This is a genomic window from Neisseria zoodegmatis, from assembly GCF_900187305.1.
In the GTDB taxonomy this organism is placed as follows: Bacteria; Pseudomonadota; Gammaproteobacteria; order Burkholderiales; family Neisseriaceae; genus Neisseria; species Neisseria zoodegmatis.
This window is the reverse complement of record NZ_LT906434.1, coordinates 1438332-1669017: the sequence shown is the minus strand read 5'-3', so window position 1 is coordinate 1669017 and position 230686 is coordinate 1438332. Positions and strand designations below refer to the sequence as shown.

Annotated in this window: 210 protein-coding genes, 4 tRNA genes, 1 other RNA gene and 2 pseudogenes (2 of these 217 only partly in view); 116 read left to right on the top strand and 101 right to left on the bottom strand. The window is 50.6% G+C overall.

All coding sequences use genetic code 11. The features are described from left to right. Both CKV66_RS07830 and CKV66_RS07825 read left to right on the top strand, forming a co-directional pair. Positions 1-136 carry the 3' end of a cation diffusion facilitator family transporter gene (locus tag CKV66_RS07830; RefSeq protein WP_085362490.1) on the top strand. Its footprint begins 818 nt before the window's first position, so 136 of the gene's 954 nt are visible here — the last part of the coding sequence; the start codon falls outside the window, past its left edge; it ends in the stop codon at positions 134-136. A gap of 95 nt (positions 137-231) precedes the next feature. After that, complete coding sequence (locus tag CKV66_RS07825; protein WP_085362491.1) at positions 232-879, top strand: HAD family hydrolase; 648 nt, start codon at positions 232-234, stop codon at positions 877-879. Positions 880-947: 68 nt separating this feature from the next. Here CKV66_RS07825 and CKV66_RS07820 read toward each other — a convergent pair whose 3' ends face one another. The 4 genes from CKV66_RS07820 to CKV66_RS07800 all read right to left on the bottom strand — a co-directional run bounded on the left by CKV66_RS07820 (position 948) and on the right by CKV66_RS07800 (position 3477). Then, positions 948-1292, bottom strand: a complete 345-nt coding sequence (locus tag CKV66_RS07820; RefSeq protein WP_085362492.1) for a cupin domain-containing protein — start codon at positions 1290-1292, stop codon at positions 948-950. 239 nt (positions 1293-1531) lie between these two features. Next, on the bottom strand, positions 1532-2317 hold the full coding sequence (gene ygiD, locus CKV66_RS07810) for a 4,5-DOPA-extradiol-dioxygenase (RefSeq protein WP_085362493.1): 786 nt from the start codon (positions 2315-2317) through the stop codon (positions 1532-1534). Positions 2318-2420: 103 nt separating this feature from the next. Further along, on the bottom strand, positions 2421-3026 hold the full coding sequence (locus tag CKV66_RS07805) for a nitroreductase family protein (RefSeq protein ID WP_085362494.1): 606 nt from the start codon (positions 3024-3026) through the stop codon (positions 2421-2423). 49 nt (positions 3027-3075) lie between these two features. Further along, complete coding sequence (locus tag CKV66_RS07800) at positions 3076-3477, bottom strand: DoxX family protein (RefSeq protein ID WP_408633897.1); 402 nt, start codon at positions 3475-3477, stop codon at positions 3076-3078. Positions 3478-3586: 109 nt separating this feature from the next. Here CKV66_RS07800 and CKV66_RS07795 point away from each other — a divergent pair, with 109 nt between their 5' ends. Together CKV66_RS07795 and CKV66_RS07790 are read left to right on the top strand one after the other, a co-directional pair. Next, the gene (locus CKV66_RS07795) at positions 3587-4474 is read left to right on the top strand and encodes a LysR family transcriptional regulator (protein WP_085362496.1); all 888 of its coding nucleotides are present in this window, start codon (positions 3587-3589) and stop codon (positions 4472-4474) included. Positions 4475-4735: 261 nt separating this feature from the next. Next, complete coding sequence (locus tag CKV66_RS07790; protein ID WP_231990470.1) at positions 4736-5131, top strand: hypothetical protein; 396 nt, start codon at positions 4736-4738, stop codon at positions 5129-5131. A gap of 166 nt (positions 5132-5297) precedes the next feature. Here the strand turns inward: CKV66_RS07790 and clpB are convergent, their stop codons facing one another. After that, positions 5298-7871, bottom strand: coding sequence for an ATP-dependent chaperone ClpB (gene clpB / locus CKV66_RS07785; protein ID WP_085362497.1), 2574 nt, complete (start codon positions 7869-7871; stop codon positions 5298-5300). A gap of 232 nt (positions 7872-8103) precedes the next feature. On the opposite strand from clpB, the pseudogene CKV66_RS07780 reads away from it, so the two are divergent. Beyond that, positions 8104-8643, top strand: a pseudogene (locus tag CKV66_RS07780) (hypothetical protein); the annotation flags it as partial. A 216-nt stretch (positions 8644-8859) separates the two neighbouring features. After that, positions 8860-9489: pseudogene (gene trpS, locus CKV66_RS07775) on the top strand (tryptophan--tRNA ligase); the annotation flags it as partial. Between the two features lie 43 nt (positions 9490-9532). On the opposite strand, the gene CKV66_RS07770 reads toward trpS, so the two are convergent. After that, positions 9533-9727, bottom strand: coding sequence for a hypothetical protein (locus CKV66_RS07770; RefSeq protein WP_085362498.1), 195 nt, complete (start codon positions 9725-9727; stop codon positions 9533-9535). A gap of 193 nt (positions 9728-9920) precedes the next feature. Between CKV66_RS07770 and CKV66_RS07765 the strand changes: the two genes are divergently transcribed. From CKV66_RS07765 to CKV66_RS12295, 3 genes are all read left to right on the top strand, one after another. Then, positions 9921-10460, top strand: a complete 540-nt coding sequence (locus CKV66_RS07765) for a DUF924 family protein (protein WP_197697474.1) — start codon at positions 9921-9923, stop codon at positions 10458-10460. Between the two features lie 153 nt (positions 10461-10613). Then, positions 10614-11150, top strand: a complete 537-nt coding sequence (locus CKV66_RS07760; RefSeq protein ID WP_004284312.1) for an NADPH-dependent FMN reductase — start codon at positions 10614-10616, stop codon at positions 11148-11150. Between the two features lie 77 nt (positions 11151-11227). Beyond that, positions 11228-11404, top strand: a complete 177-nt coding sequence (locus tag CKV66_RS12295) for a protein MIGRI (protein WP_169709790.1) — start codon at positions 11228-11230, stop codon at positions 11402-11404. Between the two features lie 242 nt (positions 11405-11646). Here the strand turns inward: CKV66_RS12295 and CKV66_RS07755 are convergent, their stop codons facing one another. Continuing rightward, positions 11647-13554, bottom strand: coding sequence for an ATP-binding cassette domain-containing protein (locus tag CKV66_RS07755; protein ID WP_085362500.1), 1908 nt, complete (start codon positions 13552-13554; stop codon positions 11647-11649). A gap of 98 nt (positions 13555-13652) precedes the next feature. Next, on the bottom strand, positions 13653-17483 hold the full coding sequence (locus tag CKV66_RS07750; RefSeq protein ID WP_085362501.1) for a DUF3683 domain-containing protein: 3831 nt from the start codon (positions 17481-17483) through the stop codon (positions 13653-13655). Between the two features lie 303 nt (positions 17484-17786). Between CKV66_RS07750 and ffs the strand changes: the two genes are divergently transcribed. The 8 genes from ffs (at position 17787) to CKV66_RS07710 (ending at position 23354) form a co-directional block, all read left to right on the top strand. Then, an RNA gene (ffs, locus tag CKV66_RS07745) (signal recognition particle sRNA small type) lies at positions 17787-17883 on the top strand. 142 nt (positions 17884-18025) lie between these two features. After that, on the top strand, positions 18026-18841 hold the full coding sequence (gene hpnC / locus CKV66_RS07740; RefSeq protein ID WP_085362684.1) for a squalene synthase HpnC: 816 nt from the start codon (positions 18026-18028) through the stop codon (positions 18839-18841). A gap of 136 nt (positions 18842-18977) precedes the next feature. Continuing rightward, entirely contained in the window at positions 18978-19724 is a 747-nt protein-coding gene (recO, locus tag CKV66_RS07735) for a DNA repair protein RecO (RefSeq protein ID WP_085362502.1), read from the top strand. Positions 19725-19849: 125 nt separating this feature from the next. Continuing rightward, the gene (gene pdxJ, locus CKV66_RS07730; RefSeq protein ID WP_085362503.1) at positions 19850-20581 is read left to right on the top strand and encodes a pyridoxine 5'-phosphate synthase; all 732 of its coding nucleotides are present in this window, start codon (positions 19850-19852) and stop codon (positions 20579-20581) included. Between the two features lie 47 nt (positions 20582-20628). Then, positions 20629-21006 carry a holo-ACP synthase gene (acpS, locus tag CKV66_RS07725; RefSeq protein ID WP_085362504.1) on the top strand — a complete coding sequence of 126 codons (378 nt, stop codon included), beginning with the start codon at positions 20629-20631 and terminating at the stop codon, positions 21004-21006. Then, the gene (locus CKV66_RS07720) at positions 20916-21695 is read left to right on the top strand and encodes a hypothetical protein (RefSeq protein ID WP_143773777.1); all 780 of its coding nucleotides are present in this window, start codon (positions 20916-20918) and stop codon (positions 21693-21695) included. Before acpS ends, CKV66_RS07720 begins: the two co-directional genes overlap by 91 nt. Before the next feature lie 12 nt (positions 21696-21707). Further along, positions 21708-21980 carry an ACT domain-containing protein gene (locus CKV66_RS07715; RefSeq protein WP_085362506.1) on the top strand — a complete coding sequence of 91 codons (273 nt, stop codon included), beginning with the start codon at positions 21708-21710 and terminating at the stop codon, positions 21978-21980. A gap of 12 nt (positions 21981-21992) precedes the next feature. Next, on the top strand, positions 21993-23354 hold the full coding sequence (locus CKV66_RS07710) for a PFL family protein (protein WP_085362507.1): 1362 nt from the start codon (positions 21993-21995) through the stop codon (positions 23352-23354). A gap of 97 nt (positions 23355-23451) precedes the next feature. Here the strand turns inward: CKV66_RS07710 and CKV66_RS07705 are convergent, their stop codons facing one another. From CKV66_RS07705 to CKV66_RS07690, 4 genes are all read right to left on the bottom strand, one after another. After that, complete coding sequence (locus CKV66_RS07705) at positions 23452-23754, bottom strand: HigA family addiction module antitoxin (protein WP_085362508.1); 303 nt, start codon at positions 23752-23754, stop codon at positions 23452-23454. 10 nt (positions 23755-23764) lie between these two features. Then, positions 23765-24043, bottom strand: a complete 279-nt coding sequence (locus tag CKV66_RS07700; protein ID WP_085362509.1) for a type II toxin-antitoxin system RelE/ParE family toxin — start codon at positions 24041-24043, stop codon at positions 23765-23767. A gap of 128 nt (positions 24044-24171) precedes the next feature. After that, the gene (locus CKV66_RS07695; protein ID WP_085362510.1) at positions 24172-24597 is read right to left on the bottom strand and encodes a DUF2846 domain-containing protein; all 426 of its coding nucleotides are present in this window, start codon (positions 24595-24597) and stop codon (positions 24172-24174) included. Between the two features lie 16 nt (positions 24598-24613). Beyond that, positions 24614-25216 carry a Slam-dependent surface lipoprotein gene (locus CKV66_RS07690; protein WP_231990469.1) on the bottom strand — a complete coding sequence of 201 codons (603 nt, stop codon included), beginning with the start codon at positions 25214-25216 and terminating at the stop codon, positions 24614-24616. Between the two features lie 317 nt (positions 25217-25533). Here CKV66_RS07690 and metZ point away from each other — a divergent pair, with 317 nt between their 5' ends. The 8 genes from metZ (at position 25534) to CKV66_RS07650 (ending at position 35027) form a co-directional block, all read left to right on the top strand. Continuing rightward, positions 25534-26703: an O-succinylhomoserine sulfhydrylase gene (gene metZ, locus CKV66_RS07685; RefSeq protein WP_085362511.1), complete on the top strand. Its 1170-nt coding sequence runs from the start codon at positions 25534-25536 to the stop codon at positions 26701-26703. A gap of 67 nt (positions 26704-26770) precedes the next feature. Continuing rightward, complete coding sequence (locus CKV66_RS07680) at positions 26771-26977, top strand: DUF2788 domain-containing protein (RefSeq protein WP_054599247.1); 207 nt, start codon at positions 26771-26773, stop codon at positions 26975-26977. A gap of 87 nt (positions 26978-27064) precedes the next feature. Further along, positions 27065-27919 carry a dihydropteroate synthase gene (gene folP, locus CKV66_RS07675; RefSeq protein ID WP_085362512.1) on the top strand — a complete coding sequence of 285 codons (855 nt, stop codon included), beginning with the start codon at positions 27065-27067 and terminating at the stop codon, positions 27917-27919. Between the two features lie 149 nt (positions 27920-28068). Continuing rightward, positions 28069-29427 carry a phosphoglucosamine mutase gene (gene glmM / locus CKV66_RS07670; protein ID WP_085362513.1) on the top strand — a complete coding sequence of 453 codons (1359 nt, stop codon included), beginning with the start codon at positions 28069-28071 and terminating at the stop codon, positions 29425-29427. Between the two features lie 263 nt (positions 29428-29690). Then, positions 29691-30374, top strand: coding sequence for a DedA family protein (locus CKV66_RS07665; protein ID WP_054599244.1), 684 nt, complete (start codon positions 29691-29693; stop codon positions 30372-30374). 97 nt (positions 30375-30471) lie between these two features. Beyond that, on the top strand, positions 30472-31440 hold the full coding sequence (speB, locus tag CKV66_RS07660; RefSeq protein ID WP_085362514.1) for an agmatinase: 969 nt from the start codon (positions 30472-30474) through the stop codon (positions 31438-31440). Positions 31441-31718: 278 nt separating this feature from the next. After that, positions 31719-33515 (top strand): assimilatory sulfite reductase (NADPH) flavoprotein subunit, encoded by a 1797-nt coding sequence (locus tag CKV66_RS07655; RefSeq protein WP_085362515.1) that lies wholly within the window; start codon positions 31719-31721, stop codon positions 33513-33515. Positions 33516-33809: 294 nt separating this feature from the next. Next, a complete protein-coding gene (locus tag CKV66_RS07650) occupies positions 33810-35027 on the top strand; it encodes an aspartate kinase (RefSeq protein ID WP_085362516.1) in 1218 nt (405 codons plus the stop codon). A 76-nt stretch (positions 35028-35103) separates the two neighbouring features. Here CKV66_RS07650 and azu read toward each other — a convergent pair whose 3' ends face one another. Next, positions 35104-35676, bottom strand: coding sequence for an azurin (gene azu, locus CKV66_RS07645; protein ID WP_085362517.1), 573 nt, complete (start codon positions 35674-35676; stop codon positions 35104-35106). A gap of 168 nt (positions 35677-35844) precedes the next feature. Beyond that, the gene (gene ilvA / locus CKV66_RS07640) at positions 35845-37368 is read right to left on the bottom strand and encodes a threonine ammonia-lyase, biosynthetic (RefSeq protein WP_085362518.1); all 1524 of its coding nucleotides are present in this window, start codon (positions 37366-37368) and stop codon (positions 35845-35847) included. Between the two features lie 375 nt (positions 37369-37743). On the opposite strand from ilvA, the gene CKV66_RS07635 reads away from it, so the two are divergent. The 5 genes from CKV66_RS07635 to CKV66_RS07620 all read left to right on the top strand — a co-directional run bounded on the left by CKV66_RS07635 (position 37744) and on the right by CKV66_RS07620 (position 43656). After that, positions 37744-38937 carry a D-alanyl-D-alanine carboxypeptidase family protein gene (locus tag CKV66_RS07635; protein ID WP_085362519.1) on the top strand — a complete coding sequence of 398 codons (1194 nt, stop codon included), beginning with the start codon at positions 37744-37746 and terminating at the stop codon, positions 38935-38937. Between the two features lie 218 nt (positions 38938-39155). After that, positions 39156-39232, top strand: a tRNA-Arg gene (locus tag CKV66_RS07630). Positions 39233-39250: 18 nt separating this feature from the next. Then, a tRNA-Glu gene (locus CKV66_RS07625) sits at positions 39251-39325 on the top strand. 219 nt (positions 39326-39544) lie between these two features. Beyond that, complete coding sequence (locus CKV66_RS12210) at positions 39545-39730, top strand: hypothetical protein (protein WP_157739157.1); 186 nt, start codon at positions 39545-39547, stop codon at positions 39728-39730. 248 nt (positions 39731-39978) lie between these two features. Further along, positions 39979-43656, top strand: a complete 3678-nt coding sequence (locus CKV66_RS07620; RefSeq protein WP_085362520.1) for a nitrate reductase subunit alpha — start codon at positions 39979-39981, stop codon at positions 43654-43656. Positions 43657-43827: 171 nt separating this feature from the next. On the opposite strand, the gene CKV66_RS07615 is transcribed toward CKV66_RS07620, so the two are convergent. Continuing rightward, a complete protein-coding gene (locus tag CKV66_RS07615) occupies positions 43828-44415 on the bottom strand; it encodes a LemA family protein (RefSeq protein ID WP_157739156.1) in 588 nt (195 codons plus the stop codon). Between the two features lie 206 nt (positions 44416-44621). Beyond that, positions 44622-45293, bottom strand: coding sequence for a class I SAM-dependent methyltransferase (locus CKV66_RS07610; RefSeq protein ID WP_408633896.1), 672 nt, complete (start codon positions 45291-45293; stop codon positions 44622-44624). Positions 45294-45501: 208 nt separating this feature from the next. On the opposite strand from CKV66_RS07610, the gene CKV66_RS07605 reads away from it, so the two are divergent. Further along, positions 45502-47508 carry a lytic transglycosylase gene (locus tag CKV66_RS07605; protein WP_085362523.1) on the top strand — a complete coding sequence of 669 codons (2007 nt, stop codon included), beginning with the start codon at positions 45502-45504 and terminating at the stop codon, positions 47506-47508. A gap of 89 nt (positions 47509-47597) precedes the next feature. On the opposite strand, the gene CKV66_RS07600 is transcribed toward CKV66_RS07605, so the two are convergent. From CKV66_RS07600 to recA, 6 genes are all read right to left on the bottom strand, one after another. Continuing rightward, the gene (locus tag CKV66_RS07600; protein ID WP_085362524.1) at positions 47598-49031 is read right to left on the bottom strand and encodes a VWA domain-containing protein; all 1434 of its coding nucleotides are present in this window, start codon (positions 49029-49031) and stop codon (positions 47598-47600) included. Beyond that, positions 49022-50602, bottom strand: coding sequence for an AAA family ATPase (locus tag CKV66_RS07595; RefSeq protein WP_085362525.1), 1581 nt, complete (start codon positions 50600-50602; stop codon positions 49022-49024). The genes CKV66_RS07600 and CKV66_RS07595 overlap by 10 nt, the downstream gene beginning before the upstream one ends. 53 nt (positions 50603-50655) lie before the next feature. Next, positions 50656-52944: a Tex family protein gene (locus tag CKV66_RS07590; RefSeq protein ID WP_085362526.1), complete on the bottom strand. Its 2289-nt coding sequence runs from the start codon at positions 52942-52944 to the stop codon at positions 50656-50658. Positions 52945-53191: 247 nt separating this feature from the next. After that, complete coding sequence (locus tag CKV66_RS07585; protein WP_085362527.1) at positions 53192-53956, bottom strand: TIGR03915 family putative DNA repair protein; 765 nt, start codon at positions 53954-53956, stop codon at positions 53192-53194. Positions 53957-53980: 24 nt separating this feature from the next. After that, a complete protein-coding gene (locus tag CKV66_RS07580; RefSeq protein ID WP_085362528.1) occupies positions 53981-55243 on the bottom strand; it encodes a putative DNA modification/repair radical SAM protein in 1263 nt (420 codons plus the stop codon). Between the two features lie 142 nt (positions 55244-55385). Continuing rightward, on the bottom strand, positions 55386-56432 hold the full coding sequence (gene recA / locus CKV66_RS07575; RefSeq protein ID WP_085355456.1) for a recombinase RecA: 1047 nt from the start codon (positions 56430-56432) through the stop codon (positions 55386-55388). A gap of 494 nt (positions 56433-56926) precedes the next feature. On the opposite strand from recA, the gene narH reads away from it, so the two are divergent. From narH to CKV66_RS07520, 11 genes are all read left to right on the top strand, one after another. Continuing rightward, positions 56927-58486: a nitrate reductase subunit beta gene (gene narH, locus CKV66_RS07570; protein ID WP_085362529.1), complete on the top strand. Its 1560-nt coding sequence runs from the start codon at positions 56927-56929 to the stop codon at positions 58484-58486. Further along, positions 58486-59154 carry a nitrate reductase molybdenum cofactor assembly chaperone gene (narJ, locus tag CKV66_RS07565; RefSeq protein WP_085362530.1) on the top strand — a complete coding sequence of 223 codons (669 nt, stop codon included), beginning with the start codon at positions 58486-58488 and terminating at the stop codon, positions 59152-59154. The genes narH and narJ overlap by 1 nt, the downstream gene beginning before the upstream one ends. Before the next feature lie 2 nt (positions 59155-59156). Beyond that, positions 59157-59840: a respiratory nitrate reductase subunit gamma gene (gene narI / locus CKV66_RS07560; protein WP_197697447.1), complete on the top strand. Its 684-nt coding sequence runs from the start codon at positions 59157-59159 to the stop codon at positions 59838-59840. A gap of 285 nt (positions 59841-60125) precedes the next feature. Next, a complete protein-coding gene (locus CKV66_RS07555; protein ID WP_085362532.1) occupies positions 60126-62024 on the top strand; it encodes a type IV pili methyl-accepting chemotaxis transducer N-terminal domain-containing protein in 1899 nt (632 codons plus the stop codon). A gap of 2 nt (positions 62025-62026) precedes the next feature. Then, positions 62027-62692: a response regulator gene (locus tag CKV66_RS07550; protein WP_085362533.1), complete on the top strand. Its 666-nt coding sequence runs from the start codon at positions 62027-62029 to the stop codon at positions 62690-62692. A gap of 72 nt (positions 62693-62764) precedes the next feature. Then, a complete protein-coding gene (locus CKV66_RS07545; RefSeq protein ID WP_085362534.1) occupies positions 62765-63190 on the top strand; it encodes a TOBE domain-containing protein in 426 nt (141 codons plus the stop codon). A gap of 253 nt (positions 63191-63443) precedes the next feature. Further along, positions 63444-64700, top strand: a complete 1257-nt coding sequence (locus CKV66_RS07540; RefSeq protein WP_085362535.1) for an MFS transporter — start codon at positions 63444-63446, stop codon at positions 64698-64700. 78 nt (positions 64701-64778) lie between these two features. Then, on the top strand, positions 64779-66161 hold the full coding sequence (locus CKV66_RS07535) for a NarK family nitrate/nitrite MFS transporter (protein WP_085362536.1): 1383 nt from the start codon (positions 64779-64781) through the stop codon (positions 66159-66161). 357 nt (positions 66162-66518) lie between these two features. Beyond that, positions 66519-67745, top strand: coding sequence for a molybdopterin molybdotransferase MoeA (moeA, locus tag CKV66_RS07530; RefSeq protein ID WP_085362537.1), 1227 nt, complete (start codon positions 66519-66521; stop codon positions 67743-67745). Continuing rightward, positions 67742-68719, top strand: coding sequence for a GTP 3',8-cyclase MoaA (gene moaA / locus CKV66_RS07525; RefSeq protein ID WP_085362538.1), 978 nt, complete (start codon positions 67742-67744; stop codon positions 68717-68719). Before moeA ends, moaA begins: the two co-directional genes overlap by 4 nt. A gap of 195 nt (positions 68720-68914) precedes the next feature. Beyond that, complete coding sequence (locus CKV66_RS07520; RefSeq protein ID WP_085362539.1) at positions 68915-70108, top strand: amino acid aminotransferase; 1194 nt, start codon at positions 68915-68917, stop codon at positions 70106-70108. 93 nt (positions 70109-70201) lie between these two features. Here CKV66_RS07520 and argH read toward each other — a convergent pair whose 3' ends face one another. Beyond that, entirely contained in the window at positions 70202-71584 is a 1383-nt protein-coding gene (gene argH, locus CKV66_RS07515; protein ID WP_085362540.1) for an argininosuccinate lyase, read from the bottom strand. Between the two features lie 45 nt (positions 71585-71629). Between argH and CKV66_RS07510 the strand changes: the two genes are divergently transcribed. Both CKV66_RS07510 and hemA read left to right on the top strand, forming a co-directional pair. Further along, a complete protein-coding gene (locus CKV66_RS07510) occupies positions 71630-72667 on the top strand; it encodes a sensor histidine kinase (RefSeq protein ID WP_085362541.1) in 1038 nt (345 codons plus the stop codon). Between the two features lie 276 nt (positions 72668-72943). Then, the gene (hemA, locus tag CKV66_RS07505) at positions 72944-74203 is read left to right on the top strand and encodes a glutamyl-tRNA reductase (RefSeq protein ID WP_085362542.1); all 1260 of its coding nucleotides are present in this window, start codon (positions 72944-72946) and stop codon (positions 74201-74203) included. Between the two features lie 116 nt (positions 74204-74319). On the opposite strand, the gene nusB is transcribed toward hemA, so the two are convergent. From nusB to CKV66_RS07485, 4 genes are all read right to left on the bottom strand, one after another. After that, the gene (gene nusB / locus CKV66_RS07500) at positions 74320-74754 is read right to left on the bottom strand and encodes a transcription antitermination factor NusB (protein WP_085362543.1); all 435 of its coding nucleotides are present in this window, start codon (positions 74752-74754) and stop codon (positions 74320-74322) included. 63 nt (positions 74755-74817) lie between these two features. Continuing rightward, on the bottom strand, positions 74818-75309 hold the full coding sequence (gene ribH / locus CKV66_RS07495) for a 6,7-dimethyl-8-ribityllumazine synthase (protein ID WP_085362544.1): 492 nt from the start codon (positions 75307-75309) through the stop codon (positions 74818-74820). A 105-nt stretch (positions 75310-75414) separates the two neighbouring features. After that, positions 75415-75738 (bottom strand): DUF2185 domain-containing protein, encoded by a 324-nt coding sequence (locus CKV66_RS07490; RefSeq protein WP_085362545.1) that lies wholly within the window; start codon positions 75736-75738, stop codon positions 75415-75417. Positions 75739-75780: 42 nt separating this feature from the next. After that, positions 75781-76686, bottom strand: coding sequence for a DMT family transporter (locus CKV66_RS07485; protein WP_085362546.1), 906 nt, complete (start codon positions 76684-76686; stop codon positions 75781-75783). Between the two features lie 226 nt (positions 76687-76912). Here CKV66_RS07485 and CKV66_RS07480 point away from each other — a divergent pair, with 226 nt between their 5' ends. Beyond that, positions 76913-77707 (top strand): FKBP-type peptidyl-prolyl cis-trans isomerase, encoded by a 795-nt coding sequence (locus CKV66_RS07480; RefSeq protein WP_085362547.1) that lies wholly within the window; start codon positions 76913-76915, stop codon positions 77705-77707. A 7-nt stretch (positions 77708-77714) separates the two neighbouring features. Here the strand turns inward: CKV66_RS07480 and CKV66_RS12585 are convergent, their stop codons facing one another. Continuing rightward, positions 77715-77873, bottom strand: coding sequence for a lipoprotein signal peptidase (locus CKV66_RS12585; protein WP_085362686.1), 159 nt, complete (start codon positions 77871-77873; stop codon positions 77715-77717). 473 nt (positions 77874-78346) lie between these two features. Between CKV66_RS12585 and CKV66_RS07470 the strand changes: the two genes are divergently transcribed. Next, positions 78347-79693 carry a DEAD/DEAH box helicase gene (locus CKV66_RS07470; protein WP_085362548.1) on the top strand — a complete coding sequence of 449 codons (1347 nt, stop codon included), beginning with the start codon at positions 78347-78349 and terminating at the stop codon, positions 79691-79693. 130 nt (positions 79694-79823) lie between these two features. On the opposite strand, the gene CKV66_RS12880 is transcribed toward CKV66_RS07470, so the two are convergent. Beyond that, positions 79824-79982, bottom strand: a complete 159-nt coding sequence (locus CKV66_RS12880) for a lipoprotein signal peptidase (protein ID WP_085362549.1) — start codon at positions 79980-79982, stop codon at positions 79824-79826. A 20-nt stretch (positions 79983-80002) separates the two neighbouring features. Next, positions 80003-81190, bottom strand: coding sequence for a succinyldiaminopimelate transaminase (dapC, locus tag CKV66_RS07460; protein ID WP_085362550.1), 1188 nt, complete (start codon positions 81188-81190; stop codon positions 80003-80005). Positions 81191-81452: 262 nt separating this feature from the next. On the opposite strand from dapC, the gene hisH reads away from it, so the two are divergent. From hisH to hisI, 9 genes are all read left to right on the top strand, one after another. Then, the gene (gene hisH / locus CKV66_RS07455; protein ID WP_085362551.1) at positions 81453-82097 is read left to right on the top strand and encodes an imidazole glycerol phosphate synthase subunit HisH; all 645 of its coding nucleotides are present in this window, start codon (positions 81453-81455) and stop codon (positions 82095-82097) included. Between the two features lie 97 nt (positions 82098-82194). After that, on the top strand, positions 82195-82932 hold the full coding sequence (gene hisA, locus CKV66_RS07450) for a 1-(5-phosphoribosyl)-5-[(5-phosphoribosylamino)methylideneamino]imidazole-4-carboxamide isomerase (protein ID WP_085362552.1): 738 nt from the start codon (positions 82195-82197) through the stop codon (positions 82930-82932). A gap of 121 nt (positions 82933-83053) precedes the next feature. After that, a complete protein-coding gene (locus CKV66_RS07445; protein ID WP_085362553.1) occupies positions 83054-83356 on the top strand; it encodes a hypothetical protein in 303 nt (100 codons plus the stop codon). A gap of 46 nt (positions 83357-83402) precedes the next feature. Further along, positions 83403-84533: a glycosyltransferase family 4 protein gene (locus CKV66_RS07440; RefSeq protein ID WP_085362554.1), complete on the top strand. Its 1131-nt coding sequence runs from the start codon at positions 83403-83405 to the stop codon at positions 84531-84533. A 91-nt stretch (positions 84534-84624) separates the two neighbouring features. Further along, positions 84625-85392 carry an imidazole glycerol phosphate synthase subunit HisF gene (hisF, locus tag CKV66_RS07435; protein ID WP_085362555.1) on the top strand — a complete coding sequence of 256 codons (768 nt, stop codon included), beginning with the start codon at positions 84625-84627 and terminating at the stop codon, positions 85390-85392. Positions 85393-85449: 57 nt separating this feature from the next. Further along, positions 85450-85998, top strand: coding sequence for a CreA family protein (locus CKV66_RS07430; protein WP_085362556.1), 549 nt, complete (start codon positions 85450-85452; stop codon positions 85996-85998). A gap of 55 nt (positions 85999-86053) precedes the next feature. Next, positions 86054-86812, top strand: a complete 759-nt coding sequence (locus CKV66_RS07425) for a sulfite exporter TauE/SafE family protein (protein WP_085362557.1) — start codon at positions 86054-86056, stop codon at positions 86810-86812. Between the two features lie 40 nt (positions 86813-86852). Continuing rightward, positions 86853-87317 carry a copper resistance protein NlpE gene (locus CKV66_RS07420; RefSeq protein ID WP_085362558.1) on the top strand — a complete coding sequence of 155 codons (465 nt, stop codon included), beginning with the start codon at positions 86853-86855 and terminating at the stop codon, positions 87315-87317. 97 nt (positions 87318-87414) lie between these two features. After that, a complete protein-coding gene (gene hisI, locus CKV66_RS07415) occupies positions 87415-87813 on the top strand; it encodes a phosphoribosyl-AMP cyclohydrolase (protein WP_085362559.1) in 399 nt (132 codons plus the stop codon). A 56-nt stretch (positions 87814-87869) separates the two neighbouring features. Here hisI and CKV66_RS07410 read toward each other — a convergent pair whose 3' ends face one another. Further along, on the bottom strand, positions 87870-88226 hold the full coding sequence (locus tag CKV66_RS07410; RefSeq protein WP_085362560.1) for a RidA family protein: 357 nt from the start codon (positions 88224-88226) through the stop codon (positions 87870-87872). Positions 88227-88414: 188 nt separating this feature from the next. On the opposite strand from CKV66_RS07410, the gene ybaK reads away from it, so the two are divergent. From ybaK to nhaA, 7 genes are all read left to right on the top strand, one after another. Beyond that, on the top strand, positions 88415-88900 hold the full coding sequence (ybaK, locus tag CKV66_RS07405; protein WP_085362561.1) for a Cys-tRNA(Pro) deacylase: 486 nt from the start codon (positions 88415-88417) through the stop codon (positions 88898-88900). Positions 88901-88980: 80 nt separating this feature from the next. Continuing rightward, a complete protein-coding gene (gene dusA / locus CKV66_RS07400) occupies positions 88981-90006 on the top strand; it encodes a tRNA dihydrouridine(20/20a) synthase DusA (protein ID WP_085362562.1) in 1026 nt (341 codons plus the stop codon). Positions 90007-90123: 117 nt separating this feature from the next. Beyond that, the gene (locus CKV66_RS07395; RefSeq protein ID WP_085362563.1) at positions 90124-90855 is read left to right on the top strand and encodes a uroporphyrinogen-III synthase; all 732 of its coding nucleotides are present in this window, start codon (positions 90124-90126) and stop codon (positions 90853-90855) included. Positions 90856-91094: 239 nt separating this feature from the next. Further along, entirely contained in the window at positions 91095-92396 is a 1302-nt protein-coding gene (locus CKV66_RS07390) for a uroporphyrinogen-III C-methyltransferase (RefSeq protein ID WP_231990545.1), read from the top strand. Then, entirely contained in the window at positions 92393-93619 is a 1227-nt protein-coding gene (locus CKV66_RS07385; protein ID WP_085362565.1) for a heme biosynthesis HemY N-terminal domain-containing protein, read from the top strand. Before CKV66_RS07390 ends, CKV66_RS07385 begins: the two co-directional genes overlap by 4 nt. Before the next feature lie 148 nt (positions 93620-93767). Continuing rightward, the gene (hemE, locus tag CKV66_RS07380; protein ID WP_085362566.1) at positions 93768-94829 is read left to right on the top strand and encodes a uroporphyrinogen decarboxylase; all 1062 of its coding nucleotides are present in this window, start codon (positions 93768-93770) and stop codon (positions 94827-94829) included. Positions 94830-94979: 150 nt separating this feature from the next. Then, on the top strand, positions 94980-96134 hold the full coding sequence (gene nhaA, locus CKV66_RS07375) for a Na+/H+ antiporter NhaA (protein WP_085362567.1): 1155 nt from the start codon (positions 94980-94982) through the stop codon (positions 96132-96134). Between the two features lie 119 nt (positions 96135-96253). On the opposite strand, the gene gloB is transcribed toward nhaA, so the two are convergent. Both gloB and purL read right to left on the bottom strand, forming a co-directional pair. Next, a complete protein-coding gene (gene gloB / locus CKV66_RS07370) occupies positions 96254-97003 on the bottom strand; it encodes a hydroxyacylglutathione hydrolase (RefSeq protein ID WP_085362568.1) in 750 nt (249 codons plus the stop codon). Positions 97004-97126: 123 nt separating this feature from the next. Next, the gene (gene purL / locus CKV66_RS07365) at positions 97127-101008 is read right to left on the bottom strand and encodes a phosphoribosylformylglycinamidine synthase (protein WP_085362569.1); all 3882 of its coding nucleotides are present in this window, start codon (positions 101006-101008) and stop codon (positions 97127-97129) included. Between the two features lie 258 nt (positions 101009-101266). Between purL and CKV66_RS07360 the strand changes: the two genes are divergently transcribed. The 3 genes from CKV66_RS07360 (at position 101267) to CKV66_RS07350 (ending at position 103000) form a co-directional block, all read left to right on the top strand. After that, entirely contained in the window at positions 101267-101605 is a 339-nt protein-coding gene (locus CKV66_RS07360; protein ID WP_054598602.1) for a P-II family nitrogen regulator, read from the top strand. A 115-nt stretch (positions 101606-101720) separates the two neighbouring features. Beyond that, on the top strand, positions 101721-102326 hold the full coding sequence (gene recR / locus CKV66_RS07355; RefSeq protein WP_085362570.1) for a recombination mediator RecR: 606 nt from the start codon (positions 101721-101723) through the stop codon (positions 102324-102326). Positions 102327-102517: 191 nt separating this feature from the next. After that, positions 102518-103000, top strand: a complete 483-nt coding sequence (locus CKV66_RS07350) for a GNAT family N-acetyltransferase (RefSeq protein WP_085362571.1) — start codon at positions 102518-102520, stop codon at positions 102998-103000. 96 nt (positions 103001-103096) lie between these two features. Here the strand turns inward: CKV66_RS07350 and cysK are convergent, their stop codons facing one another. From cysK to dapF, 4 genes are all read right to left on the bottom strand, one after another. Beyond that, on the bottom strand, positions 103097-104029 hold the full coding sequence (cysK, locus tag CKV66_RS07345) for a cysteine synthase A (RefSeq protein ID WP_085362572.1): 933 nt from the start codon (positions 104027-104029) through the stop codon (positions 103097-103099). Between the two features lie 116 nt (positions 104030-104145). Then, a complete protein-coding gene (locus CKV66_RS07340) occupies positions 104146-104751 on the bottom strand; it encodes a hypothetical protein (protein ID WP_085362573.1) in 606 nt (201 codons plus the stop codon). Position 104752: 1 nt separating this feature from the next. Continuing rightward, the gene (locus tag CKV66_RS07335) at positions 104753-105409 is read right to left on the bottom strand and encodes a DUF484 family protein (protein ID WP_085362574.1); all 657 of its coding nucleotides are present in this window, start codon (positions 105407-105409) and stop codon (positions 104753-104755) included. Next, positions 105409-106257: a diaminopimelate epimerase gene (gene dapF / locus CKV66_RS07330; RefSeq protein ID WP_085362575.1), complete on the bottom strand. Its 849-nt coding sequence runs from the start codon at positions 106255-106257 to the stop codon at positions 105409-105411. Before dapF ends, CKV66_RS07335 begins: the two co-directional genes overlap by 1 nt. Positions 106258-106794: 537 nt before the next feature. Between dapF and CKV66_RS07325 the strand changes: the two genes are divergently transcribed. Continuing rightward, positions 106795-107178 carry a TonB family protein gene (locus tag CKV66_RS07325; RefSeq protein ID WP_231990468.1) on the top strand — a complete coding sequence of 128 codons (384 nt, stop codon included), beginning with the start codon at positions 106795-106797 and terminating at the stop codon, positions 107176-107178. A 41-nt stretch (positions 107179-107219) separates the two neighbouring features. After that, positions 107220-107402: a hypothetical protein gene (locus CKV66_RS12205; RefSeq protein ID WP_143773778.1), complete on the top strand. Its 183-nt coding sequence runs from the start codon at positions 107220-107222 to the stop codon at positions 107400-107402. A gap of 24 nt (positions 107403-107426) precedes the next feature. Here the strand turns inward: CKV66_RS12205 and ushA are convergent, their stop codons facing one another. After that, positions 107427-109004 (bottom strand): bifunctional UDP-sugar hydrolase/5'-nucleotidase UshA, encoded by a 1578-nt coding sequence (ushA, locus tag CKV66_RS07320; RefSeq protein ID WP_085362577.1) that lies wholly within the window; start codon positions 109002-109004, stop codon positions 107427-107429. A gap of 266 nt (positions 109005-109270) precedes the next feature. On the opposite strand from ushA, the gene CKV66_RS07315 reads away from it, so the two are divergent. The 4 genes from CKV66_RS07315 to trmA all read left to right on the top strand — a co-directional run bounded on the left by CKV66_RS07315 (position 109271) and on the right by trmA (position 112989). After that, a complete protein-coding gene (locus tag CKV66_RS07315; protein ID WP_231990467.1) occupies positions 109271-110296 on the top strand; it encodes a YeiH family protein in 1026 nt (341 codons plus the stop codon). A gap of 91 nt (positions 110297-110387) precedes the next feature. Then, positions 110388-110675, top strand: a complete 288-nt coding sequence (locus CKV66_RS07310; RefSeq protein ID WP_085362578.1) for a hypothetical protein — start codon at positions 110388-110390, stop codon at positions 110673-110675. 171 nt (positions 110676-110846) lie between these two features. Further along, positions 110847-111737: an NAD(+) kinase gene (locus CKV66_RS07305; protein ID WP_085362579.1), complete on the top strand. Its 891-nt coding sequence runs from the start codon at positions 110847-110849 to the stop codon at positions 111735-111737. Positions 111738-111897: 160 nt separating this feature from the next. Beyond that, complete coding sequence (gene trmA, locus CKV66_RS07300; RefSeq protein WP_085362580.1) at positions 111898-112989, top strand: tRNA (uridine(54)-C5)-methyltransferase TrmA; 1092 nt, start codon at positions 111898-111900, stop codon at positions 112987-112989. Between the two features lie 75 nt (positions 112990-113064). Here trmA and CKV66_RS07295 read toward each other — a convergent pair whose 3' ends face one another. From CKV66_RS07295 to CKV66_RS07285, 3 genes are all read right to left on the bottom strand, one after another. Further along, on the bottom strand, positions 113065-113685 hold the full coding sequence (locus tag CKV66_RS07295; RefSeq protein ID WP_085362581.1) for an NAD(P)H-hydrate epimerase: 621 nt from the start codon (positions 113683-113685) through the stop codon (positions 113065-113067). Positions 113686-114032: 347 nt separating this feature from the next. Continuing rightward, a tRNA-Leu gene (locus tag CKV66_RS07290) sits at positions 114033-114119 on the bottom strand. Between the two features lie 65 nt (positions 114120-114184). Further along, positions 114185-114271 (bottom strand) — tRNA-Leu (locus CKV66_RS07285). Positions 114272-114343: 72 nt separating this feature from the next. Between CKV66_RS07285 and rnr the strand changes: the two genes are divergently transcribed. Beyond that, the gene (gene rnr / locus CKV66_RS07280) at positions 114344-116719 is read left to right on the top strand and encodes a ribonuclease R (protein WP_085362582.1); all 2376 of its coding nucleotides are present in this window, start codon (positions 114344-114346) and stop codon (positions 116717-116719) included. Positions 116720-116859: 140 nt separating this feature from the next. Beyond that, positions 116860-117174 carry a hypothetical protein gene (locus CKV66_RS07275; protein WP_085362583.1) on the top strand — a complete coding sequence of 105 codons (315 nt, stop codon included), beginning with the start codon at positions 116860-116862 and terminating at the stop codon, positions 117172-117174. Between the two features lie 66 nt (positions 117175-117240). Here the strand turns inward: CKV66_RS07275 and tadA are convergent, their stop codons facing one another. Continuing rightward, positions 117241-117957 (bottom strand): tRNA adenosine(34) deaminase TadA, encoded by a 717-nt coding sequence (gene tadA, locus CKV66_RS07270; protein WP_085362584.1) that lies wholly within the window; start codon positions 117955-117957, stop codon positions 117241-117243. A gap of 211 nt (positions 117958-118168) precedes the next feature. On the opposite strand from tadA, the gene tkt reads away from it, so the two are divergent. The 4 genes from tkt (at position 118169) to CKV66_RS12200 (ending at position 123087) form a co-directional block, all read left to right on the top strand. Continuing rightward, complete coding sequence (tkt, locus tag CKV66_RS07265) at positions 118169-120160, top strand: transketolase (RefSeq protein ID WP_085362585.1); 1992 nt, start codon at positions 118169-118171, stop codon at positions 120158-120160. Positions 120161-120397: 237 nt separating this feature from the next. Beyond that, complete coding sequence (locus CKV66_RS12290; RefSeq protein WP_085362586.1) at positions 120398-121279, top strand: hypothetical protein; 882 nt, start codon at positions 120398-120400, stop codon at positions 121277-121279. Between the two features lie 28 nt (positions 121280-121307). After that, positions 121308-122984 carry a WG repeat-containing protein gene (locus CKV66_RS07255; protein WP_085362587.1) on the top strand — a complete coding sequence of 559 codons (1677 nt, stop codon included), beginning with the start codon at positions 121308-121310 and terminating at the stop codon, positions 122982-122984. Further along, positions 122938-123087: a WG repeat-containing protein gene (locus CKV66_RS12200; protein ID WP_143773780.1), complete on the top strand. Its 150-nt coding sequence runs from the start codon at positions 122938-122940 to the stop codon at positions 123085-123087. The genes CKV66_RS07255 and CKV66_RS12200 overlap by 47 nt, the downstream gene beginning before the upstream one ends. Before the next feature lie 311 nt (positions 123088-123398). Here the strand turns inward: CKV66_RS12200 and CKV66_RS07250 are convergent, their stop codons facing one another. From CKV66_RS07250 to alaS, 5 genes are all read right to left on the bottom strand, one after another. Then, positions 123399-123818 (bottom strand): hypothetical protein, encoded by a 420-nt coding sequence (locus CKV66_RS07250; protein WP_085362588.1) that lies wholly within the window; start codon positions 123816-123818, stop codon positions 123399-123401. Between the two features lie 115 nt (positions 123819-123933). After that, positions 123934-124935 carry a DNA polymerase III subunit delta gene (gene holA / locus CKV66_RS07245; protein ID WP_085362589.1) on the bottom strand — a complete coding sequence of 334 codons (1002 nt, stop codon included), beginning with the start codon at positions 124933-124935 and terminating at the stop codon, positions 123934-123936. After that, positions 124935-125414 (bottom strand): LPS-assembly lipoprotein LptE, encoded by a 480-nt coding sequence (locus CKV66_RS07240; protein WP_085362590.1) that lies wholly within the window; start codon positions 125412-125414, stop codon positions 124935-124937. Before CKV66_RS07240 ends, holA begins: the two co-directional genes overlap by 1 nt. Before the next feature lie 461 nt (positions 125415-125875). Then, on the bottom strand, positions 125876-127411 hold the full coding sequence (locus CKV66_RS07235; RefSeq protein WP_085362591.1) for a PIN-like domain-containing protein: 1536 nt from the start codon (positions 127409-127411) through the stop codon (positions 125876-125878). A 78-nt stretch (positions 127412-127489) separates the two neighbouring features. Beyond that, positions 127490-130114: an alanine--tRNA ligase gene (gene alaS / locus CKV66_RS07230; protein ID WP_085362592.1), complete on the bottom strand. Its 2625-nt coding sequence runs from the start codon at positions 130112-130114 to the stop codon at positions 127490-127492. 241 nt (positions 130115-130355) lie between these two features. Here alaS and CKV66_RS07225 point away from each other — a divergent pair, with 241 nt between their 5' ends. Beyond that, a complete protein-coding gene (locus CKV66_RS07225; RefSeq protein WP_085362593.1) occupies positions 130356-131528 on the top strand; it encodes a polyamine ABC transporter substrate-binding protein in 1173 nt (390 codons plus the stop codon). 207 nt (positions 131529-131735) lie between these two features. Here CKV66_RS07225 and CKV66_RS07220 read toward each other — a convergent pair whose 3' ends face one another. From CKV66_RS07220 to ppsR, 3 genes are all read right to left on the bottom strand, one after another. Next, the gene (locus CKV66_RS07220; RefSeq protein WP_085362594.1) at positions 131736-133334 is read right to left on the bottom strand and encodes a peptide chain release factor 3; all 1599 of its coding nucleotides are present in this window, start codon (positions 133332-133334) and stop codon (positions 131736-131738) included. A gap of 269 nt (positions 133335-133603) precedes the next feature. Next, positions 133604-134389: a basic amino acid ABC transporter substrate-binding protein gene (locus CKV66_RS07215; protein ID WP_085362595.1), complete on the bottom strand. Its 786-nt coding sequence runs from the start codon at positions 134387-134389 to the stop codon at positions 133604-133606. Positions 134390-134541: 152 nt separating this feature from the next. Continuing rightward, positions 134542-135360, bottom strand: a complete 819-nt coding sequence (gene ppsR, locus CKV66_RS07210; protein WP_085362596.1) for a posphoenolpyruvate synthetase regulatory kinase/phosphorylase PpsR — start codon at positions 135358-135360, stop codon at positions 134542-134544. 488 nt (positions 135361-135848) lie between these two features. On the opposite strand from ppsR, the gene ppsA reads away from it, so the two are divergent. After that, on the top strand, positions 135849-138236 hold the full coding sequence (gene ppsA / locus CKV66_RS07205; RefSeq protein ID WP_085362597.1) for a phosphoenolpyruvate synthase: 2388 nt from the start codon (positions 135849-135851) through the stop codon (positions 138234-138236). 205 nt (positions 138237-138441) lie between these two features. After that, a complete protein-coding gene (locus tag CKV66_RS07200) occupies positions 138442-138792 on the top strand; it encodes a transposase (RefSeq protein ID WP_157739155.1) in 351 nt (116 codons plus the stop codon). A gap of 224 nt (positions 138793-139016) precedes the next feature. Here the strand turns inward: CKV66_RS07200 and CKV66_RS07195 are convergent, their stop codons facing one another. Genes CKV66_RS07195 through CKV66_RS07185 form a run of 3 tightly spaced genes read right to left on the bottom strand, consistent with a single transcriptional unit; the run spans position 139017 to position 142445 of the window. Next, positions 139017-139535: a PqiC family protein gene (locus CKV66_RS07195; RefSeq protein ID WP_085362599.1), complete on the bottom strand. Its 519-nt coding sequence runs from the start codon at positions 139533-139535 to the stop codon at positions 139017-139019. Next, on the bottom strand, positions 139535-141178 hold the full coding sequence (gene pqiB, locus CKV66_RS07190) for an intermembrane transport protein PqiB (protein ID WP_085362600.1): 1644 nt from the start codon (positions 141176-141178) through the stop codon (positions 139535-139537). Before pqiB ends, CKV66_RS07195 begins: the two co-directional genes overlap by 1 nt. Beyond that, entirely contained in the window at positions 141171-142445 is a 1275-nt protein-coding gene (locus CKV66_RS07185) for a paraquat-inducible protein A (protein ID WP_082402952.1), read from the bottom strand. Before CKV66_RS07185 ends, pqiB begins: the two co-directional genes overlap by 8 nt. Positions 142446-142792: 347 nt before the next feature. Here CKV66_RS07185 and fabG point away from each other — a divergent pair, with 347 nt between their 5' ends. Further along, positions 142793-143521 carry a 3-oxoacyl-ACP reductase FabG gene (fabG, locus tag CKV66_RS07180; RefSeq protein WP_095197859.1) on the top strand — a complete coding sequence of 243 codons (729 nt, stop codon included), beginning with the start codon at positions 142793-142795 and terminating at the stop codon, positions 143519-143521. Further along, positions 143515-144744: a beta-ketoacyl-ACP synthase gene (locus CKV66_RS07175; protein WP_085362602.1), complete on the top strand. Its 1230-nt coding sequence runs from the start codon at positions 143515-143517 to the stop codon at positions 144742-144744. Before fabG ends, CKV66_RS07175 begins: the two co-directional genes overlap by 7 nt. A 120-nt stretch (positions 144745-144864) precedes the next feature. On the opposite strand, the gene purE is transcribed toward CKV66_RS07175, so the two are convergent. From purE to CKV66_RS07155, 4 genes are all read right to left on the bottom strand, one after another. Beyond that, complete coding sequence (gene purE / locus CKV66_RS07170; RefSeq protein ID WP_085362603.1) at positions 144865-145353, bottom strand: 5-(carboxyamino)imidazole ribonucleotide mutase; 489 nt, start codon at positions 145351-145353, stop codon at positions 144865-144867. Between the two features lie 100 nt (positions 145354-145453). Beyond that, positions 145454-146131, bottom strand: a complete 678-nt coding sequence (locus CKV66_RS07165) for a tetratricopeptide repeat protein (protein WP_085362688.1) — start codon at positions 146129-146131, stop codon at positions 145454-145456. 15 nt (positions 146132-146146) lie between these two features. Next, positions 146147-146815, bottom strand: a complete 669-nt coding sequence (locus CKV66_RS07160; RefSeq protein ID WP_085362604.1) for a class I SAM-dependent methyltransferase — start codon at positions 146813-146815, stop codon at positions 146147-146149. Between the two features lie 23 nt (positions 146816-146838). Then, the gene (locus CKV66_RS07155) at positions 146839-147024 is read right to left on the bottom strand and encodes a DUF3460 family protein (RefSeq protein WP_085362605.1); all 186 of its coding nucleotides are present in this window, start codon (positions 147022-147024) and stop codon (positions 146839-146841) included. A 345-nt stretch (positions 147025-147369) separates the two neighbouring features. Between CKV66_RS07155 and CKV66_RS07150 the strand changes: the two genes are divergently transcribed. The 3 genes from CKV66_RS07150 (at position 147370) to CKV66_RS07140 (ending at position 149818) form a co-directional block, all read left to right on the top strand. After that, positions 147370-148719 (top strand): polynucleotide adenylyltransferase PcnB, encoded by a 1350-nt coding sequence (locus CKV66_RS07150; protein WP_085362606.1) that lies wholly within the window; start codon positions 147370-147372, stop codon positions 148717-148719. Further along, positions 148706-148981 carry a glutaredoxin family protein gene (locus CKV66_RS07145; protein ID WP_085362607.1) on the top strand — a complete coding sequence of 92 codons (276 nt, stop codon included), beginning with the start codon at positions 148706-148708 and terminating at the stop codon, positions 148979-148981. The genes CKV66_RS07150 and CKV66_RS07145 overlap by 14 nt, the downstream gene beginning before the upstream one ends. Before the next feature lie 222 nt (positions 148982-149203). Next, the gene (locus CKV66_RS07140) at positions 149204-149818 is read left to right on the top strand and encodes an MlaC/ttg2D family ABC transporter substrate-binding protein (RefSeq protein WP_085362608.1); all 615 of its coding nucleotides are present in this window, start codon (positions 149204-149206) and stop codon (positions 149816-149818) included. A gap of 159 nt (positions 149819-149977) precedes the next feature. On the opposite strand, the gene mutM is transcribed toward CKV66_RS07140, so the two are convergent. From mutM to ychF, 5 genes are all read right to left on the bottom strand, one after another. Further along, positions 149978-150805: a bifunctional DNA-formamidopyrimidine glycosylase/DNA-(apurinic or apyrimidinic site) lyase gene (mutM, locus tag CKV66_RS07135; RefSeq protein ID WP_085362609.1), complete on the bottom strand. Its 828-nt coding sequence runs from the start codon at positions 150803-150805 to the stop codon at positions 149978-149980. A 126-nt stretch (positions 150806-150931) separates the two neighbouring features. Beyond that, positions 150932-152230, bottom strand: coding sequence for a tyrosine--tRNA ligase (gene tyrS, locus CKV66_RS07130; protein WP_085362610.1), 1299 nt, complete (start codon positions 152228-152230; stop codon positions 150932-150934). 44 nt (positions 152231-152274) lie between these two features. Next, entirely contained in the window at positions 152275-152994 is a 720-nt protein-coding gene (locus tag CKV66_RS07125) for an N-acetylmuramoyl-L-alanine amidase (protein ID WP_085362611.1), read from the bottom strand. Next, a complete protein-coding gene (locus CKV66_RS07120; RefSeq protein ID WP_085362612.1) occupies positions 152991-153383 on the bottom strand; it encodes a lysozyme inhibitor LprI family protein in 393 nt (130 codons plus the stop codon). Before CKV66_RS07120 ends, CKV66_RS07125 begins: the two co-directional genes overlap by 4 nt. A 47-nt stretch (positions 153384-153430) precedes the next feature. Beyond that, the gene (ychF, locus tag CKV66_RS07115) at positions 153431-154522 is read right to left on the bottom strand and encodes a redox-regulated ATPase YchF (protein WP_004283463.1); all 1092 of its coding nucleotides are present in this window, start codon (positions 154520-154522) and stop codon (positions 153431-153433) included. Positions 154523-154760: 238 nt separating this feature from the next. Here ychF and CKV66_RS07110 point away from each other — a divergent pair, with 238 nt between their 5' ends. After that, positions 154761-155342, top strand: coding sequence for a lipocalin family protein (locus CKV66_RS07110; RefSeq protein ID WP_231990465.1), 582 nt, complete (start codon positions 154761-154763; stop codon positions 155340-155342). Positions 155343-155413: 71 nt separating this feature from the next. On the opposite strand, the gene CKV66_RS07105 is transcribed toward CKV66_RS07110, so the two are convergent. After that, entirely contained in the window at positions 155414-155638 is a 225-nt protein-coding gene (locus CKV66_RS07105) for a YdcH family protein (RefSeq protein WP_085362614.1), read from the bottom strand. 187 nt (positions 155639-155825) lie between these two features. On the opposite strand from CKV66_RS07105, the gene CKV66_RS07100 reads away from it, so the two are divergent. Continuing rightward, positions 155826-156581 (top strand): nitroreductase family protein, encoded by a 756-nt coding sequence (locus CKV66_RS07100; RefSeq protein ID WP_085362615.1) that lies wholly within the window; start codon positions 155826-155828, stop codon positions 156579-156581. Positions 156582-156678: 97 nt separating this feature from the next. On the opposite strand, the gene CKV66_RS07095 is transcribed toward CKV66_RS07100, so the two are convergent. After that, positions 156679-157461 (bottom strand): 1-acylglycerol-3-phosphate O-acyltransferase, encoded by a 783-nt coding sequence (locus CKV66_RS07095; protein ID WP_085362616.1) that lies wholly within the window; start codon positions 157459-157461, stop codon positions 156679-156681. 247 nt (positions 157462-157708) lie between these two features. On the opposite strand from CKV66_RS07095, the gene CKV66_RS07090 reads away from it, so the two are divergent. Beyond that, the gene (locus tag CKV66_RS07090; RefSeq protein WP_085362617.1) at positions 157709-159394 is read left to right on the top strand and encodes an FMN-binding glutamate synthase family protein; all 1686 of its coding nucleotides are present in this window, start codon (positions 157709-157711) and stop codon (positions 159392-159394) included. 67 nt (positions 159395-159461) lie between these two features. Here CKV66_RS07090 and CKV66_RS07085 read toward each other — a convergent pair whose 3' ends face one another. Then, positions 159462-159947 (bottom strand): DUF4442 domain-containing protein, encoded by a 486-nt coding sequence (locus CKV66_RS07085; protein WP_231990464.1) that lies wholly within the window; start codon positions 159945-159947, stop codon positions 159462-159464. Between the two features lie 100 nt (positions 159948-160047). Further along, positions 160048-160911: a CAF17-like 4Fe-4S cluster assembly/insertion protein YgfZ gene (ygfZ, locus tag CKV66_RS07080; RefSeq protein ID WP_085362619.1), complete on the bottom strand. Its 864-nt coding sequence runs from the start codon at positions 160909-160911 to the stop codon at positions 160048-160050. A gap of 823 nt (positions 160912-161734) precedes the next feature. Here ygfZ and htpX point away from each other — a divergent pair. After that, positions 161735-162577 (top strand): protease HtpX, encoded by an 843-nt coding sequence (gene htpX, locus CKV66_RS07075; protein ID WP_085362620.1) that lies wholly within the window; start codon positions 161735-161737, stop codon positions 162575-162577. Between the two features lie 349 nt (positions 162578-162926). Here the strand turns inward: htpX and secF are convergent, their stop codons facing one another. The 3 genes from secF to yajC all read right to left on the bottom strand — a co-directional run bounded on the left by secF (position 162927) and on the right by yajC (position 166082). Beyond that, a complete protein-coding gene (gene secF / locus CKV66_RS07070; protein ID WP_085362621.1) occupies positions 162927-163865 on the bottom strand; it encodes a protein translocase subunit SecF in 939 nt (312 codons plus the stop codon). A gap of 5 nt (positions 163866-163870) precedes the next feature. Then, positions 163871-165721: a protein translocase subunit SecD gene (secD, locus tag CKV66_RS07065; RefSeq protein WP_085362622.1), complete on the bottom strand. Its 1851-nt coding sequence runs from the start codon at positions 165719-165721 to the stop codon at positions 163871-163873. Positions 165722-165788: 67 nt separating this feature from the next. After that, a complete protein-coding gene (gene yajC, locus CKV66_RS07060) occupies positions 165789-166082 on the bottom strand; it encodes a preprotein translocase subunit YajC (RefSeq protein ID WP_085359098.1) in 294 nt (97 codons plus the stop codon). Positions 166083-166269: 187 nt separating this feature from the next. Here yajC and CKV66_RS07055 point away from each other — a divergent pair, with 187 nt between their 5' ends. After that, positions 166270-167313: a histone deacetylase family protein gene (locus CKV66_RS07055; protein ID WP_085362623.1), complete on the top strand. Its 1044-nt coding sequence runs from the start codon at positions 166270-166272 to the stop codon at positions 167311-167313. A 125-nt stretch (positions 167314-167438) separates the two neighbouring features. Here CKV66_RS07055 and pdxH read toward each other — a convergent pair whose 3' ends face one another. From pdxH to CKV66_RS07030, 5 genes are all read right to left on the bottom strand, one after another. Then, positions 167439-168071 (bottom strand): pyridoxamine 5'-phosphate oxidase, encoded by a 633-nt coding sequence (gene pdxH / locus CKV66_RS07050; RefSeq protein ID WP_085362624.1) that lies wholly within the window; start codon positions 168069-168071, stop codon positions 167439-167441. Between the two features lie 84 nt (positions 168072-168155). After that, the gene (gene ppx / locus CKV66_RS07045; protein ID WP_085362689.1) at positions 168156-169652 is read right to left on the bottom strand and encodes an exopolyphosphatase; all 1497 of its coding nucleotides are present in this window, start codon (positions 169650-169652) and stop codon (positions 168156-168158) included. A 174-nt stretch (positions 169653-169826) separates the two neighbouring features. Continuing rightward, positions 169827-170597, bottom strand: a complete 771-nt coding sequence (locus CKV66_RS07040) for a sulfite exporter TauE/SafE family protein (protein ID WP_085362625.1) — start codon at positions 170595-170597, stop codon at positions 169827-169829. Between the two features lie 156 nt (positions 170598-170753). Further along, the gene (locus CKV66_RS12580; protein WP_085362626.1) at positions 170754-170915 is read right to left on the bottom strand and encodes a lipoprotein signal peptidase; all 162 of its coding nucleotides are present in this window, start codon (positions 170913-170915) and stop codon (positions 170754-170756) included. Continuing rightward, the gene (locus tag CKV66_RS07030; RefSeq protein WP_085362690.1) at positions 170916-171521 is read right to left on the bottom strand and encodes a CNP1-like family protein; all 606 of its coding nucleotides are present in this window, start codon (positions 171519-171521) and stop codon (positions 170916-170918) included. 286 nt (positions 171522-171807) lie between these two features. Between CKV66_RS07030 and gyrA the strand changes: the two genes are divergently transcribed. Together gyrA and trmB are read left to right on the top strand one after the other, a co-directional pair. Then, positions 171808-174612 (top strand): DNA gyrase subunit A, encoded by a 2805-nt coding sequence (gyrA, locus tag CKV66_RS07025; RefSeq protein ID WP_085362627.1) that lies wholly within the window; start codon positions 171808-171810, stop codon positions 174610-174612. A 70-nt stretch (positions 174613-174682) separates the two neighbouring features. Beyond that, complete coding sequence (gene trmB / locus CKV66_RS07020; protein ID WP_085362628.1) at positions 174683-175399, top strand: tRNA (guanosine(46)-N7)-methyltransferase TrmB; 717 nt, start codon at positions 174683-174685, stop codon at positions 175397-175399. A gap of 65 nt (positions 175400-175464) precedes the next feature. On the opposite strand, the gene metW is transcribed toward trmB, so the two are convergent. Then, on the bottom strand, positions 175465-176049 hold the full coding sequence (metW, locus tag CKV66_RS07015) for a methionine biosynthesis protein MetW (RefSeq protein ID WP_085362629.1): 585 nt from the start codon (positions 176047-176049) through the stop codon (positions 175465-175467). Further along, positions 176042-177184, bottom strand: a complete 1143-nt coding sequence (metX, locus tag CKV66_RS07010) for a homoserine O-succinyltransferase MetX (protein ID WP_085362630.1) — start codon at positions 177182-177184, stop codon at positions 176042-176044. Before metX ends, metW begins: the two co-directional genes overlap by 8 nt. 350 nt (positions 177185-177534) lie before the next feature. Here metX and CKV66_RS07005 point away from each other — a divergent pair, with 350 nt between their 5' ends. Next, positions 177535-178272 carry a glutathione peroxidase gene (locus CKV66_RS07005; protein WP_085362631.1) on the top strand — a complete coding sequence of 246 codons (738 nt, stop codon included), beginning with the start codon at positions 177535-177537 and terminating at the stop codon, positions 178270-178272. Between the two features lie 184 nt (positions 178273-178456). After that, a complete protein-coding gene (locus tag CKV66_RS07000; protein WP_085362632.1) occupies positions 178457-179902 on the top strand; it encodes a dihydrolipoyl dehydrogenase in 1446 nt (481 codons plus the stop codon). A 100-nt stretch (positions 179903-180002) separates the two neighbouring features. Here CKV66_RS07000 and CKV66_RS06995 read toward each other — a convergent pair whose 3' ends face one another. After that, complete coding sequence (locus tag CKV66_RS06995; protein ID WP_085362633.1) at positions 180003-180569, bottom strand: hypothetical protein; 567 nt, start codon at positions 180567-180569, stop codon at positions 180003-180005. A gap of 301 nt (positions 180570-180870) precedes the next feature. Next, complete coding sequence (locus CKV66_RS06990; RefSeq protein ID WP_085362634.1) at positions 180871-181671, bottom strand: competence/damage-inducible protein A; 801 nt, start codon at positions 181669-181671, stop codon at positions 180871-180873. A 135-nt stretch (positions 181672-181806) separates the two neighbouring features. Here CKV66_RS06990 and argG point away from each other — a divergent pair, with 135 nt between their 5' ends. Continuing rightward, positions 181807-183156 (top strand): argininosuccinate synthase, encoded by a 1350-nt coding sequence (argG, locus tag CKV66_RS06985; RefSeq protein ID WP_085362635.1) that lies wholly within the window; start codon positions 181807-181809, stop codon positions 183154-183156. A gap of 184 nt (positions 183157-183340) precedes the next feature. On the opposite strand, the gene mutL is transcribed toward argG, so the two are convergent. After that, positions 183341-185290, bottom strand: a complete 1950-nt coding sequence (mutL, locus tag CKV66_RS06980) for a DNA mismatch repair endonuclease MutL (protein WP_085362636.1) — start codon at positions 185288-185290, stop codon at positions 183341-183343. A gap of 188 nt (positions 185291-185478) precedes the next feature. Here mutL and CKV66_RS06975 point away from each other — a divergent pair, with 188 nt between their 5' ends. Further along, complete coding sequence (locus CKV66_RS06975) at positions 185479-185901, top strand: hypothetical protein (RefSeq protein WP_095197858.1); 423 nt, start codon at positions 185479-185481, stop codon at positions 185899-185901. A gap of 73 nt (positions 185902-185974) precedes the next feature. On the opposite strand, the gene ribBA is transcribed toward CKV66_RS06975, so the two are convergent. Next, on the bottom strand, positions 185975-187339 hold the full coding sequence (gene ribBA / locus CKV66_RS06970; protein WP_085362638.1) for a bifunctional 3,4-dihydroxy-2-butanone-4-phosphate synthase/GTP cyclohydrolase II: 1365 nt from the start codon (positions 187337-187339) through the stop codon (positions 185975-185977). A 218-nt stretch (positions 187340-187557) separates the two neighbouring features. Continuing rightward, the gene (locus tag CKV66_RS06965) at positions 187558-187911 is read right to left on the bottom strand and encodes an arsenate reductase (RefSeq protein WP_085362639.1); all 354 of its coding nucleotides are present in this window, start codon (positions 187909-187911) and stop codon (positions 187558-187560) included. A gap of 124 nt (positions 187912-188035) precedes the next feature. Between CKV66_RS06965 and CKV66_RS06960 the strand changes: the two genes are divergently transcribed. Together CKV66_RS06960 and CKV66_RS06955 are read left to right on the top strand one after the other, a co-directional pair. Continuing rightward, entirely contained in the window at positions 188036-188671 is a 636-nt protein-coding gene (locus CKV66_RS06960) for a hypothetical protein (protein ID WP_085362640.1), read from the top strand. A gap of 131 nt (positions 188672-188802) precedes the next feature. Next, positions 188803-189486 (top strand): energy-coupling factor ABC transporter permease, encoded by a 684-nt coding sequence (locus tag CKV66_RS06955; protein WP_085362691.1) that lies wholly within the window; start codon positions 188803-188805, stop codon positions 189484-189486. A 56-nt stretch (positions 189487-189542) separates the two neighbouring features. Here CKV66_RS06955 and CKV66_RS06950 read toward each other — a convergent pair whose 3' ends face one another. Then, positions 189543-190388 carry a 23S rRNA (adenine(2030)-N(6))-methyltransferase RlmJ gene (locus CKV66_RS06950; protein WP_085362641.1) on the bottom strand — a complete coding sequence of 282 codons (846 nt, stop codon included), beginning with the start codon at positions 190386-190388 and terminating at the stop codon, positions 189543-189545. 177 nt (positions 190389-190565) lie between these two features. Between CKV66_RS06950 and CKV66_RS06945 the strand changes: the two genes are divergently transcribed. Next, positions 190566-191156, top strand: a complete 591-nt coding sequence (locus CKV66_RS06945) for an energy transducer TonB (protein ID WP_085362642.1) — start codon at positions 190566-190568, stop codon at positions 191154-191156. A 193-nt stretch (positions 191157-191349) separates the two neighbouring features. Here CKV66_RS06945 and ubiE read toward each other — a convergent pair whose 3' ends face one another. Together ubiE and CKV66_RS06935 are read right to left on the bottom strand one after the other, a co-directional pair. After that, positions 191350-192087, bottom strand: coding sequence for a bifunctional demethylmenaquinone methyltransferase/2-methoxy-6-polyprenyl-1,4-benzoquinol methylase UbiE (gene ubiE, locus CKV66_RS06940; protein ID WP_085362643.1), 738 nt, complete (start codon positions 192085-192087; stop codon positions 191350-191352). Between the two features lie 57 nt (positions 192088-192144). Next, on the bottom strand, positions 192145-192501 hold the full coding sequence (locus CKV66_RS06935; RefSeq protein ID WP_085362644.1) for a gamma-butyrobetaine hydroxylase-like domain-containing protein: 357 nt from the start codon (positions 192499-192501) through the stop codon (positions 192145-192147). 139 nt (positions 192502-192640) lie between these two features. Here CKV66_RS06935 and CKV66_RS06930 point away from each other — a divergent pair, with 139 nt between their 5' ends. The 3 genes from CKV66_RS06930 to CKV66_RS06920 all read left to right on the top strand — a co-directional run bounded on the left by CKV66_RS06930 (position 192641) and on the right by CKV66_RS06920 (position 194853). Beyond that, positions 192641-193201, top strand: coding sequence for a hypothetical protein (locus CKV66_RS06930; protein ID WP_085362645.1), 561 nt, complete (start codon positions 192641-192643; stop codon positions 193199-193201). 145 nt (positions 193202-193346) lie between these two features. Continuing rightward, positions 193347-194294, top strand: a complete 948-nt coding sequence (trxB, locus tag CKV66_RS06925; RefSeq protein ID WP_085362646.1) for a thioredoxin-disulfide reductase — start codon at positions 193347-193349, stop codon at positions 194292-194294. Positions 194295-194361: 67 nt separating this feature from the next. After that, on the top strand, positions 194362-194853 hold the full coding sequence (locus tag CKV66_RS06920; RefSeq protein ID WP_085362647.1) for a peptidylprolyl isomerase: 492 nt from the start codon (positions 194362-194364) through the stop codon (positions 194851-194853). A 100-nt stretch (positions 194854-194953) separates the two neighbouring features. Here CKV66_RS06920 and CKV66_RS06915 read toward each other — a convergent pair whose 3' ends face one another. The 3 genes from CKV66_RS06915 to hisC form a co-directional block, all read right to left on the bottom strand. Beyond that, positions 194954-196213 carry a glutamate-5-semialdehyde dehydrogenase gene (locus CKV66_RS06915; RefSeq protein ID WP_085362648.1) on the bottom strand — a complete coding sequence of 420 codons (1260 nt, stop codon included), beginning with the start codon at positions 196211-196213 and terminating at the stop codon, positions 194954-194956. 391 nt (positions 196214-196604) lie between these two features. Beyond that, a complete protein-coding gene (hisB, locus tag CKV66_RS06910; RefSeq protein ID WP_085362649.1) occupies positions 196605-197552 on the bottom strand; it encodes an imidazoleglycerol-phosphate dehydratase HisB in 948 nt (315 codons plus the stop codon). A 76-nt stretch (positions 197553-197628) separates the two neighbouring features. Next, on the bottom strand, positions 197629-198708 hold the full coding sequence (gene hisC, locus CKV66_RS06905; protein WP_095197856.1) for a histidinol-phosphate transaminase: 1080 nt from the start codon (positions 198706-198708) through the stop codon (positions 197629-197631). Positions 198709-199027: 319 nt separating this feature from the next. Here hisC and CKV66_RS06900 point away from each other — a divergent pair, with 319 nt between their 5' ends. The 4 genes from CKV66_RS06900 (at position 199028) to CKV66_RS06885 (ending at position 203165) form a co-directional block, all read left to right on the top strand. Next, the gene (locus CKV66_RS06900; protein WP_085362651.1) at positions 199028-200068 is read left to right on the top strand and encodes an endonuclease/exonuclease/phosphatase family protein; all 1041 of its coding nucleotides are present in this window, start codon (positions 199028-199030) and stop codon (positions 200066-200068) included. A 127-nt stretch (positions 200069-200195) separates the two neighbouring features. Next, on the top strand, positions 200196-201044 hold the full coding sequence (gene hpnD / locus CKV66_RS06895; RefSeq protein ID WP_085362652.1) for a presqualene diphosphate synthase HpnD: 849 nt from the start codon (positions 200196-200198) through the stop codon (positions 201042-201044). Beyond that, positions 201041-202372: a hydroxysqualene dehydroxylase HpnE gene (gene hpnE, locus CKV66_RS06890; RefSeq protein WP_085362653.1), complete on the top strand. Its 1332-nt coding sequence runs from the start codon at positions 201041-201043 to the stop codon at positions 202370-202372. The genes hpnD and hpnE overlap by 4 nt, the downstream gene beginning before the upstream one ends. Positions 202373-202445: 73 nt before the next feature. Continuing rightward, a complete protein-coding gene (locus CKV66_RS06885) occupies positions 202446-203165 on the top strand; it encodes an SDR family oxidoreductase (RefSeq protein WP_085362654.1) in 720 nt (239 codons plus the stop codon). Between the two features lie 68 nt (positions 203166-203233). On the opposite strand, the gene CKV66_RS12575 is transcribed toward CKV66_RS06885, so the two are convergent. The 4 genes from CKV66_RS12575 to lptF form a co-directional block, all read right to left on the bottom strand. Then, positions 203234-203380 carry a lipoprotein signal peptidase gene (locus CKV66_RS12575; RefSeq protein ID WP_082402929.1) on the bottom strand — a complete coding sequence of 49 codons (147 nt, stop codon included), beginning with the start codon at positions 203378-203380 and terminating at the stop codon, positions 203234-203236. A 68-nt stretch (positions 203381-203448) separates the two neighbouring features. Beyond that, complete coding sequence (locus tag CKV66_RS06875; RefSeq protein ID WP_085362655.1) at positions 203449-204288, bottom strand: sugar nucleotide-binding protein; 840 nt, start codon at positions 204286-204288, stop codon at positions 203449-203451. Positions 204289-204396: 108 nt separating this feature from the next. Then, a complete protein-coding gene (gene lptG / locus CKV66_RS06870) occupies positions 204397-205464 on the bottom strand; it encodes an LPS export ABC transporter permease LptG (protein ID WP_085362656.1) in 1068 nt (355 codons plus the stop codon). Continuing rightward, complete coding sequence (gene lptF / locus CKV66_RS06865; protein WP_085362692.1) at positions 205461-206573, bottom strand: LPS export ABC transporter permease LptF; 1113 nt, start codon at positions 206571-206573, stop codon at positions 205461-205463. Before lptF ends, lptG begins: the two co-directional genes overlap by 4 nt. A 173-nt stretch (positions 206574-206746) precedes the next feature. Between lptF and CKV66_RS06860 the strand changes: the two genes are divergently transcribed. The 8 genes from CKV66_RS06860 (at position 206747) to CKV66_RS06825 (ending at position 219469) form a co-directional block, all read left to right on the top strand. Next, a complete protein-coding gene (locus CKV66_RS06860) occupies positions 206747-208171 on the top strand; it encodes a leucyl aminopeptidase (RefSeq protein ID WP_085362657.1) in 1425 nt (474 codons plus the stop codon). A 171-nt stretch (positions 208172-208342) separates the two neighbouring features. Continuing rightward, complete coding sequence (gene mltB / locus CKV66_RS06855) at positions 208343-209407, top strand: lytic murein transglycosylase B (protein ID WP_085362658.1); 1065 nt, start codon at positions 208343-208345, stop codon at positions 209405-209407. A gap of 209 nt (positions 209408-209616) precedes the next feature. Beyond that, positions 209617-211920 (top strand): DNA polymerase III subunit gamma/tau, encoded by a 2304-nt coding sequence (gene dnaX, locus CKV66_RS06850; protein ID WP_085362659.1) that lies wholly within the window; start codon positions 209617-209619, stop codon positions 211918-211920. A 227-nt stretch (positions 211921-212147) separates the two neighbouring features. Next, on the top strand, positions 212148-212483 hold the full coding sequence (locus CKV66_RS06845) for a YbaB/EbfC family nucleoid-associated protein (protein WP_085362660.1): 336 nt from the start codon (positions 212148-212150) through the stop codon (positions 212481-212483). A 344-nt stretch (positions 212484-212827) separates the two neighbouring features. Then, positions 212828-213766 carry a FecCD family ABC transporter permease gene (locus tag CKV66_RS06840; RefSeq protein ID WP_085362661.1) on the top strand — a complete coding sequence of 313 codons (939 nt, stop codon included), beginning with the start codon at positions 212828-212830 and terminating at the stop codon, positions 213764-213766. A 62-nt stretch (positions 213767-213828) separates the two neighbouring features. Beyond that, positions 213829-214575: an ABC transporter ATP-binding protein gene (locus tag CKV66_RS06835; RefSeq protein ID WP_085362693.1), complete on the top strand. Its 747-nt coding sequence runs from the start codon at positions 213829-213831 to the stop codon at positions 214573-214575. 520 nt (positions 214576-215095) lie between these two features. Continuing rightward, complete coding sequence (locus tag CKV66_RS06830) at positions 215096-216718, top strand: site-specific DNA-methyltransferase (RefSeq protein WP_231990463.1); 1623 nt, start codon at positions 215096-215098, stop codon at positions 216716-216718. A gap of 105 nt (positions 216719-216823) precedes the next feature. Then, entirely contained in the window at positions 216824-219469 is a 2646-nt protein-coding gene (locus CKV66_RS06825) for a restriction endonuclease (protein WP_085362663.1), read from the top strand. A gap of 92 nt (positions 219470-219561) precedes the next feature. Here CKV66_RS06825 and pntB read toward each other — a convergent pair whose 3' ends face one another. Continuing rightward, positions 219562-220950, bottom strand: coding sequence for a Re/Si-specific NAD(P)(+) transhydrogenase subunit beta (pntB, locus tag CKV66_RS06820; RefSeq protein ID WP_085362664.1), 1389 nt, complete (start codon positions 220948-220950; stop codon positions 219562-219564). A gap of 10 nt (positions 220951-220960) precedes the next feature. After that, complete coding sequence (locus CKV66_RS06815; RefSeq protein ID WP_085362665.1) at positions 220961-222496, bottom strand: Re/Si-specific NAD(P)(+) transhydrogenase subunit alpha; 1536 nt, start codon at positions 222494-222496, stop codon at positions 220961-220963. Positions 222497-222755: 259 nt separating this feature from the next. On the opposite strand from CKV66_RS06815, the gene gloA reads away from it, so the two are divergent. Continuing rightward, positions 222756-223169 (top strand): lactoylglutathione lyase, encoded by a 414-nt coding sequence (gene gloA / locus CKV66_RS06810; RefSeq protein WP_085362666.1) that lies wholly within the window; start codon positions 222756-222758, stop codon positions 223167-223169. A gap of 68 nt (positions 223170-223237) precedes the next feature. On the opposite strand, the gene CKV66_RS06805 is transcribed toward gloA, so the two are convergent. From CKV66_RS06805 to CKV66_RS06770, 8 genes are all read right to left on the bottom strand, one after another. Continuing rightward, on the bottom strand, positions 223238-223825 hold the full coding sequence (locus CKV66_RS06805; RefSeq protein WP_231990462.1) for a phosphoesterase: 588 nt from the start codon (positions 223823-223825) through the stop codon (positions 223238-223240). A gap of 90 nt (positions 223826-223915) precedes the next feature. Further along, positions 223916-225415, bottom strand: a complete 1500-nt coding sequence (locus CKV66_RS06800) for an RNA ligase (RefSeq protein WP_085362667.1) — start codon at positions 225413-225415, stop codon at positions 223916-223918. A 1058-nt stretch (positions 225416-226473) separates the two neighbouring features. Continuing rightward, positions 226474-227259, bottom strand: coding sequence for a tetratricopeptide repeat protein (locus CKV66_RS06795; RefSeq protein WP_085362668.1), 786 nt, complete (start codon positions 227257-227259; stop codon positions 226474-226476). A gap of 21 nt (positions 227260-227280) precedes the next feature. Next, positions 227281-227874 carry a hypothetical protein gene (locus CKV66_RS06790; RefSeq protein WP_085362669.1) on the bottom strand — a complete coding sequence of 198 codons (594 nt, stop codon included), beginning with the start codon at positions 227872-227874 and terminating at the stop codon, positions 227281-227283. 168 nt (positions 227875-228042) lie between these two features. Next, entirely contained in the window at positions 228043-228651 is a 609-nt protein-coding gene (locus CKV66_RS06785) for a hypothetical protein (protein WP_085362670.1), read from the bottom strand. A 323-nt stretch (positions 228652-228974) separates the two neighbouring features. Further along, entirely contained in the window at positions 228975-229547 is a 573-nt protein-coding gene (locus tag CKV66_RS06780) for an SEL1-like repeat protein (protein ID WP_085362671.1), read from the bottom strand. An 83-nt stretch (positions 229548-229630) separates the two neighbouring features. Then, a complete protein-coding gene (locus CKV66_RS06775) occupies positions 229631-230155 on the bottom strand; it encodes a tetratricopeptide repeat protein (RefSeq protein WP_085362672.1) in 525 nt (174 codons plus the stop codon). Between the two features lie 11 nt (positions 230156-230166). After that, complete coding sequence (locus CKV66_RS06770) at positions 230167-230532, bottom strand: hypothetical protein (RefSeq protein WP_085362673.1); 366 nt, start codon at positions 230530-230532, stop codon at positions 230167-230169. A gap of 128 nt (positions 230533-230660) precedes the next feature. On the opposite strand from CKV66_RS06770, the gene CKV66_RS12195 reads away from it, so the two are divergent. Continuing rightward, positions 230661-230686: the 5' end (the start) of a VRR-NUC domain-containing protein gene (locus CKV66_RS12195; protein ID WP_143773781.1), read on the top strand. Its footprint extends 682 nt past the window's final position; 26 of the gene's 708 nt are visible here — the first part of the coding sequence; the start codon lies at positions 230661-230663; its stop codon lies off the right edge, out of view.

Sequence of the window (230686 nt, the reverse complement as noted above, 5' to 3'; positions counted from 1 at the left end):
GCATGCGTTGGCGCATCAAAATATCCAACACACCACCGTGCAGGTGGAAAGCAGCCGACACCCGCACGAAGACAGCGTATTGTGCTCGATTCATCCGCATGGGCATGAAACACACGGCCATCATCATTCACATTAATCTGCTAAAATTAAGGCCGTCTGAAACCTGCTTAACCTCTTTTCAGACGGCCTCAACGCATAGAAAACCGTTACCCATCATCATTAAGGACTCCCATGACCGAAGCCGTATTGTTTGACTTGGACGGCACCCTCGCCGACACCGCACTCGATTTGGGCGGCGCACTCAACACTTTGCTGCGCCGCCACAATTTACCCGAAAAAAGCATGGCAGAAATCCGCCCCGTCGCCAGCCACGGCGCAAGCGGCCTGATTCTGATGGGCGCGGGCATCAGCAAAGACCATCCCGAACACGCCCGCTGGCGGCAGGAATATCTGGCCGAATACGAACGCTGCTTCGACCATGAAACCGTGTTGTTCGACGATATCGACCGATTGATTGCCGAACTCGACAAACGCGGCATCAAATGGGGCATCATCACCAACAAACCGCACACCTTCACCCACCGCCTTGTGCCGAAACTCGGCTTCAGCGTCGCGCCTGCCGTGGTTGTCAGCGGCGATACCTGCGGCGAAGCCAAACCCAGCACCAAGCCCATGTTTTACGCCTGCGAACAAATCGGCGTAAAACCCGAAAATTGTATCTATGTAGGCGATGCCGAGCGCGATATGCAGGCAGGCAAAAATGCCGGCATGAAAACCGTATTGGTAAACTGGGGCTATATCGCTGCCGAAGACAAAACCGAAGAATGGCCGCATGATGCGCGTATTGATACGCCGCTGGAATTGTTGGCGTATCTCTGATGGATGCCGACTTAAGCCAGTTTCCTAACAAAAATGCCTGTCCGAAACTCTATCAGACAGGCATTTTTTCAAACCGCTTCAAACCCCGCTTCGGCATACACCACGGAAACCAGCACGCAATCCTCCGTTCCGTTATTGCGCACTCCGTGTATCAAGCCTGAATCGATCACAATGCTTTCGCCCGCGCCGATTATCCGGCCGCTGTTTTCATCATCCAATAATTCGGCGCGGCCTTGCAGCACCAGCCAAATATCCTGCCCTTGCGGATGGCGGTGTGCAGGCAGTTTGCCGCCGGGCGGAATCTGCCACAGCACCATGTTCATCTGCCGCCCTTGATGCAGCACCGTGCGTACCGATTCGGCGGGGCGGTCAATCAGATAATCGGCAAAACGGATAATGTCGGGGATATTCATAACATGTCCTCCATGTGGGATTTTCAGACGGCCTGACACTTTTGCAAAACCCCCATCTGCGGCGCATTTCTGCGTTGTGCGCTGCCCGCTCGTTTGCCTATCTATCTGATATGTCTGCACTCGCTGCGCTGCTACGCCTTGAACTGCATCCACATCTAAGGGTTTTGCAAAGGCTCATCCTATATAACTGAGGCCGTCTGAAAAGTATAAGCCATTGATTCAAAGTATAAGTGAAAAAATTATCCCAGCAGCACCGAAGTCATGCTTAACGAACCGCCGACAATCTCGTCGTTGAACAGCTTGACTTCATCTTCTTCATCGCGCAACGCCATGATGTAGAGCAGGGGCAGGTAATGTTCGGGCGTGGGTACGGATAAAGCGGCAGCCTCGCCCAAGCGCAAGTAGTGGATCAAGGTTTCGTTGTCCCGATTCAAAATGGCTTGGTTGATGTCGCGGCGGAAGGTTTCCGCCCATTCGTAAGCCGCACCCGCTTGGCGGATATGGGCAAAGCTGATGGTGCGCAGGTTGTGAACGATATTGCCGCTGCCGACAACCAACACGCCTTGTTCGCGCAAGGGCTTGAGCTTTTGCGCCAATGCGAAATGCCATTCGGCGGGTTGATTCCGGTTCAGGCTCAGTTGTACGACGGGAATGTCGGCTTCGGGATAAAGATGCTTGAGTACACCCCATGTGCCGTGGTCGAACCCCCGAAGCATATCGACGGATACCGGTTCGGGCGCGAGCAAACGCTGCACTTCGGCGGCAAGTTCGGGGCTGCCGGAAGCAGGATACTGCACTTGATTCAGCTCTTCGGGAAAGCCGTAAAAATCATAAATCATGGCCGGAGCGGTGCTGCCGGATACTTGCAAAGCATCGCCGTACCAGTGGGCGGAAATCATCAGTATGGCGCGGGGCTTGGGAAACTGCGCCGCAACCTGCCTGAAGCCCCGGGTAAACGGATTATCCGCTTCGATAACGTTCATCGGGCTGCCGTGGCCGAGAAATAGGGCGGGGGTTTTGTTCATGGGGCTATTGAAATGTAACGATGCCTGTCTGAAAACGGATAACGCAGGTTTTTGTGCAGCCAACCCTTAACCCGTTTCAGACAGGCATAATCAATCGAACGGCTTACAGGCCGAATACTTTCAGACGGCCTTCCAGCGGATCGAATGTTTTCTCACCCGCAGGCGCATCAATGCCGCCGAACACCATTTGCGCACGCAATGTCCAGTTGGCAGGAACCGACCATTCTTGGGCAACGGCGTTGTCAATTAGTGGGTTGTAGTGTTGCAGGTTGGCGCCGATACCGGCTGCGGCCAGCGTGGTCCATACTGCGTATTGGTGCATGGCATCGGCGTGTTCCGCCCAGATAGGGAAATTGTCGGCATAGCTGGGGAAGCGTTCTTGCAAGCCTTTTACGACGTTTTGGTCTTCAAAAAACAGCACCGAACCGGCCGCGGCTTTAAACATATCCAGCTTTTGCTTGGTCGGCTCGAAGTTTTCGGCGGGTACGATGGCGCGCAAGGCATCTTCGGCAAATTGCCACAGCTTTTCGTGTTCCGCACCGAACAGCACCACCACACGGGTAGATTGCGAATTGAATGACGAAGGCGTGTGCAGCACGGCATGTTTCACCATCTCGGCGACTTCGGCAGCAGGCAGAGGCAGGTTTTTGTTTAAAGCGTAAACAGAGCGGCGGGTTTCCGCGGCTTGTTGGAGTACGGTGTAAGTCATGATGGTTCCCTTAAATGATGGTAAAAAGAAAGGGCGGTTTCAGACGGCATTATAGCTTTTTGCCCAACTTATTATCCAAAGCCCAAGCACCGCCGCCCGCCGCTGCGATATACAGGAAAATAAAGCAGAACAGCGCCGCCGCTTCGCCGCCGTTTAGCAGTGGCAACAAAGGCGCTTTGGCCGCGTGCGACATAAAATAGGCAACCGCCATCTGGCCGGACAACACAAACGCCACCGGGCGGGTAAACAAACCCAATAGCAACAACACGCCGCCCACGACTTCGAGAACGCCGGCCAAACCGTAAATCGACATCAGCTGCAAGCCGTCGAACATCTCAATATGCGGCAACGCAAACAGCTTCGCCGTGCCGTGCAGCATAAACATATAAGCCGAAGCGATGCGCAAAACAGACAATAACATGGGTTGGAAACGGCTCAAATTGGAATGGATACTCGTCATGGTGATTACTCATATAGTGGAAAGATGAGCACAGTATAGATATTTCCCTTTTGTAGATATATACTCTTTTTGTTTAATAATCACTTCCCAATAAGAAATCATGGATACCCTGTTCAGCCTCAAAGTGTTCCGCCAAGTGGTCGAAAACGGCAGCTTCACCCGCGCCGCCGACCATCTCGGCATTTCCAACGCCATGGCCAGCAAACACGTCAGCCATTTAGAAAACACCTTACAAGCCAAACTCTTACACCGCAACAGCCGCAACCTCCATCTTACCGAAACCGGCGAAGAATACTACCGCCAATGCTGCCACGCCCTCGAAACCCTTGAAACCGCCGCCCAAAAAGCCGCAGGCGTTACCGAAAAACCGCAAGGCATCCTGCGCATCACCATGCCGCAATGGTTTGCCAGCCCGCGCGTCAGCCGCTGGATCAGCGAATACAAACAACGCTATCCCGAAGTATCCCTCGACTTGGTACTCAGCAACCGCCACACCGACCTCATCGCCGACGGTTTTGACCTCGCACTACGCGTCTCCAACGACCCCGGCCCCTCGTTGATTGTCAAACCCTTGGCCGACATCCAGTTTTTCTTGCTCGCCTCGCCCGATTACCTGCGGCGGAACGGCGTACCGCAAACCCCCGAAGAAGCCGCGCAGCACCCCGCAGTGCTGCCTTCCTACACCGACATGAGCCGCCTCGAAATCCAACACAAACACAACGGCCAACGTAGCCTGCTCGAACTCAACGCAGCCATACACAGCGACAGCACCCTCATGGTCGGCAGCCTGATCCGCGCTGGCGCCGGCATCGGCTTCCAACCTGAATGGTGCGTCTGCGAAGACCTAACCGCCGGCAGAGTAGTGCGGCTGCTGCCCGATTATCATTTCCTGACGGCAAAACTTTATGCCGCTTATGTGGATCGTGCTTTTTTAAGTGCGAAGGTAAGAAGTTTTATTGATTTTTTGAGTGAGAAGGTTAAGGAGTGATTGGTAAAGGCCGTCTGAAAATTCAGACGGCCTTTTGTCATATCTACACTGGGTAAAGATATTTATTTTGCTATATTGTAAAAGTATGCATACCTGTCACATTACTGAAATACCACGCTTCTCTGATGTTTTATTGGCTTCATTGTTGTTCAAATAAAAGTGGGTTTCATTAAGTGTTATTAAGCTGATGCAGCTAATCTTTCGGCATATCCAAGAAAATATTTTGGACATTTTAGTTTCAAACAAGAAGGTACGAAAAAAATGATGATTAAAAAAATCATATATACAACCATTTTATCAATCCCGTTGTTGGCTTACCCGAGTACCTATAAGGGTAAGAACACCAATACGTATATCAAGGTAAAGCATTTAGAAAACGGAAATAATATTGCATTCAATATTTATTCATCTTCAAAGGGAAAACGTTCCGAGCTATTAAAAGGGGTTGCAAAATTAAAACCGGGAGATGTTGAAACTGAGTCAGATCAAAATACTATGGAAATTTATGAAGTAGACGAATATATTTATGATCAAAAAAACTGCTATATATTGATGCGTCTAGAATCTGAAAACGGCAAGAGAGGTTCTCTTTTTACTGAGTGTCCTAAGAAAAAAGAATTAAGAAATCTTGAATTTCCGATTTTGAAAATTAAGTAAGAGTATATGATGTTTTGGTCGGTTTATAGCGGAAAAAGGTGTAAATGAATTTATCAGTAAGAAAAAGAAAAGTGTAAACAATGCCAGCATTTGCTCAACAAAAAATAGGCCGTCTGAAAATTTTCAGACGGCCTTTAGTCATACCGGTTGCTACGGTTCAACCCAATCAATCAAACGCCAGCTTATCCCCATCCGCTTTCACATGAATCACGCTTTCAGGCTTATATTTGCCTTCGAGCAGAGCCAAGGCCAGCGGGTTTTCGATTTCCGCTTGGATGGCGCGTTTGAGCGGGCGTGCGCCGTACACGGGGTCGAAGCCTGCTTTGGCGATTAGATCCAGTGCGGCATCGTCGACTTTGAGATGCAGGTTCTGTGCGGCAAGGCGTTTTTCCAAGCCTTTGAGCTGGATTTTGGCGATGCTGCGGATATTGGCCTGATCCAAGCCGTGGAACACGACCACTTCGTCGATACGGTTAATCATTTCAGGGCGGAAGTGTTCTTTCACGTCTTCCATGACCACTTCTTTCACGGCTTCGTAATCCGATGTGCCCATTTGCTGGATGTGGTGGCTGCCGATGTTGGAAGTCATCACGATCACGGTGTTTTTAAAGTCCACCGTGCGGCCTTGACCGTCGGTCAAGCGGCCGTCGTCCAACACTTGCAGCAGGATGTTGAACACGTCGGGGTGGGCTTTTTCCACTTCGTCGAGCAGGATCACGCTGTAAGGTTTGCGGCGGACTTGTTCGGTTAGGTAGCCGCCTTCTTCGTAGCCGACATAGCCGGGAGGCGCGCCGATTAAGCGGGCAACGGCGTGTTTTTCCATGTATTCCGACATATCGATGCGGATTAAATGGTCTTCGCTGTCAAACAGGAAGCTCGCCAAGGCTTTGCACAGTTCGGTTTTGCCGACACCGGTCGGGCCTAAGAAGAGGAAGCTGCCGTATGGTTTGTTGGGGTCGGCCAAGCCGGAGCGGGAGCGGCGGATGGCGTTGGAAACGGCGCGCACGGCTTCGTCTTGTCCCACCACGCGGTTGTGCAATACTTCTTCCATTTTCAAGAGTTTGTCGCGTTCGCCTTCCATCATTTTGCTTACCGGAATGCCGGTCATGCGCGATACGATTTCGGCCACTTCGTCCGCGCCCACTTTGGTGCGGAAGAGTTTGTTGGCCTGCTGCTCTTGCGGATTGTTTTCCAGCGCTTGCAGCTGTTGGCTGAGTTTGGGCAGTTCGCCGTATTCCAGTTCGGATGCGCGGGCGAAGTCGCCTTGGCGTTTGGCCTGCTCGATTTTGACTTTGATGTCGTCGATTTGTTTTTTGATGTCGGCGGTGCCGGCGGAAGCGGCTTTTTCGGCTTTCCAGATTTCGTCCAAATCGGCGTATTCTTTTTGCAGGCCGGCGATTTCTTCGTCGATTAAATCGAGGCGTTTTTTGCTGGCATCGTCGCTTTCTTTCTCAACGTGCATTTTTTCCATTTTGAGTTGGATGATGCGGCGGTCGAGTTTGTCCATCTGCTCAGGTTTGGAATCCAATTCCATTTTGATGCGGCTGGCGGCTTCGTCGATCAAATCAATGGCCTTATCGGGCAGAAAACGGTCGGTGATATAGCGGTTGCTCAATTCCGCAGCAGCGACAATGGCCGGGTCGGTGATGTCGATGCCGTGGTGGATTTCGTAACGCTCCTGCAAGCCGCGCAGAATGGCGATGGTGTCTTCCACGCTCGGTTCGCCTACCAATACTTTTTGGAAGCGGCGTTCCAGCGCGGCATCTTTTTCGATGTATTGGCGGTATTCGTCCAAAGTAGTGGCACCGATACAGTGCAGTTCGCCGCGGGCAAGGGCGGGTTTGAGCATATTACCCGCGTCCATCGCGCCGTCGGTTTTGCCCGCGCCAACCAAAGTATGGATTTCATCAATGAAAATCAGCGTGTTGCCGTCGTCTTTAGCCAAATCGTTTAAGACGGCCTTTAAGCGTTCTTCAAACTCGCCGCGGTATTTGGCACCGGCAATCAATGCGGCCAAATCAAGCACCAGCAGGCGTTTGTTACGCAGGGAATCGGGCACTTCGCCATCGACGATGCGTTGAGCCAAGCCTTCAACAATGGCGGTTTTACCCACGCCGGGCTCGCCGATTAACACCGGGTTGTTTTTGGTGCGGCGTTGCAATACTTGGATGGCGCGGCGGATTTCGTCGTCGCGGCCGATCACGGGGTCGAGTTTGCCTTCGCGGGCGCGCTGGGTTAAGTCGGTGGTATATTTTTTCAGGGCTTCGCGTTGGTCTTCAGCGTTGGGGTTATCCACAGAGGCTCCTCCTCGTACCGCGTCAATGGCGGCGTTGATGTTTTGTTCGGTGGCTCCGGCATTTTTCAGAATTTTACCGGTGCTGTCGTTTTGCTGTACCAATGCCAGTGGGAACAGTTCGCTGGCGATATAGGCATCGCCGCGTTTCATGGCGGCTTTGTCCATCAGGTTTAAGACGGCCTGTAATTCGCGGCTGGGCAGGATTTCGCCGCCGGTGCCGGATACTTTGGGCAGGCCGTTTAAGGCTTGGGTAAGTTGTTGTTTTACTTGCGGCACGTTTACACCGGCGTGCGAGAGCAGAGCGGCAGTGCCGCCTTCGTTATCGTCGAGCAGGGCTTTCAATACATGGCCTGCTTCGAGATAACTGTTGTCGGCAGCCAAAGCCATGCTTTGGGCATCGGCCAGCGCTTGTTGGAATTTTGCGGTTAGTTTGTCGAATCTCATCTGTTTTCTTTCTTTAAAGTTTGTGTATTGTTTAGATGAAAGCTATATGGGTTCGCCTGTGGGTAAGTCAATATCTTTTCTATCAAACAGATTGAAATATTTTATAAATTTATGAATATTAATAAAATATGCTTGTGGATAAGTTTGGTATGCCTCTACAGGAAACGCGGCGGATTGTGTGTAAAGTCCGTCTGAAAACCGTGTTTGATGTATAATCCGCCACTTGATTTTTATGATTGCCGTTTCAGACGGCCTCTGTTTGAACAGGCCGTCTGAAATCTTATTTAAAGAGAACAAAATGAATAAAAAACGTGTTTTAACCGGAGTAACCACCACCGGCATTCCGCATTTGGGCAACTACGTCGGCGCTATCCGCCCTGCGATTGCAGCCTCGCATGCGCCGGATACCGAATCTTTCCTGTTTCTCGCCGATTACCACGGCATTATCAAATGCCATGATCCCGAGCTGATTCACGAATCCACCCAAGCCGTTGCCGCCACTTGGCTGGCTTGCGGTTTAGACCCCGAAAAAACCACGTTTTACCGCCAGAGCGACATTCCCGAAATCATGGAGTTGAACTGGATTCTGACCTGCATCACCGCCAAAGGTCTGATGAACCGCGCCCATGCCTACAAAGCGGCGGTGCAGGAAAATTTAGCAAAAAGAATTCAGCGTACGTTTGGGATTAATGGAAGTTACCAAGAGTATGAATGGGCTGATTTAAGATTGTCACAAGAGATTCAAAATTTATTTAATTATCAAACAGATTCAATAATCTCAAATTCATACAAATTATTATGGGATTTTCTCGCTGACATAGATGAATATTTACCATCTGGAATAATAACTATTCCAATATTGGAAGACTTTGAAAAAGAGTTTGTAGAGATTCCTTTTGATGATAGTGGAGCTTATCAAATTAGGAATAAATCTGTTGATGAATTGAGAAATTTTTTCAAAAAATATGGTTATCTTTTGGATTTGAATGATGATGGTATCGAGATGGGCTTGTACAGCTACCCGATTCTGATGACTGCCGATATTTTAATGTTTAACGCGCAAGAAGTGCCGGTGGGCCGCGACCAAATCCAACATGTTGAAATGGCGCGCGATATTGCAGGCCGTTTCAACCACCGCTTTAAAGAAGTGTTTACGCTGCCCGAAGTGAAAATCGACGAAAACGTAGAATTGCTGGTGGGCTTGGACGGCCGCAAGATGAGTAAGAGCTACGGCAACACCATTCCGCTGTGGGAAAACGATAAGAAAACCCAAAAATCGGTGAATAAAATCATTACCAACTTAAAAGAACCGGGCGAACCGAAACAGCCCGACGAAAGCCCGTTGTTTGAGATTTACAAAGCCTTTGCCACGCCTGCCGAAACCGCCGAATTCACGCAAATGCTGGCCGAAGGCTTGGCGTGGGGCGAAGCCAAAAAAATGCTTGCCGCGAAAATCAATGCCGAATTGGCCGAACCGCGCGAACGTTACAGCGCCTTAACCGCCAACCCCGCGCAAATCGAAGATATTTTGCAGGCAGGCGCACAAAAAGCCCGGAAACAGGCGCGCGTGCTGCTTGATCAAGTGCGCGATGCCGTGGGTATCCGGGCTTTGAAATAAGATTTGAAACGAAAAGGCGTTGAACCTGAGTTTGGCGAAGGGATTATTCGTCTTCAGGCTCGGGTTTGATGTCTTCCAAATGCAGCCTTTTGTTTTCGATTTCACAATCGCTTAAGGGATGGTCGGAATAAGTAACCAAATCATCTACTGAATCTTCGATAATCAGTTCGCGTTCTTCGGCTTCCATTTCTTCCGCAGGCGTGAGGTCGAATGTGCTGTCTTGTTCGGTCGGTTTCATACAGGCTCCTTTTGTTTTATTGGCGTGGGGGATTTTCAGACGGCCTCATTTTAAACTTGATGAGGCCGTCTGAAAAAGCATTTAGCAAATCTTAATCTTGCCTTACATCTTGATGTTTTTCGCATTTTTTCAGCCGATGTGATATCGGAAAACCCTTACCCGAGCTTTATCGGTTTTCAAAAAGGAATGAATGATGACTCCCCAAACCGTACTTGATTTTTGGTTCGATGAACAAAACCGGCCGTTTTGGTTCAGCAAAAGCGATGAGTTTGATGCGGAAATCCGCAGCCGCTTTGCCGATGTGTGGCGGCAGGCGGCTTATTCGGAGCTTTACAGCTGGCGCGACACGCTGCATGGTCGTTTGGCGGAAATTATTGTGCTCGACCAATTTTCACGCAACCTGTTCCGCGACAGCCCTATGGCGTTCGCGCAGGATAATATGGCGGTGGCGCTGGCGCAGGAAGCTGTGCAGCAGCCGGGTTTTGCCGGGATGGAGTCTTCCGAACGTCACTTTATGCTGATGCCGCTGATGCACAGCGAAAGCCGTGCGATTCACGAACAGGCGTTGGCATGGTTTGAACGCTATACCACACCCCATGCGCTTGAATTTGAAATCAAACATAAAGTGATTATCGACCGCTTCGGCCGCTACCCGCACCGCAATGCCGTTTTAGGTCGGGAAAGCACCGAAGAAGAAATCACCTTTCTGCAAGAGCCGGGATCATCGTTTTAACTACAATTAATTGAAACCTTTGCCATCCCCGTTTTGCAGCGCACCGAGCAGAAACGTTGCGCAGAGAGGGCTTTGTAAAGGTTTCCGGCTGTTCCGCATGATGAAATGTGCGGGCAGGATAAACCGTCAACCAGCAATTTATCAGGAGTATTCATGACTAAAATCGCTCTCGTTATCGGCAGTTTGAGCCGCAAATCCATCAACCGAGCAGTTGCAGAACACATTACCGCCCAAGTGCCCGAAGGTGTGGAAATCGAAGAAGTAAACATCGGTGATCTGCCGCTTTATACCCAAGACCTCGACGGCGAGAACGTACCGGCTTACGAGCGCGTGCGTGCCCAGCTGAAAGCCGCCGATGCCGTGCTGATGGTCAGCCCCGAACATAACCGCACCATGCCGGCGGCTCTGAAAAACCTCATCGACATCGCTTCGCGCCCCAGCGGTCAAAGCGTATGGGCAGGCAAAAAAGTGGCTGTTGCCACCGCTTCGCCCGGCAGTTACGGCGGCATCAATGCGGCCTTACACATCCGCCAAAGTTTGCAGGCGATGGGCGCGGATGTGCTGATTGCGCCCGAAGTATTTCTCAGCCGTGCATCCGCTGCGTTGGATAACGGCAAAGTGGCAGACGAACGCACGGCAGGCTTCTTAAATAAATTCGCCGCCGCGTTTTATGCTTGGGCGGCAAAATAAAACCGAAAACACCGCCGGTAACGGCGGACATCGGTGTTTTACGGGTTGCTTTACTTTGTGGGCGGAACAGCTGAACCATGATAGGCCGCATTTTACGCATTGTTTTTTTAGTCGCCTTGCTTGGCTTGGCGGTTAACCGCTTACTTAACCGCAAACATAAACGGGCAATACACGAGACAGTGCAAACCGGAGCGTGGGTGCTGCTGGCAGCATCTGCGTTGGCTTTGGGCTGGTATGCGTTGGCGGCAGGTTGAAGTTTGAGACACCATATAGCAAATAAACTTATTTTTGATGCAAAACGGCAAGCCGTGCGACGCCGTAGCAATGAAGTTTATTGGCGATAACCAACCGCCGTCTGAAATGTTCAGACGGCCGGAGATTTTTGCAAAACCGCTTATCTGCGGTTTGCTGTTTTGCATTAATAATAAATGGATTGACCATATAGGATATGCCTGCACTCGTTCACATCCGAAGGTTTTGCAAAGGTCTTTTCGGGTTACACCACTCTGTTTTGTTTGTTTTCCAAAATTTCCCAGCGTTCCAATTTTTCCAGCAGCAGCATTTCGATTTCTTCCGCACGCGTTTGCAATGCACCGGCTTGTTCGTAGTCCTTAAAGACTTCGGGGTCGGAAAGGCGGGTATTGATTTCTGCCTGTTCGGCTTCAAGCGCAGCGATTTCTTCGGGAAGGGCTTCAAGCTCGCGCTGCTCTTTGTAGGAGAGTTTTACGGTGCGGTTGGCTTTGGGTTTGCTCTTTTCGGCGGCAGGTTCTGCGGATTTTTGCTCTGAGGTCGTCTGAATTGATTGTTCGCGTTTTTTGGCATCGAGATAGTCTTCATAACCGCCGATATATTCTTTCAGACGGCCTTCGCCTTCAAACACAATGCTTTGCGTGATCACGTTGTCTAAAAACATCCGGTCGTGGCTGACCAAGAATACCGTGCCTTGATAATCTCGCAGTAATTCTTCGAGCAATTCCTGAGTTTCGATATCCAAGTCGTTGGTTGGTTCGTCGAGCACGAGAATATTGGCCGGACGGGTAAACAGTTTGGCCAGCAGCAGGCGGTTGCGTTCGCCGCCGGACAGCGATGATACGGGGCTTTGTGCGCGGGCGGGGTGGAAAAGGAAGTCTTCCAAATAGCTCATCACATGCTTTTTTTTGCCGCCGACTTCCACATAATCGTTGCCTTGGCCGAGAGTATAAAACACGGTGTCGTTTTCGTTCAGCGCACTACGAAACTGGTCAAAATACGCGACTTCCTGTTTGCTGCCCAAACGGATTCTGCCGTAAGTGGGTTGCAGCTCGCCCAAAATCAGCTTCAGAAAAGTGGTTTTACCGATGCCGTTGGGGCCGATAAGGCCGATTTTGTCGCCGCGCTGGATCACGGTGGAGAATTTGTCCATGATGATTTTGTCGCCATATTGGAACGAAGCGTGTTCGAGTTCGGCGATGATTTTGCCGCTTTTTTCACCGGCATCCAGTTTGAAGTTGACCTGTCCTTGGCGTTCGCGGCGGGCGGCGCGCTGTTTGCGCAGTTCTTCCAAGCGTTTGACGCGGCCTTCGTTGCGGGTGCGTCGGGCTTCGATGCCTTTGCGTATCCATGCTTCTTCTTGGGCGTGAAATTTGTCGAACAGGCGGTTGTGCTCGGCTTCAACGGCCAATTCTTCGGCTTTTTTCTCGCTGTATTTGGAAAAGCTGCCGGGGTAGGAGCGCAGTATGCCGCGGTCTAATTCGACGATGCGGTTGGCGATATTGTCGAGAAAGCGGCGGTCGTGGGTGATGACGACGATGCTGCCGGAAAATTGCTGTAAAAGGTTTTCCAGCCACAGAATCGCGTCGATATCGAGATGGTTGGTCGGCTCGTCGAGCAGCAGCACATCGGGCTTCTGCACCCATGCTTGGGCTAAGGCCAGCCGTTTTTTCTGGCCGCCTGAAAGGTTGGCGATGGTTTCGTTTTCGGGCAAGCCGATTTCGCTGATGGTTTGTTTGATGGCGGCATCGAACTGCCAGCCGTTTTGCACTTCCAATTTGGTTTGCAGTTCGTTCAGCTCTTTCAGCAAGGCTGCGTTTTCGCCGTTTTCGAGTTGCTGGCTGACATGATGGTAGCGGCGCAAGATGTCGCGCAGGCTGCCCAGCCCGTCGGCCACTACATCGAATACGGTGGCTTGCGGGTCGAAAAAAGATTCTTGCGGCACATAAACGGTTTTCAGGCCGTTTTGTAGGATGAGTTGGCCGTCATCTGCTTTTTGCACACCGGCGAGAATTTTCAGAAAAGAGGATTTGCCCGCACCGTTGCGGCCAATCAAGCCGATTTTTTCGTCGCTGTCGAGTTGGAAAGAGGCTTTGTCTAAAAGGGCAACGTGGCCGACAGCAAAGGATAGGTTTTCTGCTTGCAGGATGTTCATAATATCGGGTGTACAAAAATGGGTTATTTTAACTGATTTTGGCAAACGAGGCCGTCTGAAATGGTTTTCAGACGGCCTCATCTCATCGGCGGGAAGGTTTACAGCAACACTTTTTCAATACCGCCGTTATTGGCTTTTTCAACAAATTCGTTTTGCCAGTTGTCGCCGAGGATGTGTTTTGCCATTTCCACCACGATGTAGTCGGCGGGCATGGCGTTGTCGTCGGTGTAGCGGCTCAAACCTTGCAGGCAGGCGGGGCAGGAGGTGAGCATTTTGACCGGCTCGCCCTGCGGCAGCTGCTTGAGGTTTTTCTCGATTTCTTCCTGCTTGCGGAATTTTACTTGTGTGGCGATGTCGGGGCGTTTGACGGCAAACATGCCCGATTCGCCGCAGCAGCGGTCGCTCAACACCACTTCTTTGCCCATCAGTTCGCTGGTCATTTTGGTAGCATTCATGGTTTTGATGGGGCTGTGGCAGGGGTCGTGGTAGAGATACTGCTGACCCGTGATGCCGTCGAGCTTGATGCCTTTTTCCAATAAAAACTCATGAATATCAATGATGCGACAACCGGGGAAAATGTCTTCGAAGCGGTATTTTTCCAGCTGGTCGTAACAAGTGCCGCAGCTCACGATCACGGTTTTGATGTCGAGGTAGTTTAAGGTGTTGGCCAAACGGTGGAAGAGCACGCGGTTTTCGGTGGTCATCTGTTCGGCTTTGTCTTTGTTGCCGCCTGCGTCTTGCGGATAGCCGCAGCAGAGGTAACCCGGCGGCAGCACGGTTTGTACGCCGGCATGCCAGAGCATCGCTTGCGTGGCCAGTCCGACTTGGCTGAACAGGCGCTCGGAACCGCAACCGGGGAAGTAGAACACGGCTTCGCTGTCTTCGGAAAGCTGCGGGTTACGGATAATCGGCACGGTTTTGTTGTCTTCGATGTTCAACCAAGCGCGGGCGGTTTTTATCGGCACATGGCGCGGCAGCGGGCGGTTGATGAAATGCACCACTTGCTCTTTAATCGGCGAGCCGCCCGTGGTGGCTTTTGGGGCTTTTTTCAGACGGCCTGCACCGATGTGGGCTTTTTTGCCCCAGTTGTAGGCCATATTCTGAAATTTGAAACCGGCTTCCACCACGCCTTTGCGCAATACTTGGATGGTGCGCGGGTCTTTGGCGTTGAGAAAAGCCATGCCGGCGGCCACGGCGGGGTTGAACTTGCGTTTGCCGGCTTTGCGCAGATAGTTGCGGATGGCCACGGTTACGTCGCCGAAGTCGATGTTGACGGGGCAGGGCTTCACGCAGCGGTGGCATACGGTGCAGTGGTCGCCGACATCGTTCAGTTCGTCGAAATGGCGCAGCGATACGCCGCGGCGGGTTTGTTCTTCGTATAAAAACGCTTCGGTTAGCAAGCCGACACCGAGAATTTTGTTGCGCGGGCTGTACAGCAGGTTGGCACGCGGCACATGGGTGCTGCACACGGGTTTGCATTTGCCGCAGCGCAGGCAGTCTTTTACCGATTCGGCGATGGTGCCGAGGTCGGACTGCTCCATAATCAGCGATTCCACGCCGAGCAGCTCGAACGAGGGCGTGTAGGCGTTGCGTAAATCCGAGCCTTTCATCAGTTTGTGGCGGTTGAAGCGGCCTTGAGGATCGACTTTGGCTTTGTAGTCCCAGAAGGGCTGCATTTCTTCGTCGGTTAAAAATTCGAGTTTGGTAATGCCGATGCCGTGTTCGCCGGAAATCACACCGTTTAAGCTGCGGGCGATGTTCATGATGCGTTCCACCGCTTTGTGGGCGGTTTGCAGCATCTCGTAATCATCTGAATTGACAGGGATATTGGTGTGGACGTTGCCGTCGCCCGCGTGCATGTGCAGGGCAACGAACACACGCCCGCGCACCACGCGGCTGTGAATCTTAGCCAAGCCTTCCATGATTTTGGTGTCGGCCTTACCGCTGAAGATTTCAGACAGGGGTTTCATGACGTCGGCTTTAATCGACACGCGCAGGCGGAAATCGCGGAAAGCGATAAAACTGCTTTCTTCGTCTTTCGCTTCGGGAGCGGCGTGAACGGCATGGCCGTAACGCTGTTTGTATTCGGCCAACGGTGCGTCGAGATTGGCGAGCAGCCATTCCCAGCGCTCTTTAACCGATTGAACGTGTGCCAATGCGTGTTTGGCGCGTTCGCCCAGCAATTCGTTGCTGGGCAGGTCGGTGCCCATTTTATCGACGGGCAGGTTGCCTTGCAGATATTGGATTAAGGCTTCGCACAAGGCCAGTTTGTTTTTGATCGACAACTCGATATTGATACGCTCGATGCCGTCTGAATACTCGCCCAAGCGTTCGAGCGGAATCACCACGTCTTCATTGATTTTAAAGGCATTGGTGTGTTTGGCGATGGCGGCGGTGCGGCTGCGGTCGAGCCAGAAGGTTTTGCGCGCTTCGGGGGTAACGGCGATAAAGCCTTCGCCGTCGCGGGCTTGCGCCAGTTTGACGATATGCTCGGCGGCATCGGCGACGGCGGCCTCGTCATCGCTCACGATGTCGGCAATCAGCACCATTTTCGGGCGGCCTTTGCCCGCCGCTTTGGTGGCATAGCCGACCGCGCGCACATAACGCCAGTCGAGATGTTCCAAGCCCGCCAGCTGTACCTGTTCGTGGCCGAGCAGATAATCGCGGATTTCTACGATAGACGGAGTGGCGTTGGCGACTGTGCCGAAAAATTCCAAACAAATGGTGCGGATGTGTTTCGGCATGGTGTGCAGCACAAAGGCCACACTGGTGATGATGCCGTCGGTGCCTTCTTTCTGCACGCCGGGCAGGCCGCTGAGGAATTTGTCGGTAACGTCTTTGCCGAGGCCGACTTTGCGGAATTGGCGGCCGGGGATTTCCAGCCGTTCGGTTTTAACGACAAGGCGGCCGTCTGAATCCAAAGTATGCACATCGAAAACGGCGGTTTCTTCGTCGTGGATTTTGCCGAAGTTGTGGCGCACACGCTCGATTTTCAGCCATTCGCCTTGCGGGTTGACCATTTTCCAGTAGGCAAGGTTATCGAGCGCGGTACCCCATAACACGGCTTTTTTGCCGCCCGCGTTCATGGCCACGTTGCCACCCACGCAGGAAGCATCGGCGGAAGTAGGGTCAACCGCAAACACGAGCTTGTTGGTCGTGGCGGTTTCTTCCACCCGCCGCGTTACCACGCCCGCGCCGCAATGGATAATCGGGTGTTTGCCTTCCAAGCCGGGCAGTTCCACATATTCCACGCCGTTGTGTTTGTCGAGTTTTTCGGTGTTGATGACCGCGCTCATGGCATCGAGCGGTACCGCGCCGCCGGTATAGCCTGTGCCGCCGCCGCGCGGAATGATGGTTAAATCGAGTTCGATTAAGGCTTTCACCAAAGGCGCGATTTCGTCTTCGGTGTCGGGGTTGATGACCACAAACGGATATTCCACGCGCCAGTCGGTCGCATCGGTAACGTGTACCACGCGGGCGAGGCCGTCGAACATGATGTTGTGTTTTTTGGTGATTTTGGACAAGCGCGCCAGAATCTGTTCACGCTTTCTGCGGGTGCTTTCAAAGCTTTCGTCGAAACGCTGAACCGCCGCTTCTGCCGCCTGCAACAGTTCGGATACCTGTTCGTTGTTGTCGCGGCGTTTTTGGATTTCGTTCAAACGGTGGCGCATCTCCCGCACCAGTGCGGCAAGGCGGTTGGGGTGGTCGAGCAGGTCGTCCACCAGATAGGGGTTGCGGGTAACGACCCAAATATCGCCCAATACTTCAAAAAGCATCCGTGCCGAACGGCCGGTTCTGCGTTGGCCGCGCAAGTCCTGTAATACGTTCCACGCTTCCGAACCCAGCAGGCGGACGACGATTTCGCGGTCGGAATAAGATGTGTAGTTGTAGGGGATTTCGCGTATGCGTTGCTGTGTGGCTGTGGTCATGGCGGGCGGTTCCGTATCATTCTTTTTTAAACTGTGCGGCAAGCGTAAGTTTTTTATCCGTAACAGTTTATTTTTTATTTAAGGATTCAGACGGCCCGAATCAGGCCGTCTGAAAAAATGTTCATGTAAACAAAATCGTAATTTAATGTAATTCCGATTGTTTTTCAATGGAAAAATATGGCTGAACATTATGCAGCGCGTTCATAAAGACGGCATTTTTGTCGACAATTGCGGTATTTTTGTGCGCCTCAGGCAACAGGCTATTGGTATTTTCACACAAAGCGGCTATAATGCAAGGCTTACGGCGGGTCTCCCCGCATGGTAATTCGGAACAACGGGTCAGGGGCGGAAGCCAGCAGCCCACTCTGATGCGCCAGTGCCGGGGGTTGGGCTCGCCACCCTTTACCAAACACCGACGGCTTGTCTGAGCCGTCGGTGTTTTACTTTTCAGACGGCCTTAAGAGCAAGGCTCGGCCTTTTGCTTTATATATTATTAAGTAAAGGCCGTCTGAATGATTTTGTTTTTATTGGGAATATCTGCCATGTCGGTTAACCATTATGAAAACTTCCCCGTCGGGTCTTTGGTATTGCCCTGTCGTTTGAGAAAGCCGGTTCATGCCGTGTATGCGTTTGCGCGCACGGCAGACGATATTGCCGATGAGGGCGATGTGCCCAACGAAAAGCGTTTGCAGGAATTGGATAATCTGCGGCAGGAATTGGACAAAATTTCGCGTGGCGAGACGCCGCAAACCGATCTGATGCGCCGCTTGCAGCGTGAAGCTTTGCAGCCGTTTGCCATCCCTTTGCAGCCTTTTTACGATTTGCTGTCGGCCTTTAGTCAGGACGTAGTGAAAAAGCGTTACCGGCATTTCGGCGAGTTGGTGGACTACGCGCGCCGTTCTGCCAATCCGGTGGGGCGCATCATGCTGCATCTTTACGGAGAAACCGACCCGCGCAGCATCGCCGAGAGTGACGGCATTTGTACGGCCTTGCAGTTGATTAACTTCTGGCAGGACGTGGCAATCGATTGGCAAAAAGGCCGCGTTTACATTCCGCAGGAAGATTTGGAAAAGTTTGGCGTAACCGAAGCGCAAATCGCTGCACGCAAAGCCGATTTCGCCTTTCAGCGCTTGATGGCTTACCAATGCGGGAGGGCGCATCAGATGCTGAAAGCCGGTTCTCCGTTAGCAAAAACTTTGAAGGGGCGCATCGGTTTTGAGTTGCGTATGATCATTCTCGGCGGCCAGCAGATTTTGAACAAGCTGGATGCCGAGCGTTACGATGTGTTCAACCGCCGCCCCAAACTGCAAGCGGCCGACTGGTGGAAAATTGTGAAACGAGCGGTGTTGAAAAAGTGATGCCGTGTTTGATGTTTGTTGATTGAATTTAGGCCGTCTGAAAGCTCGTGCAGTTTGTTTTCAGACGGCCTGATACTTTTCACTTTCGCGAAAGATACGGAGTATAATCCCGCGATATTTTCCCGCATCATTTTTTATGTCTGTCCAAACCCACCGCATCAATCACGAACCTGCTTTTCTGCTCACCGCCAAGCCGTGGCGCGAGAGCAGTTTGTGGCTGGAAGTGTTCAGCCGCCGCTACGGGCGCGTGGCTTTGCTGGCACGCAGCGCGCGCAAACGGCAGAGCGAATTGCGCGGCGTGCTGGTGCCGTTTGTGCCGATGAGTGCCTCGTGGTATGGTTCGCAGGAATTGAAAACCCTGCACCGTGCCGAATGGCTGGGCGGTTGGCGGCAGCCGCAGGGCAGGGCGCTGTTTAGCGGTTTGTATGTGAACGAGTTGGTGTATAAACTCACCGCCCGCGAAGATCCGCATCCTGCCCTTTACGATGCGCTGCATACCGTGATGCAGACGATTGCCAACGAAGCCAACCATGTTGCCGCCTTGCGCCGTTTTGAGTGGACGTTGTTGACCGAACTCGGCTTTGCCCCTGATTTGCACCAAGACGAACACGGCGAGGCGGTTATTGCGGAACGCCGCTACTGGCTGCGCCCCGAGCACGCACCGCTGCCGCTCGAGCAGGCAAACGGTTTGCCGCCGGCTGAAGCGGAAGGGATTGCGGTGGACGGCAGCAGCCTGATCCAGCTTCGTAACGGCGAGTTTGAAAACGGCGAAAACATGCAGCAGGCACTACGGCTTACCCGTATGTTGTTGGACTTCCGCCTGCCGGAGGGCATCAAATCGCGGCAGGTATTGCAGCAGATGCAGCAGTTTCAGACGGCCTGATTTAGGACGGCAAATATCACGGCTCGTCATACTCGGGCTTGACCCGAGTATCTTTCGACGTGGGTGGTTTTTAAGTCGACTGATAAACAGGCCGTCTGAAAAGACAAAACACGAAAGGATTTCCCATGTTGTTAGGCGTAAACATCGACCATGTTGCCACCCTGCGCAATGCACGCGGCACCATTTATCCCAGCCCGCTTGAAGCCGCGCTGATTGCCGAAACCCACGGCGCAGACCTGATTACCCTGCATTTGCGCGAAGACCGCCGCCATATCAAAGATGCCGACGTGTTCGCCATCAAACAGGCCATCCGCACACGCATGAATCTGGAAATGGCCTTAACGGAAGAAATGCTGGAAAACGCTTTGCAGGTGATGCCCGAAGACGTGTGTATCGTGCCTGAAAAGCGCGAAGAGGTAACTACCGAAGGCGGCTTGGACGTGCTGGCGCAGCAAGACAAAATCGCCGAGTTCGCCAAAACCCTCACCGATGCCGGCATCCGCGTTTCCCTGTTTATCGATGCCGATGAAGCCCAGATTCAGGCGGCACGCGATGTCGGCGCGCCGGTAATCGAACTGCACACCGGCGCGTATGCCGATGCCGAAACGCCGCAAGAGCGTCAGGCGCAATTGCTGCGGATTGAAGAAGGCGCGAATTTCGGCAGCGATTTGGGGTTGGTGGTAAACGCAGGCCACGGCCTGACTATCCACAACGTCAGCCCGATTGCCAAAATTCTGGCCATTCACGAACTGAACATCGGCCATTCGCTGATGGCTCAGGCAATTTTTATCGGCCTGCCCGAAGCCATCCGCCAGATGAAGGAAGTGATGTTCAGAGCACGCTCGCTGCCTTATTGATTGAGACTGATTCAGGCCGTCTGAAATAACCATTCAAAGGAAACACCATGATTTACGGAATCGGTACCGACATCGTTGCCCTGAGCCGCATCGAAAAGCTGCATAAAAAATACGGACAAGCCTTTGCCGAACGCCTGCTCAGCCGTATCGAACTGCTCGAATATCCGCAAGCCGGCCGCCCCGTGAATTTCTTGGCCAAACGCTTTGCCGCCAAAGAAGCCTTTGCCAAAGCCGTCGGCACCGGTATCCGTTCGCCCGTCAGCCTGCGCAACATCGGCATCGGCCATGACGCATTGGGCAAACCCGAGTTTCATTGCGAACCAGAACTGCAAAAATGGCTGAAAGAAAAAGGCATCAAGCGCGTGCATCTGAGCATGAGCGACGAAGAAGACAAGGTGCTGGCTTTTGCGGTAGCAGAGAAATAATAAAGAGAGAGATAATAGAAATTATGGATGATGAAAAATCAAAATTCATACATATAAATAGCTCAATACCTTTTTGGAATTGGCTGTCTTATTTGTTTTGTTTGTTTTTGATTTGTTTTATAACAGGGATATATCTTGTTTTAAGAGGAGGGAGACCATATCTCGATGGCTTGTATGCTTTTGTTCTTTCTCCTTTGATTTCTTTTTATGTATTAGATTATATATTGATACGGTATTTAAGAGAGGATGTGCCAAAATTATGTGAATTATTGGATATTAATTATTATATTGATTCTAAAAGAAACATATTTTTTCAGGCTAAATCTAATCTCATATTTTCTAGTGTGGATAAATATTTTATTTATATTTCATTACTTACAATTTGGTATGCTGGATTAGGGCCTAGAGCTGTTAGCAACTATGATGCTTGGCAATTTTGGTTATTAGCTTTTTTAATAATATTTTATTTGATCTATATTAGTTGTTATTTGGCATTAAAGTTTATTTTTATATTTTGTATTAAAAATTTAGATTTGAATCAGCCCATTCTAAAACAAAATCGAGAAAAAATTTTTAAACTTAAATCTATGTTTATAATTTTTTTAATATCTTTAATGTTTTATATTTTTATGGATTGTGCTGATTTTATAGCAATAAAAATAGCTGCCTCAAACGTTAAATCTAATTAAAGGAAACGCAATATGATCAATTCAGTGATTACCGTGATCGGCAAAGACCGTGTCGGCATCGTGTACGACGTGTCTAAACTGCTTGCCGAAAACCAAATCAACATCCTCAACATCAGCCAACAACTGATGGACGATTTTTTCACCATGATTATTTTGGTTGACACGGCAAGATGCCCGAAAACCCGTCAGGAAATGCTGGATCTGTTTGCAGAAGAGAGCAAAAAACTCGCGCTCGACATCCGTATGCAAAACGAAGAAATTTTCAACGCCATGCACCGCATTTAAAGGATTGAAACCATGACAACCAGCATTCAATCCAGCGAAATATTAGAAACCGTGCGCATGGTGGCCGACCAGAATTTCGACGTGCGCACCATCACCATCGGCATCGACCTGCACGACTGCATCAGTGCCGACATCAACATCCTCAACCAAAACATCTACAACAAAATCACCCGCATCGGCAAAGATTTGGTGAAGACCGCGCAATACCTTTCCGCCAAATACGGCGTGCCGATTGTAAACCAGCGCATTTCCGTCACCCCGATTGCCCAAATCGCTGCGGCTACCCACGCCGATTCGTATGTGAGCATCGCCCAAACGCTGGATAAAGCAGCCAAAGACATCGGCGTGTCGTTTATCGGCGGTTTTTCCGCATTGGTGCAAAAAGGCATGTCGCCGTCGGACGAAGTGCTGATCCGCTCCATTCCCGAAGCCATGAAAACCACCGATATCGTGTGCAGTTCCGTCAATATCGGCAGCACGCGCGCCGGCATCAACATGGACGCGGTAAAACTGGCGGGCGAAATCATTAAAGAAACCGCCGAAATCACGCCCGAAGGCTTCGGCTGCGCCAAAATCGTTGTTTTCTGCAACGCCGTCGAAGACAACCCCTTTATGGCCGGCGCGTTTCATGGCGCAGGCGAAGCCGATGCGATTATCAACGTCGGTGTATCAGGCCCCGGCGTGGTTAAAGCTGCTTTGGAAAACACTTACACGCACACGTTGACCGAGGTGGCCGAAGTGGTGAAAAAAACCGCTTTTAAGATCACCCGCGTCGGCGAATTGATCGGACACGAAGCCAGCAAAATGCTCGGCATTCCGTTCGGCATTCTCGATTTGTCGCTGGCTCCCACGCCTGCCGTCGGCGATTCGGTAGCCCGCATCCTCGAAGAAATGGGCTTGAGCGTGTGCGGCACCCACGGCACCACCGCCGCCTTAGCCTTGCTGAACGATGCCGTAAAAAAAGGCGGCATGATGGCCTCAAGCGCAGTCGGCGGCTTGAGCGGCGCGTTCATCCCCGTTTCCGAAGACGAAGGCATGATTGCCGCCGCCGAATCGGGCGTGTTGACTTTGGACAAACTCGAAGCCATGACCGCCGTCTGCTCCGTAGGCTTGGATATGGTAGCCGTGCCGGGCACGACTTCCGCCGCCACTATTTCCGGCATCATCGCCGACGAAGCCGCCATCGGCATGATCAACAGCAAAACCACCGCCGTGCGCATTATCCCCGTGCCGGGCAAAGACGTGGGCGACAGCGTAGAATTCGGCGGCCTACTCGGATACGCACCGATCATGCCCGTGAAAGAAGGCTCGTGCGAAGTGTTTGTGAACCGCGGCGGACGCATTCCTGCGCCTGTGCAGTCGATGAAGAATTGATTGGTTCGTATGGGTTAAAAGGCCGTCTGAAAATATTTTCAGACGGCCTCTTGTTTAATTTCAACTTAAAAATTGCCAAAGCCCGTATTTCCCATTATCAAGCAGGTGAAGCCGTATAAGCGGGAGTAACCTCGGGTATGTTTTTCTGCATAGCCTGCCATAAGTCATAGTCGGCCTGTTGGTGCAGCCAGCTTTCAGGGCTGGGACTGTCGTCTCCCAGCCATTTATGCAGGCGAATGGCCATATCTGCGCTGATGCCCGCCTTGCCGTTTAGCAGGCGCGATAAGGTAACGCGGGAAACGCCCAGCTGCTTGGCGGCTTCGGTTACGCTCAAGCCCAATTCGGGCAGGATGTCTTCACGGATAACCTCCGCAGGATGGGGGGGGGTGTGCATCAACATAATCTTGCTCCTAATGGTAATCCTGATAATCCACGATTTCGGCATGGCCGTTTTCCAGCTTGAAAGTAACGCGCCAATTTCCGTTTACTTTCACACTCCAATGATTTTTCAAATCGCCGGAAAGCGGGTGCAGATTCCAGCCGGGAATATTCATATCAGACGGCACGCTTGCCGCATTCAATCGGGCGAGGATGCGGGCAAGTTTGGCGGCATGAGCAGCTTGTATGCCCGACTTGCTGCCTGTTTTGTAAAACCGTTCCAGCCCTTTGTGTTGAAAGGAAATAATCATGGTTGTATCGCTATTGTTTACGTCAATTGTATCGTTACTGTTTACATAAATCAACCTGCCTAGAGATTGTATTTAATATTAAGGCCGTCTGAAAATATTTCAGACGGCCTCTCGGCTTTATTTGGCTTTTATATATCCAAACTTTCTTTAGTTGCCGCTATTTCGGCTTTGCATTGATCCAACGATACGCTTTCAAGTTTTGGACGGCCTACAAATGCGCCGAAGCCTACACTTGCTTTAACGCATTGGATTTCATTGGCGCGCAATGGAATGGTTACGCTGCGGCGGGCTTCGGTTTTCGCCCAAATCTCGTATTCGCCGGGGGCTAATTCTTTGCTGAGATAGCCGCCGTTGCGGATATTGCCGATTTTGTGTTCTCCTGCATAAACATCGTAATGAATGGCGCTACCTTTCAAAGAAGGCGAGCGGTATACATATAATTTGCTTTGGCCTTCGGCAGGTGCTTCGAGAGAAGAAAAAGATTTACCGGTTGCACCGCAGGCAGCCAAAAGAATAGACAGGGTGCTGAAAGAAAGTATCTTTCCGATTGTCATTGCTAGTCCTTTTTAATTAATAACGTTTGCCGCCAAAGGCTGTGTCTAAGTCGGGATTATTGTTGAATTTCACCACGCCGGCAGTTTCTTTATAATCTTTGCCGAACAAACCGCCTTCGTAGCGTCCGCCGCTATTGCCGATCACACTTGCATTGCCTGAGTATTGCGCTCCGTTCAGACGGCCTTCATGTAGGGTAATATCACGGCGCAAACCCGGCATTTCGATGTTTCCGCTAACGGTTTTCCGCCCGAAATCAACATGAATGCGGCTTTTTGCGTCAAGGAGGACGTCGCCGCTAATACTGTCGTTGCGTACGGCATTTCCGTAATAGGTTGCCGTACCGGAATTAGGTACATTTTTTTCAGGTGTCAGAGTGCCTTGATAGCGCATTTCCTGAAACTGGCCGCTGTTGTTTACCCATGCTCCGTAAAACGATGAATCTTGATTCCAGCCTTGTAATTTACCGTCGGTTGTTTGCGCTTCGACCGCTCCCTTCGGACTTAACTCAAGGTTGATTTTGGTGCCGTCGGGCGTGGTGGTTGTGCCCGCACCGCCGCTGCCGCAGGCTGCCAGCAGGCAGGAAGATAAGCCGATTAATGAAAAATTCTTGATACTCATCGATCAAATTCCTTTTGTATATCGTTTGTTTGTATCTTCAGCATTACTTAAATAATGCGTAAAAATTATTTCATTTTTTTTCAACGGCTTATTTTTATTTTTTAGTTTTTGTAAATTATATAGATGATTTTGTTGGAAAAATAATTTAAAAATAAATGATGTCAACCCCTTGTTTTATTTGAAAGTCATAAAATTTTCGATTGACGAAGCCTTCGGCGGGCTTTTAAGGTTGAAACCCCGTCCAAATAAGCGCAAAATGTTCACAATTTTTTGCCGTGCTTTTTCAGACGGCCTGTTGTTGATAACGAGAAAGAATCATGACCGACACACTCCATCCCGAAACTTTAGCGATACGCGGTGCGAAAAGCCAAACCGAATACAACGAGCACAATCAGGCATTGTTTTTAACCAGCAGTTTTATGTTTGACGACGCGGCACAGGGCGCGGCTTTGTTTGCCCGGGAAATCGAGGGCTACACTTATTCGCGCACGGCCAATCCTACCGTGGCGGCTTTTGAAAAGCGCGTGGCCTGTTTGGAAGCGGGCGAGAGCGGTGTGGCGACTTCTACGGGCATGTCGGCGATTCAGGCGGCGATGTTGACGTTTTTGAAAACGGGCGACCATCTGATTGCCAGCCGCAGCCTGTTCGGCACTACGGCGGGGTTTATCAACGGTATCGTGTCGAAATTCGGTATCGAAATCACGCTGGTGTCGCAAACCGATGTGTCCGAATGGCGGGCGGCGGTGAAAGAAAACACCAAGATGCTGTTTTTGGAAACGCCTTCCAATCCTTTGAACGAAATCGCCGATATCGAAGCATTGGCCGCCGTGGCGCATGATGCGGGCGCGCTTTTGGTGGTGGACAACAGTTTTTGTACGCCGGCTATTCAGCAGCCTTTGAAATTCGGTGCGGATTTGTCGGTGCAGTCGGCAACCAAAGGTATCGATGGTCAGGGCAGGGTGTTGGGCGGTGTGATTTGCGGCAAAACCGCTTTGATTAAAGAAATCGCGATGTACAGCAATTCGGCAGGTTTGGCTTTGTCGCCGTTTAGTGCGTGGGTGCTGCTCAGCGGAGTGGAAACGCTGTTTGTGCGCATGGAAAAGCAGGCGGCCAATGCTTTGCAGATTGCCCGATGGCTGCGCGGTCAGGCCAAAGTGAAAGCCGTTTATTATGCCGGTTTGGATGATCACCCGCAGGCAGAGTTGATGCAAAAGCAGCAGGTTTCCGGCGGCATCGTGGTGGCTTTCGAGGTGGAAGGCGGCCAAGAAGCGGCGTGGAAAGTGATTGATTCGGTAAACATTTTCTCGAAAACTGCCAATCTCGGCGATGTGCGCTCCACCATTACGCACCCGTGGACGACCACCCACGGCAGAATGGCACCGGAAGCGAAACAGCAGGCAGGTATTGAAGCGGGTTTGCTGCGCTTGTCGGTAGGTTTGGAAAACGTGCAGGACTTGATTGCCGATTTGCAGCAGGCTCTGGGATAAGTTTCAGACGGCCTCTTGCGGTTGTGTACAGAGGCCGTCTGAAAGAAAACAGTTGAGGAGTAGGAATATGGATGAGGCAGTATTTGCCGATTGGGCATTGAAAATCTGCTTAACCGTGCTGATTGTGTTTTTGGGCTTTATCGTGTGGAATCTCGGTAAAGAATCGAAAGCAGGCAAATTCGGCATGTTTGTTTTGTTTTTGGTGTTGGGGCTGGGCGTGTTCGGCTTTATCTTCAAAAACGTATTGATCGAATTTTTCGTATTGTCGAAATAAATATCAAGGCAGGCCGTCTGAACAGTTTTGCATGATTTCAGACGGCCTCTCCGTGTTTAAGCTGTATTTCTTCCCGAAAGAAAACCGATGACTTCTCTTATTTGGCAGGCAGGGCGTTTTGCTATTGATTTAAGTGCGCCGAAAATAATGGGCATTGTAAACCTCACGCCCGATTCGTTTTCAGACGGCGGCGTGTATTCGCAAACCGTTCAGACGGCCTTGAAGCACGCCGAGCAGCTTTTGAAAGAAGGTGCGGATATACTCGATATCGGCGGCGAATCCACCCGCCCGGGATCGGATTATGTACCGCCCGAAGAAGAATGGGCGAGGGTGTGGCCGGTGTTGAAAGAGTTGGCAACGTGGGGCGTGCCGGTTAGCTTGGACACACGCCGCACGGTGGTGATGAAGCAGGCTTTGGAGCAGGGCGGTGTGGACATCATCAACGATGTGTCGGCATTAAGCGATGAAGGTGCAGTAGATTTATTGGCGCAGCAGGCGCAAACCGGCATCTGCCTGATGCACATGCAGGGCATGCCTGAAACCATGCAGCAAAATCCGCAATATCAAGATGTTGTGCGGGAAGTGGCCGATTATTTGAATGAGCGGACGGCAGCGTGTGTGCAAGCGGGTATCGCGAAAAACCGCATCGTGCTCGACCCCGGCTTCGGTTTCGGAAAAACCTTGCAACACAATATCTTATTGATGCGGCATTTAAACGAACTGGCCAAACAATCCGGCCTGCCGCTGTTAATCGGCGTTTCGCGCAAACGCATGATCGGTGCGCTCACCGGCGAAGAAAACGCGGCCGACCGCGTGCACGGCAGCGTGGCGGCGGCATTGGCTGCCGTAGCACGCGGCGCGCAAATAGTGCGTGTGCACGATGTAAAAGCCACAGCCGATGCTTTGAAAGTGTGGAATGCGTTGGGAATAAACGCAAATTAAATACCGCGCTTGCCGATGCCGTCTGAAACTTTCTTTCAGACGGCATCGTTTATTGTGCCGAATACCAACCGAAAAACCTTGTAAACCGCTGGATACCGCTGCTGGGCTGCTTTACAATACGGGTTCAAGTCTGAACGGAGTGTTTTTATATGGCAAAAAAATATTTTGGAACCGATGGTGTGCGCGGCGAAGTAGGCCAGTTTCCGATTACGCCCGATTTTGTATTGAAACTCGGTTATGCGGCCGGACAGGTGCTGGTGCAGCACGACAGCGGCCAAAAGCCGACCGTTATCATCGGTAAAGACACCCGTATTTCCGGCTATATGCTCGAAGCCGCTCTGGTGGCAGGTTTTACCGCCGCAGGCGTTAACGTGATTCAAACCGGCCCGCTGCCGACGCCCGGCATCGCCTATCTTACCCGTGCGTTGCGCCTTTCTGCCGGCGTGATGATTTCCGCTTCGCACAATGTTTATTCCGACAACGGCATCAAGTTTTTTGCCGAAGGCGGCGTGAAGTTGAGCGACGAAATCGAGTTGGAAATCGAAGCCAAGCTGGACGAAGAAATCAAAACCCGCCCGTCCGACCGTTTGGGCAGGGCGCGCCGTGTCAGCGGTGCCGACGACCGCTATATCGAATTCTGCAAATCCACTTTCCCCGCCAACTACGACCTGCGCGGCTTAAAACTGGTGGTCGATACTGCCAACGGAGCGGGCTATCATGTTGCGCCGAAAGTGTTTCACGAACTGGGCGCAAATGTAGTGGCCATCAGCGACGAACCCAACGGCTACAACATCAACGAAAAATGCGGCGCCACGCATCCGAAAGCTTTGCAGGCGGCGGTGCTGCAAAACGAAGCCGATTACGGCATTTCGCTCGACGGCGACGGCGACCGCCTGATTATGGTTGACCGCCACGGTAAAGTGTATGACGGCGACAGCTTGATTTATGTGATCGCCAAAGCCCGCGCCGCAGAAGGTTCCGTCATCGGCGGCGTGGTCGGCACGGTGATGACCAATATGGCGATGGAATTGGCTTTGCAGGAGCAGGGCGTGGCCTTTTGCCGTGCCAAAGTCGGCGACCGCTATGTGCTAGAGCAGTTGCAGCAGCGCGGTTGGCTGATTGGCGGCGAAGCCAGCGGCCATATTTTGTGCATGGACAAGCACAACACCGGCGACGGCATTATTTCCGCCCTGCAAGTGCTGGCCGCCCTGCGCACGCTGAATCAGGATTTGGCTACCGTTTGCGCCGACTGGCAGGCTTTCCCGCAAACCATGATCAATGTGCGCATTCAAAAAGGCCAAGATTGGCAGGGCGCATCGAAAGATGTGTTGGCCGAAGTGGAAAAAGAGTTGGAAGGCAAAGGCCGCGTCGTGCTGCGCGCTTCCGGCACCGAGCCTGTGGTGCGCGTGATGGTAGAAGCACGTCAGGCCGATTGGGCGAAGAAAGGTGCGGAGCGGATTGCCGAGGCGATTCAAAACGCTTCGGATTCTGCCAAAGACAAGAAGTAATTCAGGTATTAATCTTAAGGTGTTTCAGACGGCCGAGGGCAATGGTTTCCGGGTCGTCTGAAATAACATGAGAAACTGTTGGGCAGCATCAAATTTCACCTTATTTTCAGACGGCCTCAAGAGCAGTATCAAGCCCGTTTGCAATACAATGAAGTTTAAACTGCGAAATATCCGGGCAGGCCGATAAGCAATGTTTTCAGACGGCCTGCCTACTCAAACCGATATTTTATTTCACACAATCAAACCAATAAGGGACAAGCGTTATGCTTGCTATTTTAGAAGCTTTCTTCATTCAATACGGTTATGCCGCAGTATTTTTGGTGCTGTTGGCATGCGGATTCGGTGTGCCGATTCCCGAAGACGTTACGCTGGTGGCAGGCGGCGTGATTTCGGGTTTGGGCTACACCAACGTGCATATTATGGTTGTTGTAGGCATGCTCGGCGTGTTGGTGGGCGACGGCCTGATGTTCGCCGCCGGACGGGTGTTCGGCCATAAAATATTGAAAGTACGCCTGATTGCCCGTGTGATGACGCCGCAGCGCTACGCACAAGTTCAGGAAAAATTCGATAAATACGGCAACCGCGTGCTGTTTGCGGCACGTTTCCTGCCCGGCTTGCGTACGCCCATTTTCATCACCGCCGGTATCAGCCGCAAAGTATCGTATATGCGCTTTTTGATGATGGACGGCCTTGCCGCCCTGATTTCGGTGCCGGTGTGGGTGTATCTGGGTTCTTACGGTGCGGAAAACCGTACATGGCTGATGGAAAAAATCCACCAGTTCCAATACGGCTTGTTTATCGTAATCGGCATCGGTGCGGCGGTGCTGCTGTATTTCTTTTGGAAAAAACGCCAACGCCAACGTTTTTTCCGCCAGCACATCCGCGAGCTGCGTTTAAAACGCAAAGAGCGTCAAGCCGCAGCCAAAGCCAACCATACGGCGGATTAAGCAAGGTTGCTGTCCGGCAAAAGGCTTTCAGGCCGTCTGAAAGCCTTTGGTTTATTGATTCAGACGGCCTTTAAGCAATAAAGTATGAAAGACAGACATGAGCGGTAAAATTTACGGCGACGGTGCATTCCGTCGCGAATCACTCAAAGGTTCAACCATTGAAAACACTTATTCCGGCGCATTGTCGTTTATGCGCCGCCGCTACACGCGCGATTTGAGCGGGACCGATGTAGTGGTTTCGGGCGTGCCGCTGGATTTGGCCACCACTTTCCGCCCGGGTGCGCGTTTAGGGCCGGCGGCTATCCGTGCCGCCAGCGTGCAGTTGGCCGAATTGAACCTGTTTCCGTGGGGTTTCGACCCGTTTGACGATTTGGCCGTAATCGATTACGGCGACTGCTGGTTTGATGCGCATCAGCCGTGGACAATTCGTGAAACCATCGTTCAACACGCGCGCGACATCATCAACAACAGCAACGCCAAAATGCTCACCTTCGGCGGCGACCATTTCATCACTTATCCGCTGTTGCAGGCACATGCCGAAAAATACGGCAAACCTTTGAGCCTGCTGCATTTCGATGCACATTGCGACACTTGGCCGGATGACGCGCCCGAATCTTTAAACCACGGCACCATGTTTTACAAAGCCATCAAAGAAGGTTTGATTGAGCCGAAAACTTCCGCCCAAGTCGGCATCCGCACTTGGAACAGCGACTTCATGGGCATGAACATGCTGTTTGCGCCGTGGATTAATGAAAATGGTGTTGAGGCGACAGTAAAACGCATTTACGACATCATCGGCGACAACCCCGTTTACCTGACCTTCGATATCGACTGCCTCGATCCCGCTTTCGCTCCGGGCACCGGCACGCCCGTTCCCGGCGGTTTGAATTCGCATACCGCTCTGGGCATTGTCCGCGCGCTGGGCGATTTGAATATTGTCGGTATGGACGTGGTGGAAGTGTCTCCCGCTTATGATAACGCCGAGATTACCGCCATTGCCGCCGCGCATGTGGCCGCCGATATGCTGTGCCTGATGCGCAATAAGAAAGTAGCGGGCAAGTTGTAAAACAAACGTTCTCGACATTGAGATAAGCTGCATTTCATCAAAATCCTCCGAACTTGCCGGAAAACTGCTGCCGGTTCGGAGGATTTTTTATGAGCAGCAGAAATGCGCCGACCGCATGCCGTGCGGTTTGATATAACAAAAGTGCATGTGGTTAAAACCAACCATTCTTTCCTTTTTTCAGACGGCCTGTTTAAAGTGGCGGCTATGTTTGGGAAGCGCGTGCCTAACGTGTCTGCCGCAAAAATAAAACGCTGAATAAAGAGAATAAAGGAATCCGCATGAGCCAAGCCAATCCGCTGCCGTCTGAAATTGCCGACCGGCTTTCTTCACTTTCTTCCACCCAGCTTGCATGGCTGTCGGGCTATTGTTGGGCGCAAAGCCAGCAGAACGGAGCGGCTGTTCAGACGGCCTTTGCCGCGCCCGAAGCAGTTCCCCTCGCTGCCGAACCGCGCCGCGTAACCGTGCTTTCGGCCTCGCAAACCGGCAACGCCCGCCGTGTAGCCGCCGATTTGCTGGTGAAACTGGAATCGGCGGGCATCAACGCGCGCTTGGTGGCGGCGGCCGATTTCAAGAGCAAAACGCTGCCCGAAGAAGACATTGTGCTGTTGATAACGTCCACGCAGGGCGAGGGCGAGCCGCCGGAAGAAGCGGTGCCGCTGTATAAACTGCTGTTCGGCAAAAAAGCCCCCGATTTGAGCAAACTCAGCTTTGCCGTGCTCGGTTTGGGCGATTCTTCTTATCCCAAGTTTTGTCAGGCCGGTAAAGATTTCGATGCCAAACTTGCCGAATTAGGCGCAACCCGTTTAAGCGCGTTGGGCGAATGCGATTTGGATTTTCAGACGGCCGCCAATGCTTGGGTGGAAACCGTTTCCGCCAAAGTGGCCGAACTGTGCGCCCAAGCCGCAACGTCGGTTTCAGACGGCCTCAAGCCTGTTCAAACACCGTCATCTGCCGCACAGGTTTACACGAAAGAGCAGCCGTTTACCGCCTCCCTTTCCGTGCGCCAGAAAATTACCGCCCGCAATGCCGAAAAAGATGTACAGCATATCGAAATCGACTTGAGCGGCTCCGACATCCGCTATCAAGCCGGCGATTCTTTAGGCATTTGGCCGATGAATGCCCCCGACTTGGTGGCGGAAATTCTAGCCTTGAACAACTTAAACGGCAGCGAAACCGTGCGCCTTGCCGACGGAAGCGAAACCGATATTCAGACTGCCTTAACCGAGCATGCCGACATTACTCAAAATACGCCTGCTTTTGTGCAGCAATATGCCGCTTTATCGGGCAGCGAAGACTTGCAGCGCACTGTAGAAAATGCCGAAGCATTGGATACTTACCTTGCCGTTACCCCGCCGGTGGGCGTGCTGGCCGATTTTCCCCATCCGTTGGAGGCACAAACCCTGTTCGGGCTGTTCCGCCCGCAAACGCCGCGGCTGTATTCGATTGCTTCCGCGCAAGACGAAGTGGGCGACGAAGTGCATTTAACCGTAGGCATGGTGCGTTACGAACACCACGGCCACACCTACACCGGCGCGGCTTCGGGTTTTGTCGGCAGCACTTTGGAAGAGGGCGGCAGCGTGCGCGTGTTTGTCGAACCCAATCCGCATTTCCGCCTGCCCGAAAACGGCGACACGCCGGTGATCATGATCGGCGCAGGCACCGGCATCGCACCTTTCCGCGCCTTTATGCAGCAGCGCGAAGCCAACGGCGACACGGGTAAAAACTGGCTGGTGTTCGGCAACCAACGGTTTACCAACGACTTTCTGTATCAGGCCGAATGGCTGCAATACCGCAAAAACGGCCTGCTGACCCGCGCGGATTTGGCGTGGAGCAGGCAGGGCGAAGAAAAAGTGTATGTGCAGCACAAACTGGCCGAAAACGCCGCCGAAGTATGGGCATGGTTGCAGCAGGGCGCGCATGTGTATGTGTGCGGTGACGCGACCCGCATGGCGCGCGATGTGGAAAATATTTTGCTGGACATCATCGCCGAACAGGGCAAACTCAGCCGCGACGATGCCGAAGACTATCTGAACGGTTTGCGTGAAGACAGGCGTTACCAACGCGATGTTTATTAACGATTTGAATCGCTTGAATTTGAAGCCGTGAGGCCGTCTGAAAAAAGTTTTTCAGACGGCCTCGTTGATGTATAAGCGTCATTATGCTGTGTGCAAAAAAGACACCATGCCGACGAGGCGGCAAAGGAAGCGTTTTTATACTTTATCAGCCGCGAAATAAGGCGCATAATGAGACCTTTTTACGCGCGGCAGCACCTTGTGTTTAACGGTAAAAATAGTAATAATGTTACGAATTTTTCCAAGCGCAACTAATCTTCCGTTGCATCCATAACATCAATCAAGAAAGCACGAAAAATGGCGTTAATCGTACAAAAATACGGCGGCACTTCAGTAGGCTCCGCCGAACGCATCAAAAACGTAGCCAAACGTGTCGCCAAAACCCGCGCAGAAGGCCACGATGTCGTTGTGGTGGTATCTGCCATGAGCGGTGAAACCAACCGCTTGGTTGCATTGGCGCACGAAATGCAGGATTTCCCCGACCCGCGCGAATTGGACGTTGTATTATCCACGGGCGAACAAGTTACCATCGGCCTGTTGGCGATGGCGTTGAAAAACATCGGCGTAGATGCCAAGAGCTATACCGGCTGGCAAGTACCGGTGAGAACCGACAACGCCCACACCAAAGCGCGTATCGAAGACATCGACGACAAAGTCATGCGTGCCGATTTGAAAGAAGGCAAAGTGGTGATTGTGGCCGGTTTCCAAGGCGTGAATGCCAACGGCGACATTTCCACATTGGGCCGCGGCGGTTCGGATACTTCGGCCGTTGCATTGGCTGCCGCTTTAAAAGCCGATGAGTGCCAGATTTATACCGATGTGGACGGCGTCTATACCACCGACCCGCGCGTCGTGCCGGAGGCCCGTCGTCTGGATACGGTAACTTTTGAAGAAATGCTGGAGCTGGCAAGCTTAGGCTCGAAAGTTTTACAAATCCGTTCGGTGGAATTCGCCGGCAAATACAAAGTCCGCCTGCGCGTGTTGAGCAGCCTGCAAGAGGGCGGTAGCGGTACATTAATTACCTTTGAAGAGGACAACAACATGGAAAGAGCAGCCGTATCCGGTATTGCATTCGACAAAAACCAAGCCCGTGTCAACGTGCGCGGCGTGCCGGACAAACCCGGTGTGGCTTACCAAATTCTCGGCGCGGTAGCCAATGCCAACATCGAAGTGGACATGATTATCCAAAATGTCGGCGCGGAAGGCACAACTGACTTTTCATTCACCGTACCGCGCGGCGAATACAAGCCCGTGTTGGAGTTGCTGAACGGCTTGAAAGAGAGCATCGGTGCCGCAGAAATCGACGGCGATGATACTGTATGCAAAGTGTCTATCGTTGGTTTGGGTATGCGTTCGCATGTTGGCGTTGCGTCTAAAATGTTCCGCACTTTGGCCGAAGAAGGCATCAACATTCAAATGATTTCTACTTCGGAAATCAAAGTATCGGTGCTAATCGACGAAAAATACATGGAATTGGCAACCCGCGTGCTGCACAAGGCATTTGATTTGGGCTAATTCCGTTTCATTCCGCTATAAAAAACACTCACAAGCCATGAAAGCTTGTGAGTGTTTTTATTTCAGCCGGTGAAAATTAATCTGCCAAGTTCACTTTGCCGCGCATCAAACCGAGGTGGCCGGGGAACGAGCAGAAGAATTCATATTGGTTGCCGGCCGCAAATTTACCGGTATCTACGGTAATGCTGGTTTCTTCGCCGCCGCCGATGAGTTTGGTAGAAGCAACAATGCGCTCATCGCCCGCCTTAATGTAGTCGCCTTCAGCACCTGCAGAAGCACCGTCTTTGGTTACAGCATCCACATCTTCCGCTTTGGTAATCACAATATTGTGACCCATTGCGGCTTTAGGCATTTTGCCGACGTGTTTCAAAGTGATGGTGAACTCTTTACATGCCTTGCTGATATTGATTTCAGACACGTTGTATTTCATCGCATCGTCGGATTCCACTACGGTGCTGCACGCAGCATCGGCGGCAGCCGCAGGAGCCGCTTCGGAAGCGGCAGCAGCGGGTTCGGCCGCAGCAGGTTCAGATGCAGCTGCGCTGGCTGCGGCAGGGGCTTCGGCTGCCGGAGCTTGTTGTGCAGGCTCTTGCGAACAAGCAGTCAAACCTAATACGGCTGCGGAAATAAAAGCTAAATAAAGTTTCATGTGAACATACTCCTTATGTGTATTGAGTTGTTTGGGTTAGCTGTTTTGAATAATTTGATTTAGACCATATTATTCATGAAAAAAGCTGAAAAATTAAATTTTCGGGTATTTTATTTCAATCTTGATTGCGCTATGTCAAGTTTACTGTTCAGACGGCCTTAGTTACATTCAGCCCAAAAAGAGCTTATAGGCTGCATTATGGGTTTCGTCTTCGTAAACATAGCCCAGCCCGTCGAGAAATTCCGCAAAGGCTTCGCAATCTTGTTCGGGCACGTCCACGCCGACCAGCACTCTGCCGTAATCCGCCCCGTGATTGCGGTAATGAAAGAGGGTGATGTTCCAGTCGGTTTGCATATTGCTTAAGAATTTAGCCAATGCGCCCGGGCGTTCGGGAAACTCGAAGCTGACAACGCGCTCGTTGGCTACTTTGTGCGTGCGACCGCCAACCATGTAGCGCGTGTGGATTTTGGCAATTTCGTTGTTAGTTAAATCGGTGTTCGGCAAGCCGGCGGCGGTAAGTTCGGCACTGATTTTGGCCAAGTCTTGCAAACCGGCCGTCTGAATACCGACGAAAATATGCGCGATTTGATCGTCGCCGTAGCGGTAGTTGAATTCCGTGATATTGCGGCTGCCAATAACGTTGACAAACTTCAAGAAGCTGCCGGGCTTTTCGGGAATGGACACGGCAAAAATGCCTTCGTTACCTTCGCCCAACTCACTACGTTCCGACACATGGCGCAAACGGTGGAAGTTGATGTTCGCACCGCTGGTGACAGCAATCAAGGTTTCGCCTTCCGCTTGATTACGGTTAACGTAAGCCTTCAAGCCTGCCAGTGCGAGCGCACCGGCAGGCTCCATAATGCTGCGGGTGTCGTCGAAAATATCTTTGATAGCACCGCAAATAGCATCGGTATCGACAGTAATGATATCGTCTAACAAATCGCGACAGATACGGAATGTTTCTTCTCCAACCAGCTTCACAGCCGTGCCGTCTGAAAACAACCCTACATCTTTCAGCTCGACCCGTTTGCCTTCGGCAATAGAAACCTTCATACAACATGAATCGTGGGTTTGCACGCCGATAATTTTGATTTCAGGGCGGACTTGCTTGATAAAAGCGGCAATGCCCGCAGCCAAACCGCCGCCGCCGATAGGTACAAAAATCGCATCGATTTTGCTGGAAGTTTGGCGCAAGATTTCCATGCCGATGGTTCCTTGTCCGGCAATCACATCCGGATCATCGAACGGCGCGATGTAGGTTAAGCCTTCTTTTTCGGCAAGTTCGACCGCATAATCATAGGCATCATTGTACGACACGCCTTTAAGCACCACTTCGCCGCCGCGGTTTCGTACTGCGTCCACTTTGATTTGTGGAGTTGTTTCCGGCATCACGATTACGGCACGGCAACCCAAGCGCTGCGCCGACAAAGCAACCCCTTGTGCATGATTTCCCGCGCTGGCTGCAATAATGCCGCGAGCCAACGCATCTTTAGAAAGTTTGGACATTTTGTTATACGCGCCACGGATTTTGAAAGAAAACACAGGCTGCAAATCTTCGCGCTTGAGTAAAATATGATTACCGGCACGATGCGAAAGGCCGCGGGCTGGTTCAAGAGGTGTTTCTACGGCTACATCATAAACAGATGCGTTGAGAATGCGGATAAGATAGTCGGAATAAGAAAGAGTGCTCATAATATTATGATAATCAAAAGTATATATTCTTATTTATTTGAGCCGTGTGTAAAAAACAAACCGCCCAAGTCTAAAGCTGCATTTTTAATATTCTGCCGCCCGTGCAAACTTGGTAAGCACCAAGTTAAATAATATCTGAATAAACCTGAAACCATACTCCGCAGGCCGTCTGAAAGCAAGAAAAATCTTAGCAAATGAACACATTAATAGGTATAATGCGCCTCTATAACCAAAGGCTTGCTTCAAACCGCAAGCCGGCTAAATCAGGCGTGAAACCGCTTTACCGCGTCTGCATAGTTTACCCAACTATTAACAGGCCGTCTGAAAATACAGACGGCTTGTATCACTCATAAACATTTAAAGAAGTTGAACTACATGAAGAAAACCTTACTCGGCCTGATGACGGCCGCTTTTGTTTGCAGCTCAGCCTTTGCCACTGTTCCTGCTCCGCAAGCTAACGCTCCCGCGCAAACAGCCACACCTGCGGCAGTTCCCCTGCCTGAAATTTCCGCCACAGCTTATATCGTGAAAGATGCGCAAAGCGGCCAAATTCTCGCTGAAAAAAATCTGAATGCCCAAATCGAGCCGGCTTCTCTTACCAAACTGATGACTGCTTATTTGGCTTTTAAAGCATTAGACAACGGCACGTTAAAACCCGACCAAATGCTGACCGTGTCTGAAAAAGGTTGGAAAGCCGAAGGATCACGCATGTTTTTGGATCCTAAAAAACCGGCCAGCGTTAGCGATTTGATTAAAGGTTTGATTGTTCAGTCAGGTAACGATGCCGCCATTACTTTGGCAGAAGCCATCGGCGGTAGCGAAGAGGGTTTCGCTACCATGATGAATGCGGAAGCCAAACGCTTGGGCATGAAAAATACTGTTTACACCAATAGTACCGGTTTGCCGGGAGAAGGCCATCTCACTAGCGTTAACGATTTGGTGATTTTGGCAGGTGCAATTATCCGCGATTTCCCTAAATATTATCCGATTTATGCGATGAAATCGTTTAAATACAATAACATCGAACAGCCGAACCGCAATTTGCTGCTGTATCGCGATCCCAACGTAGACGGTTTGAAAACCGGCCATACCAGTAGCGCAGGTTACAACTTGGTGGCCTCCAGCAAACGCAACGGCCGCCGTGTGATTTCCGTTGTCGTCGGCACGGAAAGCACAGAAGCTCGTGCGTCAGAAAGCAGCAAATTATTGAACTGGGCTTTGCAGGCTTACGATACGCCCAAATTATACGATGCTAATCAAACCATTTCCCAGGTGAAGGTATATAAAGGCAGTTCCAATGCCGTAAATGTAGGTTTCTTAAACGCTTCGTATGTGACGATTCCTCATGGTGAAGGGCAAAATATTAAACCGATTTTGGAAACGGTACAGCCCGTATTGGCACCTATTCAAAAAGGGCAGGTTTTAGGCAAGCTGAAAGTTATGAATGGCAATACCGTCTTGGCTGAAAAAAACGTGGTAGCTTTAAATACCGTAGAAGAAGCGGGTTGGTTTGGCCGTACTTACGACAGCATCGTTCTTTGGTTTAAGAGTTTATTTGCCGACGAATAAACTCATTGGTTAAAAAAAGCCGCTTATTGAAAGCGGCTTTTTTAGCTTTTAGGCTCTTTAAATTGAATATAAGATAAATGACAATATATTCAAAAAAATAAATTTAAATAAATTCATATTATTATAAATTTTTTGCCAATAAAGGCTAGACAACATAAAGCAATGCTATTATTATTTCAATTCTTGATTCACAGCACTAACGAAGCGTAGTGAGATACGCACCCGTAGCTCAGTTGGATAGAGTATCTGGCTACGAACCAGAGGGTCGGGCGTTCGAATCGCTCCGGGTGCGCCAAGAATCAAAATCAAATCCGCGCCCATCGTCTAGCGGTTAGGACATCGCCCTTTCACGGCGGTAACCGGGGTTCGATTCCCCGTGGGCGTGCCAAATTTTCAAACCTCTTAAGAATATTTTCTTAAGAGGTTTGTTTTTATTGAGACTTTTGCAAAAGAACAGATGTGGATGCCGTTCAAGCTGAAGCAGTACAGCGAGTGCGGACATATCGCGAATAAACTTATCTCTGTTTTGGCGTAGCCGCGCTTTGCCGCCTTGTATCAAAACAAGTTGATTTGTTATATCACGTGATACGCAAGTGAGCAGCGCACAATGCAGAAATCCACCGCGTATGTGAATAAAGACCTCACCCAATCTTGCTCTACTCTTTGCTTTGCATCTGTAGCTTTTGCTTCGGTAGCGCAGCGGATTTTCAAAGCCAGAAAACCGCTTAGCAAGCTCTCTGAAAACACACTTGAGAATCGGATTTCTGTTCCGGTTTCATCAACGCAGCTTTGATGTAAGGCGAAAGGCCGTGTTTTAAAATTATGCCGGTTGCCGATGTATTTCTTTTTATGCCGGTTCTTTGATTACTTCCAAAGAACTAGGCATCTACTTAAAAAGCGTTTTTTTTCTCCGCCTTTTTCTTTCGGATTAAACCCTTTCGGCGCATATTTTCCTGCAGGTGGCTGGATTATATTTTAAGGCGTAAAAAAATTATTTTCAGACAGGCATTTCCTGCCGGACATAAGCATAAGGAACCCGCCATGAGCCACTTTTTAGACCGCCTGAAATTTTTCAGCCAAAAACACGAACCCTTTGCCGACGGGCACGGTGTGCTCACCGAAGAAGACCGCAAATGGGAAGATGCCTACCGCAGCCGCTGGCAGCACGATAAAGTGGTGCGCTCCACCCACGGTGTGAACTGTACCGGTTCGTGCAGTTGGAAAGTTTATGTGAAAAACGGCCTGATTACTTGGGAAACCCAGCAGACCGACTATCCGCGTACCCGCCCCGATTTGCCCAACCACGAGCCGCGGGGCTGTCCGCGCGGTGCTTCTTACAGCTGGTATGTGTATTCCGCCCAACGTGTGAAATACCCGATGATGCGCGGGGTGTTGGCGGAAATGTGGCGTGAAGCGCGAAAAACCATGTCGCCGATTGAAGCTTGGGCATGGATTGTAGAAGACGAAAACCGCGCCAAATCGTACAAAACCCAACGCGGCTTGGGCGGCTTCGTGCGTACGTCTTGGGACGAAGCCAATGAAATGGTGGCTGCGGCCAATGCTTACACCATTAAAAACTACGGCCCCGACCGCGTGTTCGGTTTCTCGCCGATTCCCGCTATGTCGATGGTAAGCTACGCTGCCGGTGCGCGTTATTTGGGCTTAATCGGCGGTGTGCCGCTGTCGTTTTACGACTGGTATTGCGACTTGCCGCCTGCCAGCCCGCAAATTTGGGGCGAGCAAACCGACGTTGCCGAATCTGCCGACTGGTATAACGCCAACTATCTGATGGTGTGGGGTTCCAACGTGCCGATGACGCGCACGCCCGATGCCCACTTCTACACCGAAGTGCGCTACAAAGGCACCAAAACAGTGGCCGTGTCTTCCGACTTCGGCGAAATGGCGAAGTTCGGCGATATTTGGCTGGCGCCGAAACAAGGTACCGACGCAGCTTTGGCGATGGCGATGGGTCATGTGATTCTGAAAGAGTTCCACATCGACAATCTTTCTCCTTATTTCACCGATTATGTGCGCCGCTTAACCGATATGCCCGTATTGGTGCGCTTGGATGCCGACGGCAAAGGCTATGCGCCTAAATATTTCTTGCGCGCGTCCGAATTGGCCGCATTCGGCGAAGAACAAAATGCCGATTGGAAAACTTTGGTATGGGACGAGCTTTCAGACGGCCTCTGCCTGCCCAACGGCTCTATTGGTTTCCGCTGGGACGGCAGTCAAAAATGGAACTTGGAAACCCGCGCACAAGATAAAGAAGTTCATGCCGCTTTATCGCTGAAAGAACGCGCCGATGAAGTGGTAAACGTAGGCTTTACCTACTTCGGCGGCGAGTGCGACGACATGATTTACCGCAAAGTGCCCGCCAAACGCATTCCGCTGGCCAACGGCGAAACCGCGTTGGTAGCAACCGTGTTCGACCTAATGGTGGCCAACTACGGTGTGGACAACGGTTTGGGCTGCGAAAATGTTGCCAAAGATTATTTCGACGACAAGCCTTACACGCCGGCATGGCAGGAAAAACACACCGGCGTGAAACCGGAGCTGGTGATTCAGGTAGCCCGCGAGTTCGCCCAAAACGCCCACGACACCGAAGGCCGCAGCATGGTGATTGTCGGTGCCGGATTGAACCACTGGTACCACATGGACATGGCGTATCGCGGCATCATCAATATGCTGATGATGTGCGGCTCTATCGGTAAATCCGGCGGCGGCTGGTGCCACTATGTAGGCCAAGAAAAACTGCGCCCGCAAAGCGGCTGGATTCCGTTGACGTTTGCCACCGACTGGCACCGCCCGCCGCGCCAAATGAACAGCACCTCGTTCTTCTATGCCCATACCAGCCAATGGCGGCATGAAAAAGTGCATGTAGATGAAATTCTTGCACCGGATGCCGACGGCGATATGAGCAAGCTCTCCATGATCGATTACAACGCCAAAGCCGAACGCATGGGCTGGCTGCCGAGCGCGCCGCAATTGGGTGCAAACCCCTTGGATATTGCCGACCAAGCCGATGCCGCAGGAGTGGATACGGCTCAATATGTGGCAGGCCGTCTGAAAGACGGTTCGCTGGATCTGGCGTGTAACGACCCCGACAACCCGCAAAACTTCCCGCGCAACCTATTTGTGTGGCGTTCAAACCTGCTCGGTTCTTCGGGCAAAGGCCATGAGTATTTCCTGAAATACCTGCTGGGCACGCAAAACGCCGTGTTGAGCGACGAAAACGACGAAGAGTGCATCAAGCCGTCTGAAATTACCGTGCGCCCCGCCGCAGAAGGCAAACTCGACCTGCTGACCGTACTCGATTTCCGCATGTCCACCACCTGCCTGTACGGCGATATCGTATTGCCGACCGCCACATGGTACGAAAAAGACGACCTCAACACCTCGGATATGCACCCGTTTATCCACCCGCTCACCGAGGCCGTGCAGCCGCTGTGGCAAAGTAAAACCGACTGGGAAATTTACAAAGGTTTCGCCAAAAAATTCAGCGAGTTGGCCAAAGATTACATCGGCGTGCGCAAAGACATCGTGCTCACTCCGCTGATGCATGACAGCCCGCAGGAACTCGGCCAGCCGTTTGACCCGAAAGACTGGAAACACGGCGAATGCGATCCGATTCCCGGCAAAACCATGCCCGCAATTACCGTCGTCGAACGTGATTACGGCGCGATTTACGAAAAATTCACTTCGGTCGGCCCGTTGCTGGAAAAAATCAACAACAACGGCAAAGGCATGGCTTGGGATACCAAGCACGAAGTCGAATTCCTGCGCAAACTCAACGGCGTACAAGCAACCGGCGTGGGCAAAGGCCAGCCGAAAATCGAAACCGCCATTGATGCCTGCGAAATGGTGCTGACCCTCGCGCCCGAAACCAACGGCCACGTTGCCGTTAAAGCATGGGAAGCGTTGAGCAAAGCCACCGGCCGCGACCACTCGCACCTGATTAAATCGAGCGAGCACACCGCCATCCGTTTCCGCGACATCGTCGCCCAGCCGCGCAAAATCGTTACCTCACCGATTTGGTCGGGCGTGGAAAGCGAAGAGGTGTGCTACAACGCCGGCTATACCAACGTGCACGAATTGATTCCGTGGCGCACCATCACCGGCCGCCAGCAGTTCTACCAAGACCACAAATGGATGCGTGATTTCGGCGAACATCTGTGCGTGTACAAGCCCGCCGTCGATTTCAAAACCACCAAAAAACTGCTCGGCAAATACCCCAACGGCAACAAGGAAATTACGCTTAACTTCCTCACGCCGCACCAAAAATGGGGCATCCACAGCACCTATTCGGAAAACCTGCGCATGCTCACCCTGTTCCGCGGCGGCCCGCACGTGTGGATTTCCGAAATCGATGCCAAGAAAGCCGGCATTGTCGATAACGACTGGGTGGAAGTGTTCAACGCCAACGGCACCATCGCCTGCCGCGCCGTGGTGAGCCAACGCATCCCCGAAACCATGATCCTGATGTACCACGCACAGGAAAAAATCGTCCACACCCCAGCGGGTGAGGTTTCGCAAAAACGCGGCGGCATCCACAATTCCGTTACCCGCGCCATTCTGAAACCCACCCACATGATCGGCGGCTACGCCCAGCTTGCCTACGGTTTCAACTACTACGGCACGGTAGGTTCCAACCGTGACGAATGGGTTATTGTGCGTAAGATGAATAAAGTGGATTGGATGGATGAACCGGCAAGGTAAGGCCGTCTGAAAAGCTTGGTATGTAAAAAAATGCCTGTCTGAAAGGGAGTTTTCAGGCAGGTATTTTTTGACTTTATTTCATGTGTTTATGTTATCTAATCATTTTGAAAAGATTTAGATGATAAAAAGGGAACCATACATGGTTCCCTTTGAATAAGTTGGATTAAAGATTTACAGTAGAATTCTTGATGTCATCCGTACGGCAGCACTGTCTTCAAATGATAACAAAGCAGCTTTTCTACCATGGCCGAGAAATCCGGCGAAAATATTTGCAGGGAAAGCATTGCGCATTTCGTTGTATGAGACGGCTGAATTATTGTAATTTTGCTTGGCATACGCCACGCGGTTTTCAGAACTTTCTAAAATATCCATCAAATCGATAATTAATTTATCTTTTTTCAATTCGGGATAGGTTTTAATTACGGATTGTAAATTAGATAAAGCCTCATTTAATTCGGTTTCTACCGCTCCGAGGGAAGAAACGGAATTTTCATCAAGATTGGCAGAAGCTGCTGATAAAACTGCTTCGGCGCGCTGTCTGGCACAAGCAACCGCTGAAATAGCAGCTTGATCACGACCTAAATAAACCTTTGAAGCATCTATTAAATTAGGAATGATATCGTGGCGGCATTTCAGCTGCTCATAGATATTATTGAAAGCATGGATATATTGTTTTTTCCCCATTAACAATTTCTTATTGATAACAATCAACAACAGGCCGCAGAAAATCACGAAGAAGAAAGTGAGTGTAGAGTTCATCTTAACACCTTTCATTTTTTAGTTATTAAACGTTTTCACCAATGTTGTTTCCAGAGTGATTGTAACAAATAAATTTTCAAAATGTAAAGAAATTTTTAAATTTTACAAATTAATGCTTCATTATCTTTACATTTTATTGCCGATTATTAGTTTTGAAGTTGGTCTGTTTGTTCTAGCTTTGGTTTGAATATTCTGAGTGTAGACTTTTAATCAACTTTCCATTTTGCACTACCTAAAACCACTTCTATATTGTTTTCAACCGCTTCCGACCATTCCTCGGTAAGCCTCATACCTGCCACGCGTTTTTTCAGCACCAAGCCATATACAGAGGCAGCATGTGGCCACCAACGGTTTCCCGCTGCTTCCATAAATTGGAAAAGCTTCATTGCGTCGTTGGTTTTAAAAGGTGGCAGGTACACCATAAATTTGCCAAGTTCTATTTGAAAACCGATTGCTTCAAGTTGTTTTTTCAAATCCGGAAGAGGGTGGCAATATCGTGCTTCCGGCAGATATTTACCGTTAAACCAATTGCGCAAACGCCAAAGCGAATAAGGGTTAAACCCTGTCAGAATGATTCTGCCTTCAGGCTTTAAAGTTTGAAAAGCTTGAGAAAGTATTTGTTCTGTTGAAGTATTTGTTTCCAAAGTATGCGGCATTAGCAGCAAATCTAATGTGCTTTGTTCCCAAGCCCATACGGCCGTATCCATATAGATATCCTTGCCGATACAAATACATTTTTCAGACGGCCTCAACCATTCTTCCATACCGAATTGCACGGATTTATTTACGAAAAAATCAGCGGAAGACTGCTCAAAAAAATGCCGCTCCAGTGTCGATGTATAAATCCCCATATCGGTATCGGTGAACCACCGCGACAATTTTTCATATTCCATTCAAAGTACCTTTTGTAAAAAACAGAAAGACAAAGGGATAAAATATACTCTTAAAAATATTCCCAATCAGTATGGTTTACTGGGTAAATATATAAATTATCTCAAATATTTTGCAATATCTTCTTGACTGAATCCTTTCAAAACATTAACATCTGCCCCATTATAAATTAACTATTTAGAATTTCTTGAGACTATGGCGAAACTAAAATCTATAGCCCTAGCCGTTACAGGCGTATCGGCAGTTTCTGGTGCCGCATATACTCATGCAGCTCCTTCTACTCAAACAGGCATGGCAATGATGCGGTTAAACTCATCATTACTGGACCAAGAGCAAAAAAATATTGCTTCAGGCAGCCTTTGGAATGTTATGCGTAAAGACTTCCGCATGGCAGAAGTAAACTCAGAACTTGTACGCCGTCACGAAAGCAAATTCTCAGCAGGTCGCGCTTATTTCGACCGCACCATCAACCGCAGCAAACCTTATATGTACCATATTGCCAATGAAGTCAAAAAGCGCAATATGCCTGCGGAAATCGCTTTACTTCCCTTTATTGAAAGCGCATTTGTTACCAAAGCTAAATCTCATGTTGGCGCTTCCGGTTTATGGCAGTTTATGCCTGCTACCGGCCGTCACTTCGGTTTAGAGCGTACCGCACAATATGATGGTCGTCACGATGTGTATGCTGCCACTAACGCAGCATTGAACTATCTCGAATATCTGCACGGTATGTTTGGCGACTGGTCGCTTGCTCTAGCCGCATACAACTGGGGGGAAGGTAACGTAAGCCGAGCAATCAAACGTGCCCGCGCACAAGGTTTGAACCCGGTTTATGAAAATCTTCGTATGCCTGCCGAAACTCGCAATTATGTTCCCAAATTGCTGGCCGTAAGAAATATTGTCAATAATCCCCAAGCCTTTGGTATGGGTTTGAGTGAAATTGAAAATAAACCTTACTTTAAAGCAGTTGCATTAGATAAGCCGCTTGACACAAATTCAATCGCCAAAATGGCCAACATCAGCGAAAGTGAATTCTTAGCTTTGAATCCGGCTTTTAATGGTTCTGTATTTGTTCCCAAAGCAAACCGCAAACTTCTTTTGCCGGCTCATGCTACTTCTACTTTCGAGAAAAACTATCGAAGCATTAGAAATGATATTCAGCTTGCGTGGGATAATGACTCAACCGACCGCAAGTTCACAGGCAAACCCGCTATTGATTCAGGCATTAATATTGCTGCATTAACCCAACCAAGCAAAAAAGAGGTTAATACTCCTGAAATCGTACAGGTTGCGCAAGCTACAAACATTCAACTTCCCGAAAACATTCAACTTCCCGAACGTTACGAAACTAACGTAGTGACCGTTCAGCAAATTAACGGTATTTCTGACAGTAAACAAGTAGAATCGAATCTTTCGCCGATTACCATTTTGGCAGCTAAATCAGAGCCGGTAAAAGAAACTGCTGAAACTCCAGCAGCTCCCGCACCGATTTCCATTGCAGCCTCATTGATTGCCGAAAACTCAGCTCCGGTTGATGCCATTACTGTAGCAGTAGCAGAACCTTTACCGTTGCCAACCCAAACATCAGCCACTCCTGCTCCTGAAAAACCGGCACCTTCAGACGCGCCTGTGGATGTAGCTGAAAATGATGCTACTTTACCTAACCGTGCTCCGGCATCTTCCGAAGCACAAGATCCTTTATTGGCCCTGGTTGATGATGCAGAACAAAATCGTTTGAATGCTGCTGAAAGCGTGAGAAACAGCTTGGCTCAATTTGAAGCAGATTCAGCTACCAAAGCCCGCACTGATCGAATTATCGCAAGTCGAGCAAAACAACAGCAACGTACCGAAACCCGATTGGCTCGTGCCAATGCTGCTGCGAAACTGGCAAATAACACTCACCGCGTAGAAGCAGGAGATACGTTATTTAATATTTCCCAACGCTACAATCTCAGTGTTGCTGATTTGATCACGGTAAATAACATCAAAGGTAACAGCATCCGTAAAGGCCAAGTGCTGAAAGTTACTGCGGCATCAACCCAACGTAATGCCGTGCGTAATGTTTCTTATACCGTGCGTAAAGGCGATACTTTGAATACCATTGCAAGCCGCTTCAATGTGGATATTAATGATATCCGCCGTTGGAACCGTAATACCCGCACAGTGACTCCGGGCCAACGTTTGAAATTGATGGGTAGCTGATTTAAGCTATATTTGCTATCTTTACAACAGGCACTTGTATACACAGGTGCCTTTTTAATGATATTTTTCTAGTCTAGTTGTTTGTTTAACTAGAGGTTTTGTGTAAAGTATGTAAGTTCATGAATTTTTTGTTCATGTGGATTGAATATCCACTCATGATCAAAATGAGTTTTTAATCGCTCATACATAAATGTATTACCAATGACTAAAGAATTAAATTGATTACCTTCTTTACGTTGAAGCGCTATTGCATCTAGTACGTCTTCAGATAAACTACTCATAATAAAATCAGAAATCATCAGCAAATCTGCTTTTTTATAGTTATCTTGCCCCATCATTTCTAAAGCATAATTTAATGCTGGAGCAGCGTCTGTACCGCCATGAAAAGATTTTTGTAGAAACTCAATTAGTTTTGATATTCCCGTTGTATCGGTAATTTCAAAACTTTCAATTTTGGTTGAAAAATTGATAATAAAACAAGAGCGATTTTGACTTTTTGCTTTTATACCTAAAAATAAAGCCATCGCCTTAGCAATATTTTCAGGCAATCCCTGCATGGAACCACTGGTATCTATACATAAAATCATCGGGCCAAGTGTTTCATCATCTTTGGTTGTTTGCTCCACGGTGATTTCTACAGGTGCATCTTCATAAATAATACCTTGTAATTCAAAACACATTAACTTAGATTCTAAAAACTTCAAATCAAATAAGACTGAAGTATCTTCATCTGCCATTAAAGCCAATTCGGATGGCAATACATGTTCTAAATCTTTACTTAAGCGTAATCCGATGATTTCCTCTCGTGAATTAATATCCACTTTAGGATTATTCATATATACAGTTTGCTTTACTTGCTCAATTTTTTCAGACTGTTCAATTTGGCGCATTTTTCCAAGTAATTCTGCAATTTGTTTGGCGGTCTTATCTTGACTTAGATAATTCAACCAGCGCTTCATTTCTTCAATATTTTGATCACTTAGGTTGCCAATACTATTATCCAGCCATAATCCTGCCTCAAGCCCGAATTGCTCTAATTGTTGGGCAAGTTGCCGAATGAGATCTAAATCCTGTTTAACTCCTGTTAGAAATTCCTGTCTCAGTTGATTTAACTGCTCTAAATACCATTGTGCTTTTGCGTGGTCTAATTGCTGCTGCCATTTATCAGTAAAAAGTTTCAAAAGCAAGCTTTTTTGGTCTTTTTTTACTTTTTCATTTTTCTTCAACTCTGCCTGCCAAAAATCTTTTTCAGACGGCCTCCCTATTTGCTGGCAGAAATTTTGGTAGTCATTGATCAATGTTTGATCAAAAGTTCCTGTCTTACTTTTAGCTAAGTTGTTTTCATGCACAATAAAAGGATTTTTCTGCAATAGATTCAATCGAATTTTATGTTGCCAATCAACCAATCGTTGTTGAATTTGCTCATTTAAAGACCCATACCGTTTGAACAGATCTGCATAATCTGTTTTCAATGAGGCTTTAATCCAACGGATTTGTTCAGATAATTTGCTATTTAACGACATAATGATTCCAAACGCTCACAATCTTTAATTCGCAAATTAAGTTTATCAATTTGATCTAAGATTCCTGAGACGGCAACATCAATATCGGATTGTGTGACAAACGGGCTTTGTAGGAATTTCTGGTAGTCTGTATGTTTTTTCTCAACCTGTTTTAACACATCGACAAGTTGCTTACGAATTTCTGAAACAGACTGGGCAAGAGATTCAATTAATCTAATGTTTATATCTTCTTTCTTATCACCTTTATGAAACAAAACTTTAGGAGTAAAAGTGGCGGTTCTATGATAGTAATTTTTGTATTCTAATTTACAAGATCCTTGACCATTAAAGTTACCAGTTATATGTGGGTATCCATTGCCATTACTGTTGACAAGATTAAAATCTTGATTAGTTTTTAAATATGAACATTTAATATACAAAGGGTCATTACCTACATCTTCCCAAATAACTTTAAAATATTGTCGCCCATCAGGTAATGTTATTGTTTGATAAATGTCTTTGGAATAATAGAGTTCTTTATTAATTTCTTTATCTAAGCTCTCTTTCTCTCTATCTAAGGCAGCTAAATCAACATCAGTATTAAATCCACAAGATTTTACCGAATTCATCACAATTTTTTCCACTGCTTCTCGATTATCAGGTGTTGTCCACAAACAATATTTTAATAAAGTAACATCACTATGATTAGTCTCTCTCCGCCCATTACAAAATGCAGCGGCTTTTAAAAGTGTAGCAGCACGTTGCCAACGGCGATCTGATATATAAACACCCAATTCATCAAATCGTTCAGTCAGTTCTTTTCGGATAGATTTGATAATTAAAAGAGTATCTTCATTCAACTTGACTTCATGAAGCTGGTCGCGCCATTTAGTAAGCTCGTGGTAGTTAATTCGCAAATTAGAGCTAATTTCAAGCTTATCATTACTTGGTTTACTGTCTAAAAGCTGGTTGAAATTTTCCTCTTGTTCAATGGGTGGTACAAATAAGCGAAGAATAAAGCGGTCATATAAAGCCTCCAAACCTTGATTTTCAGGTGGAATTTCATTGGAAGCTGCAATTAAAGCCTTTAGAGGCACTTCGATTTGCTCATCACCATTTTTAAATATACGTTCATTAATAATTGTTAATAGATTATTCAAAATAGCAGGGCTTGCTTTCCAAATTTCATCTAAAAACGCAAAATCAGCGGTTGGTAAATAACCTTGAATTTGGCGAATGTAACGATCTTCTTTTAAAGCTTTGATAGACACCGGTCCAAATACTTCTTCGGGAGTACTGAAACGGTTCATTAAATATTCAAAATAATGCGGATTTTCAAATGCACTTGCTAAACGGCGAGAAATCAGACTTTTAGCAGTTCCGGGAGGGCCAAATAAAAATGTGTTGTGGCCTGCAATAGCTCCTAGTAAAGAAAGTGCCATAATTTGATCACGTTCGTGAATACCGTCAGTTAGTTGACTTAACAAGTCAGTAATACGTTTTTGCATTGTGTTCTTCATATGGCTCTTAAAACTTTCAACATCTTTAACCATTCTCGTGTACTTGTTTATATATTTACTATTTGATTTCATAATATTTTCCTTTGTAATTATTGAAATATAATCTTGATAATTTAAAGAAATTTCTATCGTCTCAACTTCGCAAACGCATCCGCCATTGCCGAATTAGCCGGTGTCTGCTCGCGCTGGTTACGCTGGCTTCTACCGCTATCATTGCGTCGGTTTTCAGACGGCCTGTCGCTTCTTACCGAAGCGTTGCCTGCTTCGTCATCCAAGCGCATGGTTAGGGCGATGCGTTTGCGGGCGGCGTCGACTTCCAGCACTTTTACTTTGACTACGTCGCCGGCTTTCACGACTTCGCGCGGGTCTTGGACGAACCGATTCGACAAGGCGGAGATGTGGACGAGGCCGTCTTGGTGTACGCCGATGTCGACGAATGCGCCGAAGTTGGCGACGTTGCTCACGACGCCTTCCAAAATCATGCCGACTTGTAAATCGCTGATTTCGTTGATGCCTTCGGCAAAGGTGGCCGTCTGAAATTCGCCGCGCGGGTCGCGGCCGGGTTTTTCGAGTTCGGCGAGGATGTCCATGATGGTGGGCAGGCCGAATTGCTCGGTGGTGTAGCTGGTGGGCTTGATTTGTTTGATTTTTTCACGGTTGCCGATGAGATCGGCGGCTTTGATGTGCAGGTCGTCGAGCATTTTGGCGACGACGGGGTAGGCTTCGGGGTGGACGGCAGATGCATCCAGCGGTTCTTTGCCGCCATTGATGCGCAAGAAGCCTGCGGCCTGCTCGTAGGTTTTTTCGCCGAGGCGCGGTACTTTGAGGAGTTTTTTGCGGCTGTCGAATGCGCCGTTTTCGTCACGGTAGGCAACGATGTTTTGTGCCAGCGTGCTGTTGAGGCCGGAAATGCGCGCCAGCAGGGGGGCGGAGGCAGTGTTCACGTCTACGCCGACAGCGTTCACACAGTCTTCCACCACGGCATCCAGTGATTTGGCGAGTTGGCTTTGGTTGACATCGTGCTGGTATTGGCCGACACCGATGGATTTGGGGTCGATTTTCACCAATTCGGCCAGCGGGTCTTGCAGGCGGCGGGCGATGGAGACGGCGCCACGCAGGGAAACGTCCAGCTCGGGGAATTCTTTGGCAGCCAGCTCGGAGGCGGAATAAACGGACGCGCCGGCTTCGGAAACGACGATTTTGTGCAGCCCCATTTCAGGCAGGCCTTTGACCAATTCGCCGGCGAGTTTGTCGGTTTCGCGGCTGGCGGTGCCGTTGCCGATGGCAATCAGTTTCACGCCGTGTTGTTTGATGAGGCGGGCAAGGGTGGTTAAGGCGTTGTTTTCTTGGTGCAGATAGACGACGGCGGTGTCGAGCAGTTTGCCGGTGTCGTCCACCACGGCGGTTTTGATGCCGGTGCGGAAGCCGGGGTCGAGACCCATGCTGGTGAGGCGGCCGGCTGGGGCGGCGAGCAGCAGGTCTTTGAGGTTGCGGGCGAATACGGTAATGGCGTCGGTGTCGGCGGCTTCTTTCAGACGGCCTAAGGCTTCAAGCTCCAGCGAGAGGAAGATTTTGGCGCGCCATGTGAAGCGCACGGTGTCGCGCAACCATTTGTCGGCGGGGCGGCCTTGATCGGCGATGCCGAAATGTTTGGCGATGATTTTTTCGTATTCGCTCTGCTCGGTGATCGGGGTTTCGTCGGGCTGGTATTTGAGGGCGACTTGCAGCACGCCTTCGTTGCGGCCGCGCAATACGGCCAACGCGCGGTGGCTGGGCATGTTGCGGACGGGTTCGCGGTGGTCGAAATAGTCTTTGAATTTTTCGCCGGCATCTTCTTGTCCGACAACCACTTGGGCATGGATTTCGGCTTCGCTCCACAGTTTTTCGCGCAAGTTGCCGAGCAGCTCGGCATCTTCGGCGAACTGTTCCATCAGAATGGCGCGCGCGCCGTCGAGCGCGGCTTTGGTGTCGGGCACTTGCGCGTTCAGATAGGCTTCGGCGGCGGTTTCGGGGTGTTCAGACGGCGTTTGTAACAATAATTCCGCCAAAGGCTGCAAACCGTTTTCGCGGGCGATTTGGGCTTTGGTGCGGCGTTTGGGCTTGTAGGGCAGGTAGAGGTCTTCGAGCGCGGTTTTGTTGTCGGCTGCTTCGATGGCCGTCTGAAGCTCGGGCGTGAGTTTGCCTTGTTCTTCAATGCTTTTTAAAACGGTTTGTTTGCGCTCTGCCAATTCGCGCAGGTATTGCAGACGCTCGGCGAGATGGCGCAGTTGGGTGTCGTCCAGCCCGCCGGTGGCTTCTTTGCGGTAGCGGGCGATAAAGGGTACGGTGGCTCCGTCGTCAAGCAGTTCGACGGCGGCTTGGATTTGGGCGGCAGTGGCGTTTAATTCTGATGCGATGGTGGAAATGATGTTCATGGTGAAGGTGTTGAAGCTGAAAAAAAGGGAAAAGGATAGCGGTTTTGGGGAGGTTTGGCAAAGGAAAAGGCCGTCTGAAAACAGGGTTTTGCAGGAATGGGAACAATGTTTCAGACGGCCTCGAAGGCAAAGGTTTACAGCGGCGGATAAAAGCTGCTGCGGATACAGCGGATTATGCTTTGACTGCTTGGAGTTGGGCTTAAAAAATCATTCATGTTGACCAATCAAATTAGGGAGGCCGTCTGAATCAGAATGCCGGCTGTTTTTCGGTTAGGTATTTCCAGTAACGCTGCGGCATCTGCTGGCGGTGCAGGCGCGGGTTGCGGCGGGAGAGGATGGTGGTGCTGTGGAAATAGCGTTGCCACAGCCGCTGGTAATCGCGTTCGCGGTCGGAATAGTGGGCTTCGATGCCGGATTGCGCTAAGTCGCTGATTGGATGGAGGCCGTCTGAATGGTTAAAGATGCCGTAGCCGCGCTGCATGTCGTAAACCGCCCATTGTTGTGCGGGATAGCGTTGGCGGAAATGGCGCACGGTCAGCGGCAGTACGTCGTATTGCGGTTCGATGCGGGCGAGGTAAAGCCCGTTTTCCATTTCTTCAAAGCGCACAAAGGCTTCCATGCGGTGCTTTTCGTGGCCGACGCTTTTCACCCATTTCGCCCACTGCATCACATCATAATGGCCGTAGTCGCTCAAAATGTCGCGGCGGCCGGATTGCGCCAACGCCAGGCGGACGATGCGTAAAAAGGTGTCGGGCATTTCGGGGGTGGCGGATAAAAAGCCGTAGAGCAATTTGAGCGTGCCGCGGCAGCCGATTTGGCGTTCCAAGCGTTGAAACACGCGCTGTGCCTGCTCCGGCTCGGTGGCGATGGTTTCGCTTTGGCCGAATAAATCGGTGTCGTCGGCATCGCAGGTAATGTGTACGCTGTCGAGCGGGTATTTGCGTGCATAGGCTTGGAACACGGCGGTTAAGAGGCCGTCGAAACTGCCGTCGTAATGCAAGATGAAACGCATGAATGGGATTCCTGTCGGCACGGTTCAGCCAAATAAATCGCTTTGCACGGCATCGCTTTGGCTGAACTTGGAGCGTGTGTTTTGCAGCAGCAGGCCGCGCAGTTGCGGGCTGTCGATTAAGTCGGCGTAGCGGTTGGGTTCGGGTAGGGTGATGAAATAGCGCGCGCGGTTGAGCGCCACGCCCATTTTGCGCAGCTGTGCCATCGTAATCATACGGAAGCGGCGGGCCTGCACGATTTTGCGGGCGGACTTCACGCCGATGCCGGGCACGCGCAAGATGGTTTCGAGCGGTGCGTGTTGCAGCGGCACGGGAAACCATTCGCGGTGGCGCAGCGCCCAAGCGAGTTTGGGGTCGAAATCTAAGTCGAGGAAAGGTTGTTGGTCATCTAAGATTTCATGGTCGGAAAAGCCGTAAAAACGCATCAGCCAGTCGGCCTGATAGAGCCGGTTTTCGCGCCGCAGCGGCACTTGCGTCGATAAAGGCGGCAGGCGTTTGTCTTCCAATACCGGCACATAGCCCGAGTAATACACGCGCTTGAGGCCGTAATGGCGGTAAAAGCCGCCGGCGGCGCGGATAATTTGGCGGTCGGTTTCGCCTGCCGCGCCGATAATGAACTGCGTGCTTTGTCCGGCGGGAGCGAACTTGGGCGTGGATTTGATGGTTTTGTGGCTGTCGGCAAAGGCGGCGATTTCGTTGCGGACAAACGCCATCGGCTGCGTCATATCGCTGTGGTTTTTTTCGGGCGCGAGCAGCTTGAGGCCGGAAACGGTGGGGATTTCCATGTTGACGCTGAGGCGGTCGGCATACAGCCCGGCTTCGTGCAGGATTTCGGCAGACGCTTTGGGAATGGTTTTGAGGTGGATGTAGCCGTGAAAGCGGTGTTCTTCGCGCAGTTTTTTGGCGATCCGCACCAAGCGTTCCATGGTGTAATCGGCGTTTTTGAAGATGCCGGAACTCAAAAACAGCCCTTCGATATAGTTGCGGCGGTAAAAGCTCATGGTCAAATCCACCACTTCATCGACCGTAAACGCCGCGCGCGGGATGTCGTTGCTGCGGCGGGAAGCGCAGTAGGCGCAGTCGTAGATGCAATGGTTGGTCAGCAGGATTTTCAGCAGCGATACGCAGCGGCCGTCTTCGGTGAAGCTGTGGCAGATGCCCGCACGCGAAGCGTTGCCCAAGCCTTGCCCGTCGTTGCTGCGCGAACCGCCGCTTGACGAGCAGGAAACGTCGTATTTGGCCGCGTCGGCTAAAATTTCGAGCTTGCGGCTGATTTTTTGATAGTCCATAGCTTAGCTTTGATTAAAGAAAATCATGTTTTTTTATTATAGTTGTGAGATTTTATTTAGTCAGCTAAATTTTTTCTTAGTTTGAGGCGTAAGAGAAGGCCGTCTGAAAATTCAGACGGCCTGAATGGATTTGCTTTGCCGATTATTCTTCAGGCTGTTCGCCGTCGGTATCGTCCAGCGTGCCTTCGGTGATTTGCACATTCACACCGACTTTGGCGCGGATTTTGGCGTCGATTTCGTTGGCGACTTCGGGGTTTTCTTTCAGCCATACGCGCACGTTGTCTTTGCCTTGGCCGATTTTGGCACCGTTGTAGCTGTACCATGCGCCTGATTTTTCAACGATATCGTATTTCACGCCCAAATCGACCAGTTCGCCTTCCCAGCTGATGCCCTCGCCGTAAAGGATATCGAATTCAGCTTGGCGGAAGGGTGGGGCGACTTTGTTTTTGATGACTTTGACTTTGGTTTCGTTACCCAAAACGTCGTCGCCTTTTTTGATGGAACCAGTGCGGCGGATGTCGAGGCGCACGGAGGCGTAGAATTTCAGCGCGTTACCGCCGGTGGTGGTTTCGGGGCTGCCGAACATCACGCCGATTTTCATGCGGATTTGGTTGATGAATACGACTAAGGTGTTGGTTTTTTTGATGTGGCCGGTGAGTTTGCGCAGGGCTTGGCTCATCAGGCGGGCTTGCAGGCCGACGTGGCTGTCGCCCATTTCGCCTTCGATTTCGGCTTTGGGCACGAGCGCGGCGACCGAATCGACTACGACCATATCCACGCCGCCGGAGCGTACCAGCATGTCGCAGATTTCAAGCGCCTGCTCGCCGGTGTCGGGTTGGGAAACCAGCAGTTCTTCCACTTTCACGCCGAGTTTGCGGGCGTAGATAGGGTCGAATGCGTTTTCGGCATCGATAAAGGCGCAGGTACCGCCGTTTTTCTGACATTGGGCGATGGCTTCCAAACACAGGGTGGTTTTACCGGATGATTCGGGACCGAAGATTTCGACGATACGGCCGCGGGGCAGGCCGCCCACGCCGAGCGCCAAGTCCAAACCGAGCGAGCCGGTGGAGATGACTTCTAAATTTTCGTCTTTATGGCTGCCGTCCATCTTCATGATGGAGCCTTTGCCGAAGTTTTTTTCGATTTGCGCGAGCGCGGCGGCTAGTGCTTTGCTTTTTTCGTCTGACATGATGTTTCCGTGTGGAATGATGGTAAGGATTTCGGCGCAGATTATCGCATAAATCGCTGCTTTCCGAAAAAGTTTTCATCGGGCTTTCAGACGGCCTGATGGGTATATAGCCTGCCGTAGCGGTTGAGGCCGTCTGAATATTTTTGCGGCGTATTTCAGGCAGGCGGGTGAATACTCAAGTTCAATCGTATGCCGAAACGATTGGTTTTATTCGCTCGGATCGGGTGCTGCCCGTGCATTCAAATAGGTATTCCAACTGCCCGCCATACTCCCAAATAACTACCTCCGTTCCCCTTTTCAGCTAGCCGGCCTACATTCCTTTGCTGCCTGCGCCTGCTCTTTAGACGCATGTTTTTCTTGCACGCCATCTACTAAGCTTCTATCTGTGAAAAAGTTTTAATACAGCGATAGCAACCACTTGACGAAGCCGTTTTTCAGACGGCCTGCCACTACCGGAGAGGCCGTCTGAAAACCAAACCAAAAGGAACACTACCATGAAAATCAGAGCACAAGTCGGCATGGTTCTGAACTTAGACAAATGTATCGGCTGCCACACCTGCTCCGTTACCTGTAAAAACGTGTGGACTTCGCGCGACGGCGTGGAATATGCTTGGTTCAACAACGTGGAAACCAAGCCCGGCATCGGTTTTCCGAAAAACTGGGAAGACCAAAACAAATGGAACGGCGGCTGGGTGCGCAAGCCCGATGGCAAACTGGTGCCGAAGCAGGGCGGTAAGTTGAAGATTTTGGCGAATATTTTTGCCAACCCGAATATGCCGAAAATCGACGACTACTACGAGCCGTTCACCTACGATTACGAACATCTGCAAAACGCGCCGAAAATGAAAACGCCGCCGACCGCGCGTCCGATTTCCGTGCTCACCGGCAAAAAAATGGACAAGGTGGAATGGGGCCCGAACTGGGAAGACGATTTGGCGGGCGAGTTTGAGAAGCGGGCGAAAGACGTGCTGTTTGAAGGCATTCAGAAAGACATGCACGCCGCATTCGAGCAAACCTTCATGATGTATCTGCCGCGCCTGTGCGAGCATTGTTTGAACCCGACCTGTGTGGCTTCCTGCCCGTCCGGCAGTATTTACAAGCGCGAAGACGACGGCATCGTATTGATAGACCAAGACAAATGCCGCGGCTGGCGCATGTGCGTATCCGGCTGCCCTTACAAAAAAATCTACTACAACTGGACTTCAGGCAAGGCCGAAAAATGTACGTTCTGCTATCCGCGTATCGAAGGCGGCCAGCCGACCGTGTGTTCCGAAACCTGCGTGGGCCGCATCCGTTATTTGGGCGTGCTGCTGTACGACGCGGACAAAATCGAACAAGCCGCTTCGGTGGAAAATCCGCAAGATTTGTACGAGCAACAACTGGGGGTGTTCTTGAATCCGCACGATCCTGAAGTGCAACGCGAAGCCTTGAAACAAGGCATCAGCCAAAGCTGGATTGATGCGGCGAAACAATCGCCTGTATACAAAATGGCGATGGAATGGAAAGTGGCGTTCCCGCTGCACCCCGAATACCGTACCTTGCCGATGGTTTGGTATATCCCGCCGCTCTCGCCGATTCAATCTGCCATCGAAAACGGTTTGGTGGGCGAAAACGGCATCATCCCGAGCGTGGACGAAATGCGCATCCCGTTGAAATATCTGGCCAACCTGCTCACTGCGGGCAAAGTCGAGCCGATCAAATTCGCGCTGGAACGCATGATTGCCATGCGCCGCTTCAAACGCGGGCAGGTGGTTCACGGCGAAACGCTGGCGCAAACGCTGGAAGGCACCGGCCTCACGCCCGAGATGGTGGAAGACATGTATCAAATCATGGCGATTGCCAATTATGAAGACCGCTTTGTGATTCCGACTTCGCACAAAGAAATGGTGGAAAACAGCTTCGGCGACAAAGCCGGCTGCGGCTTTACCTTCGGCAACGGCTGCTCTGGCGGCAGCAGCGAAGAGAGCTTGTTCGGCAAACGCAAAGGCGCGCCGATTATCTTCCACGGCCTGCGCAAAGATGCCGAGAAAAACCGTGAAGAAGGAGTACGCTGATGAGCGCGAATCCTGTTTACAAATGGTTTTCCGCTCTGCTGTGCTACCCCGAAGCCGAGCTGATCGGAGCCCTGTCTGAATTTCAGACGGCCTTACAAGAATGGCCCGAGCTGCAAACACAAGCAGGCCGTCTGAACAGCTTTTTAGACTATTTAAACAGCCACAGCCTGCGCGAATTGCAGGAAAACTACGTCGCCACTTTCGACCGCAACCGCAACCACGCGCTCTACATTTTCGAGCATGTGTACGGCGAAGACCGCGACCGCGGCAGCGCCATGGTGGACTTGCTGCAAGAATACCGTAACCACGGTTTCGAGCTGGGCAACGATGAGCTGCCCGATTACCTGCCCGTATTGCTGGAATACCTGAGCCAAGTGCCGCCCGAACACGCGCAAAAACTGTTGGGCGATGCCGTGCATGTGATCGCCCACATCGGCGGCAAACTCGAGAAAAACGGTTCGCCCTATGCCGTGCTGCTGCAAGGCATCACAGCCCTCAGCCCGGTAGCACCGCAGCCCCTCATCGAGCCGCCCGTGCGCGATATGGACGAAGCGATGGAAACGTTCGGCCCCGATATTTCCGGCACCGAGCCGCTCTTGAAACCGAGCGTCGAAACCGTACAGTTTTATCCTAAAGCCGCTTTTCAGACGGCCCAAACAGGAGCATAAACATGAATACCCTGCACCAATTCTTCTTCGGCATCTTCCCCTACATTGCCCTCGCGATTTTCTTCTTCGGCAGCCTCGTGCGCTTCGACCGCGAGCAATATTCGTGGAAAAGCGAATCCAGCCAAATCCTTTACGAAGGCCAATTGCGCTTGGGCAACATTCTGTTTCACGTCGGCATTTTGGCCGTGTTTTTCGGGCATCTGTTCGGCCTGCTCACGCCTTTATGGTTTTGGGACGCGTTGGGCGTTTCCCACAGTGCCAAGCAGATTTTCGCGATGGTAATGGGCGGCATCTTCGGCGTGATGGCGATGATCGGTTTGATTATCCTGCTGCAACGCCGTCTGAAATGCGACCGCTTGGCCGCCAACACCACATGGCGCGACAAATTGGTATTGATTTGGCTCATCATCACCTTAGGCTTGGGCTTGCTGACCATCTTCGTGAGCATGGGCCATACCGACGGCCACGAAATGGTGAAACTGATGACTTGGGCGCAGCACATCGTTACCTTCCGCGGTGAAGCCGCCAGCCATATCGAAGACGTGAACTTCCTGTTCAAACTGCATATGGTAATGGGTATGGGTTTGTTTGTGATTTTCCCGTTCACCCGCTTGGTACACGTGTGGAGTGGCTTCGCCAGCGTCGCCTATCTCGGCCGCGCATGGCAGCTGGTTCGCCGCCGTTAAGCACGGGAAATCGATATCTTCGATAAATTCAATATCTTTGACATAAAACAAAAGCATGAAGGCCGTCTGGAACTTTTCAGACGGCCTTCATGACTTATGATTTGAGCTTTGCTATATGGATAGCAGATAAAGCATAGGGTGAGGCAGGGCAGGCTTGCTGTTTATAGTTCTAAGTAACTAGACCGAAAAGGCGGTTGGCCTATTTCCGATGTAGATAAAATGCCGCATAGTTACGCATGGCGGGAAGGCGGTTTGTCTTGCCGAAAACAATGATGGAGCACGGCGTTGCGTTTCACTTTTCTCAACAGCTTGTCGGCACGCTTGAAATTTCTCACTGTGGTGTGGGTGTCGGCGGCGTTGGCATCGATTATTTTTACCTTGCTGCTGTCGTGGCGGCTGGAAGGCAGCGCGGCGGCGATTAACGATGCCGGCAGTTTGCGTATGCAGGCATACCGCTTGGGCTTGATGTTGCGCGAACAGCACAATGTTGAGCACATCGACCGGAAAATCGCCCAATTCGATACGACTTTGCAGCAGTTGGAACGCGGCGACCCCGTGCGGCCGCTGTCGTTGCCCGATACGCCCGAAGTGCGGCAGCACATGGAAAGTTTGAAAGCGGAATGGCAGCACATCAAGCTGCAGTTGCAAAGTGCCGCACACAACCGCACGGGCGTGGAAGAAAAATATTTGAACCAGTTTGTGGCGTCGATTGACGATTTGGTTTCCGCCGTGGAAATCGTCAATTCCCGCCACACTTATTGGCTGCGCCTGTTTCAAAGCGGGCTGATGGCGATGGTGCTGATCGGTGCGGGCGTGATGGTGGTGCTGCTGTATTTGTGGATTATCCGCCCGATGGAAGAGCTGCAAAACGGCGTGGAAAGGATTCACGACGGCAAGCTGGGTACGCAGGTGCCGATTAACGAGCTGGCCGAGTTTGCCCAGCTTGATAAAGGCTTCAACCAGATGAGTAAGCGCTTGCAGCAGCTTTATGCCAATCTGGAACACGAAGTCGCTGAAAAAACCCGTGATTTGGCCGATAAAAACTATACGCTGCAAACCCTGTATTCGTTTTCGCGCTTCCTGAACCAAACACAAACCGCGGCCGAAGCCGGCACGATGTTTTTAGAAAAAATCATGCGCCTGATTCCCGCCCGCGCCGGCAGCATCCGCCTGCTTGATTTCAGACGGCATCGTATGGATTTGGTGGCGCATCAAGGCTTGCCCGACACTTTGCAAAACGCTGAAGCCTGCCAGCGTCTGGAAGACTGCTTTTGCGGCAAAACCGTGCAGCAGAGCGGCTGGCAGCCGATTCATTTCGACGGGCGCACGGAAACGTCGGTGGCTATGCACACTACGGGCTGCGAAAAATCGGGTTTCCATTACCTTCAGGTGTTCAAAATCCGCCACAGCCACAAAGACTTGGGCATCATGACTTTGTATTTCGACGAAGAATATGCCTTTAACACCAACACCACCCATCTGCTCGATTCTTTATGCAACCTGTTGGGGCTGGTGCTGACCAATATCCGCTTGGCCGACGAAAGCAGGCAGCTGGCGGTATTGCAAGAGCGCAATCTGATGGCGCAAGGGTTGCACGACAGCATCGCCCAAACGCTGACTTTTCTGAATTTGCAGGTGCAGATGTTGGAAAGCGCGATGGCGGCGGGCAACCAAAACCAGATGTCGGAAAACCTGCAATTCATCAAAGACGGCGTGCAGGAATGCTATGAAGACGTGCGCGAATTGCTGCTGAATTTCCGCACCAAAATCAGCAAAAAAGAATTTGCCGAAGCCGTGCAAACGCTGGCGGCGCGTTTCCGCCAGCAAACCCAAACCGATATCGAAGTGGTGTGGCACGGCGACGGCCCCAATTTGAGCAGCGAACAGCAGTTGCAGTTTATTTTTATTTTGCAGGAAAGCCTTTCCAATATCCGCAAACACGCCCAAGCCAAATCGGTAAAGGTAACGCTGGATAACGAGCGCGATTTCGTGATGACGATTACCGACGACGGCAACGGCTTCGACCCCGCTTCATTGGAAAACCTGTCGGGCGGCCATGTAGGCCTGAACATTATGCGCGAACGGGCATTGCGTATTCATGCGCGTTTGGATTTGGATTCACAACCCGGGCAATATACGCAGGTGCGTTTGACACTGCCGCAAGAAGAAAGAATTTTGATTTGATTATGGATACAAACGAAAAAATCAGCATCATTTTGGTGGACGACCATACTTTGTTCCGCAGCGGCATCAAGGCTTTGCTGGCGCGGCAGGAAGATTGCGAAGTGATCGGCGAAGCGGCCGACGGCTTGAGCGGCGTGAAACTGGCGGAGCAGCTTAATCCCGACGTGGTGCTTTTGGATTTGGACATGCCGGTAATGAACGGCCGCGAAGCCTTAGCACAGATACTCAGCAGCCGCCCCGACCAAACGGTGGTGATGCTGACCGTCTCCGAAGACAGCGAAGATTTAACCGAATGTATGCGCTTGGGCGCGCGCGGTTTTCTGCTGAAAAACATCAACGCCGAGTTTTTGGTGGATGCCATCAAGAAGGCCGCTGCCGGCGATAACGTGTTTTCGCCCGAAATGACCGCGCGGCTGGTGCAGTCGCTGATACGCCCCGCCGCGCCCGCCGCCGCAGGGGCTTTGGATACGCTCACGCCGCGCGAGATGGAAATTCTCGGCCACCTCGCTGCCGGACACAGCAACAAAATCATTGCCCGCAAGCTGGATTTGGCCGAGTCCACCATCAAAGTGCATGTGCAGAGCATTTTGCGCAAGCTGGAGCTGACCAGCCGCGTGCAGGCGGCGGTGTATGCGGTGCAGCATAATGTGCCGCAACCTAACGATTAAAAACAATCAAATCGTGCCTTGAGGCCGTCTGAAAAACGGTCGGGCTGTTAGCGAAACGATAAAGGAAATGTGATGAAAAGCAGTGCGCGCAACCAATTGGTAGGCAAAGTGACCGCGCTCGAAGAAGAGGGCGGCAGCTGTTTGGTTACCGTGGCAACGGATTCGGGTATCGAGATACAGGCACAGATCAGCAGCTTCAGCCGCCGCCGTCTGAAACTGGCAACGGGCAGCATGGTCGTGGTGATGGTTAAGGCGGCCTCGATTGTGATTACCACCGATTTGGCGCCGATGGTGCTGTCGGCGGAAAACTGCTTGCCCGGCAAGGTTAAGCGGGTGGAGCAGGGCGCGGTGAACAATGTGGTTACGCTGGATATCGGCGGCCATCATCTGTGCGCCACGATTACGCTCTACAGCAGCGAAACTTTGGCGCTGGAGCCGGGCAAACCTGCCGTTGCCGTATTCAATGCCAACCAAGTGATGTTGGGCGTTTTGGTTTAAGCTGCCGTAAGCGTTTACCGTATTCGGGCACATCAGGCCGTCTGAAAATATTTTTCAGACGGCCTGATGTGTTTGCGGCAAATAGAGATACGACTAAATAACTACTCCGATGCCCATTCGGTGGATACGGGGCTATGCCAATGCCTTGTGTCTTCGATGCTTCAAGTGAATGCGCCGCAGATTCCAAGAGAGTAACGTAGCATTAAGCAGAAATTTCATTTTGTTATCAACTAAGAAAGGGAGGGGCGGCAAGATGGCCTCGGAAACTTACAAACGCTATTCGGTGTTGGTGTCGAGCACGCTTTCGTTTACGGTGTGCTTTATGGTGTGGATGATGCTGGCGGTGGTCGGCATCAAGGTGCAGGAAGAAATGGGCTTCAACCAAACCCAATACGGCATCTTGATCGCGCTGCCGGTGTTGTCCGGCTCGCTGATTCGGGTGCCGCTGGGCATTCTTACCGATAAATACGGCGGACGTGTCGTGCTGTTTGCACTGATGGCGATTTCTGTACCGGCGATTTTCTTGATGAGCTATGCCAACCAATACTGGCATTTCCTGATTATCGGCCTGTTGATGGGCTTGGCGGGCGGCTCTTTCTCGGTGGGTACGCCTTATGTGGCGCGCTGGTTTCCCAAACATCAGCAAGGGATGGCGATGGGGGTGTTCGGCGCGGGTAACGCGGGTTCTGCCGTTAACAAATTTTTGGCCGCTTGGTTGATCACCACTTACGGCACTTGGCAGATTGTGCCGACCGTATATTCGGCGATTATGCTGGCAATGGCGGTGATTTTCTGGTTTACCAGCTACCACGATCCGAAACATTTGGTGTCGTCGAGCGTAACGTTGCGCGAACAGTTGGCTTTGCTGAAAGACCCCGGCGTGCTGCGTTACAGCCAATATTATTCGGTGGTGTTCGGCGGCTATGTGGCGCTGGCCTTGTGGATGACCAAATATTATGTGGGCGAATACGGCATGGAGCTGAAAACGGCGGCGTTTCTGGCGGCGTGTTTCTCGCTGCCCGGCGGCGTGCTGCGTGCGTTCGGCGGTTATCTTTCCGACAAATTCGGTGCGTATAAGGTAACGTGGGCGGTGATGTGGGTGTGTTGGGTGTGCTTCTTCCTGCTTTCTTACCCGCAAACCGACTTGGTTATCCAAACCAAAAACGGCCCTTTGAGCATGCATATCGGCTTGGGCGTTACCCTGTTTACCGTGCTGATGTTTACCGTGGGCGTGGCAACGGCTGTGGGCAAAGCATCGGTATTCAAATTCGTGGCCGACGACTATCCCGACAACATCGGCGCGGTATCGGGCATCGTGGGCTTGGCCGGCGGTATGGGCGGATTTTTGCTGCCGATTATGTTCGGCGCGCTGGAAGACTGGACGGGCATACGTTCGACATCGTTCATGCTGCTTTACGGCACGGTGTGCGTATCGCTGATTTGGATGCACTTCTCGTTTAAAGCCAAGCGCGACCAAGAATTGAAAGCCTTGAATCAGAAACAGTCGTAATCCTTATATCAGGCCGTCTGAAAGCGCAGCGGTTTTTTTTAGACGGCCTCAACAGGTTTCTTTTTACGGAGTATCGTTATGTCGCATTTGATCGAACACTGGCAGCCGGAAGACAAAGCATTCTGGCAGAAAACCGGTAAAAAAATCGCCACCCGCAACCTGTGGATTTCCATTCCCGCCCTTCTGCTGGCCTTTGCCATTTGGCAGGTGTGGAGCGTGGCGGTGGTTAACCTGCCCAATATCGGCTTTAAATACAGCGAAAACCAGCTTTTCTGGCTGGCGGCGCTGCCTGCGCTTTCCGGCGCGACCCTGCGTATTTTTTACTCGTTTATGGTGCCGATATTCGGCGGACGCAAATGGACGGCTTTATCGACAGCCAGCCTGCTGCTGCCCGCCATCGGCTTGGGCTTCGCCGTGCAAAACCCCGATACCGACTACATCACCATGATGGTGTTGGCCTTGCTGTGCGGCTTCGGCGGCGGCAATTTCTCGTCGAGCATGGCCAATATCAGCTTTTTCTATCCCAAAGCGGAAAAAGGCACGGCTTTGGGCTTGAACGCGGGCTTGGGTAATTTGGGCGTTTCCACCGTTCAATTTGTCGTGCCGCTGGTGATTACCGCCGGTATTTTCGGTGCGTTCGGCGGCGAACCGCAAACTTGGGTCAAAGGCGACGTTACCAAACAAATGTGGCTGCAAAATGCGGGCTTTATTTGGGTGCCGTTTATCATTCTTTCCACTTTGGCGGCATGGTTCGGCATGAACGACTTGGCCAGCGCGAAAGCCAGCTTTAAAGACCAAGCCATCATTTTCAGCCGCAAGCACAACTGGATTATGTGCATTCTCTATTTGGGCACGTTCGGCTCGTTTATCGGCTTCGCGGCAGGTTTCCCGCTGCTGATTAAAAGCCAGTTTACCGGCATCGACCCGGTGAAATACGCCTTTTTAGGGCCGTTGGTGGGTGCGCTGGTGCGTCCGTTCGGCGGTTGGATTTCCGATAAAATCAAAAGCGGCGCGGCCGTTACCCAAATCGTATTCGCAGGCATGATTATCGCCGTGTTCGGTGTGATCGCTTTCCTGCCGAGCAACGGGCAGGGCGGTAATTTCTGGGGCTTCTTCGCCTGCTTCTTGGCCTTGTTTGCGCTGACGGGCATCGGCAACGGTTCAACCTTTATGCAGGTGCCGGTAATTTTCCTCAACATGCATCAAAAGTTTGCCGACGAAGGCAAAGTCGATGCGGAGCAAGCCCGTCTCGATGCCACCAAAGAAGGCGCGGCGGTCATCGGCTTTACGGCGGCGTTTGCGGCTTACGGCGGTTTCTTTATTCCGAAAAGCTACGGCACGTCTATCGACCTCACCGGCGGTGTGAATGCGGCTTTAATCGGCTTCATCATTTTCTATGCTATTTGTTTGGTGTTGAACTGGTGGTATTACGCCCGTAAAGGTGCGGAAGCCAAGTGCTGATCAATGAAGTATATGAAGCCGTCTGAAAAAGTTCAGACGGCCTTTTTCAGACGGCCTTAATGTCTTGTGCAAACCTTTCACGGCAGCGGGCAACTAATCCCTCGGATAGGGCGGAAATACTCCCAAAGTAGCATACGGGCTATGCCTTTGCGGTTTGGGTTCATGCTTTAGGGGCATTCTGTATGCGCTATCACAGCCTTATGATGTCATTACCCGCAAACTCTCAAGCGGGCGGGTACACACCGCATCACACCGCCGTATGCCGTTGCGCCAAAAACATATAAAGCGCAACCTGTCTTGGTATATCATCCGGCATACCGCACGCTGTTATTTTTATTTTGCAATCAAGGATAAACCATGTCGCTCACATCCGTTACCGAACTGCAAACCCTGATTCGGGCGCATATCGATAAAAGCAAATACCGCCCCGAGATTGAAACCGTAGCCGTTGCCTGTGCCGCAGGACGCGTTTTGGCGCAAGACATTACGTCGCCCTTGAATATTCCGTGCGCCGATATTTCCGCTATGGACGGCTACACTTTGCCGGCCGCAGCTGAAGCGGGCAGCCGTTGGCAGGTGGCGGGAGAATCGGCGGCGGGCAAACCGTTTGCAGATAATGTACCCGAAGGCGGATGCGTTCGGATTATGACCGGTGCGGTTGTGCCGACAGGCGGCGCGTGCGTGGTGTTGAAAGAAAACGTAACCGTCGAAGAAAACAGCATCGTGCTCAACCAAGCCGCCCGCGCAGGCGACAACATCCGCTATTGCGGCGAAGAAGTCGCCATCGGCAATACCGTGCTGCAAGCTGGGCGTATTCTGCGCACGGCCGATATCATGCTGCTGGCTGCGCTGGGCGTCGGCGAAGTGCCGGTGTACCGCAAAATCAAAGTGGCGGTGTTATCCACCGGCGACGAACTGCACGAACCCGGCACACCGGTGGGCAGATCCGACCAAGTGTACGACAGCAACCGCCACACGCTGATGGCGCGGCTGAACCTGCTGCCGGTGGAAGTGCTCGATTTGGGGCAGGCCGCCGACGATTTGGAAGGCGTGCTGCATGTGCTCGACGAAGCCGCCCAGCAAGCCGATGTGGTGATTACTTCAGGCGGCGTGTCCGTGGGCGATTATGATTACGTTCGCGAAGCCGTATTGCGTTTGGGCGCCATCCATCATTACAAAGTTGCTGTGAAGCCCGGAAAGCCTTTCGTGTTCGGCAAAATGTTGAACACATGGTATTTCGGTTTGCCCGGCAACCCCGTGTCCGGCTTTGTGGGCTTCGACTTGTTTATCAAAGAAGCCTTGTGGCTGCTGTGCGGCGCAACCGACGTGCCGCAGCCATTGCGTTTTTCGGCCGTCTTAACCCAGCCCGTGAAAAAATCGCCCGGCCGCACCGACATCCAGCGCGCGCTTTTGCAGCAAGAAGCCGACGGAAGCTGGTCGGCCGCACCCTCCGGCGCGCAGGATTCCCACCGCGTATGGGGCGTGAGTCGCGCCAACGGCTACATGATTCTGCCGTGTGAGGCAGGCGATTTGCCCGCCGGCACGCTCGTAACCGTCCAGCCTTTTACGGAGGCTTTCTTATGAACGCACTGACCGACCCTTTCCAACGCCGTCTGACTTACCTGCGTTTGTCCGTTACCGATTTGTGCAACTACCGCTGCGTGTATTGCCTGCCCGACGGCTATCAAGGCAAGGCCAAACCCGACGAATTAAGCCTGCGCGAAATCGAAACGCTGGTGCAAACATTCGCCCGTAACGGCACGCGCAAAATCCGTCTAACCGGCGGAGAGCCGACCTTGCGCCGAGATTTGGCCGACATCATTGCCGTCTGCAAAGCACAGCCCGAAATCGAAAACGTCGCCTTAACCACCAACGCCTTCAAACTCGCCAAACTTTTCCCCGCCTACCGCGCGGCAGGCTTAGACAAACTCAACATCAGCATCGACAGTTTCGACCCCGAAGTGTTTTACCAAATCACCGGCAAGCGCGAATGCCGCAATATCTTGCGCGCATTAGACGATATTTTGGCCGAAGGTTTCTACTCGATAAAAGTGAACACCTTATTAATGCGCCGCTACATCGACAGAACGCTCGCTGACGCATTGGAGTTTGTGCGCCACCGCCCCGTCACCCTGCGTTTTATCGAATTGATGCAGACCCGCGATAATTTTTCACTCTTCAACGCACAACACCTTTCCGCCGCAGGATTGGAAGCCGATTTGCAGGCGCAAGGCTGGCAGCTTTTACCGCGTCAAGCACACGCCGGCCCCGCGCGGGAATACCGCCATCGCGATTTCGCCGGCGGCATCGGCTTTATCGCCCCGTACAGCAAAGATTTCTGCCGCAGCTGCAACCGATTGCGCGTCAGCGCCCAAGGCAAAATGCACTTATGCCTGTTCGGCGGCACAGCCTACGACCTCCGCCCATGGCTGCAACAAGGCGACACCGAAGGCTTGCAGCAGCACCTGCACGAATTGATGGCCGAAAAACCGGAGCATCACTTCCTTCACAACAAAAAATTCGGCTTGATACGCGACCTTTCGATGATTGGCGGATAAGGTTTCAATCTGCTTGAGATTTCATCAAGTTTCAATGGCGTAATATCCGTTATAAAACCAAGCAGGCCGTCTGAAAATTTTCAGACGGCCTGCTTGGTTTTTTTGTTTTCATCTTATGTTAAAAAGCGTAAGATAGATAGCTGGAATTTTCTAATCTTCATCAGTTTCCCATTTTAATTGTAGAAAGGTACCGCCATGTTTTTCGATAAGATCGAAGCCGCACCTGCCGACCCGATTTTGGGTTTGGGCGAAGCATTCAAAGCAGAGACCCGTGAAAATAAAGTGAACTTAGGTATCGGCGTTTACAAAGACGCCCAAGGCCAAACCCCGATTGTGAAAGCGGTAAAAGAAGCCGAAAAACGCCTGCTGGAAACCGAAAACACCAAAAACTACCTGACCATCGACGGCGTGGCCGAATACAACGCCCAAACGCAAAAATTGCTGTTTGGTGCCGACAGCGAAATCGTTACGTCCAAACGCGCCAAAACCGCGCAAAGCTTGGGCGGTACCGGTGCTTTGCGCGTGGCTGCCGAATTTATCAAACGCCAAACCGGTGCGAAAAACGTGTGGATTTCCACCCCCACTTGGCCGAACCACAACGCCATTTTCAAAGCCGCAGGCATCAATATCCGCGATTACCGCTACTACGATAAAAACACCCACGGCTTGGATTGGAACGGCCTGATTGAAGATTTGAGCCAAGCTGAAGAAGGCGACGTGGTGCTGCTGCACGGCTGCTGCCACAACCCCACCGGTATCGATCCGACCCCCGAGCAATGGGAAACCTTGGCGAAAATGTCTGCCGAAAAAGGCTGGTTGCCGCTGTTTGACTTCGCTTACCAAGGCTTTGCCAACGGCTTGGAAGAAGACGCTTACGGCTTGCGCGCCTTTGCCAAGCTGAACAAAGAATTGCTGGTAGCCAGCTCTTATTCCAAAAACTTCGGCATGTACAACGAGCGCGTAGGCGCGTTCACTTTGGTAGCTGCCGACGAAGAAACTGCCAACCGTGCTTTCAGCCAAGTGAAAACCATCATCCGTACCCTGTATTCCAACCCCGCTTCTCACGGCGGTTCGACCGTGGCTTTGGTGTTGAAAGACGAAGCGCTGAAAGCACAATGGATTGCCGAGCTGGACGAAATGCGCGGCCGCATTAAAGAAATGCGCCAAAAATTCGTGGATTTGCTGAAAGAATACGGCGCGGAACAAGATTTCAGCTTTATCGTGAAACAAAACGGCATGTTCTCGTTTTCAGGTTTAAGCCCGGAGCAAGTTGACCGCCTGAAAGACGAATTTGCCATTTACGCCGTGCGTTCAGGCCGCATCAACGTGGCAGGCATCACGGAAGACAACATCCGTTATCTGTGTGAAAGCATTGTGAAAGTGCTGTAAGGCTCAAGCCTGATTGAGCTTTGATTAAGAAGAGGCCGTCTGAAAAGATTTTTCAGACGGCCTCTTTAAGTTATCGCTTTATTGATTCAGAAATCAATCAGCCAAAATGTCGCGCCAGCGTTTTACCTGCAAACGCACTTGCTCCGGCGCGGTGCCACCCAAGTGGTTGCGGGCATTTAAGCTGCCTTCAGGTGTCAGCACGCCGTACACGTCTTCGGCAATCAAACCGCTGAAACCTTGCAAGATGCTTAACGGCAGTTCGCTCAAATCCACACCTTGTGTGTCGGCATGGCGCACGGCCAAAGCAACCACTTCATGGCTGTCGCGGAAAGGCATACCTTTTTTCACTAAATAGTCGGCCAAATCCGTAGCAGTCGCAAAGCCCTGCATCACGGCGGCGCGCATGTTTTCCGGTTTAACGGTTACGCCGCGCATCATGTCGGCGTAAATGCGCAAGGTGTCAATCAAAGTATCTGCCGTGTCAAACAGCGGTTCTTTGTCTTCCTGATTGTCTTTGTTGTAGGCCAAAGGTTGGGATTTCATCAACATAATCAGGCCGGTAAGGTGGCCGATAACTCTGCCGGATTTGCCGCGTACCAGCTCGGGCACGTCGGGATTTTTCTTCTGCGGCATGATGGAAGAGCCGGTGCAGAAGCGGTCGGCGATGTCGATGAAACCGAAACGCGGGCTCATCCACAAAATCAATTCTTCGCTCAAGCGGCTCAAATGCACCATAATCAGGCTGGCCGCAGCGGTAAACTCAATCGCAAAATCGCGGTCGGAAACGGCATCCAGCGAGTTTTGGCAGATTTGCTCAAAGCCGAGCAGTTCGGCGGTGGTTTCGCGACGGATGGGGTAGGTTGTGCCGGCTAGCGCAGCTGCTCCCAAAGGCATACGGTTTACGCGTTTGCGGCAGTCGGCCATGCGCTCGAAATCGCGTCCCAACATTTCCACATAAGCAAGCATGTGGTGGCCGAAACTTACCGGCTGGGCTACTTGAAGATGGGTGAAACCGGGCATCACAACATCGGCGTTGCCTTCCGCCAAATCAACCAACGCGGCTTGCAGGTCGCGAATGAGGGCTTGGATGTCGGTAATCTGGTCGCGCAGCCATAAGCGGATGTCGGTAGCTACCTGATCGTTGCGGCTGCGGCCGGTATGGAGACGCTTGCCCGCATCGCCGATTTTGTCGGTCAGGCGGCGTTCGATATTCATGTGTACGTCTTCGAGATCGAGCGACCAAGCCATTCGGCCGGATTCGATTTCTGCTATAATGTCGGCCATTCCCTGTCGGATGGCGGTTAAGTCTTCCTCACTCAATACTCCTGCCTGTTGCAGCATCTGCGCATGAGCCAGAGAGCCTTGTATATCCCACTTCGCCAAGCGTTTGTCGAAATCGATGGAGCCGGTATATTTTTTTACCAGCTCGGATACGGGTTCATTAAAACGCCCCGACCAGGTTTTATTATCATTCATAAATTCATCCACTCAGTTGTCGCATTTAGAGAGTTTGTTGTAAAGATGCCTATTATACGCCAAATACAATCTTGGTTTGCACTTCCTGATTTACGGAATTTCGGCACCATCTCGCGTTTGATTTTGTCCAGCATATTCGGATTGATGGCTTTCCCTTTAATCAGCCTCTCTACTGAAAGTTATACCGACCAGCTTTATCACAACGCGGCTTGGGCCGCGCCGACTTTATTAGCCATTCTGATTAAAGGCTATTTGCTCGCCAACACCTTGCCGCGCATTACCGAATCGCGCTTTGCCGTGCTTATCGTGCACATCAGCAACCTGATTATCTTTACCATCGTCGATTACGTTATCCTCGGCGAGCGCATGTATTTTTGGCAGCATTTCTTTTTGTTCAACTTTTTTGCTTTGGGCTTTATGTACACCGAAGCTTCGCGCCGTTACAGCTTGGCGCCTTCGCTTTCGGAAGCGCGTTTGAGCGCGCTCACCGCCCGTATCCGCCCGCATTTTTTGTTTAACAGCTTAAACGCGGCCATCAGTTTGATCAGGCTCCGCCCTTACGACGCGGAAACGCTGCTGGAAAACCTCGCCAACCTTTTCCGTGCCCAACTGCGCGACGGCAGTCAAAACAGCACGTTGGGGCAGGAAATCGAATGGGCGCAGGAATATATCGCCATCGAACAAATCCGCATGGGGCACACACGCGTTCAGGTGATGTGGCAGCACCACGCGCCCGACGATGCCGAAACCCCTCATTTGCTGCTGCAACCTCTGCTGGAAAATGCGGTATTTCACGGTATTGAATCCACCCACCGACCGGGTTGTATTTCGGTATTGACCACCCGCCAAAAACACTGGATTTATATCCGCATTGAAAACCCGTATGTACCGACCGACAGCCAAGAAAATGCCAAGCCGCACAAAGGAAATTCGATGGCATTGCGTAATTTGAAAGAACGTTTGGCGCTGATGTACGACAACGATGCCGTGATTAAAAGCCGCCAGCTCGACGGCATTTTCCGCGTCGATATCCGCTTGCCTTACCGCAAAAAATCTTCCGATTTGAAAAAACTGTTCGGTTAAAAGCGCCGGCATTTCTTGTCTGCTTTGAGTCTCAAGAGGCCGTCTGAAAATATTTTTTCAGACGGCCTCTTGAGATTGGTGCGATACAAAATCAACGCCAAGCCATTGTCTATTGCTTGTCGTGCTTTGCTTAAACAACAGCAAGCAGTTGAAAATTTTAGGTAAACCATAGCATTTAACATAGCTTTCCATCAAACACCGCTATGGTTTTCGGATTTTTTTCAAGCGCAACTTAAGCTATAATGATGCGTTCGCAGATTCACTCCACACCCTCTCATGCAACTTACTGCTGTCGGCCTTAATCATCAAACCGCACCTCTCAGCATTCGTGAAAAGCTGGCTTTCACCGCCAAAAGCCTGCCCGAAGCCGTGCGCGCGCTGACTGCGGGCGAGGGTGTGCAAGAGGCCGTGATTCTTTCTACCTGCAACCGCACTGAGCTTTATTGTGTGGGCGATGAAGAATACATCATCAAATGGTTGTCGCAATATCACGGCGTTAACTTAGATGAAATCCGCCCGTATCTTTACACCTTGGATAACAATGCCGCCATCCGCCATGCCTTCCGTGTGGCTTGCGGCTTGGATTCTATGGTTTTGGGCGAACCGCAGATTCTCGGTCAGATTAAAGATGCGGTGCGCGTTGCCCAAGAGCAGCACACCGTTGATACTTGGCTGAACGCGCTGTTTCAGAAAACATTTGCCGTGGCTAAAGAAGTGCGCACCGGCACGGCGGTGGGAGAAAATTCAGTTTCCATGGCGGCTGCGTCGGTGAAAATGGCCGAGCAGATTTTTCCCGATATCGCCGATTTAAACGTGCTGTTTATCGGCGCAGGCGAAATGATTGAATTGGTAGCCACTTACTTTGCCGCCAAAACGCCCCGCCTGATTACGGTAGCCAACCGCACCTTGCCGCGCGCCCAAGAGTTGTGCGAAAAACTCAGCGTCAATGCCGAGCCGCACTTGCTTTCCGAATTGCCTGATATTTTGTATGAATACGATGTGGTGGTTTCTTCCACGGCCAGCCAGCTTCCGATTGTCGGCAAAGGCATGGTTGAGCGCGCATTGAAGCAGCGCCAAAATATGCCTGTATTTATGCTGGATTTGGCCGTGCCGCGCGATATTGAAGCGGAAGTCGGCGATTTGAACGACGCTTATCTCTACACGGTGGACGACATTGCCAATATCGTCCAAACCGGCCAAAAAGCCCGTAAGCAGGCTGCCGAAGCGGCGGAGGCTATGGTTGAGCAGAAAGTGGGCGAGTTTGTCGAATGGCAGAAAAGCCGCCAAAACGTGCCCATGATCCGTGCTTTGCGCGACGAAGGTGAACGGGCGCGCCGTCAGGTTTTGGAAAATGCCATGAAGCAGCTCGCCAAAGGTACACCACCCGAAGAGGTGTTGGAAAGATTATCGGTACAGCTGACCAATAAACTGCTGCATTCGCCATCGCGTACATTGAATAAAGCCGGTTCGCAAAGCAGTGAACTGGTGGATGCGGTAGCGCAGATTTATGATTTGGAGCATTTGAAGCAGGGCTGAATTGAGGCCGTCTGAAAAATGTGATTAAAAAAACCGATGCTCAGAAACGGCATCGGTTTTTTATGTTTTAAATCTGTGAAACTGATTAAAAAAATTTTTGCTTTTAGTTGCGCTTTTTAGTTGCGCTTGGGGTCGTTTGGGCGCAGTTGCAGGGCGAGTTTGTCGAGAATACCGTTAACGAATTTGTGCCCGTCGGTGCCGCCGAAGGTTTTGGTTACTTCGATGGCTTCGTTGATGATTACCGGGTAGGGGGTTTCGGGCATGGCATTCAGCTCGTGGCAAGCCATCAGCAATACCGCGCGCTCGATGGGGCTGAGTTCGTTTTCGTCGCGGTCGAGCAGGGGGCGGATTTGCTGCATGTAGGTGCTTTGGTTGCTGTGCGCACCGAAAAAGAGCGCGGCAAAAAGGTCGCCGTCGGCTTTTTTGAAATCTTTGCTTTCGCGGATGTTTTTGGCGGTTTCGGCGGCGGGGGAATCCGTGAGGGCGGCTTGATACAAAGCCTGTACGGTAAATTCCCGTGCGCGGCGACGGGGAGATGATGGTTGTTTCATGGGTAAATCCTTAATGTTTTTTTTTCAGGCGGCCTCAGCTTGGTTGAGGCCGTCTGAATCAGATTATTCGTCGTCTTCTTCGAAAGCGTCATCGATTTGATCTTCCAGCAAGAGGTTGATCAGATTGCCGCATTCGACGGCCACGATGGCGGCATCGGTGGCTTTCTCTTCGATGCGAACGTGCGCCTGCTCGTCGTTTTCGGTAGTGAGGATGGCGTTGGCAATCGGAATATTGTAGTCGAGGCCGACGCGGGTAATGGCGGCGCCGGATTCGTTGGCCACCAGCTCGAAATGGTAGGTTTCGCCGCGGATGACGGCGCCGAGGGCGATCAGGGCATCATATTGTTGCGAAGAAGCCATGTTTTGCAGCACGAGCGCCACTTCCAATGCGCCGGGTACGGTGGCGACGGTGATGTTGTCGGTGTCCACGCCCAAAGCAATCAGTTTGTCGGTGCAGACTTTGAGCATGGCGCTGCCGATTTCGTTGCTGAAGCGGGCTTGCACGATGCCGATACGCAAATGGGTACCGTTGTGACTGGGTTCGATGATGTTCATGATTCGGTGTCCGTTGAGGTTAATGTGTCAATATAAATGGAATAGGGTGCTTAACGGCGGCATCAGGCGAAAGGCCGTCTGAAAAGAAGCGGGGTGCAGGGCAGCTTAGTCTTTCGGCTGCCAGTCTTCAACGCTTTGAAACGCGCCGTCTTCGTCGGTTTCCCACGCCGAGCCTGCGGGCTGATTTAACCACTCGGCAACGGCGGGGTTGCTGCGGGTAATGTCGCTGATGCTGTACACGCCGAAGTTGTCGGGATTGGCGGTGTATTCGTCGGTTTCGTCGCCGCTGAAAAAGCGCCAGCCGCTGTCTTGTTCAAACACCGGCTCTTCGCGGTACATAAAACCGACCGGGCGGCCTTCTTCGCTCACTGTTTTGGCGGCAATGCAGCGGCCTAGCGCGGTTGACAGGGCATTGGCAAAAATATTCATGTTCAGACGGCCTGTGGCAGATAAAGTAAGGGCTGGATTTTATCACGATTCCGCCGGTTTACGCATGGCGGTTTTCGTGCGGGGCGAACCGAGATAAATGGCAAAAAGCGTGAGTGCCGCCCCCGTCCATTGCAGCATATTGATGGGTTTATCGAGCAGAAAATAGTCGATAAGCAGCGCCGCAACCGGTTCGCTCAACAACAGCAGGCCTGCCAGAGAGAGCGGCAGCAGCGGGATGGAATACGCAATCAAACCCCATGCAATACATTGTATGACCGCGCCGTAAACTAATACCAAGCCGAGATCGCTAAGGGTAGTGGGGAAGAGGTTGTGCGCATCCAATAATAAAGTCGGCAACAACAAAGCCGCCATACCGCCCAAGCTTACCAACAGCATCATCGGAAACAGCGGCGTCGGTTCGGCTTGGTGGGTTTGGCGCACAAACACCATCGATAATGCCAGCATTGCGCCCGAGATAATCCCGCTGGAAAACCCCCAGCCTGCCGCTTCGTTGCGGCCGAATTCGGGGCTGGCAATCAAGGCTACGCCGACCACGGCGACAATCAGGCTCAATAATTGGGCTTTCCCCGGTTTTTCGCCGAAAAAGGCCGCGCCGATGGCCGTGAGAAAAAAGATTTGCAGGCTGTTGAGTAAAGTCGAAATACCCGGGCCGACTGCATAAATACTTTCGTGCCACAAAGCCAGCTCCATACCTAAAAATGCGCCCGAAAGCATTGCCAAACCTGTGGCTTTTCTACTTTTCGGCAGTTTTTGTCCGAAAAAACGCGACAAACCCCAAAAAATAACCGCTGCGATGGAAAGCCGCCAAAAGGCGATGGCATACGGCCCTACGGATACGAATTTAACAATCAGGCTGCCCAGCCCGAAAAGTACACAGCCCACAATCAGCATGGCGGCGGGATGGCGGTTGAGTTCGGGTATTATCATGGTCGGGTTGCTGTTTGAGTTGGATAAGATTCAGACGGCCTGCATTGTAGGGCAGGCCGTCTGAAAAGAGAAGGCGGCACATTCGGCTTTATGCAGAACGGCAAACCGGTTCGGCTTTAACAGAATGCCGTCTGAAACTTGGTTTTTTCAGACGGCCTTAATTTCAATTAACGCAAACTTGGTTATAATCCCAGCTTCCTTTATCCAGTTACTCAGGAATAAAACAATGACGAAAACTTTCAAAATGAGCGCATTGGCAGTTACCGCAGCATTGGCTTTGGCCGCATGTAACAAGCAAACCACGGGAAATGCACCGGCAGCATCGGGCGAAAAAGCCGCATCCGCCGCCGCTTCCGACATCGGCAATGCAACCCAGCAAGCCAGCTACGCTATGGGTATGGACATCGGCCGTTCGCTCAAACAAATGAAAGACCACGGCACCGAAGTGGATATGAAAGTATTCAACGAAGCCCTGCAAACCGTGCTTGACGGCAAAGAGCCTAAAATAAGCGACCAAAAAGCCCAAGAAGTGATGATGGCGTTTTTGGCCGAACAGCAGAAAAAAGCCCAAGCGAAAATGGTAGAAGATGCCAAGAAAAATCTTGAAAAAGGCCAAGCCTTCCTGAAAGAAAACACCACCAAAGAAGGCGTGAAAACCACCGCTTCCGGCCTGCAATACAAAGTGAAAAGCGAAGGCACCGGCGCACAGCCTAAAGCCAGCGATATCGTTACCGTGGAATACGAAGGCCGCCTGATCGACGGTACCGTGTTCGACAGCAGCAAACAGCACGGCGACCAGCCGGTTACCTTCCCGCTCAACCAAGTGATCAAAGGCTGGACGGAAGGCTTGCAGCTGATGAAAGAAGGCGCCGAATATACCTTGTTCGTACCGGCTGAAATGGCTTACGGCGAAAACAGCCCCAGTGAAAAAATCGGCCCGAACTCCGTTTTGGTATTCGACGTGAAACTGCTGAAAATCGAAAAAGAGCCGCCCAAAGCTCCGGCTCCCGCTAAAAAATAAAACATCTTCATGAGATGATATTAAGAGGCTGAGACCTTTGCAAAACCCTCAGATGTGGATGCAGTTCAAGGCGTAGCAGCGCAGCGAGTGCAGACATATCATATAGATAGGCAAACGAGCGAGCAGCGCACAACGCAGAAATGCGCCGCAGATGGGGGTTTTGCAAAGGTCTAAGGCCGTCTGAAAAACATATTTCAGACGGCCTTTCATCTTTATAAACCACACAAAACGCCTGAAAGCAGATGCGCCTTTTTCACCGCTTTCCTAACAGCTTTTCTAAGAAAAACAGTCATTTTTCTTGACCTTGAATCAGAAATTCTATACTATCCGCACCCTTGTCTTTTTGAAGCCATCGTCTTCAGCCAACTTCATATTATTCAAGCCCGCCCGAGCGGAGCTTCTCTGATTTGCTTGGTACAACAAAGAAATATCAGTCGGCGCATGCCGCATAAGCTATGTTTTCTTTGCCAGAGCCGGGCATACTTGCAGGTTGTCGCCGATGTTAACCACAGGTCTAAAAATACCTGCGACAACCCTGCGTAAACCACTCTTTAGTGATTTCCATACGCCGTCTTTGCTTCAAGGCCGTCTGAAAAAACTTCAGGCGGAAAAAGTGTTGTTGTTCCGTTCAGGAAACCCATGTCTGTAAAATTTAGCGATTTAAATCTCGATAAAAACCTGTTATCCGCCTTAACCCAAGCCGGTTACGATTCGCCCACACCGATTCAGGCACAATCCATTCCCCACGCGCTCGACGGGCGCGACATCATGGCTTCGGCGCAAACCGGCTCGGGCAAAACCGCCGCCTTTCTTTTGCCGACGCTGCAACGCTTGGGCAAGCGCAGCGAAAAATCCGGCAAAGGCCCGCGCGCGCTGGTGCTGACGCCCACGCGCGAATTGGCTGCCCAAGTAGAAAAAAACGCACTCACCTACGCCCAAAACATGAAATGGTTCCGCACCGTCAGCATCGTCGGCGGGTCTTCTTTCGGCTACCAAATCAGAGCCTTAAGCAAACCGATTGACCTGATTGTGGCCACGCCCGGCCGTTTGATGGACTTGATGGACAGCGGTAAAGTCGATTTCAACCGCCTCGAAGTGCTGATTTTGGACGAAGCCGACCGTATGCTCGATATGGGCTTTATCGACGACATCGAAACCATTGTTGCCGCCACCCCCGAAGACCGCCAAACCCTGCTGTTCTCGGCCACTTGGGACGGCGCAGTCGGCAAGCTGGCGCGCAAACTCACCAAAAATCCCGAAGTAGTTGAAGTAGAGCGCGTGGATGACCAAGGCAAAATCGAAGAGCAGCTTCTGTATTGCGACGATATGCGCCACAAAAACCGCCTGCTCGACCACATTTTGCGCGATGCCAACATTAACCAGTGCGTGATTTTCACCTCCACCAAAGCCATGACCGAGCAACTGGCCGATGATTTGTACGAAAAAGGCTTTGCTGCTAACTGTTTGCATGGCGATATGCCGCAAGGTTGGCGTAACCGCACGCTGATGGATCTGCGCAAAGGCCGCTGCAAAATTTTGGTTGCCACCGACGTTGCCGCGCGCGGTATCGACGTGCCGACCATCACGCATGTGATCAACTACGATTTGCCCAAACAAGCAGAAGATTACGTTCACCGCATCGGCCGCACCGGTCGCGCAGGCCGCACAGGCTTGGCGATTTCTTTTGCCGAGGTTAACGAGTACGTTAAAGTCCACAAAATCGAAAAATACATTAACCGCAAACTGCCCGAAATGACCATCGAAGGCATGGAGCCGACCCGCAAGCGCGCTACTAAAGCCTTGAAGCCGAAAGGCAAAGGCGGTTGGGGCGAGCGCAAGTTTGGCGATAAAAAATTCGGCGACAAAAAGTTTGGCGATAAGAAACCGGATGCCAAAAAATTTTCCGGCAAGAAACCCGGCGTGAAGCCGAAAGGCGAAGGCTTCGGCGGCAAGAAAAAGCCTGTCGGCGGATTCGCTAAAAAATAAAACAGATTCAAAATCTGAACAAACTCAAACACACACGCAATAAATTTCCCGCATTCAGAAAAACTGCCTGCAAGCATGATTTCTGATGCGGGATTTTTTTATCTGTTTGTTATTCTTGCTACTCAGACTTTCAGACGGCCTGAGACCTTTGCAAAACCCTTAGATGTGGATGCAGTTCAAGGCGTAGCAGCACAGCGAGTGCAGACATATCACATAGATAGGCAAACGAGCGAGCAGCACACAACGCAGAAATGCGCCGCAGATGAGGGCTTTGCAAAGGCCTCGGCATGATTCATGCAAAACATAATTTTAGCGGTAAAGCGAAACAATTGTTTCCGCCGCTTTCACGCAAGTGCCCACATCGGCAACCAAAGCGATGCGCACATAGCCCATACCCGGATTGCCTCTATCGGTATCCCGAGCGAGGAAGCGGCCGGGCAACACTTGAATAGCCGCTTCTTGCCAGAGTTTGCGTGCAAACGCCAAATCGTCGCCGTCCGGCACTTTCAGCCAGATATAAAACGAGGCTTCGGGCAGGCTCACGTCGAATACTTGTTGCAATACCGGCAATACTTTGTCGAATTTTTCCTGATACAGACGGCGGTTTTCGATAACGTGCGCTTCGTCGTTCCACGCGGCGATGCTGGCGCGTTGGACGGGAATGCTCATGGCGCTGCCGTGGTAGGTGCGGTAGAGCAGGAATGCCTTGAGAATGTCGGCGTCTCCGGCCACAAAGCCCGAACGCAGGCCGGGTACGTTGGAGCGTTTGGAAAGGCTGGTAAACATCACAATGCCTTTGTTGCTTCTGCCCAGCTGCTGCGCTGCTTGCAGGCCGCCCAACGGTTTTTTACCGTCGAAGTAAATCTCGGAATAGCACTCGTCAGACGCAATCACGAAGCCGTAGCGGTCTTGCAAATCAAACAGCTTTTGCCAGTCTTCCAGCTGCATCACGCTGCCGCTGGGATTATCAGGCGAGCAGACAAACACGATGCGGGTACGCGTCCAAACTGCTTCGGGCACTTCCGACCAATCTGGCTGAAAACGCGGCGCGCGGCTGTTGGCAAAATAGATTTTGCCGCCACCGAGCAGGGTTGCTCCTTCGTATATCTGATAAAAAGGATTGGGGCTGACCACAACCGGCTTGAGGCCGTCTGAAACGGGATTCAGCACGGTTTGGGTAAAGGAAAACAAGGCTTCGCGGCTGCCTAGCACGGGCAGGATTTCCGTGTCGGGGTTGAGTTTCAGGCCGTCGTAGCGGCGGAACACCCAATCGGCACAGGCTTGGCGCAGTTCGGGCAAACCGGCAGACAGCGGGTATTTTTCCAACTCGGGCAAAGCGGCGGTTAATGCGTCGGTAACAACTTTGGGCGCAGGGTGTTTCGGTTCGCCGATATGCAAAGGCACGGGCTGCAAACCTTCCGGCGCATCGATACCTTCCATGGCTTCACGCAAACGGGCGAAAGGATAAGGTTTCAAAAGTTCGAGCAATGGATTCATGGTGTGGGATGGTTCGGCGCATGTCCGATAAGTTATGTTAAAGAAAGCGTATCTTAGCATTATTCGGCCATGAGGGCAGGCGGATAAAACGCTCGTGCAAAAAAAACGCTGCTGCCGTTTCTTTTCATGGCGCATATTCCGAGGAAGTGTTAATTTCTGCTATGATGCGGCAAACAAAAAAATCAGGAATCTCAGTACGCCCGCCGCATCGGATAACGGCGGCGCAACAGAGGTTTCAGGCCGTCTGAAAGGATACTTCCACATGAACATCGCCATCGTAGATTACGGTATGGGTAATCTGCATTCCGTGCTTAAATCCGTGCTGGCCGCGCAAAAACTTGCCGGAGTTGAGGCCGAAATCAAACTCACCGACCGCCCCGAAGAGGTTTTTGCCGCCGATAAAATCATTTTTCCGGGGCAGGGCGCCATGCCCGACTGTATGAACGCCCTGAAAAAAAGCGGCTTGGGCGAAGCGGTTTCAGACGGCCTCAAAAACAAACCTTTCTTCGGCATCTGCGTGGGCGCACAGCTTTTGTTTGACCACAGCGAAGAGGGCGACACCGCCGGTTTGGGTTGGTTTAAAGGCGACGTCAAACGCTTTGCCGCCAATCTTCACGACGAAGAGGGCTGCAAACTGAAAGTGCCCCACATGGGCTGGAACAACGTACACCAAACGCAAGCTCATCCGCTGTTCCAAGATATTCCGCAAGACACCCGTTTTTATTTCGTGCACAGCTACTATTTTGCGCCCGCCGATAACGACATCGTACTCGGCACCAGCGCCTATCCCGACGAGTTTGCCTGTATCGTCGGCAAAGACAACGTGTTTGCCACCCAATTCCACACCGAAAAAAGCCACGACGGCGGCTTGTTGCTCCTGCGTAATTTTTTACGCTGGAATGGGTAAGTTGTGTAAAATACATAAAATATAGCGCCACTTTTTTCAGACGGCCTCAAGCCATTCTACAAGGCCGTCTGAAAATACCTAAACCAATGGAAATAAAATGTTACTGATTCCCGCCATAGATTTGAAAGAAGGCCGCTGCGTGCGCCTGAAACAAGGTTTGATGGATCAAGCCACCGTGTTTTCCGACAACCCCGCCGAAACCGCCCTGCATTGGGTTAAACAAGGCGCGCGCCGCCTGCATTTGGTGGATTTGGACGGCGCTTTTGCAGGCAAACCGAAAAACCTCGAAGCCATTACCGAAATCCTGCAAGAAGTGTCCAAAAACATTCCCGTGCAGCTTGGCGGCGGTATCCGCAATCTGGAAACCATTGAAAAATATCTTGATTTGGGTTTGACTGATGTGATTATCGGCACGGCGGCGGTAAAAAATCCCGAGTTCGTACGCGAAGCCTGCAAACAATTCCCCGGTCACATTATCGTCGGCTTGGACGCTAAAGACGGCATGGTAGCCATCGACGGCTGGGCAACCGTAACCGATCATCACGTTATCGACTTGAGTAAACAGTTTGAAGACGACGGCGTAAACAGCATCATCTATACCGACATCGGCCGCGACGGCATGATGAGCGGCGTGAACATCGAAGCCACCGTTAAGCTGGCCGAAGCCGTGAACATCCCCGTGATCGCTTCCGGCGGCCTGACCGATTTGAACGACATCCGTGCCTTGTGTGCCGTAGAAAAAAGCGGTGTAGCGGGCGCGATTACCGGCCGGGCTATTTACGAAGGCAGCATCGATTTTGCCGAAGCGCAACAGTTGGCAGATTCGTTGGCATAAAAATACAGCAATAAAGAAAAGGCCGTCTGAAACGGCTATGCAGGCAGACGGAATTCCCAGTCCCGTTCTGCCTGCGAAAACAAAACACACACGGACTACTCTCTTAAATTTAAGGAAAAACATGTTTCAGGCTTTTTTGCTTGGCTTTTGGGCAGTATGGTCTTACGACCGCGACGTTCACGCAATCAGTGAAAGTTTAAGTTTCATGATTCTCGCCGTGCTGATCAGCATAGGTGTGAACTTCTCCATGCCCATGATCGACGGCGAATGGGTGTTGGTTATGGGCATTTTGTGGATGTATGTAGCGGCCGTATTAACATTGGTTAACCGCTATTCCAACAGCTTTGTGACTACAATGGTTATCGCTTCGGCTGCTGCGGTAGGTTTTTACCAACTTTCCGAACGGCTGCCCGGGTGGATATAGCTTTGGATAAGGGAGGCGGAATTTTATTGATTGATGGGAGAGCGGCATGAAGATTGCGATGGTATCCAGAGTTATCTTTTTAGGTGGAGTAACCAATTATCTGATTGACTTAACCGAAGAGTTAATTAAACAAGGACATGACGTTTATTTGTTGTCTTATGGTGCCAGATACAAAGACTCTCCAGAAAATGCAGGACAATTCAACCGTTTGCTTGCAACAGGAATTAAATTCATTGAAATTGATTTTCCCATCAATAAAACCAGTAAAGTTGTTTATGTATTTAATTTAATCCGTAGCTTCATCAAATTTCAAAGTGTTCTCAAAAAACACCGCTTCGACATCATTCATATCCATACTCCTATTTTGTCGTTTGTACCCAGATACTTGAAACGAAAATTTGTCCGCACCCGACACGGCATTGATAATAAATTGCCCATTTTGGATTATCCTGCCGATAAAGAAATCGCGATTAGCCGTGAAGTGTACGACATTCTAAAAAAACGCTATAACTATAGCGAAAAAGAACTCTGCCTTATCCATAACGGCGTTTCTAAAGACAAATACTATAAAAAATTTACAGCTAGTGAAAAAGCTGCTTTCAAAGCGAAGCAGAATATATCTGCCGACAAAACCGTTATCGGCTTGGTGGCTTCTTTCGAGTACAACAAAGGACACGATATTTTATTGAAAGCCGTTCACGGCCTTCCGGATGAAATTAAAGAAAAAATAGAAATTGTTTTTGTCGGTTCTTCCGCCGAAAGCTATCTCGCCAATGTTAAAAAAACCATAGACGAATTGCAGTTAAGCGAAAAAGTTAAAATTCTGCCTTTCCAACCTTTAACGGAAATTTATCCTATTATTGATATTATGGTTCTGCCGTCTCGAGTCGAAGGCTTTGGTTTAGTGGTGGTGGAGGCAATGTTAATGGGCTGTTGTGTTGTTAGAAGCAATACCGGCGGCGCATACGAACAAATTGAGCATGGTCGTACCGGATACATTTTTGAAAACGGCGATGCCGACCAATTAAGGCAATATCTGAGCGAACTTGTTTTGGATGCCGATAAAAGGGCAGCTTTCGCAGAGGCTGGTCAAAACAAAGCTTTGGCATCTTTTACCAGCGAGATTATGGCTCAAAAAACATTGGAAGTTTATAAATACTTGCTCGATGGTAAATAAACAGTTATTAAAACCTACAGATAGCGTTTTAAACACTATCTGTTTTATTTTATGTTTTATTAAGTAATTAACTACACAGAAATATACTGAAATGGCATTAGCAAAACGCATTATCCCCTGTTTGGACGTGGACAACGGCCGCGTTGTCAAAGGTGTCAACTTCGTCGGCCTGCGCGATGCGGGCAATCCGGTCGACGTAGCCAAACGCTACAACGACGAAGGTGCCGACGAGCTGACCTTTCTCGACATCACCGCCTCTTCCGACAACCGCGACACCATTCTGCATGTGATTGAAGAAGTGGCCTCGCAAGTGTTTATACCGCTCACCGTTGGCGGCGGCGTGCGCTCCGTAGCCGATGTGCGCCGCCTGCTCAACGCGGGTGCCGACAAAGCCAGCATCAACACTGCCGCCGTAACCAACCCCGATTTGGTAAACGAAGCCAGCAGCTTTTTCGGCTCGCAAGCGATTGTGGTGGCGATTGATGCCAAAGCCGTCAACCCCGAAAACACCCGCTGGGAAGTGTTTACCCACGGCGGACGCAAAGCCACCGGCATTGATGCGGTCGAATGGGCGAAAAACATGCAGGCGCGCGGGGCGGGCGAGATTCTGCTTACCAGCATGGACAGAGACGGCACCAAAATCGGCTTTAACCTGCCGCTTACCCGCGCCATCAGCGAAGCGGTGGATATTCCCGTTATCGCTTCCGGCGGCGTGGGTAACGTACAGCACCTGATTGAAGGCGTAAAAGAAGGCAAGGCCGATGCGGTGCTGGCCGCCAGCATTTTCCACTTCGGCGAAGTGAGCATACGCGAAGCCAAAGAAGCCATGCGTGCGGCAGGTATCGAAATGCGTTTGTGATATTGATTTCAGACGGCCTCTTAACCCTTGAGGCCGTCTGAAAAGAAAGAAACCGATATGAAAAAGTTCATTCCAATTGTATTGATGTCTGCCCTGCTGGCCGCGTGCGGCGGCGGTGGGGATACCGATAAAATCGGCGAGGCGAGCACCGTGTTCAACATGCTCGGCAAAAACGACCGCATTGAAATCCATGCGTTCGACGACCCGCAAATCAAAGGCGTTACCTGCTATATTTCCTACGCCAAAAAAGGCGGCCTGAAAGAAACGGTGAACTTGGAAGAAGATGCTTCCGACGCTTCCGTATCCTGCGTGCAGACCGCGCCGCAAATCACTTTCAACGAAGCCGAAGTGGCCAAACCGCAGAAAATTTTCAAAAAAGGCTCCAGCTTTATTTTCAAAACCCTGCAAGTGATGCGCTATTACGACCCTGCGCGTAAAGTGTTTTCATACATGGTATACAGCGATAAGGTGATTCAAGGTTCGCCGAAAAACTCGATGGACGCTTTCTCCTGCTACACTGGCGCGCCGCTGGACGCTGCCAAAGTGAGTGTGCAGCCCAACCAGCAGATTCACGGCTCGTGCATCGTTACGCTTGCCCAAAAATAAACAGGCCGTCTGAAAGCCGTAGGCTTCTACCAAGCTACAAACAGATCGGAGCAGCATGGATTTAACCCTTTGGCATTATGCGGCGATTGCCGTGCTGGGCATTTTAGCCAGCATCATCAACATTTTGGCGGGCGGCGGTTCTAATCTGATTCTGCCGCTGTTGATGGCCTTCGGCGTTCCGCCCGATATTGCCAACGCCAGCAACCGCGTCGGCATTTTTTTCCAGTCGCTCACCGGCATCAGAGGGTTTAGAAACGCCGGCGCGTTGCCTACACACGATTTACGCGGCATTTTGCTGCCGATGGTATTCGGCGGTTTGGTCGGCTCCGTGTTGGCTTCGGTATTGCCCAATCAAATTCTGAAACCCGCTTTGCTCGTCTGCATTCTCGGCGTGGCCACGCTCACTTTTCTCAAACCGCAGCTTTTATTGCCGCCGCAAAACGTGCAGGAACGCAAAGTGTCCGACACGCGCGGCTCGGCGGCTTTGCTGTTTGCCGTCGGTATTTACGGCGGTTTTGTGCAGGCCAGCACCGCGTTTATCCTGCTGCCCGTACTGGCGGGCGTGCTGCAATACAACCTGCTGCGCGCCAACGCCTTGAAACTGGTGTGCACGCTGGCGTTTACCGTCGTGGCATTGGCCGTATTTATCGTGCAGGGGCAGATTTGGTGGGATGTCGGCCTCGTGCTGGCGGCCGGCAATATACTCGGCTCAATGATCGGCGTGAAAATTGCGCTGAAACTTTCGCCCAACACCTTGCGCACGATTTTGTTTGTGATGACGGTTGTGGCCGTGGCCGCGGCGTTTTTAAAGTAAATGAGGCCGTCTGAAAACACAGATTTCAAAAGGTAAATTCATGAACATGCCCGCAAAATCCTACCGCTACATTCTGCTTGCCTCAGCCTTATTTCAGACGGCCTGTGCGCCCGAAAGCAGCAGCCAATCCCAAGCCGAACGCGAAGTTTTATCCGCAGTTGCCGCCAAAGATTCGGCTTCTTGGGTCGGCATCTATCGCGGCGAACTGCCTTGCGCCGACTGCGATTACATCGAAGCCACCATCGTTTTGCGCGATAATCTGCATTACAGCCTGACTACCCGACATGTCGGCAGGGTGGCCGGCGTATTGCCGTCTGAAAAACGCGGCACCTTCCATTGGCGCGACGACGGCCTGCTGCAATTGGATGCGGCGGGCGACAATATGGTGTTTTTCGCTCACGAAAAAGGCCTGCAAATGCGCGGCAACGACGGCAAAGCCTATCCCAACGGCAAAGGGAAAATCTGCGGTTTGGCAAAAACCGGCAGTTTTGTGCCGGGGCTGTAAGCAGCCAGTTAGATATAAGATAAAATCACCAACCTTAAAAATGTCGTATAAGAAAGCCTGCAACAACAAGGCTGTCTGAAAACAAGGAGTAACAAACATGCCGAACCCACTGCTGGATGCCGTTAAATTCGATGAAAAAGGCTTAGTTTGCGCCATCGCACAAGACGCGGAAACCCTGCGCGTGCTGATGGTGGCTTGGATGAACGCCGAAGCGCTGCAAAAAACCGCCGAAACGGGTTATGCCCACTATTACAGCCGTTCGCGCCAAAAGCAATGGATGAAAGGCGAAGAGTCGGGGCATACGCAAAAAGTGCACGAGCTGCGTTTGGATTGCGACGGCGATGCGGTGATTATGCTGATAGACCAAGCCGGCGGCATTGCTTGCCATACCGGCCGCGAAAGCTGCTTCTACCGCGTGTGGCGCGATGGAGCGTGGCAGATTGTGGATGCGGTATTGAAAGACGAAAAAGAGATTTACGGGCATACGCACGGTTGATTGAGGCCGTCTGAAAACCTTTTCAGACGGCCTAGATTCATCTATCCATACCTAAATTATTTCCGAATCTGCACGGCTGAAACTTTGATTTCCACAGCCCAGTCGGGATTAGCCAGTTTCGCTTCTACACAAGCGCGGGCAGGGGCGTGGCCGGGGGCTACCCATTCGTCCCAAGCTTCGTTCATGGCAGCGTAGTGGGATAAGTTTGGCAGAAAAATAGTGGCTTCCAAAATGTGTTTTTTATCGGAACCGCATTCGGCCAGCCATTTGTCAATTTGCGCCAGCACGTCGCGGGTTTGTTCGGTTACGCCGACATCGGTACGTTCCGGCACCATGCCTGAGAGGAAAACGAAACCGTTGGCGACGGTGGCTTCTGAAAGGCGGGGCGTTTGGCCGAAGTATTGGATGGTCATGTTGCTGTCCTTTTTGCGTGGAGGAAAACCGGTGTTGAAAATGTCCGAAAGGCAGATACTGCGTGTCGGTCGAGGCGCTTATGGTAACATAGCCGGCAACATATTCTAACCGCCGTCAAGCGTGTCGATAGCCGATTGAAGCGGTTTAGGTTCGGCGATTTTTCTATACGATTTTTTCAGACGGCCTTATGAGCAAAACCGATTACCCCATCACGACTGCCGTCCGCTTTCTGCGCGGTCACAATATTCCTTTTACACCGCATCTTTATCCCTATGTCGAACACGGAGGCACGGCGCACTCGGCGGAATGTTTGGGCGTGCCGGAGCATCAAGTGGTGAAAACCATCGTGCTGCAAAACGAGCATAAACAGGGCATGATTGTGCTGATGCACGGCGACAAGCAGATTTCCACCCGCAATCTCGCCCGCGAATTGGGCATGAAACATATCGAACCGGCCGACCCGAAGCAGGCCAATAAATGGACGGGTTATTTAGTCGGCGGCACCAGCCCTTTTGGCACCAAAACCGCATTGCCGGTGTATGTAGAGCGCACGATACGCGATTTAGACCTTATCTACATCAACGGCGGCAAACGCGGTTTTCTGGTTGCCGTCGCGCCACAGGCTTTAGATACTTTGAACGCGCAAGATGTCAACGTTGCCACCGGAAGCTGAGCGAGCGGCCTGTTTTGCACGAAAGCAGGCCAAAAGCTTTATAATGCACGGCTTCGGATTTTTAAATGTGATGCGTTTTCATGACTTCTGCTTCTTTACCGCCGCGCCGCCTTTCCGTGGCGCCCATGCTCGATTGGACGGATACTCACTATCGTTACCTTGCCCGCCAAATCACTCGTTATACTTGGCTGTATAGTGAAATGATCAATGCCGGCGCGATTATTCACGGCGATCAAGACCGTTTTTTGAAGTTTAACGAAGGCGAGCAGCCGGTGGCCTTGCAGCTTGGCGGCAGCGAACCGGCCGATTTGGCCAAAGCCGCCAAAGCAGGCGAAAACTACGGCTACAATGAAATCAACCTCAACTGCGGCTGCCCCAGCCCGCGGGTGCAAAAAGGTGCATTCGGCGCGTGTTTGATGAACGAAGTAGAGCTGGTGGCCGACTGCATCAAAGCCATGCAGGATGCGGTGCAGATTCCCGTTACGGTTAAGCACCGCATCGGCGTCGACCGCCAAACCGAATACAGCACCGTGCGGGATTTTGTCGGCACGCTGTCGCAGAAAACCGCGTGCACCACGTTTATCGTCCATGCGCGCAACGCTTGGCTGGACGGCTTGTCGCCGAAAGAAAACCGCGAAGTGCCGCCGTTGAAATACGAATATGTGTACCAACTCAAGCGCGATTTTCCCGATTTGGAAATCATCATCAACGGCGGCATCACCACCAACGAACAGATTGCCGCCCACTTACAGCATGTGGACGGCGTGATGGTCGGGCGCGAGGCGTACCACAACCCCATGATTATGCGCGATTGGGATGCGCTGTTTTACGGCAGCCACGAAGCGCCCATCGAATACGCCGATTTGGTGCACCGCCTGTATCGATACAGCCGCGACCGCGTTCAGGCCGGCGGAGGCGCTTTATTGCGGCACACCGTCCGCCATTATTTAGGCTTGATGCACGGCTTAAACAAAGCGCGCGTATGGCGGCGGATGCTGTCGGATGCCGCTTTATTGAAAGACAACGACGGCAGCCTGATTTTGCAGGCTTGGAAAGAAGTGGCCGAAGCAAACGGCTTGCCTTACGAAGCCGATGGGCCGTTGTGAGTGTTCAGACTGCCATGTATAGGAATCTACACTGAAGGCCGTCTGAAACGCCCGTAATGCGTTTTTCAACACATGCTTTGATTGTTGAATAAAAACCGAAACGAAACAGGAAACAGCATGAACAGGCCGTCTGAACACCGTCCAGCCATTTTGATTGTCCGCCCCCCCTCGCAAGCCTCGGCGGATGCGGCCACACTTGAAGCGCAAGGTTGGCGTGCCGTGCCGTTCAGCCCGATGCAGATTGAGCCGGATCACGAAGCCTTGCGGCATCTCAACCGGCAGTTTCACAACGCGGATGCCGTTTTCTGGGTCAGCCCCAGCGCCGTCGAAACCGCCGCGCCGCACATTGATTTTTCAGACGGCCTTCCCATCCAAATCACCGTAGGGCAGGGCAGCCGCAAAGCCTTAGCAAAGTTTTACCCTCACAACATCATCTGCCCCGAAGAGGGCAACGACAGCGAAGCCGTGCTGGCTCTGCCCGTGTGGAACACACTCAAACCCGGTGCCGAAATCCTGATTGTGCGCGGCCACGGCGGGCGCGATTTTTTAAGAAACGCTTTGATTCAGCGCGGTTTTCAGGTCAGGCTGGCCGAAGCCTATTTCAGACGGCCTTACCCGCCCGATTGGTCGGTATGGGAAACCGTAGAGCCGCAAGCCGCCTATATTACCTCTGCCGAAATGGTGGATTTATTGTTCCGGCAAGTACCCGATAGATTCGCCCAACCGCTGCGAACCTTGCTATACTTCACCCATCATCCGCGTATTGCCGAAGCCTTACGCAAAGCAGGCGCCCGCCATATCCGCATGATCGGGCGCACAGACGAATGTGTTACACGGAGCGACGAATGAGCGAATCCAACGGAAACACCCCCGAAAACGAATTACCCGACACCCAGCAAAGCGGGCAGTCCAAACAACTCTTGGTGGTATCGAAAGACGGCACGGTGAGGCCGTCTGAAACCGTATCCGAAAATACCACGCCGAAATCATCCGAAAAAGAAACAGCCTCTGCGGCAGAAAAGCCGTCCGAACCGAAAACAGGCTTTGCCGCAGCGGCACCGAATAATCCCGAACCCGCAGGAAATCTTATGTCTGACTCCAAAAATACCCAACCCCTAGTCACTCCGGTGGTGGTGAAACAATCATCAGGCCGGGCGGTAGCCGTTGTGGCGCTGGCTTTTTCACTGTTGGCTTTGGGCGCGGGCGGCTTTTTGTTTGTGCAGGGGCAAAACCTGCTCAAAACGCAAGAAATGGATTTCAACCAAAAAATCGACAAAGCCGCATTGGGCGAATCGCAAAACGCCGCGCTGCTGCAAGAAATTTTGCGTAAACAAAACAACAACCAAAACGTACTAGACCAAATTGTCGGCAACCAAAAACAAAATGCCGATAAAATCGCCGCGGCCAACAAAGCCTATCAAGAATTGCTCAAAGGCCGCGCCGATTGGCTGGTGGACGAAACCGAAACCATGCTCAATATGGGTTCGCAGCAATTACTGCTTACCGGCAATGTGCCCGCCGCGGTTAACGTGCTGGAAAATATCGAAAGCCGCCTAAGCCGTTTCGACCATCCCGAGCTGCTGCCGATCAAGCAAGCCGTGAGCGCCGATTTAACCGCTTTGAAAAACCGCCCTTATCTTGACGTTTCCGCCGTATCCCTGCGCCTTGACCGCTTGGAAACCGCTGTTGCCGGCTTGCCGCTGATGGTGGACGGCGCGCTCAAACCGGGTCAAACCGCCCAACCGGCAGCCGCGCCCGCCGCCAACCTTTCTTGGTGGGAAAACGCTTGGCAGAAAACCCTCGCCGCATTGAAAGGCATGGTCGAAGTGCGCCGCTTGGACAACAACGACGCCATGCTGATTGCCCCTGAGCAAGTGTATTTCGTGCGTGAAAACCTGAGATTGCGCCTTTTGGATGCTCGCACCGCCTTGCTTCAACACAACGGCGAAGTGTATCTGAACGATTTGAACAATGCCGAAACCGCCGTCAAACAGTATTTCGATACCGCTTCTCCGGCCACACAATCTTGGTTGCGCGAGCTGGGCGAATTGAAAGCTTTGGATTTGCGTTCCGTATCCGACGACGTGTTGAAAAACAGCTTAAACGCCGTGCGCAATTATCAGGAAGTCGTGCGCCCGAGCCGTCCTTCTACGCTGCCCGAAGCGGCTTCCGCGCCCGCCGTTGCGCCTGAAGCTTCAGCTTCTGCTCCGGCGGCATCGGATTCCGCAGAGAAAAAAGAAGAAGCGGCTTCTGCCCCCGTTGTCGTTCCGTCTTCTCCCTCAACGTTAAGCCCGAAAAAAGAAGATGCGCCGAAAAACGTAAAACCTTCTACAGTACCGCGTGAAAACAAACCGGCTTCGTCTCCGGCGGTGAAAGGGGAGCGGGCATGAGAGGCTTAATCTGGATTATCGTTTTATTCGCCGTTGCCGTCGGCTTGGCGATTGCGGCGGGTTCTTACAGCGGCAACGTGTATGTGGTGGTTGAGCAAACCATGATGCGCGTTAACCTGCACGCATTTATTATCGGCTTGATTGCGCTGGTGATCGTACTGTATCTGCTGGTGCGCCTGATTGCCGGCATTCTCAACGTGCCCGGCCGCATCCAACGTTTTGGCACGGCACGTAAAGGCCGCCAAGCTTCTTTGGCGCTGAACAATGCCGGATTGGCGTTTTTTGAAGGCAAGTTTCAAAAAGCCGAACAGGAAGCGGCTAAGGTATTGGCCAATAAAGAAGCGGGCGACAACCGCACATTGGCCTTGATGCTGGGCGCACACGCCGCCGACCAGATGGACGACATGGCCTTGCGCGACCGCTATCTGACCGACATCCAAGCCTTACCTGCCAAACAGCAGCTTTCGCGCCATTTGCTGCTGGCAGAATCGGCACTTACCCGCCGCGACTACACGGCCGCAGAAAACCATCTTGCCGCCTCTACCCAAATCAATCCGACCTTAACGCGCTTGGTGCGTTTGCAGCTTCGCTACGCTTTCGACAAAGGCAATGCACTTGATGTGTTGGATAAGTCTGAAAAGCTGGTGAAAGCGGGCGCCATCAGCGATTACGAATCCGACCAATACCACAACTGGGCTTACCGCCGTTTGCTGGCCTTGGTTTCCGACGCGGGCGGCTTGAAAGCCTGCTTGAAACGCATTCCCGAGCATTTGAAAGCAGGAGAATTGTGCGTAGTCATCGCCGAAAAATATCAGCGTTTGGGCTTGTATCAGCAGGCGGTGAAGTGGGTGGAAGAATATTATCCGAAAACCCGCCAACTCGAACTGCTGGAGCCTTTCGTGGAAAGCGTGCGCTTTTTGAGCGACAAAGAGCAGCGCAAGGCAATTGATACTGCCGACGCTTGGCTGAAAACCCATCCCGACAATGCCGTTTTGTTGATGTATTTGGGCCAGCTTGCTTACGACAAAAAACTGTGGGGCAAAGCGCAAGGCTATTTGGAAGCCAGCATCGCCCTCAACCCCGAAGTGCCTGCACGTTTGGCTTTGGCCAAAGTGTTTGAAGAAACCGAGCAGCCGCAGAAAGCCGAATTGCAGCGCAAACTGGTTTTGGAAGCCGTTGCGCGCGATGAAGGCGAAAACCTGCTGCCCGTAGAAAGCCGTTAAACGCGTTTTCTTATCCGCTTCAATGAAGAGGCCGTCTGAAAAAACAGTCTTTCAGACGGCCTCTTAAAATAACAGCCGGCTGTTGATGTTTTGAATACAAGTTCACGTTTACAGCCGTAATCACTGCAAAATTTCACGAGAAAATAAAATGACTCCTTTGAAAAACGACACCTTTTTGCGTGCCTTGCTTAAGCAACCCGTTGAATACACACCAATTTGGATGATGCGCCAAGCAGGCCGCTATCTGCCCGAATACAAAGCCACCCGCGCCCGCGCAGGCAGTTTTCTAGATTTGTGCAAAAACACTGAGCTGGCCACCGAAGTGACCATTCAGCCGCTGGAACGTTTCGATTTGGACGCGGCAATTCTGTTTTCCGACATCTTAACCGTGCCCGATGCGATGGGTTTGGGCTTGTATTTTGCCGAAGGCGAAGGCCCAAAATTCGAGCGTGCTTTGCAGCATGAAGCCGACATCGCCAAGCTGGAAGTGCCGGACATGGGCAAGCTGCAATATGTGTTTGATGCCGTTACGTCTATCCGCCAAGCCTTAGACGGCCGCGTGCCTTTAATCGGTTTTTCCGGCAGCCCGTTCACGCTCGCCTGCTATATGGTGGAAGGCGGCAGCAGCAAGGAATTCCGCACCATCAAAACCATGATGTATTCGCGCCCCGACTTGCTGCACAAGATTTTGGATGTCAACGCCCAAGCCGTAACCGCATATTTAAATGCGCAAATCGATGCGGGTGCGCAGGCGGTGCAGATTTTCGATACATGGGGCGGCGTGTTGAGCGATGCGGCGTTTGAAGCATTCAGCCTGCATTATATGAAGCAGATTGTCGGCGGTTTGAAACGCGAAAGCGAAGGCCGCCGCGTGCCGGTAATTGTGTTTACCAAAGGCGGCGGTTTGTGGCTGGAAAAAATGGCCGACACCGGTGCCGACGCCCTCGGCTTGGATTGGACGTGCAACATCGGCGAAGCCCGCAAGCGCGTAGGGGATAAAGTGGCGCTGCAAGGCAATTTCGACCCGTTCGCCCTGTTCGGCACGCCGGAGAGCATCCGTGCCGAAGCCGCCCGCATTCTGGAAGCATACGGTAACGGCAGCGGCCATGTGTTCAACCTCGGCCACGGCATCAACCAACATGCCGACCCCGAACACGCTAAATTGCTGGTGGACACGGTGCACGAATTGTCTCGACAGTATCACCGTTAATCCGCGTTTGAAATAGCATTGAGGCCGTCTGAAAAACTGTTTTCAGACGGCCTTTGAGAGAAAAACCTACTGTTGGGCGCATCTGTTCCCGCAGTAGGTTTGTATTCAGTAGTCAACCCATCAACAGACTTTTAAGAGAAAGGAAGGTTAGTGAAGGATAAATTAACTCATTTTTTCAGTTCGGAACCCGCGGCAGGTATCGTATTGATGATTGCGGCGGTGCTCGGCATCATCGTGGCGAATTCGCCCGCTTCGGAACATTATTTCAGCATGCTCGGCGCTTATGTTGCCGGCTTGAGCATTTCGCATTGGATTAACGACGGTTTGATGGCAGTGTTTTTCCTGTTTGTCGGCTTGGAAGTGAAACGCGAATTGTTGCAGGGCGAATTGAATACCAACGCCAAGCGGATATTGCCCGGCTTGGCCGCGTTGGGCGGTTTGATGATGCCCGCGCTGTTTTATGTTTTGTTTAACAGCGGCAACCCCGAAACATTGAAAGGTTGGGCCGTGCCCGCCGCCACCGATATCGCTTTTGCGCTGGGCGTGTTGGCCTTGTTGGGCAGCCGCGTGCCGGTGTCTTTGAAAATTTTTCTGACGGCGCTGGCGATTATGGACGACTTGGCCGTTATTGTGATTATTGCCCTGTTTTACAGCAGCAGCATCAGTTTCGTTTATCTGGCTTTGGCCGCCGCAACTTTGGTCGCTCTGTTTTCCTTGAATAAAAAAGGCATATTGAAAAGCCTTCCGTATCTGCTGTTGGGCTTGTTGCTGTGGTTTTTCGTTTTGAAATCCGGTCTCCATGCCACGCTTGCGGGCGTGTTGCTGGCTTTTGCCATTCCTCTGCGGGTGCAGGATTCTATTCAGGAAGCGCCGCTGCTCAAGTGGGAGCACGCTTTGGAAAATCCGGTGGCGTTTTTCGTGGTGCCGGTGTTCGGCTTTGCCAATGCAGGCGTATCTTTTGCGGGCTTGGACAGCTCGGTACTTTTCAACCCCGTGGTAGTAGGCATTTTTGCCGGTTTGTTTTTGGGTAAACAGTTGGGCATTTTCGGCGTGGTTTGGGTAACGGTGAAACTCGGCTGGACCCAACTGCCGGAAGGGGCAAGCTGGTTGCAGGTGTATGGCGTGGCGCTGTTGTGCGGCATCGGTTTTACCATGAGCCTGTTTATCAGCCTGCTGGCGTTTGTTGACCCCGCCATACAGGATTACAGCAAAGTAGGTGTGTTTTTAGGCTCGCTGTTTGCGGGCGTTTCGGGTTATCTCGTGTTGAAATTCGCACCGTTTGAGAGAATTAAAATCAAGTATTAAATCGTGTTATTGAGGCCGTCTGAAAACTTTTTCAGACGGCCTCAATGCTAAAGTGAAGCTGTTTACGAAACTCATGTTTTGGCAATAAAACCCATCAACCGCAAACGCGATTGCCAACATCAAAAATGGTTTTTCAATTCCCTCATTGCAGCGAATATCTCAACTTCATCTTCACTGTTTATTCCGCTGAGAGTACGAACCCGCGCGGCTATTTCGCAGAGGTCGGTTCGTAAAAAAGGATTGATATTCCGTTCCCGAGCAAGGCTCACCGGCAGCGTGGGAATATTGCGGGCTTCCTCAAGTGCCGTCTGAATATGGGCATTATCCGGTTCGATGTGGGCGGCAAAGCGCAAGTTTGCAGCCGTGTATTCGTGTGCCGGATAAAACAGTGTTTCGTCAGGCAGGCTTTTGTACCGTTGCAGAGAAGCAAAAAGTTGCGCCGCGGTGCCGGTGAAGACACGGCCGCAGCCTGCTGAAAATAAAGTGTCTCCGCAAAACACATGAAGGCCGTCTGAAAAATGCAGCACATAGCCGAGATGGGTGCCGGTGTGCCCGGGCGTCGCCCATACTTCAACCGTGTTGCCGCCGAAGCTTAGTTTGGCGCCTTCATCGACGTTTATGTCGGCAGTCGGAATATCAAGATTGCCGTAAACCGTGCACTCGGGAAACGCCTGCTTCAACGCAGCAATGCCGCCGGTGTGGTCGTTGTGATGATGGGTAATCCAGATTTGAGAGAGCGAAAGGCGGTGCTGTTTGAGGTAGGCTATCACAGCATCGGCTTCGCCGGGATCAACGCACACAGCTTCTCCCTGATGTTCAATAAGCCAGATATAGTTATCGGAAAAAGCGGGGATAGGGTGGATATTCATTGGGTTTAGGTTCCTGAAATATATGGGTTTGAACGGCACTTGGTTTTATACAAGCATATCGAAGGTGTTGGCATGAAACAAGGCCGTCTGAAAATTTCAGACGGCCTTGTTTGTTTGCTCTGCTTAACCCAAAGCCTTGCGCGCGCCGGCAAACATTCTGTACCAGCCGGAAAGTTCGCTGTCTTGCCAATCGTCGGGGTGCCAGCTCATTTGGGCGGTGCGATACACGCGCTCGGGGTGCGGCATCATGATGGTGACGCGGCCGTCGGCGTTGGTGACGCCTGCGATGCCTTGGGGCGAGCCGTTGGGGTTGAGCGGGTAGGTTTGGGTAACTGCGCCCAAGCCGTCCACATATTGCAGGGCGATGTTGAGGCCGTCTGAAATTTTGCCGCCGATATGGGCGAAATCGGCGCGGCCTTCGCCGTGGCTCACGACTACGGGGAGATGGCTGCCTTGCATTTCGGCCAGAATCAGCGAGGGCGATTTGGGCACGTTGACCATGCTCAGGCGGGCTTCAAACTGTTCGCTTCGGTTGCGTTTGAACTTCGGCCAGCCTTGCGTGCCGGGGATGATTTCCGCCAAGTTGCTCACCATTTGGCAGCCGTTGCACACACCCAAAGTGAGCGTGTCGCCGCGCTCGAAGAAGGCGCTGAACTGGTCGCGCAGTTCGGGGTGGAACAGGATGGATTTCGCCCAGCCTGCGCCCGCACCCAATACGTCGCCGTAGCTGAAACCGCCGCACGCGGTGAGCATTTGGAAGTCGGCGAGTTTCACACGGCCTGCCATCAAGTCGCTCATGTGTACGTCGTAAGCGTCGAAGCCGGCGCGGGTAAAGGCGGCGGCCATTTCCACCTGTCCGTTCACGCCTTGTTCGCGCAACACGGCGATTTTCGGCTTGGCACCGCTTACGATAAACGGCGCGGCGATGTCTTCTTTAAGGTCGAATTTCAGGTCGGCAAACAGCGCGCTGCGTTGGTTGTCTGCCAACAGGGCAAATTCGCTGTCGGCACATTCGGGGTTGTCGCGCAGGCGTTGGATTTGATGGCTGGTTTCTTGCCAGGTTTGCTGTAATTTCAGACGGCTTTCGTCGAAAATCACTTCGCCATCTTTGGAGATGTGCAGAATGTCGGTATTGTTCGGTACGGCGATTTCGGACACCGCATCCAGCAAATCTGCGGCGGAAAAGGCTTGCTGTATCGCTTCGACATCGGCTCGGCGCACTTGCAGCACTGCGCCTAATTCCTCGTTAAACAGTACGGAGAGTGCGTCTGCGTTTTCAGGTAGCCGTACATCCAAGCCGCAACGTGCCGCAAATGCCATTTCCGCCAACGTAGCAAACAGGCCGCCGTCGCTGCGGTCATGATAAGCCAAAAGTTTATCTTCGGCCACAAGCTGCTGAATCACTTGGTAAAACGCTTTCAGACGGCCTGCTTCGATATCCGGCGCTTCGCCTGCCATATCGTTATACACTTGGCTTAAGGCCGAGCCGCCCATGCGTGCTTTGCCGAAGCCCAAGTCCACGGTCAGCAATATGCTGTCTGCCGTGTTTTTCAATTTGGGCGTAACGGTTTTGCGCACGTCCTGCACCGGTGCGAAGCCGGTAATAATCAGGCTCAACGGCGAAGTTACCGATTTTTGCGCGCCGTTGTCTTTCCACACGGTTTTCATCGACAGCGAATCTTTTCCCACGGGAATGCTGATGCCCAGTTCCTGACAGGCTTGCGACACGGCTTCGACGGTGCGGTAGAGTTTTTCGTCTTCACCGGTGTTGCCGCAGGCGGCCATCCAGTTGGCGGAAAGTTTGATGTTGCCGATGTCGCCGATATTCACGCCGGCGAGGTTGGTCAGCGTTTCGCCGATGGCCATGCGGCCGGAAGCGGGCGCATCAAAGAGGGCGACGGTCGGTTTTTCGCCCATGGCCATGGTTTCGCCTTTGTAGGTGTTGAAGCCCATCATGGTGACGGCGGCATCGGCTACGGGGGTTTGGTAACGCCCTACCATTTGGTCGCGGTGGGTCATGCCGCCGACGCTGCGGTCGCCGATGGTAATCAGGAAGTTTTTGGCGGCCACGGTGGGCAGGCGCAACACGCGGTAGGCGGCTTCTTTCAAGTCGATATGGCTACCTGAAAACGGTTTTTCAGACGGCCTTACGGTGTTGTCGCTGCGGGTGGTTTTGGGCGGTTTGCCGAGCAAAACGTTCAGCGGCAAATCGACGGGGTTGTTGCCGTACAAATCGTCGCGCACTTGCAGATGGCCGTCGTCGGTGGCGGTGCCGACCACGGCAAACGGGCAGCGTTCGCGCTCGCAGATTTCGCGGAACAAGTCTAAGTGTTCGGGCAAAATCGACAACACATAACGCTCTTGCGCTTCGTTACACCAAATCTGCATCGGGCTTAGGCCGTGTTCTTCCAACGGCACGTCGCGCAGTTTGAATATTGCGCCGCGGCCTGCATCGTTGACCAATTCGGGAAAGGCGTTCGACAAGCCGCCTGCACCGACATCGTGAATGGCGATAATCGGATTGCCTGCGCCCAACTGCCAGCAGCGGTCGATCACTTCCTGTGCGCGGCGTTCGATTTCGGGGTTGCCGCGCTGTACCGAGTTGAAGTCCAAATCGGCGGCGTTGCTGCCGGTATCCATAGACGAAGCCGCACCGCCACCCAAACCGATGAGCATGCCGGGGCCGCCGAGTTGCACCAAAAGCGCGCCTTCGGGGATTTGGTCTTTATGGGTTTGGCCTGCCTGAATGTTGCCCAAGCCTCCGGCAATCATGATGGGTTTGTGGTAGCCGCGCATTTGCCCTTCAAATTCTTCTTCAAAGGTTCGGAAATAGCCCAACAGGTTGGGGCGGCCGAATTCGTTGTTGAACGCCGCGCCGCCAACGGGGCCTTCGATCATGATGTCGAGCGGGCTGCTGATGTGGTCGGGCTTGCCGTAGCCGCCTTCCCACGGTTGTTTGAAGCCGGGAATATTGAGGTTGGATACGGTAAAGCCGGTTAAACCTGCTTTCGGGCGCGCGCCGCGCCCGGTGGCACCTTCGTCGCGGATTTCGCCGCCCGCACCGGTGGCCGCGCCTGCAAAAGGCGCGATGGCGGTGGGATGGTTGTGGGTTTCCACTTTCATCAAAATATGCGTTTCTTCTTCGCTGAAGCGGTAGCCTTGCTGCTCGTCCGCACGCGGGTAGAAACGCTCGATTTTCGCGCCTTCGATGATGGAGGCGTTGTCTTTATAGGCCACAATCGTGCCTTCGGGGTGGGCGTTGTGGGTGTCGCGAATCATGCCGAACAGCGATTTGGGCTGTTTTTCGCCGTTTAAAATGAAGTCGGCATTGAAGATTTTGTGGCGGCAGTGTTCGGAGTTGGCCTGTGCGAACATCATCAGTTCGACATCGCTTGGGTTGCGCTGCAAGGCTTGGTAGTTTTCCAGCAGGTAGTCGATTTCGTCGGGCGACAATGCCAAACCCAGTTCGCTGTTGGCTTGTATCAAAGCGTCTTTGCCTTTGCCTAAAACATCAACGGTGGCAAAAGTTTGCGCTTCGGGGTGGGCGAAGAGCTGCGAGGCCGTCTGAAAATCAAGCAGCACGCTTTCGGTCATGCGGTCGTGCAAGAGGGCAGCCCATTGCTGTTTTTGCCCGGCGTTCAGTTCGCCTTTCACCCACACCGCCATGCCGCGCTCGATGCGTTCGATTTCGCCCAAGCCGCAGTTGTGTGCGATGTCGGTGGCTTTCGATGCCCACGGCGAAATGGTGCCGATGCGCGGGGTGATTAAAAACAAATGCAGGCTGTTTTCGGCTTCGGGTGTTTTTTCGACACGTTCAGCTTCCAACAAAGCCTGCAATTTCGTTGCGGTTTCGTTGTTCAGCGCGGATTCGCTGCTCACAAAATACCAAAATTCGCTGCTTAATTCTGCTTTCGGCAGGCCGGAGGCCACAGCTTTTTGCAGGAGTTTTTCGATGCGGAAATCAGACAGGGCGGCAACGCCGCGCAAGGGCAATACGACGGACATGAATCTAGCTCACACATGCGGTTGGAAATGGGCGTAATTGTACACAAAATCAGTATGGTCTGCTCGGCTGCAATCAACCGAATTAATTTTTAATGTGCCAGCCGTATTAGCCGTACTGTCTGCGGTTCGCTGGCTTGTATTAAAAACCCGTTTGATTGGCCGGATTTTCCTTTTCAGACGGCCTGAACAGCCCATTGAACCTTGCTGTGCTTTATGTTAAAAACAGGCCGTCTGAACCCTTTTCAAAGCGAGAAAACCATGAAAAAAATCGAGGCCATCATCAAGCCGTTCAAGCTTGACGACGTGCGCGAAGCGTTAACCGAAATCGGCATTACCGGCATGACCGTTACCGAAGTGAAAGGCTTCGGCCGCCAGAAAGGGCACACCGAAATTTACCGCGGCGCGGAATACGCGGTGGATTTTCTGCCCAAAGTGAAAGTGGAGTTGGTATTGAGCGATGCCGATGTGGAGCGGGCGGTGGAAACCATTATCGAAACCGCGCGTTCGGGCAAAATCGGCGACGGCAAGATTTTTATTCTGCCGGTTGAGGAGGCAATCCGTATTCGCACAGGCGAGCGGTCGGATGCGGCGGTTTGAGCGATTGCTTGAAAACCGTTGAATCAAACTTCAAAGGCCGTTTTTCAGACGGCCTTTAAGTTAAAGTGCTATATAATCCGAGCTGTTTGCCCCTATCCCACAGGCCGTCTGAAAAATGCCTAAAAATCCCGATGCTTTTACCCGATTAATCAACGCGCTGAAAATTCTGCCCAATGTCGGCCCCAAATCTGCACAGCGCATGGCTTACCAATTATTGCAGCACAGCCGCGACGGTGCGCAGGAATTGGCAGATGCGCTACAACACGCGTTGAAGCAGGTGCATCATTGCGCGCGCTGCAATACGTTTTGCGAAGGTGAGTTGTGCGACATCTGCGCCGACCCCGAACGCGACCCACGCCGCCTGATGATTGTACACATGCCTGCCGATGTGTCGGGCATGGAAGCGGCCAACTGCCACGACGGCTTGTATTTTGTGCTGATGGGGCAGGTTAATCCGGCGCAGGGCATGGATTTGAGCCATATCGCTTTAGACAAACTGGTCGAGCGGCTGCAAAACAGCGAAGTGGAAGAAATCATCATTGCTACCAATTTCACCGCAGAAGGTGATGCCACGGCTTATGTGCTGTCGGAACTGTTTAAAAACCTTTCTTATAAGGTCAGCCGTTTGGCGCGCGGCATTCCGTTGGGCGGCGAGCTTGAATACATAGATGCCGGCACTTTGGCGCAGGCGGTTTATGAACGGCGTTTGCTCAAAGAATGATGCGGCACGAGCCGAAGATGCCGTCTGAATTGAAAAAATATCCGTTTATAGAGAAAAAGTTACGCTTGGTATAAATAACTTCACAGCCGGCAAAAAAACGCGTATTTTCCGCATGAAATTTTCCCTTTTTTCTTTCTTTTTTCAGACGGCCTCTATCCTCATACAGGCCGTCTGAAAACCAAGAGACGACGATGAGCCTGATTACCGTACTCCGCCCCGCCACCGCCCAAGATTGCGAACACATTTACAATGCCCACCGCTATTCGGTGCAATACACCTGCACCCGCAGCTACGACAATAAAATATTGGAAGTGTGGAGCAAGCTGATCAGCCCTGCCGGTTATCTGGATACCATTGCCGATCCGAATAAAGCCTTATGGGTGGTGGAATACCGTGGCCATATTCAAGGTTTTTTCCAGCTTGATTTCAAAGAAGCGCAGCTGGATGCCCTGTATGTTCACCCCTTCGTACACAATCACGGCTTGGGTACGGCTTTGTTGCAGCGGGCGGAAGAATTGGCCATCGACGCGGGCTTGAGTTTCATCAAACTCTATGCGTCGTTAAATTCGGTGGCATTTTATAAGCTCAACGGATACGAATCGCTGGGCGAAGCGGTTTTGCCGTTAAGCCGGGAAGTGGCGGTGCGATGCGAATTGATGAGAAAGTATCTCTAAACATACACAAGCCGCAACACGTATAGATATAAATTTCAAACAGATATAAAAAAAGGCCGTTTTCAGACGGCCTTTAACATGTTTGCAAGATTGACCTTAAGCCAAATCAGCAAACAATGGAGTAGAAAGGTAACGCTCGCCGTAAGAAGGAATCAGCACCACAATCAGCTTGCCTGCGTTTTCAGGTTTTTTGGCCAATTCCAAAGCAGCCGCAACAGCCGCACCAGAAGAAATGCCCACCAAAATGCCTTCTTTCTCGGCCATAGCGCGCGCAGTGGTAAAAGCGTCTTCGTTAGAAGCTTTAATAATGCTGTCGTAAACCTGAGTATTTAAAATGCTGGGCACAAAGCCTGCACCGATACCTTGAATAGGGTGGGGGCCTTTTTCGCCGCCGCTGAGAACCGGAGAGGCTTCAGGCTCTACCGCAACTACCTGCACTTCGGGTTTGCGGGCTTTCAAAACTTCGCCCACACCCGTTACCGTGCCGCCGGTGCCTACGCCGGCCACAAAAATATCGACTTGGCCGTCGGTATCGCGCCAAATTTCTTCTGCGGTGGTTTCGCGGTGAACTTGGGGATTCGCTTCATTATCAAACTGACGTGGCATGAAGTAAGTGTCGGGATTTTCGTCAACCAGCGATTTAGCTTTGGCAATCGCGCCGCCCATACCTTCCGCTGCGGGGGTAAGAATCAACTCCGCACCAAACGCACGCAGCAACATCCGACGCTCTTTACTCATGCTTTCCGGCATGGTAATCACCAATTTGTAACCGCGGGCGGCACAAACCATCGCCAAGCCGATACCGGTATTGCCGCTGGTGGCCTCGATGATGGTGGTGTTTTGATTGATTTTGCCTGCTTTTTCCGCAGCGTCCAGCATGGAAGCGGCAATGCGGTCTTTAACGCTGCTGCCGGGGTTGAAAAATTCTAGTTTAGCAACCACGCGGCCGGGCAGGCCTTCTGTGAGGCGGTTCAGCTCTACCAGCGGGGTATTGCCGATTAAATCAGTGATGTTGCGTGCAATATTCATAATTCTGCTCTCCTGATGAATCAAAATGTCGGATACTTTTATACTATATTCAAATTATATGAAAGCCCAATATCTTATGTTTCTTAGGTTATAACTTTTAGTTGTTAAGGCGAGACCTAACCGAAACGGATATTCAGCAATTCATTGAATACATAGGCCGTCTGAAATAAAAAAGCCATCAAAACACCGGCCTGCAACTGCTTGCCGCTAAACCGCGTAACCGGCTCCTTTGAAATCAAACTGCGGTGTACATAGAAAATCAACATAATCAACGCTTGGGCAACAAACCAATACGCAGGTTTGAGCGCATACATTTGCAGCAGGGCGGGCATCACATAAGGCGTGATGCCGGTTGGAAAACGGAGATACACCAAAAATGCCAACAACAAAAACACCGCGGTCATCAGCATTCCGCTCACGGCAAACAAACTGATAAAGCCGTTGGTTTCCTGCGCCTGCCACCAACCTTTTTCAGGCAGCTTTTTCCAGTGGTTGATGAAAAAAAACAGGCTCGCCAAAGCGATGTAAAAATGCGGAATATACAAAGGCGCCAGATAAGTAATGCCCAATATACCCGGGAGCAGTTGAGCGCCGATCACGCTGAAACCCAACCACAGCAAAACACTTGCCCAAAGCCATTGAAATTCACCCGCCTTAAAAGCGGCAACAATAAATACGGTAATGTAAACAGCCAATACCCATAAATCAAAACCGACGGCCATGTTAGCGGTATCCCATCATGCGGGATAGAGCCGCGCCGATAGCATCCGCCATGTAACGCACCGTTTCTGTTTCCAAATCGGCCGCAAAACGGTTCACGTCTTCATCGCCTGCCAACAATACTGCCCCGGTTTTGCCGCCTATCGGTATCGGCAGTTGCAGAAAACTTTCGAGCACTATGCCGTCATCCGGCAACAGTGCGCGCATTTCCGCGCTGATTTTGGTGCCCAAAACCGGCGCATCCAAAGCGGCAATTTCAATATTGACCTTATCGGCTCCGGCAGGCAGGCAAACCTTTTCAGGAATACGCGTTTTGTTTTGCGGTTTGGCAATCAACACCAAACGAAACCGGCGAATATCAAAATCGTCTTCCAAAGATTGATATAAGGCCTGCACCAACTGCGCCACCGTATTGGCTTGCAGCAATTTCACGTCCAAAGCCAGTTGGCGCAGCATAATACGGCGGTTGGCTTCCGAATCGGCCAACATGGTTTGCAGTTGGCCGGCCATTTTTTCGATTTTCAGCCGTGAAGCCGTCAATTGGGCTTGGGCAAACGAACGCACTTTATCATCGCGCAAACGTATGCCCAGCTCATCGGCGTGTTCTGCCAAAAAATCAGGATGCTCCCTTAAAAAATCCAAAACGTTTTCTTTTTTCATCAGTATTGCAGCTCACCTTCATATACAGTTTCAACGGGGCCGGTCATCATCACATCGGCGCCGGGTTGCCAAGTAATCAGTAAATCTCCACCCGGCAAGCTCACGCGCACTTCTTCTCCCTCTGCGAGCAAACCCAAACGCATACCGGTTACCACCGCCGCACAAGCGCCGGTACCGCAAGCTTGCGTTTCACCCGTACCGCGTTCATACACTCTCAATCGGATATGTTTATCATTGACCACCTGCATAAAACCTACATTCACACGCTCGGGGAATTGCTCGTGCGACTCCACAGCCTCTCCCCATACCTCAACCGGAGCAGTATCCACATCTTCCACCACGATTACCGCATGCGGATTGCCCATGTTCACGCAGCTTACCGCCACAGATTCCAAGCCGAGCAAGATAATGTGGGTTAAAGAATCGGCAGCTTCTCCTGCTGCGGGGATAAACGGAATTTCAGACGGCATGAAATGCGGTTTGCCCATATTGACCATAACCAAACCGTTTTCCGCCAAGCGCGGCAAGATAATTCCGCGGGCGGTTTCCACCACGATTTCCGTTTTATCGGTAAGGCCTTTGTCCACCACGAAACGAACAAAACAGCGCGCGCCATTGCCGCATTGCTCCACTTCGCCACCGTCTGCATTGAAAATACGGTAGCGGAAATCTACGGCATCAGAGCTCGGCTTTTCCACCAACAATAATTGGTCAAACCCCACACCGGTATGGCGGTCTGCCCATTTCGCCAAAGGCGCGCTGCTCAGGTCGAGCTGCTGGTTGATTCCGTCAACCACCATAAAGTCATTGCCCAACCCGTGCATTTTTGTAAACTTCAGCTTTTTCATGATCTTCCTTTTTCGGCCGTTTATTATGTAGAGAATAAGACACTCGGAGTAGCTGGAATTAAGGCCGTCTGAAAAATTAAATAATGCGGATTCTACACCATATCGATTCATTTTGCGGCGGCAGTTCCATTCTCCGAAAATGGAAAATCTTTGGATAAAGACGGATTATACGAGTTGCATATAAGAGACAATCGGTACTTAAAAGAAACAAACGGTATCTTTTAGAATTGCCGTTAAACTCAAGAAAAGTAACAGATTGTGGCTTGATCAAGCTGTTGTTATTAAATAATAAATAACCAAAATAAAAATATTTCAAGAATTAGTTATTGGAGATATAAGTTCAAATTAAATTATTTTCAAACTTTCAAATAATCCGAATATCTAAAATATTTTCCGATTATCCCAATTTAGTGCTTGCAATATTATTTACCATCATGCAGAATACATAACAAGAAAAGTGTAATATTTTAATTGAATACCAAAATAATTATATTTTTCTCAATATATTTAAATATTTTGGCATTTAATGATTCAAAGATGGCCAAACACATTACGAACAAGGATAATATAATGAAAATCAAACGTGCTCTTTCCACCGTATTTGCTTTTATGCTCCTGTCAGCCGCGCAAACGACTCTTGCCCAAGATATTACCTTTCATCAAAAAGCTTCTGAAGCCGTTCAGCCGATTATCGGTAATTTGGCTTTGAGCATCGATATCGACGCGTCAGGCCAAGTTAATGATGCTCGTGTTGTGCGCAGCAGCGGCTCCAAAAAAATCGATGCAGATGCAGTGAGCTGGATCCGTACACAATATATGCGCCCGGTAACCATGAATGGCGATTCAATCCATTTCAGCGCCATCAAAGAAATTAATTTCAGCAAAACCGCTCCGATTCAACATGCAGGTTTGAGCCGCTAAGCATTGCTGCTGATGTTCAATAAGAAAGCACTTTTATCTGGTTGGATAAAAGTGCTTTTGTTTATAAAAGGTTGCTTTGCAAACTTGGTGGCGACTTAACAGCAACAGACTACAAACCGAAGGAAGCAAGAGGCCGTCTGAAAAAGTTGATAGCAACTGCAACAACTTCTGAGCTGTATAAGCAAACATTAAAGCAGCAGAAATTTCAGTATCTGCTGCTTTAAAAGTTTCATAGAAAAGAACAATCTTTATTTCTCAAACTGCGACACATCTACCGGAGAATGCCGTTCAAAGTAGAGTTTCAGTACATCGGCATCGACGAAGCCTGTGTTCACATAAGAAGGTCTGTCGGCCACTTTGGGATAATGATCCCCGCCGTTGGCCAGAAAATCGGAAAGTGCGAGGCGGTAAACTTGTTGTTCTTGCAAGGGTTTGCCGCCGATGAGGATATTGCTGATCACGCCTTCTTTATCAACGTCGAAAGAAACATTGTCAAATTGCGGATAGCCGCCCGAGCCGGGTTTGATTTTGCTGATGGTTTGCAGGTATTCGCGTAACTCGCTGCCGGTCAGCCCCACATAGCTGATGATGTTGCCGAAAGGCTGTACGCGCAGAATATCTTTGTAGCTGACTTTGCCGGCTTGGATGGAATCGCGGATGCCGCCGCCGTTCATCACCGATACATCGGCACCCGTGCGTTCGCGTTGGGCGCGGGCAATCAAGCGGCCGAGGTTGGTGGGTTGGTGGCGGACAACGCTGCGGTCGCCTTCGAGCTTGCCGTTTACGCTGCCGACTTCGATGCTGAGTTTTTTATCCGCTTCGTCTTGATATTTTTTCAGACGGCCTGCCAGCTTTTCATCTTGCGGTATCTCTTTTTGATATAAAACGTATTCGGTTTTGCCGTCGGCCGTTTCGGTTTTGTATTTCAGGTTAACGGGAATGAGTTGGTAGGATTTCAGCGTCAGCTTGCCGTCTTTAAACGTGAAGTCGGCGCGCCCCAAATATTTGCCCCATTCGCCGGCCTGCATAATCCATGTGCCGTTTTGGAAATCGGGTTGGCAAGCCTCGCCGGGGCGATAGTCTTTTTTCAGACGGCCTTCCGAATCTACGCACACGGGGGTATGGCTGTGACCGCCGATAATCATGTCGAAGGATTTTGAAGGCAAGGCATTGGCCAGTTTGATGTCGCTGCGGTAACCCAAGTGGGTGAGGGCGATTTTAATATCGGGCTTGCGGCGTTTGAGGTTGTTTAGGGCTTTCGATGCGGAGCGCTCGGTGTTGTCGATAATGATGTTTTCGGTGTACACCAAATTGGCGGCGGTGGCGGTTTCTTCAGTGGTTAAGCCCACCACGGCGATGCGCAGTCCTTTCTCACGCATCATCACATAGGGTTTCACCAGATATTTGCCGGTTTTTTTGTGGCGGATATTGGCGGAAATAAAGGGAAACTTCGCCCATTTTTCCTGCATGCCGAGCATTTGCAGCGGATTGTCGAATTCGTGATTACCCAAAGCCATAGCCTGATAACCGATGGCGTTCATGGCTTCGATGTCGGGACGGGCGTTGTTGACGTCCGACTCAGGCACGCCGGTATTGATGTCGCCGGCACTCAGCACCAGCAGCGAACCGCCTTTCTGTTTCACTTCCTGCCTGATTTGTTTGACCAAAGTCTGATGGGCGGCCATACCGTATTCACCGCGGGCGTTCGGCCAAAAACGGCCGTGGGTGTCGTTAGTGTGCAAAACGGTAATGTGGTAGGTTTTTCCGCTTTGGTAAGCTTGGGCAAAAGCGGGAGCGAGCAGGGTGATGAGCAGGATTTTTTTCATGACGGCACTTCCTTCGTTTTAAGGTGATAGGGACTAATCCGATTTACAATACAATCAAAACGACGCGCAATGACACAGCCGCGAACTTAGATTTTATATTACTATAGAAACAGTTTACATTATTTAGCAAATCCTTTCCTCAAATAATGAGTGAAAACTCTAGTAATAAGAAGCGCTGAAGGCCGTCTGAAAAAAGAAAGCATAACTTCATTCAGACGGCCTCATAACAACATGAAACAAATACTTATAATCAAAAGGAAACTGAAGTGCAGAAAAGCAGGTTTGGGCTTATCCAGCTAGTGCCGCTGGCGGCGGTGTCGCTGCTGTGTATGCTGCTGGCAGAATCGCCCGTGCTGGCCGGTTGGGGCATCAGCCCGCTCACATTGGCTATTGTGGCAGGCATGTTACTGGGCAACACCGTTTTTCTGCGCACACCGGCTTTGTTGCCTCAAGGCATTGCGTTGAGTAAAACCCATCTGCTGCGGGTGGGCATCATGCTGTACGGCTTCAGGTTGACTCTGGCGCAAATCGCTTATGTAGGCTGGCCGGCATTGCTGGTGGATGCAGCAATCGTAGCCGGAACGATGATGCTGGCCTTGAAGCTGGGGCGGCGGTTCGGGCTGGAAAACAAAACGGCCGCTTTGGTCGGTGCGGGCAGTGCGGTATGCGGAGCGGCGGCGGTGTTGGCCGTGCAACCCGTACTCAAAGCACAGGAACGTGATGTGGGTGTGGCCGTGGCAACCGTGGTGGTGTTCGGCACGCTGGCGATGTTTGTTTATCCGCTGCTGGCCGTTTGGTTACTGCCAAACGATGCCTCTGTCGCCGCTTGGTTTGCTTGGGGCATTTACACCGGCTCAACCGTGCATGAAGTGGCTCAGGTTGCGGCGGCGGGCGCGGCGGTGAATCCGACTGTTGCGGATGTGGCGGTGATGACCAAGATGATTCGGGTCATGTTGCTGGCACCGTTGATTATGGCATTGCCTTTTGTGATGGGTGACCGCAGCAAGCAAACAAGCGGCGGGAGGCTGGTAATGCCGTGGTTTGTACCGGCATTTTTGGCTATGGTGGCATGGAACAGCTGGTTTCCGCTGCCGTCTGAAATCCACAAAGCGATATTGACCTTGGATACTTTGCTGCTTACTACGGCGATGTTTGCATTGGGGTTGACGACACGTTGGCAGGCGGTAAGGGCGGCGGGTATCAAGCCGCTGCTACTGGCGGGCGTATTGGCTTTGTGGCTGCTTGCTGGTGGAGGAGCGTTGTCTTATATGGTTTACTTGCTGCTTAAATGACAACAATATGCACGGTTAAAACAGGCCGTCTGAACTTTTCAGACGGCCTTTGCTATAATCTGCGTTTATTTTTCCAGACGGCCTTTTCATCATGAATAAAGAACTGATCGGTCTTTTCTTTCTGCCCGCAGGCGTTATCTGCATGTCGATGGCGGCTTTGTGGCAGATGTACGTTATGATGACCGAAAGTTACACCCTCAACCGCTTTAAAGACAAACAACTGGTTTGGGTGGTAAGCGCGCTGTTTTTCAGCTTCAGCCTCGCCGTATATTGGTTTTGCCCGAATGCACGCAAAAAAGGCATCATTTTCGCCGTGCTTGGCGGTGGCGGTGCGCTGATGTATTTTCTGGCACGAATCTGGCTGCCGTTTAAGCAATAAAACTTTTCCGCTCCGATACTTTTTCAGACGGCCTTAATGCAGGCAGTTTCTGCCAAATCTTTCGAGACTGTCTGAAATGGATTTCAAGCACTATTTCAGCTGCATACACTTTCAGAAGCGGCACAAAAACCGCTATAATCCAAGCATCTCAGACCGCACGGTTTTCCCGCCATGATCAGCCAATTTAAACACATCGGCATCGTTCCCCGCCCGCAGACACCCAATATTCAGGAAACCCTGCATACCTTGGTTGAGTTTCTCGGCAGCAAAGAGCTGGATATTTATTTAGACAAAGCCAGCATTGACGACGGCTCGGTGTGCGCTGAAGACGTTGACGTGTGCAAGGTGATCGAAAAAGCCGAGTTCGGCAAGAAGTGCGATTTGGTGATCGTGCTTGGCGGAGACGGCACCTTTCTCTCCGTTGCCCGCGTGATTGCCCCGTTCAGAGTGCCGATCATCGGCGTCAACCAAGGCCATCTCGGCTTTCTGACACAAGTGCCGCGCGAGCAGATGACGCAGATTCTAAACGGCATGCTGTCGGGCAAATATCTGCCCGAAGAGCGGATTCTTCTCGAAACCTCTTTAATCCGCAACGGCGAAACGGTTACGACTTCTCTCGCCTTAAACGACGTGGTTTTATCCCGCGGCGGGGCAGGGCAGATGATTGAATTTGAAGTCTTTATCGACAGAGAATTTGTCTATACCCAGCGTTCGGACGGCCTCATCGTTTCTACGCCCACAGGCTCCACCGCCTATGCACTGGCGGCAGGCGGGCCGATTATGCAGGCCAGCTTGCGGGCGTTTACACTGGTGCCGATTTGTCCGCAGTCGATGACCAACCGCCCGATTGCCATTGCCGACACTTGCGAAATTGAAATTCTGATTACCAAAAGCGGCGACGCCCGTGTTCATTTTGACGGGCAGTCCTTTATAGACGTGCAAAATTTCGACCGCATAAAAATCCACCGCTACCGCCACCCGCTGCGCGTATTGCATCCCACCGATTACCAATACTACAAGACATTGCGCCAAAAATTGCATTGGGGCGAGCAGTTGGTTTGATTCAACATCTCAAATCATCGGCCCCATAAAGCAATCTCAAACACATTTTCTAAAATACATAGCGTTCCCCAAAATACTATGAAGCAGCGAACGGCTACTTAGACCGTCCGGCTGCCTGTATAATTGCCCCTTTCAGTTTCCTCCGTAAGGACTTCCCGTTGTGACGCAACCAGCCGATTATCAGCAACAGCTAAACGATAAAATCAATTATATCAAAGCATTATTTTCATCCGTTCCCACGCCCGAATTAGAAGTCTTCGCCTCGCCGGCCAAACACTACCGCATGCGCGCCGAATTCCGCGTGTGGCATGAAGGCGATGAAATGTTTTACGCCATGTTTGAAGCCGGCCGCAAAGCAGGCGGTGCTACGCTGGTGCGCTGCGATTCGTTCGACCCTGCCTGTGAAGCCATCAATCGGCTGATGCCGCAGCTGATGCAGGCAGCCGATAGCGTGCCGGTATTGAAAAACCGCTGGTATCAGGTTGAGTTTTTGGCTACCTTGAGCGGCGAGATGCTGGTTACCATGATTTACCACAAAAAACTGGATGAAACATGGCAGGCCGCAGCACGCGATGTGCAGGAAAAACTCGGTATCCGCATCATCGGCCGCAGCAAAGGGCAAAAAATCGTGTTGGTTGAAGATTTTGTGACCGAAACGCTGCACGTTAACGGCGAGCCTTTTATTTACCGCCAATACGAAGGCAGCTTTACCCAGCCCAACGCGCAAATGTGCGAACACATGCTGGCTTGGGCATGCAATGTAGCGCAACCTTTGGGCGGCGACATGCTCGAACTGTATTGCGGCAACGGCAATTTTACTTTGCCTTTGGCACGCTATTTTGACCAAGTGCTGGCAACGGAAGTGTCGAAAACCTCCGTTCAGGCGGCATTATGGAACATAGAAGCCAATCTCAGCAGCAACGTCAAAATAGCCAGATTGTCGGCAGAAGAATTTACCGAAGCCTACACCGGCGCACGCGAATTCCGCCGTCTGAAAGAGCAGGGGATTTCATTAGATGATTACCGCTTTTCCACAATTTTCGTTGACCCGCCGCGCGCCGGCATCGACCAAGAAACCTTAAAGCTGGTGCAACAGTTCGAAAATATCATCTATATTTCCTGCAACCCTGAAACCTTGCATCAGAATTTGGAAGTATTGTCCGCCACGCACCACGTCCGCCGCATGGCCTTGTTTGACCAGTTTCCGTTTACCCATCATATCGAAAGCGGCGTTTGGCTGGAGAAAAAATAAGCCTGATATTGCATGCGCCCAAACCGCAGTTAAACCAAAGCCGTATGCTTGTTTGCATACGGCTTTGGTTTTTATTCAAACAATATCAATGCACACAATCTCGCCACACAACTCTTTTCCCGCCGGGCTGAAATGCCCCGGCTTGAACGCGGCAAAGGTATAAGTGAGGTCAGCCTTAAACGCATCTTTATCCGCCTCACCCGTATCGCCGTTTAAACCCGTGGGAATATCCAAGGCAATCTTGATGCCGTCTGAAACGTTTAACAATCGGCAGGTTTGCGCCACCGATGCAGGCAAATCACCGCTGAACCCGGTGCCGAAAATCCCTTCGATAATCAAGTCGTAATGTTCTTTCAGACGGCCTTTCAGCTTATCCGGCAATATAAACTCAATACCCGGCAGATGTTCCAAACGACTGCGGTTTAAAGCAGCGAGTTCCGATACTTCATCGCCCAATAAAAAAACAATGTCGGCCTGCCAACCGTGCTGTTGGAGAACCCGCGCGATGACCAAACCGTCGCCGCCGTTGTTTCCCTTGCCGCACACAATCAAAGCGCGGCCGGCGTTAGGGTAGCGTTTCAGTATATCGGCCGCCGCACCTTGACCGGCATTTTCCATCAATTGCTCAAAACTCGTACCCGCATCGACAGCTTCCTGTTCATAGCGGCGCATCTCGGCAGCAGTGCAGATTTTCATGGCAACTCCCTTCAATACAGGGTTTATATAGAATAAGGCCGTCTGAAAACTTTTAGCAAAACTTATAAAGTTCGCTTTCAGACGGCCTTGATATTGTAGAAAAAACCATGCTCAAAAAGCAAGGTAAGGTATTGAGGCGGATTAAATATTGCCCAATAAAACCGTTTTCGATCTTAATGCCGAAAAATGAAAACGTTTAAATGAGAACAAGCTGAAGATAGTCTGCCACTGCTTTGCAGCTAAAATGCGGCAGTTTGGCTATGAATATTGAATTGCTTTATGTAAAAATAATTAAAATCCATACCTTACAGGCAATAAAAAATCCGGTTTCAAACCGGAGTATTTTTTGGTGCCCAGGAGAAGACTCGAACTTCCACACCCGTGAGGATACTAGCACCTGAAGCTAGCGCGTCTACCAATTCCGCCACCTGGGCCACGTTGATTTTTCTGTGTTTTTACTGCCTTAAAGCAAAAATAATGTTTCCTAACCGGAAACTGATGGTGCCCAGGAGAAGACTCGAACTTCCACACCCGTGAAGATACTAGCACCTGAAGCTAGCGCGTCTACCAATTCCGCCACCTGGGCTTTGCTTTAATCTTTGCTTTACGTTAAAGTGTCGTCTGCAAAGAGATGTGAATTATATATTTAAATGAAAGATTGTCAATCATCAAAATGAAGAAAAATACTAAGTCTCTCAGTTTAAGAGAGAAAGATCCTTTTTTGAGCCGTGAGCAGCAACGTTACGAGCATCCGCTGCCCAGCCGCGAATGGGTTATCGAATTATTAGAGCAGGAAGGCGTGCCTTTGCAGATTCCTGTTTTAGCGGGGAAACTCTCGGTTACTCGGGAAGAATACGAATTTTTTGAACGCCGCATCAAAGCGATGGCGCGCGACGGGCAAGTGTTGATCAACCGCCGCGGGGCCGTTTGTGCGGCAGACAAACTGGCTTTGGTGAAATGCCGTATCGAAGCCCATAAAGACGGATTCGGCTTTGCCGTACCTTTAATGCCGACCGGTGAAGGCGATTTTGTGTTATACGAACGCCAAATGCGCGGCCTGATGCACGGCGATATTGTGACCGTGCGTCCGGCGGGTACCGACAGGCGCGGGCGCCGCGAAGGGCAGGTGCTGGATATTGTCGAACGCGGCCAGAAACAAGTGGTTGGGCGTTTTTATGTCGAACGCGGCATCGCCATTCTCGAGCCTGAAGACCACCGCTTAACCCAAAGCATCGTGCTGGAGCCTGAAGGCTTGGCCGAACTGAAACCCGAATCCGGCCAAGTGGTTGTAGCGGAAATCGAAAGCTATCCCGACGGCCACCGCCCGGCGGTTGCCAAACTGATTGAGGTATTGGGCGATTATGCCGACAGCGGTATGGAAATCGAAATCGCCGTTCGCAAACACCAACTGCCGCATATTTTCAGCGAAGCCTGTTTGCAGGCTGCCGAAAACATTCCCGATCACGTTACACCGCAAGACATCAAAGACCGCATCGATTTGCGCGACCTGCCTTTGGTTACGATAGACGGCGAAACCGCGCGCGACTTCGACGATGCGGTTTATGCCGAAAAACAAGGCCGCAACTACCGGCTGATTGTGGCGATTGCCGACGTCAGCCACTATGTGCGCCCCAACGACGCAATCGATAAAGATGCCCAAGAACGCGCCACCAGCGTGTATTTTCCGCGCCGCGTGATTCCGATGTTGCCGGAAAGCCTATCCAACGGCATTTGTTCGCTGAATCCCGATGTAGACCGTCTGTGTATGGTGTGCGACATGGTGGTAACGTATGCCGGCAATATTAAAGAATACACATTCTATCCGGCAGTAATGCGTTCGCACGCACGCTTAACCTACACGCAGGTTTGGGATTGGATAGAGCAGGGCGGCGATTACCCGCACAAAGCGCAAATCGAACCCTTATACAAACTCTTTCAGATTTTGCAGGACAAACGCCAAAAACGCGGCGCGATGGAGTTTGAAAGCACCGAAACGCAGATGATTTTTGACGACAACGGCAAAATCGAGCGTATCGTGCCGGTTGTCCGTAATGATGCGCATAAGCTGATTGAAGAATGTATGTTGGCAGCCAATGTGTGTGCGGCTGAATTCTTGCTGAAACACAAGCATCCTTCGCTTTTCCGCAACCACTTAGGCCCCACGCCTGAAAAACTGGCGGTTTTACGCGAACAGCTCGGCTTACTCGGCCTGCATCTGGGCGGCGGAGACAATCCGGCACCGAAAGATTACGCACTCTTGGCCGAACAGTTTGCAGAGCGCCCCGATGCCGAACTGCTTCAAGTAATGTTGTTGCGCTCCATGCAGCAGGCGGTTTACGAACCCGGCAACCAAGGCCATTTCGGGCTGGCTTATGAAGCCTATACCCACTTCACTTCGCCCATCCGCCGTTATCCCGATTTGACCGTACACCGTGCCATCAAAGCCGTGCTGCAAGGCAAACAGTACAAACCGGAATCTTGGCAGGCTTTGGGCGTACACACTTCATTCTGCGAACGCCGCGCCGACGATGCCAGCCGCGATGTGGAAAATTGGCTGAAAACCTACTACATGCGCGACAAGATCGGCGAAGTGTTTGAAGGCCGTATCAGCGGCATGGCCAATTTCGGCATTTTCGTCACTTTAGACAACCTCCATATCGAAGGCATGATCCATATCAGCGATTTGGGCGAAGACTACTTCAACTACCGCCCCGAAATCATGGCCATGCAGGGCGAACGCAGCGGCGTGCGCTTCAATATGGGCGACCGCGTTACCGTGAAAGTAGCACGCGCCGATTTGGATACCAGCAAAATTGACTTAACCCTGATCAGCGGCGGCGAAGTGCCACGAAAGAAAAACAGAAAAGCCGGCGTTCAGACGGCCTCGGCAGCACCGGCTGCACGCAGCAAACGGGGAATTACGGTTAAAGTGAAGTCGGGCGCTAAAGCTTCATCCGACCATAAATCTCACGAAGAAAAGCGGAAAAAACGCAGCCGTAGTGAAAGCACCAAAGTCAATCGTAAGAAGCGTTAACCGCTTATTTGGCGAGACCCGCTTAGTGGGTTTCGCCAAGCTCACAAAACTTGCTTTCAGACGGCCTTCTGCTATTTATTGTAGTGAGTGAAACACAGGCCAAACACTCTGTTTGTGATAAGAAATTTAAGGAATTGAATATGCCTATTCATTACAACGAAGTGGTAAAGACTGTCGTATTCGATGTCATTGAAACTGCTGATGATGGTCTGGTGTACAGACTTGAAATACTTAAAACGCCTAATGGCTTCAAGGGGGAATTGTTTCGATTGGATACCTATTCTCTGCAGTGTTCTTTTGTGAGATATAGGCCTGATGAAAGTATTTACGTTATAGACGGTCATTCCCACTCAATAAATTTAGATGTAAGGACTTTTCAAAGCCCGCAAGAATGCATAGATTTTGTAGCCAAGTCATTAGAAGAAAAATTCTCCATAAATCATCAGAACACCTGAGTGGGGCAGGAAAAGAAATAAGAACCGCTGCGGAAAAGTAAATACTTTTCCGCTTTCTTTATAGTATTAACGCCGACTACTAAAAAACCGCTTCAACATCTCGCCACACGCATCCGCCAAAATCCCGCCTTTGACCGCCGTATGGCTGTTAAGACGGCTATTCGCAAACAAATCGCACACGCTTCCTGCCGCACCGGTTTTCGGTTCTGCCGCGCCATAAATAACCCGCCGCACCCGCGCCTGAATCAACGCGCCCGTACACATGCTGCACGGCTCTAAAGTGATATACACATCGCAGCCGTCCAAACGGTAATTCTTCAAAACTTCCCCCGCCGCCGACAGCACATTGATTTCAGCGTGTCGGCTGATACTGCATCCGGTAACGCAAGTATTGTGCGCAGCGGCAATCACTTCGCCGTTACGCACCACCACCGCGCCGACCGGTATTTCCCCCATCGCTGCCGACTGTTCGGCCTGCGCCAACGCCTCGCGCATAAAATGTTCCATCTCTGCCAATGGCGGAAAAACATCAACGGGCGGATGTTGCTTCAACTTTTCCAGCAGCTCGGCTTTTTCAGACGGCCTCAAGTCTTGCGGTTTAACACCACGAATTAAAGCCTCAAGCTGCCACAAAGTGCTGCGGGTAATCGTTAATCCAGCGGCCTTCAGCAGCAAAAATGCCTTAACCGAACCATGCGCGTGCAAATCCTCAAGCGTTTGAATGCCGAGCGAATTTAACGTGTGCAAAACATTAAGCGTGAGCGGAGGATGGGTAAGCTGCATCGGAAACAGGCCGTCTGAAAAGAAAGAGGAAGATTTTACAAGATATAAGCCGGGCAAGATACTTGAGCAACGGCAAGTATCCAAACAATCATCCGTTTGCCTTGCCCATCCCCATCAAAAATCCTTCAGGCCGTCTGAAACCGCCTTGAAACGCCTTGAGAATCGGGCGATAATCCAAGCGTTTTTACCCCTAAACAACAAAGGTATCCAAATGGCTTCTCAACTGGCAAACGCCATCCGTTTTCTTTCCGTCGACGCAGTTCAAAAAGCCAATTCCGGCCACCCCGGTGCGCCGATGGGCATGGCTGAAATGGCCGAAGTGCTGTGGACGAAATTTTTAAACCACAACCCCGCCAACCCCAAATTCTACAACCGCGACCGCTTCGTATTATCCAACGGCCACGCATCAATGATTCTTTACAGCCTACTGCACCTTACCGGCTACAACGTATCCATTGAAGACCTGAAAAACTTCCGCCAACTGCACAGCAAAACCCCCGGCCACCCCGAATACGGCTACACCGACGGCGTGGAAACCACCACCGGCCCGTTGGGGCAAGGCATTGCCAACGCAGTCGGCATGGCGTTGGCCGAAAAAATCCTCGCCGCCGAATTCAATAAAGACGGCCTCGATATTGTCGACCACCACACTTATGTGTTCTTGGGCGACGGCTGCCTGATGGAAGGCGTGTCGCACGAAGCCTGCTCGCTGGCCGGCACTTTGGGCTTGGGCAAACTGATCGTGCTCTACGACGACAACAATATCTCTATCGACGGCAAAGTCGACGGCTGGTTTACCGAAAACATTCCGCAACGCTTTGAAAGCTACGGCTGGCATGTGGTGCCGAACGTAAACGGCCACGACACCGCCGCCATTCAGACGGCCATCGAAGCGGCCAAAGCCGAAACCGGCAAACCTTCCATCATCTGCTGCAAAACCTTAATCGGCAAAGGCGCGGCCACCAAAGAAGGCAGCCACAAAACCCACGGCGCACCGCTGGGAACCGAAGAAATCGAAGCCACCCGCAAACATTTGGGCTGGAACCACGGCCCGTTTGAAATCCCGCAAGACGTTTACGCCGCGTGGAGCGCCAAAGAAAAAGGCGCGAAACTCGAAGCCGAATGGAACGAAAAATTCGCCCGTTATCAAGAAAAATTCCCCGCCGAAGCCGCCGAGTTCGTGCGCCGCATGGATAACAAACTGCCGGAAAACTTCGATACCTATGTTCAGACGGCCTTAAAAGAAGTGTGCGGTAAAGCCGAAAAAATCGCCACCCGCAAGGCCAGCCAAAACAGCATTGAAATCCTCACTAAAGTCTTGCCCGAATTTGTAGGCGGTTCCGCCGACCTTACCCCGTCGAACCTTACCGATTGGTCGGCAAGTAAAGCCGTAACCGCCGAAAACGGCGGCAACTATATCCACTACGGCGTGCGCGAATTCGGCATGGCCGCCATCATGAACGGCATGACCCTGCACGGCGGCCTAAAACCCTTCGGCGCAACCTTCCTGATGTTCAGCGAATACGCCCGCAACGCCCTGCGCATGGCCTCGCTGATGAAAATCAACCCGATTTTCGTGTTTACCCACGACTCCATCGGCCTCGGCGAAGACGGCCCCACCCACCAACCTGTCGAGCAAACCGCCACCCTGCGCCTGATTCCCAACATGGCCGTATGGCGGCCGTGCGACACAGCCGAATCGTTGGTGGCATGGGCAGAAGCCGCCAAAGCCGCAGACCATCCGAGCTGCCTGATTTTCAGCCGCCAAAACCTGCCGTTCATCCCGCGCAGCCAAGCACAGTTGGATAATATTAAACGCGGCGGCTATGTCATCAGCGAAGCCGAAAACGGCCAAGCCCAAGCCGTGGTAATCGCCACCGGTTCCGAAGTCGAGTTGGCTTTGAATGCACAAAAAGCATTGGCCGAACAAGGCATTGCCGTAAACGTCGTTTCCATGCCTTCCACCAACGTATTCGACCGGCAAGATGCCGCCTACCGCAACAGCGTACTGCCGCAAAACCTGCCGCGCATCGCCGTTGAAGCAGGCGTTACCGACGGCTGGTACAAATACGTCGGCCTGAACGGTGCCGTAGTCGGCCTCGACCGCTTCGGTGAATCGGCTCCGGCAGAACTGCTGTTTAAAGAATTCGGCTTTACCGTTGATAATGTGGTAAATACCGTAAAAGCCGTGCTGAAAGGTTAAGCACAGGCTAGTTGTGAAAGAGGCCGTCTGAAAAATATTTTTCAGACGGCCTTTGATTTAAAATCGTCGTACAATAACCGCTACAAACATCATCCCGTTGAATATAGCGGAACGCACGTTCTTCCGCATTTTCAAACCGCATAAACGATTATATGGCGGTATTATCATAACTTCGATATTATGCCTTCTCAATATTTTTCCAGTTGTCAATGCAACTTCGTTTGCCAGGAATTTTTGATGAAAAAAGCTGTTTTGCCTGTATTGCTTTCCCTAGTGCTGAGTGCCTGCCAATCTACGCCGAAAGAAGATCGCAACGTCTATACCAATATCAACGAGCTTCCGCAAACCCAAGCGGATTTTTTGAAGCGCACGGCTGCGGCTCAAGAAGCGGCAAAAGGCTTGCCGGTGCAAAAAGTAATTTATTTTGATGCTGAATGGAATGTTAAAGAGCAGGCCGATCCCAAAGGCTTTTACCGCGAATCTTACGGCTTGCAGGATAACGGCCTTTATCTGATGCAAGACTTCTTTGCCGACGGGCGCAAGCAAACCGATGTGTTTTACGGCGTTAATATCGAAAGCCCGCTCACCAGCAGCGTTCGCGGATATTTGGCCGTTTATACGCCTGAAGGCAAGCTGGATGCAGTTTATTTCAACCACGACAACAAGCAGTTCAACCGCATCGGCTTCTGCGACGACGGCTCCATGTGCGCCGAGCAGCGTTTAAGCGAAAACGGCAGCAGCGAAACCATCTACTACAAAGGTAAGAAAATAGATGAGTGGTCGCGCACGAGCGGCCGAATCGAATATGAAGAAAGCCGCAAGCACTGGTATCTCAACGGGCAGATGGCAATGTCTTTAAATGCCCGCAAAGAAACAAACCGCAAAACCACAATAGAAATCCAATACCGGCTTGAAGACGGTACGCTTTCCACCGTTGAGCCTGCCACGGAAAGCTACCGCTTTATCAAACAAAAAATTATCGACACCGAACGCGATGTATATGGCCGCGAGCCTGCCGCAAAGAAAAAGAAAGTCCAAGCCAGCCTTCCGGCTGAAAAATCATCGCCGAATACCCAATCGAATACGGAAACCCCTAAACAAAACAAAGCTGATGAATAGGTTTTCGCACGCCCATCAAGGAATCCGAATGAAATTACGTTTATTAGCCCTTTGCCTGCCTTTACTGTTTGCCGCATGTGCCAGCCGCACCGCGCCCGATATGTCCGCTGCGGTTGAGGAAAAAACAGACGTGATGCCGTCTGAAACTGAAAAAAACGCGCCTGCCGCCCAAGCAAACGATGAAAGCGTTTTGTTTTATGTGATTGAAAAACCGCTGTACCCCGAGTGTAAAGTTTCTGCGGAAACCCGCTACACCTTGCTGGATAAAAACGGCACGGCCAAAATCGCCGAACAAGATGGTTTCATTTACCCGCTCACCGCCATTCCGAACATCGAAAAGAATTTGATGCAGGAAGAAAAAAAGCTTTTGGCGACTTTGTTTATGTCGGAGAAAAAGCCCGAGCAACCGGCTTCCAAAGCGCAACGCAAAAAACACTGTTTGGATGCCCGAACACTCGCCAAAAGAAACCGCGGGTCGTCTTCCAAAATGGGCATCATCAATGCAGAAGGCGAATGGCTGGCCGAACCGTTTGTGAGCAAGTGGCATCCCGATATTGATGCTTTGCTGCTTCAAAAATTGCAGCAACTTTTCCCCGGCAAATTTCAGACGGCCTCAGAAAAAGCCCAAAAGCACCAAGCCCGCATACAGCAAGATGCCGGTACGGCAGTTTCTTTGTTCTTTCCGAGTGATAAAGCAAACAGCGCCATGGTTTACGACAATGCCGGCACGCAAACGGTGGGGCTGTTCGACGTTAACGGCAGCTGGCTGATTAACCCGCAAGATTTTAAACAACGCGCTTACAACCGCTTGATTCCTTTCCGCAATCCGCAAAATTTCGAGCTGTGGATGTCGATAAAACAGCAAGACGGCAAAAAATGCTACGGCTTGGTCAATGCCAAAGGAGAAGATGTTTTACCGCCCGAATTTGAATATTTTCCGGTTGATTGGATGAATCAAGCAGGCAGATTCCCCGTAAAAACATGCAACGGCTTGGAAAAAGGATTTGTTGATCTGCAAGGGCAGTGGATATTCAAAATGCCGCTCGAATACAGTCATCTCGATATCAGCGGCCCGATGGCTCCAAACGGCTGGTTCCGCGTTACCTCGAAAGAAACCGGCTATACGGGCATGATGGATTCCGCAGGCAAACTACGCATACCGGTGCGGTTTAAAAAGTTGGAACCGCTCGATAACGGAGAATATGTGATGGTTCTCGACGACAAAAACCTCAACGGCGTGCTGAATGCCCAAGGAGAGTGGACGCTCAAGCCGCAAAAAGAAAGCATCAAGCATCTGCCGAACAGCTCTTTGCTCGAAATAGCCCAAGCAGACGCAGAAGCTCAAGTCTCGAGCTATCAATACCGCACGCTAAACGGCCAAGAAATAGCAGAACCTTTTACCGAAAAAGGCGTGGAATTGGTGTTTGGCTTCGATAAGCAAGGCTACGGATTCGCCCGCAAAATAGATACCGACCGCCAAGCCATGCTCAACCAAGAGGGCTTCGTGAATGAACAAGGCGAATGGATCATCCAGCCTGAATATAGCTTTACCTTGTTGAACCAAGATGTCAAGCCGGGTAAAAAGGCACAAAAGTCAAACGAAACACCTGCTTCCAGCCCTGCAAAAAAAATCCGGCAGCAAAGTTCCCGGCTCAGACTTGCAACACATCTGCTTCAACGAACACGGCCTGCTGGTTGCAGCTAAAAACGGCAAAAAAGGCGTAATCGACCGCCAAGGCAAAACCGTTTTACCTTTTGAATACAAGCACATCAGCCTTTACAGCAACAGCATTGTGGCCAAGCAATAGGGCTTGTTTCCATAAAAGCTTGAGGCCGTCTGAAAACGAGCATTGCGAGTTTCGCTAAAGCGAACTTCGTGAGCTTCGCTAAAACGAGCTTTGCTGTTTCTCCAATGCGGGCTTTACGGGTTTACCCAAACGCTTTTCAAATCACAAACCATTTTTGTATGGGCGGATTAGATATACGCCCGCAAACGGTATTTAGTACAACCTTGCCATAGTGGATAAGAGGCCGTCTGAAAAACAGCAGACGACCTCCATATAAAAAAGCTGCCCGACAAATCAGGCAGCTTTTTTATACTTTATACGGCATGACAATATCAGCGGTGCGGGCGGCGTTGGCCTTTCATTTGCTGTTGCGCCATTTGGTTCATTTGTTGGCGGGTAGGGCGGTTTTTCATCATCGCGTGCGCTTCTTCAACCGAGCATTTTTGCGCCATGCACAAAATCGTAATCACGTCTTTTTGCGCTTGGCCGCCGCTGTGGTACATACGGCGCAGGTTGGCTTCGTTTACGCGGCCTTTTTCGGGGTCGATGTCGAATTTTTTCAAACGCTCGAGAAACTGGCGTTGTTGGCGGCGTGAAGACCAAATCAAACCGAAAACCGTGCCGGCAACAACGGCAACGGCCAGCAAAATCGCAATCGGCCAAGAATCGGTAAATAAGACGAAAATCAAGCTTAATACGGCGGCAGTCAGCACCGCGAGGCCGCCTAAGCGGAGTTTGGTTTTGTTATCCATATCGTTGTGTTTCCTTGAAGAACTTGGTTTTTCAGGCCGTCTGAAAGCAAACTTTGCGGGTTTCGTTAAAACTTTTCAGACGGCCTATTGTGTAAATGGGTGCATATTATATCCGTTACAAGGCCAAACCCGTAACCAAATGTTTAAATTCCGCCCACGCATTGCCGTCTTCCGCGCCCTTGATGATGCGGTCGATGCGGGCGCAATCCTGCAAGGCGGCAAGCAAACGGTTGATGCTGATGCGCTTTACCGCCATCGGTGCGAGGGTTTGTTTGTCGCCCCACAAACGCAAGCTGTTGCGCACGGCCTGTATGCTCTGCCCTTGCTTCAGCGCGGCGGTCAGGCGGATCAGGATACGGATGTCTTCGGCCACCGCCCACAGCAGCAACACCGGCTCTTCGCCTTCGGCTTCCAAACCTTCGAGCAGGCGGGCAACGCGGGTGCTGTCGCCGCTCATCCACGCGCCGGCAAGCTGGAAGACATCGAAACGGGCAACATTGGCAACGGCGGCTTCGGCATCCGCCATATTCACAAGATGGCCGGCAGGATGCAGCAGCGCGAGCTTGTCGATTTCCTGCTTGGCGGCCAAAAGATTGCTCTCCACGCGTTCGGCAAACAAAGCCAGCGCATCGGGTTCGATATTGAGTTTTAAAGCATTCAGACGGCCTCTTATCCATTGCGGCAAGGCGGCACCGGTAACGGCTTTGGCTTCCAACACCACGCCGTGCGCCGCCAACGCACCGAACCATTTGGCCTGCGTTTGGGCGCGTTCGAGTTTGGGCAGCATCACAATGATTACGGTGTCTTCCGGCAGATTTTCTGCCAGCGATTGCAGCGCATCGCCGCCGTTTTTGCCGGGTTTGCCGTTCGGGATATGGATTTCCAGCAGCTTCAGATCGGCAAACAAACCCATGCTGCCTGCGGAGTGCAATAATTCGTTCCAATCAAACGCATTGTCGGCAGTATAAACTTCGCGGTTGAGATAGCCTTGCTGTTTGGCGGCGGCACGCAAAGTGTCCAGCGCTTCCACGCGGAGCAAATCTTCTTCGCCGTGAATCACATACAGCGGTTTCAACGGCAAATCGGATGATACCTGTTCGATACTCATCACCGGCATCAGTTGGCCTTCAAAAAGGTTAAGCGGCGCACGATTTGGTCGGCTGCATCGGCGCGCATTTCCGCCCAAATGGTGGCTTCTTCTTCCTGTTTGCCCAACACTTCGCTGTCGGCATAGTCCATCTTGCGCTCAATCAACACCACCATCGGCTCGCCTTGCGGACGCCCGTTCACATGCATCTGAGCCACCACGCGCAAAGTCAACAGATATTCATTGATGTCCGCCGCACGCGTAATCGTATGAATATCACGCTGAGCTTGGGCAGCATTAACCACAATCGTCGCCTGCGCCTGCCCCGCAGACACCGGCTTGCCGTCGGCCCGTCGTAACGCATTTTCCAACGGCTGGCGCATAGATTGCACGCCTTCCACATGCCAAGAAGGATAGGGCAACTTACTCGGCGTACCCGCCATGCCTTTTAAATGAAAGCCGCAAGCGGCAATCAGCAGAGTTGCGGTGGTCAAAAATATCTTTTTCATAACGGCTTTCACAGTTAGATAAACAGATGGGGATTATAGCCCAGGGGGAAAGCGTTTGTCAGGCAGAGGCGATGAACTTGAGGCCGTCTGAACGTTTTCAGACAGCCTCAAGTAGGTGGGGCTTATGCTGTTTCAGAATGCAAAACATGTAGTGCAAACACGCGCCACCTGCATTCAAGCACCTTCAAAACCCAAACCCGAAATGGTTGGATAAAAAGTAGGGCGGGCATCCTTGCCCGCCGCCCATGCTGAAAATATTTCGCCTTGGATCAAACGGTGGGCAAGGATGCCCGCCCTACGGGTGTTTAACTGAAAATCACAGGACGTATGAAAAGCGTTTCATTCAAATATACCCAAAATATTAGTGTAATAGATGGTGTAGGTTGGGTTAAAACCCAACCTACCTTTCTTCGGTTATCTAAAATGTTGATTCTCCTAACCAACCTAGATTTACTAAAAAATTAGTCATCCAAACTTTTATTTCGTTGATAAGCACAATAACCGCATAAAGGAGCAAACTCTAATTCACTTGGTAGTATCTCTGCTCCGCATCTCACACAGTCTCGTTCCGATTCATATTCACATTCTGTGCAAATGTTTGGTCTTGTTAAGTATGGAGCACCACACTCAGGACAATCCACAACTTTCTCTTCGATATCATCGTAAGAATATGTGTCAGTTGAGTATGCAAAATATTTAAATACATATCTCCCCGGCGGTATTAACTCATTCATACCTAAGTTCATATGAATATTAAAATCATATAATGTTCCTGTTCGAGCATATGGATTTATGTATACATCGTTAGGAGCATCTATTAATTTTACAGTAATTTTAGGAATAGATCTTAAATGTGGTTTTAATCTCCCACTTACAGTAAATCGTGTGGTTGGGCGACTAACCGTACATATTAAATAACCTATATTGCTATATTCATCAGAATATAATATCTCTTGCTCAACGTCATATATAAGATTGTTTTTATTGTTTTTTTCTCTGCGATTAATTCTGTTGTTATCAAAATTAAATTGATCTATTTCTTGATTTGAGAATATCCAGTTGAGTTTTTCTACCTGCTCCCTATTTTCTCTATCACTATGTAACTGCGTAATCTCTTTAACCACTTCTGCAAGTGATTGATTAGGTAATTGATTTTCTTTTTCTTGTGCAGCTAACTCTATGAATCTTTGAGTTTGGAGAACTAAAACTGGTTGTTTGAGCCTTTCCCAAGCTTCTTTTCTTAATTCAGAACGCAAACCAACAACCTGCCTAGATGATATTTTTTCCCACCAATCCTCTTTGCGCTCAGAAGTAATCAAAATTAATGGCTTTTTAACTTTTACACCGTGTCTTAATATCTGCTCCCAAAGAAAAAAATCTCCATACTCTCTATCATTCTCTTTCGACTTGTCTTTATATCCTGGGGGAATCTCATTATCTATTCTTCTTTTTGCTTCTTCACATATATCTGATAATTCATTTTCAGGAAATGGTTCACCTAAGCAATCATCACTTCCAAATAACTGTAAAATAGCTTCAAGAATATCATCATTTTCAGAATAAGTTATTTTCTCCCATTCTAACTGATTGATTTTATCAGCAAGTTTATGCTGACTTTCTTGTAATGCTATTTCTAATTCTTGCTTTAAAATTTTAGGAATAGTTCGTATTCCCTTCATCTCGCTGACGATTGTAGAAAATTTTGAAGAAATAATGTTCAATATTGAATCTTTACTGTTTTCAAACTGCTTTTCTGATTCAGATATAACTTTATTTCTGTTTCTAAAAAACTCTGTAGCAACTTGATGTGAGAGCCACAATCTTCCTTCAAATAAACGCAAACTATTTAGAATACTATTTCTTGTTTCCTTATGATAACGATATAAATCCAATAGTACATTTGTATCAACTGTTAAGACAGCATTTTCCCAAATATCTTTAGTCTCCTCTTCTGTCAGTGGAATTGCCCATTTAAATTCTTCTTTTATGGATGGCATTTTTATTTTTAACCTCTAAATTTATTTAATAAATGCCGTCTGAAAATTTTCAGACGGCCTTTTCTAATCAAACCCAAATCAAGCCAGCTTTCCGCCAACCCAATCATTCACGCTACCCAAAGCCTCAGGCAATTTAGCAACATCCGTACCGCCGGCTTGTGCCAAATCCGGCCGTCCGCCGCCTTTGCCGCCTACTTGCTCGGCGACAAATTTTACCAAGTCGCCTGCTTTTACTTTGGCGGTCAACGGTTTGGAAACGCCTGCACACAGGGAAACTTTGCCGTCGTTTACGGCGGCGAGCAGTACGATGGCTTTATCGGATTTGCCGGTGAGGTCGGTAACGATTTCGCGCAAGGCGGCTGCGTCGGCTTCGATTTGGGCCACCACGAGTTTGGCTTCTCCTACGTCTTTGGCGTTATCCAAGAGTTTTGCGCCGGCGTGTACGGCAAGCTCGGCTTTGGCTTTGGCCAAATCTTTTTCCAGCGCTTTGGTTTGGGCGGCGTTGGCTTGGATTTTGCCCAATACGTCGCGCTCGGTTTGGGCTTTTACTTCGGTGATGATGTCTTTAACCAAGCGCTCTTGGTTTTGCGCCCATTGCAGGGCGTTCAGGCCGGTGATGGCTTCGACGCGGCGCACGCCTGCGGCGATCCCGCCTTCGGAAATGATTTTGAAGAGGCCGATGTCGCCGGTGCGTTTAACGTGGGTGCCGCCGCACAATTCGGTGGAGAAATCGCCCATTTTCAGTACGCGCACTTCATCGCCGTATTTTTCGCCGAAGAGCATCATTGCGCCGGCTTTTTGGGCGTCTTCCATGCTCATAATGTCGGCATCTACGGCTACGTTGGCGAGGATGGCGGCGTTGACGCGGCGCTCCACTTCGGCGATTTCTTCGGCGGTAACGGGCTGCGGATGGGAAATGTCGAAGCGGGTGGATTGTGCGGTAACGAGCGAGCCTTTTTGTTCTACATGTGTGCCCAATACGTCGCGCAGGGCTTTGTGCATCAGGTGGGTGGCGCTGTGGTTGCGCATGTTGGCATCGCGGATATCGTTGTCGATTTCGGCGGTAACGGTGTCGCCCACTTTCAGACGGCCTGATGATACGACGCCGAATTGTCCGAATACGGCGGCTTTGATTTTTTGGGTGTCGCGTACTTCAAATACGTTGCCGTCTGCTTTAATCAAGCCGACATCGCCTACTTGGCCGCCGCTTTCGGCATAGAACGGGGTGTTGTCCAGCACAACCGCGCCGGTTTCGCCTTCGTTCAGTTCGTTTACGGGTTCGCTGTCTTTATAAAGGGCGAGGATTTTGGCTTCGGTTTTGCGCTCGGTATAGCCTTTGAACTCGGTGTCTTGACCGTCGTAGGCAAGCTGGGTGTCGGCTTTGAAGCTTTGCGCGGCGCGGGCGCGTTGGCGTTGGGCTTCCATTTCGCGCTCGAAACCGGCTTCGTCCATGTCGATATTGCGCTCGCGGCAGATGTCGGCGGTAAGGTCGTAGGGGAAACCGTAGGTATCGTAGAGTTTGAAGATGATTTCGCCGTCCAGCATTTTGCGGCCGTCTGAAAGGGCGTTTTCCAGCAAAGCCATGCCGGTTTCGAGGGTTTGGGCGAAACGGGTTTCTTCATGGCGCAAGGCTTCGGTGATGGCTTCTTGCTTTTCTTTCAATTCGGGATAGGCTTCGCCCATTTCGGCCACCAAATCAGGCACGAGTTTGTGGAAAAACGCGCCTTTTTGGCCGAGTTTGTAGCCGTGGCGCACGGCGCGGCGGATGATGCGGCGCAGCACATAGCCGCGGCCTTCGTTGCTCGGCAGCACGCCGTCGGCAATCAGGAACGAACAGGCGCGGATGTGGTCGGCAATCACTTTCAGGCTGGGCACTTCCATGCTGAATTCGGTGCCGGTTTCGCGGGCGGCGGCTTTGAGCAGGTTTTGGAACAAATCAATTTCGTAGTTGCTGTTCACATGCTGCATCACGGCGGCCATGCGTTCCAAGCCCATTCCGGTATCTACCGAAAGCTTGGGCAGCGGGTTCATATTGCCTTGTTCGTCGCGGTTGAACTGCATGAACACGCAGTTCCAGATTTCGATAAAGCGGTCGCCGTCTTCTTCGGGGCTTCCCGGAGGGCCGCCCCAAATGTGGTCGCCGTGGTCGTAGAAGATTTCTGAGCAGGGGCCGCAGGGGCCGGTGTCGCCCATTTGCCAGAAGTTGTCGCTGGAGTAGCGGCTGCCTTTGTTGTCGCCGATGCGGATGATTTTTTCAGACGGCATGCCGATTTCGTTGAGCCAGATGTTGTAGGCTTCGTCGTCTTCGGCGTAAACGGTGGCCAAGAGTTTTTCTTTGGGCAGGTTCAACCATTCGGGAGAGGTGAGAAATTCCCAAGCGAAATGGATGGCATCGCGTTTGAAGTAGTCGCCGAAAGAGAAGTTGCCCATCATTTCAAAAAAGGTGTGGTGGCGGGCGGTGTAGCCTACGTTTTCGAGGTCGTTGTGCTTGCCGCCGGCGCGTACGCATTTTTGGGCGGTGGTGGCGCGGTTGTAGGTGCGTTTGTCGAAGCCTAAGAATACGTCTTTAAATTGGTTCATGCCTGCATTGGTGAAGAGCAGGGTGGGGTCGTCATGCGGCACGAGTGAAGACGAGTGAACGATTTGATGGCCTTTGCTTTCAAAGAATTTGAGGAATTTTTGGCGGAGTTCGGATGTATTCATGATATTTACAGTTAAGGTTTGAAACGGTTTCAGACGGCCCGATGGTTTGCTCGAGGCCGTCTGAAAAATCGGATTAAAATCTTGCGTATATTACCGCAGATTTGATGTTACGCCTACTCAAAAGCGGCGTGCTGCCCTATACTTGGGCAAACCTCCGTTTGCCGGGATAAGTTTGTTTTAACGGCGGGAACTTTATGATGGTTTTTACCCTAATAAAATAATACTACCTAAAGGAATGATAATGCCTCTGAAACTTTCTTTTCTTGTGTTTTCCCTTTCTTTGTTGGCTGCTTGCGGCGGGCGTTCTTCAGAAACGCCGGAAAAGGCCGAAGTTCAGGCCAAGCCGTCTGAAACCGTGGCTGCCCCACAAAACCGGTTTCCCGAAACGGCTGCTTTAAAAATCTATAACTGGTCGGATTATGTTGATCCGAAAACGGTTAGGGATTTTGAAAAGCAGTTTGGCGTAAAGGTTACTTACGATGTGTATGAAAGTGATGAAACGCTTGAATCGAAAGTGTTAACGGGAAAATCCGGTTACGATGTGGTAGGGCCGTCGAATGCTTTCGTGAGCCGTCAGATTAAGGCCGGGGCTTATCAGAAGCTCGATAAAAGCCTGATTCCGAACTACCGTCATATCAACCCGAAACTTTTGGAATTGATGAAGCAGGTTGATCCCGGCAATGAATACGCCGTGCCGTTTTTTTGGGGCACGAATACCTTTGCCATCAATACGGAGCGGGTTAAACGCGCTTTGGGAACAGACAAGCTGCCCGATAACCAATGGGATTTGGTGTTTAACCCGGAATACACGGCCAAGCTGAAAAAATGCGGTATCAGTTATTTGAACAGTGCGGCGGAAATGTATCCGATGGTATTGAATTATCTGGGAAAAAATCCCAACAGCAGCAAGCCGGAAGATATTCAGGCTGCCACGGATGTGCTGAAAGCCAACCGTGCCAATGTGAAGCGCTTTACCTCTTCCGGCTTTATTGACGCACTGGCACGCGGAGATACCTGCGTTACAGTCGGGTTCGGCGGCGACCTGAATATAGCGAAACGCCGTGCGGCAGAAGCAGGCGGCAAAGAAAAAATCCGCGTGATGATGCCGAAAGAAGGCGTGGGTATTTGGGTGGATTCGTTTGCAATCCCGAAAGACGCCCACAACGTACTCAACGCCCACCGCTACATCAACCATTTTTTAGAGCCTGAAATCGCTGCGAAAAACGGCAATTTCGTCACTTACGCGCCATCGTCTATGCCTGCCAAAGATCTGATGGACAAGGAATACAGCAGCGACAATTCGATTTTCCCAAGCGATGAAGATTTAGCCAACAGCTTCATCATGGTACCTTTGGAGCCGGAAGCGCTGAAAGAAATGGTGCGCCAATGGCAGCAGATTAAAGTCGCGAAATAGACTGAATTCTGTTTGATGTTTTTAACAGTAGATACTTAAAACTCCGCTGTGCTTTGTTACTTGGAGCATGACGGAGTTTTTTTTGAATGGATAGTGTCTTAACTTGCCGTCTGAAAAAGCGGCTAGCAAAAATATAAAATCCCTCATGCCGGAACCATTTTTCAGATGGCCTCAAGCATGGGGGATTTTGATATGAATCTTAAGAAATTAAGCGTTTAAGTTGACAGAATGTTCGCGCGTTTCGTGGAACACAATATCCGGCCAGCGCTCTTGGGTTAGATTCAGATTTACGCGGTTGGGAGCGAGGTAAGCCAAATTGCCGCCTGCATCAATAGCAAGGTTGATTGCATTGGCTTTTTCAAACTCGGCCAGTTTTTTCTTGTCGGCACACGATACCCAGCGGGCAGACCAAATGCTGGCGTTGTCAAACACAGCTTCTACGCCATACTCGGCCGCAAGGCGGGACGTCACCACTTCAAATTGCAACACGCCTACTGCACCCAAAATCAAATCGCCGCCGTTGTGCGGTTTAAACACTTGCACTGCACCTTCTTCGCCCAGCTGTTGCAAGCCTTTTTGCAGTTGCTTCATTTTCAGCGGGTTTTTAATACGCACGCTGCGGAACAATTCCGGCGCAAAAAACGGAATGCCGGTAAATGCCAGCTGTTCGCCTTCGGAAAAACTGTCGCCGATTTGAATGTTGCCGTGATTGGGAATGCCGATGATATCGCCCGCATAGGCTTCTTCCACCAGCTCGCGGTCGTGCGACATAAACGTAACTACGCTGGAAGCGGCGATATCGCGGTTGATGCGCAAATGCTTGATTTTCATGCCGCGCTCGAATTTGCCGGAGCAAACGCGCAAAAAGGCAATGCGGTCGCGGTGTTTCGGATCCATATTGGCTTGAATCTTAAACACAAAACCGGAAAACTTTTCTTCAGACGGCATCACTTCGCGCACGGTGGCATCACGGCCTTTGGGAGCAGGCGCCCAGTCAATCAGTGAGTTGAGAATTTCCTGAATACCGAAGTTGTTGATGGCCGAACCGAAAAATACGGGCGTTAACTCGCCGGCTAAAAATTCTTCGAGGTTAAATTCGTTTGACGCGGCTTGAACCAATTCGATTTCGGCGCGCAGATTATCCATTTCAAGCGGGAACAGCTCGTCTAAGCGCGGATTATCAATGCCTTCGATAATTTCAAATTCATGCGGTAACTTCTCTCCACCGGCATCAAACAGGTAAATTTCATCATTCAGAATGTGGTAAACACCTTTGAAGTTTTTGCCCATACCGATAGGCCAAGTAACCGGCGCGCAACGGATTTTGAGGATATTTTCCACTTCGTCGAGCAGTTCCAACGAATCGCGCACTTCACGGTCGTATTTGTTCATGAAGGTTACGATGGGCGTGTTGCGCAAACGGCAAACGTTCAAAAGTTTGATGGTTTGCGCTTCCACACCTTTGGCGGCGTCAATGACCATCAAGGCGCTGTCAACGGCGGTGAGTACGCGGTAAGTATCTTCCGAGAAATCTTGGTGGCCGGGTGTATCCAGCAGATTGACGGTATGGTCTTTGTACTCGAACTGCATGACCGACGACGCTACGGAAATGCCGCGCTGCTTCTCGATCTCCATCCAGTCGGAAGTGGCGAACTTGCCGGTTTTCTTGCCTTTTACCGTGCCGGCGCTTTGAATCGCACCTGAAAACAACAGCAGTTTTTCGGTCAACGTCGTTTTACCCGCGTCGGGGTGGGAAATGATGGCGAATGTGCGGCGGCGGCGCACTTCTTGCAGGATGTCGGACATATAAACTCGTATCGGAATCGTATGAAAGAGATTTTCAGACGGCCTTAAACATTAACCAAACAACTGCCTGCGTTGTATTTTTACTGCGGATATTATGATGCAGGGCGGTATGTGTTCTTAATAATCGTGCCAATGTTTGCGTCTGAAAAAACGGCGGATTATACGGAAAAACGCTTGTTTTTTCAATGTTCAATCATAAAGTGAGGCCGTCTGAAAAAAGTTTTTCAGACGGCCTCATCTATTATGCTTTATCAAGCAATGCAGGCAAATTATTCGGCAAAGTATTGTTTTTGAACTTTGTCGTAATCGCCGTTTTCACGCACTTTTTTCAGGGCGTCGTTCAGCATGTTCAAAGTGGCGGTATCGCCTTTGCGTACGGCAATGCCGTAGTTTTCCACTTCAAAATCAGGCGGGGTAATCACGTTGAAGCCTTTGTTGCCGTTGTTTTTCACATAGTTGCCGACAACCGCGCTATCGGAAATCACTGCATCCAAACCGCCGTTTTCAAGTTCTTTGATCACGAGCGGCAGGGTCTCGAAGCGGGCGATTTTGGGGCTGTCGTTACCCAAGATTTTAGAAGCGGCGAGGTCGCCTGTTTGGCCGGTTACCACACCGACTTTTTGGCTGTTTTTCAGATCGTCGATGGATTTGATGTCTTTACCTTTTTGCACCAAAATCACTTGGGTAATTTTGAAATACGGATCAGAAAAGTCCATCGTTTGTTTGCGGTCGTCGGTGATGGTGATGGCGGAAAGCAGAATGTCCACATCGCCGTTGGCAAGGCCGGGGAAGAGGCTGTTCCACGGTTGGTGTTTGTATTCCACTTTGAAATTGCCGGCTTTGGCCATGGCGTTCATCAGGTCGATATCAAAGCCTTGAATCTCGTTGTTGCTGTTTTTGGATTCAAAAGGGGCAAATTCAGCATTGGTGGCAACGCGGTAAACTTTTTCACCGGCAGCGGCCGTTTGTTTGTTGTCGCTGCTTTGGCCTCCACAAGCGCTTAAAGCAAATGCCGAGCAGGCAACGGCTGCGGCAATCCATTTTTTCATATTCATTTGATTCTTCCTGATAAAAGAGTGAAAAATTGATTTTAACATAGGCTAATAAAAATACACATATTTTGATGTTGCGCAATGTCACTCGAGGCCGCCTGAAAACGTTTAGGCAAACTGGTTTTCAGACGGCCTGAGCATTGATGGTGTATTTTTTAAAAACGACGTTTCAGCTGACAAGCCTGCATGATGCTCACGGCCAATTCTTCCACCGATTTATCCGTGGTGTTGGTAAAAGGAATGGAGTGCGCACGGAACATGCTTTGTGCGTCGGCTACTTCGCGGCGGCAAGTAGTGAGCTGCGAATAGTTGGAGTCCGGTCGGCGCTCGTGGCGGATGGCTTGCAGGCGCTCGGGCTGGATGGTTAGGCCGAATAATTTGTGTTTGTACGGTTTTACCATGCGCGGCAGGTCGCTGCTTTCCAAATCTTCGGGAGTTAACGGATAGTTGGCAGCACGGATGCCGTATTGCAGGGCGAGATACAGGCAAGTAGGGGTTTTGCCTGAACGGGAAACGCCCATCAAAATAACGTCTGCGTCTTTTAAATCTTTGCCGCTGATGCCGTCGTCGTGGTTTAAAGAGAAATTCACCGCTTCCATACGGGCATCGTAGCGTTCGGTGTCGCCAATGCCGTGGGTACGGCCTACCGAATGCCGCGCCCGCAAGCCCAGCTCGCGCTCAATCGTGCCTAAGAAAGCATCGAAAAAGCTGAGATGCAAACCTTGGCAGGTTTTGATAATCGTGCGGATTTCGTCGTTGATGATGCTGGTAAATACCAATGGCCGCAGGCCGCTGTCTGAAGCGGCGGCATTGATGATTTGCACCATTGCGCGCGCTTTTTCGGGCGTATCGACAAAGGGGTAGGTTGCTCTTTTGAAATTCACTCCCTCGAATTGATCCAGCAGGGCTTCACCCATGCTTTCGGAAGTGATACCTGTGCGGTCGGAAATAAAAAAAGCAGAACGGCGTGCCATTATGGTTCCTTTTTATAATGAGTTATTGATTTGGTTAGGATGCCTTCAGACAATACCGCCGTATCATAAGGCCATCTGAAAATGTAAGTCAAAGCAAACCTTGATTCGTTGCTGTCCGCCGGAGTGGGTGAGTAAGTGCAATACGGTCTTCAAAAACTACATCAAACTACAATTAAAATCAAAAAATTTTTAAACGCACATTTTTTACAATAAATTCATTATTATTGAAACAATATGCCAATATGAGCAGTTTAAATATCTATTGGAAATATGCTGTTTTAAACCAAACCCTATATTTAACAAGGGTTAATAGGATTTCAAACGGTTTTGTATAATTTATTTCAAGAGACTACATATCCGGCTTCCCGCAATTTTTCAGACGGCATCAGCCATTCTTTCGCAATAAAACACATGACACTGCGGGTTTGAGTGGTTAGAATACCCCCGCGAGATTTATTTCTTTTTTAACTTGTTTAATGGATTTAAAAATGGCTGCAAATTACGTGATTTGGTTTGAAAACCTGCGCATGACTGATGTAGAGAGCGTAGGCGGTAAAAACGCCTCTTTGGGCGAAATGATCAGTCAGCTTACTGAAAAAGGCGTGCGCGTACCCGGAGGTTTCGCTACGACCGCAGAAGCTTACCGTGCTTTTTTGGCACATAACGGTCTCAACGAACGTATCTCTGCAGCCCTTGCAGCTTTGGATGTGGAAGACGTTACCGAATTGGCGCGCGTAGGTAAAGAAATCCGCCAATGGATTCTCGACACACCATTCCCAGAGCAATTGGATGCCGATATTAAAACCGCTTGGGATAAGATGGTAGCCGATGCCGGTACCGATAAAATTTCCGTAGCGGTACGTTCTTCCGCCACCGCAGAAGATTTGCCGGACGCCTCTTTTGCCGGCCAACAAGAAACCTTCCTGAATATCAATGGCTTGGAAAACGTTAAAGAAGCAATGAAACATGTATTCGCTTCTTTATATAACGACCGAGCCATTTCTTATCGCGTACACAAAGGCTTTGCCCACGACGTGGTTGCCTTGTCTGCCGGCGTTCAACGCATGGTGCGTTCAGACAGCGGTGCGGCAGGTGTGATGTTCTCTATCGACACAGAATCCGGCTTTGAAGACGTTGTATTCGTTACCGCTTCTTACGGCTTGGGCGAAACCGTCGTACAAGGTGCGGTAAACCCTGACGAGTTTTATGTACACAAGCCTACATTGAAAGCAGGCCGTCCGGCCATTTTGCGCAAAACTATGGGCTCGAAACTGATCAAAATGACGTTTACCGAGCAAGCTCAAGCGGGTAAATCCGTGCAAGTGGTTGATGTGCCTCAAGAAGACCGCAAAGCGTTCTCTATCAGCGACGAAGAGATTACCGAGCTGGCCAAATACGCTTTGATCATTGAAGAGCATTACGGCCGTCCGATGGATATCGAATGGGGTCGCGACGGTACCGACGGCAAGCTATACATTTTGCAAGCGCGCCCTGAGACCGTGAAATCTCAAGAAGACAATACCCGCAGCCTGCGTCGTTACAGCATCAGCGGCGACAAAAAAGTATTGTGCGAAGGCCGTGCCATCGGTCAAAAAGTCGGCCAAGGTAAAGTACGTTTGGTCAAAGACGCTTCTCAAATGGATACCGTTCAAGCCGGCGATGTGTTGGTAACCGACATGACCGACCCGGATTGGGAGCCGGTAATGAAACGTGCGTCTGCTATCGTGACCAACCGCGGCGGACGTACCTGTCACGCGGCGATTATTGCCCGCGAACTCGGCATTCCTGCCGTAGTAGGCTGCGGCGATGCCACCGGCGTGCTTTCAGACGGCCAAGAAGTAACCGTATCGTGCGCAGAAGGCGACACCGGTTTGATTTACGACGGTTTGCTGAATGTGGAAGTAACCGATGTGGCTTTGGACAATATGCCCAAATCACCGGTAAAAATCATGATGAACGTCGGCAACCCCGAATTGGCCTTCAGCTTCTCAAGCCTGCCCAACGAAGGTATCGGCCTGGCGCGCATGGAATTCATCATCAACCGTCAGATCGGTATCCACCCCAAAGCGTTGTTGGAGTTTGACCGCTTAGATGCTGATTTGAAAAACGAAATTTCCGACCGCATCGCAGGCTATGCTTCTCCGGTAGCGTTTTACGTTGATAAAATTGCCGAGGGTGTAGCGACATTGGCTGCGTCTGTTTATCCGCGCAAAGTCATTGTACGTATGTCGGATTTCAAATCAAACGAATACGCCAATCTGGTTGGCGGTAATCTCTACGAACCGCACGAAGAAAACCCGATGTTGGGCTTCCGCGGTGCCGCCCGCTATGTATCGGATGATTTCAAAGACTGCTTCGCTTTAGAATGCCAAGCTTTGAAACGCGTTCGCGACGAAATGGGATTGACCAACGTCGAAATCATGATTCCTTTCGTGCGCACCCTCAACGAAGCCGAAGCGGTAATCAAAGCCTTGAAAGAAAATGGCTTGGAGCGCGGCAAAAACGGCCTGCGTTTGATCATGATGTGCGAACTGCCAAGCAATGCCTTGCTGGCCGAACAGTTCCTGCAATATTTTGACGGCTTCTCAATCGGCTCGAATGACATGACCCAGTTGACTTTGGGTGTTGACCGCGACAGCGGCGGCCCGATTGCTGGTACATTCGACGAGCGTAACCCCGCCGTTAAAGTAATGCTGCACTTGGCGATTTCTGCCTGCCGCAAACACAACAAATACGTGGGCATCTGCGGACAAGGTCCTTCGGATCACCCCGATTTTGCGAAATGGCTGGTAGAAGAAGGCATTGAAACCGTATCATTGAATCCTGATACCGTGATTGAAACTTGGCTCTACTTGGCTAAAGAGTTGAACAAGTAAGCCTTAAGTCCATCTGAAAAATGCCTTGTCTGTTTAGACAAGGCATTTTTGTTTTGAAACATTTGTGATGAAAACGATTTAGCAGAAGCGGCACGCACTGAAAACAGCATGCGGGCGGATATACAATCCACGCTTACGAATTCAAACGGCCCCTGAGCTGAAAGACGTTTCAGACGGCCTTTTAACCATTCCTTCAATCGGAAAATTGACAGCGGCCATCCTAACAAACCATCTCTTATCCGGCACATTCAAAAACGCCGGTCAATTTGTCGCCTTTGCCGGATTAAGTCCGCATCAAAGACAATCAGGAACAAGCGTCAATGCCAAAGGCGGCATAACCCGTTTTGGCAACAGACGTTTGCGAGCCGCATTATATATGCCTGCTATGGTCGCTTACGCTCGCGGATACTTTCCCGAATTTACAAAGCGGCTGAAACAAAAGAAGAAAAAATCAAAAGTCATTATCACGGCTATCATGCGAAAACTGGCAGTTATCGCCTTTAATCTTTACAAAAATAAAACAACGTATCAGCCGGAACGTTATAAGGCCGTCTGAAAACGTAACGCAAAATAACAAAACGGGTATTGCCTGAAAGTCAAGCAAAACCCGTTTAAAATAGTTACGCCCATCAAAAATGACACAATAAAATAATCAATAAGATTAGCAACTTACAAATTCATGTAAAAATACCTGTTGAATATTAAAGTAGCATCTCAAGTTTTGAGAGCTAAAAGTAAGCTCTAAATTGAAAACCCTTTATGAAATGAAAACACGCTAAGTTAACGGACTACTGCTTCCGATGCTTTTTCCAGCCCAAAGTTTAAAGATTCCACCATCGCTTTATAACCGTCGCCGTGTTGTTCTGTTTCAACGTGAAAGGGGCGGCTCTGGCCATTCGGCCAAAGTGCATAGCCGCTGACGAATGTTTTGCCTTGATAGCTTCCTTGAAAAGCTTCCACATAAATTTTCAGCGTTTGCGAACTGCTGCTGCGTGCTGCGGGCACAAATGTGTAGTTCGGATTCAATCGGTTCAGCTTGTTACTGAAACCAGAAGCCAAAGCGTTATCGAGTGCGACTGCCCACAAGTGGTTGCGGGCGAAGTTCACATGATAGGCATCGGTTTGATAAACCAAGCCGCCGTTGTTTAGAGGTTCTGCCAGATAAACGCGCACGGCGACTTCATTGCTGCTTCGGCCGGGGTGGATGTATTGGCTGTCGGGCAAGGTAAAGTATTGCGGCACGGGGGTGGCGCAGGCGCTTAATGCGAGTAGGGCGCCAATCACTATCAATTTACGCATCAGCGGCTTCCTTTCGGGATGGGGTCTTTAACATTGCTGTTAAAAATTAATGAATTGGGTTTTTCTTTTAACGTGTTGATGACGGGCTGGGCTTCTTTCAGCGTTTTATCAATGCTTTGCAGGGTTGTTTGAACATCGCTGTAAAGAGGCGATTGCGGCGAAATACCTTGCAATGCTTGGCGCAGTTCGTGCAGAGTTTTATTCAACTCGTTAGGAATGCTTTGGGTTTGCGGTTTGCTGATTAAGGCATTGGCAGAATTGAGCGTGGCTTTCAGCTCGCGCAATGAGCCGTTCAACTCGCCCACGGTTTTTTCCAGCGGTAGTTTGTTGAATTTTTCCAAGAGGCTGCCAAGCTGGTCTTGCAGATTATCCAAACCGCCGCCGCGGCTGGCAATCACGACATTGCCGTTGTAATTGGCAAAAGGCTTGAGCTTGCTGCTGCTTGAGAGATTGTCGTCCAATTCGATCATCTTGCTGCCGGTAAGCAGGCTGTCGCTGGTTAAGGTGGCGGTAAGCCCTTTGTTTAAGGCCGTCTGAAAACGGTCGCGCCAATATGCTTGGCTTTGGGCTTCGGCGTTGATTTCCATGCGGTCGGGTTCGATGCGGATGCGCACGGGAATCCAGCCGTTGTCCAGCAGCTTCAGGCTGTCGTTTTGGGCGAAATAGGGCACGTCGGCTACTGCGCCGATATTGATGCCTTTGTATTCGACCGGCGCACCGGGTTTAAGCCCGCGCACGCTTTGTTTGAAAAATGCGGTGTAATACAGAGAACGCTCGCTCGGCAGGTTTTCTACTTCGTTGCGGTTGTTGTACACCGTGAACGTATCTTCGTTGACGGCCGGTTCGCCTTTATCTCCGCCAATCGGTGCTGAGAAGGAAATCGAACCGGAAAGCAGCGCGGCAATGGGGGCTGATTCTATCCGCACGCCGCCGCCGGTCGCTTCGATTTGAATGCCGTTTTGCAGCCAGAATTGACTGTTTTTACCGACCAGTTTGTCGTTGGGGCTTTTGATGAATATGGTGTAATGAACGGTTTGTTCTTTAGGATTGAAATCGGCGCTTTCTACCACACCGACGCTGAAATCTTCATATAAAACCGGGCTGCCTACGCTGATCATTTTGTCGTTTTTGCCGACCAGTTTCAGGCGTAGGCCGTGCTGGCCGATGGCGGTAATCGGCGGAATATCCGAAACTTCGAAGCGGTATTGGGTTTCTTCGCTTTTGCCGGGGGTGAAAGCGATGTAAGAGCCGGAAACGAGTGTGGTCAGGCCGGAAATGCCGCTTTCGTCGATGCGCGGTTTGACTACCCAAAATTGGGTGTCTTTGCGCATCATGTCTTTTGCGTCGGCGGTAAGGCGCACAGTAACTTCCACGCCTTTGCGGTCTTTTTGCAGGCCGATATGGGTTACCCGGCCGACTTCGACGCTAAGCACTTTCACCACCGTATTATTGACTTCGATGCCGTCTGCGCTGTCCATCAACAGGGTTACTTCCGGCCCTTTATTGCGGATTTCTTTCATCAGCAGCCAACCGCCTACCAAAAAGGCGATTAAGGGTATCAGCCAGATAACAGAGGTAAATACATTGGTTTTGCGCACCACGGCAGGCACGGGTTTATATTCGTTTTGATGGTGGTTATTCATATTCGGCGTGTTTTACCGTCAGCTTTTCAGACGGCCTCTTGATGTTGGCTTGGTGGTTACGGGCTTTGTCCCACAATAAACGCGGGTCGAAAAAATAAGCGGAAAGCATGGTCAGCAGCACGACCAAACAGAAATATACTGCAGCCGGCCCCGGCACAACCCGTGCCACATGGGTGTGGAAAGAACTCATTAAAATAATGATGACGAAAATATCAATCATCGACCATTTGCCGATGGATTCGGTAAAGCGGTAAATCCGCAGCATGGTTTTGGCACCGGCAGGCAGGCCGTAGCGTGCACTCAGGTTCAAAACCAGCAGCAAAACGATTTTCGCACCGGGTACCAAAATGCTGGCACTGAAGATAATCGCGGCAATCAGTTTGTCGCCTTCGTCCCACATATACACGATGCCGTTGAGAATGGTGTTGATCTGCACCGTGGTGGGATTGGATGAAATCATAATCGGCAGAAGGTTGGCCGGAATATACAGCACGACGGCGGCCATTAAGAAAGCCATCGACACGGCAATGCTTTTGGGGCGGCGCTCATACAGATCGGCACCGCACACGCCGCAGGTAGGCTCTTCGCGGTTGCGGAAATAAAGACAGCGGCTGCAACACACCCGCTCTTCCGAGGCCGTCTGAATGGTGTTTCTGCCTAAAATGCGGTGGATTTTATAATATACCCAATGTTGTGGAATCGACACGGAAGTGCGGATCAGCAGCACGGCCAAGCCGAACATCAAATAAAACGCCGCACCGTATTCGACTTCTGCAACAGAAGAAAGTTTGATGTGTGCCACCAGCGTAGAAATGAAAAATACGTCCACCATAATCCAGTGCCTTAAACGCACCAAAGTGCGCGTTGCCGTGCGCAATCCCGGATAAGCCTTGTCTTGCCACAAAGCCGTGTACACATAAAGACACAACAGTAAAAAAAGCAGCGGCGTGCCGAATGTGAGCACAAACATCACTTCCGCCAAGAAACCGAAATCAAGCAGAATCAGCTTTTTCATCATCGACGGCAGTGACTGGATAGACGTTACGCCCGCCATCGTAACCGTAACAAACATCATCGTGTAAACGAAACCCATCAACACCAAAGAAGCCGTTGCATAGGCCAAAGGCGCGATATACGGGTTTTTCTCCACTTCCACCACCTCATAGCCGCAATTGGGGCAATGCGCTTCCTGCCCCTGATGCAAACGCGGCAATTCCATACGCTGCCCGCATTCGGGGCAGTCGAGCGTATGGGCGGGGAGGGCCATATGACGTTGCAGGGTGTGGTAACGCCACCAGCGGCGGTATTGTCGGACAGCTTTCACAGTTATTCAGACGGCCTCGTAAAAGCACGGGCGGAGAAATCAAACAGGTGTGTATTATAACTGAAAACAGCAAAATACATTTTAGCGAAACCTGCTTGGCGGGTTTGGGTGAAGCTCACACAGTTCGCTTTAGCGAAACTCGCGAAGCTCGTTTTAGCGAAGCTCACATAGTTTGCTTTCAGACGGCCTCAAATTCCCACATCACGCCAACACCATACTCACGCTTTCGGGCATTCCTGTTACAATTCGCATCTTAATCAAAACACTCGACTTCCCACACAGGAAAACGCATGAGCGAAAACATTTTAATTACCGGCTCCAACCGCGGCATAGGCAAGGCCGTTGCCTTGGGGCTGGCTGAAGACGGCTACGATATTGTGGTGCACTGCCGCAGCCGTCGCGAAGAAGCAGAAGCTGTTGCCGAAGAAATACGCGCATTGGGCAGACAAGCACGCGTATTGCAGTTCGACGTATCCGACCGCCAACAGGCGCGGGAAATCCTGACGGCCGATATCGAAGCCAACGGCGCTTATTACGGCGTGGTGCTGAATGCCGGCTTAACGCGCGACAATGCGTTCCCTGCTTTTGAAGATGAAGACTGGGATCAAGTGCTGCGCACCAATTTGGACGGCTTTTATAACGTTTTGCACCCCGTAATCATGCCGATGATACGCCGCCGCAAAGCCGGGCGCATCGTGTGTATGTCTTCCGTATCCGGCCTTACCGGCAATCGCGGACAAGTCAATTACAGCGCATCGAAAGCAGGCATTATCGGTGCGGCCAAAGCATTGGCGGTGGAGTTGGCCAAACGCAACATCACCGTAAACTGCGTTGCTCCCGGTTTGATCGACACCGAAATTGTCGATGAGCATGTGCCCGTGGACGAAATTTTGAAAGCCATACCCGCTGCACGGATGGGTTTGCCTGAAGAAGTAGCCCATGCCGTACGCTTTTTGATGGATAAAAAAGCCGCCTACATCACGCGGCAGGTTATTGCAGTAAACGGAGGTTTATGTTGAAACGGGTAGTCATCACAGGCATAGGCGGCATCACAGCCTTCGGACGCGACTGGCACACCATTCAGACGGCCTTCAAACGCAAACGCAACGCCGTGCGCAACATGGGCTGGCAAGAGCAGTTTCCCGATTTGGAAGCCAATCTGGGCGCTCCCGTGCCCGACTATGCACCGCCCGCGCATTGGACACGCAAACAGTTGCGCAGCATGGGGCGGGTGTCTTATCTCTGCGTCGATGCGGCCGAACAAGCTCTAACCGATTCCGGGCTTTTGGGAGACGAGTCGATTAAAGACGGGCGCATGGGTGTGGCCTGCGGTTCTTCAACCGGCAGCACCAAAGACATCCGCGACCTCGGCGAACTGCTGCTTACCGGCACTTCGCGCAATTTCAGCGCCAACACCTATGTACGCATGATGCCGCACACCACGGCAGCCAATGTCGGCATCTTTTTCGGGCTTACCGGCCGCATTATTCCCACCTCCAGCGCCTGTTCGTCGGGCAGCCAAGGCATAGGCTATGCTTACGAAGCGATTAAATACGGCATGATCGACATGATGCTTGCCGGCGGCGGCGAAGAGTTTTGCCCGTCGGAAGTGTATGTGTTCGACTCGCTCTATGCCGCCAGCCGCCGCAATGACGAGCCTGAAGCCACTCCGCGTCCTTACGACGCGGGCCGCGACGGCTTGGTAATCGGCGAGGGGGCAGGGATGTTGGTTTTGGAAGAGTTGGAACACGCCAAAGCGCGCGGTGCCAAGATTTACGCGGAGATTGTCGGCTATGGCGCCAACAGCGACGGCACCCATGTGACCCAGCCTCAAAAAGACACTATGCGCCGCTGCATGGAGTTGGCGCTGAAAGATGCCGGCATCAAACCCGAGCAGGTAGGCTACGTTAACGGGCACGGAACCGCTACCGAAAAAGGCGATATAGCCGAAACATTGGCAACCGAGGCTGTGTTCGGCCACGTTCCCATGAGTTCGCAAAAAAGCTATTTCGGCCACACTTTGGGCGCGTGCGGTGCGTTGGAATCTTGGTTCTCGATTGAAATGATGAACGGCGGCTGGTTTGCGCCCACCATCAATCTCGAGAATATCGATCCGCTGTGCGGCAAAGTGGACTACATCCGCGGCGACGGACGTGAAATCCGTACCGATTATGTGATGAACAACAACTTTGCCTTTGGCGGTGTAAACACTTCATTAATCTTCAAGCGTTGGCAGGAATAAAACGCATCGGCTAAGCCACAGCCACAGCAATATAGCCAACATACATTTTCAGACGGCCTCAAGCAGTTTTTATAAGCTGCTTGAGGCCGTCTGAAAATCTAATTGCCGCTTCAATCTTGGTTATTCAGCTTCCGGCAAATCCATCGCCAATACGGTTTGTTCCTGCTTTTCACGGAACGCCGCAAGTTTCTGCGCCAGTTCGGGATTTTCGTTGGCCAACATGGAAACGGCAAAAAGGGCGGCATTGGCGGCGCCGGCTTCTCCGATGGCAAAAGTGGCGACAGGCACGCCTTTCGGCATCTGAACGATGGATAACAACGAATCTTCGCCGCACAGGTATTTACTCGGCACGGGTACACCCAAGACCGGCACGGTGGTTTTGGCCGCCACCATGCCGGGCAGGTGGGCGGCACCGCCGGCGCCGGCGATAATCGCTTTGATACCGCGTTCACGGGCGGTTTCGGCGTATTTAAACATTAAGTCGGGCGTGCGGTGTGCAGACACGACACGCGCTTCAAACTCAACGCCGAAGTCTTTCAAAAACTGTGCCGCATGCTGCATAACCGGCCAGTCGCTGTTGCTGCCCATGATGATGCCTACCTGTATCATATGTTTTCCTTGTGGATAAAAAATCGGAAATTTGTTGGGTGTTGAAGACCGGAGAATCGGATGATCCCCCGGCTTTTTTATTAATAGACGCTTAACTAAATCAGCGTTTTTTCAATTCGCCGTAAGCACGCTTGGCTGAAGCGCTGTCGGGATAAATCTGAATCAGCTTCCGCCAAGTATCGCGGGCAATGTCTTGCTGCTGCATACGGTATTGGCATGAACCGACGCTAAACAAGGCTTCTGCGGCTTGCGAGGAATTGCGGAAGCGGGTGGCGAAGCGGTTGCCTATATTGATTACGGATTCGCAGTTCCCCAAGTTTTGATGGCTCTGCATCAGCAGATACATGCTTTGCCTGTCGGTGTCGCCGCCGTTGCCGCCGCCGTCTACGCCTTTAAGCAAGGCCACAGCTGCGGCATAGTTTCCGCTTTTATATTGCTTTAAAGCCTGCTCGTATTGTGACGACTGTGCCGCCGAACGGGTCGGCTCTGCCGCGACTGCATTTGCCTGATTGCCGGAAGAGCGGTTTTGCGTGCTGCGTCGAACGGCAGAACGGCGTTCGAGTTGGCGGACGCGGGTTTTCAAACTCTCGACTTCTTTTTCAAGGCGCGCTACTTTGATGCCCAAACTGTCGATTTGGACTTGCGCGTCAGGTTCGGGATAGGGAATGGCGTTGTTTTTGCTTTGCTTGTCGTCGGGAGCGGGAGCAGGCGGCGTCATGCTGACACAGGCACCCAGCAGAAACGTGCCGAATAACGGGACGGTAAATTTGAAATTCATCATCATGACCTCGCATTACTTTTTGAGCAGAAGGGTCAAACCGTCGCCCACGGGGAGCGTGATGGGAATGATGCGTTTGTCTTGAGGCAGGCTTTCATTGAACGCCTGCAAAATGCCGAGAGCCGGCGGGCTGTTTTCATCAGCGGGATCCAACACTCTGCCGCCGAGCAAAACGTTGTCGATGGCAATCACGCCGCCGCTGCGCACGAGCTGTAAACAGCGTTCGTAATATTCCGGCGTAGGCGATTTGTCGGCATCGATCAGGGCTATATCGTAAGTGCCTGCTTCGCCTGCGTCGATCAGGTCGTCCAGCGTCAATAAAGCGGGCTGGAGATGCAGGGTGATTTTGTGTTCGACCCCGGCTGTCTGCCAAGTTTCACGGGCAATATCGGTAAAGGTAACGTTGATGTCGCAAGCGGTAACGGTGCCGTGGGGCGGCAAAGCCAAAGCCATGGCAGTACTGCTGTAACCGGTAAACACGCCCACTTCCAAATAGCGTTCGGCGCGTATCAGCCTTGCCAGCCAAGTCAGCAGTGCGGCTTGGGCAGGGGCTATGGCCATTTTGCCGAGACGGTGTGTGGCCATGCGTTCGCGTAAGGCGGTTAGGTCAGGGTGTTCTACTTCGCCGATGCGGTTGAGATAGGCGCCGAGTTTAGGGTCGATATTGTGTATGTGGGTTGCCATTGAAAGTTAGGCCGTCTGAAAACTCAGTCGGGCTGGTAGGCATAGGGTTTTTTAGGCAGCTTGGCAGCTTCAAATCCGGCTTGTTCTTCGGGATTTAATTCCACATCCCACAACAAACCGCGGTTTTTCAGGCGTTGTTCTGCTTCTTCGGGATGCTTGGCGATGTATTCTTCGAGAAATTGGGTGGCATCTGATTTGTAGTGGTACATTTTGTTCTCCGAATGGATGGGCGTGGTGTGTATCGTATAAGCTAAATTATATTATAGCTTGATACCTTTGCAAAATCCTTATCTGCGGTGCATTGCGGCAGTTACGCGGTTGTGCGTATGACGGAATTTCAGATGGCAGGCCTATTGCCGAAAATGTGAACAAGCCTGCGGTGTTTTTGAGGTAAAACAGCAAGCTCAATTTCAATCGGGTATAATACGCCGTTTTGTTTTTTCAGGCTTTTTACCGTGGCCGTCTGAAACCTTTGCAGAAAGGCTTGTGTGCAGGCTTTTCTGCAAAGGTTCAGGCGTTTCAGACGGCATGATTTTGAAATGGTTGATTGATATATGTTGAAAAAATGGCTGCATAAGGTGTTGCCCGGCAAATCGGGCAAGCCTCGTGCGCGTAAAGAAGTGATTCCGTTTACCGAGCACCGCATCAGTGCCGATATGTTGAGTTTTGCAGCTGAGAAAGTTGTCCGCCGCTTGCACAATGAAGGTTTTGAGGCGTATGTGGTCGGCGGTGCCGTGCGAGATTTGCTGCTCGGCATGGAACCCAAAGATTTTGATGTGGCGACCAATGCTACGCCCGAGCAGATACGCAAAGTGTTCCGCCGCAGCCGTATTATCGGACGACGCTTTCAGATTGTGCATGTGATGATCGGGCCGGAAACGATTGAGGTGACGACCTTCCGCAGCGGCGGTAAGGTGCAACACAACGAACACGGCCGCATTATGAAAGACAATGCGTACGGCTCGATGGAAGAAGATGCCATGCGTCGCGATTTTACCTGCAACGTTTTGTATTACGACCCGATCCGTCAGCAGATTATCGACTTCCACCACGGCGTATCGGATGTTTTGGCGCGCAAGCTGGTAATGATCGGCAATCCTGCCGAACGCTATCAGGAAGACCCTGTGCGCGTGCTGCGGGCGGTGCGTTTGTCGGGCAAGCTCGGTTTTGAAGTGGAGCAGGAAACTGCCGCGCCGATTGCGGAGTATGCAGGCCGTCTGAAACAAGAGCCGGTAGCGCGTTTGTTTGATGAAATCATGAAGCTGCTGTTTTCGGGCTATGCTTCGAGCTGTTTGGCGCAGTTTGACAAACTCGGCGTGCGGGAAAATATCCATCCGATTTTATCCGCCTTGCTGAAAGCGGCGAAAGACGGGCAGGGCATTGCCGCAGCCGCTTTGCGCAATACCGACGAGCGTTTGCGTGCCGATAAATCGGTGTCAGTGGGCTTTGTGCTGGCGGCGGTAATGTGGCCGCAACTTGATTCGCGCTGGCAGAAAAACATCAAAAGCGGTCTGAAATCTGCTCCGGCGCTCACTCAAGCCATCAACGATTTGCGCGATATGGAAAAAGGTTGGGGCGTGCCGCAGCGTTTTTCGGCAACAATGCGCGAAATCTGGCAGCTGCAACCACAATTTGAAAACCGCAAAGGCGCCCGTCCGCATCGTTTGTTGGCACAACAGCGTTTCCGTGCCGCCTATGATTTTCTTCTGCTAAGGGCGGAAACAGGCCATGCCGATCCCGAGTTGGCGCACTGGTGGACGGCGTTCCAACACGCAGACGATACGCTGCGGCTGGAAATGACGGCTTCACAACGCGACCAAGGCGCAAAATCCGGCGATGAAGCCAAGCGCAAGCGCCGCCGCAAACCGAGAAAGAAAAAAGAGGTTTCGCATGAGGCCGTCTGAAAAAGTACAGCAGCCGCAATGGAAACTGACTTTGATGTTCCGCGAATATTGCAGCTTGTGCCACAAAATGCGCGATGCTTTACAGCCTTTTCAAGCGGAATACGGGTTTGCGCTGGATGTGGTTGATGTGGACGACGATCCTATTTTGGAAGAAAAATACAACGAATTGGTGCCTGTATTGCTGGATGGCGATGTTGAAATCTGCCACTGGTTTTTAGATGAAACCAAGTTACGGGCGCATTTGGACGCAAAGGCCGTCTGAAAAAAAGCCGGAGCCGCATATCAGCAGCTCCGGCTTTTTCAGACGGCATCATCGCTGTATTATTTTCCGTTTACCGTAATCACGCCGAATAAGTCAGTAAGCTTGGCAAGCAACGCCGAAGCTTTGTGCAAACGGCATTATATTTTGCAGATTTTAAAGTTTGCTTACGCTGATTTATAGTTAAATGTGGCGCAAGTCTGTCATGACATTGAAAGGAAAGAGATGAAAACATTAACGGCCGTTTTATTTGCCGTACCCGTTGCCATTGTGGCGCCTTATGCCGCCGCCCAAACCCAACAGCATCCGGCGCAAGCCCAGCTTCAGCAGAATATAGACGCAGTGTTGAAAGTGGTGCGCAACAAGGGCTTGAGCGAGCAGCAGAAAATCAAACAAATTGAGCGCTATGCCGACAATTATCTCGATTACCAACGCATTTCCGCTCTGGCCGTCGGCCTGCCGTGGAAAGAGTTCAGCCCCAAGCAAAAAACCGAATTTATTTCGGCGTTTAAAGAAATGATTATCTCCATGTACGCCCATTCGGCTTTGATGGGGGCGGAAAAAGCGCAAGTGAAGGTGCTGCCGAAGATGGTAGATAACGGCAAAAACAAGGTTGATACTTATAGCGAAATCGTTACGCCCTCGGGCAAAAAATACGAAGTTTCTTACCAGTTTTACAAAGTCGGCTCCGTTTATAAGGTGTACAACATCCGCGTTGACGGCGTGAGCATGGTCACGGTGTACCGCAACCAGTTTAATGATTTGATCAAACAAAAAGGCATCGACGGCACGATTGCTACCGTCCGCGCTAAAGGTTTGAAGAAAGCCGAATCGCTGTAACTCGTTTTGAGCTTATATAAAATGAGGCCGTCTGAAAAAGATTTTTCAGACGGCCTTAATGTATAAACCGTGCATTTCATTTATAGATGGCTTATTTTTTTCTTTTTTACAAGCCATCGGGCAAATTACCTTGCAGGCGCCCCCGAGGCCGTCTGAAAATTACTTCTGGCAGTTCGGGCAATAAAATGTACCGCGTTGGCCAATGGTTTCTTTATGAATCAAACCGCCGCACTTTACGCAAGCTTGGTTGTGACGGCCGTAAACCGTGTATTCCTGCTGAAAGTAGCCGCTTTTCCCTTCGCTATCGACAAAATCACGCAGCGTGCTGCCGCCGGTTTCGATGGCACGCATCAGCACCGCCCGTATGTTGTCCACCAGCTTGGCGCATTCTTCTTCAGACACTCGGTTGGCTGGGCGTTTGGGCGAAATGCCTGATTTGAAAAGGCTTTCGTTTGCATAAATATTACCCACGCCTACCACCACGGCATTGTCCATCAAGGCCAGTTTCACGGCGCGTTTTTGCGTACTCAGTTTTGCGTGCAGATAAGCCGCATCGAATCCGCTTTCCAACGGCTCGGGCCCGAGCGATGTCAATAACGGATGGTGCTCGGCGGCGCCGGCAAACCATACCACCATACCGAAACGGCGCGGATCGTGATAGCGAAGAACCGTGCCGTTTTCAAACCTGATATCCACATGATCATGCTTGCCCGCATGTTCGATAAGGGGATGTTCCGCCGTGAAAATACGCAAACTGCCCGACATACCCAAGTGAATCAGCAATATGCCTGCGGGAAAATGAATCAGTAAATATTTTGCACGCCGAGTGCAGCTTAATACTTTTTGCGCATGAAGAATACCGGCCAAATCAGGCGTAACCGGCAAACGCAGTTTGGCTTGGCGCACCACAACATCGGCAACGGTTTGGTTTTCGATATGGGAGCGGATGCCGCGCAGCGTGGTTTCGACTTCGGGTAATTCAGGCATGGCAGGCTTTCATAAAAGAAACGGTTGACGGGGATGAAGAATCATATTTAAAGCAAACAAAAATTTGCAGGCCGTCTGAAAACAATCCATGCTGTTTTCAGACGGCCTGTGCCAGTGTTATGCCGATTATTTCCACACCAACAAAGCATGATTGCGCTTGCCGCGGCGGATAATCGTGTATTTGCCGAAGCGTTTGTGTTCGTTGGTAATCAGGTAAGCATCATCGGGCTTTTCGGCGGCGTGTTCGGGATTGTTGAACACGGCCGTTTCACCGTTGAGCAAAACCGCTTTGTTTTTCACAAACTCGCGCGCTTCTTTGTTTGACTTGGCCAAACCCGCAGTAATCAAGGCTTCCACCACATTCAGACGGCCTGATACCTCAAACGCGGGCAAGCCGTCCAAAGCGAGCTGTGCGTAGTCGCTTTCGGTTAAGCTGCTTTCGTCGCCGGAAAACAAGCTGGCAGAAATGCGTTGTGCCGCTTCCAAAGCCTCTTCGCCGTGAATCAGGCGGGTCATTTCTTCCGCTAAAATACGCTGAGCCTCCGGTTTCACGCCGCTGGCTTTGTCTTTTGCTTCGATGGCATCAATTTCTTCAACCGACAAGAACGTGAAGTATTTCAGGAATTTATACACATCAGCATCGGCTACTTTCAGCCAGAATTGGTAAAACTGGTAAGGCGAAGTTTTTTGCGCATCCAACCACACCGCGCCGCCTTCGGTTTTGCCGAATTTCGTGCCGTCTGATTTCGTTACCAACGGCAAAGTCAGGCCGTAAGCCGTTACCTTGTTGAGGCGACGGCACAAATCAATACCGCCGGTGATGTTGCCCCATTGGTCGGAGCCGCCGATTTGCAACACCGTGCCGTAGCGTTTGTTCAATTCGGCAAAGTCATAACCTTGCAGTAGCGCGTAAGCAAATTCGGTAAACGAAATGCCCACGTCGTCGCGCTCGATACGCTGCTTCACCGATTCTTTGTTCAACATCGCATTCACAGAAAAATGCTTGCCGATGTCGCGCAGGAAATCCAAACAGTTCATGCCGCCGAACCAATCGTAGTTGTTCGCCATAATCGCGGCATTGTCGCCCTCAAAACTCAAAAAAGGCTTGAGCTGGTTGCGGATTTTCTCCACCCAGCCCGCCACGGTTTCCGCCGTATTCAAACTGCGCTCAACCGCCTTAAAGCTCGGATCGCCGATCATACCCGTCGCACCGCCCACCAAAGCCACCGGCGTATGCCCGGCCAATTGGAAACGGCGCAAAGCCAGCACCGGCAGCAAATGGCCGATATGCAGACTATCGGCAGTAGGGTCGAAACCGCAATACAAAGCGATTTTTTGTTCGTTTAATAAAGCGTCTAAGGCTTCGGCATCAGTAGTTTGCGCGATTAAGCCGCGGGATTGGAGGTCTTGGATAACTGATTTCATAACAATGACTTAAATGATATTGTAAAAGTATTCAACTACTTATGCTAAAAATGTTGATATGGCTGCAAAGCGCGTACAATCGCATTAATCATGGCCCGCTGGTTTTCTGTTTGGCTGATATAAGCTTCATCTTGCTTATCCACAATCACACCAATTTCTAATAAAACTGCCGGCATAGTTGTTTGACGCAATACTGCCAGTTCATCATAACGATAAACGCCGTTTGTTTTATCTAACAATAAGCGGTTTTCGCCTGCAATGGGTTCTGCATGATGCAGTGTCGGCACACGCCCTAATCCACGCAACTCCTTTCCAATCGAAGCGGCGAGTTTTTGTGATTTTATGAATTCCGGATTCTTACCAGAAACAAACAACGAATACCCTCTGATAGGGCGGGTAGTTTGATAAACTTTCTGACCGTTATGCTCAACTTCCTGTAAATATTTTAGTTGGGCAGAGTCATGATGTATCGATAAGAAAATTACCGCACCATTTTTATTAGCAAGGGCCGCACGCTCGCTTAGACCAATCTCTTGTTCCGGAAGACGAGTAAGCATAACTTTCCAACCCGCCTTTTCCAACTCAGGCTGTAATTTACTGACAAACTGGTCGTTATAAACAACTTCATATTGCCCTTTTATGCCCAATGCACCTCCATGCTTGGGCGTATGGCCGGAATCCAAAACCAACAACGGATTTTCAGTTGCCCAAGCATTTAGTGATAACAATAAAAAGCAAATTATGCTAAAAATCTGATCTTTCATCGCCAACTACTACGTGTAATCATATCAGCGCGGCAATTACCAACTTTACATTCACGTAAACGGTCGCGAAGATATTCAGTACGTTCTTTATTCACACGATAATTACAGTCTACATTAATAGTGCCTGATTCAGGCTGACAAACTTCATCACGATATTTTATCCAACTATGCTGTGTTTCAACTAAGCCTTGTTTGGTTTTATTATTCACCGATGCAACTAAAGATTTATAAACACTATTTAATTCTTTATCTGATTCCATGAATAACTTGCCCATGCAATAAGTGCGATCATAAGAAGTTTTGTATTTATCACACTCATCAAAAGCCATTGCCTGACTTTGAACTCCTAACATCAATATAAAAGCACAAGATAATTTAACTAGCTTCATTCTAAATACTCCTTTTCTTAATCAAGTAATATTTCAGACGGCCTTGCTTACACATTAAACAAGAAATGAATCACATCTCCATCTTGCACCACATATTCCTTACCTTCGGCGCGCATTTTGCCGGCTTCTTTGGCTTTGGCTTCGCCACCTAAGGTAACGAAATCGTCGTAAGCAATGACTTGGGCGCGGATGAAACCGCGTTCGAAATCGGTATGGATCACACCTGCGGCTTGCGGGGCGGTGTCGCCTTTGTGAATGGTCCAAGCGCGGACTTCTTTTACGCCGGCGGTAAAGTAAGTTTGCAGACCGAGTAGGTCGTAGCCGGCGCGGATCAGGCGGTTGAGGCCGGGTTCTTCCAAGCCCATTTCGGCGAGGAATTCGGCTTTTTCTTCGTCTTCGAGTTCGGCAATTTCGCTTTCCAATGCGGCGCACACGGCGACTACGGGCGCGTTTTCTTTGGCAGCCAATTCTTTCAGGCGGTCTAAGTGCGGGTTGTTTTCAAAACCGTCTTCCGCTACGTTGCCCACATACATGGCGGGTTTGGCGGTGAGCAGGAATAGGGGGCGAAGCATGGCGAGTTCTTCGGCATCGAGGCCGAATGAGCGCACGGGTTTGCCTTCGTTGAGATGGGGCAGCAGTTTTTCGCACAGGGCAACGAGTTTTTGTGCGTCTTTATCGCCTGATTTGGCACGTTTGCCTTCGCGGGTGATGGCTTTTTCTACGCTGGCAAGATCGGCCAATGCCAGCTCTGTGCCAATGGTTTCGATGTCGGCAATCGGATCGACTTTGCCGGAAACGTGCACGATATTGTCGTCGTCGAAGCAGCGCACGACGTTCACAATGGCATCGGTTTCGCGGATGTTGGCGAGAAACTGGTTGCCCAAGCCTTCGCCTTTGCTCGCGCCTGCTACCAAGCCTGCGATGTCGACAAATTCGACAATGGCGGGCTGCATTTTTTGCGGGTTAACGATTTTAGCCAGCTCGGCCATGCGCGGATCGGGCACTTCGACGATGCCGACGTTCGGCTCAATCGTACAGAAGGGGTAGTTGGCCGCTTCGATACCGGATTGGGTTAAGGCGTTGAACAAGGTGGATTTGCCGACGTTGGGCAGGCCGACGATGCCGCATTTTAAGCTCATGTGATTTCCTGAAATGGCTAATGTAATCAAATGGGGGATTTTAGCATATTTCAGACGGCCTCATGCCTTTATGTGAAAGGTGTTGAGCAGAAAACGGTATGGCTTGCCGAGGTATGATCGTGTAGCGCTAAAGAGTTTGCAGAATGTGGCGGGACGGGATTTTCAGGCTGTGAGCGCGGCGGGCAAATATTTCCACTATCTTTACTTAAATTGGCGTGTGCCTTTGCGGGATTGATATATGCTCAAACTTTTAACCGAAGGAGAGTGTGTGATGAAAATGAAAGGCTTGTTTTTGCTGGGTGCGGTGTGTTCTGCCGCTTCTGCACAGGCGGAGGGTTTGCCGCCACTGCAAACCGTGTCGCAAGTGGATGTGCAGCGTTATGCCGGGCAATGGTATGAAATCGCGCGTTTGCCTATGCCTTACCAAAATCAATGTGCTTCGGATGTGACGGCGTTTTATCAGATTAAGAGCAAAGACACCATCAGTGTGACCAACCGTTGTTTGAAGGCCGACGGCACTTGGTCGGTGGCGGAAGGTTTGGCGCGCGTGCAGAATGCGGAAAACACCAAGCTGAGCGTAACTTTTCTGCCTAAAGCGATACGCTGGCTGCCTGTGGGCAAGGCGCCTTATTGGGTAATGGCGTTGGACAGTGATTACCAATATGCGATGGTGGGTCAGCCGGATAGGAAATATTTGTGGTTGTTGTCGCGCAAGCCGGATATGGATGAGGCAGTGTATCAGGCTTATCTGCAACAGGCGCAGGCTCAAGGATATGATTTATCTACGCTTATCCTCACCAAGCACGGGCAGGCAAAATAATCTGCAAATGCGGTTTGAAACACAAAAAGGCCGTCTGAAAATTTCAGACGGCCTTTCATCCAATAGGGTGCTTATTTGCCTTCTTTGTCGGCTTTTTGCAGGATTGCGTACAACTGATCTTTCAGATGTAATTTTTGTTTTTTCAGCTCTTCGATTTCATCCAAGCCGCCGGTAACGGGGTTGTTGGTTAAGCCGGTGATTTTGTCGTCAAGCTCGTTGTGCTCGTTAAACAAACGGGCAAAGTGTGCATCTTCTTGTTTTAATTTTGAAATTAAATCACGGTATTCTGGAAACATATCGTTTTCCTCTTTAAAAGACAATTAAAAATTAAGCAAATGATTGCTTACCTGAGTCTGATTGCATTTTATAACAAAGCCGCAGTGCTATCCAGCTTTTTGATGCGGCTTGCGGGTTGCGCCCGGTATAGACGTTTCGCCTTGTCGGGCATACAATTTTCACGTTTCTTGATTCAGGATAACCGCCATGAAAAACGCTGTCGAAACCATGCTGAACCACCGCACTTACCGCCATTTTAAAAACACTCCCGTGCCTGATGCCGACATTCAAACCATCATCGATTGCGCCAGACAAGCGCCGTCTTGGATGAACGGCCAGCACTACACGATTATTAACATCACTTCGCCCGAGTTGCGTCAAAAAATTGTTGAATTGCAGCCTGCCAATCCTCAAATCGGCACCTGCGGCGTGTACTTGATTTTTGTGGCGGATCTTCACCGCGCCGACTTGTGCAGCCGTGCGGCCGGAGGCACTTACACCGCGGCAGGCGAGCCGGACAGCTTGATTACGGCGGTAACCGACACGGCATTGGCTGCCCAAAATGCGGTGGTTGCCGCCGAAAGTTTGAGTTACGCCACCTGCTATACCGGCGGTATCCGCAATATTGCGGTGGAGTTGGTCGAACTGCTCAAGCTGCCGAAAAATACCTTTCCGATTGTCGGGCTGTGCATCGGCGAGCCGGACGTTGAGATGAAGCTCAAACCGCGTTTGCCTGAGCAAACCGTTTATGCGGAAAACGCTTATCCCGACGACGCCACGCTTTCAGACGGCCTCGAGCAATACGAGCAAACGATGACGGCGTTTGGTGAAGCGCGTGAAAAATTTCCTTATCGAGAGAAGTTCGCCCGCTATTACAGCAATACTTACGCGCCCAGAAACATCAAGCTGATGCAGCAGCAAGGTTGGTTGACTAAGATGAGTGCGGATTCGGAACCATCTTAAAATCATCGTCTTATGATGAAGCCGATAGCAAGAGGCCGTCTGAATATTTTCAGACGGCCTTTATCTTAAGGAAGGTATCTAAGTTCTAAGCAAACCGCTAAACCGCTTCGGGGTCGGGGCTGTCTTCCAAAACTTTTTTGCGCACATAGGCTTCGGCGGCTTCTTTCAATGCAAATCTGTCTTGGCCTTGATATTCCTCGCTGGTAATCGGTTTGCCGAAATCCACATGAATGTGCAGTTCGGGCATGGAGACCACGCGCCAGAGCGAGGTAAGCAGGTTGACATCGGCGTAGGAAGGCATGGTGGTGCGTCGGCCTAAATGGTCGTAATAGCGCAAAACCACGGTTTGCACGGGGGCGCCGCTGTCTAGGGCGGATTGGAAGAGGGCGGCTTTAAAGGGTAAAACGTCCATACCGGAAGAGGTTTTGGCTTCGGGGAAAAAGCTGACGTTTTGGCCGTTTTTCAATGCTGCGGTAATGGCTTGGTTAATCGGTTCGACATCTTTGCGCGAGTTGCGGTTGATGAACACCGTGCCTGCGTTGCGTCCCATTTTGCCCAATACCGGCCAGTTGCTGATTTCCTGTTTGGCGATGAAGCTGCTGGGAAAGAGGGCGCTCATGGCGAAAATGTCCAGCCAAGACACATGGTTGGCCACAACCAAAGTGCCGGTAACGCTGAAATGTTCGGGCGGCGTGGTCACGTTGAGTTTGGCGCCGACCGCCTGCAAAGCGGTGGAGCCGAGCGTAATCAAGGCCTGTTCGCGCTCGTTGGGATTGTTGCCGTCGATATTGCTCAGATTGCGGCCGGTTTTAAACAGCCAAACGGCGAGCTTGGCCAAGCGGGCCAAACGTAAGGTGAAAGGGGCTTTTTGCTGGGACATGTGTATCGTTGTCTTAGAGAAGTGGCGGCGATTATAGCAAGCAGCGGTATTTCGTGGAATGTGTGAATGAAAGCAGGTAGTGTTTTATTAAGCACCACTCATCTCGTTTTCAGACGGCCTCAAGCCTGCATCATGGGTTTGAGGCCGTCTGAAAAGACCGTTTTCCTTATGCGGTATTTATAGAGAGAAGGGCGTATAATTCATGTGATAAATACTTTAACGAACCCTTGTTCAGGAACTGCGCTGTATGGCGAAAGACGAACCCAAACCAACCAATACCCATTCTGCCAATTACGGCTTTTTGATTATGCCGCGCTACGGCCTGCTGTGGCTGTTTGGCGCACTGACCGTATTCAGCCTGCTGTTTCAAATTTGGTGGCTGTTTGCCATTTCGTTGGCGTTTTCGCTGCTGGGCATACACGACGTTACCCAAAGACGCCACGCGATTCTGCGCAACTATCCCATCGGCGGACACATTCGTTTTCTGCTGGAAAACTTCCGCCCCGAAATCCGCCAGTATTTCTTGGAAGACGATCAAGAGCAGGTGCCGTTTTCGCGCCAGCAGCGTTCGCTGGTTTACCAGCGGGCAAAAAATCTCGACAGCACAACGGCTTTCGGCAGCATCAACGATTTGAACAAAACCGGCAGCGAGTGGTTTTTGCATTCGGGCAACAGCCACAAAATCGACAACCATGATTTCCGTGTGCGTGTCGGCAACGAGCGCTGTCTGCAACCTTACGACTTATCCGTATTCAACATTTCCGCCATGAGTTTCGGCGCACTTTCCGCTGCCGCCATCGAAGCGCTCAACAGCGGCGCGAAGATGGGCGGTTTTGCCCACGACACCGGCGAAGGCAGCATCAGCCCTTACCATAAAAAACATGGTGGCGATCTGATTTGGGAGTTGGGTACGGGTTATTTCGGCTGCCGCGACGAGCACGGCAATTTCAATCCTAAAACCTTCGCCGAACGCGCTTCGCTTGAGCAAGTAAAAATGATTGAAATCAAGCTGTCGCAAGGCGCGAAGCCGGGCAAAGGCGGCGTGTTGCCCGCATCTAAAATCACCGAAGAAATCGCACGCACGCGCGACATTCCCATCGGCGTGGACTGTATTTCTCCGGCCAGCCATCCCGCTTTTTCCACACCGCGCGAGTTGGTGAAATTCTGGCAGCAGCTGCGCGAATTGTCCGGCGGCAAGCCTGTGGGCTTCAAACTCTGCATCGGTATGCCGTGGGAGTTTATGGCGATTGTTAAAGCCATGATTGAAGAAGACAACTATCCCGACTTCATCGTGGTGGACGGCGCGGAAGGCGGCACCGGCGCGGCGCCTGTTGAGTTTATGGACTCCATCGGTATGCCTCTGGTTGATGCCTTGATTTTCGTGCAAAACACATTGGTCGGCGCCGGCATCCGCGACAAAATCAAAGTCGGCGTGAGCGGCAAATTGGTGAGCGGTTTCGACATCGCCAAAATGATGAGCTTGGGCGCCGACTGGTGTAACAGCGCGCGCGGCTTCATGTTTGCCGTCGGCTGCATCCAATCGCGTTCCTGTCACACCAACAAATGCCCCACCGGCGTGGCCACGCAAGATCCGTCGCGTCAGAAAGCTTTGGACGTGCCGGACAAATCCCAACGCGTGAAAAACTTCCACGCCAACACTTTAAAAGCACTTGCCGATATCGTCGGCAGCGCGGGATTGGATCATCCGCAGCAGCTGAAACCTCACCACATCGTGCGCCGCCAGCCCGACGGTTGGATCAAACTGTTGTCGGAGCATTATCAATTCATCCAACCCGGCTCGCTGTTGAGCGGCGATTGCGGGCGCAGGGTGTTGGACGATATGTGGCATTTGGCCGACCCCGACAGCTTCCAAGCGATGGGGATTGCCGACCAAATCATCAATGCGGAAAATATGCGCAATATCAAACAGTAAGCCGCCGAATAGCCAAAAGGCCGTCTGAAAATTTCAGACGGCCTTTCTTAATATCAAAACCGATAAACTACGCTTCTTTCGCTTTCGGCCTAAACGTGGGTTTCAAGCGGATATAAAGCGTGCGCGTTGCAATCGCTACCGTTTCACCGTTTTTATCGAACACGCGCACCGGAATTTCAGGCAGGTATTTTTCGCCGTTTTTGGTGTTTTCATAAATATCGTGCAGCATTTCATCGGTGATGCGGCACTCGATAAACACCGCCCCGCGCCCGGGCTTGATAAAGTCGATGTGCGCCGATTTGTCCCACACATAATAACGCTTGCCGATCATACCGTTGAGCATGGCCGAATAAGAAGCGTCGGTCAGTGCAAACAGGCTGCCGCCGAATTGTGCGCCGTGCACGTTGCGCGTGCTCGACCAATCTTTCAGCGTTGCCTTCATGTAGCGGAAATCGTCGGAAAGCTCCAGTATGCGGATGCCGCTGAAAAACAACGGCGGCCAAAAATTGAGCATGATGCGGGTAAATTTTGCACTGTCGGTGCTGATTCTCATACTAAACATAATGTTTGGGCGGTAGGTTTGGTGTTCCGATATATTTAAGCCGGATAAAGTTTAAGGGCAGGGCGTGAGGCCGTCTGAAAATGTCTTGCGCTTATTCTTTATCTTCTGTTTTGAAAAAAACGGCTTTTTGTTTTAAAGCATTGCCGTCGGCATCGGCCAATTCGCCTTTGGCTGCCAAAAACTTAATCACAGCAAGATTGATGCTGCCTTGCTCGGTTAGCGCGCTGTTGATAATCACACCGGCTTCCGCACCCCCGCTCACAACGGCCACGCCCGGCGCTTCGAGCGATGCGCTTTCCAATACGGCCAAACCACGTTTTACCTGACCGCGGTATTGGGCACGGGCAATGATTTCCTGTCCGGGATAGCAGCCTTTTTTGAAATGTACGCCGCCGATGGTGTGTTGATTGAGCATTTGCGCCACGCTGCTTTCGCTGGTTGCGGCACCAATCCACGGATAGCCGCTGTTTATTTCGTGTATGTTCCAAGCGTTTTCTACGGCCGCATCATACTCGGGCAGTTCTGACAGAGAGCCGATTTTCAGACGGCCTCCATGCGGCAGTTCTAGCGTCCACACGCCGTTTTCCTGCGCCGCATCAAAAGACAATGTTGGCGCTTCGGCGATTTTCGGCTCGAGCCCCTCTGGCAGTTCGCAGGCAACACCCCATTCAGGCAGAGGATCAAAAACCACTTTCGCACGCAGCACAAACATCCGCAGCCGTTTAACCACGCTCTCAGCCAAATCGGCAGCCAAGGCCAGCAGCACGTCATCGCCTCGGTTTAAAACCAGCATATTGGCAATCACGCGGCCTTTGGGCGTATTGTAGGTGGCATAGCAGGCTTGTCCGGCAGCCAGATGGTTGATGTCGTTGGAAAATTGATTGTGCAAAAACTCGGCACGGTCATCTCCGCTGACACGGACGATGCTGAAAAAGGGAAGGCGGGTGTGGCGCATGAGACATCCTTTATAGATAGAGTGTGTGTGGAGCTTGTGTGAAATTGCAGCCGTATTTTAACGCTTCAACGCAGAAGCGTGTTGATATTTGCCGTCGGCATCGTCTTCAATCTCCGCATGAACCCGGCACCTATTCGGAAAAATACGCAGGCATAACTTTATCCAAACAAGCTCATTTCAGATAGATTTCAGACGGCCTCAACAAGATTCGGCAGCTTTAAATCATTGACTGAAAGAAGGTTATTATTTCTACAGATTCTGTCAAGCGGTAAACGGTTTATCCACACTTTCGCATCCCGATAGGCGACCGCTGCTCAAAAGCAGCTTGACAACTCTATTTTTAAATTAACTATATGATTTAAATAGATTTTAGTTGTCGGCTTATTTTTTGTGCAATCCTGTAAAAACCCTGATTTGACGGGAAAAGGATGAGAATCTCACAAACTTTCCACAAACTTATCCACAGCTTTTGTGAGTAACTGCGAAAGGCTTGGCAAGACTTCGATTTAACGATACGGCATATTTTTGAAAGCCTAGATTTTGGCTGTGAAAAATAAAAAAGGTGAAGCCGTTTTCTTTTCTGATAAACTATTTTAGAGTTCTTGTTCAAATTGTTGCGCGAACATGATATCGGGTTTTCAGACGGCCTGATAACCCAACTCGGAATTTAAGTAAATCAAAGCCCCAGTAGGTGTTCACAAATTTGCATACCTTTTCCATGTGGCACCTTTGCGGAAGATAGGCTTTTTGCGACAATAGCCCCGTTCTTCGGAACACTAAAACCGAAAACAACAACATAAACCACATACCCAAAGGAAAGTCCGTGAAACGTATCTTCTTATTCTTACTGACCAATATTGCCGTGTTGGTTGTCATCAGCATCATTTTGAGCATATTGGGGGTAAGCAGTAACCCCAACGATATGGTCAGCTTGCTGATTTATTCGGCAGTCATCGGCTTTACAGGCTCCATCATTTCGCTGCTGATGTCCAAAACCATGGCCAAGCGTTCCGTAGGTGCCGAGGTCATTACCCAGCCGCACAACGAAACAGAAGCATGGCTGCTGCAAACCGTGCAAAACCAAGCCGCGCAATGGAATTTGAAAACACCCGAAGTGGCGATTTACCACTCTCCCGAGCCGAATGCCTTTGCTACCGGCCCCAGCAAAAACAACTCTTTGGTGGCCGTCAGCACCGGCCTGCTCGACAACATGACCCGCGATGAAGTGGAAGCGGTATTGGCGCACGAAATGGCGCACGTCGGCAATGGCGACATGGTAACGCTGACTTTGATTCAAGGCGTAGTGAATACTTTCGTCGTATTTTTAGCGCGTGTCGTTTCCGGCATCGTAGCGCGTAACGACAACGGCGAAACGTCTCAAGGCACTTACTTCTTGGTCAGCATGGTATTGCAAGTCGTATTCGGCTTTTTGGCCAGCTTTATCGTGATGTGGTTCAGCCGTCAGCGCGAATACCGTGCAGACGCAGGTGCAGCGCGTTTGGTCGGCGCCCCGAAAATGATCGCCGCCTTGCAGCGTTTGAAAGGCAATGCGAGCGATTTGCCGAAAGAAATGACTGCCATGGGCATCGCCAGCGAAGCGCGTGATTCATTGTTGAGTACACACCCAACATTGGATAACCGCATTGCACGTTTGAAGCAGCTGTAAGCTTACTGAGAAAAGAATAAAAAACAATTAAACAATTTTCTGACTTTCACTCTAAGCGAAATAAATGAGAATAAAACACTTGGCATTTTAGCCAAGTGTTTTTTATAACCAAGCTAATGGAGTTATTTTATTCACCTTGAAGTCTAAGTATATTGCGATAGATGATAAAAGCAATGTTAGATTACCTATGCAAGCATCTTAGAGAATGCATAAGCCATCGCAATTTTGCTTAGCAAAAAAGTCATTACACATTAATAAACCGACTTTTTAGCGGTTAACAATTTCACTTCAAATATGAGGCCGTCTGAAAAATTTCAGACGGCCTCATCATTCTTACATCAATACTTCATCAAACCACAACTTCTTCTTTCTGCTTTTGCTGTTTGGCTAAGTTGTCGCGGTTAAGACCGAACATCAGCAACAGGGGGCTGGCAACTAATACCGAAGAGTAGATGCCGAACAGAATACCGATGGTTAGGGCAAGTGAGAAACCGTGTAAGGCAGCACCGCCGAAAATCAGCATAGAAAGAACCATAGCTTCGGTAGAGCCGTGGGTGATTGCGGTACGGCTCATGGTTGCGGTAATGGCGTTATCAATGATTTGCGGCACGGTTTTATTGCGCATATGCGGTTTGCGGAAGTTTTCGCGGATTCGGTCGAACACCACCACCGATTCATTCACGGAGTACCCCAACACGGCCAAGATACCGGCCAATACGGTGAGGGAAAACTCCCATTGGAAGAAGGCAAAAAATCCGAGAATGATAATAACGTCGTGCATGTTGGCAATAATGGCGGCAACAGCGAAACGCCATTCAAACCGTACCGACAGATAAATAATGATGCCGATAACAACCATACTTAATGCCAACAGACCGTTATTTACCAGCTCTTCGCCTACCTGCGGGCCGATAAACTCAACCTGACGCAACGTAATCGTATCGGAAGTGTCTTGCTTCAATAAGTCCATCACATTGTTGGATAGTTGTGCAGACGGCACACCTTCCTTGTTTGGCAAGCGGATCATGATGTGCTTATTCGTGCCCAGTGCCTGCACCTGCACGTCGCCAAGCTTCAAGGTATCAAGGCGTTGGCGGACTTTGTTGACATCCGCTCCTTGCTGGTATTGCACTTCCATAACGGTACCGCCGGTAAATTCAACCGAAAAATTCAGACCTTTGGTAACAAGGAAAAACACGGCGGCAATAAAGGTAACCAACGAAATAAACGTGGTCAGCTTGCCGTAGCTCATAAACGGAATATCGCGTTTGATTTTAAATAATTCCATATTGTTTACTCCTTACCGGCTGTTTCGGTATTGGGTTTCCACACCGAGCCGATGGAAATATGTTGCAGTTTGCGGCGGCCGCCGTACCAAAGGTTAACCAATGAACGGGACACGACAACCGAAGAGTACATAGAGGTAAGAATGCCCAAACAATGTACTACGGCAAAACCGCGAACCGGGCCGGAACCGAAAATCAGCAAGGCGATACCGGCAATCAACGATGTGATGTTGGAATCGACAATCGTTGCCCAAGCGTGCTGATAACCGAGGTTAATGGCTTGTTGCGGCGGCACGCCTGCGCGGAGTTCTTCGCGGATACGCTCGTTAATCAATACGTTGGAGTCGATTGCCATACCCAAAGTCAAAGCCAAAGCGGCAATACCCGGCAAGGTCAATGTGGCTTGCAGAGCTGACAAAATAGCAATTAAAAACAGGATATTGGTTGAAAGAGCAATTACGGAGAAGAAGCCGAACAAGCGGTAATAAACGATCATAAACAAGGCTACGGCGGCAAAACCCCATAATGTGGAGTTAAAGCCTTTTTCGATATTCTCTTTACCTAAAGAAGGGCCGATGGTGCGTTCTTCCACGATTTCCATAGGCGCAGCCAGCGAGCCTGCGCGCAAAAGCAGGGAAGTATCGTTGGCTTCTGCGGTGGACATGCTGCCAGAAATTTGTACGCGGCCGCCGGTAATGGCAGAACGGATAACCGGAGCGGTAACCACTTCGGCTTTGCCTTGGTCGATCAACACCATTGCCATGCGTTTATTCACGTTTTGGGCAGTTAAGTCGGCAAAAATGCTGCCACCTGCGCTGTCCAGATTGATGTTAACGGCAGGAGCGCCTTTGTCGTCAAAACCGGGTTGCGCATCGTTGATGTTATCGCCGGTAAGCTCAACCTGTTTGTTAACAAGAGTAGGTTGGGGATGCTCGCCTGCGGTATAGAGCAAGTCGTAGCCGGCAGGCACGTTGCCGGATAGGGCCGCCTGAACTTGGGCAGGATCATCGGATACCATGCGCACTTCTAAAGTGGCGGTTCGGCCGATAATGTCTTTGGCTTTGGCGGTATCCTGAACGCCGGGCAGTTGCACGACAATGCGCTCCGCACCTGCTTGCTGAATCACCGGTTCGGCCACGCCCAATTCATTCACACGATTGTGCAAAGTAGAGATGTTTTGCTTCAAAGCGTCGGTGCGGACTTTATTGATGGCTTCTTCAGAAAGACTCAACACCAATTCGTTGCCTTGAGGAGTCAGCGTAGCTTCAGGGAAAAAGCTTTTCAGCTGAGGCAATGCTTTTTGCAGATCGGCGGCATCTTGGAAAGGAACGGTCAGGCTGTTTTCTGTTTGGCGGATGGTGCCCGTGCGGATTTTTTGACGACGCAATTCGCGGCGGATATCGCCGGCATAGCGGTCAAACGTTTTCTGCATGGCGGCTTTCATATCCACCTGCATGGTGAAATGCACGCCGCCGCGCAAGTCTAAGCCCAAAAACATAGGATTGGCATTGATTTTAGACATCCATTCGGGGCTGTCGGCCAACAGATTGAGCGCGGTGATGTAGCCGTCGCCCAATGTTTTCTCAATCACGTCACGCGCTTTGAGCTGGGTTTCGGTGTCTTTAAAACGTACTTTCAGTGAGTTTCCCGCAATAAACATTCCGTCAGTCGGAATATTGGCCGTCTGAAGCGCAGATGCGACGCGCGCTTCGGTTTGTTCGTTGATCACGATCGACTGGCGGTTGGTTGAGATTTGTACTGCGGGCGTTTCGCCAAACAGATTGGGCAAGGTATAAACAATGCCCAAAATAATGGTGAAAGCAATCAGCAGGTATTTCCAAAGCGGATAGCGGTTCATGGTTAAACCTTTATTTTAAAATACAAACAGCCGCAGCAGGATGCGGCGGCTCTTGGAGCTGGATAAGTTATGCTACTTTGCTGGCAACGGCGTTGCGTTCTACTTCAACTTCTACGCCGCGGGCAATTTCAACAGTGAAAAATTGTTCGCTCACTTTTTTTACGGTGCCTTTGAAACCGGAAGCCAGCAACACTTTGTCGCCTACTTTCAATTCGGCAATCATGGCTTGGTGGGCTTTAAATTTCTTTTGCTGAGGACGCATGATTAAAAAGTAAAACACCACGATAATCAAAATCATCGGTGCCATCGACATAAGAAAGTTGGGTTGTGCGGCATCGGCGGCGTAAGCAAAATCGATCATAGTTTTCCATTCCTTTTTTGATGGGGGCGGCAAACGATTTGGATTGCCGTCTGAAATAAGCTATTCTAAAGGGCAGGGCGGATTTTTCCAAGAAATTTCCGTGTTGATTAACTATATTTAGCATAAATTACTTGAATATGGCGGCTTATGGCGGCGGCAAATCAAGGATTTGCAGAGAAAAATAACAATGAACAAAATAGTACGCTATATGCGTTTGCAGTTACGCCGCATGCTCGGGCGGCAGGCAAGGGCGGCTTGGATAAGCCATCCTTTATTTTTGCATTACGGATGCGGGAACGGACATCCTGAATCTGCCGAACGGATTAAAGCAATTGAGGCGGAAATAAAAAAACAAGGGTTTTGGGACGTATTCCAAAAAATCGAAGCGGCCGAAGTATCCGACAGCCAGCTGGCTTTGATTCACCCGCGTAAATATCTGCGCTTTTTGGAATCGGTACAGCCGCAACCGGGGAAAATTTACCGTATCGACGATGATACGGTGATGGGCAGCGGCGCTTTAGAGGCGGCACGTTATGCGGCAGGAGCGGTGGCGGCGGCGGTTGATATGGTGATGAAAGGCGAGGCTTTCCATGCTTTTTGTGCGATACGCCCTCCCGGCCATCACGCCAAAAGTGATCAGGCGGGCGGATTTTGCTTGGTCAACAATGTCGCTGTCGGCGTAATGCATGCGATTGCGCGCTTTCGACTGGAAAGAATTGCCGTTGTCGATTTTGACGTTCATCACGGCGACGGTACGGCTGAAATCTTTAAAGACGACCCCCGTGTGCTTTTTCTCAACAGCTACGAAGAAGATTTGTTTCCCTTCCCAAATCAGGAAAGCACCGAAAAGCCTTCCCCCTATGCAGTCAATATCCCGCTTGCGCCAAACAGCAGCAGTCGCGACTTTAGGGAAACCGTACGCAAACATTGGCTGCCGAAACTGCTTGCTTTTCAGCCTGAGCTGGTTTTGCTTTCTGCCGGCTTTGACGGTCATAAATCGGATGAAACAGGCCGTCTGAATCTGCATGAGGCCGATTATGCGTGGCTAACCCACAAGCTTATTCAGACGGCCTCAAGCTGCAAAGGCAAAATTGTTTCTGTATTGGAAGGCGGCTATACTTTGGATAGTTTGGCAAAATCATCAGCGGCGCATTTGTATGTTTTGGCCGGACTGGGCAAGCCTGAATGTGCTGTTATTTACGATAAGTTTTTAAAATCTGAGCATGCTTAAACGCTTGAATCAGGATCTTTCGTTAAAAACTACCTAGGGTTTCTGAAAGAACAAAAAGCCAAATAAAAAAACGCTGCATTTCCCATCACAACGGATTTGCAGCGTTTTTTTATAGGCATATCAGATTATGGCGACAACCGCTCTTTCAACCAATTTTCTTTTTCCAAGCGGTATTGGATGCGGTCGTGCAGGCGGCTGGGGCGACCTTGCCAAAATTCTACGCGGTCGGGAATAACCACATAGCCGCCCCAATGCGGCGGTCTCGGTACATGCAGCGGATGTTTCAACCCTATCGCTGCTGCGCGTGTTACCAGCACCGATTTGCCTGAAATCACTTGGCTTTGTTCGCTCGCCCATGCACCGATGCGGCTGGTGTAGGGGCGGCTTTCAAAATATTCGTCGGATGCGGTGGCATCCAATTTTTCCACCCGCCCTTCAATGCGGACTTGGCGTTCCAACTCGGGCCAAAAGAAGGTGAGGGCGGCGAAAGGGTGGGCTTCAAGCGCCCGTCCTTTTCTACTGTGGTAATTGGTAAAAAATACAAAGCCTTGCGGATTGACTTCCTTCAACAGCACTTGTCTGTTTTCGGGGCGGTCGTCTGAATTGACCGTAGCGATATTCATCGCGGTTGGTTCGTTCACTTCAGCGCGGATGGCTTCGTTGAGCCAGCGTTCAAACTGTTTCAGCGGGCTGGCATCACAATCGGCTTCAGAAAGCTCTTGTTTGCTGTAATCTTCGCGGATATTGTGTAAGTCCATCTTTTTGTCTGCTTACAATATGGTTTACGGGATTAAAGATTAGATGAGGCCGTCTGAAAAAATTCAGACGGCCTGTATCTTGGCTTATTGGGGTTGTACGATAAACGGCATATCAACTTTTTCCCATTGCTCGCTTTCGTAGTCCAACGCGCCGGCAATCAGGGGATGCTCGTCAAGCCATTGTTTGTTGATGCGCAGGGTAAAGCCTTTGCCGCCGTCGTTGCTGCGCAGTTGAGTGTGTTGGGGCAACTCAAGCGGCAGGCGGTTGCGGCAGAATAGGGCGCCCAAACGCAAAGACAAAATGGCAAACCACATCATTTCGCTTTCCACCAAAGGAATCATCTTGCGCACATCGCCGCGGTGGCCGAGCACCAGCAGCGATAAAATATTCTGCTCTTTACGCGAAAAACCGGGCATATCGGCATTTTCGAGAATGTAGGCCGAATGCTTGTGATAGCCGGTGTGGGCGATATCGATGCCGATTTCGTGCAGCATACCCGCCCAGTTGATGTATTGTTTCCAATAGGCAAGCTCTTGCACGGGAGTGTTTTGGGTATGGCAAATGCTTTCCATGATTTTCTGCGCAGCAGAGGCAACCCGCAAGGCTTGGTTTTTGCTGACGTGGTAACGCTTTTGGAATTCGGCCGTGGTTTGGTCGCGCATATCTTCGTTGAGTTGGCGGCCGATTAAGTCGTAAAACACACCGTCGCGCAGCGCGGCTTCGGTTACGATCATTTTTTCGATGTCGAGTTCTTCAAAAGCCGCCATCATCACCGCCAAACCGCCGGCAAATACTTCAACGCGCTCGGGCTTCATCGCCTCAAAACGTGCTTTTTTAACACTTCCCGCGCTCACGATTCTATCGGCCAGCTTTTTCATGCCCGCGTAAGTAATATCGGCTTCTTGAGGATTTTCGGCCGCAATCACGTCGCGGATGGATTTGGCAGAACCCGACGTGCCGACGGCAAAATCCCAGCCGGTACGTTTCATGGATTTGCTGATGCGCTGGATTTCGTTGCGGGCAGCGGTAATGGCCGCCTGAAAATCTTTCTGACTGATTTTGTTTTGGAAAAAACGCATGCTGTAAGTAACACAGCCCAAAGCCAAACTTTCGGTCAACATAGGTTGCAGATCGGAACCGATCACAAATTCGGTCGAACCGCCGCCGATGTCGATAACCAGCATTTTGTCGCCGTTGGGCGGAAGAGTGTGTACCACGCCGGTGTAAATCAAACGCGCTTCTTCGCGTCCGGCAATGACTTCTATGGGAAAGCCCAAGGCGGCTTCGGCTTTGGGAATAAATTCCTCAATGTTTTTGGCCACACGGAAAGTGTTGGTTGCTACGGCACGCACCTGCTCCGGTTCGAAACCTTTCAAGCGTTCGCCGAATTTTGCCAAACATTCCAAAGCACGCTCTTGAGATGCTTGGTCTAGGTTTTTCTGGCTGTCTAAGCCGGCGGCAAAACGAACCATTTGTTTCAATGAATCAATGACTTTGAGTTGGCCGTTGTTGATTTCGCAGATTTGCAGGCGGAAGCTGTTGGAACCTAAGTCCACCGAGGCGAGTACATTGGGGGTCATATTCAGAAGATGAAGGGGAAAATATTGAGAAGTGCAAATGTTACCGTGCACTCGTGGCGCTGTCATCCTTGCCTAAAATAAGTATTTGTAACTTATTGATTAAAATTATAGCTTTCACGCAGATTGGTCTAAACGGAGTGGGGTGCTAAGTGTTGGAAGCCGAGATAAAAAGCTTTAAAAAGTTTGAAATACGTCCCAACCGAACTTCCCAATCAATACACACAACAGCGCCATAAACCCGAAACGTAAAAACTTCGTACCGCCGCGCATGGCTAAATAAGAACCAACCAATCCACCGCAAAGATTAGCCGCGGCCAACGGCAAAGCCCACGCCCAAACGATATGCCCGTGAGGCACAAAAAACGATAGGGCGGCAATGTTTGTCGTCACATTAATCACTTTCGCAGAAGCCGTGGCTGCCAAAAAGTCGTAAGCAAAAAAGCGCACGAATACAAAAGCAAGCAGGCTGCCTGTGCCGGGGCCGAATAAGCCGTCGTAAAAGCCGATAAGGGCTCCGGAAAACAAACCCCAGCCGTATTCTTTGCGGGTTAGTGCAGTTTGTCGGACGACTTGCCCCAAGTCTTTTTTACTGAACGTATAAACCACCATCAGCACCATAATCACCAGCATCACGGGCTTGAGGTAGCGGACGGGCAGATAAGCCACCAGATTTGCGCCGGAATAAGAAGCGAGAAAAGCCAGCAGAGCCGCCGGCAACAGCATTTGCCACGGCACGGCGATTTTGCGGACAAACTGTGTTGTGGCGGTTACCGTGCCGCAAAAAGATGCGAATTTATTGATGCCCATTATCGGGCTGACTGCCATAGAAGAAGGCAGAATGTTGAACAATGCGGGAATTTGGAGCAAGCCGCCCCCGCCGACTGCGGCATCCATCAGCCCGGCGGAAAAACCGGTCAGCAAAAGCAGAATAATATGGGAATCCATGGTTGTTATCACGTTTTCATGCCTGCGCATTCAGAGAGTTTTATGTGCAAGCAAAATTTTTGGCTCTGCATGATACCAAACCGGCGCAAGCCCCGAAAAATATGTGCCGTAGAACAGCGTTTTTTGTGTATGGAAAAAGGCCGTCTGAAAAAGTTTTCAGACGGCCAGAGACCTTTGCAAAGCCCTCAGATGTGGATGCAGTTCAAGGCGTAGCAGCACAGCGAGTGCAGACATATCATATAGATAGGCAAACGAGCGAGCAGCGCACAACGCAGAAATGCGCCGCAGATGGGGGGGGTTGCAAAGGTCTCGGGAAATTTATTTGTTGCGGTTGGTCATCGTAGTAGGGTGTTTACCTACCCGCTCAATCACCCGTTGCCGTAAAACTTCAACGTTGGCCGGTCTGCCGTCTTCACAAAAAGCGCGATACAGCGGCGCACGGACAGGGTCGGCACTATTTAAAATGGCACCAACCGGCTTCCATTGGGCGTTGCGCGGCGTAATCCAGCGTTTGTTCACGGTGTCGCCGTAGCCGAAAATTTTAAACGAAGAACGTTTACTTTCCTTGATGGAAAACGAAGTATCCGCGCAAAACAAACCTTCGGCGCTTAAATTATCATGCCCTTGTTTTGACTTCACATTCAATACATAGCGCACAGAGGTATCCGGAGCGATGGTCAGGCTGTCGAGCAGGATTTTCGGCTGTTTGTCGAATGTGTTGCCCACATAAATATCAAACCAGTTGCCGCTGCGCGTATCGGGAAAAGCAGGTAAGCCGATGTCGGCTTCTTTAAAATCTTTCGCGGCTTTTTCAGCCTCGCTTTCCTGATATCGGTTGTTCTCCAAAGTGTCTTTATCATGGCGCGGTGCAGCAGTGGATACAGCCGAAACCGCCAGCAGCAAAGGCAAAAGAAAAAAGCGCATGGTGTTCTCCATAGTTTAGACCCGCGTCATTGTAGGGATGCGGGTAAGAGGCTGCAACTTGGAAAAACGGAATATTCCCTATCTTCACAGCTTTTTACGCTACGGCAACTTGTTGAGGCCGTCTGAAAAAGCTGCCGTAAACCTCTGATTTGTATTCTGCAATTTCAGACGACCTCTAAAATTGCTATTCAGCCGAATCAAGTCATCAAATGCCGCATACGCCAATTCAAGCCCGTTTTATGCTAAAATCGCACGAAATTTTTTCTGTGAAATACCAAATATCACCATGACCGACGCAACCACCCGCAACGACCACCACTTCGCCAAAGAAACCATTCCCATCAGCCTAGAAGACGAAATGCGCCGCAGCTACCTCGATTACGCCATGAGCGTGATTGTGGGGCGTGCGCTGCCCGATGTGCGCGACGGCCTGAAGCCCGTTCACCGCCGCGTGTTATATGCCATGCACGAGCTGAAAAACAGTTGGAACAGCGCTTATAAGAAGTCTGCCCGTATCGTCGGCGACGTGATCGGTAAATACCATCCGCACGGCGACAGCGCGGTGTACGACACCATTGTGCGCATGGCTCAAGATTTCTCGATGCGCTATGTGTTGGTCGACGGGCAGGGCAACTTCGGTTCGGTAGACGGCGATGGCGCGGCGGCCATGCGTTACACCGAAATCCGCATGGCGAAAATCGCCCATGAAATGATGGCGGATATCGAAGAAGAAACCGTTAATTTCGGCCCCAACTACGACGGCAGCGAGAGCGAGCCTTTGGTTTTGCCGACCCGTTTTCCCGCTTTGCTGGTTAACGGTTCTTCGGGCATTGCCGTCGGTATGGCCACCAATATTCCGCCGCACAATCTGCCCGACACCATTGATGCCTGCCTGCAATTGCTGGCTCACCCCGAAACCGGTATCGACGAATTAATCAACATTATCAAAGCGCCGGATTTCCCCACCGGTGCAACCATTTACGGTTTGGGCGGCGTGCGCGAAGGCTATAAAACCGGCCGCGGCCGCGTGGTGATGCGCGGTAAAACGCATATCGAACCCATCGGCAAAAACGGCGAACGCGAAGCCATCATCATTGATGAAATTCCCTATCAGGTGAATAAAGCCAAGCTGGTGGAAAAAATCGGCGAGCTGGTGCGCGACAAAGTGTTGGAAGGCATTTCCGATCTGCGCGACGAATCTGACAAATCAGGCATGCGCGTGGTTATCGAACTAAAGCGCAACGAAAACGCCGAAGTGGTATTGAACCAGCTCTATAAGCTCACCCAGCTGCAAGACAGCTTCGGCATCAATATGGTGGCGTTGGTCGACGGTCAACCGCGCCTGCTGAACCTGAAACAAATTTTAAGCGAGTTTTTGCGCCACCGCCGCGAAGTAGTTACCCGCCGCACCTTGTTCCGCCTCAAAAAAGCGCGTCATGAAGGCCATATCGCCGAAGGTAAAGCCGTGGCTTTATCGAATATCGACGAAATGATTCAGCTGATTAAAGAATCTGCCGATGCGCCCGAAGCCAAAGAAAAACTGCTCGCGCGTCCGTGGCAATCCGGCTTGGTTGGAGAAATGCTGTCGCGCACCGACTTGGATATGCAGATGGCCCGCCCGGAAGGCCTGCCTTCGGGATTAGGTTTGCAAAACGGCGGTTATTACCTAAGCGAATTGCAGGCAGATGCCATTTTGCGCATGAGCTTGCGCAACTTGACCGGTCTCGACCAAGACACAATTGTCAATGATTACAAAACCATCATGGCTCAGATTATTGATTTCTTGGATATTTTGGCAAAACCCGAGCGAATTACTCAAATCATCCGCGAAGAATTGGAAGAAATCAAAACCCATTTCGGCGATGAGCGCCGCAGCGAAATCAATCCGTTTGGCGGCGATATTGCCGATGAAGATTTGATTCCGCCGCGTGAAATGGTCGTCACACTGACCCACGGCGGCTATATCAAAACCCAGCCGACCACCGATTATCAAGCGCAACGCCGCGGCGGCCGCGGCAAACAAGCAGCGGCAACCAAAGACGAAGACTTTATCGAAACCTTGTTTGTGGCCAATACGCACGATTATCTGATGTGCTTTACCAGCTTCGGCAAATGCCATTGGATCAAAGTGTACAAACTGCCCGAAGGCGGCCGCAACAGCCGAGGCCGTCCGATCAATAACGTGATTCAGCTTGACGAAGGAGAAAAAGTCAGCGCGATTTTGGCTGTGCGCGACTTCCCGGAAGATGAATACGTTTTCTTCGCCACCGCGCAAGGTATGGTGAAAAAAGTGCAACTTTCCGCCTTTAAAAACGTACGCGCACAAGGCATTAAAGCGATTGCACTCAAAGAAGGCGATTCATTGGTAGGCGTGGCCCGAACCTCCGGTTCCAGCGATATTATGCTGTTCTCCAACTTGGGTAAGGCCATCCGTTTTAATGAATACTACGAGCAACGCAACGGCGATGCCGATGAGGCCGAAAATGAAAACGAAGATTCAGACGGCCTCAACGAAGCGGAAGACAATAGCGACGAAAACGGCGAAACACCGGCCTTGAAAGGAAACGGCGTGCGCCCGAGCGGACGCGGCAGCGGCGGCCTGCGCGGTATGCGCCTGCCTTCAGACGGCCGCATCGTCAGCCTGATTACCTTCTCTCCCGAATGCGAACAAGACGAAACCCTGCAAGTGTTGACCGCCACGGCCAACGGTTACGGCAAGCGCACGCCGATTGCCGATTATAGCCGCAAAGGTAAAGGCGGGCAGGGCAACATTGCCATCAATACCGGCGAACGCAACGGCGAACTGGTGGCCGCGACATTGGTTGCTGAAACCGATGATTTGATGCTGATTACCAGCGGCGGCGTCTTAATCAGAACCAAAGTCGACCAAATCCGCGAAACCGGCCGTGCCGCAGCGGGTGTGAAACTGATTAATTTGGATGAAGGCGAAACATTAGTGAGCTTGGAGCGTGTGGCGGAAGAACCCGAAGAGGCAGAAGCTCCCCTTGAAGAAGCAAATAACGGAGAAGCAAACGCATCTGACGATACGGCGGTAGATGCAGACCAAGCTGGTGATGACATCTCCGAGTAATCAAAACATGTATTAAGAGGCCGTCTGAAAGCTTCATTCTTTCAGACGGCCTTTACCGATGAGACAAATAATGACTGACAACGAAGTAAATCAATCTAACAACCAAACGGTTCCCGAGCAACACAAACGCAGCATCCGCAGCTTTGTTTTGCGCCAAGGGCATATGACTGCCGCCCAGCAGCGTGCCATTGATACCATGTGGCCTCAATTCGGGATCGACTATCAAGCAGACCCGGCAGATTTGAACAAAATGTTTGGCCGTGATAATCCGAAGGTGTTGGAAATCGGTTTCGGCATGGGCACGGCTACCGTAGAAATTGCCAAACGCCTGCCTGAAAAAGACTTTTTAGCTATTGATGTGCACGGCCCCGGCGTAGGCAATATTTTTAAACTGATTGAAGAAGAACAGATAACGAATATCCGGGTGATGCGCCACGATGCCGTGGAAGTAGTGGAAAATATGTTAAGCGACGGTTCACTTGACGGCATTCATATTTTCTTTCCCGATCCGTGGCACAAAAAGCGCCATAACAAGCGCCGTTTGGTGCAGATACCGTTTGTTGCCAAGCTGTTGCCCAAATTAAAAACAGGCGGTTATATCCATTTGGCAACAGATTGGGAAGAATATGCGGTTCAAATGCTTGAAGTGTTAAGCAGTTTTGATTATTTGAGCAATACCGCCGCAGATTACGCGCCTACACCCGAATACCGACCTGAAACCAAGTTTGAAGCGCGTGGAAAACGTTTGGGGCATGGTGTGTGGGATTTGGTGTTTGTAAAGAAATAATGTGTTGGTGCGTTATTTATAACCATACAAAAAGCTGCCTTAAGGCAGCTTTTCTAATATCTTTATCAGCCGACACGGTAAAAAGCCAAACTACCCAAAAGATTGGGGAGAATATTAATACGTTTCCCGGCAGTCATAACCGTGCGTTCCAACACACGGATATGGTTTTTGGCACACAAACGGTCGAAATCCTGCAAAGTACACCAATGAATATTGGGCGTGTTATACCATTGATAGGGCATGCGTTCAGATACTGGCATATGCCCGCACAATCCGATTTGCAGGCGGTTGCGCCAGTAACCGAAGTTTGGAAAAGACACAATGGCTTGCTTGGCAACACGGGTAAGGTCTTGCAAAATGGTTTCGGTATTCTGCATCGCCTGTATGGTTTGGCTGAGTACGAGAATATCGAAGCTGTTGTCGCCGAAATCTTGCAACCCTTGCTCCAAATCCGCCTGAATCACGCTCACGCCGCGCTCTATCGAAGCGATAACGCCTTCCGTATCGATTTCTACACCGTAACCGGTACACTGTTTGCGTTGAATCAAGGCGGAAAGCAGTTCGCCGTTACCGCAGCCCAAATCCAACACGCGGCTGCTTTCGGGAATCCAGTCGTAAATCAATTGCAAATCATCGCGTAATTCAGTCATGGGCGCATTCCTTGGCAACATTGTTCATATAGGCACGCACAGCGCGGATATAGGGTTCGTCGGCCATTAAAAAAGCATCATGACCGTGGTGCGATTCGACTTCGATATATTGGACATGTTTGCCCGCCCTTACCAAATGCTTCACCAATGCACGCGAGCGGGCGGGAGCAAAGCGCCAGTCGGTGCTGAAGCTGGCTACGAAAAACTTGGCTTGGGTGGTTTTCAGGGCGGCAACCAAATCGTTACCGAACTCGGCGGCAGGGGCAAAATAATCCAAAGCTTTGGTCATGCGCAAATAAGTATTGGCATCGAAGCGTTCGGCAAATTTATCGCCCTGATAGCGGAGGTAAGATTCCACTTCAAACTCAACATCATAGCCGTATTGATAGCCGTTGCTGTGCATGTTGCGCCCGAATTTTTTGCCCAAACCTTGTTCGGCAAGATAAGTAATGTGCCCCATCATGCGAGCTATACGCAGACCGCGGCGGGGGATGGTATTGTGGCGGCGGTAATGGCCGTCGTGAAAGTCGGGGTCGGTAATAATTGCTTGTCGGGCAACGTCATTGAAAGCAATATTTTGAGCAGAGAGACGGGTAGAAGAGGCGATAACCAAAGCGTGCCTTACCCGTTCGGGAAAGTCTATTGCCCACTGTAATGCCTGCATACCGCCCAAGCTGCCGCCGATAATGGCAGCCCATTGTGTGATGCCGAAATGGTCGGCTAAGAGCGCTTGGCTTTTTACCCAGTCTTTTACGGTAACGACGGGAAAGTCCGCACCGTATTCTTCTCCGGTTTCGGGGTTGATACTCAAAGGACCGGTGCTGCCGTGGCATCCGCCGAGATTGTTTAAACCCACAACGAAAAAGCGGTTGGTATCGACCGGTTTGCCCGGGCCGACCATACTATCCCACCAGCCGGGATATTTGTCTTCCAGGCTATATCTGCCGGCTACATGATGGTTTCCGGAAAGTGCATGACAAATTAAGACGGCATTGGATTTATCGGCATTCAAGCTGCCGTAAGTTTCCACCATCAGATCGAAGCGCGGCAGCGTTTGACCGTTTTGCAGGGCAAGCGGAACGTCAAACGGTATTTTTTGCGGCAGAGCAACCAACGCATCAGTATTGTGTGTCATAGCAGTCAGCAAAACTTGGTAAAGCGGGTATTATAGCCGTTTGATTATGATTTGTGCACAACCGCTGCCAAAGGTGTTTTGCCTCGAAGTTTTTCAAACGGCCTCAATTTTCATGCTGTAAATTTCTGTAAAGCAGGCTGGCTTTTGAGTGGAATTGCCCTATATCTTCGTTATTCATGCTTTGAAACGGTTTGCTTCGAAGCATGATTGGTTTTCTTGCAAGATACTTATAGTTTTTTATGATTAGCTTTATTTGAACTATAAATTATCTATCTTGGGAATATTGGTTAAAATAATCGGCCAATTTCTAGTTTCCCCTTAATCTAAACGTTTTAAACAGGAGTATCAAAATGGCTTTAGTAGATCGTACCGGTCAGCAAGTACCGAGCGTTGTATTCCACACCCGCGTCGGCGATTCTTGGAAAGATGTTTCTACCGATGATTTGTTCAAAGGCAAAAAAGTAGTGGTATTCTCTTTGCCGGGCGCATTTACCCCCACTTGTTCTTCTACCCACCTGCCTCGCTACAACGAGCTGGCCAAAGCGTTTAAAGAAAACGGCGTAGACAACATTTTGTGCGTATCTGTAAACGACACTTTTGTAATGAACGCTTGGGCTGCCGACGAAGAGTCTGACAACATCATCATGGTTCCGGACGGCAACGGTGAATTTACCGAAGGCATGGGCATGCTGGTTGACAAAGACAACTTGGGCTTCGGCAAACGCTCTTGGCGTTACTCTATGCTGGTAAACGACGGCAAAATCGAAAAAATGTTTATCGAGCCGGAAAAAGAAGGCGACCCCTTTGAAGTTTCCGATGCCGACACCATGCTGAAATACGTTGCTCCGAACTGGAAAGCTCAAGAGTCTGTGGCCATCTTCACCAAACCCGGTTGCCAATTCTGCGCCAAAGCTAAAAAAGCTTTGGACGACAAAGGCTTGGCTTACGAAGAAATCGTATTGGGCAAAGATGCCAGCATCGTTTCCGTACGCGCCATTACCGGTAAAGCAACTGCTCCTCAAGTATTTATCGGCGGTAAATACATCGGCGGCAGCGAAGATTTGGAAGCATACTTGGCTAAAAACTAATTCGATTTAGTTCATTTATACACCGGGCCGTTTAGCGAAGCTCACTCAAGTTCGCTTTCAGACGGCCCGGCTGAATAGCTTAAGGGTTATTCAGGCAGTCGCGGGCCGATGCGGACGATACTGCCTGAATAACTCTTAGTTTGGTTTTAGCGGCGGCAAACCGCCCATTAAAGGAAAAAACAATATGAAACAGATTCAAGCTGACGTTGTGGTCATCGGCGGCGGTACTGCCGGTATGGGCGCGTTCCGCAATGCGCGTTTGCATACCGACAATGTTTACCTGATCGAAAGCCATGCCTTCGGTACCACTTGCGCCCGCGTAGGCTGTATGCCGTCCAAACTGCTGATTGCCGCTGCCGAGGCACGCCATCATGCCCTGCATACCGATCCGTTTGGCGTTCATTTGGATAAAGAGAGCGTTACCGTAAACGGCGAAGAAGTGATGAACCGCGTGAAATCCGAGCGCGACCGTTTCGTCGGCTTCGTGGTGAGCGATGTGGAAGAATGGCCTGCCGACAAACGCATCATGGGTGCAGCTAAGTTTGTTGACGAGCATACCGTTCAAATTGACGACCACACCCAAATCAAAGCCGACCGTATTGTGATTGCCACCGGCTCGCGTCCTGTCGTATTACCTCAATGGCAGACTTTGGGCGACAAAGTGATCATCAACGACGATGTGTTCTCATGGGACACCTTGCCTAAACGTGTGGCCGTATTCGGCCCCGGCGTGATCGGTTTGGAGCTTGGTCAGGCTTTGCACCGCTTGGGTGTAGAAGTACAAATCTTCGGTGTCAGCGGCTCGCTTGGCGGGATTTCCGATCCGGTTGTCTTGGAAGAAGCGAAAACCGTATTCGGTGAAGAATTGGTATTACATTTGGACGCACAAACCGAAGCCAAGTTAAACGATCGAGGCGAAGTGGAAATCAGCTGGTCTGAAAACGGCGAAAGCGGCGTGTTTACCGCAGATTACCTGCTGGCTGCCGTCGGTCGCCGCCCGAATGTGGATAATATCGGCTTGGAAAACATCAACATTGATTTGGATGATCGCGGTGTGCCGAAAGCCCACCCGCTAACCATGCAAACCAGTATTCCGCATATTTTTATCGCAGGCGATGCTTCCAACCAACTGCCGCTGCTGCACGAAGCCAGCGATCAAGGCAAGATTGCCGGCGACAACGCGGGCATGTATCCGAATATTAAAAACGGTTTGCGCCGCAGCCATATCGGCGTGGTGTTTACCAGCCCACAGATTGCTTCTATCGGCTTGAAATACGCCCAAGTAATGGAGCGTTATAAAAACCCCGAATGCGTGGTTATCGGCGAAGTTTCGTTCCGCAACCAAGGCCGCAGCCGCGTGATGTTGGTCAACAAAGGCCATATGCGCGTGTATGCCGAGCAAGGCACGGGCTTGTTTATCGGAGCGGAAATCGTCGGCCCCGCTGCCGAGCATCTGGCACACTTGCTGGCTTGGGCGCATCAGCAAAAGATGACCATTCCGCAAATGCTGGATATGCCTTTCTACCATCCGGTTATCGAAGAAGGCTTGCGCACCGCTTTGCGCGATGTAAACAGCAAATTAAAAACGCATGAAGTGCATACCGAATGCGCCGAATGTCCGGGCGAATAATCCGAACGGTTTCAATATCAAACAAACAATACCGTCTGAAATTTCAGACGGCATTGTTATTGGTTTTAAAGCTCAATAAATCAAATCGGCAAAGAAAGGTTTATTTTTTCGCTTTTTTATTCAGCTTGGCCGTAGTGGCTTTATCAAGCACACAGCCACGGGTAACGATTTGGGAAACTTGCTGCTGCTGGCCGTTTACGGTTTCGATGGCTTCTTGGGTCAGCATGTTGCCGTTCACTTTGTCTAAGTTGGCGGGATTGGCTTTATCCGCAACCCAAGTGATACCGTTGCCGGCAAAAACGTTTTTGTCGTCAGCACCGATCACGCGGAATAAATTGGGAGACAGTTTATCTTGATATTTCACTTGCGCCGCCACAACTTCGCCGCCTTTAATCCCGTACATTACGCTAAGGGGTTGTTTGGCTTTGGTGGTACCACATTTGTAGGCCACTTCTTTGGTGCTGTCGAGAGAAGTCACTTCAACGGTTTTCGGAAGTTGGACTTGGGGAGTTTGCTGCTGTGCCTGTTGCGGCGCAGCCGGTTGTTGCGCAGCAGGTGCGGAAGTGGCGGCTTGGGCTTTGGGTTTGTCTTTGCCGAACATACCGCAAGCACTCAAAGTGGCGGTCAGTGCCAACACGGGAACAATGGTTTTCAGGTTGTGTGTCATAAGTTACTCCGTTGTCAAAATGGTTACATGATGTGCGTAAGGCACAGACGTTGATTGGTCAACCATAACAGATAAAAAGTTCCTTGTCTTTTCAGCAGGCTCGCAAACTCTTTTCTATACACACCTAAACAGCGCCAAAGGCTTTTTCTTAATTTTTATGCTTTTGATTTAATGATTTTTTTATCCGTCATGAAAAAACAACTCAAATCAAGTAAAGATTGAATAAGGCCGTCTGAAAGCTTGGATATTGCTTTTCAGACGGCCTTATTCAATCAATAGGGTGAGATGCTGATTTTAGAGCTTAAGGGGCATGATGTTGGACAACCGCACCGATGTCGTCCAAGCGCTTCAGCACTATCTCCCAAGCCTCGTCGATGCGCGAACAGGCTTCTCCGACGGCTTTGATGCCGAATTCGATGTGGGGCGGGATAACTTCGCCGTCTTCCGTCGACCAGCCCACGCTCGGCAGGCTGAACGAACGTATGCCTTCGTAACCGGCTTCAATGTTGCGCATAATCGGAGCGACATGCGATTCCGGCATACGGAATATCCACACGGTGCGCTGCGCGTTATCTACCGTATTGAAACGGTCGGCATAATAAGTTTCAACCACCCATTCGGCCATCGGGTGCGCCATCACGGGGAAACCGGGGAAGAAATAATGTTCGCGAATGGAAAAGCCGGCGATTTTATTGTAAGGATTAGGAATCAAATCCGACCCTTCGGGAAAATCCGCCATCAGCAAGCGCTGTTGATGGGAAGCGGAATCCAGCGCATCGCCGCGCTTGAGCGACGTTTCCTCGATAAACGGCACCGCACCGGCGTGGCGCTCAATCGGTAGGCTCAAAGCCTCCGCCGCGGCTTGGCGGGTATGGTCGTCGGGCGTGGAGCCGATACCGCCGGTTACGAAAGTAGGCAGGCCGTCTGAAAAACTGCGGCGAAGCTGCTTAACCAAAAAGGTATAGTTGTCGGGCAGATATTGCACTTGGTTTAAACGCAATCCGCGAGATTCCAACAGATGTTTGAAAAAAGCAAAATGCTTATCTATGCGGCTGCCGTGCAAAATTTCATCGCCGATAATGATTAAGTTGAAATATATCATTGCGTATGCTTGGAAATATAAATGAAAAGGCCGTCTGAACCTATTTTCAGGCTGGACGAATCAACTGATTCATACAATAATAACCTGTTTTCGGGCCGTCTGAAACGGCACAATCATAATCAACAGGAATTCCCGATGAGCCAGCATAATCATACTATTCTACAAAGCCTGCCGACAGGCCAAAAAGTGGGCATTGCCTTTTCAGGCGGCCTCGACACTTCCGCAGCCCTGCTATGGATGAAACTCAAAGGCGCGCTGCCTTATGCCTACACCGCCAACCTCGGCCAGCCCGACGAAGACGACTATAACGCGATTCCGAAAAAAGCCAAAGAATACGGCGCCATCGAAGCCCGCCTGATCGATTGCCGCAGCCAGCTTGCGCACGAAGGCATTGCCGCCATCCAATGCGGTGCCTTCCATGTAACCACCGGCGGTGCCACTTATTTCAACACCACGCCTTTGGGCCGCGCCGTCACCGGCACCATGCTGGTATCGGCCATGAAAGAAGACGACGTCAACATTTGGGGCGACGGCTCTACCTACAAAGGCAACGACATCGAACGCTTTTATCGTTACGGCCTGCTAACCAACCCGCATCTGCGCATCTACAAACCGTGGCTCGACCAAACCTTTATCGACGAATTGGGCGGCCGTCAGGAAATGAGCGAATTTTTGATTGCCAACGGCTTCGACTACAAAATGTCGGTTGAAAAAGCCTATTCCACCGACTCCAACATGCTCGGCGCCACCCACGAAGCCAAAGATTTGGAATTTTTGAACACCGGCATCAAAATCGTTAAGCCGATTATGGGCGTAGCGTTTTGGGATGAAAACGTTGCCATCAAAGCCGAAGAAGTAACCGTGCGCTTTGAAGAAGGCGTGCCGGTAGCCCTGAACGGCAAAGAGTTTGCCGACCCTGTGGAGCTGTTTCTCGAAGCCAACCGCATCGGCGGCCGCCACGGCTTGGGCATGAGCGACCAAATCGAAAACCGCATTATCGAAGCCAAATCACGCGGTATTTACGAAGCACCGGGCATGGCTTTGCTGCACATCGCTTACGAGCGTTTGCTGACCGGAATCCATAACGAAGACACCATCGAGCAATACCGCATCAACGGCTTGCGCTTGGGCCGCTTGCTGTATCAAGGCCGCTGGTTTGATTCACAAGCATTGATGCTGCGCGAAACCGCCCAACGCTGGGTGGCCAAAGCGATTACGGGCGAAGTAACGCTGGAGCTGCGCCGCGGCAACGACTATTCGATTCTGAACACCGAATCGCCGAACCTGACTTACCAGCCAGAGCGTTTGAGCATGGAAAAAGTGGAAAACGCCGCCTTCACACCGGCCGACCGTATCGGACAGCTGACCATGCGCAATCTCGACATCGTCGATACCCGCGCCAAACTCGGCCTGTATTCGAAAACCGGCCTGCTTTCATTGGGCGAAGGTTCGGTGTTGCCTCAGTTGGGCAACAACGAGAAATAAAGCGGATATACGCTGATAAGCCGTTATCTTAGTAAAAAGCCGTCTGAAGTATTTTCAGACGGCTTTTTACTTTTGCGTAATTCAGATAGATAAGCGCCTTAAAAACTAGAGGCCGTCTGAAACCGATTTTCAGACGGCCTTCCTATCACTTCACCAATTATTTCAGCAAAACAATCTTTCTCACTCACTGTCCGCGCAAAAACAGCGCGTCCAATTCTTTCAAAGTGAGCTTCACCCAAGTGGGGCGGCCGTGGTTGCATTGATTGCTGCGCGGCGTGTTTTCCATGTCGCGCAAGAGGGCGTTCATTTCCGGCAGGGTAAGCTGGCGGCCGGCGCGCACGGAGCCGTGGCAGGCCATGGTGGAAAGGATTTGGTTTTCACGCGCTTCGATGGTTTGCGAACTGCCGTTTTGGGCGATTTCGCGCAACATGTCGCGTGCGAGCGAGGCCACGTCGCTTTTGCCGAGCATGGCGGGCACGGCACGCACGGCGATGGTGTTGCCGCCCATGTCGGAAAGCTCCAAGCCGAATCCGCGCAAGGCTTCGGCGTGGTCGGCGAGGGCGGCGGTTTCTTCGTGGCTGGCGGCGAAGGTTACCGGAATCAGCAGCCGCTGGCTTTGCAGGCTGCCGAGGGTGTCGCGCTGGGTTTTCATTTTTTCGTAGTTCACCCGTTCGGCGGCGGCGTGCATGTCCACCAGCAGCAGGCTGTCTTCGGCTTGGGCAAGAATATAGATGCCTAAAAGCTGGGCAATGGCAAAGCCTAGCGGCGGCAGTTCGGGTGCTTGCGTTTCTTGGTGCGGGGCATGGTTTTCAGACGGCCTCTCCGCTCCGAAACGGGCTTGTTCAAACTGGCTAAGCTCGATGTCTTCGTTCGGTTCGGTTTTGCGGTATAGCTCGGCATAAGTGTTTAAGGCGGCACGGCTTTCGCGTAGGGAGAGGGTGCGTTGCTGCGGTGCGCGGGCGGCGGAATAGGGCGCTGGTGCGGATTTGCCGCCGAAGCCGCCGAAATGTTGTTGTTGCGGCGGCGTAGTCAGGTTGAGGCCGTCTGAAAGGTTTTCCGACGCGCTGGGGTTTTCAGACGGCATCGTTACGCCCAGCATTTCGTGCAATACGCTGCCGGCGTTGCTCACGCTTTCGGTTTGGTCGGCGCGGGTGTCGGCAAGAGCTTTGTTGAGGGTGTGGAATACCAGTTGGTGTACTGCTTGGCTGTCGCGGAAACGGATTTCGGTTTTGGTGGGATGCACGTTTACGTCCACCGCTTCGGGCGGCAGGTCGAGAAACAGCACGAAAGCGGGCGTGAGGGCGTTATGCAACACGTCGCGGTAGGCTTGTTTTACGGCGTGCAGCATCACTTTGTCGCGCACGAAACGGCGGTTGACGAAGCAGTATTGTTTGTCGGTTTTGCCTTTGGCAAAGGTGGGTTTGGCGATAAAACCGTGAAGCCGCATGATGCCTTCGCCGCTGTCGATTTCCAAAGAGGCCGTCTGAAAATCGTCACCCACGATAGCGGCGACGCGTTCGTTGAGGCTTTGTGCAGGCAGTTTAAAGATGCTTTTACCGTCGCGTTTGAGCGAAAAGGCAATATGCGGATGCGCCAGCGCGAGGCGTTCGAGCATGGTGGCGCAGTGGGCGTATTCGGTGTTTTCGGATTTTAAAAACTTGCGCCGCGCGGGGGTGTTGAAGAAAAGCTCGGCCACTTCCACGGTGGTGCCGACGGGGTGCGCCGCCGCACCGCTTTCGCTGAGTTTGCCGTCTTCCGCTTTTACCTGATTGGCGTGCGCGCTGCTTTCGGTGCGGCTGGTAAGCGTGAGGCGGCTCACCGATGCGATGCTGGCCAAACCTTCGCCGCGAAAGCCCATGCTGGCAACGTGTTCCAAATCGGTGAGCGATTTGATTTTGCTGGTGGCGTGGCGGTGCAGGGCGAGGGAAATGTCGTCGGCGTGGATGCCGCTGCCGTTGTCGGTAACACGGATCAGCCTGATGCCGCCGCCGGCAAGCTCGACATCAACCGCCGTCGCCCCCGCGTCGATGCTGTTTTCTACGATTTCTTTCAAGGCGCTGGCGGGGCGTTCCACCACTTCGCCGGCGGCGATTTGGTTAACGAGATGGTCGGGCAGGGCGGCGATGCGGTTCATAGTGCGGCTCTTTCTATCGGGTAGAAGGTTGTTCAGACGGCATTATAACGGATAGGCCGTCTGAACGCTTTCGGCTGTTGCAATGAAGCGCGCCTGCAATCATCAGGCCGATTCACGCGTGCAAATTCGGTGTTATATAATAAACGCATATTCAATCTGAGAATTTAAGCATAGTGAAAGAAACAATCTTGAAGAAAATCAGCAAATGGTTGCTGATTATTTTGCTGTTATTGTTGTTGATTTTATTGGTTTGTTTGGTTTTGGCTTATTTTTTGACTCGCAACGACGGGGAATCTTACTACTTCAATATCGTCGCCATCACGCTGTTTATGATTTTGGCCTCTTTGTTGGCGGCTTATTTGGCTTTGGTACCGGGCAACCGCGCTTTGATTGCGGCAAAAGCTGCGTCGGCATCGACACCGTGGGCTGTTTTGGGCAAATTTGTGTGGATAGCCAAATGCTTGCAGATTACGATTGCGGTTATCGGTATTTCGGCGGCAGCCGTGATGGCGGTCAATTTGGCTTCCCATTGGTCGGAAACGCATTTTATATGCGATGAAGAACATCCTTGCGAGCGTTCTTCAGGCGGAAGCAGTCGCGGCGATGACTAAAAAGTCATAAATAAAACAAGCCGATACCTGTTCGCAAAGGTATCGGCTTGTTTTTTGAGACGGACAGGGGGAGCTATTTGTTTTCCGGCGCTTCTTCAAAGCCAACCACTTCCAAACCGAAGCCGGTTAGGCCATTCATGGATGAAGGTTTGCCCATCACACGCATTTTTTGCACGTTTAAGCCGGCCAAAATCTGTGCGCCGATGCCGTAGGTTTTTCTGTCCCACTTTTTCACTTGGAAGCTGTTTTTCGGCAAAGTTCGGTCGAGGAGGGCGGCGCCGTCTTCGGTGCGGTGCAACAAAATAATCACGCCCGCGTCGGCTTGCTGGATTCTTTGCAGCGCAAGGGGAATCGGCCAAGAATGGTTGGGGTCGGCTTGGATAAAGTCCATCACGCTAAACGGCTCGTGCACGCGCACCAAAGTTTCTTTTTCCGGCGACAATTCGCCTTTTACCAAAGCCAAATGGGTTTCGCCGGAAAGTTTATCTACATACACATGCTGCTGAAATTCGCCCCAAGGGGTGTTCACGGTGGTGTCGCCCATTTCTTCGAGCAGGCTTTCAGTGCGGCTGCGGTATTCGATCAGATCGGCGATAGTGCCGATTTTCAGATTGTGTTCTTCGGCGAACTTCATCAGCTCGGGCATACGCGCCATGGTACCGTCGTCGTTGAGAATTTCACAGATCACACCAGCGGGAATCAGGCCGCTCATTTGTGCTAGATCGACGGCGGCTTCGGTGTGTCCGGCGCGCACCAATACGCCGCCTTTTTGCGAACGCAGCGGGAAAATGTGGCCGGGCTGGACGATGTCTTCGGCTTTAACCGTCGGCGACACGGCCGTCTGAATCGTTAAGGCGCGGTCTGCGGCGGAAATGCCGGTGGAAATGCCGTGGGCAGCCTCGATGGATACGGTGAAGTTGGTGCCGTATTGTGCGCCGTTTTTCTGCGTCATCTGAGGCAGGTTTAAGCGGTCGACCAGCTCGTCGTTCATCGGCAGGCACACCAATCCGCGAGCATGTTTGATCATAAAATTAATGGCTTGCGGCGTTACAAATTGGGCAGCCATGATTAAATCGCCTTCGTTTTCGCGGTCTTCGGCGTCGGTAATGATGACCATTTTGCCGGCTTTGATGTCGGCAAGAATGTCGGCAATAGGGGAGATGTGGCTCATTTTCGGATTCTTTTCTTGAGGTGTCGGATGGTGTGCGGACGGGGTTTCAGGCAGATCGCCGTGGTCGGTATCCAGCCACATGGCGGGCATTCCGGCAGACTGCTCGATTTTGCGGGCTTTTTTTTCGCCGAACGATTTGTTTTTCAACAGCGAAGACAGTTCGCCCTGATTGATGGAGGCTGCCGCGGCGAAGTGCGCTTGCTGTCCGCCATGCTGCCGTATGATCCATTGGCGCAGATTGCGGCGGCGCAGCTCGGTAATATCCATGGTTCAAACTTTCAAAATAATGGTGCGGCGTATTGTATGGCTGATTTTACCGAATGGCAAATTTTCACAACGCTTCTGAATTTACCTTTTGGTAAAGTAAATATCATTTCATTTCATAAAACGGTTTGAGGCCGTCTGAAAGTAAGCTTTGCAAACCTCGCTAAAACTTTTTCAGACGGCCTCAAGCGGTTTAATCTTACAAACTGATAGCCTTATCTTCATGAAGACAAAAAGATTTTGGCGTAATTATCAGCCTGAAAACCGGCAGAATGCTGATTGTTATGCTGAAGAATAGGGCGTTTGATCAGGCTTGGATGGGCAACCATCACCGCTATTGCGCCTTGCGTACATTCAGCGGCGGCTTGCTGTTCGCTGCTGAGTTTGCGCCAAGTCGTACCGCGTTTGTTGAGCAAGGTTTCGATGGGGATGTCTTTCAACCAGCTTTCAATCAAAGCGGCATCGGGCGGCGTTTTTTTGAAATCTACAAAGTCGTAAGCAATATTGTTTTCCGCCAGCCACGCACGGGCTTTTTTAACGGTGTCGCAGTTGGGAATGCCGTATAGGGTAGTCATGATGTGGGTATCCGTAATGATTTCAGACGGCCTCTATTGTAAGCACGGGCGCAAGGTTTGTCATGAACGCTAAAAAAGGATATGCTGTTTTAACTGTAAAATCTAAGTCCGCAAGGAGCATGAAATGTACAAAACCGCTTTAACCGTGTGCGCCGCTTTGCTGCTCGGCGCCTGTTCCGGCAACTCTCCCGGCAAATCTACTTTTGAAAAAGCCATCAACCAACACATTTCGCAACAAGGCGTATGCGTTCCTTTAACTGTTAAAATCGAAACCAACGGCATGGCTGTTCAAACCTTGCTGGGTCTGAACCAAATTAAAATCCCCGACCGCAACGCAAACGGCGACAAAATCAATCAATCGGCCATCGCGCAAATGAAAATTTTGGACAGCGAAGGGTTTTATAAAAAACAATCGTCCGAAACCTTTGAATTTCCGGGCACTAAAAACAAAACCAGCGTTTACGTTTACGAGCTGACCGAAAAAGGCAAAGGCAAAATCCGTGAAGAAGGCTTGGAGCCGCGTTTCTGCATCGGAACGCAAAAAGTCGAAAAAATCAATTGGTTCACAGAGCCGACACCTTCAGACGGCATGACTGTCAGCAAAGTATCGTATGAGGCGCGTTTTGAAACGGAAAAATGGGCTGAAAAATTCTTAAAAGAAGCCGGCAACGGCTGGAAACACCCCGAAGCAACACGCACCAAAACGGCGACTTTAGTCAAAACCAACGACGGCTGGCGCGACATCCGCGAGCTTCAGTAATCCATTAAACCAAGTAATCGGCTTGAAACAAATAGCGGACAGGTATTTCTCAAAACACCCGTCCGCCTTTATAATCAGGCCGTCTGAAAGTGAGCTTTGCGCACTTCGCTAAAACTTTTATAAGCTGTTTGATGAACTTCCTTAACCCATGGTTTCCGTTCGAATGGACAATCGCCGCCCACATTATCTGGGCGGCTTTTCTGCTGCTTACCGCCCGACGCGCTTTCTCGGCCGCAGCGAAGCATCCTGCCGCCATTAGTGTTGCAGTCATCTGCTTGGCCGTTTTATGGACCTTAAACGCCGATTTAAGCAGCGGTCAGTTAGCCGGAATGAACTACCATCTTCTCGGCATCAATTTAGTTGCCTTGATGCTGGGCACACCGGCCGCTTTATGGTTGAGCACTTTACTGCTGATACCGTATGCCGCCGTTCACGGCATTGAAAACCTTGGCGTAACCAGTCTTAACGCACTGTTTTTATTATTGCCCGCCTTGAGCATAAACCTGCTGTTACGCAAAATAGCGGTTCGCCTGCCGCCTAATTTGTTCGTGTATATTTTTTTCAACGGCTTTATTTCAGCCGCATTAGGCATGCTGTTGACCGGCGTATTCATCGTTTTGCTGCTGCAAACAGCGGGCGTGTTTTCAGCGGAAGCGCTGTGGTCGTCGGCATTTCCTGTTTTCTTCCTGCTTACATGGGGCGAAGCGTTTTTAAACGGCATTTTTACCGCGATATTTGTCGCGCTTCGCCCCCAGTGGCTGGCTACCTTTGACGATGCCCGTTATTTGCATACAGAAAGCAGCATCTGGAAATAAGCGGCATATTTATCCATAGGCCGTCTGAATTTTTTTATAGATAAGTCCCAGCAGGCTTATTTGATCTGAAAATCCAGCACAAAACGTGCAAATTCGTCTTGCCTCAATATTTGTACCAATTCAGGTAAATTCTTTTGCAGCTGTTCGGCAAGCAGATAAGGCGGATTCACGACAAACATCCCGCTGCCGTGCATACCGAAGCCGTCTGAACGGGGAGCATGAACATGGAGTTCTGCGTTTAAATAATTATCGGGAAAAATCTTTTTCAGTTGCTCAGGCAGCTTCCTACTTTCCTCGCGGCTCAAGCACGGATACCAGATCAAATAACATCCTGATTCAAATCGTTTTTTAGCGTCTTTTAAAACATTGGCCACCCGCGCATAGTCTTGTTTTTCCTCATAAGGCGGATCAATGAGCACCACCGCCCGGCGGGTTGGCGGAGGAAGCAGGGCGATCAATCCCTGAAAACCGTCGGACTGCATAACCTGCCCGCGTTTACCCAATCCCGCTTCCTGCATATTATTCTGTAAATGTTTAAAATCAGTAGGATGCAGTTCAAACAAACGCAACTTATCACTTGCGCGCGTTAAAGCCTGAGCCAACCAAGGCGAACCGCAATAAAGGTTTTCACCCGGCAAAATATCTTTCAGACGGCCTGTAAATGCTTGGAGCAATTCAGGAAGTTTGTCAGAAGAATTTAACCGTTCAATGCCTTGCTTATACTCACCAACCTTTTGAGATTCGTTACTATACAAATCATAAAGACCGGCACCGCTGTGGGTATCTATGTACCAATAAGGTTTGTCCTTACGGTTAAAATAATCCAAAACCAAATACAAAATAAAATGTTTAAGCACATCGGCATGATTGCCGGCATGAAAAGCATGACGATAACTGAGCATAAATAAGTTTCTGAGAAAAGATAAAGTTTGCTTATTTTACGGCAATAGAATGGTTGTAGCGATAATCAAACAGAGACTAAAACGGTTGATATAAAAATTCCTTTTCTTCCTAAGCCTCTATTATAATTTCATATTTAAAATATTAATAAAGTCATTAAAACCAAAAAGGATTAAAAAATGGCATGGGGTGACGGGATCAGACCTGAAGATAAAATATACAAGTATAAGCGGCAACACAGCACAAACTCAGACACAGCAGCTATTGTTATGATTTTATTGGTTATCGCTGTTGCCATCAGCTATCTCGCATTCAGCAAATATCGCGAACGCCAAGAAGCTGAAGAGTTGATAAAGCATCTAAACAAGCAAACAACAGGAGAATATTATGCGAAACAGGCAGTCAAAAGCTTAGGCAATACAATAGAAAACCTTGCTCATCCCGCAGGAGAAAGGCAAGTCATCTACACAAGCAATCAAGACAGCCAACGTATGAATTTTGAAATAGGCAAAATCCAACCTCAATATCCTCATTATGCTTTAACGCAGGGTTATGAAGGTTTCGTTACCTATAAAGTAGATTTAAGCCGATATGGTGTAATAGAAGAAATCAAGTTAGCAAAAAGCAGCGGTTACGAAAGCTTAGATACGGCCGCCTTAAAAGCCATTAAACACTCGGCATTTACTCCGCCCAATTTGCTAATCCAACACGCCAGCACGCTTTACATTACATGCGGTTTTCAAAGCAAAAAAGCATACTGCCAATATTAATCGGCATGTGTACACAATTGAACTGCTGAAAATCCTTGCTGGAAGGCACAGAGTGCACAGCCATTTGCTACCACTATAATTTCTCATAATATGAATTATGTTAAATTATAGATGTCAAAAACAAACAAGATTGCTTTCCGGTAATAAATACGAAACATCAGCAATCTTGCTTGTTTATCATCTAAACTGCTGCTTAGTATTTAATACCCTTATGCAGCGCCACCACTCCTGCGGTCATATTGTGGTAATCGACATTATCAAATCCTGCATCCAACATCATTTGTTTGAGCGTTTCTTGATCAGGGTGCATGCGGATGGATTCTGCCAAGTATTGATAGCTGTCTGCGTCTTTTGCAATAACTTTACCCATCAGCGGCAAAAGTTTAAAGGAATACAAATCGTAAGCCGGCTCTAATGGTTTGAATACTTTGGAAAATTCCAATACCAATAAAGTGCCGCCGGGTTTTAATACGCGGTACATTTCTTTAAGGGCGGCTTCTTTGTGCGTCATGTTGCGCAGGCCGAAAGCTACGGATACCAAGTTGAAATAATTATCCGGGAAAGGCAGTTTTTCGGCATCTGCCAACGATACGGGAAGAATGATACCTTCGTTAAGCAAGCGGTCACGCCCGACTGAAAGCATGGATGAATTAATGTCGGTGAGCCATACTTCGCCCTCTTGCCCTACTCTTTTTGCCCAACCGCGCGACAAATCACCTGTGCCTCCGGCAATGTCTAAAACTTTATCGCCTTTTTTCAAGCGTGCGGTGTTGATGGTAAAGTGCTTCCAAACGCGGTGTAATCCGCCGGACATGACGTCGTTCATAATGTCGTAATTTTTAGCTACGGAATGGAAAACCTCGGCTACTTTGCCGGCTTTTTCGCTTTCGTTAACGGTTTGGTAGCCGAAATGGGTTTTGTTGTCGCTCATGTTGTGGCTTTCTTTTCAGGAAAATCGGATCGGGAATTCTTAGGTGCGGTAAGTAGTTTAGGCTTGGCGCGAAGCACCCTGCTTCTCGATTTGGTGTAAGTATTCGGCCCACATTGTATCGTATTCGTGTGCCAATTTATATAAATAATCCCAGTCGTAGAGGCCGCTATCGTGGCCGTCTGAAAAAGTGATTTTCAAAGCATAATGACCGGCGGGATATAAATCGGTAATCAAAACATCTACTTTGCCGGTTTGCAGTATTGCTTGTCCCGGAGCGTGCCCTCTCACTTCGGCACTGGGCGAGTATACGCGCAAATATTCGGCAGGAAGTTTTTTTTCGATGCCTTGATAAACTAATGTCAGTGCGTCGCGGTGATGATTGAGACGGATTTCTTGCGGGGCCGGATGTTTCATTGAAAGTGAGGATGATGAAAATAGGTTTTCGCTATTTTAGCAGCAAATGTTTCAGACGGCCTTGAATAAATCCTACCCTACCCTATATTATCAATCCGAGCATACTGCTTTCCCCTGTTTCTTTTAAAACGGAAAAAGAATGAAAAAAATCATTATCCTAACTATTACTTCAGCTTTTGCTTTGACCGCCTGTAAAGACGATACGCAAGCGAAATTGGAGCAACAGCAAAAGCAGATCGAGGCTTTGCAACAGCAGTTGAGCCAACAAAATGCCCAACAAGACAATACGGTTTATGAATTGACTGCCAGCGCAGTAAAAGACACGATTCCTGCCGAATTTTTGGCTAACGGCAACAACGGCGAACCGGTTACCGGCACCGACGGCCAACAATACATTTACGACCAAACCAGCGGCAGCTGGCTGCTTCAAAGTTTGGTAGGCGCAGCAGCCGGTGCGTTTATCGGTAATGCTTTGGCGAATAAGTTCCAAAAAGCCCGCGCGGATACCCCTGCCGTGCGCCGTGCCCAAGCGAATTATTACCAATCGGCACAGGCTCAGCGGCGCACCAGCCAGCAGTTGAACACGAAAACGGTTCCTGCGCAAAACAAAGCTGCGCAGCCCAACTACCGCCAAACCAATAAAGCGCAACCCAACCACCGTGCGCCCGCGCGCAGAAGCGGTGGGTTCCGTCGCCGCTAACCATATACAGGCCGTCTGAAAACTATAAACATGGTTTTCAGACGGCCTGAGCAATTAGTCGCACTTCTACTCTTTTATTCATGTTTACATGATAAAAATGTAGGAAAACAAGCTGTTTCAATACATATTTTCTCAAGGAAACTCCATGAGTAAGCACCATAAACTGATTATTTTAGGCTCCGGCCCCGCTGGATACACGGCTGCGGTGTACGCCGCCCGCGCCAATCTGCAACCTGTGATCATCACCGGCATGGCTCAAGGCGGCCAGCTGATGACGACGACCGAAGTCGATAACTGGCCTGCCGATCCCGACGGCGTGCAAGGTCCTGAATTGATGGCCCGCTTTTTGGCACACGCCGAGCGTTTCGGCACCGAAATTATTTTCGACCACATCCACACCGTCGATTTGAAAAAACGCCCTTTCACGCTCACCGGCGATATGGGCGAATACACTTGCGACGCTTTGATTGTAGCCACAGGCGCATCAGCCAAATATCTCGGTATGCCGTTTGAAGAAAAATTTGCCGGCAAAGGCGTTTCCGCATGCGCAACGTGCGACGGATTCTTTTATAAACAACAAGATGTTGCCGTTGTCGGCGGCGGTAATACAGCCGTAGAAGAAGCCTTGTATTTATCCAATATTGCCAACACCGTTACCTTGATTCACCGCCGCGACACTTTCCGCGCTGAAAAAATCATGGTGGATAAATTGATGCAGCGCGTAGAAGAAGGCAAAATCATTCTGAAACTGAACGCGGTTTTGGATGATATTACCGGCGACGATATGGGCGTAAGCGGCGCACGTTTGAAATACAACGACGGCAGCACCGAAGAGATTGAAGTAAAAGGCGTTTTCATCGCCATCGGTCACAAACCCAACACCGACATTTTCAAAGGCCAGCTCGATATGGATGAAACCGGTTATCTCATCACCAAAGGCGGCAGCGCCAACAATGTGGGGGCAACCAATATCGAAGGCGTGTGGGCTGCCGGCGACGTGAAAGACCACACTTACCGCCAAGCCATTACCAGCGCGGCCTCCGGTTGCCAAGCGGCTTTAGACGCAGAACGCTGGCTCGACCGCCAACATTAAACATATCTGTAAGGCCGTCTGAACGGTTCAGACGGCCTCTACCGTTATCTATCAGAAAGGATTAACCATGATTAAATTACACACCAATTTCGGCGTTATCGGCATCGAACTCGACTACGAAAAAGCTCCGGTAACTGCAGCTAACTTCGAGCAATATGTTAAAGACGGTTTTTACGACGGCCTGATTTTCCACCGCGTTATCAAAGGCTTCATGATTCAAGGCGGCGGTATGGACGAAAACATGAATGAAAAAGAAGGCCGCGATCCGATTCAAAACGAAGCCCAAAACGGCTTGAAAAACGACAAATACACCATCGCCATGGCCCGTACCCAAGCGCCCCACTCTGCTTCTTCGCAGTTTTTCATCAATACGAAAGACAATACGTTCCTGAACCACACCGAACCGAGCCTGCACGGCTGGGGCTACGCTGTATTCGGCAAAGTGGTAGAAGGTACTGATGTGGTGGACGCTATTGAAAATGTGAAAACCAAGCGCCATGGCTATCACGATGATGTGCCGGTAGATGCGGTGGTGATTACCAAAGCGGAAATCGTGTAACGACTTGAAAGTTGTTAATCAACAGATATGATTCTGTGAAAACCAAGAGGCCGTCTGAAATTCTTTTCAGACGGCCTCTGCGTAATCACCAATGCAGTATTTATGTACGAACCTGCCCGTTACCCAACACCACCCATTTCTGACTGGTCAAACCATGCAGGCCGACGGGGCCGCGTACGTGGATTTTGTCGGTAGAAATACCGATTTCAGCGCCCAAGCCATATTCGAAGCCATCCGCAAAACGGGTACTGGCATTGATCATAACGCTGGCGCTGTCCACCATACGCAAGAAGCGTTGGGCATCGGTATAAGACTCGGTTACGATGCTGTCGGTGTGATGGCTGCCGTGCGTATTGATGTGTGCAACTGCTTCGGCCATATCATTAACGATTTTTACCGATAAAATGGGCGCGAGGTATTCAGTGTCCCAATCTTCGTCTGTGGCTGCTTTAATGTTTGGCAACAAGGCCAAAGTGCGCCCGCAACCGCGTAATTCCACACCTTTTTGAGCATATTGTTCTGCCAGCAGCGGCAGAATTTCAGCGGCACGCGCTTCGTGCACGAGCAAGGTTTCCATCGTATTACATGTGCCGTAGCGGGAAGTTTTGGCATTCACGGCAATGTCCACGGCTTTTTGCGTATCAGCTGCCTGATCAATGTAAACATGGCAAATGCCGTCTAGGTGTTTGATAACCGGCACCCTAGCCTCTGCGCTGATGCGCGCCACCAATGATTTACCGCCTCGGGGAATGATAACGTCAATCAAGCCGGGAATCTGCAACATGGCGCCAACGCTTTCTCTATCGGTATTTTCGATAAAGCGCACCGCTGCTACCGGCAATTTATTTTCCGACAAGGCCTGAGAAATCAACTTGGCAATCGCCATATTGCTGTTGAAGGCCTCGCTACCTCCGCGCAACACGCAGGCATTGCCTGATTTCAAACACAGCGCCGCGGCATCAACGGTAACATTGGGGCGAGACTCGTAAATAATGCCGATCACGCCTAAAGGCACACGCATTTTGCCTATTTGCAAGCCGTTTGGGCGGATGCGGAATTCGTCCATTTCTCCCACCGGGTCGGGCAAAGCGGCAATCTGGCGCAAACCTTCGCACATGCTCTCTATTGTTTGAGGGCCAAGCTTCAAACGGTCGAGCAAAGCGGAATCTAAGCCTTTTGCCTCGGCTTGTGCCATATCTTGGGCATTGGCGGCAATAATGGCGTCTTGATGGTGCTTCAATAATTCTGCCAAACGCAAAAGCGCTGAATTTTTTTGTGCGGTAGAAGCTTCCGCCAGCTCATAAAAAGCTTGTTTGGCGGAAGATGCGGTTTGTCGAACGTATTCTTGAATAGAGTGCATAATAACCAGCCGTGGTAACGGTTAAAGATAATGACTTACCGAACAACGCGGCGACCCTCGAAAAATTGCCTGCCGTATTGTTTTATTGGGTTCGGGTGATTCTAGCACAAAGTATGCGGTAGCAAGATTCGGCCATCATTTGATGTGACACATTGTTTTTCGCAGTTGCATGGGTTTGTTTTAGCCGAAACTCACGCTAGCTCGTTTTGTCGAAGCTCTCATTGTTCGCTTTAGCGAAACTCGCCAAGCTCGTTTTATCGAAGCTCTCGTTGTTCGCTTTAGCGAAACTCGCCAAGCTCGTTTTCAGACGGCCTCAACAAGAAATCAAAATCCCTCAAGCGCTTTTGCAAGCACTTGAGGGATTTGAACTTTTCAACATGAAATCAGCTTATCAGGCTGTGAGCGTACCTTTGGTAGAAGGCGTTTGACCTGCCATGCGTTCGTCAAACTCTACCGCCATACGCAAAGCGCGGCCGAATGCTTTGAATATGGTTTCCGCCTGATGGTGGGCGTTTTTGCCGCGCAGATTATCAATGTGCAGGGTAATCATGCTGTGGTTGATCAAGCCTGTAAAGAACTCACTGAACAAATCCACATCAAACTTGCCAATCCAAGCGCGGGTAAATTCAACGTTGTAAACCAAGCCCGGGCGGCCTGACAAGTCAATCACAACGCGGCTCAAAGCTTCGTCCAGCGGCACATAGGCATGACCATAACGGCGCACACCTGCTTTATCGCCCAATGCCTTTTTCAATGCCTGCCCTAAAGTAATACCGATATCTTCTACCGAATGGTGGTCGTCGATATGTACGTCGCCTTTGCAGGTAATGTCCATATCAATCATGCCGTGGCGGGCGATTTGCTCAAGCATGTGGTTGAGGAACGGCACACCTGTGTCGAGGCGGCTCTTGCCTGTGCCGTCGAGGTTAATGGCAACTGTAATCTGCGTTTCGTAAGTATTGCGGCTCACAATAGCAACGCGGCCTTCAGCTTGCTCAAAATCCAATACTGGCGCTAAAGCGTGTACATTTGCCGCTGCTTCGGCCTTGCTTTCTTCCAAACGTGCTGCGGCTTCTGCTTTTTTACGTTGTTCCATTTCAGGATCATGCTCGCGGTTCATCCAGCCTTTGCGCTTGCCCATGCCGTTTTCCAGCTTGGCCAGCAACGAGGGGCGGATACCTCTGCCGTTTTCATCATCGCTTTGCTGCTCCAAACGGCGTTTGATTTGCGACAAAGATGCAGAGTTATCATAACCGCAACGTCTTGCCAGCTCGGCCATGGAACCTGCTTCTTTAATTAAAAACTGTAAGTTTTGTAAGTGAAGTTGTGTCTTATTCATAAGTATCTCTCAAATAGATGTGGTTAGCTTTCAATAATAAATTTAGATTTATTTCAATAATGATGCCGTCTGAAAATTAGGCATAAAGTTTATGCATAACCGCCAATACGGCTTCGTTTTGTTCCGGCGCGCCTATGGTAATGCGCACGCATTGGTCTAGCAGCGGATGAACGCCATGCAGTTTTTTAATTAAAATTTTATTTTGCTTTAATGTTTCATAAAGCATTGCCGCATCGGGAACACGAACGGTAATAAAGTTGGCATCGCTGGGAAATGCTTTCAGACGGCCAAACTTTGAAAGCTCTGCAAACATGCTTTCCCGCTCTTGTTTTAATTGGGCCGTGATACGGTTGATTTGTTCCGCATGGTGTAAGGCAAATTTCGCCGTAGCCAAGCTCAGCTGGTTCATGTTGTAAGGCGGTACGATTTTGGCCAACTCGTCCATCACGGTGGCAGACCCCGAAGCATAGCCGATGCGCAAGCCGGCAAAGCCGATTTTGCTGATGGTACGCATCACCACAAGATTTTCTACGCTACCCGCCTGCGGCAGGAAGCTGTCGCCGCTGAACGCGCCGTAAGCCTCGTCCACCACGACAATACCTTTGGCCGCAGCGATAATCTGCTCCACTTCTTCACGTTTAAAGCACACGCCCGTAGGGTTATTGGGGTAAGCAATAAAGGTTAAAGCGGGGTTATGCTGCTCGATGGCATCCAACATAGCGGGAAGATTAAGCGTGAAATCTTCATTCAGAGGAACGCCTACATAATTCATGCCGTAAAGTGCTGCATTGTGCTTATACATCACAAAGCTTGGTTCGGGAGCCAATACCGACGCGCCCTTCTTTGCTACCAGCATGGTCAACAGCTGAATCAACTCGTCAGAGCCGTTACCTAAAGCGATTTTGGCTTCGCCGGGAATATGAAAAGCGTTACGCAAAGCTTCCTGCAAGCCGCTGGTGGCGGGATTGGGATAAAGATGGATTGGGGCATTTTTAATCAGTGATGCCCATTCATCAAGCAACGCATCGGAATCGACAAAAGGATGATAAGGACTCTCCATTGCATCCAGCTTGATAAACCCTTCAGGCAGATCAGCAACTTGATATGCCGTTAAAGATTGGATATCCGGCCGGATAAAATCAGACAAGGCTGTCATATTAAGTTTTCTCTTGTAACATTCATTATTTCAAACAGATAGAAGCATATTATCGGTATTTTTCGTTAATGTATTATAAGCTTCTATCAAAAAATTAATTTTGTATGACATTATATTATTTTATACAAAATAATTCACTATTTTTTTATTTAAAGCGCCTGTTTTTATCAATGGAAAACAATATATCCCCACGCTTAAAACAAACCATGATAAAAATTAATTGCTTAACATCAGAATAGTATAGTTTTTTTAAACAAAACCGGCTTATTTTGATTTAGACTGTTTACTACACATTTATATCTATCGTCAGGAAACTGCCATGACCTACTATGCCGGACTCAAACGCATTCACGACCTTACCGCCCGCCACCGCACCATCGAAGGCCTGCAACGTCTGCGCAAAGCCTTGGCCGAGCAGATTCCCACACGCACCGTCTCCGACACTCTGCTGCTTGCCACATGGAACATCCGCGAGTTCGATTCCGGCAAATACGGCTACCGCAGCGAAGAAGCTTATTACTACATTGCCGAAATCCTCAACCATTTCGACCTTATTGCCATCCAAGAAGTGCGCGACGGCCTCTACCCGCTGCAACACCTGCAACGGCTGCTCGGCGACAACTGGCAGTTTCTCGTTACCGACGTAACCCTAGGCACGTCCGGCAACTCCGAGCGCATGGCCTATCTCTATGACCGCCGCAAAGTCAGCTTCACCGGTTTGGCCGCCGAACTCGTACTGCCCAAAGACAAAAACGCTGAACAGGAACCCTTGCAGCTCGCCCGTTCACCCTATGTGGCAGGCTTCAAAGCAGGCTGGGCCTACCTTACCCTCGCCACCGTACACATCTACTACGGCAAAGGCGTGGCCGTCGATCCGCGCCGATTCGACGAAATCAAATCATTCAGCCGCACCATCGCCAAACACGCCGCCAAACTTTCCGGCGCACCGCAATACCAGCCCGGCGCAGAAGTGAAGCCCGACAACCTCATCATGCTCGGCGACTTCAACATCTTCAACCGCAGCGACGTCACCATGCAGGCGATTACCGAAGCCGGATTCGTCGTTCCTGAAGAACTCAAAATCATTCCCGGCTCCAACGTCGCCAAAGACCGCCACTACGACCAAATCGCCTACTACAAACAGCTTGCCAAACTCAAGCCCACCGGACGCGCAGGCGTATTCGACTTCTTCGAACACGTTTACCGCTTGGAAGACGAAGCCGCCTACGCCCGAGAGCGCGAAACCAAGCCCGGCCGCAGTTTCAAAGACTGGCGCACCTACCGCATGAGCGACCACCTGCCGATGTGGATTGAATTGGGGATTGACGACAGCGATACCTATCTCAACGCCTTAAAATAAGCCGGGCATGCAAGAAAGCAAATTAAGAAAGCAGAGGCCGTCTGAAACGCTTTCAGACGGCCTCGAATTGTTATCCCCCCTGTTTCCCGCTACAATCCGTATCCGATAAAATTATTCAGGAATCGCCGTGCTGCCGCTCGAATACTGCCGTCACAAAGCCGCCGAAAGCAAATCCAGCTTTCTAGCGGGTTTTCGTTTTCTGCCGCAACCGAAACGCGATGCCATGACCGTGCTGTATGCCTTCTGCCGCGAGCTGGACGACGTGGTGGACGACTGTTCCGACCAACACGTTGCCCAAACCACGCTCAACTGGTGGCGGATCGAGCTGGCCAAAGTGTTCGGCAGCGAAACGCCGGAGCACCCCGTTTGCCGTGCCTTGAAAACCGTTGCCGCCGATTTCGGCCTGCCGCAGGAAGAGTTTGAAGACATCATCAACGGCATGCAGATGGATTTGGAGCAGGCGCGCTACGGGCGTTTTGAAGACCTGAAACTTTACTGCTACCGCGTGGCGGGCGTGGTCGGGCGGCTGATTGCCCGCATTCTCGGTTTCAGACGGCCTGAAACGCTGCAATACGCCGAAACGCTCGGCTTGGCTCTGCAACTTACCAACATCATCCGCGACGTGGGCGAAGACGCATGCAACGGGCGCATTTATCTGCCCACCGAAGAATTGCAGCGTTTCAACGTGCCCGCGCAAGTGCTGATGCAGCGCACGCCCACGCCCGAATTCGCCGCGCTGATGGATTTCCAAGTCAACCGCGCCCGCGATACCTACCGCGAAGCCGTGGCGCTGCTGCCGTCTGAAGACAAAAAATCGCAAAAAGCCGGTTTGGTGATGGGCAGCATTTACTATGCCTTATTGAACGAAATCGCCGCCGACGGTGCCGAAAACGTATTGAAATACAAAATCGCCATTCCTTCACCGCGCAAAAAACGCATCGCTCTGAAAACATGGCTGTTCGGATTTAACCCATGAAACCGCAAAACCCACGCCCCAAAATCGCCGTTGTCGGCGCAGGCTGGGCAGGCTTGTCCGCCGCCGTACAGCTTGCACCGCGTGCCAACCTGACGCTGTTTGAAGCAGGCCGCAGCGCCGGCGGCCGTGCGCGCACGCTGAATGCCGACAACAGCGGCTTCAGCTTTCTCGACAACGGCCAGCACATCCTGCTCGGTGCTTATCACGGCGTGCTTGCGCTGATGAAGCAGATCGGTGCGGACGAACACCAAGCCTTTCTGCGCCTGCCGCTGCAATGGCATATTTCAGACGGCCTCCAATTTCAGACGGCCTCTTTGCCTTCGCCGCTGCATATCATTGTGGGATTGCTTAAAGCCAAGAACATCGGTTTCGGCGAAAAAATCAAGCTGCTCAACGATATGCACGCGCTCCAACAGCGGCACCGTTCGACGCTTCCGCTGCCCGACATCACTGTGGCCGAATGGCTGCGCAGCCGCAATGTCCAACGTAAAGCCGTCGCGCAATTTTGGCAGCCGCTGGTATGGGGCGCATTGAACACGCCGCTCGAATCCGCGAGTCTGCAAACGCTGTGCAATGTTTTGCAAGATGGTGTGTGGGCAGATAAATCTGGCAGTGATTATCTTTTGCCCAAGCAAGATTTAGGCCGCATCATTGCCGAACCTTCCTTGCAATTCTTAGCCAAACACAAAGCGGACATCCGTATGGAAACGCGCGTAACGCAGCTTTCCAACCTGCCCGACGGTCGCGTGTGCATGAACGGCGAAGCGTTTGATGCCGCCATTCTTGCCGTCGCCCCGTATCATGCCGCCGCGCTGATGCCGTCTGAAACCCCCGCCGATATTCAGACGGCCTTTGAAGACATTACCTACCATGCCATCACCACCGTGTATCTGCGCTACGCCGAAACCGTACACCTGCCCGCGCCGCTCACCGGCTTGGCCGAAGGCACCGCACAATGGTTTGTCCACCGTGCCGCACTGGGCTTGTCCGCCAATGAAACTGCTGCCGTGATCAGCGTGTCCGACCACATAGGCCGTCTGAAAAACGAAGAATGGATTGCGCGCGTAGATGCCGATTTGAAAACGCTTTGCCCTTATTTGGGCGAACCGCTTGCCGCGCAAGTGATTATCGAAAAACGCGCCACCGCCGCAGCAACGGCCGGCCGCACCCCACCCGATTTGGCATGGCTGCACCACCGCCGCATCTATCCCGCCGGCGACTACCTGCATCCGCGCTACCCCGCCACGCTCGAAGCCGCCGTGCAGTCCGGCGCAACCGCCGCGGAACTGTGTTTGACCGAATACAACCCGTACAGGCCAAAACTTTAGCGTTACCGCCAAGCACTACTGCTTTTCAGACGGCCTGCCGTTTATACCGATTGAAACCTTAAAGGAAAAACCCATGAGCCAGCTTCAAAACAAAACCATCCTGATTACCGGCGCATCTCAAGGCATCGGCGAACAAGTCGCCAAAACCTACGCCGCCGCAGGTGCCACCGTGGTGCTGGTCGCCCGCCATCAGAAAAAACTCGAAAAAGTGTATGACGAAATCGCGGCATCGGGCAGCCCCGAACCCTTTGCCATCTGCTTCGACCTTTTAACCGCCGAAGAAGCCGAATTCGACCGCTTCGCCGCCACCATCGCTGAAGCCACCGGCAACAAGCTCGACGGTATCGTGCATTGCGCCAGCTACTTCTATGCCCTCTCCCCGCTCGATTTCCAAACCGTGGCCGAATGGGTCAACCAATACCGCATCAACACCGTCGCCCCGATGGGCTTAACCCGTGCCTTCCTTCCCTTATTGAAAGAATCGCCCGACGCTTCGGTGATTTTCGTCGGCGAAAGCCACGGCGAAGACCCACGCGCCTACTGGGGCGGCTTCGGCGCATCCAAAGCCGCGCTCAACTATTTGTGCAAAGTAGCCGCCGACGAGTGGGAACGCTTCCCCAACCTGCGCGCCAACGTGCTCGTGCCCGGTGCCGTCAACTCGCCCCAACGCATGAAAACCCACCCCGGCGAAGCCCGCGCCGAACGCAAAAACTACGAAGACATCATGCCCGAATTTGTTTGGTGGAGCAGTGAAGCCAGCAAAGGGCGTAGCGGCGAGATTGTGTATCTGTAAATCGGCGTCTGCTTATCCGGTTTAGCCGGGCAACCGATATGAGGCCGTCTGAAACTTATCAACTTTTTTCAGACGGCCTGAGACCTTTGCAAAACCCTCAGATGTGGATGCAGTTCAAGACGTAGCAGCACAGCGAGTGCAGACATATCATATAGATAGGCAAACGAGCGAGCAGCGCACAACGCAGAAATGCGCCGCAGATGGGGGTTTTGCAAAGATCTCGGCCTCATCCAAAGCAAAGCGGGCATTATAGATGCCCGCTTTTTTGCTACCGTTTGCCCGTTCAAATCCTACCGGCAAAATCTTCCGGCCTCAGCGGTTCGCGGCCCAACAGAGAAGCAAACGCCCCGTTATCCGCGCATGAACCCTGCTCCAGCAATGCAATACTGCTCGGGCTAAGCACACCATTACTAACCACATTCGCCAACGGCAACAACGGTTTAATCCACGACAACGGCAGCGCAATCATTTTTTGCGGCGGCTTTTTGTGCAAGCTTTGACGCAAAGCATTGAAATAATCCGCCAAAGTCAGCGCGCGGCCGCCGGTCATATTGACCACCGTGCCGTGTTCGGCCGGATTTTCCGCCAGATTGGCCAAACCCTCGGCCACGTCCGCCACATGCACGGGCTGCAAATCGAAACGCCCACCCGCAGGCATCGCCAATAAAGGCAGTTTCGCCAACGTAATAAACAGCTCGCAACTCACCCCGCCGCGCCCGTACACCACCGACGGCCGCGCTATCGACACCTGCACGCCCGAAGCATACACCGCGCGGTCGCCCCGCCCTTTACTGCCGACAAAAGCAATGCCGCTCTGCGCATCCGCACCCAAGGCAGAGAGCTGCACCCAGCGCGACACGCCTTCCTGCTCCGCCCACTGCGCCAGCTGCTCCGGCGCGCGGTGATGCACTTGCTCCAAAATATCCGCATGACGGCTCATCACACCCACAGCGTTAACCACCACATCTTTCCCGCGCAGCAAAGACCTCACCGCAGCTTCATCAAGACGAAGATAATCACACTCCTTGCGCCCCGCCGCCACCACCTCATGACCGCGTTCACGCAAAATCGCCGCCGCGCGCCTGCCGATAAAGCCGTTGCCGCCCAAAATTAAAACGTTCACGTTTTTCTCCTTTTGCCTATTTGATTCCATTTTTTCGCCATCATAACCCGAGGCCGTCTGAAAATTTTCAGACGGCCTCGGGTTATGGCTCTTATTGCATCGCATCCATTAACGCTTTTCCTGCTTGCGGATCAAATAAACGCCTAAAACCCCGAAAAGAAGCGTCGGCAAAACCGCCGCGACAAAAGGCGGCACGCTGTAGAGTTCGCCGGTAAAACCGAACAAGCGGCCGGCAAAGTGGAAGGCCAAACCCAAGCAGATGCCGCCGAACAACCTCAAACCCATGTTGCCGTGGCGGGTGTTTTGCGGCGTAAAGGCCAATGCCACCAGCGCCATCACCATAGCGGCAACCGGATACATCAGTTTGCGCCACCATGCGATTTCATAAGTTTTGGTTTGCTGGCTGTTGTTTTTCAGATGGCCTATATAGGTGCCCAGCGCAGATACCGACATTTGCTCGGGTTTGACCAGCAGTACGTCGAGCAAACTGCTGTTCAAATTAACCTGCCACGGCTGTACGGCTAGGGTTTCGGTGCGCACTTGCCCGTTTTCCAGCAAGCTGCGGCGCACGTTTTTCAGCTGCCAGCTGTGGTTCTCGACCACGGCGGAATCCGCTTCAACGGCTTCGGCAAGCTGAAAGTCGTTGTTGTGCCGCCAGATTTTAACGCCCAGCAAAGTATGGTCGGGCAGCATTTCGCGCACATTGATAACATTATTCTGCTCTTTCAGCCATAAGCCTTGGCTGCCGGTGCTGATTTTGCCGCTAACGGCGGTGGCTTTCATGTTTTCGGCGTGTCTGCTGAGCGAAGGGGCAACCCATTCGCCCAAAAGTGCGGTCAATACGGCAAAAATCAGGCCGAACTGCAGCAGCACGGCAATCAGCTTTTTGGTACTCATGCCGCTGGTTTTCATTACGGTAAGCTCGCTGCCGGAAGCCAACTGGCTGAGTGCCACCAAACCGCCGATCAATACGGCCAACGGCATTAAATCATAGGCATGGGCAGGCATCTGCATAAACACATATTGCATCATTTTGGCGCCGTTGTAGCTGCCTTTGCCGATGTCGCCCACTTCGTTGATGATGTCGAAAAAACTGTATAACGCGAGAAATGCCAACAGCGCGTAAAACGAAGTTACACTGAGGCGGCTGATGAGGTAACGGGTAAGCAGTTTCATTTCGCACCGCCTTTCAGGCTGAGTTTGACCGCCTGCCAAAACGGTTGGGCGGGCATACTGCGCACACGCAGCAGGATAAAGGCGATAAACGCAATCAGTATGTGCATCGGCAACATGCCGAGCCAGAAATTGAGTTTGCCGTCTTCAACGGCGTTGCGCAGAAAGGTAAGCCCGTTTTGGTAAATCAGATAAAGGCCGATGGCAAAGAGAATATTATAAGTATGGCCGGTGCGCGGGTTGAAATAGGAAAGCGGCACAGCCAATATGCTCAACAGCAATACGCTGATGGGCAACGACAAACGCCACATCAGTTCGGCCTGATACTGCGGATTGCTGCTGCCGAATAATTTTTCGGTGGGAATGGTACGGCGGTGGGAAATCGGATCGATGATTTTCGGCGTGGTGCTGATAATCAGGCTTAAGTGTTGGAATGAAACTTGGTTGTAGTCGGCCTTGCCGGGTGTGCCGCTGTAACGGTAGCCGTTGCTCAGTTCCAGCGTGCGTTTGTTGTCTTTTAAAGAAAACGTGCCTTCTTTGGCAAACACGATGTTGTCGTTGCCTTTATCGTCTTGCTCGCGCAAGAACAGGTTTTTCATGGTGCCCGAATCCACATCGAAAGTTTCGACAAAATACACCCGCCCGTTGCGCTTGCCGAGTGTGCGGAACTCACCCGCCTCTACCAACGATAACTCTTGTTTCTGCTTGAGGATTTCGGCAAATTCGCGGCTTCTCAGTTCCGCCCACGGCATCACGAAAAGCTGCATCACGGCAATCAACACGGCAAAGGGCACCGCAAACTGCAAAACGGGGCGTATCCATTGTTTCAATGCCAGACCGCATGAAAGCCAAACCGACATTTCGCTGTCGCGCCAATATCTCGTCAGCACGGTCAAAATGCTGATGTAGGCGGTTAATACCAGCAGCAGCGGGGTCATGCCGATTACCCAAAAACCCACCAGTGCGGCCACGGCATCAATCGCCACGCGACCGTCGGCAGCACGCCCCAGCAGATTGATAGCCTGCGTCGATACCAGCACCGCCAGCAGCACCACGAAGATGCCGACGGCCGTGAAGGAAAGTTCTTTAATAAAATTGCGTTGGTAAATCATAAAATTTTGCAGCTTTCGGTGCAGAAGCGGGTGTTCGTGCCGTCTGAAAAGTTTCAGACGGCCGGACATATAGAGTACAATCAGGCCGAAATGTTCAGACGGCCTGCTGTTGCTTTGCTTGAGGCCGTCTGAAAAATATATTGCGAACCACCGTTCAGTTCAGGAGAATAAACATGGAATTTAGCACAAAAGCCGAAAAATTGCAGCCAAGCCAAGAAGGTGCGCTGCTCTACATCTGCGAAGATGCCTGCCCGTGCAGCAAAAACAGCGACAATGAAACCGCCGCCCTGCTCTGCGGCACCTTGGAAGAAAACCAATCGTTTGCAGAAACCCAAATTGTCGAAAACGGCAGCCTCAAAGCCATCGCCGTTGTGCGCTTGAACAATCTGAGCCGCGAAACCGTTGCCAAAGCCGCCGCCGAAGCCGCTTCATGGGCGCAAAAACAAGAGCATATCCACATCTGCACCGCACCGTTCAGCAAAAAGAACGCCGCTTTGGTTGCCGAAGTGTTCGCCACTACATTCGGCAATGCCGCCTACCGTTTCGACCGCTACAAAAAAGAAGCCAAACCCGCCAAGCTGGCCGGCGTAACTTTCTACTGCCCCGGCCAAGAAGCCGGCATCAAAACCGCGTTGGAAACCGCCGAAGCGCAAATATACGGCATGACCTTGTGCAAAGACCTCGGCAACGCCGCTCCCAACGAATGCACGCCGAAATTCTTGGCGCAAACCGCTAAAAAAGAAGCCGAAAAGATCGGCGCATCGGTGAAAATACTCGAAAAAGACTACATCAAGAAAAACATGGGTTCTTTTTGGTCGGTGGCCAAAGGCAGCAAACAGAAACCCTATTTGATCGAACTTTCCTATTCCGGCGCCAAAAACAAAGACGACGCCCCCATCGTGTTGGTAGGTAAAGGCATCACCTTCGACACCGGCGGTATTTCGCTCAAACCCGGCCTCAACATGGACGAAATGAAATACGACATGTGCGGTGCCGCCAGCGTAATCGGCACATTCTGCGCCGCCGTCAAACTGAAACTGCCCATCAACCTGATTGCCATCGTACCCACCTGCGAAAACATGCCTTCCGGCGAAGCCAACAAACCCGGCGACATCGTAACCAGCATGAAAGGCTTAACCATCGAAGTATTGAATACCGATGCCGAAGGCCGTCTGATTTTGTGCGACGCGCTCACCTACGCCGAGCAATTCAAACCCAAAGCCGTCATCGACGTCGCCACACTCACCGGCGCCTGCATCATCGCACTGGGCAACGACGTTAGCGGCGTCATGGGCAACGATCAGAAACTCATCGACCAACTGCTCGCCGCCTCACGCGAAACCGACGACAAAGCATGGCAGCTGCCGCTGTTTGATACTTATAAAGAACAGCTCAAGTCCAACTTTGCCGACCTTCCCAACATCGGCACGCCCGGCGCAGGCACCATCACCGCCGCCACGTTCTTATCGCACTTCACCGAAGACTACCCGTGGGCGCATCTCGATATTGCCGGCACGGCTTGGAAATCGGGCAAAGAGAAAGGCGCTACCGGCCGCCCCGTGCCGCTGCTGCTGAACTATCTGCGCAACGTAAAATAACCCAAGCAGCCGAAGCACAAGCCGAGGCCGTCTGAACAATCAAACTGCACCCGCACCGGCATTTACCGCCGATGTCAGGTGCAGTTTTTTTAATACCGGCCGCCCTTTAAGCCCCCACCTAAATTTGATAAACTGCGCCTACTATAACAACCGCCCAAGAAAACATACGTCATGAAAAAAACCGCGCTCTCCGTTTTAGCTGTCCTGACCTTACTCTCATGCAGCACCACTCACGACCCCGCCAAAGAAAAACCCGTCCCCCCCGTCGGCAAACGCCCGACCTTCAACCAAACCGCCGACTCGGTGGCCATCAGCGGATTCAACGGCAATGCCAACGTGCAGCGTTTTATCGCGCATGAAGTGGCGGGCGGTAAATTTACCGAAGGCGAATTGCAGAGCTTTTTCGACGGCGTGGTGTATAAAGGCAATATCATCAACATCATGAACCGCCCCGGCACATCCCGCCCGTGGTATGAATTCCGCACCGGCAATTCCGGCGCATCAAAAATCAATAACGGCAAGCGTTTCTACGAACAGCACAAAACCACCATCGATGCCGTGGCACGCAGCTACGGCGTACCGGCCGAGCTGATCGTGGCCATCATCGGCATCGAAACCAACTACGGCAACAATATGGGTAGCTTCCGCTTGGCGGATTCTTTGAGTACTCTGGCGTTCGACTATCCGCGCCGCGCCGAATTTTTCCAGCAAGAATTAAATGAATTTTTGCTGATGGCGAAAGAAGAGAAGCGCGACGTATTCAGTTTTAAAGGCAGCTACGCCGGCGCGATGGGCATGCCGCAGTTTATACCTTCGAGCTTCCGCAAATATGCGGTCGATTACGACGGCGACGGCTTGCGCGATATTTGGAACAACGTCAGCGACGTGGCGGCTTCGGTGGCGAACTACATGAAAGCGCACGGCTGGCAGACCAACGGCAAAATGGTGGTGCCGGTTACGCTCACCATCACGCAAGAGCTGCAAAACATCATCGACGAAAAAACCGCGCTCACCCGCACCGTCGGCGAACTCAAACGCTTGGGCGTGATGCCGCAGGAAGTGGTGGACGACAATGAAAAAGCCGTACTCTACCGCCTCGAAACCGCACCGGGCGTGTATGAATACTATATCGGCCTGAATAACTTCTACGCCGTATGGCAATACAACCACAGCCGCATGTATGTAACCGCCGTGCGCGATATCGCCAACGGCGTGGGCGGCAACTACCGTTTGTAACGGTTCGATATTGCCGCCGTGCATAAAAAACCGCTGCCCGTGCGATAACGGCGGCGGTTTTCATGTGTTTGGCGGCAGGTAAAATGTTAGAATACCGAATCTTCAAGGCATGAAACCGACGGCCGATTATAAAAACAGCGCGTGCATCCTTACCTGCCGCGCGGCCGCATACCAGCCTTCCTTTACCGAATTCAAACAAAAGATAATCTATGGCTTATCAAGTTCTCGCCCGTAAGTGGCGGCCTAAAACCTTTGCCGATTTGGTCGGGCAGGAGCATGTTGTCAAAGCATTGCGCAACGCGCTCGACGAAGGCCGCCTACATCACGCCTATCTGCTTACCGGCACGCGCGGGGTGGGCAAAACCACCATCGCCCGCATTCTGGCGAAAAGTCTCAACTGCGAAAACGCCAACCACGGCGAGCCTTGCGGCGTGTGCCAAAGCTGCACCCAAATCGACGCGGGGCGTTACGTCGACTTGCTCGAAATCGACGCGGCTTCCAACACCGGCATCGACAACATCCGCGAAGTGCTCGAAAACGCCCAATACGCGCCCACCGCCGGCAAATACAAAGTCTATATCATCGACGAAGTGCACATGCTTTCCAAAAGCGCGTTCAATGCCATGCTGAAAACGCTGGAAGAGCCGCCCGAGCATGTAAAATTCATTCTCGCCACCACCGACCCGCACAAAGTGCCGATTACCGTATTGAGCCGCTGCCTGCAATTCGTGCTGCGCAACATGACCACGCAGCAAGTGGCCGACCACTTGGCGCATGTGCTGACGGTGGAGCAGATTCCGTTCGAGCCGCCCGCGCTGCAACTGCTCGGCCGCGCCGCCATGGGTTCGATGCGCGATGCCTTGAGCCTGCTCGACCAAGCGATTGCGATGGGTTCCGGCAGCGTTACCGAGCATGATGTCCGCCAGATGATCGGCGCGGTTGACAAACGCTATCTTTACGAACTGCTGCAAGGCATCGTGAACCAAGACGGCGAAGAACTGCTGCGCAAAGCACAGGAAATGGCCGCCCGTGCCATCGGTTTCGACAACGCCTTGAGCGAACTGGCTATGCTGCTGCAACGGCTGGCGCTTGCCAAAACCGTTCCCGCCGCCATTGCCGACGACCCCGAACATGAAACCCTGCTGCGCTTATCGCAATATTTGAGCGGTGAACAAATCCAGCTTTACTACCAATGCGCCATCCACGGCAAACAAGACTTGAGCCTCGCGCCCGACGAATACGCCGGTTTCGTGATGACGCTGTTGCGTATGCTCGCGTTCGCCCCGATTGCTGCCAAAGCGCACGACCCCGACGGCGTGATAGAAGGCACGCAACTGCACAATCCCGAAGCGGCGGAACCTGCCGCAAAAAAGCCGCTGATTCTGCCTGAGCCGCCGGCCGAACCGAAACCTGTTCAGACGGCCTCCGAAACCGTGGCAAGGCCGTCTGAACAGGCCGTGGCACAGGCAGAAGACACCCCGCCGTGGGAAGATGCGCCGCAAACACCTGAAACGGCAGAGAACGGCTTTCAGACGGCCTCCGAACCCATAAGGCCGTCTGAAAAAGTTGAGACGCAAACAGCGGTTCAGGCGGCAGAAGCATCTTTGCAGAATCACACGCAGGAAACGCCCGCCGTGGCAGCAGAGCATTTTCAGACGGCCTCGACACCGATAGCAAGGCCGTCTGAAACCGCAGGTGAGCAAGTTGCCGTGCAAGAACAAGCCGTACCCGAAACGCTTCAAACCGGCCAACCCGAAGCCGCTACCATGCCGTCTGAAAGCATGGAAAGCCTTCAGACCGCAGCGGCAACCCCGACGGCAAGCACGGCAGACATTCAGACGGCCTCTCCGTTGAGCGAAGTTCAAAGTCCGCAAAGCATGCCGTCTGAAACCGCCGAAACCGCTTTTCAGACGGCCTCGGATTATCCGCCCGAATATGCCGAAGCCCCGTTTGATGCGGACGCACCGCCGTATTTCCCCGAAGAATACGATTACCCCGAATATCAAACATACGAGCCGCCGATGCCGTCTGAAAACGCAGCTGATAGCGAAGACGAAGAGCAGGCCGAGGCCGAAGAGCAGGCAGGTTTCGCCCCGCTGCCCGAGTTCGCCCCCGAAAACTGGGCGGCCATTGTCAAACGCCTCGCCCCCAAACTCGGCGCGGCGCAAATGCTGGCTCAACACGCCGTTTGGACAAGCTATCAACCCGAAACCGGCCTGATGATGCTCGCCCTCACCGACGAAGCCCGCGCCACCACCACCAAAGAGCGTTTGGATAAAATCCAAAACACCCTCGCCGACGCATACGGCCTGACCTTAAAGCTGCAAACCGAAGCGTGGCGCAACGACGCAGGCTGGGAAACCCCGACCATGCGCCGCAAACGCCTGCAACTCGAAGGCCGCCAAAAAGCACAGCAACTGCTTGAAGCCGACCCCGCCGCACGGCAGATTCTCGAGCTTTTCGAAGCCGAATGGCTGCCCGATACGCTGGAGCTGGCCGAGTCTCAGGAATAAAGCATTGAGGCCGTCTGAAAACAGTTTCGTTAACCATATATCGGCAAGACCATACCCGTCATACTCGGGCTTGACCCGAGCATCTTGAATGCCGATAAGATAGGGAGATACTCGGGTCAAGCCCGAGTATGACAAACCATGAATAAACCCTTCTGAAAAGCCGCGCCGTATTGCCGTCTTCCCATTCAAAAGGTATCATCAAACCCTTTTTAACCAGGAGTAAAACCATGTTCGGAAAAGCCGGATTAGGCGGCCTGATGAAGCAGGCTCAACAAATGCAGGAAAATATGAAAAAAGCGCAAGCCAAGCTGGCTGAAACCGAAGTGAACGGCGAAGCAGGCAACGGCTTGGTTAAAGTTACCATGACCTGCAACCATGTTGTCCGCAAAATCGACATCAGCGAAGATTTGATCAAAGAGGCGGCGGACGACAAAGAAATGCTCGAAGATTTAGTATTAGCCGCCATCAACGACGCGTGCAACAAAGCGGAAGAAACCACCAACAAAACCATGGGCGCGTTCACCCAAGGCCTGCCTGCCGGAATGGGCGACTTTTTCCGCTAATTCAAACGCCCTGATACGAAGCAGCTGTCTGAACATTCAGACAGCTGTTTTAACAAACACCATTAAAAAACACAATCTGCCGGAACAGCCAAACTCAATCGACATTCCACCCATCCGGCCCACACCAAAATCCACCCCTGCGGTACACAACAAACCATTCCCAAACAAGCTGCCGACTACAAACTTACGACTTTGCAAAACGGCGTAAACACAACGCATTCAGACGGCCTGTATTGTCACGCAGCCATCCGCTTGCCGTGTTATATGCACTTGGTTAACAATACGACGTTTGTCATACCCGAATTTGACAGCCTTTATTGAATAAACAGTTTCACCATAAACCTATGAAACCTTTTCCCTTAATTCTCTCCCTCACGATTACCGCCGCCCTCGTCTGGTTTTGCGCCGGCATCGGGTTCGGCGAATGGCAGCCCCCGCATCAGATGGACGAAACCATACAGGCCATCCGCCTGCCGCGCGTCATCAGCTCCTTGCTGGTCGGCGCCGCTTTAGCCGCAGCAGGTGCGGCATTGCAGGCTTTGTTTGAAAACCCCTTGGCCGACCCGAGCCTAATCGGCACGTCGGGCGGCGCGGCATTGGGCGTGATTATCGTGCTGGCGTTCGGCATAGGCGCCATCGGCGTACCCTTTGCCGCGTTTATCAGCGCATTGGCGGTTTGCCTGCTGATACTCGGCATCCACCGCTTTATCGGCGGCGGCACGCTGGGGCTGCTGGTGTTGGGCTTTGTGTTGAGCGCGTTTTCCGCCGCAATCGTCAGCCTGATTCTGTTTTTATCCGACGACATGGTGCTGCGCAGCGCAACCATTTGGCTGTCGGGCAGCTTGGCCGAAGCAGGATTTACTTCACCGTTGTATGCTGCTATTGCAATGCTGGCCGGCTTACTGATTCTCGTGTTGGTCGGCAAAAAGCTCGACATCCTCATGCTCGGCGAAGACACTGCCGTCAGCATGGGCATTTCGGTGCAGGCGGTGCGCATACAAACCGTCGTCGGCGCCGCTTTGCTCACCGGAGCCGCCGTATCGCTTTCAGGCATCATCGGTTTTCTCGGCATGATGGTGCCAAACGTTGTAGCGCGGGCAGTAGGCGGCAGGCGCAGCAAACTCATCCTGCTCTCGGCGTGGCTGGGTGCAGTATTCCTGCTGGTGGTCGATAGCGCCGCACGTTGGTTCACCTATCCCGTGGACGTACCGGTAGGCATCGTCATCGCCCTGCTCGGCGGGCCGTTTTTCATGTGGCTGTTTTTAAAACCGTTGCGTAAATAAAACGGGCGCGCTTCCTTTCCAAGATGCCCGCCCCGCAAACATTTATCCTTAAATTCAAAATGATGAACTACTCTTTCACCATCAACCGCCTGAAAGTAGAAACCAAAAACAGGGTTTTGCTGGAAATCGACGAACTCAAGCTTCCCCACGGCTGCCACACCGCCATCATCGGCCCCAACGGCGCAGGCAAATCCACCTTGCTCAAAGCCCTGATACGCCGAACAGGGCAAGGCTCGGTGAAGCTGTTTGAGCAAGTCGTACCGCCGCAACTCAAACAAGGCAAAGTCGCTTGGGTAGCGCAGCACGGCCAATACCAAATGCCGCTGACCGTGCGCGAATACATCGAACTCGGGCGCGGAAGCGACAGCGCCTGGCCTTTTCAGACGGCCTCCAAGCCGTCTGAACAAGCCGAAGCCCTGCTGGCTCATTTCGATTTGCAAGAACTCGCCGAAAAACGCATCCAAACCCTTTCCGGCGGCGAACAGCAACGCGCCAACATCATCCGAGCCCTACTCCAAAACGCCCCGATACTGCTGCTCGACGAACCGTGCAACCATCTCGACATCCGCCACCAACACAGCTTAATGAACTATCTGGGCGGCAACCGCCAACATTTCAGCGCGATTATGGTGTTGCACAATTTAAATCTGGCCGCCCGTTACGCCCAACATGTGATATTGATGAATCAGGGCAAAGTGGTTGCCGCCGGAGCGCCCGAACAAGTGATGCAGCCCGAATTGCTGGCAGAAGTCTATCAGTGGCCGATCGAGCGGGTATGTGATGAAAAAGGTGTTTATTTCAGGGTTTAAAAACATGAAGTCGAAGCAGACAAAGGCCGTCTGAAAAAACAGCGTAAATCACTTGAGAAAACAATATGCCCGCTACACTCAGGCTTAATGCAACCATAGCCTGAAAAATAAGTTGATTTGCGCTGTTTTTTCAGACGGCCTCTGATAATATGCTTAGCGAACTGTTATGATGCGTTTTTTTCAGCTATCAAAGGGAAAAGGTAAAATATGAGCAACCAGCAACCAGCAACCAGCAACCAGCAACCAGCAACCAGCAACCAGCAACCAGCAACCAGCAACCAGCAACCAAATTATAAATGAAAATTACAATAAAATCAATATATTAAAACTAAAATCTCTCTTTCCCGAAGCCTTTTGCGAAGACCAAATCGACTGGGAAAAACTCAAACTTATTCTCGGCGAAGAAAATCTCGCCCATCACAACGAACGCTACCAGCTAAACTGGGCAGGCAAAAGCGAAGCCTACCGCACGCTGCAAGCGCCCACATCCAACACACTGATTCCCTGCCAAGCCGAATCGGTGGATTTCGACGGCACGAACCATCTCTTTATCGAAGCCGAAAACCTCGAAGCCCTGAAAATCCTGCAAAAAGCCTATGCCGGCAGCGTGAAGATGATCTATATCGACCCGCCCTACAACACCGGCAGCGATTCCTTTATCTATCCCGACAAATTCAGCGAAACCCGCGAAGAATACGCCCGCCGCGTCGGCGACAAAGACGACGAAGGCTACCTGAAACGCGACGGCGTATTCAAAGGCGCATGGCGCAAAAACAGCAAAGAGAGCGGCCATTACCACAGCAACTGGCTCTCCATGATGCTGCCGCGCCTGCATCTGGCCAAAACCCTGCTACGCGACGACGGTGTGATTTTTATCTCGATTGACGATAATGAACAGGCGCAATTGAAACTGCTGTGTGATGAGGTGTTTGGGGCGGAGAATTTTTTGGGGAATGTAATTTGGCAGAAAAAATATGCTGCAACAAATGATGCAAAAGGGTTTTCAACTCTTCATGACTATATTTTGGTTTACCAAAAAAGTCTCCGTTTTGAAAGGAATTTGTTACCCAGAACAGAAACACAAAACAAGCCTTATAAAAATGATGACAATGACGGAAGGGGCTTGTGGAGGAGTGATAATTTGCTGGTTAAATCATTTTCAGAGTCCGCTGTCTATCCCATAAGAAATCCCAATACTGGTATTGAATATTTTCCTCCACAAGGAAGTTCTTGGCGGGCAAGTAAAGCAACTATGCAAATATGGCTACAGGAAAATCGTATTTTCTTTGGCAAAGACGGTCAGGGCGCACCCCAATTAAAGCGATATTTAAACGAAGTACAACAAGGCCGAGTTCCTACAACATGGTGGCCATTTGAAGAAGTTGGGCACAATGATGCAGCAAACAAAGAATTACAAAATCTTTTTAATTCAAAAGCACCATTCGACACACCGAAGCCGACGACGTTATTAAAACAAATGTTCCAAATCGGCTCAAACCCTAACGACCTAATCCTAGACTTCTTCTCCGGCTCCGGCACCACCGCCCATGCCGTAATGCAGCTTAACGCCGAAGACGGCGGCAACCGCCGCTATATCTGCGTGCAACTGCCCGAAGAAACCGACGAAAAATCCGAAGCGCGCAAAGCCGGTTTCGACACCATCGCCGACATCGCCAAAGAACGCATCCGCCGTGCGGGCAGGCAAATCCGCGAACAACATCCCGAAAAAACCGTTGATACCGGCTTTAAGGTATTCAAACTGGCCGAAAGCCATTTCAAACCGTGGAGGCCGTCTGAAAACGGTTCAGACGGCCTCGAGGCGCAACTGGCCATGTTTATCGATCCTGTTGCCGAACATGCCGAACCACTGAATATGGCTTACGAACTGATGCTGCGCTTGGGTTTGAAACTCACCTGCCCGTTGCATATTTCGGACGGCGTGTATTGGGTGGAAGACGAAGACACGGGCAAACGCACCGCCCTGCTGCTTACCTGTGCCGACGAGCATTTGATAGATGCTGTGATTGCCGAAAATCCCGCCAAAGTCGTGGCACTCGACCGTTTGTTTGACGGCAATGACTCGCTAAAAAGCAATACTGTTTTGCAGATGCGCGACGCGGGCATTATTTTTGAATGTGTGTAGGTCGGATTCTCGAATCCGACAATACCTGCCTATCAGATCGTCGGATACAAGTATCCGACCTACCGGCTCCGTACAGCGCAACAGATGATTTGAAAAGAAAACGATATGGAACTGAAATTTGAACAACTGGATTACCAGCTTGATGCGGTCAATGCGGTTTTGCGCCTGTTTGAAGGTGAGCCGAACCGCAAACAGGATTTTGAATTGCAAAGCGGTTCGGCCGGCCGCTTTGTGGCAAATGAGTTGGCTTTGGATTGGGAAAGTATAGGACGCAACCTGAATACGATACAGGCAGAAAAAGGCCTGTCTGAAACCGACATCGGCGAACACGGCTTAAACTTTTCGGTGGAAATGGAAACCGGCACAGGCAAAACCTATGTTTACCTGCGCACGATTTTCGAGCTTAACCGGCAATACGGCTGGACAAAATTCGTGATTGTGGTGCCGAGCGTGGCCATCCGCGAGGGGGTATTGCAAACCCTGCGCAGCACGCGCACGCACTTTGCCGACCTGTTCGACAAGCCCGTGATGAATTATGCAGAATACAGCAGCAGCCGTTTGTCGGCGTTGCGCTCTTTTGCCGTTAACGACAATATTGAAATTTTGGTCATCAATATCCAGTCGTTTGAAAAAGACTTGAATGTGATCAATCAGGTCAACGAAAGCGGCGATGCGCCCATTACGCAAATCAACCAAACGCGTCCGATTGTGATTATCGACGAACCGCAGAATATGGAAACGGAAGGCCGTCTGAAAGCGATTGAATCGCTCAACCCGCTGTTTACATTGCGTTATTCGGCCACCCACAAAGCAAGCCGCCACAAGATTTACAGCCTGAACCCGGTGCAGGCTTATAACCTGAAGCTGGTTAAGCAGATCGAAGTGTTTTCGGTGCAGGCAGAAAACGATGTGAACGGCGCGCCGGTGGAGCTGCTGGAAGTATTATCGGCTTCCAAAGGCCGTCTGAAAGCAAAAGTGAATATTTTGGTTGAAGACGGGCGGCAAACAAAAAAGAAAACCGTGAGCGTGAAAAACGGCGATGATTTGTTTGACAAATCAGGAGGCAATGAAGCCTACCGCCACGGCTTTATCATTGAGGGTATGGATAGCGAAACACAGGAAATCGCGCTTTCAGACGGCCGAACAATCGAGCGTGGTAGCGGCGATGCTGTGCGCGACGAAATCATGAAAATGCAGATTCACCATACCGTCGCCGAACACCTAAAAAAAGAAAAACGCCTGAAAGCCTACGGCATCAAAGTGCTGTCGCTGTTTTTTATCGACAAGGTGGAAAACTACCGCACGGCGGCGGGCGAAGCTGGCAAATTTGCTTTGTGGTTTGAAGAAATTTATACCAAACTTTCAGGCAGAGAGAACCCGGAAGGCGTACACAACGGCTATTTTTCGCAAGACAAACAAGGCCGTCTGAAAAACACCAACGGCACAACGCAGGCCGACAACGACACTTACCATCTGATTATGCGCGACAAAGAAACGCTGCTTTCGTTCGACAGCCCTTTGCGCTTTATCTTTTCGCATTCCGCCCTGAAAGAAGGCTGGGACAATCCGAACGTGTTTCAAATCTGCACGCTTAACGAAAGCAACTCGCCGATCAAAAAACGGCAGGAAATCGGACGCGGCCTGCGTTTGGCGGTTAACCAAAGCGGCGTGCGGGTGCGCGATGAAAAAGTGAACGTACTCACGGTCATTCCCAATGAAAGCTACGAGCATTTCGCCGCCACACTGCAACAGGAATACCAAGACGAGTGCGGCATCACGTTTGCATCGGACAATATCAAAAACGCCGCCCGTAAAAAAACCGTGCGCTACCACAAAAATTTTACGCTCAACCCCGCGTTTCAGGCCGTTTGGCAGAAACTCAGCCACAAACCGCGCTACCGCGTGGATTTCGACACGGCCGTACTGATTGAATCCGCCGCCGAAACCGTGCGCCATATGCCCGAAATCCAAAAACCGAAAATACAAATGCACAAAGCCCGAATCAAGCAGTCGCAAACTGACGGCGTTTGGGCAGAAGAAACCGCCAGCCGCAGCTTGACTGTGGAAGCCGAATGGGCTGTTCCCGACGTATTAGGTGCCATTCAGAAAAAAACGGGGCTGACACGGCGCACCGTGTATGAAATCCTCGTCCAATCCGACCGCCTGCCCGACCTACCCGGCAATCCGCAACGTTTTATCGACCTTGCCGCCGACAAAATCAACGCTGCTCTGCAAAACCTGATGGTAAAAGGCATACGCTACGACATCAGCGAAGACGAACGCTATTGCCAAAGCCTGATGGAAAAATGGCGAGATATGGAAACCAACGGCACGGAGTTTTACGAAAACGACTACACGTTTAAAGTAAGCAGACCGGAGAAAACCATTAATGAAAACTATATCCCGCTGGATTCAGCTATTGAAAAAAATTTCGCCCGCGATTGTGAAAACTACAACGACGATACGTTTGGAAAAATACCTTTCTATTTCAAACTACCCAAATGGTTCAAGATTCCCACACCTTTGGGCAACTACAATCCCGACTGGGCGGTAGTTGCCGAAACCGGGAAACAAGCGTTTTTCGTTGCAGAAACCAAAGGCACAGCTAAAGGTATACAAGCGGGCGTGGATAAAGACCAACTCCGTTACTCTGAGCGTTTGAAAATCGAATGCGCCGAAAAATATTTCGCCGAACTGCCCGAATTGCAATATCGGGATGTTCAAGAACTTAGTGAACTCGATCCTGATTAAACTCCATCTGTGTAAATAACAAAGGCCGTCTGAAAATTTTCAGACGGCCTTTGTTTAAACGCTTAAACAAATACTATATTTTTCAGAAGGCCTTATTTCTTCAATTCCGCCAGAATCTCGTCCACAGTCGCTTTCGCATCGCCGAAGCACATCACGCTGTTTTCATTGAAGAACAGCGGGTTTTGTACTCCGGCATAGCCCGTGTTCATCGAACGTTTGAACACCACCACTTCTTTGGCTTTCCATACTTCCAATACCGGCATGCCGGCAATCGGGCTGTTCGGATCGGTTTGGGCGGCGGGGTTCACGGTGTCGTTCGCGCCTATCACCAGCACCACATCGGTTTCGGGGAAATCATCGTTGATTTCATCCATTTCCAACACGATGTCGTAAGGCACTTTGGCTTCGGCCAGCAATACGTTCATGTGTCCGGGCAAACGGCCTGCTACGGGGTGGATACCGAAGCGCACTTCCATGCCTTGTTTGCGCAGTAAATCGGTGATTTCGGCAACGGGGTATTGCGCTTGAGCAACGGCCATGCCGTATCCGGGCGTGATGATCACTGAGTTTGCGCCTTTCAGCATTTCCGCCACTTCGGCGGGTTTCACTTCACGGTATTCGCCGATTTCTTCTTCGCCTGCTGCTGCGGAAGAACCGTCGGTGCCGAAACCGCCGGCAATCACAGAAATGAACGAGCGGTTCATGGCTTTACACATGATGTAAGACAAAATCGCACCGCTTGAGCCGACCAACGCACCGGTAACAATCAGCAAGTCGTTGGAAAGCATAAAGCCCGCTGCGGCAGCCGCCCAGCCCGAATACGAGTTCAGCATGGAAACCACTACCGGCATATCTGCACCGCCGATGGAAGCCACCAAATGCCAGCCGAACGCGAGTGCAATAGCGGTCATCAGAATCAGGGCGAACCAGCTGCCGTCGTCAGCCGATACAAACACCAGCAGCAAGATAAACGACACCAACAAAGCAACCAGATTCAGCTTATGCTTGTGCGGCAGTTGCAAAGGTGCGCTGCTAAGTTTGCCGTTCAGTTTGCCGAACGCCACAATCGAGCCGGTAAAGGTTACGGCACCGATGAAAATGCCGAGGAACACTTCCACCAAATGAATGGTGTGCATATCGGAAGATACATTGTCCGCTTCGATAAAGCTGTTGAAGCCCACCAACACGGCAGCCAAACCCACAAAGCTGTGCAGCAAGGCAATCAGCTCGGGCATTTCGGTCATTTCCACTTTTTGGGCTTTGTAAATACCGATGGCCGCACCGATAGCCATAGCAATGATGATCCAGCCCAAACCTGCGGTTTGTTCGCTGAACACGGTGGCAATCAAGGCAATAATCATGCCGGCGATGCCGTAATAGCAGCCGTTTTTGGCGGTTTCCTGTTTCGACAGGCCAGCCAATGAAAAAATAAATAAGATTGCGGCGACGATATATGCCGCAGTAACTAATCCTTGTGACATTCTCGCCTCCTTAACCTTTACGGAACATATTCAACATGCGGCGGGTAACGTAGAAGCCGCCGAAAATATTAATACTGGCAATCAGCACGGCAATAAAGGCGAGGAATGACACCACGCCGTTGCCCTGCCCAATTTGCAGCAATGCGCCCACTACGATGATGCCTGAAATGGCATTGGTTACCGACATCAGCGGCGTGTGCAGCGAATGGCTCACGTTCCACACCACATAATAGCCGATCACGCAAGCCAGTACGAACACGATAAAGTGGTTTAAGAATTCGGCCGGAGCAACGGCACCCATCCATAATACCAGCACCGCACCGATCACCGCCGGAGCCAGTTTTTTCCATGTCGGAACGGGTTTCGGCTCGGGTTTCGCCACAGGTGCGGCTTGCGCTTGCTGTTGCGGCGCGGCGGACACTTGAATCGCGGGCGGCGGGAAAGTGATTTCGCCGTCGCGGGTAACGGTCATGTTACGGATAATCACATCTTCAAAATCAAGCGTGATTTCACCGTCTTTATTCGGGCTTAACAGCTTGCTCAGGTTCACGAGGTTGGTGGCGTAAAGCTGTGAAGACTGGCCGGCCAAACGGTTGGCCATATCGGTATAGCCGATGATTTTCACGCCGTTATCAGTAACGAACAGCTCGCCCGGTTTGGTCAATTCACAGTTGCCGCCGGTGGCCGCCGCCAAATCGACAATCACCGAACCCGGCTTCATGCTTTCCACCATTTCTTTGGTAATCAGCTTGGGCGCAGGTTTGCCCGGAATGGCCGCAGTCGTGATGATGATGTCCACTTGTCGGGCTTGCTCGGCAAACAGTTTCATTTCCGCCGCGATAAACTCTTCGCTCATCACTTTGGCGTAACCGTCGCCGCTGCCGCCCGACTCTTGCGGGAAATCGAGCTTGAGGAATTGGCCGCCCATTGATTCGATTTGTTCGGCCACTTCCAAACGGGTGTCGAACGCTTTAACCACCGCGCCCAACGAGTTTGCCGTACCAATCGCCGCCAAACCGGCCACGCCTGCACCAATCACCAGCACTTGCGCCGGCGGCACTTTACCCGCAGCGGTAATCTGGCCGGTAAAGAAACGGCCGAACGCATTTGCAGCCTCGATTACGGCACGGTAGCCGCTGATGTTCGCCATAGACGACAGCGCATCCAATGCCTGTGCGCGTGAAATACGCGGCACCATATCCATCGCCAGCACGTTCACTTTTTGATCAGTGAGCTTTTGTACCAACTCGGGATTTTGTGCGGGCCATAAGAAGCTCACCAGCGTTTGACCCGCATTCAGACGGCCTACTTCGCTTTCAGAAGGTGCGTTGACTTTATAAATCAGCGGGCTAGACCATACTTCCGCTGCATCCGCCACAAGCGCACCGGCAGCTTCATATGCCGCATCATCCAAACTCGCCGCCAAACCGGCGCCGCGTTCCACCACAACTTCAAAACCCAGTTTTTGCAGCTGGGTTACGGTTGCAGGGGTACACGCAACACGGGTTTCACCGGGCAGAGATTCCTTCGGAATACCAATCCTCATCTCATTTTCCTCATAAACACGTTAGTCACATTAAAAATACGATTAAATATAAATTAGCAGCCACTTTATAACGAATTTCAAGCGCAAACACAATATCAAAATGTTAACAATTTACGTTGCTTCAAACACACAGGCCGTCTGAAAAAAACGCTATTCCGATACATATCAAACCGTTGCTGCCAGCGGGATAAAACAGGCTTATGTTAAAATAGACATTCTTGCCGCATCTGCGGTTTCTCTCTTATACCAAGGAACCACCATGAGAATGCTCCACACCATGCTGCGCGTCGGCAACCTCGACAAATCGTTAGCATTTTATCAAGACGTTTTAGGCATGAAACTCTTACGCAAAAAAGACTATCCCGACGGTAAATTTACTTTGGCCTTTGTGGGCTACGGCGAAGAATCCGATACCACCGTGCTTGAGCTTACCCACAACTGGGATACGGAAAGCTACGATTTAGGCAATGCCTACGGCCATATCGCCATCGAAGTGGACGACGCCTATGCCGCGTGCGATGCGGTGCGCGCCAAAGGCGGAAAAGTTGTCCGCGAAGCCGGCCCGATGAAGCACGGCACAACGGTGATTGCTTTCGTCGAAGATCCTGACGGCTACAAGATTGAGTTCATTCAAAAAAATACGGGCAGCGATTCGGTGCAATACCAATCTTAATATTTTGCGGTAACAAAAATGCCGTCCCCCATTATTGGCGGAACGGCATTTTTAATCATTAGCGGCTTCTATTTTTGGTTTTCAAAATAAACCATTTCAGGTAAATCTTTCAGCAAAGCGTCTATGTCGGCAGGCGTGAGAAAACGCCCGTGCAAATCCCATCCTACATTCAATAATCTACCCGGCACCGGTGCGGTACGGTTGTGCAGATGGCCGTAGAGGTGATACCAACCTTTGTGGCAGCCGTCCCATTCATGAATGGGATAATGAAACAGAATCAATATATTGCTGATTTCCGGCAGCTTGAGTTTCAAGTAATGCTGCGCGGACGACAGCAAAGGATTTCCGTCGTGCTTGCAAGTTGTCAAAAAATGGCGTTTGTGCCGTGCAATCAAACTATCGTGATTGCCGAAGATCAAATGATGTTTGCCGTTCAGACGGCCTAATGTGTTTTCGATTTTGCCGATATTGTGCGCAAACGATACGTCGCCTAAATTGTAAACCGTATCTTCCGGCGACACGGTGTTGTTCCATGCCTCAATCATGTATTCGTCCAATTCATCGATACAATCGGTAGCCGGACGGAACTCGGGGCAAAGTTTGGCAATGTTTTTGTGCGAAAAATGCAGGTCGGAAGTGAAGAATATTTTGCTCATGATGATGCTTCGTATAATCGGTTTTCAATTTTTTCAGACGGCCTCCATGCGTGATTACGGCTTTGATGCCTGAGGCCGTCTGAAAATCTTTCAAATGCTGTTTTTAATAAATTCTTGAATGAAGGCAATTTTATCCAGTTCACCCAAACGATTGAACACAGCTTGATGCTCCCGAATATGGTCAATCAACGGGTAATATTCTTCATCGACATGACGTTTATCCAGCTTGCGCCCGATATTGCCTTCGTTGCTGCGTCCGAAAAACTTGGAAACCAGATAATACGGCGATTTCAGCTTAAACAATAATTCCTGAGTTTCAGCATCAAACACCATAAACCCTTCATGCTCCACCGTTTTCAGGATTTCTTTCAGACGGCCAAACGTCAGTTTTTCCAGCATTTCAGGGCGTTTTATCTGCACATCGTTTTCAGCATTAAACCGATCCGCCACAGCATTTAACTCATGCTCGCTAAACTGGCGCCCGGTTCGCACATCAATCATGCCGATCAGTGTTTCGCCAAAATGCTCGTTGATAATATGAACGTCGTTTTCATCGGTGATTTCAAACAAAAAAGTGTGGTTGGGATATTGTTTGAACAGCTTTTCATACTGGGTGCAATGTTCGCGCGTCATCTTCGCAAAATCGCTATCCAGCGAACCTGTGGTGGAATAAATCACATTCCGGTCAAACGCCGTACCAAGGCTGGGATGCTGCTCGGGCAATTCCACATAAGTGCAGCAGCCAAGAAACCCGTTTACCTTCACCACCGCATCGACCAAATGGCCGTCTGAAATATCAATCGGATAACGGCTGTTTTTCCCGATACGCTCCGAATAGTTAAACACCTTTTTAAAAGGCCGCACAATAATATGGTTGTGCTCATCCATTACCAAACCGCGCATTTCCAGCAGCGCATCATCAAAGCGGTTTTCATAAAACACCTTGCGCGCATATTTAAACACCCGCAATTCCGGATACAGCTTGGCTTGCTTCACCGTAAAATTGCTGCGGCCAAACATTAGATACTCTTCAGTTACAAACGTCTGCCTATCTTCATCAAAAACAGGCCGCTGCTTACCGAAAGATTCCAATTTACCGATATTGGCTTTCACCGACTCGCTCATAGGCTGCACCGCCTCCACATGGATTTCATCGCGCAAGCGGTTATTGTTCAAGCGCACATAAGCTGCCAGCACATCGCTTTCTTTAACGTCGTGTACATTGCGATAAAAATTGTGCATACGGTAAATTTCCGTTTCAAAACCATGTTTTCGCGCAAGCTGCAACAGCTGGATGCAAGCAGACGATTTTTGATTGGTATTGGAATTCACCACCAAAATATCTGCCTGAAGATTGCTCTGGCCGGTTTTAAACGCCGACTTCATTACCGCCAAACCTTTAGCCTGCGCCTTAGCCAACGCCTCACTCGAGAAACGGTAAATGCCGTCTGAATCGGTCATTTCCATATCGTTTTCAATATGAAAAATCTGGGCATCAGGATATTCCTGCCGAAACTCGGCCATCTTTTTATCTGCAAAAGTGGATTTTCCCGAACCTTGGTGCCCGCGGATAAGAATAAATTTCTGCATAATTAAATACTGGAACTGTTGTAGATATTGCATATAAAGCAATACATGTGCCAAAAGATATTTTTCAAAAAAATATACGATATTACTCTGATTTTATAGAAAATTTTTATATTTTAAAATTTCAAAGAAACATGAGTATTTTATATTGAATAGCATTGAAGATAGTTTTTAATACTAAAAAGATAAAAATAGATACAAAGCAAAACCGGATACAAAAATAGCCGCTACACAAAATTGTGTGGCGGCTATTTTTGTATGCTCTTCAAACTTCAAGCATGTGCTTAAGCAACATACTGGAGTTTGATTGATCAGGGCTAGAACGGTAGTTCACATAAAGAAGCCACAAAATAATTTAACTTATTGAATATATTAGATTTTAAAACATAAAAATATAAAATTGTGAAATTAAGCCTAATATTACCAACGTTTTGAGCAAATACTATGTAAGTATTGACCACTAAGAGTAAAGATAGAATCTTGACACTTTTAGTGTCAGTACTTACCAACTAAAAGTTGATTGAGTCTTGGTGTATCCTATTGGTCATATCCTCTTTATGGAACAAGAAGCGAACAAGATCTCAGGCACTTTTAAACTACATGCCCTACTCTCTATATTTTCTTACGTTATCAAAACCTAATTCTCCAACCTTGGTACAAGTTATTCCTGGCAATCCTTTTTTCAGCGAAATAAGCCTCGATACAAAAATCCAAGAATCTGACATCGATTACCAGTCTATAAGCGGTTTTTACTACCACCAGATATAAACCACAATAAGTTGCTTCCACCCGACAAAACCATATTAGCTGTATTAGGAATTTTTTGAATCAAACAAAACATGTCTTATGTAAATACAATGGAATTTACTGGCGGTTTCTTCCTTTATATTTTGTACTTGAAAAAATATGGGGGGTTGTTTTAACTTCGGGACACTCAATCAGCAACTAAAAATCCTACGGCTTTAGCTGTGATATTTAAAGTTAATTTATTTCAGCTGAAAATAAAACCGCTTGAAAATTCAAATTTCAAGCGGTTTTATTCCTTAGTTTATTATCTCATTCTACAAGTTTCTTAAATACTCCGCAGCTTCCTCATGCCCTTGCTCTGCCGCCCGGTGGTACCAAAAACGGGCTTTTTCCTTGTCCATCGGGTGATAGAGGCCGTATTGATAAATTTTGCCGAGATAAAATTGAGCTTTGTCATAGCCTTGTACCGCGGATTTATTGATTAAAGCAATGGCCTTGGGGATATTCATAGGAACGTTCAAGCTGATTAGCTCAGGTGCTGAATTCATGTACATGATGCCTAAATTATATTGGGCGACACGGTCCCCGTTTTCTGCCGCCCGCTCTGTCCAATAGAGAAATTTAGCTAAATCGACAGGAACGCCTGTCCCATCCAAGTACATGATAGCTAATGTCTGTTGAGAGCCTACATGGCCTTGTTTGGCTGCTTGTTCAGTCCAATAAAGTGCTTTCCGGTAATCTTGTTTGAATGTATCGCCCTGACCGTTTAAATATAGGCCGACTAACTCCATTTGTGCATCAATATAACCTTGTCGGGCAGACTTTTCCAGCCAGTATTTGGCTTTTGGAAAGTTGGTTTCTGTACTATTTTCCTTCAAATAGATGAGGCCAACCAAATACTGATAACTCGGTTTGCCTGCTCTTGCAAATCTTTCCAAAATTTTCAGGGCTGTTTTGTAGTCTCCCTGTTGCAACGAACGAATGGCTTGATTAGCCTTTACTTCCTCCATTTGGGTTAACGGCTCGGTGTCTCTAGCCTCAACCTGAGCAGGAATCATCACGCACAATAAAATGCTAAAAATTAAAGCTTTGCTGTTCATTTTGATTGCTCCTCACTTACTTTAAGGGCGAATCCCGATATCATGATTGATGAAAAAAGTATCGGCGCAATCCGTTATCTTTGCGGCTTTTTGTCGATATTGTTTATATAGGGCATCTTTTTTCTTATCTTGTTCCTCTTTACGTTTAAAGTAATCAAGCGTATTCCCAGTATCTATAATAGTGGTGAATTTTTGACGCTGTTGCTTATACTCATTAAGTAAACTTTGACAGGTTTCCCGATTCTTTTTTACTTGAGCCAGTATAGCTTCAATTCTTTTCAATTCCTCTTCGGCTTGTTGTTCTGTAATCCGGTACCAGATTTGAGAGCCGACCCTAAAAGTTTTTCCGTCTTCGGACATCACAGCCCTTGCTTTGTTTTCAGGATACTCAAAATCACCGTTTTCCATTTTGGTTAAAACACTGCCCTGCATACCCTTTTTATCTTTGTAGATATGATTAAAGGTGTAAGTATTGTTATCGACTTTTCTAACAATCCAGACCTGATCTTTATCTTCTTCCAATTGCCAGTAACCCACAAATTTGTCATGTTTGTTTCCACAAGCCGCCAATAACAAAGCGGCCAATAATCCCAAAATTACTGATAGATAACGCATATATTCCCTTTCGATTATGATTTAAAAATGGCAACGATATCCTGCGTGTTTCTGCTGAATGACTGCCTAAAATCCCTCTGACGTTAGATAGTGATTGAGCGGCATGACTTGGCAGGATATCGGTAAAGCAGTGCTGCCGGATAATGCTTCTTCATGGTTAGATTTTCTCTATTTAAAATTGTAATTTTTCTTTTGCTGTTCGATACAGGCGTACAAACTGGCCTTATATGATGGTGTGTGCCATACTTTTTTGGTATCAGGATCAAGAGATCTGATTTCCATATCGGCCACCCGATAACTGTTTCCGTATTTTTTTAAGCGGTAGCGGACAGTAACATGTTCTGCTGAAGGTATCTTAAAAGGACGAAAATACACTTTCACCTTTCCGTCTTTCTCAACCGAATAAGTTCTTTTGACGCTGGTATCCCAATCTTGCCCCCCACCATACATTTGTGTGACCCCTTGTAGGCACAGTTCATCTAGGGTTTCACCCATCAATATCTTATCGACAAGTTTGTCATATTGGTGAGCTTTGGCATAAGCCTTTGCCAACTTGGTATCTGCATACGGCTCAACTGCATCGTGATATTTAGGTGCTTTTTGACTATTGTTGTTGTAGTCGTTGTACATTTTTGCGTTGTAGCTGTTGTATATTTTTGCTTGATGGGCATAGAGTTTCTTAACAAAACGGATTTTGTCCGCTTTGGCGTCAGCCAGAGTATGAAGCGGATACAAAAGAGGGACACACAAGATGAGAGATTGAGCTAGATTTTTCATAAAGCACCTTGTTAACTAACTGATTAATCGAAATCTTTCCCTGTATATGTGTAGACATGAACAAGCAAGGAATCCTTACTTAAGATACCTTATGATTTTTAGAAATTTTGTACCTGTAGTTGTCAACCGCTAAAGCTACATTACGGCATTGGGAATTTGGGGATCAGATAAAATTTGTCTTACGCGAATGCAACGGAATAGAACGTAATCTTTCACCTGTTCCCGAAAGAATACGGCGTTGCGTTGTAACTTCGGGATGCCAAAGCAGCAGTTAAAAACTGTAGCTTTGGCGTGATATTGAAGACTAATCTGCCTCTGACTTTTTATTTTTCACAGACATACCATCTTGAAGGGTAATCATAAATAATTTGATTACCATACAGCCTGATTTTAATTTTTTGATCCGTAAATCCTTCTATAAAACCGGCGCGCAAGTCTTCCGTGCAGATTCTTGTGCCTATTTTTTTCATTAAGACAGCATCTCTTTGTGCTTTCGCTTGAGCCTGTCTATGTCTTTCTTCTGCTTCTGCTTGGCGTTTTTGTGCCAAACGGCGTTGATAAACCGGGTCACGTAAGTTGGCAATTTCTCTTAACTGATGCCTTGCAGTTTCTTTGTAGCCCTCTTGTTGCCAACGGCTGTTATGATCATTGTTTACTGCAAGGGTGTAATATTTCTTAGCTAAATCGTAATCTCTTCTGACGATATCGCCTTGAAAATAAGCATGGCCAACCAATAATTGAGCAGTAGGATCCCCTTTGTCTGCTATCGTTTTTAACTTTTCAAAATTTTTTGGCACAGAAAGAGAACCCAGTCGCATCCTTTGAGATTCTAAATCCATGCAACCGGTTAACATCATAGACAAACAGGCCGACAGTATTAATAGCTTAGATTTCATATTTTTCTTTCCTTGTCATGGATAACTGTATATTTCATTAGAGAATTATGTGGGGATCCTACCCATCAGTTATTATTAGTTATTTAATTTTGCCACTTTTTCTCTTTCATTTTTTCGAGGGCGAAATGGTTGCGGATGGAAGCGGCTTTTTTCATCCACCATTTTGCTTTTTCGGGGTCGGGCTTGGTGCCGATGCCGTCCATCAGCTGCAAGGCGGTGTGGTACATGGCGGCCCCCAAGCCCTGTTCGGCGGCTTTTTTCAGATAGCGGTGGGCTTTGGCCGGATTGTAGTCGTAGAAATTTTTGTCCATATAGACAACGGCCAGCCAATAAGTCGCCTTGTTGTTGCCCATTTTGTCGGCACCTTTGAACAGGGCGATGGCGTCGCTGTAACGTTTGGCGCTCAAATACAGATGGCCGATGTAGTACATGGCATCGTCGTCGCCTTCGTCAGACAGGTTGTACAGGTAGTCGATGGATCTGTCCAAGCCGCCGCGGTTGAAGGCCATTAAAGCGTCCAAATAATCCTGTCCTTCCATTGCCGAAGCGGGAGCCGCCAAGGCAAAGGACAGAACTAGGGCCGCAGTCATGCGTTTGAATAACTTCATCACAACACCTCTTAGAAAAAGTGCTTCCACAACAGGTATGCACCGAAGAACAGGCCGTTGATTAACACCATCAGTACGACGGTGATGGTGCTTTCGCTCAAACCTTCGCCCGGATAGCTGTGGGCTTTGCGGGTTTCATACAGACTTTGTGTGAATTTGTCTGTATACTCCCTTATCATTCGATCGGAGAATTCTTGATACTCAAGCTTACGCAATTCATCGGATTGCTCAAGCATTCTTTCACCTGCTTCATCTTTATGCCATGCATTCATTAGGTCTAAAGAGGCATAAAGCGGATCGTCTCTAGGGTAAGGATCGGTTTCGATGGGATCGTTTCTGACGTCGGAAAAAGTATAGTCGTTGTACAGGTCAGTCATTTTTATATTCCTTTTCTTGTTGTGCCTGTTCCTTCATCATCCTTTCTTTAATCAGTTCTTTGATGAAATTGCTTTTGTCAGGAGCGGCATAACAAACTTGATATAACGTGGACAACTGACGAGCAGCAGTGTATCCACTTACCGGAGACAGCTA

Coding starts and splice junctions, on each gene's coding strand:
- CKV66_RS07150 (WP_085362606.1), top strand. CDS start 147,370: ATGTTGAAAAAATGGCTGCATAAGGTGTTGCCCGGCAAATCGGGCAAG.
- gloA (WP_085362666.1), top strand. CDS start 222,756: ATGAGAATGCTCCACACCATGCTGCGCGTCGGCAACCTCGACAAATCG.
- alaS (WP_085362592.1), bottom strand. CDS start 130,114: ATGAATACATCCGAACTCCGCCAAAAATTCCTCAAATTCTTTGAAAGC.
- trmB (WP_085362628.1), top strand. CDS start 174,683: ATGACTGACAACGAAGTAAATCAATCTAACAACCAAACGGTTCCCGAG.
- CKV66_RS07085 (WP_231990464.1), bottom strand. CDS start 159,947: ATGAGAATCAGCACCGACAGTGCAAAATTTACCCGCATCATGCTCAAT.
- CKV66_RS06915 (WP_085362648.1), bottom strand. CDS start 196,213: ATGCACTCTATTCAAGAATACGTTCGACAAACCGCATCTTCCGCCAAA.
- CKV66_RS07420 (WP_085362558.1), top strand. CDS start 86,853: ATGAACATGCCCGCAAAATCCTACCGCTACATTCTGCTTGCCTCAGCC.
- dapC (WP_085362550.1), bottom strand. CDS start 81,190: ATGAATCCATTGCTCGAACTTTTGAAACCTTATCCTTTCGCCCGTTTG.
- mutL (WP_085362636.1), bottom strand. CDS start 185,290: ATGAACCGCATCGCCGCCCTGCCCGACCATCTCGTTAACCAAATCGCC.
- CKV66_RS07545 (WP_085362534.1), top strand. CDS start 62,765: ATGAAAAGCAGTGCGCGCAACCAATTGGTAGGCAAAGTGACCGCGCTC.
- CKV66_RS07650 (WP_085362516.1), top strand. CDS start 33,810: ATGGCGTTAATCGTACAAAAATACGGCGGCACTTCAGTAGGCTCCGCC.
- CKV66_RS07215 (WP_085362595.1), bottom strand. CDS start 134,389: ATGAATATGAAAAAATGGATTGCCGCAGCCGTTGCCTGCTCGGCATTT.
- CKV66_RS07120 (WP_085362612.1), bottom strand. CDS start 153,383: ATGAAGCTAGTTAAATTATCTTGTGCTTTTATATTGATGTTAGGAGTT.
- clpB (WP_085362497.1), bottom strand. CDS start 7,871: ATGAGATTCGACAAACTAACCGCAAAATTCCAACAAGCGCTGGCCGAT.
- CKV66_RS07700 (WP_085362509.1), bottom strand. CDS start 24,043: ATGATTATTTCCTTTCAACACAAAGGGCTGGAACGGTTTTACAAAACA.
- CKV66_RS07795 (WP_085362496.1), top strand. CDS start 3,587: ATGGATACCCTGTTCAGCCTCAAAGTGTTCCGCCAAGTGGTCGAAAAC.
- CKV66_RS07440 (WP_085362554.1), top strand. CDS start 83,403: ATGAAGATTGCGATGGTATCCAGAGTTATCTTTTTAGGTGGAGTAACC.
- cysK (WP_085362572.1), bottom strand. CDS start 104,029: ATGAATATTGCACGCAACATCACTGATTTAATCGGCAATACCCCGCTG.
- CKV66_RS07755 (WP_085362500.1), bottom strand. CDS start 13,554: ATGAACATCCTGCAAGCAGAAAACCTATCCTTTGCTGTCGGCCACGTT.
- ushA (WP_085362577.1), bottom strand. CDS start 109,004: ATGAAAAAAATCCTGCTCATCACCCTGCTCGCTCCCGCTTTTGCCCAA.
- CKV66_RS07250 (WP_085362588.1), bottom strand. CDS start 123,818: ATGGATAACAAAACCAAACTCCGCTTAGGCGGCCTCGCGGTGCTGACT.
- fabG (WP_095197859.1), top strand. CDS start 142,793: ATGAGCGAAAACATTTTAATTACCGGCTCCAACCGCGGCATAGGCAAG.
- pntB (WP_085362664.1), bottom strand. CDS start 220,950: ATGTCACAAGGATTAGTTACTGCGGCATATATCGTCGCCGCAATCTTA.
- tyrS (WP_085362610.1), bottom strand. CDS start 152,230: ATGAAATCAGTTATCCAAGACCTCCAATCCCGCGGCTTAATCGCGCAA.
- CKV66_RS07235 (WP_085362591.1), bottom strand. CDS start 127,411: ATGCCATCCATAAAAGAAGAATTTAAATGGGCAATTCCACTGACAGAA.
- holA (WP_085362589.1), bottom strand. CDS start 124,935: ATGCCGGTGATGAGTATCGAACAGGTATCATCCGATTTGCCGTTGAAA.
- CKV66_RS07585 (WP_085362527.1), bottom strand. CDS start 53,956: ATGCGTTTCATCTTGCATTACGACGGCAGTTTCGACGGCCTCTTAACC.
- CKV66_RS06770 (WP_085362673.1), bottom strand. CDS start 230,532: ATGACTGACCTGTACAACGACTATACTTTTTCCGACGTCAGAAACGAT.
- CKV66_RS07595 (WP_085362525.1), bottom strand. CDS start 50,602: ATGAAATCAAATAGTAAATATATAAACAAGTACACGAGAATGGTTAAA.
- CKV66_RS06775 (WP_085362672.1), bottom strand. CDS start 230,155: ATGAAGTTATTCAAACGCATGACTGCGGCCCTAGTTCTGTCCTTTGCC.
- tkt (WP_085362585.1), top strand. CDS start 118,169: ATGGCTTCTCAACTGGCAAACGCCATCCGTTTTCTTTCCGTCGACGCA.
- CKV66_RS07220 (WP_085362594.1), bottom strand. CDS start 133,334: ATGTCCGACATCCTGCAAGAAGTGCGCCGCCGCCGCACATTCGCCATC.
- CKV66_RS07175 (WP_085362602.1), top strand. CDS start 143,515: ATGTTGAAACGGGTAGTCATCACAGGCATAGGCGGCATCACAGCCTTC.
- CKV66_RS07445 (WP_085362553.1), top strand. CDS start 83,054: ATGTTTCAGGCTTTTTTGCTTGGCTTTTGGGCAGTATGGTCTTACGAC.
- hisB (WP_085362649.1), bottom strand. CDS start 197,552: ATGAATAAGACACAACTTCACTTACAAAACTTACAGTTTTTAATTAAA.
- purL (WP_085362569.1), bottom strand. CDS start 101,008: ATGTCCGTCGTATTGCCCTTGCGCGGCGTTGCCGCCCTGTCTGATTTC.
- CKV66_RS06800 (WP_085362667.1), bottom strand. CDS start 225,415: ATGCAGAAATTTATTCTTATCCGCGGGCACCAAGGTTCGGGAAAATCC.
- CKV66_RS06965 (WP_085362639.1), bottom strand. CDS start 187,911: ATGACTACCCTATACGGCATTCCCAACTGCGACACCGTTAAAAAAGCC.
- CKV66_RS07100 (WP_085362615.1), top strand. CDS start 155,826: ATGAAAAACGCTGTCGAAACCATGCTGAACCACCGCACTTACCGCCAT.
- CKV66_RS06955 (WP_085362691.1), top strand. CDS start 188,803: ATGAACTTCCTTAACCCATGGTTTCCGTTCGAATGGACAATCGCCGCC.
- CKV66_RS07240 (WP_085362590.1), bottom strand. CDS start 125,414: ATGAAAAAGATATTTTTGACCACCGCAACTCTGCTGATTGCCGCTTGC.
- CKV66_RS07030 (WP_085362690.1), bottom strand. CDS start 171,521: ATGCGCTTTTTTCTTTTGCCTTTGCTGCTGGCGGTTTCGGCTGTATCC.
- CKV66_RS07590 (WP_085362526.1), bottom strand. CDS start 52,944: ATGAACATCATTTCCACCATCGCATCAGAATTAAACGCCACTGCCGCC.
- hisF (WP_085362555.1), top strand. CDS start 84,625: ATGGCATTAGCAAAACGCATTATCCCCTGTTTGGACGTGGACAACGGC.
- argH (WP_085362540.1), bottom strand. CDS start 71,584: ATGAATGATAATAAAACCTGGTCGGGGCGTTTTAATGAACCCGTATCC.
- mutM (WP_085362609.1), bottom strand. CDS start 150,805: ATGCCTGAATTACCCGAAGTCGAAACCACGCTGCGCGGCATCCGCTCC.
- trxB (WP_085362646.1), top strand. CDS start 193,347: ATGAGTAAGCACCATAAACTGATTATTTTAGGCTCCGGCCCCGCTGGA.
- hisH (WP_085362551.1), top strand. CDS start 81,453: ATGAACATCGCCATCGTAGATTACGGTATGGGTAATCTGCATTCCGTG.
- CKV66_RS06780 (WP_085362671.1), bottom strand. CDS start 229,547: ATGAAATCTAAGCTATTAATACTGTCGGCCTGTTTGTCTATGATGTTA.
- CKV66_RS07820 (WP_085362492.1), bottom strand. CDS start 1,292: ATGAATATCCCCGACATTATCCGTTTTGCCGATTATCTGATTGACCGC.
- metW (WP_085362629.1), bottom strand. CDS start 176,049: ATGACTGAATTACGCGATGATTTGCAATTGATTTACGACTGGATTCCC.
- CKV66_RS07765 (WP_197697474.1), top strand. CDS start 9,921: ATGACTCCCCAAACCGTACTTGATTTTTGGTTCGATGAACAAAACCGG.
- CKV66_RS07580 (WP_085362528.1), bottom strand. CDS start 55,243: ATGGACTATCAAAAAATCAGCCGCAAGCTCGAAATTTTAGCCGACGCG.
- CKV66_RS06950 (WP_085362641.1), bottom strand. CDS start 190,388: ATGCTCAGTTATCGTCATGCTTTTCATGCCGGCAATCATGCCGATGTG.
- CKV66_RS06835 (WP_085362693.1), top strand. CDS start 213,829: ATGAACTACTCTTTCACCATCAACCGCCTGAAAGTAGAAACCAAAAAC.
- CKV66_RS07390 (WP_231990545.1), top strand. CDS start 91,095: ATGTCTGACTCCAAAAATACCCAACCCCTAGTCACTCCGGTGGTGGTG.
- metZ (WP_085362511.1), top strand. CDS start 25,534: ATGACCGACACACTCCATCCCGAAACTTTAGCGATACGCGGTGCGAAA.
- moaA (WP_085362538.1), top strand. CDS start 67,742: ATGAACGCACTGACCGACCCTTTCCAACGCCGTCTGACTTACCTGCGT.
- CKV66_RS07335 (WP_085362574.1), bottom strand. CDS start 105,409: ATGAAAAAAGAAAACGTTTTGGATTTTTTAAGGGAGCATCCTGATTTT.
- CKV66_RS07105 (WP_085362614.1), bottom strand. CDS start 155,638: ATGTTTCCAGAATACCGTGATTTAATTTCAAAATTAAAACAAGAAGAT.
- hisI (WP_085362559.1), top strand. CDS start 87,415: ATGCCGAACCCACTGCTGGATGCCGTTAAATTCGATGAAAAAGGCTTA.
- CKV66_RS06845 (WP_085362660.1), top strand. CDS start 212,148: ATGTTCGGAAAAGCCGGATTAGGCGGCCTGATGAAGCAGGCTCAACAA.
- CKV66_RS07825 (WP_085362491.1), top strand. CDS start 232: ATGACCGAAGCCGTATTGTTTGACTTGGACGGCACCCTCGCCGACACC.
- CKV66_RS07550 (WP_085362533.1), top strand. CDS start 62,027: ATGGATACAAACGAAAAAATCAGCATCATTTTGGTGGACGACCATACT.
- CKV66_RS07600 (WP_085362524.1), bottom strand. CDS start 49,031: ATGTCGTTAAATAGCAAATTATCTGAACAAATCCGTTGGATTAAAGCC.
- pdxH (WP_085362624.1), bottom strand. CDS start 168,071: ATGGACTTACACAATATCCGCGAAGATTACAGCAAACAAGAGCTTTCT.
- tadA (WP_085362584.1), bottom strand. CDS start 117,957: ATGCAGCTTACCCATCCTCCGCTCACGCTTAATGTTTTGCACACGTTA.
- CKV66_RS07520 (WP_085362539.1), top strand. CDS start 68,915: ATGTTTTTCGATAAGATCGAAGCCGCACCTGCCGACCCGATTTTGGGT.
- CKV66_RS07255 (WP_085362587.1), top strand. CDS start 121,308: ATGAAATTACGTTTATTAGCCCTTTGCCTGCCTTTACTGTTTGCCGCA.
- narI (WP_197697447.1), top strand. CDS start 59,157: ATGAATACCCTGCACCAATTCTTCTTCGGCATCTTCCCCTACATTGCC.
- purE (WP_085362603.1), bottom strand. CDS start 145,353: ATGATACAGGTAGGCATCATCATGGGCAGCAACAGCGACTGGCCGGTT.
- metX (WP_085362630.1), bottom strand. CDS start 177,184: ATGACACACAATACTGATGCGTTGGTTGCTCTGCCGCAAAAAATACCG.
- ribH (WP_085362544.1), bottom strand. CDS start 75,309: ATGAACATCATCGAACCCAGTCACAACGGTACCCATTTGCGTATCGGC.
- CKV66_RS06805 (WP_231990462.1), bottom strand. CDS start 223,825: ATGAGCAAAATATTCTTCACTTCCGACCTGCATTTTTCGCACAAAAAC.
- CKV66_RS07490 (WP_085362545.1), bottom strand. CDS start 75,738: ATGAATATTTTTGCCAATGCCCTGTCAACCGCGCTAGGCCGCTGCATT.
- CKV66_RS06785 (WP_085362670.1), bottom strand. CDS start 228,651: ATGAAAAATCTAGCTCAATCTCTCATCTTGTGTGTCCCTCTTTTGTAT.
- CKV66_RS06995 (WP_085362633.1), bottom strand. CDS start 180,569: ATGACACACAACCTGAAAACCATTGTTCCCGTGTTGGCACTGACCGCC.
- CKV66_RS07620 (WP_085362520.1), top strand. CDS start 39,979: ATGAGCCACTTTTTAGACCGCCTGAAATTTTTCAGCCAAAAACACGAA.
- folP (WP_085362512.1), top strand. CDS start 27,065: ATGACTTCTCTTATTTGGCAGGCAGGGCGTTTTGCTATTGATTTAAGT.
- CKV66_RS07480 (WP_085362547.1), top strand. CDS start 76,913: ATGACGAAAACTTTCAAAATGAGCGCATTGGCAGTTACCGCAGCATTG.
- yajC (WP_085359098.1), bottom strand. CDS start 166,082: ATGATCGATTTTGCTTACGCCGCCGATGCCGCACAACCCAACTTTCTT.
- speB (WP_085362514.1), top strand. CDS start 30,472: ATGAGCGGTAAAATTTACGGCGACGGTGCATTCCGTCGCGAATCACTC.
- ribBA (WP_085362638.1), bottom strand. CDS start 187,339: ATGGATATTACCGAGCTGCGCCGCCGCAATCTGCGCCAATGGATCATA.
- CKV66_RS07710 (WP_085362507.1), top strand. CDS start 21,993: ATGACAACCAGCATTCAATCCAGCGAAATATTAGAAACCGTGCGCATG.
- CKV66_RS06840 (WP_085362661.1), top strand. CDS start 212,828: ATGAAACCTTTTCCCTTAATTCTCTCCCTCACGATTACCGCCGCCCTC.
- CKV66_RS07540 (WP_085362535.1), top strand. CDS start 63,444: ATGGCCTCGGAAACTTACAAACGCTATTCGGTGTTGGTGTCGAGCACG.
- dusA (WP_085362562.1), top strand. CDS start 88,981: ATGACTTCTGCTTCTTTACCGCCGCGCCGCCTTTCCGTGGCGCCCATG.
- ubiE (WP_085362643.1), bottom strand. CDS start 192,087: ATGAGCGACAACAAAACCCATTTCGGCTACCAAACCGTTAACGAAAGC.
- CKV66_RS12295 (WP_169709790.1), top strand. CDS start 11,228: ATGATAGGCCGCATTTTACGCATTGTTTTTTTAGTCGCCTTGCTTGGC.
- CKV66_RS07055 (WP_085362623.1), top strand. CDS start 166,270: ATGAACAAAATAGTACGCTATATGCGTTTGCAGTTACGCCGCATGCTC.
- ychF (WP_004283463.1), bottom strand. CDS start 154,522: ATGAGCTTAAAATGCGGCATCGTCGGCCTGCCCAACGTCGGCAAATCC.
- CKV66_RS07680 (WP_054599247.1), top strand. CDS start 26,771: ATGGATGAGGCAGTATTTGCCGATTGGGCATTGAAAATCTGCTTAACC.
- CKV66_RS07805 (WP_085362494.1), bottom strand. CDS start 3,026: ATGACTTACACCGTACTCCAACAAGCCGCGGAAACCCGCCGCTCTGTT.
- CKV66_RS07750 (WP_085362501.1), bottom strand. CDS start 17,483: ATGACCACAGCCACACAGCAACGCATACGCGAAATCCCCTACAACTAC.
- CKV66_RS07720 (WP_143773777.1), top strand. CDS start 20,916: ATGGCTGAAAGAAAAAGGCATCAAGCGCGTGCATCTGAGCATGAGCGA.
- CKV66_RS06815 (WP_085362665.1), bottom strand. CDS start 222,496: ATGAGGATTGGTATTCCGAAGGAATCTCTGCCCGGTGAAACCCGTGTT.
- CKV66_RS12290 (WP_085362586.1), top strand. CDS start 120,398: ATGAAAAAAGCTGTTTTGCCTGTATTGCTTTCCCTAGTGCTGAGTGCC.
- nusB (WP_085362543.1), bottom strand. CDS start 74,754: ATGAAACAACCATCATCTCCCCGTCGCCGCGCACGGGAATTTACCGTA.
- lptF (WP_085362692.1), bottom strand. CDS start 206,573: ATGATTTACCAACGCAATTTTATTAAAGAACTTTCCTTCACGGCCGTC.
- CKV66_RS07040 (WP_085362625.1), bottom strand. CDS start 170,597: ATGGATTCCCATATTATTCTGCTTTTGCTGACCGGTTTTTCCGCCGGG.
- CKV66_RS07715 (WP_085362506.1), top strand. CDS start 21,708: ATGATCAATTCAGTGATTACCGTGATCGGCAAAGACCGTGTCGGCATC.
- argG (WP_085362635.1), top strand. CDS start 181,807: ATGAGCCAGCATAATCATACTATTCTACAAAGCCTGCCGACAGGCCAA.
- hemA (WP_085362542.1), top strand. CDS start 72,944: ATGCAACTTACTGCTGTCGGCCTTAATCATCAAACCGCACCTCTCAGC.
- moeA (WP_085362537.1), top strand. CDS start 66,519: ATGTCGCTCACATCCGTTACCGAACTGCAAACCCTGATTCGGGCGCAT.
- dnaX (WP_085362659.1), top strand. CDS start 209,617: ATGGCTTATCAAGTTCTCGCCCGTAAGTGGCGGCCTAAAACCTTTGCC.
- azu (WP_085362517.1), bottom strand. CDS start 35,676: ATGAAACTTTATTTAGCTTTTATTTCCGCAGCCGTATTAGGTTTGACT.
- ppsA (WP_085362597.1), top strand. CDS start 135,849: ATGGCTGCAAATTACGTGATTTGGTTTGAAAACCTGCGCATGACTGAT.
- pdxJ (WP_085362503.1), top strand. CDS start 19,850: ATGTTGTTAGGCGTAAACATCGACCATGTTGCCACCCTGCGCAATGCA.
- ilvA (WP_085362518.1), bottom strand. CDS start 37,368: ATGAGCACTCTTTCTTATTCCGACTATCTTATCCGCATTCTCAACGCA.
- CKV66_RS07770 (WP_085362498.1), bottom strand. CDS start 9,727: ATGAAACCGACCGAACAAGACAGCACATTCGACCTCACGCCTGCGGAA.
- recA (WP_085355456.1), bottom strand. CDS start 56,432: ATGTCAGACGAAAAAAGCAAAGCACTAGCCGCCGCGCTCGCGCAAATC.
- CKV66_RS12880 (WP_085362549.1), bottom strand. CDS start 79,982: ATGCCGAGGCCTTTGCAAAGCCCTCATCTGCGGCGCATTTCTGCGTTG.
- mltB (WP_085362658.1), top strand. CDS start 208,343: ATGAAAAAAACCGCGCTCTCCGTTTTAGCTGTCCTGACCTTACTCTCA.
- gyrA (WP_085362627.1), top strand. CDS start 171,808: ATGACCGACGCAACCACCCGCAACGACCACCACTTCGCCAAAGAAACC.
- hisA (WP_085362552.1), top strand. CDS start 82,195: ATGTTACTGATTCCCGCCATAGATTTGAAAGAAGGCCGCTGCGTGCGC.
- CKV66_RS06885 (WP_085362654.1), top strand. CDS start 202,446: ATGAGCCAGCTTCAAAACAAAACCATCCTGATTACCGGCGCATCTCAA.
- CKV66_RS07485 (WP_085362546.1), bottom strand. CDS start 76,686: ATGATAATACCCGAACTCAACCGCCATCCCGCCGCCATGCTGATTGTG.
- ygfZ (WP_085362619.1), bottom strand. CDS start 160,911: ATGCGCCACACCCGCCTTCCCTTTTTCAGCATCGTCCGTGTCAGCGGA.
- CKV66_RS07425 (WP_085362557.1), top strand. CDS start 86,054: ATGGATTTAACCCTTTGGCATTATGCGGCGATTGCCGTGCTGGGCATT.
- CKV66_RS07140 (WP_085362608.1), top strand. CDS start 149,204: ATGAAAACATTAACGGCCGTTTTATTTGCCGTACCCGTTGCCATTGTG.
- CKV66_RS07155 (WP_085362605.1), bottom strand. CDS start 147,024: ATGTACCACTACAAATCAGATGCCACCCAATTTCTCGAAGAATACATC.
- CKV66_RS07165 (WP_085362688.1), bottom strand. CDS start 146,131: ATGAATTTCAAATTTACCGTCCCGTTATTCGGCACGTTTCTGCTGGGT.
- hpnE (WP_085362653.1), top strand. CDS start 201,041: ATGAAACCGCAAAACCCACGCCCCAAAATCGCCGTTGTCGGCGCAGGC.
- CKV66_RS07195 (WP_085362599.1), bottom strand. CDS start 139,535: ATGCGTAAATTGATAGTGATTGGCGCCCTACTCGCATTAAGCGCCTGC.
- CKV66_RS06990 (WP_085362634.1), bottom strand. CDS start 181,671: ATGATATATTTCAACTTAATCATTATCGGCGATGAAATTTTGCACGGC.
- CKV66_RS07305 (WP_085362579.1), top strand. CDS start 110,847: ATGATCAGCCAATTTAAACACATCGGCATCGTTCCCCGCCCGCAGACA.
- CKV66_RS07535 (WP_085362536.1), top strand. CDS start 64,779: ATGTCGCATTTGATCGAACACTGGCAGCCGGAAGACAAAGCATTCTGG.
- recR (WP_085362570.1), top strand. CDS start 101,721: ATGCCTAAAAATCCCGATGCTTTTACCCGATTAATCAACGCGCTGAAA.
- CKV66_RS07185 (WP_082402952.1), bottom strand. CDS start 142,445: ATGGCCCTCCCCGCCCATACGCTCGACTGCCCCGAATGCGGGCAGCGT.
- ygiD (WP_085362493.1), bottom strand. CDS start 2,317: ATGAACAAAACCCCCGCCCTATTTCTCGGCCACGGCAGCCCGATGAAC.
- lptG (WP_085362656.1), bottom strand. CDS start 205,464: ATGAAACTGCTTACCCGTTACCTCATCAGCCGCCTCAGTGTAACTTCG.
- recO (WP_085362502.1), top strand. CDS start 18,978: ATGTCTGTCCAAACCCACCGCATCAATCACGAACCTGCTTTTCTGCTC.
- CKV66_RS06935 (WP_085362644.1), bottom strand. CDS start 192,501: ATGAAACATCCGGCCCCGCAAGAAATCCGTCTCAATCATCACCGCGAC.
- dapF (WP_085362575.1), bottom strand. CDS start 106,257: ATGAAAAAGCTGAAGTTTACAAAAATGCACGGGTTGGGCAATGACTTT.
- CKV66_RS07095 (WP_085362616.1), bottom strand. CDS start 157,461: ATGTCCCAGCAAAAAGCCCCTTTCACCTTACGTTTGGCCCGCTTGGCC.
- CKV66_RS07000 (WP_085362632.1), top strand. CDS start 178,457: ATGAAACAGATTCAAGCTGACGTTGTGGTCATCGGCGGCGGTACTGCC.
- CKV66_RS07310 (WP_085362578.1), top strand. CDS start 110,388: ATGAATAAAGAACTGATCGGTCTTTTCTTTCTGCCCGCAGGCGTTATC.
- secF (WP_085362621.1), bottom strand. CDS start 163,865: ATGGAATTATTTAAAATCAAACGCGATATTCCGTTTATGAGCTACGGC.
- CKV66_RS06900 (WP_085362651.1), top strand. CDS start 199,028: ATGACCTACTATGCCGGACTCAAACGCATTCACGACCTTACCGCCCGC.
- CKV66_RS06795 (WP_085362668.1), bottom strand. CDS start 227,259: ATGAACAGCAAAGCTTTAATTTTTAGCATTTTATTGTGCGTGATGATT.
- CKV66_RS07340 (WP_085362573.1), bottom strand. CDS start 104,751: ATGGCCGTCGGTTTTGATTTATGGGTATTGGCTGTTTACATTACCGTA.
- gloB (WP_085362568.1), bottom strand. CDS start 97,003: ATGAATATCCACCCTATCCCCGCTTTTTCCGATAACTATATCTGGCTT.
- CKV66_RS07350 (WP_085362571.1), top strand. CDS start 102,518: ATGAGCCTGATTACCGTACTCCGCCCCGCCACCGCCCAAGATTGCGAA.
- CKV66_RS07635 (WP_085362519.1), top strand. CDS start 37,744: ATGAAGAAAACCTTACTCGGCCTGATGACGGCCGCTTTTGTTTGCAGC.
- CKV66_RS07695 (WP_085362510.1), bottom strand. CDS start 24,597: ATGACAATCGGAAAGATACTTTCTTTCAGCACCCTGTCTATTCTTTTG.
- ppsR (WP_085362596.1), bottom strand. CDS start 135,360: ATGGCACGCCGTTCTGCTTTTTTTATTTCCGACCGCACAGGTATCACT.
- CKV66_RS07275 (WP_085362583.1), top strand. CDS start 116,860: ATGCCTATTCATTACAACGAAGTGGTAAAGACTGTCGTATTCGATGTC.
- CKV66_RS07145 (WP_085362607.1), top strand. CDS start 148,706: ATGAGGCCGTCTGAAAAAGTACAGCAGCCGCAATGGAAACTGACTTTG.
- CKV66_RS07110 (WP_231990465.1), top strand. CDS start 154,761: ATGCTCAAACTTTTAACCGAAGGAGAGTGTGTGATGAAAATGAAAGGC.
- CKV66_RS12210 (WP_157739157.1), top strand. CDS start 39,545: ATGCAGAAATCCACCGCGTATGTGAATAAAGACCTCACCCAATCTTGC.
- CKV66_RS07395 (WP_085362563.1), top strand. CDS start 90,124: ATGAACAGGCCGTCTGAACACCGTCCAGCCATTTTGATTGTCCGCCCC.
- CKV66_RS07705 (WP_085362508.1), bottom strand. CDS start 23,754: ATGTTGATGCACACCCCCCCCCATCCTGCGGAGGTTATCCGTGAAGAC.
- CKV66_RS07325 (WP_231990468.1), top strand. CDS start 106,795: ATGGCCAAACACATTACGAACAAGGATAATATAATGAAAATCAAACGT.
- CKV66_RS06790 (WP_085362669.1), bottom strand. CDS start 227,874: ATGCGTTATCTATCAGTAATTTTGGGATTATTGGCCGCTTTGTTATTG.
- glmM (WP_085362513.1), top strand. CDS start 28,069: ATGGCAAAAAAATATTTTGGAACCGATGGTGTGCGCGGCGAAGTAGGC.
- CKV66_RS07790 (WP_231990470.1), top strand. CDS start 4,736: ATGATGATTAAAAAAATCATATATACAACCATTTTATCAATCCCGTTG.
- CKV66_RS07160 (WP_085362604.1), bottom strand. CDS start 146,815: ATGGCAACCCACATACACAATATCGACCCTAAACTCGGCGCCTATCTC.
- ybaK (WP_085362561.1), top strand. CDS start 88,415: ATGAGCAAAACCGATTACCCCATCACGACTGCCGTCCGCTTTCTGCGC.
- narH (WP_085362529.1), top strand. CDS start 56,927: ATGAAAATCAGAGCACAAGTCGGCATGGTTCTGAACTTAGACAAATGT.
- CKV66_RS06930 (WP_085362645.1), top strand. CDS start 192,641: ATGAAAAAAATCATTATCCTAACTATTACTTCAGCTTTTGCTTTGACC.
- hemE (WP_085362566.1), top strand. CDS start 93,768: ATGACTCCTTTGAAAAACGACACCTTTTTGCGTGCCTTGCTTAAGCAA.
- CKV66_RS07665 (WP_054599244.1), top strand. CDS start 29,691: ATGCTTGCTATTTTAGAAGCTTTCTTCATTCAATACGGTTATGCCGCA.
- acpS (WP_085362504.1), top strand. CDS start 20,629: ATGATTTACGGAATCGGTACCGACATCGTTGCCCTGAGCCGCATCGAA.
- CKV66_RS07005 (WP_085362631.1), top strand. CDS start 177,535: ATGGCTTTAGTAGATCGTACCGGTCAGCAAGTACCGAGCGTTGTATTC.
- narJ (WP_085362530.1), top strand. CDS start 58,486: ATGAGCGCGAATCCTGTTTACAAATGGTTTTCCGCTCTGCTGTGCTAC.
- ppx (WP_085362689.1), bottom strand. CDS start 169,652: ATGACCCCCAATGTACTCGCCTCGGTGGACTTAGGTTCCAACAGCTTC.
- CKV66_RS07690 (WP_231990469.1), bottom strand. CDS start 25,216: ATGAGTATCAAGAATTTTTCATTAATCGGCTTATCTTCCTGCCTGCTG.
- CKV66_RS07295 (WP_085362581.1), bottom strand. CDS start 113,685: ATGAAAATCTGCACTGCTGCCGAGATGCGCCGCTATGAACAGGAAGCT.
- CKV66_RS07385 (WP_085362565.1), top strand. CDS start 92,393: ATGAGAGGCTTAATCTGGATTATCGTTTTATTCGCCGTTGCCGTCGGC.
- CKV66_RS06960 (WP_085362640.1), top strand. CDS start 188,036: ATGTACAAAACCGCTTTAACCGTGTGCGCCGCTTTGCTGCTCGGCGCC.
- CKV66_RS07125 (WP_085362611.1), bottom strand. CDS start 152,994: ATGAAAGATCAGATTTTTAGCATAATTTGCTTTTTATTGTTATCACTA.
- CKV66_RS07655 (WP_085362515.1), top strand. CDS start 31,719: ATGAGCCAAGCCAATCCGCTGCCGTCTGAAATTGCCGACCGGCTTTCT.
- CKV66_RS07470 (WP_085362548.1), top strand. CDS start 78,347: ATGTCTGTAAAATTTAGCGATTTAAATCTCGATAAAAACCTGTTATCC.
- CKV66_RS07605 (WP_085362523.1), top strand. CDS start 45,502: ATGGCGAAACTAAAATCTATAGCCCTAGCCGTTACAGGCGTATCGGCA.
- CKV66_RS07090 (WP_085362617.1), top strand. CDS start 157,709: ATGGCGAAAGACGAACCCAAACCAACCAATACCCATTCTGCCAATTAC.
- CKV66_RS06860 (WP_085362657.1), top strand. CDS start 206,747: ATGGAATTTAGCACAAAAGCCGAAAAATTGCAGCCAAGCCAAGAAGGT.
- CKV66_RS07225 (WP_085362593.1), top strand. CDS start 130,356: ATGCCTCTGAAACTTTCTTTTCTTGTGTTTTCCCTTTCTTTGTTGGCT.
- CKV66_RS06825 (WP_085362663.1), top strand. CDS start 216,824: ATGGAACTGAAATTTGAACAACTGGATTACCAGCTTGATGCGGTCAAT.
- CKV66_RS07760 (WP_004284312.1), top strand. CDS start 10,614: ATGACTAAAATCGCTCTCGTTATCGGCAGTTTGAGCCGCAAATCCATC.
- CKV66_RS07615 (WP_157739156.1), bottom strand. CDS start 44,415: ATGAACTCTACACTCACTTTCTTCTTCGTGATTTTCTGCGGCCTGTTG.
- CKV66_RS07410 (WP_085362560.1), bottom strand. CDS start 88,226: ATGACCATCCAATACTTCGGCCAAACGCCCCGCCTTTCAGAAGCCACC.
- pqiB (WP_085362600.1), bottom strand. CDS start 141,178: ATGAATAACCACCATCAAAACGAATATAAACCCGTGCCTGCCGTGGTG.
- hpnC (WP_085362684.1), top strand. CDS start 18,026: ATGTCGGTTAACCATTATGAAAACTTCCCCGTCGGGTCTTTGGTATTG.
- hisC (WP_095197856.1), bottom strand. CDS start 198,708: ATGACAGCCTTGTCTGATTTTATCCGGCCGGATATCCAATCTTTAACG.
- CKV66_RS06945 (WP_085362642.1), top strand. CDS start 190,566: ATGGCATGGGGTGACGGGATCAGACCTGAAGATAAAATATACAAGTAT.
- CKV66_RS06920 (WP_085362647.1), top strand. CDS start 194,362: ATGATTAAATTACACACCAATTTCGGCGTTATCGGCATCGAACTCGAC.
- secD (WP_085362622.1), bottom strand. CDS start 165,721: ATGAACCGCTATCCGCTTTGGAAATACCTGCTGATTGCTTTCACCATT.
- CKV66_RS07360 (WP_054598602.1), top strand. CDS start 101,267: ATGAAAAAAATCGAGGCCATCATCAAGCCGTTCAAGCTTGACGACGTG.
- CKV66_RS07510 (WP_085362541.1), top strand. CDS start 71,630: ATGCCTATTATACGCCAAATACAATCTTGGTTTGCACTTCCTGATTTA.
- CKV66_RS07430 (WP_085362556.1), top strand. CDS start 85,450: ATGAAAAAGTTCATTCCAATTGTATTGATGTCTGCCCTGCTGGCCGCG.